This window comes from uncultured Psychroserpens sp. (genome assembly GCF_947492715.1).
In the GTDB taxonomy this organism is placed as follows: domain Bacteria; phylum Bacteroidota; class Bacteroidia; order Flavobacteriales; family Flavobacteriaceae; genus Psychroserpens.
The window spans coordinates 115343-346028 of the sequence record NZ_CANLNS010000001.1 but is presented as its reverse complement, the minus strand read 5'-3'; the positions used below and the strand labels follow the sequence as shown (position 1 = coordinate 346028).

Below are 230686 nucleotides of genomic sequence, written 5' to 3'. Positions count from 1 at the left end.
TGGCAACAACCGAAACAAACATATTAAACAGATTGTATTTCGTGGCTGGCAGTATGTTTGTCTTTGCTCTCGCTGTGGTTTTTAAACTCTGTAGTATTCAATTTATTCAAGGCGATGAATATAGAAGTTTAGCAAAAGAACGTACGATAAGAAATATTGAAATTCCCGCAAATAGAGGTAACGTATATTCTGCCGATGGAAGTTTGTTGGCAACCTCAATTCCAAAATATGATATTCGTATTGATGCTATTCAGCCAAAGCAAGAAGTGTTTAATGAGTATATAAAAGCCTTAGCAGATTCACTTCAAGCGTATTCTGGTGTGTCCTCAAACACTTATCAGCAAAACATAAAAAAAGCAAGACGAAACAAGAATCGTTACTTTCTTTTAGCGCGTAATATTAGTTATTCAGATTATATCAGATTACGAAATTTCCCGATGCTCGAGTTAGGGGCGATTAAAGGCGGGCTCATTGTTGAGCAAACAACTAGACGAGAGCACCCAATGGGAGGTATTGCAGAACGATCTATTGGCTACGAACGTTTTGATGAAGATGGAAATGTAACAAGGGCTGGAATTGATGGAGCCTTTGGAGCTAAGTATCTAAGAGGTGAAAATGGTAAGCGATTAAAACAGAAAATAGGTAATGGACAATGGAAACCTATTGTGGATTACAATCAACAAGAGCCCAAGGATGGTTACGATGTGTACACAACAATTGATGTTAATATTCAAGACATTGCCCACCACTCGCTGTTAGGGCAACTAGAAAAATATGATGCAGATCATGGTTGTGCAGTAGTAATGGATGTGAAAACAGGAGAAATTAAGGCTATAACAAATTTGGCCAAAACCGATAATGGGAATTATTACGAAAAACGTAATTATGCTGTTTGGGAATCGCATGAACCAGGTTCGACATTTAAAGTAATGGCTTTAATGGCGGCTTTAGAAGATAAGGTTATTGACACATCTACGATAGTTGATACGCAAAATGGTTCTAAGCGCTTCTACGGAAGAACCATTAGAGATTCTCGTGGCTATGGGAAAATTTCTGCTGCTAGGGCACTTGAATTGTCATCAAACATTGGTTTAGCTTCTATCATCGATGAACATTATTCCAAACAACCAAAGAAGTTTATAAATAGAATTAAAAGTTGGAATCTTCATGATACACTTGGTGTTTCAATAATGGGAGAAGGTAGGCCAATAATACCAGAGCCAGGTGATAAAATATGGAGTAAAAATGCCTTGCCATCTATGGCCTATGGATATAATATGGCAATGACACCTTTACAAACCTTAACATTTTACAATGCCATAGCTAACGATGGGGAAATGATTAAGCCACGCTTTTTAAAAGCTGTAAAAGAGTTTAGTCAAGAAATAGAAGTCTTTGAAAAAGAAGTCATTAATCAGAAAATATGTTCAGACAAAACTTTAAATGAAATTCGTGAGATTTTAAAAAATGTTGTTATTCGAGGAACAGGTCGACGCATGTATTCTGAGAATTTTTCTATGGCTGGTAAAACAGGAACGGCTAGAACAGATTATAATGATTATGAAGAATGGTTAAAAGATAGAAAATATGTGTCCTCTTTTGCGGGTTATTTTCCAGCAGATAATCCAAAATATTCTTGCATTGTGGTTATTCATCAGCCCAGTACTAAAGTTGGCTTTTATGGAGCCGATGTTTCTGGCCCAGTATTTAAAAGAATCGCTCAAAAAATTTATACCGAAACACCGCTTATTGATGAAGTGGAATCACTAGAAGTTGTTGATGCTAAAGTAGAAACTGAGTATCAAGCATTTTTTAAAACAGCACAAACATATATCACCATTATGCCTGACGTTATTGGTCTCCCAACAATGGATGCCTTAGCGCTATTAGAAAACATGGGGCTTAAAGTAAAGTTGGAAGGTGTAGGTACTGTTAAATCACAATCAATAAATAAAGGGGTTAAAGTGAAGTCAAACCAAATAGTTGTTTTAAAAACGTAATGACACTATTAAAGGACATATTGTATAAGGTTACTCTCAATGCTGTTACAGGCAATACCAGTTTAGAAGCAAATGCTATTTGCTTTGACTCTCGTCATGTGTCTAATGGGGACGTATTTGTTGCAATTAAAGGGACTTTAGTGGATGGACATGAATTTATTGATGTAGCCATCGATAAAGGAGCTATTGCAATTATTTGCGAAAAATTACCAGAACAGCTCAAAGATAATGTCACCTATGTGGAGGTTGAAAGTACAAGTCAGGCTTTGGCGTTTATGGCAGCAAATTTCTATGGAAATCCCTCTGAAAATTTACGACTAGTTGGTGTTACCGGAACTAATGGAAAGACAACAATTGTCACTTTATTATATCAGTTATTTAAAAAAGCAGGCTACAAAGTAGGTCTATTGTCTACGGTAAAAATTATGGTAGATAATACCGAATATAAAGCCACTCATACAACGCCAGATTCGTTAGCTATTAATAAATATTTAAGGCTAATGAATGATGAAGGTGTTGAGTTTTGTTTTATGGAAGTGAGCTCTCATGGGATTCATCAACATAGAACTGAAGGTTTGCATTTTGAAGGAGGTATTTTTACTAACCTTTCTCATGATCACTTAGACTATCACGAGACATTCGCCGAATATCGTGATGTTAAAAAGTCTTTTTTTGACAACCTTCCAAAAAAGGCGTTTACCTTAGTGAATATTGACGATAAAAATGGTCTGGTAATGCTCCAAAATACCGCGGCCAAGAAGAATACGTATGCGCTTAAAACCTACGCCGACTATAAAGCTCAAGTATTAGAGAATGAATTTAGCGGACTTTTATTAAAGCTAAATGAAAGTGAATTGTGGACCAAACTTATTGGAAATTTCAATGCCTATAATGTAACCGCTATTTATGGAGCTGCCGAATTGCTTGGTTTAGAAAAGGTTGAGATTTTAAGACTTATTAGCGAACTCGAAAGTGTGAGTGGACGTTTTCAATATCTCATTTCCGATGAAAAAGTAACGGCAATAGTTGATTATGCACATACGCCTGATGCTCTTAAGAATGTACTAGAAACCATAAACAGTATTCGGACAAATAACGAAGAACTCATTACAGTTGTTGGCTGTGGAGGTGATAGGGATAAAACTAAACGTCCTAAAATGGGACACATTGCGTCGGCATTAAGTACCAAAGTCATTTTTACAAGCGATAACCCAAGGAGTGAAGTTCCCGAGACGATTATAGAAGATATTGAAAAAGGTGTTGAACCTCAAAATTTCAAAAAGACAATGTCTATAGTCGATAGAAAACAGGCAATTAAAACGGCATGTCAGCTGGCAAGCCCTAATGACATCATATTAATTGCAGGAAAGGGTCATGAGACCTATCAAGAAATTAAAGGAGAACGTACAGATTTTGATGATTATAAAATAGTTAAAGAATTTTTAAAGCAGTTACAAAAATAATATGTTGTATTACCTCTTCGAATATTTAGAACAACAGTTCCAGCTTCCTGGAGCTTCTCTCTTCGGTTTTATTACGTTTAGAGCTGCTGTCGCAATCATATTGTCACTCCTAATTTCCACAATTTTTGGTAAACGTATTATTCGGTTTTTACAAAAGAAACAGGTTGGTGAAATCATTAGGGATTTAGGGCTTGAGGGACAAGTAGAAAAGGCAGGAACTCCAACCATGGGAGGGATTATCATTATTCTCGCAACACTCATTCCAGTTCTACTTTTAGCGAAGCTAGATAATATTTATATCATTCTACTTATTGTAACCACGATTTGGATGGGAGCAATTGGGTTTATTGATGATTATATCAAAAAATTTAAAAATAATAAAGAAGGTTTAAAAGGACGTTTTAAAGTATTAGGGCAAGTTGGCTTAGGTGTTATAGTTGGCGCTACAATGTACTTTCATGAAGATGTCACCATAAAAGAAAAATTACCAATTGAGCAACAGAAAGTTCTTTTGGCAGAAGACCCAGACATTGCGCCAAGCGCATTGTTTGAAGCTGAGGAAAAATCCACGAAAACAACAATCCCTTTTGTAAAAGGTAATGAATTCGATTATGCAAATTTGATTACTTGGATTAATCCAGGTTTAGGAAAGTATGCTTGGATTATTTTCATATTGGCTGCCATTTTTATAATAACGGCTGTGTCAAATGGAGCAAACTTAACCGATGGAATTGATGGTCTGGCTGCAGGAAGTTCTGCTATTATAGTGTTGACACTTGGTCTTTTTACTTGGGTTTCTGGTAACATAGTTTTTTCAGAATATCTGGATATTATGTATATCCCAAGAGTAGAAGAGGTTACTATTTATATTGCTGCGTTTGTAGGAGCTCTTATTGGGTTTTTATGGTATAACACATATCCAGCTCAAGTATTTATGGGAGATACAGGGAGTTTAACAATAGGAGGTATCATTGCCGTAATTGCTATTGCTGTAAGAAAGGAATGGCTTATACCAGTGTTGTGCGGTATCTTCTTAGCCGAAAATTTATCTGTTATGCTACAGGTGAGTTATTTCAAATACACGAGAAAGAAGTTTGGTGAAGGCAGGCGCATTTTTAAAATGTCACCCTTACATCATCATTATCAAAAATCAGGATATCACGAAAGTAAAATAGTAACGCGATTTTGGATTGTTGGAATCCTCTTGGCGATAATAACAATAGTGACATTGAAAATTAGATAGATGAAGCGATTAGTGATTCTTGGAGGCGGAGAAAGTGGTGTAGGAACAGCGCTTTTAGGAAAGGCAAAAGGATTTGAGGTGTTTGTTTCTGATAAAGGAGAGATAAAAGAAAAGTATAAACAAGTTCTTATACATAATGAGATTGAATTTGAGGATGGGATCCATTCTGAAGACAAAATTCTGAATGCAGATGTTGTCATGAAAAGCCCTGGAATTCCAGATAGAATTGCTTTGGTAAAAAAGATTAGAACCAAAGGAATAACTGTGGTTTCTGAAATAGAATTTGCTTCTAAATACACCAATGCAACGGTGATTGGAATTACTGGAAGCAACGGAAAAACAACAACAGCTAGTTTAACGCATCATGTGTTAAAGCAAGAATTAAGTGTTGGTTTGGGCGGTAACATAGGCGATAGTTTTGCAAAACAAATTTTAGAACATGACTATCCAAATTATGTGCTTGAGATTAGCAGTTTTCAATTGGACGATATTACAGAGTTTAAACCAAAAATAGCCGTTTTAACCAATATCACACCAGATCATTTAGATAGATATGACTATCAGTTTGAACGCTATATCGCCTCAAAATTTAGAATCGCAGAAAACCAAACCAAAGAGGATTATCTCATATATGATGGTGACGATGAAGTGATTTTAAATTGGCTCAAAAACAACCCAGTTCAATCAACATTATTGCCTTTTTCATTGACAAAATCCATTGAAAATGGCGCATGCTTAGAAAATAATAATATAAAAATAACAATAGATAACAATCAAATAATTATGCCAACAGCGAACTTAGCATTAGAGGGAAAACACAATATTAAAAATGCAATGGCGGCGTCTACCGTGGCCCATTTGCTTAAAATTAGAAAACAGACCATTCGTGAAAGTTTAGAGAACTTTCAGGGTGTTGAGCATCGTCTTGAACATGTACTTAAAATCAATAAAGTACAGTACATCAACGATTCGAAAGCTACCAATGTTAATGCTACTTATTTTGCGTTGGAAAGTATGGATGCTCCAACAATTTGGATTGTTGGCGGGACCGATAAAGGCAATGAATATCAAGAGCTTTTTCAGTTTGTAAACGAAAAAGTAAAAGCTATTGTATGCTTAGGTGTAGATAATGAAAAACTCATGAAGAGTTTTGGAGGAATGGTAGACATAATTGTTGAAACTCAGTTTATGAGTGAAGCTGTGAAAATTGCTTATAAAATAGCTGAAGCAGGAGACAATGTGCTGTTATCACCTGCATGTGCAAGTTTTGACTTGTTTGAAAATTATGAAGATAGAGGCCGTCAATTTAAAGAAGCTGTAAGGAATTTGTAAAAAAATAATAAGTGCAAACACTATTTAAAAACATAAAAGGAGATCGATTAATTTGGGCCATTGCTGCATTGTTGGCAATTTTCTCATTTCTTCCTGTGTATAGTGCTGCAAGTAATTTAGCTTATGTTGGTGGAGGTGCAGGCAATACGTTTACATATTTCGTAAAACACTTTATGCATTTGTTTTTAGGTTTTGCTATTATGTATGGTGTTCATAAAATCCCTTATCGCTATTTTCGAGGATTGTCTATGGTAATGATACCAATAGTGATTGTTTTATTGGTGGTTACAATGCTTCAAGGTACTACAATTGATGGTGCAAATGCTAGTCGATGGATTCAAATTCCATTTATTGGAATGTCTTTTCAAACTTCTACGTTAGCAGCAGTTGTTTTAATGGTTTATGTGGCTCGTTATTTATCTAAAATTCAAAATAAAAAAATAGCATTTGTAGAAACACTGCTACCACTATGGGCTCCCGTGTTCATAGTACTCATATTGATTCTGCCTGCTAATTTTTCTACTACTGCCATTATATTTTTAATGGTTATGATGTTGGCTTTTATTGGAGGTTATCCAGTAAAATATTTGGCCGTAATCATAGGTACTGGTCTTGTTGCTCTTACACTTTTCGTGTTGGTGGCAAAGGCATTTCCAGATACTATGCCAAATCGTGTTGATACTTGGATGAGTAGGGTTGAAAACTTTGCAAATGGAGAAAATACTGAAGCCGACTATCAAAGCGAAAATGCAAAAATTGCAATAGCTTCTGGCGGTGTTAAGGGTAAAGGTCCAGGGAAAAGCACGCAAAAAAATGTATTGCCTCAGTCCTCGTCGGATTTTATTTTCGCCATTATTATTGAGGAATACGGGTTGATTGGTGGATTGTTTTTGCTCGTACTTTATTCTTGGCTCTTGTTTAGAATTGTCATTGTATCTCAAAAATCTGATACCATTTTCGGCAAGCTACTTGTCTTAGGTGTTGGCCTGCCAATTATATTTCAGGCATTAACAAATATGGCCGTTGCGGTCGAGTTGTTTCCAGTTACAGGCCAGACATTACCCTTAATTAGTAGTGGCGGAACGTCAATTTGGATGACCTGTCTAGCGATAGGAATCATTTTAAGTGTAAGTGCGAAACGAGAACAAATGAAAGAACAAGAAGTCAACAATGATAACCCATTAGAAATCTTAAGCGAAACAATTTAATGAGTCATTATAAAATCATATTATCTGGAGGCGGAACAGGAGGACATATCTATCCTGCAATTGCAATTGCAAATGAGTTGAAGTCTCGTTTTCCTGATGCTGAGTTTTTGTTTGTTGGCGCATCTGATCGTATGGAAATGGAAAAGGTGCCACAAGCAGGCTATGATATTGAAGGGCTTTGGATTTCTGGGATTCAACGGAAACTAACGTTGAGGAATTTAATGTTTCCTTTTAAACTGATATCGAGTTTACTGAAATCGCGAAAAATCATTAATACATTTCAACCGCATGTAGCGATTGGAACTGGAGGTTTTGCTAGTGGACCTTTATTGAAAACTGCTATTTCTAAAGGAGTTCCTAGTTTAATTCAAGAACAAAATTCTTATCCAGGAATCACCAATAAATTATTGTCTAGAAAGGTTGATAAGATATGCGTTGCTTATGATGGTTTGCAGCAGTTCTTTCCAGAAGAAAAGATAGTGTTAACTGGTAATCCTATTAGGAAAGATTTATTGAATTTAGAACGCAAACATATTCAAGGTAAAGATGCTTTTACTCTAATTCATAGTAAACACACCTTGCTAATATTAGGTGGGAGTTTAGGCGCTAGACGCGTGAACCAATTGATAGAAGATAAGTTAGACTATTTTAAAGAACAGAACATACAATTGATATGGCAATGCGGAAAATTGTATTATCAGGAATACAAGCATTATAATGATTTAGAGTATGTTCAGGTTCATGCTTTTCTTAATAATATGGATATGGCCTATGCAGCCGCAGATGTTATTATATCTAGAGCTGGAGCAAGTTCTGTGTCAGAACTTTGCGTTGTTGGAAAACCAGTGATTTTTATCCCTTCGCCTAATGTGGCAGAGGATCATCAAACAAAAAATGCTAAGGCTATTGCAGATAAAAATGCTGCAATTTTAATCAAGGAAAGTGAATTAGACACCACATTTGAAAATGAATTTGATGCGCTTATAGCGTCTTCAGAAAAAAGACAGGCATTGGGTGAACATATAAAAAGATTGGCATTAGTAAATGCTACAAAAGATATCGTAGATGAAGTTGTAAAACTTTTAAAAAATAAATGAATTTAGAGCGAACACATAGTATCTATTTTATAGGCATTGGAGGTATTGGAATGAGTGCCTTAGCGCGTTATTTTGTGGCTAAAGGTTTGACTGTAGGAGGTTATGACAAAACCCAAACGGAAATCACTAATGCGCTCGAAAATTTAGGGGTTTCTATTCATTTTGATGATAATATCAACCAAGTAGAAAGCGAGTTTTTGAATCCAGATACTACGCTAATTGTGTATACACCAGCAATTCCAGGATCTCATGGTGAATTAAATTATTTCAAGTCTAATGGGTTTGAGGTGTTGAAGCGTTCGGCTGTGTTAGGTGAGATTACTAAACAAACATTCTGCCTTGCCGTCGCTGGAACTCATGGTAAAACAACGACAACCAGTATTTTGGGGCATTTGCTCAACGCTTGCGACGTTGAGGTTACAGCATTTTTGGGAGGTATCAGTGAAAATTATAATTCTAACCTTATACTGAAAGGAACAGATGTGACTGTTGTAGAAGCTGATGAGTTTGATCGTTCTTTTTTGGCCTTATCGCCAGATTTTGCGTGTATTACATCTATGGATGCAGACCATTTGGATATTTATGGTAATGCTTCAGAACTAATAAAATCATTTGAAGATTTTTCAGAAAAAATAAAACCAAATGGAAAACTGTTTGTGAAAAACGGACTCCCAATTAAAGGGATTACTTATGGCATTGAAGACGATTCAGATTATTCGGTAAAAAACATAAAAATAATAAATGGTAGTTATGTGTTTGATGTGAAAACGCCAAACACGCTACTCGAAAATTTCAAATTTAGCCTACCTGGTAGACACAACCTGTCGAATGCATTAATAGCCTTGGCGATGTCTGTAGAATATGGACTCCCTCATCCGCAGCTCGCCAAAGCTTTAGCATCTTATAAAGGAGTAAAGCGTCGATTTACCTATCAGATTAAAACGGAAGACTTAGTGTATATAGATGATTATGCACATCATCCAGAAGAAATTAATGCTGTTCATCAGGCGGTTAGAGAAATGTATCCAAATAGAAAAGTACTTGCTGTTTTTCAACCGCATTTGTATAGTAGAACGCAAGATTTTGCCAATGAATTTGCGACGAGTTTGTCGCAATTCGATGAGATTATCTTACTGGATATCTATCCGGCTCGAGAGCTTCCAATTGAAGGAGTGACTTCTAAATGGTTGCTTGATAAAATAAGAAACAATAACAAAAAGTTGGTCGGAAAGTCTGAGTTAATCGATCAAATAAAAGCTTCAGATGCCTCTGTACTTTTAACAATTGGAGCTGGAGATATTGGAGAAGAAGTTAAACACATAAAAAATGTATTGAGTATTGCGAATTAACTATGGTTATATAAAAGTTGGGTTATTACTACTGTTAGTAGGGTTTTTATATGCGTTTTCTTCTGTAAGAAATTCGACAAGGAAAGTGATTGCGCCAGAAATTAAATTCATAGGAGATGATAACCTTTTTGTAACAGAGGAGACTGTTAGTAAATTGTTAATACAAAATCAGGAGAGCGTTACGAACAAGCCTAAAGATATTATAGATTTGAACGAATTAGAATCTGCCCTAAACTCTAATCCAATGATTAAGCAAGCGCAAGTGTTTATGAGCGTTGATGGTTTAATCACGGCTGAAATTGAACAAAAAAAACCTATTGCAAGAGTAAGCACAAATGCATCTTATTACATTGATGAGACGGGTTCCTTTATGCCGTTATCAACAAATTATACTGCACGCGTGCCTTTGGTGACTGGTTATATAGAGAAGAATGACTTGGAAAATGTGAAGATTGTAGCATTAAAAATTCAGAATGATGAATTCTTGCTCAAGCATGTTGTCCAAATACATCAAAATCAAGATAAAACTATTGATCTAATGTTTAGATCACAAGATTTTAGAATCCATTTAGGAACGCTGAAATTGTTAGATAAAAAAATAAATAACCTTAAGGCTTTTTATGTAAAAGCGATGAAAGACAATGCACTAGGCAATTATAAGCTGGTGAATTTAAAATTTGATAAGCAAGTAATTTGCACCAAAAAGTAAATGATGGAGAATAATAAAATTTCAGTAGGACTTGATATCGGAACCACTAAAATCGTGGCGATGATTGGTCGTAAGAACGAATATGGTAAAGCCGAAATTTTAGGGATTGGTAAATCCAAAAGTTTAGGAGTACATAGAGGTGTTGTTAATAATATTACGCAAACAATCCAATCTATACAACAAGCAGTTCAGGAAGCTGAGGCTGAGGCAGGATTTAAAATAGAAGATGTTACGGTTGGTATAGCAGGACAGCATATTAGAAGTTTGCAACATAGTGATTATATCACCAGAGCCAATTCTGAAGTCGTTATTGATGAAGAAGATATTGATCGTTTAATTAATCAGGTTCATAAGTTAGTGATGCTTCCTGGTGAAGAAATTATTCATGTATTACCTCAAGAATATAAAATCGACGGTCAGGCTGAGATTAAGGAGCCTATTGGTATGTATGGTGGTCGATTGGAAGCTAATTTTCATGTTGTTGTTGGTCAAGTTTCTTCAATTAGAAATATTGGAAGGTGTGTTAAAAGCTCTGGGTTAGAGCTTGAAGGAATTACCTTAGAACCTTTAGCTTCTGCAAATGCCGTATTGAGTCAAGAAGAAAAAGAAGCTGGAGTTGCGCTTATTGATATAGGAGGTGGAACGACAGATTTAGCAGTTTTTAAAGATGGCATTATTCGTCATACTGCTGTTATTCCTTTTGGAGGAAATGTGGTGACCGAAGATATTAAAGAAGGATGTTCAATTATTGAGAAACAAGCCGAATTACTGAAAATAAAATTTGGATCGGCCTGGCCAGGAGAGAATAAAGACAACGAAATTGTGTCAATTCCAGGACTTCGAGGTCGCGAGCCTAAAGAAATTACATTAAAAAACCTATCAAAGATAATTCATGCAAGAGTAGTAGAAATTGTTGAGCAGGTATATGTGGAAATTAAAAATTATGGCCACGAAGAGCAGAAGAAAAAATTGATAGCTGGAATTGTATTAACTGGAGGTGGTAGCCAATTAAAACATTTAAAGCAGCTTGTTGAATATATTACAGGAATGGATACTAGAATTGGGTATCCAAATGAACATTTGGCTGGTGATAGTGATGATGATATTGCGAGTCCGTTATTTGCTACAGCTGTAGGATTGGTAATGGATGGTTTGAAGCGTCAAGAGCGTAAGCGCGTTGAAAAGGAAGTAGAGCAAATGGAACATGTAGCAGAAGAGCATTCTGAAGACAATGTTTCACATGAAGAAGAAGTTGCGCAACAACCTAAAAAAGAACGCAAATCATTTTTAGATAAGTTAACAGAACGCGTTAAAGATTTTTTAGATAACGCAGAATAAATAGAATACACATCTTCAATAGAGTAGGTCTTTTGGAGATATTTGGGGGAAACAAAGTATAAGGGGAAGTAAAATATAAATAGAGTAAAAGTAATTTTATGAGCAACAACAAAGAGTTAGGCAACATTGCATTTGATTTACCAAAAAACCAATCGAACGTCATTAAAGTGATTGGAGTAGGTGGAGGAGGAAGCAACGCAATTAATCACATGTTTCTACAAGGGATTAAAGGTGTTGATTTCGTGATATGTAATACAGATGCCCAAGCACTGCAAAACAGTGGTGTCCCGAACAAAATTCAATTAGGAGTTAATTTAACCGAAGGTTTAGGAGCAGGAGCAAATCCAGATGTAGGAGAACAAGCTGCTGTTGAGAGTTTAGAAGATCTACGACGCATGTTAGATACCAATACGAAAATGGTATTCATAACTGCTGGAATGGGAGGTGGTACAGGAACAGGAGCCGCTCCAATTATTGCTAAACTTGCCAAAGAACTAGATATTCTTACAGTAGGTATTGTGACTATGCCTTTTCAATTTGAAGGAAAGACAAGAAATGAACAAGCTCAAAAAGGAGTAGAAACACTCCGAGCTCATGTAGACTCTTTAGTTGTTATTAATAATAATAAACTACGTGAGGTTTATGGGAACTTAGGGTTTAAGGCTGGTTTTTCAAAAGCAGATGAAGTCTTGTCTACGGCGTCTAGAGGAATTGCCGAAGTTATTACCCATCACTATACACAAAACATTGATTTACGTGATGCAAAAACAGTATTGAGCAATAGTGGTACAGCGATAATGGGATCTTCAACGGCATCTGGTAAAGCCAGAGCTCAAGAAGCTATTATGAAGGCATTAGATTCACCATTATTAAATGATAATAAAATTACAGGAGCTAAAAACGTATTGTTGCTTATCGTTTCTGGTTCGCAAGAAATTACCATCGATGAAATTGGTGAAATCAATGACCATATTCAAAATGAAGCAGGTCATGGTGCTAATATTATTATGGGTGTAGGTGAAGATGAATCATTACAGGAGTCTATCTCAGTAACGATTATTGCTACTGGTTTTGATATTGATCAACAGCATGAAATTTCTAATACTGAACAAAAGAAAGTTATTCATGCCCTTGAGGATGATAGAAATGACGACGTGCATGTTAAAGAAAGTGATCCAGCTATTATTACTCCAGATATCATTTTGGAAAAAGAAGAAGAAACTACTCCAGAAGTGGTTATTCATACTTTAATGGATGATGAAGACATAGAATCAACAACTGACAGTTTTGAAGCTGAATTAATAGCCACAACAGATATTATCAGAAACATTAATGTTGTTTACGATGAGGTATTAGACCATAAAACCGAAGTGGACGACTTTGTAATTACTCCAGTTCAGGAGATCGAGATCGAGCCAGTTGTTGAAGATGTGGAAGAGGAACAAATAACGCTAACTTTTGATTTACCATTATCTTTCGGAACGCCCGAGGATGAAGTAGTAGAAGTAGAAGAGGAAGACAAAACGATGTTCACGTTGGACGAAGACTTGAAGGACTTAGAGGTTAAAGAGCATGTAGAAATTGTACCAGTTACCGAGGCCAATGAAGAAGGAGAAAAGCGCTATGCTTTAGATGATTTTATGACCTATGAATCGGCTATGAATGACAATGAGGCAAAAGTGAAGGTTCAACCAGAGCCGGAAACCGAAGAGGAGATTGTGTTTGAAAAGAAAACGATAGAGCCTGAGGTTAGCGAGGAGCAAACTGGAGAAGAGATTGATCCTATAAATAGTCCTATTTCAGACTTATTAAAAGAAAGAGCCGATGAGAGACGCCGTAAGATGAAGGATTTTAATTACAAATTCAATACGGCTAAAATTGATGAAATTGAAAAAGAACCTGCATACAAAAGACAAGGTGTGAATTTAGAGGATGCTCAGCATTCATCAGAAACCAACGCTTCTAGAACATCTGTTTCTACTGACGAGAACGACGATATTCAATTAAGAAGTAACAATTCATTTTTACACGACAACGTAGATTAATAGCAAATTTAGTTTAGTGTTTCGCACTTTGTTAAACCCGAAAAGTTGAGATAAACTTTTCGGGTTTTTTATCTTGTCACGATATTGAATATTACTGCTATAAACGACTGAGTTTTTTTATATCTTCGCAGTTCAAATTAAATAAGGTATTATGAGTTTACAAAATGATATCATGACTGCAATGAAGGCAGCAATGAAAGGAAAAGACCAAGTGGCGTTAGAAGCATTAAGAGCGGTGAAATCTGCTATATTATTAGCTAAAACATCATCTGGAGGACAAGAAGAATTAACAGAGGAAGAGGAGCTTAAAATACTTCAAAAACTTGTAAAACAAAGAAAAGATAGCGCTGCGATTTATTTAGAACAAAATCGAAAAGATTTGGCATTACCAGAGATTGATCAGGCAGAAGTTATTAGTCAGTTTCTACCTGAAGCCTTAAGCGAAGAGGAGATTGAGAAAGTCGTAGTTATGACTATTGACAGCATTGGAGCGGAAGGTATGAAGGACATGGGAAAGGTTATGGGTATTGTTAATAAAGAACTTGCTGGTAGAGCAGATGGTAAGACCATTTCAACAATTGTCAAAGCTAAACTGTCTTAAATATTAATACATTTTGGCCTCGTAGTTCAACTGGATAGAATATCAGATTTCGGCTCTGAGGGTTGGAGGTTCGAATCCTCTCGAGGTCACGAATACATCAAAAACCCAAGTGTTAAATCAAGCTCGCTTGAATTTATAATCTTGGGTTTTTGATGTTCAAAGCGGAGCGCTGAGGAGGAGCGACGCTAGGCGCTAATCCTGATGTTCAAAGCCACTTAATGCCTCATATTAAAGCAGCATTTCCTTCTTATCACCAAGAATGTAATTTTCAGTATATTTAGGCAATGATATTAGCCCTAACTCAAGAAAGCTTGACCATTTCCCCAGGTGCACGTATTGCACTTCTTTCCATTTTTTTTGTGGGTATGGCAGCGGTTGTATTATCTCGCTTTTATAAGTTTTTCGAGCAGCAGTATGCCAGTAAATATAAGCGCCCATTTTTTGTTCATTTTTATTTAACAAAAAAGACTTTAGGTAAAGAAGAACTTGGTGTTTTAAAACGAGAATTTAGTTTTTATCGGAAATTGAACACCGTTGAAAAACGACAATTTGAACATCGCATTGCACGATTTATTGATACCAAACATTTCGTAGGAAGAGAGCATTTAGTGGTGACCACAGAAATGAAGACTTTGGTTGCTGCGACATCCGTTATGCTTACTTTTGGTTTTAGAGATTATCAAATCGATTTAGTACATAAAATTATAATTTACCCTGGTCCATTTTACTCAAACGCAAATGAGACTTATCATAAAGGAGAACTTAATCCTAGGTTAAATGCTTTGGTGATTTCGTGGGCAGATTTTTTAGATGGTTATGATGATGAGAACGATAATATTAACTTAGGCATTCATGAGTTTACACATGCTATTCATCTCAATAGTTTAAAAAACAATGATGTAAGTTCTATAATCTTTAAAACTGCTTTTTCAGAGCTTACAGATATGCTTTCTTCAGATGAGAAATTGCGACAACAACTTATAGCATCAAAATACTTTAGAGACTATGCTTTTACCAATCAGTTTGAATTTATTGCTGTGATTGTAGAGACATTTATAGAAACTCCAGAGGAATTTAAAAGGCAATTCCCTAGATTATATCTTAAAACAAAAGCTATGTTGAATTTTGACTTTGCTGGTTATTAGTTACAGTTTAAACACAGCCTGTAACATATACTGGAAGTGATTATTGTCAAATCGATTGTCTTTATGGTTAAAGGCAAATTTACCAACACATTGCAATCTAATACCAAAACTTCCATTAAACCAATAAGCTCCACCAAGTGCGAAGTTGGCCGAAGTATTAAGTTCATCTATAGAGAAAACACCTAATCCCGCTCCAGCATATAAATCAAGCCATAAAGCTTCAGGAAATATTTCATCCGAAAAAAAGTACTTAACATAAGTGTTAGTCGAGTAGTAATTAAATTCTTCAGGAAGCGAACCATTGTCAATGCGAGATGTAATCTTAAATCTATTCATGGTGAAATCTTGTTCTACCGATAAATATCTAGACCACCTATGTTGAATAGCGAATGCAAAGGGACGATTAAATTCAAACTCACTTAATTTTTTAAGAGGATTCCTCGTTCCTAAACTTCCAACAGCATTTACTCCAACACTAATTGTCCATGATTCAATATTTCTTATATCTCTCTTACTTACCTGAGATTGACTATCATAACTAAATAGAGCAACTAATATTAGGAATAGGGTTATCTTTTTCATGATTCAATTATATTGGGTTAATTCAAAGATATACTTTGAACAATAATATTGCAAATAATCGTCAAAGTTATTATATTTTATGTTAGGGCTTAATAAATTTTGATTTTAATTCGCTCCAGATGCGGTGTCTGTCGTTATAAATGGCTTGTCTATATGGTCTACTTACAATAAAAGTGCTTAAACGAGATGGCAACTCACCTATTAGTGCAAAAAAGTGTAATTTTTTCTGATGAAATGAATGACGACGATATGACTTTAGTCTAGATTCGAAAGCGTTTATTCTTGATCGATTCAATTTTACATCTATAAATTCCTTGAAAAACACAGAATTTAAGGAGAAATAAGATGTATGATAACGACTATTTGTTGGTTTTAATAATTTTGGAAATAGCTTTATAAGTACCAAAGTATCATAGGTAGAACGCATACTAATTTTTGAATAATAGTGCGCCTTATCATTAATTTGAAAATTTAAAATATTGTGATTAAAAAGGTCTTCTTCGTGTAAAATATATACCTCATTGACAATTTGTCTTCTACTAAGGAGATTGTTGGTATCTAATACATGTCGTTTCGAACTATTCAGTAAATACTTATGTAGTTCTACTGCGGCCAACTCATCTTTTAAGGCTAATCTATCTAAATGTTTGTGTTCAAAAAAGCGCGCTTTAATACTCGACGGAAGCGTTGAGTAACCTTGATCTTTTAATAATTTAAAAGCATGTTCTATTTGATCTTCTTTTACCAATATATCAATGTCTCCAATCATGCGCTCTCCAATATCTTGGTAGATATTTTTAATTAAAAAAGCAGAGCCTTTTACAAAAGCATAGGTGATATTGTGTGCATTAAAAATTCGAGCGATCGCCTTTGATTGTTCAATTAAGCTGAGGTTTCGGTTTGTGTTAATTGTATTAATCTCTTCAAGGTAATAGGCTAGATCTTTCGAAATGAATTCAAGTAAATGTTTCTGTTTTAATCTGCAATATACTGTTGTCAATACTAAATGATCACTCGCCACTTTTACAAGAGCTTCTTCGTCAAACGATTCATTTAAAAGTGTTTCTTTTAAATCTGGGACATGATGCTCAAAACTTAAAATATTAGCAATAAGTTGTAAGGTGTTTTTATATGTGGATTTTAGTTCTAACAAAAGCTATAATTGAATAGTTCAAAAATAAACAAAGAAAATCCGAAACCGTATTATTAGGAATTAAATAGTGAATTAATACTAGAAACAGCAAATGCATTGTCGCTATAATTTAGATCATAGCATTTTATTTGACCAAGCCAATCTAAAAAAAGACGTGCATGTTTCTCATGGGAAGAAATCCACGAATCTGGTATTAAAGTTTCTAATATTTTTTCTACTGAAATGTTCTTAATATAGGATTCACTGTCTTTATTATAGGTGACATAAACAATATGATTGCATTGACAATGAAACTTAGAATTTTTCGTCCTCGACGTTGGAGGAACATATTTTAGGTTTACTTTTTTCGGACCAGTCTTATGTGTCTCCAAATCTTTAAAGCCATCAACAAGAGGTTCTAAAGTTGAGAAAGCACCTTTTTTAATCGAAATAGATGCTGGATAACTATAGAGGTTCAAATCCTCATATAAGGGTGTAAAATCATCTGCTAGCAAATCTAGTCCGCTAGCCATTAATAGGGCCGATAGCGTACTTTTACCATTTCCAGAATCACCAACTATCATGATGGAAGTCTTTCCATTAGTAATTGTAGAGCCATGAAATGTTGCAATCCATTTTTCGATATCAAGATTGTGAATGGCATTGGTGAGTTCTAGAGCAAATTTACCTTGTAGAAAATGAAACTTTTCAGTTTTATAACTACCAATGTGTTTATTATTCTTTAGAAAATGTAAGTCGTCATTTGTTTTGAAAATAGCGAACCTTATGTCTGGATTCGAAGCAGTATCAGTGTAATGATGAGCTATTTGAGGATGTATTAAACTTTCAATGATTGGAGATTCAAAATGTACGGTTACAATTGTATTATCAAAACGATAAGAACGTTCAATAGATAGCGATGATTTATGTGATGGACTAACCGTTTGATTTATGTGATCTATCGAAGATACTGTATTAGCATCTTCCAAAAAAAATGAAATTTCATTAAAAATATCCTTTCCTTTTAAAGGATCAATGTGCAATGTTTGATCCAGTGCATTGATAAATGCTTTTTTATCTGTAGAATTAAAGTATAAAGTAATTAACGTATATAAACTCTCAGATACGACAACATATCTATTAGACCTATGAAACCACAATATTGCAGTATCATTAATTTTATGCGCGTACTTCGGAGATAAACCCGTTTTCAAAATAAAAATAGAAATTAATCAAAAGGATTTCCTCCTGGATCTGGCGGAGAAGATGCTTGAGCTTTCTTAGGGTTAAGTATAAGAAATGTACCGATCGCTGTAAGCGCAGCGTACTTACCCATTTTTTGAAGGGCTTCCTTACGTGTAATTTGATTTTGAGGACTGTTTTTTTTCATTATGTGCTTTAACGAATGGTCAAAATTAATAAAATATTATTATGTGATTGACAATATCGCGTTTTTAATTTCTGTTACAGTTATTTAATTATCACTTTTTGAGCTCGTTGTTGTGAGTCATTGGTTAACTTAACAACATAAATTCCTGAAGTAATATTAGAAATATTAATAGCATTGGTAATACTTCTACTGTCTAGTTGAGTTGATAAAATCATACGACCTTGAATATCAAATAATTCGGCTTTCGTTTCGTTGTTTAACTCACCTTTGATCACCAATGTTTTTGGTGTTTTTGTCGTGTAAATTTGTATAGAACTAAAATCTTCCTCTGGTGTAGATAGCGCTTCTGCAGAAAACCTTAGGAAGAAACGTCCTGTTCCAGATAAGGTTGTCGATGGCGTAAATACGTAATCAGAAGTATTCAATAAAGTAAAGGTATTAGTTACATTATCTTCTAAATAAACGTCTATATTATCTGGGATGTCGGTATCTAAAATACTAACCGTTAACTGTTCTCCTTCATTAGCATTAATTCCAAGTGGAATGACTACATTATTAAGCGCGTCGTACTGCACAGATTGAACAGCTAAGTCTGCATTATTGTTGTTTTCTACCAGATGAGAATAGATAGCGAAATTAGGTGTATAGTTATTAAACATAACGGCATCGTATCCAGTATCCATACTCAATGAAGCGTTATTATTAAAATAGAAATCAGTATTGAATAAAGAACTTCCGTTCGACATTTGAAGTTTTAAGTGCGCTAATAAACTTGGATCTGAAAATCGTCCAGGAATGAAATCATCATTAGTACCAATAGAACGAGAAGCGGCATTAAAAGTAATTGTACCTCCTCCAGCTTTTGATGATACAAAGAAACCTTGTCCAGGGGCAATAACAGCATTTGGATTGGCATCAGAGTAGGCTTGATTCCAGATGGTAAAACCATTGGTTAAATCGCCATCATAACCATAAATTCCAGAGGTAGTAATGTTAAATTCGCTAGAGTTATCAGCCAAGAAGTTAGAAAGCAATATATAAGAAGGATAAGGGTTTCCTATAAGATTGAAATCACTATTTGTTCCTACAGTGATAGGGACAAGATTGTTAGTGGTTTCTACATTACCTACAAACCTGAACGTAGAGCCAGCTGCTGCAGTAGAGGCTGTTCTGTATCCAGTTCCCGCAACGATAAGAGAAGGGTCGTCTGAAGTTGTGTAATTGATATAGTCATTTGCATTGTTATCAAACGGTCCAAATAAGAATGAAGGTACACCTCCAATGGTTCCAGATGGAATATCTGCGTTAGCTGTTCTCAAAGCTAAAAATGTTTGGTCACTATTAGTTACTGGTGCTGCAACTAAATCATTAAAACCAGTGGTAGAGCCCGTAGATGCAAACTGATTGACATGACGGTTATAAGCAATGTTACCTTCAACACTGTTCGCAATTAAGCTAGAGTATGATGTTGACACCGAATTTAATTCAAACGTACCTCGGTTAACTAAACCAGAATTTGCAGTGATAGATTGTCCTGCTGAAATATTAGTGGTAGCAATATCGCTTACATACATGTTATTCACTTGAATATTAGTTGCAACATTGTAAGTTCCATCAAGAACATAAGCATTGTCAGCACCTGTAGTGCCAGATGGAGGATTAGGAGACCATCCATTATCTACATAGAGTAAACCATCAAAAACACTTACTAATTTGAAGTTGTCAAATCCTGAGAAACCTAAGTTTCCATTGTTTCTAACTCTAATTTCTAAACCTATAGTAGAGACCGTATCTGATATATCTACAGTTACAGTTCCTTGATCTGTATCAATTGCGCCATTTCCGTCTAAAAGAAAAACAGCCGCTTGAGTTACGCCATCAAGAATTAATCTGTATTGAGCGTCATCACTGTTATTTACATAACCATGAACATCCCAGTCAAAAGATAGTTTTACACTTTCAAAGTTGCTGATGTCAACTGTTGCTAATGTCAAGGTTGCAAAACCAGTTGTACCATTATCTCCTTCATCGTTTAAATCGTTCTCTCCAAAAATATTATTAGAAAAAGAAGGATTATCCAATGGAGATGCACTAGCAATATCTATAACGCCATAATAACCATCTGTACCCCAACCGTTGTCAAATGTTGCAACATCGGTAGTGTATGTCCATTCTGGTGTAGCTCCATCAAAGTCCTGAACTGCAATGGTAATTAACGGGCCATTAATGTCAAATGCGGTACTTACCGCAGCAATTAATCCGCCTCCAAAAGTAATTAGCGTCGTTGCAGTTTCTTCTTCATTAAACACAATAGTATCTAATGTGGCTAAACCGTTAGTAATAGTATAATTAATTAAACCAGGGTCTAAAGATCCACCAGAAACAACAGAAACAGTTCCATTAAAATCTAAGTCTTGGTTGTTATTTGCATCAACTGTAATAATTGTAGGAGCAGGGCTCATGGTTTCAAATTGAAATGAATCTACAGGTTCTTGATCAAAAGCTAAAGCTGTAGCTACAACTTCAATTCTATTATCATCACCAACAATTGGTGTTTGAGCACCTCCAGCATTAAAGGTTGTAAAACCTGATCCGCTACCAATGTCTGCGGTTGCAGCACTTATTGTTAATTGAATTTGTTGATTGTCAACGACTGTTGAATTAAATGTTACATAAACATCAAAAGTTTTTGATCCATTATCTGGAGCTGTTAAGCCAGTAAGTCCAACAAAGTTAACCGTACTTGAAACAGATGTGATTTCAGCAATATTTGTGGCGCCATCAAAAATAGCTATGGCAGCAATATTATCACTATTACTTATGTCAAATCCTAAATCGGTAAGTATAGTGTCAACGGTATCGGCGTCTGTAAGGTCGTCTCCACCATCTTGAATTGTAAATTCACCAACTTTAATAGCATTTGCTGTAGTTAATCCTGATGTTGCATTATAAGCGTTATAGTCAATATTGTCTGATGGATCAAAAGTAGATGCGATAATGTTAGACTCTATGTCATTTGTAGCTGTTGTAGTAATGTCTCCTCTTAATCTAAGCCCAGGAAGTGCAATACCAAAATCAGACCATGATGCCTGACCTCTTACACGTAACCAACCTCCATTTGTAGCTGCTCCCCAAGCATATAATCTAAACGTAATGGTTCCGCCAGTACCAGAGTCTATGTTAAGCCCAGTAATATTAGTCACCACATTTGTGTTCTCCGGAATAGCCACAGCTGTATTAACAGCAACTCCTGCAGTTGCAAAATTGTCTAAACTATAAAATAATTGCCAATTGGTTGGACCATTAGGGTTTCTTCTTAATCTTATATCAATACGTTGAATTTCTATATCGTTAATGGCACTAGCAGATGTAGACCATTCCATGTAATCGTCATTAGTTTCAGCATCAGCTTGGGATGTACCTGTCCAGCTGTTTGAAGAAAAATCTGTACCAGCTCTTAAAGCTACACCAGCACCTCTAGTGAGACCTACAGATGAAATAGTTGGATCGCTTCCAGTAGTCGTTGGCCCAATGATGTTATCTCTGTCAATGGTCACAATTGGAGTTTGAGAAAATCCAAATGAAAACAAAAGTAGTGTTACTGCTGCTAAGTAAATTTTTTTCATAACAATAATAATTTAATTTTTTTTCTTAAATCACTTATTTTAAATTCGATCTAAAGCAAATTGAGGGAATTGTCAAAGATAATAAAAGATATGAGTGATAAAAACTAATTCTATGGTTTTTGTACTAATACACTGCAAAAGTTATACCTTTAAGGTAAGTAATTTATGCCTAATAAGAGGCTCTTTTGATAAGAAATAGTTCTTTTTGTGTTACAGTCCCTATTAAATTTTAGAATATATTTGCACACTTACATGTATTAATTAAGATTGCTTAATAACTCTATGATTACTGTTACTAAAACTTTTTTCCCTCCAATTGAAGAATATAAAGCTTATGTGGATGCCATATGGGAAAATAAATGGTTGACAAATAATGGAGACCTTACGCAAGAATTAGCGCGTAAGTTAAAATCACATCTCGACGCAAATCATCTTATATTGATGACCAATGGAACATTACCCATTCAAATTGCTCTAAATGCCTTTGCCGATGAGGGAGAGGTAATTACTACACCATTTTCTTATGTAGCAACAACATCGAGCATTGTTTGGGAAAAATGCACACCTGTTTTTGTAGATATACATCCAGATTATCTTACAATTGATGAGACTCAAATAGAACAAGCAATTACCAGCAGAACAACGGCAATTTTGGTAACGCATGTATATGGTAACCCTTGTGATATAGACGCTATAGATGTCATAGCAAAAAAGCATAACTTAAAAGTTATATACGATGCGGCACACTGCTTTGGTGTAACTTATAAAGGAAAACCTATATTTAACTATGGAGATGTTAGTGTGTGTAGTTTTCATGCTACCAAACTATTTCATACAGGTGAAGGAGGCGCGTTATTTTGTCAAGATGAAGCGACTTATCATCAAATGCTCTATAGACATAAATTTGGACACGATGGACCCTTAAGATTTCATGGTATCGGTATTAATGCTAAAATAAGCGAGCTCCAGTCGGCCATGGGGTTAAGTGTTTTGCCATATATTGACGATATAATCGCCGATCGAAAACGGGTTTGCGATTTATATGATAATTTATTAGATTTTAAAAAACTTAGAAGACTTAAAATTAGAGCGCATACAGAATGGAACTATAGTTATTATCCCATTATTTTTAATTCTGAATCAGATTTGTTAAAAACCGAAAAATTACTGAATGCTAATGACATTATGCCTAGACGTTATTTTTATCCAATTTTGTCATCATTAGATTATGTAAATAATACAAATAACGTCAGTGTTTCGGAAGATATCGCTCCTCGCATTTTATGTTTACCGCTATATTACGGTTTAGAGAATGAGGATGTTAAGAGAATATCAGAACTTGTTTCAAATTCGATTGGATAACCTTAGTTAATAGTAGTTCAGGATGACATATCAAAACGTATTTATTATTGGTAGCCCTAGATCTGGCACCTCATTGTTTAGAATGATGATGAGTAGTCATTCATCTATTGTGGTGCCTCCAGAATGCGGATTTATCCAGTGGTGGTATGAAGACTATAAAGACTGGAATATTGAAAATACACAATCTATTAAGGATGTACAATCTTATATTTCCAACTTAAAAACATCAAAAAAGATTGAAACTTGGAATTTGGATTACCTAGCCTTGGAGACTTTAATTAAAACGAAACAACCCAAGTCTTATCAAGAATTAACATCGCTGGTCATACACCAATATGGTATTCAAAAAGAAAAAGGAGCGTCTATGGTCTTAGGGGATAAAAACAATTACTACATAGATCATCTCGACTTGCTTAACCACATTTACCCCAATGCCAAGTATTTAATTATTGTTAGAGATTCTAGAGATGTCGTTTGCAGTTGTTTAAAAGTGAATTCACTCGCAACAGATTCTAAATACAAGCCAAAATTTCCTGAAACTATCAAGGATATAAGCCTAGATTGGCTCCATAAAAATGAAACTATATTAAGTTTTTTAGAATCTATTAGCCCATCAAATTATGCGCTTATTAGATACGAGGATTTATTGAATGAACCACAAATAGAATTACAAAAGTGTACCGAAGTGCTCAATTTACAGTTTGAAGATCAAATGCTGGATTACTATAAAAATAAGATGGAACCATCTGCGCTTTTAGATTGGAAAAAGAAAACTAATGAGCAATTAGATAAAAATAACACCCAAAAATACCTCGAACAATTATCTGCAGCACAGATTGATGAAATTATGTCTGTTTCTGGACATTTAATGAGTAAATTTGGTTACCATTAGACATTCTTCGCATGGATTCATCTAAAAGTCAAATTAAAAAACTGTACTATATTTCTCCTAGAGATATGCGAAAAAACAGAGCCGATGCTGTCCATATGATGTACAGTTGTGCGGCTTTTTCTAATCATGGTATTGATGTGGAGTTGATTACACCAAAGGTTCAACGCAAGGATTATACCTTGGAGAATAACGATATTTTTAGCCTCTATGATGTTCCTGAAAATTTTAAAATAACAGAATTAAATACAAAAATAAGAGAGGTTAATAATAAGTCCTCGGCTATAGTAGTCTTAATGAATAGGTTTGTGTTTAATTTTATGTTTATACTACAACATCTTTCGGTCTTTAGACATAAACATGTTGTCGTTTATAGTAAATGCTATACGTCTGTTATTCCTTATATTATTCTTAAGTTTTTTGGACTTATAAGATGTAAATTAGTATTCGAAACCCCATTTTTGAGTAATAACAATTATCATAAGTTCATAATGAAACGAATGCATGCTATTGTTGTCATGACATCGCATGTTGAGGAGTTTTTAGTGAATACCTTTAAAATTCCTAAGGAAAAAATAATAAAATCTCCAGTTCGGTTTCAAACAGATTACCAAGATCCAACAGATATTAATAAAGCGAAACATCGCAACTATTTAAACTGGGAGAATGATATCAAATATGTCGTTTATGCTGGGAAGACAGGAGGAAATTTAAAGCGAATACAAGTTTTCGCAGAGGCGTCTGATGCTTTTGAAAATACAAAATTTGTTATTGTTGGTGCTACTGAAGGATTACAAAACGAATATAAAAATAAGGACCATAAAAATCTAATTTTATACCCATTTCAAACGTATCCAGAATATTTGAAATTTGTACAAGCAGCGGATGTTTTAGTCGCTACCTATGAAGATACATTTTATAACAGATATACTTTGAGTCCAGGTAAAGGCGGTGCTTATTTGCAAAGTGAAAATCCAGTAATTTTTACAGATTTACCATGTTTGAAAGAACGATTTCCTAATGATCTAGTATCATTTGTTGTACCCGATGATTCCCAAGATTTAATTGAAAAAATAACCCACATACTCGATCATTATAAAACCTATAAAGAGCAGGCAAAGAAAGGAGCAAATTTTGTATCAAATAAGACATTTACAGATGCTTCTGCTCATATATTGAAAAAATTAAATTATATTCTTTTTAGTTGAGTAAGAGTAAAATCATAAAAGGAGGTTTTTACCTCACAATCGTTAATGTATTATCGCAATTATTGGCTATTGTCGTTAATATTGTATTAGCGCGTCTACTGTTACCTGAAGATTTTGGTTTGGTCGCCTTAACAATGACTTTTATTGGTTTTATAATCTTGTTTACAAGCATGGGATTTGGAGCCTCTATAATTCATGAACGCGAAACAACTCAACAAAAACTATCCTCTATTTATTGGTTGAATTTTGGACTAGCCATTCTTTCGTTCATTATAATTATTTCAACCGCTCAATTTGCTGCAGATTTTTATGATGAGCAGCAATTAACATCAATAGTTTTTGTTGCGGCCATTAATATTTTGATAACGCCTCTTTTTATTATCCACTATAAACTTTTAGAAAGAGATTTAGAGTTTAAAACAATTAGTAAAATAAACCTGTCTGGTACTGTAATAGGTTCTATTGCCGCTGTGATAGGTGCCTATTTAGGTTTGGGCGTCTATGCTCTTATTTTACAATCCTTAGTGTCGTCCTTTATAAGATTGATATTAGTTTTACTTTTTAAGAGATGGAGGCCAAATCTGTATTTTAATTTTAAAGAAATTAAAGGAATGGTATGGTACTCATTAAAATTTAAAGCATCTAGTACGGCATTGTATTTTGAAAGAAATATCGATTATTTAATTCTAGGTAAATTCTTTTCTAGCGTAATTTTAGGATATTATGCATTTGCCTATAATATTATGTATACACCAGTAAAGCGGATTTCGTATATATTTAGCGAGGTGTTATTTCCGTCGTTTTCTTCTTTTAAAGATGATAAAGAAAAAATTATAAATGGATATTTTAAGTCGGTACAGCTTATAGCTATGGTGTCTATTCCCGCTATGACAATCCTAGCTTTTAATGCTGAGTTAATTATCCAAACCGTGTTTGGGCAAAAATGGGATGCTGCAATTCCTATTGTACGAATTCTTTGCTTCGCTGGAGCCATCCAATCTATAAGCCAATTTGGTGGTGTTATTTTTTCTAGTATTGGTAAGCCCGAAGTGACTATGTATGTCTCTATAGGAAGAACTATTTTAACGGTATTAGCCATTGTTATTGGTGTGCAATATGGTGTGCTGTGGGTGGCCTATTTATTGGTTGCGGCTAAAGCAATTGCATACCTGTTGTTTTTGGTTGTGTTAAATCATCATATTCCATTTAAAGGAATACAATTACTAAAAAGTTTGAAAGGACCTATCATTTCATTGGTGACGCTTGCCGCGATTTATATTTTATTCTATTTGCAATATTTAAATGTTGGCGAATGGTCTCTTTTAGGAGTAATGATGCTAATGTCCTTGATCGTTTTATATGTATTTCATAAACAGACAATTATTGATATTTTTAAAGTGTTAAAATCGAAAGCAAACTAATGCAATCAACTAATGAACATCAAGTGATAATTCCTTTATATGATGGGACGCTTCCATTGGTAAGTCGTATTTCCAAATTGGTCGAATCTAAATATTCTGAAGTTTTTTATGCCGTAATTGTGCATGGTAGTGTTGCTACCAATGAGGTTATTCCATATAGCGATTTTGACGGATTACTCATTGTAAAGGATCAATTTGTAAATTCGAAAGCACTAGAAACGTTTAAAAGAGAAAGTATGAAAATGATGTTGCGTTTTGATCCCTTACAACATCATGGCTGGTTTCAAATTAAAGAAAGTGATCTAGGTAGTTATCCAGAAGATTACCTTCCAGTGAGTACTTTAAGCTATTCTAAATGTATATTTCCGAAGATGTCTAACCTCAAGTTAGACCTCGAGTTGCGCCATGAAATTGACTATAAAAAGGCTTTGGTCAATATGCTAAACCAGTTTGAGTGGCGATCTAAGCATAATTGGAAACCCAAAAATAGTTACCAGTTAAAAAGTATGCTCAGTCAGGTGATGCTAATACCTTGTTTATATTTTTCAGTAATGCATAATGATGGAATTTTTAAAAAGGATAGTTTTAAGGCGGTACAAGAAGATTTTAGTTCTAGCGAATGGATGCCAATAGCGATCGCAACAGATGTAAGACAGCATTGGGTGTATAAAATGAATGGTTTTCAAAAACTGTTATTGCAACAACCAAATACCCTTATAAGAAAAATAGCAACGCGTTTCTTTGCCCCAAAAATTGCACCACAGATACAAGAAAAATTAGATAATACGTTCTATAAAAACCTTATGATTATGGTTGAAAAAATAAAAAGAGAGGTATGAGGTTAAACTATATAGATCATCCTGTAAGTATACCTGTGACTCAATATGAAGCACTCAAAACAAAATTGGTGAAGACCTTATTGGCAAATGATGCCGTATTGAGTGTTTATCAAATGGGTTCAGTAAAACATCCTGGGATATCAGATTTGGATATTATTTGTGTCTTTAAAAAAGGGGGACAATGTGCAGCTAATTTGAGACCAGAACTAAATGCAGATGAGCAAAATATCCTCACACATGGTGTGTTTGGTGTTGAAGAGCCAGATTTACAGCAAAGCATGTCCTTCAACCTTATTTCTAATTTGAAGCATTTAGGTGGAAAGAATCTAAATTTAAGCGATAATAATTTAAACACCAGCGAAGATTTAAAAAGGCAAATAGCTCTAGAGTATCTTGTAAAAATGCTCATTACAATTGATGCTCAAGTTACCATGAAGATCATTAAACTTCGTGCATTTTTATTACTTGCAAAGGCCATCGAATTCGATTTGCAATTATTAAATGTTAATCAAGGGAAACTCTACGATTTGGTTCAACAAGTGATTCAATATAGGAGCGATTGGTACGCAAATAAGCCAAATCAAGACGATGTTTCAAACTTAATTTTAAATTTTAATATTGAATTAAGACAGTTTTTGAAAAAGGAGTTGCAACATGCTCAACTGTACTTGCCAAGAACACTAGTGAGGTTGCCAGGTAACTTCTCCATACAACAACATAAGATGTTTTCAATAGAGCATAAAGGCATGGTGTTACCAAATCAACTTAGTTTTTTAGGTAGAAAATATATTAATCTTCAAAATAGACTTAATTCGTTTACCTACAAATTACCTTTTGAAATTCCAGCAAGTGGCTCTATTCATGAAGAACGATTTCAGTTTAGTGAAAATATGGTTGCTTCCAGTAGAGCACGTTATCCTTATTTTCTGCCCTTAACAACAAGCTTGGGGATCTATTGAGATTAAAGCATCGCAAAAACAATTAATATATCTACTTTTACATATTATAAATTAAGTTATTGAAAGTAATTCATTACATAGGAAGCTTGGCATTTGGCGGGATTGAACGTTTGGTCTATGATTTGGTATCACAGCAAACTAAACAGGAAGTGATAGAGGTTTCTATTGGAGTTGGTTGCTTAAACGGAGAATTTAAAACACAATTCGAAAGCCTCGATGCCACACTAATTAACCTCAATTTAAAGTCTGGTTATGATCTAAACCCATCAAAGATTTTAAAGATTTCAAAGCAATTTAAATTGTTTGATGTTATTCATCTTCATGCATTTCATCTCAGTATTGTGTTGGCGGCACTTTTGTCTGGAAAAAAGATTGTTTACACGGAACATGGTAATTTCGGATTTGGGAGGACCATAAAAACGTCAGATAAAATTAGTTTTTTTTTACGCAAACTATTTTTTAAAACTACTGGAGTAAATATTTACTGTAACTCAAATTTTACAAAGCGTTATGTTGAATCCCATTTTTATGGCGGAAAACGGCTTCATTTATTGTATAACGGAAGCGCATTAAATTATTCAATACATCGAAATCTACTAGCCGATTTGAAACGTAAATATGAAAACAAATACGTTATTGGAACATCATCGCGATTGGCTGGTTTTAAACGAATCGATCGGTTAATTACTGTATTTTCAACCTATGTTAAAACTAATCCTTCGTCAGTATTAGTTATTGTAGGAGAAGGGGTCGAGCGTCAAAATTTAGAACAGCAAGTTTCAAATTTAAACTTAGAGAATCATGTAGTTTTTGAAGGGTTTCAGCAAGAAGTAGCTACTTATCAATCTGTTTTTGATGTATGTGTGTTTTCTTCTACAAATGAGCCTTTTGGTTTAGTAGCTGTAGAATGCTTTAGTAAAAAGAAACCTGTGTTAGTATTTGAAGATGGCGGCGGAATTACCGAAATTGTAGATAAATTTCAACCTAAGGATATTTGTAAAGATACTCAGGCCATGATTAGTAGGCTGGATTACTATAAAGAACATGATTTTGCTTGGAGTCAACATCATGATGAACAATTGACGTTCTTTAGTTTAGAACGTATGGAAAAGGAATACTATAACGCGTATTGCAAATAACATAAAAGCCCCAAAATAAAATACTATGTTAAAGTTAAGCCATAAAAATAAAAATTACTTTTTTTCAATTTTTCACCACCCAGTATCAAGGGTAATGAAATCTGAACTCTTTATAAAATACATTAAACTAGTTGATAAACGTACATCGGTTCTAGATTATGGGTCTGGTGATAGCCCTTACAAGGTTATGCTCAATGAATATTTTAACGAGTATGTGGCTGCAGATTATCAGGTAACCAATGAAAAGCATAGTGTAAGACCAGATATATTTATTGATGATAACCAACATGTAAATGTTGCTGACCAACGGTTTTCTTGCGTTGTAGTCTCAGAAGTTTTAGAGCATATCTATAAACCTCACGACGCACTTCAAGAGTTTAAACGCATTCTAGAACCTAACGGATATGTCATTGGTACAGTTCCTTTTTTTATGTGGGAACATGAACGACCTTACGATTTTCATCGTTATACTTACTTTGGATTAAAACGTATGTTTGAAGACAACGGATTTGAAATCGTTAAACTCGACTATGTCGGAGATATAGTAGGCGTTTTCACCTATTGTTTTAGTAAACTTTTTGGAGTCTTTATTAAACCATTTAGAAAAATTAAACCTTTGTTTTTTGTGCTAAAAACTATTATAAAAATCCCATCTTTGCTATATTATTATGTTGTTAAGATAAAAGCGGTGAAATCGTTTTTTAAGAAATACTTTGGCGAATATCCATTTGGGTTTGTTTTTGTATTGAAAAGCAAATCGAAAAACTAGTATTATACTTTTGTCTATACATAAAATGGAGGTATTTATGATTATTTCTGAAACATCTATAACCAATCTAAAGCACTAATTACATGTGTGGCATAAACGGAATATTTCAATTGTCGTTGGGCAATTTACATTTGAAAGATGCGGTGTCTGGAATGAACGGTCAATTGGCGCATCGTGGACCAGATGATAATGGGATTTGGATTGATGAATCTCATAAACTAGCCTTGGGTCAAACACGATTGAGTATTTTAGATTTGTCTAGTGCTGGGCATCAACCCATGCACGATCATACTGCTAAAAACACCATTGTTTATAATGGTGAAGTGTTTAATTATCAGTTGCTTAATAATGAATTTTTAAAAGAGGAGACTTTTAACTCACATTCTGATACTGAAACAATCTTGAAATTGTATCGAAAATTTGGTATTGACATGCTTAAACATCTCAACGGCATGTTCGCCTTTGCTTTATGGGATGCCTCGCAAGAAGCCTTAATATTAGCTAGAGATCGGTCGGGTAAAAAGCCATTATACTTTTCAGAAATGAATGGTAATTTTTCGTTTTCGTCTGAACTTAAAGCACTTTTCCAGCTTCCTTGGATTAAAAAAGAAATTGATGATAAAGTATTATATGATTTCCTAACGTTTAATTCGGTAGCGACACCACATACCATGTTTAAAGGTATTTCAAAATTTAAACCAGGACATTATATGGTTGTTACCAAATCTGGGATAAAAACCTATGAGTCGTTTAATGATTTAAAGTATAAAAAACTCGAATTTTCTTCTGAGAAAGAGCTTGAGGATATTGTGTTTAATAAGCTGGAGGAATCGGTTAAATTACGAATGATTTCAGATGTTCCTGTTGGTGCATTTCTAAGTGGAGGAGTTGATTCTTCGGCCATTGTGGCTCTCATGAGGGACAATACGCCTAATGCTATTAAAACATTTACCATTGGTTTTGAAGATCAACCCAATTATAACGAGCTTCAATATGCCGATAAAATTGCCAAGCGTTATAACACAAATCACTTTGTAAAAACAGTAACGCCTAATGACCTCTTAGATTTTATTCCTAAAATCACAGATATCTATGATGAGCCTCAGGCCGATACTACCGCAATTCCTATTTATTTTATTTCACAATTGGCAAAAGAAGAAAACATAAAAGTGGTCTTAAATGGTGATGGCCCAGACGAATTGTTTAGTGGCTATAGTAATTTTGAGAAATACGTTAAAACATATCAGTATTTTAAATTGGCAAATAAAGCACCCAAATTTATCAAAGGGATTGCCAATACAGTTATAGATACCATGATGCCAGATAGTCCACTTTCTGAAATGACAAATAGACTATATCATAAGCAAGATTTTTATTGGCCTGGAGCTGCTGGGATGAAAGAAGGTGTTAAACTAGATATCTTGTCAAAGGGGTTCAAAGAAAAAGTTAATGGCCATTCATCGTATAACTACGTAAAACAGTTAAAACAGGAATATCTTAAATTTTTGGATGGCCAAAATTTTGACTATGTCAATTGGTTATGTTATTCGGGCTATAGACATGCGGTGACAGAGCGATTTCTTTTTCGAGCAGATCGATTAGGGATGGCAAATTCTATCGAAGCTAGGAGCCCGTTTTTGAATCATGAAATGGTGCAATTGGCATTGTCAATTCCCGGAGAATACAAAATTAAAAACGGAGTTAATAAGTACATTCTTAAAAAATCTTTAGAACGCATCTTACCAGAAGATATCCTGTATAGAAAAAAAATGGGTTTTAATTTACCTATAAGAGAGTGGGCTAAAGAAACCATTTATAATGGTGTTAAGGATAATATTGAGAGTTTTAATAAGGACACTAATTTGTTTAATTTGGATGAGGTAAACACCCAATTGCGATTGCTAAAAGATGGAAATGATAAATACACTAATAATATTTGGACTATGTATTTCTTGATTAATTGGTATAAAAAGTGGTTTTAAATTAGCGTTGGAAGCATCTGTAAATCATATCTATTGGAATAAAGCGATCTATAAAAAATGGTTTAGCTCAAGACCTATTGGCTATAAGTGGATGCTTATGGTAATTTTAGTTTTTCCAATTTTCGCCTCTACCTGGGAAATGAAAAAAGCAGCTGGATTCTCTCCACTGCAAGTATTGGGTCTATTAGTATTTGCTTTTGCCTTTATATCTAATATTAGAAAAAAAGCTAAGGGAGGAAAACTTATTTTTACACTTTATGTCTTTTTGTTACTGCTATTTTTCAATCTTATTTTAGTACTGCTGTTTGAGTTTTCAATGTCTCAATTTGGAAATAGCATTCGCACACTGTTGCCTTTTTTACTCTTCTTCTATTTTAGAAAGTACATCAACACCAAGCGCGATTTAGAAGGGTTTATGATCACTTTTCTAATTGCATCTATATTTCCATTCGCAACCTTGTATTATGAAATATTAGTGGCCCCAATTAGAGAAGTTAAACTCGCTGAGTCTAGAGGTGGCGGATTACGATTAGGGGGTTTTTATGCAGATTTGTTTGGGTATATGAGTCATATCATCTGCGTATTGCTTACCTATTTATACTTTTATATAAAAACACTTAATTATAGAAAACGACATTTCATTTATAGCAACTATGGTTTTGCTATCGTTTTATTGGTTTGTCTTATTGGTGTTTATAATTTAAGACATCAGGCATCATGGGCAGTATCATTAACCTTATTGCTTATATTTTTTCATTATATCCGGAAAAACATTACTAAATTTCAAATGTTCGTTTTTGTAGCAATGTTTGCTATTTTAGGGGCCTATTTTTACTTTGAAGTTTTTCAAACACTGTACGCTAAAGATATTAACGTGTATCAAGGTGAAGCTCAAGATTCGGCAGCATTAAATGGTCGAATGTGGATTTGGCAACGTTATTTCGCACATTGGGCAGATTTTAAAGTGGTGTCTCAATGGTTTGGGGTTGGGCTAGAGCAAAGTTCTCTTTCTGCTATTATGATGAGCGGCGGAATGCATAACGACTATATTAGATTTTTCTTCTCGACAGGTATAATTGGCTTTATATGTTATTTTTCGTTCTTAATCTTTTTAATTATTAATGCCTTTAAAATTAAAATAAAAGAAATTCGATTTTTAATGCTGTGCACTCTGGTGATAATTATGTTATATGGTATTAGTGCCTTACCTTTATTAGCATCAGGAGCATTAATGTATTTTACCTTAGCCGTACTTTCATTGACTAAAAAAAATATAATATGACAAGGATATTATGGTTGGCACCAAGTTTTAATCACTATAAAGCAAGGTTTTTAAATCGATTAGCAGAAGAAAAAGATGTTGAATTGACCATCCTAGCAGGAACTGGACGTCAAGGTCAAGGGGATTTAGATTTAGATGAGAATTGGAACTTTAACTACCAAAAACTAATGGTTTCAAAAGCTAAATTTGGAGGTTCTAAAGAGGTACGTGCCTATATAAGGAAACACCTTAGTGCTTTTGATTGGATTTTGATTCCTGCTGAAAAAAAGAACCTTCTTCTTTTTATGTTTAGTATGCGCCTAAGAAAAAGACGCAAGTCAAATGTTAAACTGTTTTCTTATAACCATCCATTACTAAAATCCAAACGTGGTAGGTTTAAAGCCATAGACAGAGAGCTTTCTAAGTTTTTTTATAAACATTTGGATGCGGTTGTTTTTTATACTGAAGCCAGTTATCACTTGGCTATTGAGGAAAATCTTGTAGACCCCAAAAAAGCCTATTGGGCTAATAATACTATTGATACTAAGGAAATAGATACGTTCTATTCGTTTGTGTTGCCTCCAAAAGATAAGCTAATTCTATTATTTATAGGGCGACTTATTCCATCTAAACGAGTAGATTACTTTTTAGAGTATACAGCCCAACTCGAAACGAAATTGAAACAAGAGATTTTTATTGAGATTATTGGAGATGGACCAGAAAGGCATCATGTTGAAACAGCCTTAAAACAACGAAAAAACGTGACATGGCATGGAGCCGTTGTGGATGAACAGATTATAAGCCCAATCATGTCTCGCTCAAGTTTAATATTTATGCCTGGATTATCTGGGTTATCAATAAATCACGCCTTGGCTTATGGAAGACCCTATGCTACTCTTGAAGCCGAAAGACATGGTCCTGAAATTAGTTACCTAAAGCATAATCATAATGGTTTTATTTTGCCAGAAAACGTAGACCAAGCTAACGCCATTCTTGTGCCTTTTTTATCGAGCCAAGAACAAATTAAGAAGTTTTGTGAGCAGGCAAAGAAAGATAATGAAACAGTGTCCATAGATCTATGGATAAAAAAAATGAAGTCCAATTTATTAATTCAAGCTAGTTCGTAATTACTTTGACACCTAAAAAGAAAAAAATACTGTTTATTGGTCCGTTACCACCACCATATTCTGGCCCAGAATTGAGCACGCAACAACTGTTAAACTCCCCTTTGGTCGATATGTTCAATGTTAGCTTTATTAATACTAATGTTAGAAAAGATAATGTGAAAAAAGGAAAGGCAGATATGACAGCATTACTCGCTGTAATAAAATTTAATATTGCCTTAATAAAAAAACTAATTGCTCACAGACCTCATGTGGCCTATCACTTAGTAACTCCAACTCAAATAGGATGGCTAGGAAGAGATATTTGGTTCTTGTTTTTTTGCTGGTTGTTTAGAACAAAAAGTGTGATTCATTTTAGAGGAAGTCATCTTAAGTTAAATTACAGCAACTTTAATCCAGTTGTAAAGAAGATTATCAAAGTATTATGTAAAACAGTAGACAGGGCTGTGGTACAATCTAAATCATTAACCAATCAATTTGAAGGCTTAGTTCCTGAAGAAAAAATAATGGTCATACCTAATACCATAGACGATAGCTTTTTTGAGTTAGAACGTGACGAATTATCAACACCTCAGTTTTTGTTTTTTGGACATCTTACTAAAGCAAAAGGCTATGTAGATATTGTAAAAGTTATTCCAGAAATTGCAAGAAAATATCCTGATGTGAAGTTTGTGTTCTGCGGAAATATGAAACGCGGTGAGCCAGGCGTAAAATACAATCAGTATTCTGGAGAACGCATTACGTATGAAGATCCGTTTGAGATTGAAAAGGATATCTTAAACTCTCCATTTGCTAAAAATTATTTGAACTATGGCGTTATTTCGGGTCAAGAGAAATTAGATGCTTTGTCACAATCTTGGGCTTTTATTTTACCATCGTATTCAGAAGGGTTCTCAAGGTCTATTTTAGAAGCAATGGCTTCTGGGTTACCTGTTATTGCTACACCTGTTGGTGCCAATAAAGATTTTATAGAACATGATAAAAATGGTTTGGTAAATTTACCTGGAGATTTGAAACAACTAGAACAAAATATTTTAAATATTTTAGAGTCTAAAGAACGACGTGATTATTTGTCGAAGCAAGCAAAAGCTACTTTAAAAAGAGAATTCGTTGAAGCTATTGTCATTCAAAAATATATAACACTATTTAACACTATATGATATGAAAACTGTAATTAGAAAACTTGTGTTTTATGCAGGTCAAGTGATTCGATTTATCTATTATTCTTTTCTTAGATTTAATGGTGTTGAAATTGGAAAAAACACATTTATTAGCCTTGGAGCAAAGATTGATACACAGTTTGGAAAAGTAGTCATTGGTGATAACGTACATATTACTTCTGGATGTGTATTATTAGCTCATGATGGTGCTTTAAAACAAATGGATCCTTCGGCAAACCCAAGAGGGAAAATTGTAGTTGAAAACAATGTCTTTATTGGTGTAAATTCTGTGGTTTTAATGAACGTTACAATTGGTGAAAATAGCGTTATTGGGGCAGGTTCTATTGTGAACAAGGATATTCCTAAAAATTCACTTGCCATTGGTAATCCTGCAAAAGTAATTAGAAGTTTAGAGTAGTTGAGATATGTTTAAATTCTTAAGAAAACTTGTTTTAGGTCCTGCATATTTTTATCATGTCCATCTGATTAAAAAATCGAAGCGCTGGTCTCGTTCAGATATTGAGAATTATCAAGCACAAAAAATAACAACTTTAGATGTCGATTTTACAACGAAAGATGATATTAGAAATAACCCTGATATGTATCTTCGGAAATCTCTTTTCGTTCCTATTAGACAAGTACGAACAGGAGGTACATCTGGCACTCCCTTCAAGTTTTTTCAAGATTTGTTCTTTACAAGACAAAAGGAAAGAGCCTATCTTTTTGATATTTGGCGCGATGTTGGGTATAAAGGTTTTGATTATAAAATAGTCGTTAGAGGCAATATGCCCAAAAAAGCGATTGCTTATAATATGATTAATAATTCGTTGGTTATTTCTCAAAATTATTTTGTGGAAGAACATAGAGCACATATTGTTGAGTTGTTTAGCAAAAAGGCATGCTTTCTTCACGTATATCCAAGTACCTTACTGTTTTTAGTAGAGTTTTTTGGAGATGATACGTTTCAAAAATTTCCAATAAAAGGTGTGTTGGCTGGTTCTGAAGCATTTCCCATTGAGCAAATGACATGGTTTAAAAAGAAGTTTGATGTGCCTATTGCGCACTGGTATGGACATAGCGAATATGCAATTTTGGCTCGTTTCTGTCACAACTGTAAAGAGTTCCACTTTTATCCCACTTATGGTAAGATGGACCTTTTAAAAGAAGATCATGACTACAAGATTTTGGCTACTGGATTTCAACGTTATGGTACGCAGTTTAGGCGTTATTTTACAGGAGATTTTGCAAAACCATCACAAAACGACTGCCAACTTGATAACTATAACAAAGTACATGCTATTGTGGGTAGAGAGCAAGATTTTATTTTCGATAACAAAGGAGTAAAACGTGCGTTTGGTCCCTATCTTTTTGGTATACATAATGAGTTTTGGGATTACATTCTGGATATTCAGTTTATTCAAAAGACAAAAGGAAATATTGAGGTCAAATTTGTAGTTTCTAAAGAATTCAATGAAACAGCCTTTAAAACTATTATTAAAGATAGGTTTGAACTATATAACGTTCAATTTATAAGGGTTGAACAGATAGAAAAGACCGTTTCGGGAAAACACGTTTATTTTAGGCAGCAAGTTCAATAATTAAACTCTTCTTATTATAATTGTTTCTTAAGCAATAACCCTCTATTTTTGTCCCATATAACTTATTATAACACATGCAACAACTCACTCAAAAATTAGGTTCTGGAGATATGATAATTCAAGACGTACCTTATCCTCAATTGGGAAAAGGAATGATTATCGTAAAAAACCACTATTCTATTATAAGTGCAGGAACAGAAGGTTCTACAGTTGTTGCTGCCCGCAAAAGTTTAATTGGAAAAGCAAAAGAACGCCCTCAACAGGTAAAGCAAGTTGTTGAGACCTTAAAAAAGCAAGGACCTATTCAGACGTATAGAGCTGTTATGAAAAAATTAGACGCCTATTCTCCTTTGGGTTATAGTTGTGCTGGTGAAGTGATTGAAGTGGGTGATGGTGTTACAGAATTTGAAGTTGGAGATAAAGTGGCTTGCGCTGGAGTAGGCTACGCTAATCACGCAGAGATTGTTTCAGTGCCTACAAATTTATGTGTAAAATTAGATGAGAACGCAAACCTTAAAGATGCTGCGTATAACACTTTAGGCGCAATTTCTATGCAAGGTGTACGACAAGCAGATATGCGTGTTGGAGAGTCGTGTGTGGTTATTGGACTTGGTTTGTTGGGTCAGTTAGCAGCATTAATACTAAGAGCTTCTGGTGTTACGGTTATTGGTGTAGATGTTTCTGAAGCTGCGGTAAAGCAGGCAGTTGATCATTCAGTTGTAGATCTCGGATTAACTAGAGATGCTTCTGGTATTGAAGAACAAATACAACAAGCAACACAAGGTTATGGGGCAGATGCGGTTATTATTGCTGCGGCAACATCAAGTCTTGACCCTATTAATTTTGCGGGAGCTATAGCTCGAAAAAAAGGAAAGGTTGTAGTCTTAGGTGCGGTTCCTACAGGTTTTGATCGTGATCCATTTTGGTATCGTAAAGAATTAGAATTAAAAATGGCTTGTTCTTATGGGCCAGGACGTTATGATCTCAATTATGAGGAAAAAGGAATTGACTATCCGTTGCCTTATGTACGATGGACGGAGAAACGAAACATGGAAGCATTTCAACGATTGATTGCAACAAAAAAAATTGATATAAATTACCTTACAACACACGAATTTGATTTTGAGAATGCCAAGTCGGCTTTTGATTTGGTGGTTTCTAAAACTGAACCTTTTACAGGAATTGCCTTAAAATACAATATAGATAAAACGGTTTCAAAAGCTAAAATTTCTACATCAGAGAGTTCTAAACCGGGAAAAATTAATGTGTCTTTTATAGGAGCAGGGAGTTATGCTCAAGGCAATTTACTTCCTAATATTCCAGAAACTAATGACATAGGAAGAATAGGGGTTTTAACCAATACAGGAACTACATCGAAACGCGTTGCGGAAAAGTTTAAATTTCAGTTTTGTGCAACGCAGGAAGAAGATGTTTTAGACGAAAAAACAAACACTGTTTTTGTGGCTACACGTCATGACTCTCATGGACCATATGTTTTAAAAAGCTTGGAGGCTAAGAAGCATGTTTTTGTAGAAAAACCACTATGTCTTTTGGAATCAGAACTCAATGCAATTATAGCGATGCAGTCTTCTGTAAATAGAGCGGTTATGGTTGGTTTTAATAGACGATTTTCCCCTTTAACAGAAACCTTAAAGAAAGCGATTGGTAATAATCCAATGACGATGATATACCGAATTAATGCTGGAGCGATTCCTGGTGATAATTGGATCCAAGATTTAGAAATTGGTGGAGGTCGCGTTTTAGGAGAGGTTTGCCATTTTATAGATTATCTTACATTTCTTAATGGCAGTCAACCAATAAAAGTATCGGCAACTGCGCTTCCAGATGCTAACCAATTAAATGATACGTTAAATATTCTTATTCAGTTTGAGAATGGCTCATCTGGAGTTGTTGCTTATTATGCTAATGGCTCAAAGTCTATGGCCAAAGAATATGTTGAGGTGTTTTCTGCAGGATTATCTGCAACGCTCAACGATTTCAAAGAATTGAAAATTTACGGAAAAGGAAAACCTAAAAAGACTAAAATTTTTAATCAAAATAAAGGACAAAAAGAAATGGTTAAGGCATTTGTAGATGGCTTACTTAAAGATGGTAATGCACCAATACCATTTAGCGATATTGTTGCTGTAACCAAAGCATCTTTTAAAGTTTTAGAATCTGTAAAACGTGGAGGGCAACAAGTTGAGATATAAGGTAGCATCAAGTTTTTTAAAACTCAGAACCTATTGTGAGGCTGAAGATTTTAAAGGTTGGGATCCTTACGATGGTCTAAATTCGAAAGTGTTCCAGGCACTACCATTTAAACATTGGGATTTAGCAAGGTTAGCATGGATACAAGGGTTTAAGAGAAGTCCAATAAATTTTAGAAGTTTACTTTTAGTACCTAAAGAGCATAATGCAAAAGGTGTCTCTTTATTTCTATTGGGTTATTGTAGGCTATATCAATTGGCCGAAAATGGCTGTGAAGATTTTGGAACTAAAGCAACTATTTTAGAGCGTATCAATAGCATTACGAAGCTACTATTAAGTTTACGGAGTCATGGATACTCTGGTTCTGCTTGGGGTTATAATTTTGATTGGCAAGCTAGGAGATTGTTCTTATTTCCAAAACATACACCAACTGTTGTTGCCACTTGTTTTTGTGTTGAAGCGTTGTTAGAAAGCTATAAAATCACAAAAAATGAAACTGTTTTAAAAGAAACCTTATCAGCGGCAGATTTTGTTGTCAATGATTTATCTAGAACACCTCATGGTAACGGTGTTATATTTTCATATAGTATTAAAGATGGAAATAATACAGTAATCAACGCGTCACTTTTAGGTGCTAAAATATTGAGTTATTCGTATAAATATTCTGGTAATACCTCTCATGCCAATTTAGCGAAGCAGGCTGTAATTGCAGCATGCGACTTGCAGGAAGAAGATGGTTCTTGGATTTATGGTTTGTTGCCTATTCAGTCATGGAAGGACAGTTTTCACACAGGATTCAATTTAGATGCGATTGAAACGTATCAGCAAAACACTGGAGATTTTACATTTCAGAATAATATAGATAAAGGACTTAAATATTATATCGAAAATTTCTTTGAAGATAATGGTATGCCTAAGTATTACGATACTAAAACCTATCCAATAGATATCCATTGTCCGGCTCAAGTGATTGTAACCTCGTCCAAACTAAATCAATTTAAAAACAATGAAGATTTATTGGCTAAAGTTTTGGATTGGACTATAGATAATATGCAGGATAAAAAAGGCTATTTTTATTATCAATTAAAAAAGGGGATGAGCTCTAAAATATCATATATGAGATGGAGTAATGCATTTATGTTTAATGCGATGGCACATTTCTTGTTAGAAACTAAATCTGGAAATTGTGGAAGCTAAATCTTTAAATGGTGTTATAACCTATGCACCAACATCTAGAGAAGCGTTAATGAAATACGCCTTTGACAACCATAAAATAATGGTCGCTGTGAATGCTGAAAAAATACTTCATGCCACAGATGAAAGTCGCAAACTGATTAATAGAAATTTAGGTTACCCAGATGGAATTGGTGCTGTTTGGGCGCTTCAAAAAAAAGGCGCAAAAGATGTAGTTAAAATACCAGGATGTGAACTTTGGTTGGATGTTGTTGGACAGTATTATACAACGAAATCTTTTTATCTGGTAGGGGGAAAACAAGAGATTATTGAAGACACAGTGACTCAGCTGAAATCTCAATTTGATGGGATTAATATCTGTAATTTTAGGAATGGATATATTAAGACAGATGCTGAGGAGTTGGCATTGATTGAAGATATTAAAATACACAAACCCGATGTTGTATTTGTAGCTATGGGCTCACCTAGACAAGAGAATCTAATGGAGAGAATCCAAAAAGAACATCAAGCTGTTTATCAAGGCTTAGGTGGTAGTTTTGATGTTTACACAGGTCATGTGAAGCGTGCACCAGAATGGTGGGTGAAAAACAATATGGAATGGACTTACAGGTTATTAAGTCAGCCATCAAGAATAAAACGTCAAATACACTTAGTACGTTTTTTTATTAATTTGCATTTAAATCGTTATTAAACGATATTTTAACTAAAAATGAATATGTATAAAGTTACTATAATTGCTGGGGCTAGACCTAATTTTATGAAGATCGCGCCAATTATTCATGCCATTCAAAAAGCAAGACAAGATGATTTTGATATTGATTATAGATTAGTTCATACTGGGCAGCACTATGATAAAAATATGTCTGGAAGCTTTTTTGAGCAACTTGGAATACCAGAACCGCATGTAAATTTGGAATGTAGCGGAGGTACTCAGGCTGAGCAAACAGCAAATATTATGGTTCATTTTGAAAAAGAATTGATGGCCAATCCAGCAGATTTGGTACTTGTTGTGGGAGATGTAACTTCTACTATGGCGTGTGCTCTAGTGGCCCAAAAAATGCATACAAAAGTAGCTCATGTTGAAGGAGGAATTAGATCGGATGATTGGACGATGCCAGAAGAGATTAACCGATTGGTTACCGACAGTATCACTAATTATTTTTTTACGACTTCAGATACTGCCAATTCAAATCTAAGGTCTAGCGGTGTTGATGAAAATCAGATTTTCTTTGTTGGAAATACAATGATTGATACACTGCTAAAGCAACGTCCAAATTTTAAACAACCTAAAGTTTGGAATGATTTAAATCTTAATCAAGGTAATTATATTGTAATGACTCTTCATAGACCCGCCAATGTGGATGAAGAATCTCAATTAAAGGACATGATTGATGAGATTATTGCTCATACACAAGATTTACCTCTGGTATTTCCAGTGCACCCTAGAACGGCAAAGATTTTGGAACGACTGCAAGTGAGCCACCCAAGACTCCATATGGTTGAACCTTTAAGTTATTTAGAGTTTAATTTTTTAGTAGAGTGTGCTAAAGCTGTAATTACAGATTCTGGAGGAATTACAGAAGAGGCGTCAATACTACGTGTTCCATGTTTAACACTTAGAGATAACACAGAACGACCTGAGACGATTACATTAGGCACGAATGAATTGGTAGGTACAGATCCTAAAAAACTAAAACCATATTTAGATATACTTTTTTCGGGACACTGGAAAACTGGTCAAGATATTCCTTTATGGGATGGACAAACCGCAAATCGTATTGTAGAATGCCTAAAAAACCTTGAATCTTAATTTCCATTTATTGCCCCAAGAGAACCTTACGCCATTGAAAGTCAAATGCTTTGGCTTTTTAATTTGTATCTTGCATACAAGAGATGGATCGTTTTAATAATATATCAACTTCCCGATGATAGAAACACTACTTGAAAATTTTAATCCTAATAATAACGCAATTGCGTGGTTAATTTCAGCATTTGTCTTAGCATTTATTATTGCCCAACAAACTTTTCCTACCATTTTATATGTAGCCAAGAAAAAGCACTTAATGGACGAACCAGATAGCAGAAGTATGCATACTAATAATACTCCTACCCTTGGTGGTATTGGGATTTTTCTGAGTCTGGTTGTTGTAATGACCATTGTTGGAGCCATGTTAAACACGAAGGTTTTACTCCTTGTTATGGGCGGATTAACCATTTTGTTTTTTTTAGGGTTGAAAGACGACTTAACAGTGTTGTCAGCAAGGAAGAAGTTTTTGGGTCAATTGTTTGCGGCTTTATTACTTATTGTATTTACAAACACTAGAATTATAGGTTTCTCTAAAATATTAGATATTGATGTTTTGCCATATTGGGTGTCTATCTTTTTTACGCTTTTTGTTTATGTCTTAATAATAAATGCCTATAATTTAATTGATGGCGTTGATGGCTTAGCTGGTAGTATCGCTCTATTGATAAGTGCTATTTTCACCTTTCTATTTTATAATTCTGGAGCCTTAAGTTTAGCTACAATTTCGGTAGCATTAATAGGAGCTTTACTAGCTTTTTTAAGATTGAATTTTTCAAAAAAGAATAAAATTTTCATGGGAGATACAGGGTCCATGATTGTAGGATTTTTGTTGGCTTTTTTTACTATCAGTTTTATATCTCAATCACAAACAACCATAAGTTCTAGGTTTTTTAAGGCATCTCCTGCTCTTGCTTTAGCTATGTTGTTTTATCCGTTAATGGATACTTTTAGAATATTTGTTATTCGAATTTTTGTTTTAAAAAAGAGTCCTTTTGAAGCAGATCAAAATCATATACACCATCGATTTATTCAATCAGGATTTACACATAAGCAAACTACCTTACTTATTGTTTTAATTAACTTTGTGATTATGGCAATAGCCTTTAATATGTTGCATTTAAATTTAAACACACAAATAGGGTTATTGCTAATTTATGGATCTGTTTTATTCTATATCCCTTTTCTATTAAGACGAAGAATGAATAAAACAAATGAAAAAATTAAGGTTTAACTCAATTTTTTAACTGTTAATCCTAACCTGACTAAGACACGAGATTGCCGCAAATACGTTATATTTGCGTCTTCATTAATTAATAGACATATGAAAATTAAGTTTTTAGGATTATTATTACTTATTGTACTTTCATCTTGTGCTTCAAAAAAGCAAGTTTTATATATGCAAGATGCTATGCAAAATAGCAATTCGGAAATTACTTATCAAACGGCAACAATCCAACCTAACGATATTTTAAAAATAACAGTTGAGAGTTTAGTGCCAGAGGCAGCCATTCCTTATAACAGAGGAGCAAATAGTGGTGTTCAGGTAAACTCTTTAGAACTTATAAAACTGCAAGGATATCTCGTGACAAATGAAGGAACGATAAATTTTCCAATTTTAGGTCAGATATCAGTTTCTAATTTAACAACCTTAGAGATTGAGGAAAAAATAAAAGGACTTTTGGTCGATGGAGGTCATTTAAATAATCCAACATTAGAAGTGCGATTAGTAAATGCCAAGATAACCGTATTAGGAGAAGTGAAAGCTCCTGGGACTTACAATTTCACTGAGCAAAATATTACCATTCTTCAGGCTTTGGGGTATGCAGGAGATCTTACTATAAATGGAAAAAGAGATGACATAATAGTAACTAGAGATGTTGATGGTGTTAGAAAAATAACGCACATAGATTTAACATCAACAGCTTTTATGAATAGTGAGTATTATTATATAAAGCCAAATGATGTCATCATTGTTAACCCTAATAATCCTAGAGTTAAGAATGCTGGTTTTGTAGGTAATGTTGGAACCGTACTTACTATTGCGTCTTTAGTATTAAGTTCAATTATTTTACTGTCTCGATAATTATGGAACCTACACCAAATAACCCATACACATTTTCAGAAGAAGATAATGTAGATTTAAAGCAAGAACTGAGTAAATATCTAAGATATTGGCCTTGGTTTATTATCTGTTTGGCAATAGCTTTTATTGGTGCTTATATTTATTTAAGATATGCACCTAGAATCTATCAAACGACAGCTAAAATGAAAATTTTAGATGAGTCTGAAGGACTAGAATTGCCTACTTCGGCATTTGTTTTTAAAAGAACGAATATCAATTTAGAAAATGAAATCGAAATATTAACCTCTTATCTTATTCTAGAAAGAGTTGCTAAAACATTACAACTTAATACACGTTTTTTTGAAGAAGGAACCATTCAAACTGCTCAAATAGGTGAATTACCATTTACCTACGAGCAAATTATTGACGCTGATAGTATTACATCTCCATTGTCTTACACGATTCAAGTCAAAGAAAACAGCTTCGATATCACTAATACCAGAACAGAGAAGACTTTCAATATTCCTAATCATAATAGCTTTGAAGCCGATCATAATTTGCCATTTCATTTAAAAATTGAAAATGAGAGACAGCTAAATCAAAATGTAGGTAAGACGTTTATTATTAAGTATGGCCCTTTAAAGAGTGCCGCTTTAGGTTTAAAATCTAGTATTAAGGTTGAGGCTATTGGAGAACAAAGTGATTTATTGAAAATGACCATTAAAGGTGAAAGTAAAGAGCGCTCCGAATGGGTTTTAAATGAATTAATGAATGTTTTCAATAAAGATGGTATCAATGATAGACAGCTTGTGTCTAAGCGAACTTTAGAATTCATTGATGATCGCTTTGTCTTTCTGGCAGAAGAATTAGACTCTATTGAAATAGATAGAAAAGAATTTAAGCAACGTAACAATCTAGTAGACTTGGCTGTAGATGCAGAGTTAGGGTTGCAACAACGCTCTAAATCTGATGAAGAGGTATTTCAAATTGATAACCAATTAACTTTAGCCAATTTACTTCGAGATGCACTTAATTCTAATGCAGATGGCGGTTTATTACCTGCGAATATTGGATTAGATAGTGGTAATATTAATGCGCTTATAAAAGAATATAACACAGCAATACTCGATAGAGATAAATTGGCGAGTAGTGGAGGAGCAAATAATCCAACAGTACGATTTGTTCAATCAAAAATTGACGATTTAAGATCTAATATTACAAGATCACTTAATTCTTATAATCAGCAATTAAAAGTTTCTCAGAGCCAATTGAAGGGAAGAAACAGGAAGTTTATTGGGCAGGTGTCTCAAATTCCTGAAAAAGAGAAATTATTAAGAGCCATTGAACGTCAGCAAAAAATTAAGGAAAGTCTATATCTTCTTTTACTTCAGAAAAGAGAAGAAGCAGCTATAAATTTAGCAATTACGGAGCCGTCAATAAAGGTTGTAGATTATGCGCTTTCGAGCTCAAGCCCAATTTCTCCTAAATCTAATATCGTATATGCCGGTGCAATTTTAGGTGGCCTGCTAGTGCCTTTTGGACTAATGTACTTGTTTTTCATGTTGGATACCAAGATTCATGGTAAAGAAGATATTTCAAAAGGAAATAATAGAATACCTATTATTGGTGAGATTCCAGATATTAAAAAGGAAGAAAGTCGTGTTTTTAGTAATCCTAATGATCGTTCAGCTTTGGCTGAGTCATTCAGAATTTTGAGTTCTAACGTTAATTATCTCTTGCCTTTGAAGGAGAATGAGAACGAGGTAGATAATGAAGGAAAAGTTATTTATTGCACGTCTACTATTAAAGGAGAGGGCAAGACTTATATTAGTATTAATTTGTCACTCGCACTATCTAGCCTTAATAAAAAAGTGTTGCTTTTAGGTGCAGATTTGAGAAACCCTCAAATTCATACACAAATTAATTCTCAAAAGGATGCCTTAGGTTTGTCTAATTATTTACATGATAAATCTTTTGACTGGAAAAGCCACTTGGTGAAAGGTTTTGATAAACATCCTAATCATGATATTTTATTGTCGGGTAGTATTCCTCCAAACCCTTCGAGTTTATTAACCAATGGACGATTTAAAAAACTTATAGAAGAGGCTAGAACTATTTATGATTATATTGTTGTAGATACTGCACCAACGATATTAGTCACAGATACGATGCTTATTTCACAACTGTCTGATGTAACTGTATATATTGCTAGAGCCAATTTTACCGAGAAAAAACTGTTGAGTTTTTCTAAAGATTTATTTGAAACAGGAAAACTTAAAAATATGGCTTATGTTATTAACGGGGTTGGAAACAATAAGTCCTATGGATATAACTATGGATATAACTATGGTTATGGTAGCAAAGGCTAACTATTGGCCACAGTTTTTAAGTGTTTAATAGTTTCCGTTTGGTTATCACTTTTAAAGATATAACTACCAGCAACTAATACATCTGCACCAGCATCTACCAATGCTTTTGCATTTTTATCTGTAACACCACCATCAATTTCAATGCGCGTATTTAGACCTTGGTCATTTGCCATTTTACGCAATTTTTTAACACGATTATAGGTCATTTCTTCAAATTTTTGACCTCCAAATCCAGGATTAATAGACATTAATAATACCATGTAGCATTCCGGTAAAATGTCTTCTAGAACAGATACAGGAGTAGTAAGATTAAGTACAATTCCGGCTTTACAACCTGCGTCTTTTATTTGCCTCAGTGTTCTGTGTAAATGCACAGTTGATTCGTGATGAACGGTTATAATATCTGCGCCAACTCGAGCAAATTCTTCAATATAGCGCTCAGGTTTTTCAATCATTAAATGCACATCAAGAGGTTTTGTGGCATGTTTTTTAATGGCTTGAATTACAGGCATGCCGTAAGATATATTCGGAACAAAATGCCCGTCCATAACATCAATGTGAAACCAGTCTGCTTCACTGTTGTTTACCATTTCTACATCACGCTGGAGGTTACCAAAATCGGCAGCTAGCATTGAGGGCGCTATAAGAGTTTTAGACATGTTAAAATTATGCTTGGTTTGGGCAAAGATACAGTCTTATTTTGTAATGACTTTATAATTTGCGATATTAGTTTTATGGATGAAAAGATAAAATTATTTTTTACAGAATTGTTTAAACTACTAATACCTTCATTAGTTGTTTTGATTATCGCAACAGGTGTTTTGTTTGGTTTATTTAAGTTGTTTGGTTGGATGTAAGACCTATATAAAAGTGAACCCACGGTAATCAGCCGTGGGTTCTTTCATCAATCAAAAAACGAACAGTTATGTGTAACTGTTTGTTGCTTTAATTTAGTCGTAATTTATATCTAAAAATTACTATCCTAAATATGTCTTTAATATTTTACTACGAGACGTATGTTTTAATCTACGAATCGCTTTTTCTTTAATTTGTCTTACACGTTCACGTGTTAAATCAAATGTTTCTCCAATTTCTTCTAAAGTCATTGGGTGTTGATTTCCAAGACCAAAGTATAACCGAATGACATCAGCTTCACGAGGAGTCAATGTCTCTAATGCACGTTCAATTTCCGTACGTAAAGATTCGTGTAATAAATCTTTATCAGGATTTGGTGATTCTCCACTACGTAATACATCGTAAAGGTTAGAATCTTCACCTTCAACTAAAGGTGCATCCATTGATACATGACGTCCAGAGTTTTTCATAGACTCTTTAACATCGTTAATTGTCATGTCTAACTCTTTTGCAATTTCTTCTGCACTTGGTGGACGCTCATGGCTTTGCTCTAAAAAGGCAAAGGTCTTATTAATTTTATTAATAGATCCAATCTTATTTAAAGGTAAACGTACAATACGCGATTGTTCGGCCAAAGCCTGAAGAATCGATTGACGAATCCACCATACGGCGTAAGATATGAATTTAAATCCACGTGTCTCATCAAAACGCTGTGCAGCTTTTATTAAACCAAGATTTCCTTCATTAATTAAATCAGGTAAAGTTAATCCTTGGTTTTGATATTGCTTGGCTACAGACACCACAAAACGAAGATTGGCTTTAGTTAATTTTTCTAAAGCTAATTGATCTCCTGCTTTGATACGTTGAGCTAATTCTACTTCTTCATCTGCAGTAATTAAATCAACCTTTCCAATTTCTTGTAAATATTTATCTAACGATGCAGTTTCTCTATTGGTAACCTGCTTCGTAATTTTTAGTTGTCTCATTTAATTATCTCCTTTTTTAATTTGAGTAAATGTATAATACTATATAGTTATACGTAACACCAGGTAAAAATGTTACAAGAAAACTAAAAATAATTTAAATTTTGATTAATTTTTTGTCACTCAGGTTAATATCATCTAACATTTCATTTGTAAATTTAAAATGCCCACGCGTAGTAATTAGTCTAAAATGATGTGACTTTAAGTTACTTAACGTGTTTAAAAATATCCATTTAGATTTTAAAAGATTTGGTTGATCACTTTTAAGACTTATGTCGAAGTAATGTTTTCTGCCTTCCTTTTCAGCAACAATATCTGGCGTGATACTAATATTACTTCCTTTTTTTGTGAAAGATTTAGGAGTTTCATAACCCTCGGTATCGGCTTTGATATTTTCAAAACCATGCTGCTCTAAGTAATCTACAGAACTGTTTAAAATGTCTTTATATTTCTCTTTGTCTGAATATATCATAACTTGTAATATACCAATAAATACTGATATATCCAAGTTTTGTTTGAGTGCCTGAGTTTTAGAATCTATACTCAATACCTGTATTAATGGAGAAAATGAAAGGGTTTATGTCGTTATTCTGATTGAATGGTTTTAGTTGATAATTGAAGTTTGGTTCTATGTTGAAATAGAATGTGCTAAATAGTCTAGTCTCTACACCGAGACCTAGATTAAAAGATACCGTAGCTTTGTAATCTAAATTGTTTGTATCACTTGTAACTGCTTTTTGAAGATTGAAATAGCTTAATCCTCCTGTAATGTATGGGTTGATTTTCTTTTTAAATGGAACGTATTTAATATCTAATGGAAACTCAAGATATTCTACTCGCTTTTCTTGTCCGTCAATGGTTTGGTTTAAATCCAATTTTCTTACACCAATGCGTAAATAAGTGTAGTTGGTCATCCGATAGCTTGCTAGAACCCCATAATTAACAGAGAAGTTCTCTGTAGTTTTTGCATTAAAAGCACCATAGGTTGACAAAGAAAGCTGAGGCGTTATACTCCATCTCGATTGGTCTTCAAGTATAGTACTGTCTTTTATTGTTTCTTCTTTAAGGTCTTCTGAAACCAACTGCTTAGATTGACGTTGTTTTTTAATAGAATCTCTTATCTGTGCCCTAATAGCCAACATGCTATCGCGTTGCGCTACTGTTTTTCGTTTAATCTCGTCTCTTGTATTTGCAGTTATAGATGTTGACTTAGTAAGTTTTATACTTGGGTCTTCTGTGTTGTTTTTTGACTTGTTACTTTCTGAAATTTGATGATCGTCATGATGTGTAGTTTTTAATGAAGTAAGACCCGTGGTTCTGTTGCTTTTTGAACTTGCCTTGGCAGATATTGGACTTTGTGCTGGTGTTAATGGGTTTTTGGGATTATGATAATTTTTAGTGTTAACCGTTTTTGTTGTACCGTCACTTTGAGCTGATTCTTTTCTATTGTCTAACGTTCCTTTCTCAAGGTTTTGTTCGTTCTTTAATGCATTTGAATTCTCCTTTAATTCTGGGGTTTCCAGATCATTAGTGTTAACAATGTTATTAGAATTAGATGTATTACTTCTATGCTCCTCAACCGTATTATTCTCAAAATGTTCAGTGCTGTTAGCGGAAGAATTTAAAGGATTAATCAACCATAACATTGACAATATTAGAGCAAATCCTAGCCCTGAAAACCAAATGATAGCTCTCCTTTTCTTTTTCTTCTTTAATTCGATCTCAATAGTGTCCCAAACCAAATTGTCAGGAGTATCCTTAAAATCTTGTAATCTGTTTTTCACAGCTGCTCCAATATCTTTCTTAGTGTCCATTAGACGTCATGTTTTTATGAGATACATTGGTTGATTGCTGTATCTTGGTTTGTAATATGCGTTTTGCTCTGTGTAAATTTGACTTAGAGGTATTTACGCTTATTTTTAAAAGCTTAGCGATGTCTTGATGAGAATAGTCATCGAGTTCATATAAATTAAATACTATACGATATCTTGGTGGTAAATCTTGAATGTATTTTAAAATTTGATCTAATGGCATACTTTCAATTATGTTAGTCTCAACTAATGAATGATCCCTAAGGATATCGTTATTGATAACAATATTTAAATACCTTTCCTTTTTGTATTTATCTATGGCTTTATTAATTGTAATACGTTTCATCCATCCTTCAAATGATCCAGAACCTTTGTACGACTTTATTTTACTAAATATTTCCAAAAAGGCATCTTGTAAATTATCTTGAGCCTCTTCGCGGTTTTTGCAATATTTTAGACATAGTACAAAGAGGTCGTCCTTATATAATTGGTACAACTGGCCTTGGGCTTTTAAGTTTTGCTTTTTACAAGCTTTTATTAGTTGTTTTTGAGTCAAACAGTTTTGGTTGTTTTGATATGTGGTTTAATAATACGGTTTATATTGTTATTCGGCTATGCATTCTTGTGTGAATCTGGCAAAAACAAAGCTTGCGCAATGGTTTTAAAATAGCTTGATTGCTTATAATTACTAACATTCATAGAGTTTCACATCATAGATTCTTTTAAGGTTTAATTATACAACGCAGCCTTGAGCTCTTTTTTATTGTGTATAGTAGAGATCTCCCCAGATTCAATAGTTTTAATAATTGGGAAGTTCATACTTATTGTAAAATTAACGTTCAAGGTTCCCAGCAAATTTCGGAATTCTTCATTCTTTCTAATCGTTGAAGTGTAGAGATATACATCATCTTCGTCAAACACAAATAGTGTGACAGGATAGATAAAATCAAGGCAAACCGAATTTTCATTTAAGCAATCATCGTTGTAAGCAATTTTTTTTAAGTTATCAAATAGTTCTGAATCAACCCTTATTGCTTGATGCGCTTCAAGAGTAGGATCGATAGTCGAACTTTTATTAAGGTTATGAGCACAAGAAAGCATCAAGAAGCTCAGTACAAATAACGTGAGTTTTGAGATATTCATGGTGGTTAGTTTCTCTATAGTCTCTAGAATCTTAAAAAGGTTGCGTACTAAAACAAAAAATTATTCGAAATCTAAAACTTGAGTCGCTTCAATAAGTTGTTTTAATGCGTCGATTTTAGAATTAATACGATTAAAAAAAGTGCGCTTTTCCTTTTCACCAGAGGTGTTGAGTAATTTTGAATGTTGTAGTTGTTGTTCAAGATACGCTCGAGCTTGTTGACAAGTTAAAGCATCGCTAGTTAGATAGTAAGAAAGAATAGAAAAAGGAACATATAATGATTGTTGATGTGGTGTAGAGACCAAAACATTGTTATTCATAAGTAGCAACTCATTATAATATAATTTATAATGTGCTGCATTGTTATCAACTCTATTTGAAATGCCCTGAATTAATTTTTTTAAGGCTTCGCAGAGATTGAGAGCCGCCGCATTGGTAACTTGTCCGGCTTGATTATAAAAATGAATTTGTTTTAACGTGCTATTTATTGTTGTGATATCCCAAATCTCAATAGTGTTTAAATCTTGATATAAACTACTAAGGTTTTTTGCCGATTTTATGAGTCCGACACTTGGTGAAAACGCTTCAAATGTTTTACTATTAAAAGTGTTGTCGAGCAACTTTAGCCAAACATAGATTTTAAAACGACTTAAAATGTCATCTCCAATCGTATAAAATAAGGGAATGTCTTTCGCTGAATATAAAATTTGGCTTTCCTCTTGTTTCAACAAAGGCAATAGCGACTCATATGAATTTATGAAATAAGCCTCAAGCTCATCTTCATTGTGGATGTGCTTTGTTTTTTCTACTGAAACATAACTTTTGTCTGTAGTTTCAAATAAACTATCTAGCGCAATATGATGAGTTTTGGCAAGAATAATACATTCATCTATAGACAGTTTGCTTTTTAGACTTGTGCGTCTGTGAGCCGCATCATAGCTTATATCTAGGGTAGTGGCAATGGCATCAATTAATGACGTGTTCTCTGGTAATTGTGATTGTATTTCTTTTAAAAACTTAGACTGAAACATACTCTAAAGATATTCTAATTTGTGATTATCGCAAAAAATAATTCTAAAACTTGTATATACAGCAACGAAAAATGTGATTATAGCAATAATTTTGAATTGAATTTAAACTTTAGTATGATGAATTGTTATTTCTGGACTACCATTTTATTCTTTTTCTGTTTCTCGCTATTTGGACAAGAGCAGCACGACATAAACCAAGAAGATTCAATACCAACTAAACATATTATTGGATTTTCGCCATCAAAAGTTCAAAAAGTGAACGGGCTAAATATTAATTATTGGTACAATAAATCCCCATCTGTAAGTACAAATGGAATTGAATTGGGCATCCATCCATTAGGTATTCCGTTTACACTATTAACAATAACTCATCCAGTAAAAATGATTTCTAACGCATGGTCTGAAATGGATAATCCTGAAAAGAGAGGCTTAAATAGTCCAGGAAAGATTAACGGCATTCGATTAGGTATTGCATTTCTAGATTACAAAACAATTAATGGTATAGAATTAAATTTAGCTGGTAACTATGCTACTACAGTGAATGGAATCTCTATGACTCCCTTAGTAAATGCGCACTATAATGTTAATGGGCTAGGGCTTGCAATTTTTGGAAACATTGATGCTAGAGTTAATGGAATTCAAATTGGTCTATTCAATAAGTGTAAAAAACTTAGAGGCCTACAAATAGGTTTATGGAATAAAAACGGAAAGCGCTCTCTTCCATTTTTTAATTGGCAATTTAAAGGATAAATATAATATTATGAATAAACTCAAATTCACAACAGACAATGGATCGGCTTTCTATAAAGAATTAAGGCAAAAGATAGATCTACATTTTTTAGTTAATAGAATTGACAAAACAGGATCAAAAAAAATGCTGTTTAAAATTGTATTGTACTTTTCATTAGATATATTATTCTATGTATTAATGATTACCAGTACGTCATTAGTAAGTTTTTACGCCTTTTACCTCTTAATGGGCTTATCCATACTCTTAACAGCATTTAATATTTCTCATGACGCTGCTCATGGTGTTGCTGTGAAAAGTAAATTCTGGAATAGATTTTTGTTTTCTCTTAGTTTCAACTTGCAAGGAAACAATGCCTACGTTTGGGGTAAAAATCACAACGAGTCTCATCATTTATATACAAATGTTGAAGGAAGCGATATCGATGTTTTAAATAATCCTTTGTTTAGAATGACAACCTCACAACCATTAAAATGGTATCATAAGTATCAACAGTATTATGCCCCATTTTTGTATCTCCTGTATTCTATAAATTGGTTCTTATTTAGAGAAACCTTAATGCTTGTTAATTATTCTAGTAGGACTATAAAAATTGAGATACCAAAAGAAGAAGTTGTAAAACTAATCGTTTACAAAATGTTATACATAGGTTATATGATTGTACTACCAATCTATGTATTACCATTCGATTGGACGATTATAATTTTAGCTTTTGTGTTTAATCATTTCGTAGTGTCTTTAATATTTGTAGGTGTTTTAGGGGTTTCCCATTTATCTGACTTTGTAAAGCATCCAAAAGCAAACTCTGATAATACCTTGGATATGAGTTGGCCAATGCTTCAAATGTGTACTTCTGTTGATTATAATGCTAACAGTACATTTTTTAATTGGACATTAGGTGGGTTTAATGCACATGCTCTGCACCATTTATTACCCAATGTTAGCCACGTTCACTATTTGGATATTTTACCAATTTTTAGAGAAGTTGCGGAGAAACATAATATAACTTATATGGAAATGTCTTACAGAAAATCCCTCGCGGCACATTTCAGGTTTTTGAAAACTATGGGAACTCAAACTCAATTTATTCCGAGGCCTTATGAAAGATAAACATATTAAAAAAACAACTGACAGTCAATTACTTGAACTATTAACTGCTCAAATGAAAAGGTATGTTTCAACGAGTAAGATAAATGTGTCCAGACATGTTATATTAAAATTTTTGTTTTACGGGGTCTTGGCCACTATAGTCTATTCATGCTTATTTATGGTGAATAACCTCTATGTGTTTTTATTGTGTTATGTGGCATACGGATTTATAACCTTACTGTTTGCATTTAATTTCTCACATGATTTGTCACACAATACTGTGTTTAAAAGCAGGAAAGTAAATAATTTGTTTTACATCCTATCATTCACAATTGTTGGAGCTCATGCAGAAGCCTGGAAAAAAAGACATATAAATTCTCACCATTATGCGCCAAATGTTGAGGGCTACGATTCCGATTTAAAAATCACAAAGTTAATTAGGGTAATCCCTAATAGCGAATTTTATTGGTTTCACAGATTTCAGTATGTCTATGCTCCTATAGCGTATATGAGTTATTCTTTATTTTGGATTTGTATTAAAGATCTTGTAATTCTCTTTTCAAAAGACAACTTTAGAAGAAAGAAGAATATAAAGTATTATGCATCCTTTTGCTTACAGAAAGGGATTTACATCATTATAACATTGCTGTTACCTTTACTGTTTTCACAACAGATGTGGTACGCTGTTGTATTCGGTTTTTTAATTATGCACATGACATTGTCTCTTTTTTTATTGTTTACTTTTTTTATGACTCATCATGTAGAATCTACTTTATATCCAACAGTTAATAAAGACGGTTTAATTAATACGTCATGGCTAATGAACCAAATTGGAAGTTCAAACGATATGCATCCATTTAGTCATATCGCAAATTTTATTTTTGGAGGTTTCAATAATCATGTTGCACACCATTTATTTCCGCATATTCATCATGTACACTATCCTAAACTCAATAAAATACTTTATAAAGTGTTAATTGAAAACGGTATTACACCAAACCAAACGTCCTATTTTGGAGGTGCTATATCGCATTTAAGATTACTCAAACGAATGGGTAAGGCTTAAAGGTTATTCAAACCCAGACGGATTGTCGATACTGATTTGGTTTCTAAGTTTATTGATTTTTTGTAGCATTTTATTAAAAAACAGTGTGCGATCTTTCTCTCCAGAATGAACTAATAACTTAGAATTAGTCATTTGTCTGCTAAAAAAATCATCCATAATCGCGCAAGTTTCGTCATGCTCAATTTTTAAATACTCTAAAACTGTATAAGGCACAAAAAATGCCTTTTTATGTGTGGTCTTAACCATAATGATATTACTCATTGTCAATAAATCACTCTTATATAAGTTGTATGAAGCATTGTTTTTTGAATTTATTATACTCTGCTGAATGGTTTGTTTTTCTACATGATGGATTATGTCTTCTAAATCATCACAAATTTTCAACGCGATGCGCTTAGATAAAAGCTGAGATTCAAAAAAGTAGACAATTTGTTGAAGCGTGCCGTTAATGGTATTGTCATTCCAAAATTCGGTAATATTTATATAATTGTAGGTTTGTCCGAGTTCAAAAGCTTGTTCTAATAAAGATGTAGGGATTGTACTGATGAAATCATCAAAAGAAATTTTGTTTTTGGTCATCTCTTTATTTGTGAGTTTCAGCCAAACGTAAATTTTATAACGTGTTATATAAGAGTCCTTGAGTGTATAAAACAACGGAATATCTTTAGCAGAATATAAAATAGATGCACTTTTAAGCTGTGTAAGAGGCTTTAAGTTTTCTATAGATTTTCTAAAATAATCTTCTAAATCAGATGCATTGGAAATGATAGGCGATTTTTCAGTTAAAATGGTGTTTTGACTCCCAACTTCATATAGCTTATTGAGCGAAATTTTGTAAAACTTCGCCAATGTAATACTCTCTTCGAGGCTTAAATTTGTTTTCATCGTAACACGTCTATAAGCGGCATCATAACCAATGTCTAAAACACTAGCCACTTCATCAACAAATGAAGTTGCGCCAGAGCTTTTGTCTTTTAGATAGGAGATGAATAAATCTTGCATATAATGAGATTTTGTATGGTGTTATTGTTTAATTATTGTAAAAAATACAAAAAAAATACAATAATCTCGACATTTTCGTTAGACTTCACTTAAATATCACAAGTAATTTTAAGCATAATCTAAAAATAATGACTTATGAAAAAATTATGCGTAAAGATTAATTTGTTACTAATATGTGCTTGTTTCGTTTCAAGTTGCAGTATTGATGATGACTCTTATCAGGATGTTCGCCTGAGGGTTATTAGTGAATTTACAGGCGAGCCTGTCTCTGGGGCTGAGGTTCTAATTTTAGTCCAAGATGTAGGAGGATCTGGTCTTTTTTCAAGTACTTATGACATTAGCAGGAAGATTGTCAGAACAGATGATAATGGTTCCATAGATACGATTCTCAAATATGAAAACACGAATAACTTTTTCACAATTTATGTCATTGATGAGGAAATTTGTACAGACATTATAGCACATGTCAATAGTTTTTTCTTTGAAGAGATACAATCGGAAATTCCCTTAGAACTTAAAGTTAGAAAATACTTTCCAATGGAAGTAACGGTCAAGAATATAAACCCTTTCGATGAGAATGATCGTATTTCTGTGAGTTTTTACCATGTTGGTTCTAACTATCATAGCGCTCCGCTATATCATATTGAACACAGGGGAGATGTAAGTGAGCCTTATACGACTCCTGGTGTTGGAATAGATGGTTTACAGCCTTTATGGATAAGTGATAATGTTGACTCAACAATTTTTAAGAGGGTTCAAGAAGGTACTGAGGCGAGGATAAGTTGGACAGTAACTAGAAATGGTGAGGTGTCTACGTTCGAATCAGAATTTATACCAACTGTTCAAGATGGAGTAACCTATTATGAAATTAATTTCTAGAAAAGATGAAAAATAATAAGCAATTAATCAAGTCAAAACGGCATGCAATAGTCGTTGCTATTCTTGGAGTTTTTATGCTAAGTTCATGTGGAAAACGTGTTTATACCAGCGGAACTTATGGAGCCATAAAATCATACACAGCAAAGCCAGAATTTAGAGGAGAAAATGATAAAGGAACTTATGTTTCTATTAATTTAAGTAGGGGAAGTCAAGAGGTTACAAATAACATGACCGACAAAAAAGCTCTAATTTCAATAAGAGGACATAAGAGTATTACCCGTAAATATTTTAATTTTCATTATGGTTTGGGTGGAACATTTGGAAATTACAAATTTGGAGGCCCCATCATAGATGGTGTCAACGATGATTCTAAAGCGTTCTATAGTCTTAATACAAAAACAGGAATCAATCTAAACCTTCCAACCAAAAGGATGGATTGGCGCGTAATTGGTGTAGAACTTGTATACAACTACGAATTTGGACCTTATCAAAATACCTTAGAGAAGGTTAAAAATAGTAGCGAAGATCCTGCTTTATTAATATTCAATAAAAAATCAATATTCTCTTATAATTTTAGTTCTGAAGCTGTTTTTAAGCTCAATAATGATAGGGCATTAGGTTTAGGATTTTATATAGGTGATATACTAAATAAAACAGGAAACTTAAAAGGTGAAAACTCCGAGTTTATTGGTGTTTTTATGAGTTTTAGATTTAAAAAATTTACGTTTATCGTGTTAAATGAAAGTGCCAAGGAAGACATTGGTACGTCAAAATTTGGATTAACCTATCAATTATTTTAATGTGACGTATTCATATAAAAAAAGCCTCACTAAATCTAGTGAGGCTTTAATCTATTTAGAAAAGAAATTAATCTTTCTTGTCTTCTCTTGGCTTACGATCATCACGACGATTATCACGTCCGCGATTATCTCTACCTCTATTGTTATCACGTCCACCACGACTGTTATTGTCTCTTGGAGGTCTTGGTTGCCAACCTTCTGGTTTTGGTAAAATAGCTTTACGAGATACTTTCTCTTTACGAGTTCTAGAATCTACACCAAAGTACTTCACATCAAAAACATCTCCCATGTTTACAACATCAGATACATTTTCCGTACGTTCCCAAGCCAACTCACTAACATGTAATAATACTTCGTTTCCTGGCGCTTCCATATATTCTACTACAGCACCAAAATCTAGCATCTTAATTACTTTTACTTCGTAAACACTTCCAACTTCAGGTTTAAATAATAAAGAATCAATTTTTGCCATAACAGCATCAATACCTTTGCTACCAACACCTAATACTTCAACAATACCTTCTTCAGTTACAGGATCTTCATTTATTACGATAGTTGTCTCAGTTTCTTTTTGTAATTCTTGAATTACCTTTCCACCAGGACCAATTAACGCACCAATAAATTCATTTGGAATACGTCTCGTTACCATTGTAGGAGCATGTTCCTTAACTTCTGCATTTGGAGTAGCTATAGTGTCAGTTAATTTTTCTAAGATATGTAAACGACCATCACGAGCTTGTTTTAGTGCATTTACTAAAATCTCATATGATAATCCTTTTACCTTAATATCCATTTGACAAGCCGTAATACCATCTGCGGTACCAGTCACTTTAAAATCCATATCACCTAAGTGATCTTCATCACCTAAGATATCAGATAAAACAGCATACTTTCCAGAATCTGCATCAGAAATTAATCCCATGGCAATACCAGAAACAGGTTTCTTTAATTGAACACCAGCATCCATTAATGCCATTGTTCCAGAACATACTGTTGCCATAGAAGATGAACCATTAGATTCTAAAACTTCAGATACAACTCTTACCGTGTAAGGACATTCTTCAGGAACCATTCCTTTTAAGGCACGTTGTGCTAAGTTACCATGACCAACTTCTCTACGAGATGTTCCTCTTATTGGTCGAGCTTCTCCTGTTGAAAAAGGAGGGAAATTATAATGTAAATAGAAACGTTCTTCACCTTCGTAAGATGGCATATCAATTTGATTAGCTTCTCTAGAAGTTCCTAATGTTACTGTAGCTAAGGCTTGAGTTTCCCCACGAGTAAAGATTGCCGAACCATGAGTTGAAGGTAAGTAATCTACCTCACACCATATGGGTCTAATTTCATCAGTTTTACGACCATCTAAACGCAAACCTTCATCTAAAGTTAGGTTTCTAATAGCTTCTTTTTGAGCTTTCGCAACATATTTATGAATTAGTTTCCCTAAGTCTTCTTGCTCTTCTTCAGAGAACGACTCGAAAACTTCTTCTTTAATTTCACTAAATGCTGCACCACGTTCGTGCTTTGCAGAACCAGCTTTTGCAATGGCATAGGTTTTATCATAAACCATATCGTGAATTTTCTTTGCTAAGTCTTCATCAGAACGTTCAGGATCGTACTCTCTAACGTCTTTCTTACCAAAGGCTTCTGCTAATTTAACTTGAGCTGCACATTGCACTTTAATAGCTTCATGCGCAAACTTAATAGCTTCTGCCATTTCTTCTTCAGAAATTTCATCCATTTCACCTTCAACCATCATAACAGAGTCGGCCGAAGCTCCAATCATCATATCGATGTCAGATTCTTCAAGCTGCGCTCGAGTTGGGTTGATGATAAACTCACCATTAATACGACCAACTCTAGCTTCAGAAATTGGGCATTCAAATGGGAAATCTGATAATTGAATAGCTGCCGAAGCCGCTAATCCTGCCATAGCATCTGGCATTACGTTTTCGTCATGAGACATTAACTGAATCATCACTTGAGTTTCAGAGTGATAATCTTTTGGGAATAGTGGACGTAATACACGGTCTACTAAACGCATTGTTAAGACTTCACCATCACTTGGTCTGGCTTCTCTTTTGAAAAAACCTCCAGGATAACGTCCTGCTGCAGCAAATTTTTCTCTGTAATCTACTGTTAATGGTAAAAAGTCTACATCTGCTTGATGATAGTTGGAAACAACTGTACATAATAACATACATTTTCCAGATTGCACCACAACACTACCATGTGCTTGTTTTGCAAGTTTTCCAGTTTCAATAGAAATTTCTCTACCGTCACCTAGGTCAATGACCTCTTTAAAAGTTTTTGGAATCATAAATTTTTAATTCTAGTTCTAATGATATAACATATTAGAACAATGTTAAACAATGGTCGTTGTGTTGTTGTAGTTGTTGTGTGACAATTAAATGTCTTGACCAATGAAAAACTGTAATTAGCTTCTTATTTACGACTGTTATACTCTATCGTAAGAGTTAGTTATATAAAAAAAAGAGGCACGAAGCCTCTTTAATATTATTTTCTTAATCCTAATTCTTTTACTATCGCACGATATCTTAAGATATCCTTCTTAGTTAAGTAATCAAGTAAAGCACGACGCTTACCTACTAATTTTACTAATGAACGCTCTGTGTTATAATCTTTACGATTCTTTTTTAAGTGTTCTGTTAAGTGGTTAATTCTGTAAGTAAATAATGCAATTTGACCTTCTGCTGTTCCAGTGTCTTTGACATCTTTACCGTGTTTTTTAAAGATTGCTTCTTTTTCTTTTTGATCTAAATACATGCTAATATTATTGTAAATGATTTTTATGTACGTTGAAAGTCTTTCTTTCAAGCGGCAAATATAATAATTTTTAATCATTTACAAGGTTTTATAAGCTCTAGTTTTATTTTTTATTCTGAAAATTAAACGTTTTCATTTTTGGATAGTCTTAACATCATATTAACATCAAATATTCAATTATGAAAGCAAGAACAAAATTTATGTTAACCTTAGTGGTTTTAGGTTTAACATTTACAGGTTGTAGCAATGAAGATACTGCAACAGAAGAAGAACAAAATGTAGAAATTTCCGAAGTTAGACTCTCTTCAGATATTGATACAGCGGCAAGTGTTATAGGCGATATTATTATCGATGCCTATGAAGGTGAAGAGTCTAATGCTTTAGATAGAACATCGGAACAATCGGGATTACCAGATTGCGTTACAATTACTGTTGTTGCTCAACAAGGGTTTAGAGAAGTTACCGTAGATTTTGGAACAGAAGGTTGTATGGTTCATGGTCATTTACTTAAAGGACAAATTGTATTTTCATACACAAGAAACCCCGAAGCTCAACAGGTGTTAATTACATATGATTTAGTGGATTTTTTCTTTGATGCTAAGCATATTTTAGGAAGCAAGACACTGCTGAAAGAACTATCAAATGAAAATGGAAATCCGCAATTTACTCATACTTTAGATTTAACTGTGATTTGGCCTAATGGTGCACAAGCGAGTAGAGAAGGACTTAAAATTAAGGAATGGGTTGAAGGATTTGGAAGCGGCGTTTGGAGTGATAATGTTTTTGAAATTATGGGCTATTGGACAACAACATTTGTTAATGGCAATGAACATAGTTATGAAGTCCTAACGCCATTACGACGTGAAGTAATTTGCTTCTATTTTGTGAGTGGGAGTGTGGATGTACAACGCACTAACTTTGGAGGGATCTTTGATTATGGATCTGGAGATTGCGATAATCAAGCTACGTTTACTACCAATAATGGAAATGTGATCGATGTGACTTTGAACTAAGTATTTAGTAGATTAAGTTAGTTTTTAAAGCTCCAGAATTTTCTGGGGCTTTTTTTAGTGGTATTAATAACTATCGTGATACCATTCGTCACAAAAAATCATATTAGTTTCCTAATTTGATGTGTTGTAATTAACTTTCCAATACATTAAAACATCTTGTTTACTATTGAGATTATGCTTATGAACGAAGTGATAAAAAATCAGGCCACTGGAGATTGCATAGAATTTCTTCAAACAGCAAAAGAAACGAAAGGCAGAGTTTCAGAATTTATACTCACTCTGGCTCCAAAATCATCATGGGCCAAAACCCCAAGACACAGACATCCATTTCAGGTAGAAACATTTCAGGTTCTTACTGGTGAATTGCATCTCACTAAAGGTGACGAGTATTTCGTTTTAAAACCTGGAAGTAACAAGGTTATTGTAGATAAATTGATGCTCCATAGTTTTTGGAATGAATTGGATACAGAGACCTCCTTTAGAGCAGAAATATTTAATCCGAGGCATATTGAAAAAGGACTTCGATTAACATACAAGTTATCTCAAGAGGGTAAGATTAGTAAGAATAATATTCCATATAACCCATTTTATACATTCATTCTGATGGATTATTTCGATTCTTATTTTAGAATTGTACCTTGGAGACTGCAACGATTTATGTTTAAAGCGGGTTCGTTACTGTCTCAACTATTTGGATATCCTAAGGCATGAAAAATACAATTACTATAAGTCAATCTTTAATCATTAATGCTTCTCAAGAGGCTATTTGGAATTATACCCAAGATTTTGACAACAGACCTGAATGGGATACTGCAGTAATGGAATCTGAGGTGATTCAAAAAAAACCATTCAAATTAGTTCATTTAAAAATGAAGGGCGGACTTCAAACAGACTTAAAATATAAGTTATGTCGTCGCCCATTAAAAACAAGTCTTGTTATGACTAATACAAAGTCGTTGTTGTTTTCGGGCGGAGGCGGATCTTGGGTCTATAATAACGAGGGGGAAGTTGTGGAGTGGATTCAAACAAACACATTAATTGTAAAACACAAGTTTATATATTGGTGTTTTGGTAAATTGATTAAACAAATGATGCATAAACAGACGAAAACTGCAATGATGAAGGCTAAATTAATTATTGAACAGAACTTAAGTACTTAGAATAGCCGTTTTAATCGTTTTTGTATAACTACGAGATACTGGTATGCATTCAGTTACATTTTTAAACCTTAACTGGTAACCTTGCAAGTTCCCTGATACCTTATCAATTTTATCCAGATTAATAATGTAAGAGCGATGGCATCTTATTATGTTTTTGAATTTTTTAAGTTGCTGTTCAACTTTTGATATGTTATTACGTAGTAGCTTTTTTTCAATGGTGTCATCATTTAAAAAATAGAGCTCTATATAGTTTCCAGCTGAAGCAATAAAGATGAAATCATTATTCTTAATTTCTATAACCTCTTTGTTGTTTTCTGAAGTGATAATTAGTTTTTTTTGAGGCACGACGTAATTATACGATTCATTTTTGGCTATAATCTGTGAGTCTAATTGAGCTACTTCTTTCACAATTTTCTTATACACAAAAAGCTGTTTATATAGAATAATAGTTATCGCCGGAATAACCGCAATAACAACAGTACAGGTAAATACGAAAAGAAAAATCTTAAAATTAAATGCATATCCAGCATTAAAAATATAGCCAGAATAGAAGTAGTTTGCAATGGCAAGGGAGAGATTAATTAGTAAAATCCATAGTATTTCTTTATAAATTTTCCAGCCTTTATTTTGTAAACTGTCTTTAAAGATTAAGGGAAGAATAACGATGTATAACCCGCAAACCAAGAAAGAAACTAATCCATATCCTAATCTGCCAGAGGAGTTAAGTTTGTCTAAACCAAAAGGCATAAATAAGTAACAAAAAACAGCTATGAATAGACCTATGGAGAATGAAATTTTAAAGCCTTGTTTTGTGTTTTCATAGAACGGGTAAGGGTAGTTTAAAAATCTTAATAGACGCATTATCTTTTGGTTGATTGGTGGTAAACTTTTCTATTAATAAAACAACTAAGGTGTTCAATTTCCTGACAAGATAATTGAAATTTTCATGATGTTTTAGACTCAAATCAATGCATTTCGTACCAAATCATATGCTGTTAGTACCTACAGTCTTTAAACCACAGTTTTTAGTTTATGGTATTCATCACAAACAGCAATCTTTTTGTACCAATTTTAAATATAGGAAAGATAACATACATCCCGTAAAGTAGATTTGATAAACCAAAAACAGCTACTTATGGTAAAGATAGTATTGGCATTGATTTTAATGATATCAACATTGGGTCAAGCACAGATGACTTTAATACCAGACCCAAATTTTGAGCAACGACTTATTGATATGGGTTATGATAATGCACCTATAGATGGTGTTGTGCCAACAGCAAATATCAATACAATTACATCATTGTTTGTTCCACTAAGCAATATAAGTGATTTAACAGGTATAGAAGATTTTGCCGCTTTAGAAACTTTGGATACCTCTAGTAATCCTATTTCAATTTTAGACTTAGGCAGTAATACGGCAATGAGAACCATTTTTACGGGACAAAATGAGCTTACAAGTCTTAATGTTTCAAATTGTACTGCATTGGAGGTGTTGGTTTGTCATGGCACATTACTTGGTAGTTTAGATTTAAGTAATAATCCCAACCTAAGACTTCTCAACTGTGTTAATAGCCAGCTTACTAGTTTAGATTTAAGCAATAATACACAGTTAACCAATTTGGTCGCCAATGATAATCTATTTACGTCTTTAGATTTAAGTCAGAATACTGCTTTAGAAGGATTGGTGTGTCAAAACACTGGCTTGATAAGTTTGATTTTGAGTAGTGGAAATAATACCACACTAGAAAATGTAGATGTGAGGTTTAACAGTAGTCTTGCCTGTATTGAAGTGGATGACGAAAATGAGGCCAATGCAAGTAATGGTGTCTATGGCAATTGGATGAAAGATGCTATGGCTACATATGCTCAAGATTGTGCCGCTACCTTAAGCACAGATACTTTGCTTCCTGAAGATTTGGAAATAAACATCTATCCAAATCCGAGTAAAGGCCAATTTATTGTACGCTGTAACGACAATCTGAAGCTAAAGGCACTACAACTATTAGATGTAAATGGGAAAGAAATTTCAATGATAAATATCCATAACACACATTTTTATCCTGTATCAGTCAACCTTGAAAGGGGTATTTATTTTTTAAAAGTAAAAACCAATAATACTATAACCACCAAAAAAGTAATCATTAATTATTAACCTAAAACATACGTTATGAACATAAAATTATTTTTTATATCCTTAATTTTTACAGGATTATTACAAGCACAAACAACGGCAATTCCAGATGCTAACTTTGAACAAGCATTAATTGACTTAGGGTTTGATGATGTTATTGATGGGCAAGTTTTAACCTCAAACATTGAAAATGAAACTTTCTTAAACTTAGCTTCTACTACTATTGCTGGTTTTATAACAGACTATACTGGGATCGAAGGTTTTAATTCACTTCAACACCTAAATTTAGGCGCTGTAGCAGCAACGGCCTTAGACCTAAGTAATAATGTTGATTTAATTAGTGTTGAAATGACAGAGTTTTACCAAAATAATGCTTTAACATCCATCAATTTAACTGGATTGACAGATTTACAGATGTTTACATGTAGAAAGAGTCAATTAACACATATTGATTTTTCTACTAATTCAGCATTAAATGAAATTTATTTAGGGCAAAACTATCAATTAGAGAATATAAATGTAGATAACTTGAATGGACTTAGATCGCTTAATTGTTTTACAAGTAAGTTATCGAGTATTGATTTAAGTGATAATATTGCTTTAGAATTCTTGAATTTAAGCTTTAATGATCTTACAACAATAGATGTGTCTAGTAATACTTTGCTTGAAATAATAAATGTTAGTGAAAATGAAATCTCTAATATTGATTTAAGTTCTAATACGCTTTTAGATATTCTTTATTGTAATGATAATCCTAATTTAAACGCACTTGATCTTAATAGTAATATTAATTTAACTCAATTGGATTGTTCCGATTCTCCATTAGGGACAATAGATTTAAGTAATAATATAAACTTGGAGATTTTGAGAGTTTTTCGTAGTCAATTAACAACACTTGACGTATCAAATAATCCCGCTTTAATCGAAGTCCATTGCTATTCAAATCATATAGTGAACCTTGACTTAAGCAATTGTCCTTTATTAACAACGCTTAACTGTTCTGTGAACTATGGTCTCTCAATGTTGGATGTAAGTAACAATGCTTTATTAGAAACTCTTTCAGCAACTTTATGCTATATAAGTTCAATTGATTTAACTAATAATTTGAGTTTGAATTCTTTAGCTCTGGGAACTAATCCTCTTACAAATATTGATCTTCATACTAATAATTTATTAACTCATATATATCTTCAAAATACACCTGTTTTAGAATTTGTCAATTTAAAAAATGGTGCAAATGATTTAATTTCAAATTTTAATATAACGAATAGTCCAAACCTAAATTGTTTGCAAGTCGATAATGAGGTAGATGCTAATGCTGGTAATGGGATTTATGCAACATGGTTAAAAGATAGTACTGTAAGTTATGGGCAACACTGCCTAGACACATATGTTCCTGATGATAACTTTGAACAAGCACTGATAGATTTAGGTTACGATACAGGAGCTTTGGATGACTATGTACTAACTTCAGATATAGAACCTATCTTATCATTAAATATCGAAAACGAAAGTATTATAGACTTAACAGGTATTGAAGATTTTAAAGATTTAGAACAACTCCGTTGTAGAAATAATCAAATTGTAGATTTAGATCTATCTTATAACACCAACCTGACATTTTTACGTTTAGAAGACAATTTACTAGAGACTTTAAACCTTAAAAATGGCAATAATACCATTTTAACAACAATGCGCGCCCAGGACAATAACCTCTTATGTGTTGAGGTAGATGATGAAATTGCCGCAAATGCAGGTTCAGGTTCCTATAGCAGTTGGCAAGTAGATAATGGTGTGGTGTATTCAGAACGTTGTGGTGGCTGTCCTGAAATTAATTTACTCGGAAATGGGATGTCTATTGCTAATGGCGATGATACTCCCGATACAAATGATCACACCGATTTTGGACTAGTCGATTTTGGAAGTTTCGCAGAATTTACCTTTACTATTGAAAATTTAGGTATAGCCGATTTGTTATTGGCAGGAGCACCTCTAATAACCATTACTAATAGTTCAGATTTTGAAGTGGTAGAACTTCCAGAAGCCACCATTATGGCAAATGGAGGTACAGCATCATTTACAATTCGTTATACACCGAGTATGGTTAATACCATAAATACAGCAACTGTTTCTTTTATGAGCGATGATTGTGATAATGCAACTTATACGTTCGATATTATTGGTCAAAGCCAAGAGGCTTTAAGTGTTGATGTGAATTTGTTAAAAGATGACTTACGCGTGTACCCTAATCCTAACAATGGTGTTTTTGTGTTAGAGTATTCTGGGGATATCCAGTTAGAACAAATGATAGTTTATGATATCACAGGGAAACAATTGCAACGTATTCCTTTATTAGATTTTAATCATAGGAAAACGCTCAAATTGAAACTACCAACTGGTTTTTACTTATTCAAGATTCAAGCTTATAATCAAAGTATTGTAAAGAAAATTATAATTAATTAACACATTTATAATCATGGAAAACCTATTAAAAAAATACAAACTCGAAGTATTTCTTTGGATATACTATGTGCTGTTAGGGTTTTGTGTGTATCAGTTCTTGATTTAAAATAGTTGGTTGGCCTTATGTTACGTATAGGTTAATAGTGTAACACTTTAAGGCAGAAAAGCGAGCCGTTGGGCTCGCTTTTTTTTATTTAGCTCTGATAAGCGTATTATGCTCTTACAGGTTGATTTGTAATCAAATCGATATACAAATTCACTTTGTTTTTTAATTCTTTACGATGTGTAATAAAATCTAAGAAGCCATGTTCTAATAAAAACTCAGAAGTCTGAAATCCTTCTGGCAGTTCTTGACCAGTGGTGTCTTTCACAACACGCGGTCCAGCAAATCCTATAAGCGCTCCTGGCTCACTAATATTAATATCTCCTAACATAGCAAACGACGCTGTTGTACCACCCGTTGTTGGATCTGTACATAATGAAATATATGGAATTCCAGCATCTGCCAATTGTGCTAATTTTACAGAGGTTTTAGCCAATTGCATTAGCGATAATGCGGCTTCCATCATACGTGCACCTCCAGATTTAGAAATAATCATAAAAGGTTTTTCATTTTTTAAGGCATAATCTGCAGCTCTCGCAATTTTTTCACCTACAACGCTTCCCATAGAACCTCCAATAAATGAAAAGTCCATACAAGCAATAACAAGATCTTTACCTTTAGACTTTCCAACAGCTGTTCTTACAGCATCTTTAAGTTTGGTTTTTTCTTGAGCGGCTTTTAATCGGTCTGGATACTTTTTTGTATCCTCAAATTTTAATGGATCTTTAGATAGAAGTGATGCGTCTAATTCTTCAAATGTATTGTCATCAAATAAAATCTCAAAGTATTCCTTACTTCCAATTCTAACGTGATAGCCATCTTCTGGACTCACATAAAAATTCTGCTCTAATTCTTTCGTATCAACAATTTTACCTGTTGGAGATTTGTACCACAACCCTTTGGGTGTGTCTTTCTTCTCTTCTGTAGAGGTTTGTATTCCCTTATCTTTCCTTTTAAACCAAGACATTAAACATAGTTTTAATTAGTAGTTAGTAGTGCAAAGTTATAAAGTATTTACATTATTAAGGTCTTCGAACGCCTTTTTTAAGCGTTCAACGAATGCATTTTCACCTTTTCTTAGCCAAACTCTTGGGTCATAATACTTTTTATTTGGAACATCATCACCATCAGGATTTCCAATCTGAGCTTTTAAATATTCAGATTTTTCTCCCATATAATCACGAACACCGCTCATAAATGCATATTGCATATCTGTGTCAATATTCATTTTTATTACACCATAACCTATGGCTTCTCTAATTTCTTCAACTGTTGATCCAGATCCTCCATGAAATACAAAATCAATATGATTATGTGGTAAATTATGCTTTTGAGATAAGAATTCTTGAGAGTTTTTAAGAATTTTAGGTGTTAGTTTTACGTTTCCAGGTTTGTATACACCATGAACATTTCCGAAGGCTGCAGCAATGGTAAACTGATCACTCACTTTACTCAACTCTTCATAGGCATAAGCAACCTCTTCTGGTTGTGTGTATAATTTTGAATCATCAACATCTGTGTTATCTACACCATCTTCTTCTCCACCAGTGATACCTAATTCTATTTCTAGAGTCATGCCCATTTTGCTCATGCGTTCAAGGTAAGACTTGCAAATCTCAATATTTTCCTCAATTGGCTCTTCAGAAAGATCAATCATATGAGAACTATATAATGGCTTTCCTGTGTCTTTGAAGTGCTGCTCACTTGCGTCTAATAAACCGTCTATCCAAGGTAATAATTTCTTCGCACAATGATCTGTATGTAAAATTACTGGAACACCATAAGCTTCGGCCATTAAGTGGACGTGTTTTGCACCTGCAACAGAACCTGCTATAGCAGCTTTTTGGTCGTCGTTGCTTAAGCCTTTTCCTGCATTAAATTGTGCTCCTCCATTAGAAAATTGAATAATTACTGGAGCATTTAACGTTTTTGCAGTTTCTAAAACACCATTTATAGAATTAGATCCAATAACGTTTACAGCTGGCAGAGCAAAGCCTTTTTCTTTTGCGAGGTTAAAAATATCTTGTACTTCTCGCCCTGTAGCAACTCCTGCTTTTATGTTGTGACTCATGTTTGTTTTTTAGTTGAAAATTAAAAGCCAAAAATACGTAAAATTTGACTAATATTTGGGGTTTTTAAAACTTTGAAACAGCTAAAATTAACGAAAACGTTATCGCTATTGAACAAAAAAAGAGCTTAGAATGGATAGTTAACCCCTATATTATAAACGGCATTACTGAAGTTGTAATCTTTAAACCACCTATTGCCTAATTCCCTAGATGGATCATAGGTTTTAAAACCTATATCACCTCTTAAAACGAAGAATCCAAAATCATAACGAATACCAAATCCAGAACCTACAGCAATATCTTTTAAGGATCCAAAACCATCAAATGTGGCTTTGTCGTCTTCAACGTTGTCAAACACATTCCAAATATTTCCAGCATCAATAAAAACAGCGCCATTAAAACGCCCTAAAAGATTAAAACGTTGCTCAGCACTCAACGTTATTTTCATGTTGGCTTCGTTGAATTCGTTAGTAGACAGAGAGCTTCCTGGGCCAAGGTTGTATGCTGTCCAAGCACGAACATCGTTAGGTCCTCCTGAAAAGAAACTTTCTGCAAATGGGATACTGTTAGAGTTTCCATAAGGTATGGCAATTCCAAAATAGGTACGAATAGCCAATTCATTTTGCCTTCCCAAATTCCAGTGCTTTACATAATCGATTTCAGTTTTTACATACTGAGAAAAAGGCACCCCAAAAACTTCATATCTACCATCTGCATTTCTTGGTAAATTGAAAGTCTTTGATAGATTAGATAATAAATTTCCTGCTAATTCTAAACGGAACCTTACAATAGAGAAATCTTTATCAAACAAATTTTCTCTTCGATTTTTGACGTAATTAAAACTAGAAGAGAAAATAAGGTTGTCTTCGGTTAGTCTATTTTTACGTTGGTTAATGTTATTAATATCTATGTAATCATTATCACCTGGCATAAGAGAAGTGTTGTTGTTTAAAACATCACTTATAAAGGTATCTGCAGGAGAAAAATCGTTTTGCACGTTCGGGTTTTCTAAACTTTCGTCATTTCCAATGTAACCAATATCGCGTGCAATAGAATTTAACCTATCAAACGACGTTGTATAAACCCCAAAATAATTGCCTGTATTAAGATTTTTTACAAACTGAACATTAAACAAATCAAGATTATTAGTCACTTTTCGTGTAGGGTACCAATTATAGTTAACCGTTCCGGTAAACGCTTGTTTGTCTAATCCGATATTTGTTTGACTCGTAGCACTTAGTGATATTCTTGTGCTTGGAGACATGTATTTTGGTATTAACTTTTCGGTATTAAAGGGTAGAAAAAAACGAGGAATGTTAAGTCTCAAATTTCCACCTAACTCATTAATGTCAAAAAACTGATCTTTGGTGTCAGAGGCATCTCTTGAAGATCCGATGGCACCTAACGCCGAAATTTCTAAAGTTTCTGCACCTCTAAAGATGTTTCGTATAAGTAAACCAGTATTAAAGGCAAAACCCACCGTTTGAATATTACTTTGTGAGATTTCAAAACTGGTGGTCAGTTCAAATTTTTTCTTAGGGACTAGATATACATTTGCGGTTAAAGTGGTATCGTTTTCATTTTCTATATATTCAATTCTTGGATATCTGAAGGCCTGTAATTGACTTAAATAGCGGTAAGTTCGTGTTCTGTCTATGTCTTTAAAAACATCACCTTTATTTATAAAAACGGCGTCGGTAATAGCCTTTGGTCTGTATTTCATTTCGTCAAAACTGTATAAGTTGTAACCTTTAAATTTCACAGAATCACTAATCGTAGAATTTCGATTTTCATTTTTAAAATCGGTGAAAATATTAACCTCTTTAACTTTATATACCTTAAAAGGAACACGTCTAATCGAATCTTCTGTTCTAACAGCTCTGTTGGCAATTATTAAATCGGTTGGCATTTTTTTATTGGTGCCAATAGTGTCAATAGCAAACGTAATATAATCTTGTCCAAAATGATAAAAACCAGAGTTTCTCAGTTGTTCGGTTAATCGGTCGCGTTCAGCAGAAAAACTGGCTTCATCGTATTGTTGCCCTTCTTTTATAAGTGAACCTTGCTTTAAGTGTGCCGTGTATAAGGAGTCAATTATTGGTGTCTTTATGTTTTGTGTTATAGAGTCTAAATAATAGGGATCTCCTGTATTGACTTTGTAAGTGACTCTAGCTCTTTGATTGCTATCTTTTTCAGTTTCAAAAGCAGTTTCAACGTTAAACCATCCTTTGCTGAAGTAATATTTTTTTAGAGCGTTCGCTGTTTTTTCGGCTCTGGCCTCATTGTAAATGGCTGGCGCTTCTCCTGTTTTTTTTAACCAATTGTTAAAGTTCTTTTTCGATTTTACAAAGGCTTCATACTGTTTTAATGAGAGTAAATTTTTAAGACCAGTTCTAGGGTTTTCTGGATTCCTATATTTCTGATTGAGTATCGAATCTATATTTGGACGCGCCAAATTGTATATGTGAACTCGTAAAGGAATTCCTAATAATGTACCGTTTGGTTTTTGATAGATAAGATTATTGACGGTTTCTGTCGTATTTTTTTTGTCATTAACTAAAACCGTATTACTCGTCAATAAATGCTCATTCTTTTTAACGCGCTTCATCACGTTACACGATAAAGTAGTGCATATCAAACCGCAGATTAGTATCTTGGAAAAGTGAAATTTCAAAAAAGAAAGTGTTTGCATTTAAGTTCTATCCAAATTTACAGTTTTATTGTGGTCTTATCATAACAAATAATAGACCAAAAAAGTATTACTTTGTATTTTAGTTAAAACATCACAAAAGTAAATACATTTTAATGTTAACAAAGAGCCACATAAAATTAATTGCTAGCTTGAGTCAAAAAAAGTTTAGAATCCAACATCAGCTATTTGTGGTTGAAGGTATAAAAGGTATTGAAGAGTTTTTGAATTCTAGCTTTGAGTTATACCAATTGTTTTCAACAGAAGACATTTTTAATACTGAAACCGTTTTGATTTCAGATAAGGAGCTTCAAAAAATAAGTCGACTTAAAGCACCTAATACAGCTCTTGCAATGTTTAAAATTCCGCAAAATGAAGATATATCTCATACAGGATTGATTTTAGCGCTTGACGATGTTAGAGACCCTGGAAATCTCGGCACAATTATTAGACTTTGCGATTGGTTTGGTATAAAACATTTGATTTGCAGTAAGGCAACTGTTGATTGCTATAACTCTAAGGTTGTACAGGCTACGATGGGTTCATTGACAAGAGTACATTTGACGTACGTTAATCTTGAAGATTATATTAAAGATAGCGATATGAATGTCTTTGGAACGTTTATGGATGGCGATTCCATTTATACTAATAAGATGCCTAATGCAGGGATAATTGTTATGGGTAATGAAGCCAATGGAATTTCAGATGCTATTGAAGCCCTAGTCACCAAGAAATTAAGTATTCCTCGATTTGGAAATTTAAAAGCGACAGAAAGTTTAAATGTAGCAACCGCCACGGCAATTGTTTTAAGTGAATTTAAACGGAATTCTATTGAAATGTAAAATTTAAGAAGATACCTCTTGTTTTCATGGTTCTTATATTGCTTGTCCATGGACTATTAGGGTCTTCGTCTCTAATGAGTTCATCATTTAATGCAAATACACCCCGAATAGAAGGTGTAAACTTAAACCACTGGTTATAGAAATCGATGCCAACACCTAACTCATAAAAAAGAACATTTTTCTTTGTTCTAAATTGACCAGCAGCATTGTCATCTGGATTTTCCTCATTACTTGATAAGTTGAGTGCCATAGATAAACCACCTATAATAAATGGTTTAAAGTTATTCAAACGTTTTGTAGAGACTTTCAGTAGTAGTGGGAAATGAACATAAGTCGATTTTACCTCTCTTAGCAAATCGGCATCAGTAGATTCAAGACCAACGAAGTAACTTGGGTCATATTGTATGCTTCTCGTGGTAATAAATAAGCCTGGTTCAAACCTCAGATCTAAATGATCGTTTATTCTCAGATTAGAAACCAAGCCAACACTAAAACCTAAACTTGTTTCAACTAGAATTTCTTTAAGATCTCTTTCATAATTAAACTGATAATCATAACTGTTAAGTCCAAGATAAAAACCCCAACTAAGGGTTTTTTTATCGAAATTCTCAATATTTTTTATTTTTTCTCTACTAAATAATTGGGCAGAAACACTCTGCGACATTATAAGTAAGGTTAAAACGATAAGTATTTTCTTCATAAATATCACGATAATGACGTGTATAAACCTTGATTAAGCTTTAGAGGCTACATAAATTGTTGCGACACCTAAAGTTTGAGGTTTGTCTTGCACGTTAATAAACCCAATTTTACGTAAAATATTGTTTAAAACCTCACCATATGGAAAAACAGATGCAGATTCACATAAATAAGAATAGGCAGATTGATCTTTCGAGAAGAGTTTTCCGATGGCTGGTAAAATGTATTTGGTATAGAACTTATAGCCTTGTTTAAAAGGGGTTTTAGTAGGTACAGAAGTTTCAAGAATGACAAACGTTCCGTTAGGTTTTAAGACCCTAAAAATTTCTGAAAGACCTTTTTCTAAATTTTCAAAATTTCTAACCCCAAATGCTACAGTAATGGCATCAAAGCTACTGTCTTCAAACGGTAAATTTTCAGAATCACCAATTACCATAGAAATAAGGTCATCTAAATTTTTACTTTTAATTTTTTTTCGCCCTACTTCGAGCATGCCGTCACTTATATCTAATCCAACAATTTCTTTGGCTTTGGTTTTTGCCAGACTAATGGCCAAATCTCCTGTGCCTGTTGCAATGTCTAAAATACGCTCAGGCTTATTTTGAGCTATAATATCAACAACCTTATTACGCCATTTAATATCGATTCCAAAAGAAATAACACGATTTAAACCATCATATTCTTTTGAGATATTATCAAACATTTGAGTGACCTGCTGCTTTTTATTCAAATCACTGTCTTTATATGGAGTCACTTTTGACGACATTCTTTTTTTTTGCAAATATACTTAAAACTAATAGCTTTAAATAATTTGAGCCTTACTTTTAAGAGACTCTCAATCACATAATAATGTAGTATATTTGTATGTTTTTTTGAATATACATAATCAATGAAAATAATTATTGCGGGAGCAGGAGAAGTAGGATTTCATTTGGCCAAATTATTGTCTTATGAATCTCAAGAGATTACTTTAATAGATACAGACAAAAATAGTTTAGCTTATGCCAATGATCACTTAGATATTAGGGTCATTAAGGGTGATGTGACGTCGATAGCCATTTTAAATGAAGCGAGAATTAACACATCTGAGTTATTTATTGCTGTGACATCTTCGGAAACGACAAACATTACTGCATGTGTTCTTGCAAAAGAATTAGGTGCTAAACAAACCATAGCTAGAATCTCTAATTCTGAATTTTTAGATCAAACGGAAGTTGGGTTCACAAAATTTGGAATTGATGAATTGATCTCTCCTGAAACTTTAGCGGCTGCCGAAATTGAATTGCTGCTTAATCAATACGGATTTAATGATTCGTACGAATTTGAAGAAGGTAAATTAACAATGCTAAGTTTACGCTTATCTCGAACAGCTAGTTTTGTTGGAAAAACCGTTAGAGAAGCAGCTCAAGTGTTTCCAGAACTCCATTTTGTACCAATTGCTATTCAGCGTTTTGGAACACAATATACCATTATACCTAGAGGTGATACAGAGTTTAAAGAAGGAGATAAGGTCGTTTTTATGACTTCTAAGGGTGGCGATGAAGAATTATTTCAACTGTCTGGAAAAGTGAGAACAGAGCTTAAGAATATTATGATTTTGGGTGGTAGTAAAATTGGTTACAAAACCGCTAGAGATCTTTGTGAAGGCAGATTTAAAGTAAAACTTATTGAAAGTGATAAAGAGGTTGCTTTTGAATGCGCCGATGATTTGCCTAATGCCCTTGTTATTAATGGAGATGGTAGAAATGTGGAGTTGCTAGAGGAAGAAAATATAAAAGAGATGGACGCTTTTATTTCGGTAACCGGTAATTCAGAAACCAATATAATGTCTTGTTTGGTAGCTAAATCTAAAGGGGTGAAAAAAACCATTGCTTTAGTCGAAAACATGGACTACTATCAGCTGTCTCAATCTATAGGTATTGATACGTTAATCAATAAAAAACTTTTAGCAGCCAATAATATTTTTAGATACATAAGACGAGGTGAGGTGTTGGCAATGACCAAACTTAGCAATATGAATGCAGAGTTACTCGAATTTGAAGTCACTTCAAAATCTAAAATTACTCAAAAGGTTATTAAAGACTTAGATTTTCCGCGCTCAGCTATTATTGGTGGTGTTATTAGGAATGATATAGGAATTATTCCTTTAGGGGATTTTCAAATAGAAGTAGGAGATAAGGTTGTGGTATGTTGTTTGCCAAGATCTATAACAAAAGTAGAACGATTCTTTTTCTAATAATACGTGAGACTTAATTATAAAATAATTTTTCATTTTTTCGGATTGCTATGTTTGTTCAATGGTGGTTTTATACTGCTATCTACACTTATTAGTTTGATCTATAAAGACGGCGTAACCTTAGATTTACTCAGCGCAGGTTCTATTGTGTTATTGCTTGGTGGAGTTGCCATGTATCTTACGAAGGATCACAAAAAGGAACTCAACAAAAGAGATGGTTATATTGTCGTGGCTTTTGGTTGGATTGTTATGGCCTTAACAGGAACTTTACCTTATCTAATTACAGGCTCGATACCAAGTTTTACGAATGCCTTTTTCGAAACCATGTCTGGTTATACGACCACAGGAGCAACGATTTTAAATGATATAGAGTCGATTCCTAAAGGCGTATTGTTTTGGAGAAGTATGACACATTGGATAGGTGGAATGGGGATTATTGTACTTGCCATTGCTATTTTGCCCTTACTTGGAATTGGAGGAATGCAGTTGTTTGCAGCCGAAGCACCTGGACCAAATGCCGATAAGCTTCACCCTCGAATTACAGATACAGCTAAGCGATTATGGCTCATTTATTTTGGTTACACTGCAGCAGAAACTATCTTACTCCAAGTAGCTGGAATGTCATTTTTTGACGCTATCAATCATTCGCTATCTACACTATCTACAGGTGGATTTTCTACAAAAAATGCTAGCGTTGCTCATTGGAATGGGCAACCTGTTATTCAATATATTATTATGGCATTTATGTTCTTGGCAGGAACAAATTTTATACTCAGTTATTTCGCGTTTAAAGGACGTGTTCAAAAGGTGATACGTGATGAAGAGTTTAAACTGTACTTTAAGTTCATTGCGTTGTTTACTATAATCGCGGCATTGATCATTTACTTTAGAGCAGATTTTTCAATTTCCTCAATAGATCATCCAATGACATTTGGGAAGGCCGAAGCATCTTTAAGACATGGACTTTTTCAAGTCTTAGCTATTATTACAACTACAGGTTTTGTGACAGCAGACTATACCTTGTGGACGCCTTTCTTGGTGGTGTTTTTTTTCGGACTAATGTTTTTAGGTGGTTCTGCGGGCAGTACTTCGGGAGGTGTGAAAGTTGTGAGACATATGCTTATGATTAAAAATGGTTTCTTAGAATTTAAACGGGCATTACATCCTAACGCCATTTTGCCTGTTCGCTACAATAAAAAATCTGTTTCTGGAGATATTGTTTTTAATATTCTTGGTTTCTTCATTCTTTACATGCTTTCTTTTATTATTGGGGCATTGGTGTTTTCTATGTTTCAGATAGATTTTGAATCTGCAATAGGTTTATCTGCTTCGAGTTTAGGAAACGTTGGGCCTGCTTTGGGTAATTATGGACCAGTAAATAACTATGCCGAATTGCCAAATTTAGCTAAATGGTGGTCTGCGTTTTTAATGCTCATTGGGCGTTTAGAATTGTTTACAGTTTTGATTTTGTTGACGCCTTTCTTCTGGCGAAACAGATGATTTAATAAAAATTTTTAAAAATATTTTTCATTCTGAAACATTAATATTTATAGGTGTTTCGGGAATTTTGTATTGGTTTTTAAAGGGTTACAGAAGATGGTAGTTGTAACAAATACCTCGAATGTACGTCTTATTGGTATAATCAATTAAATTAATCAATCATGGAATTAGTATTAGCATCTCAAAAATTAGAGCCTTCGCCCAAACGTAGATTAGCAACAGAATTTGTTAGACCTGAAGGTCTGTTAAATTCGAACTACAAGTCTGTAGTAAAATGTAATTTAAACAACACAAAGTCAACTTCTATCTTTGGTATTAAGCAACGTGTAAAAAGCAGACAATATCAAATTACTTCAAGTATCGATACTCTTTTAAAACTGTCTGTTTTTGTAACAGTACTGGCTTTTATCTTATAAGCTGGTCCTAATAGACCTTTTTTAACTGATACTACTGAGATTACCCTCATATTATCTTTTACATTTTTAAATTCATACAATTTTGGTAAATATAGATGCCAAAAGGTTTGATATGCTTTAATGTTACCTGTTGGATTTCTGATACGATTTCAGAATAAATAAAGATATTATGGGAATCTCATCAATGAATGCTTCTATTAATTATAATAGGAAACAATTAAAAAACGGGAAACGTAAGCCATTCACTAAAATGAATGGAGGATCTCGCCATAAGAAAGCGTATAAACCTTATATATTACCAGAGGTACCACCTCATGTATTAAGACGTGTAAGAATTAAAACCAAAAGAGAAAATAGACGCTTACTTATTAAGAAAAGCATCATCGGTTTTATAGTTTTAGTAATTCTATTATATGTTATGTATTTTTAATAAAAAAGAGATATGCCATTAGGAGAGTCTATGATAAGCTCGTTAAAGAGTAATAAAAGTATAAGACTTGATAAATCATCAAGGTTTAAAAAAACGCTTGGTGGTTATGGGAAAAACGCAAAAAGTGAATTTGACTTTCCAGAGGCTAGTCCGGAATTATTACATCAAATAAAACAAAAAGCAAAAAAGGATCACAAAAGACATCAAGTGATTTCTTTAGTGTCTTTTATCATCCTTTTTGGTATTGGAATCTATGTGTTAATTTATTTCAATATTATTTAGCTTACAGCGTCTTTAATTCGCCTTATAGCCTCAATAATTTGCTCTTGAGACGCAGCATAAGAAATTCTAATGCAGCTAGGATTTCCGAAGGCAATACCAGTTACAGTGGCAACGTTAGCATGTTCTAATAAGAATAAAGAAAAATCTGTTGCGTTTTCTATATATTGCCCTTTAAGCGTTTTTCCGAAGAAATGTGATATATCTGGAAATACATAAAAAGCACCTTCAGGTACATTTGTTTTAAAGCCTTCGATGTCATTAAGTAATCCTAAAATAAGTTCACGCCTTAGCTTGAATTCATCAATCATATATTGAACACGGGAAGGTGATTCATTGAGGGCAGTAATTACAGCGCGCTGTGCAATGCAGTTTGCGCCACTAGTGATTTGGCCCTGCATTTTGTTACAAGCTCTGGCAATAGCCTCAGGAGCGCCAATGTAGCCTATTCTCCAACCAGTCATTGCAAACGCTTTTGATACACCATTTACGGTTACTGTTCGATCAAACATATCATCAAACTCAGCCATACTAGAGTGTCCGCCAATAAAGTTAATATGCTCGTAAATTTCATCTGAAACCACAATAATGTTTGGATGGTTTTGTAAAATATCGGCAATAGCTCTTAATTCTTTTTTGCTATATACAGATCCACTTGGATTACAAGGTGAACTATACCAAATCATTTTGGTCTTTGGAGTAATCGCCTCTTCTAATTGCTGAGGTGTTAATTTAAAGTCATTTTCAATGGATGTTTTAACTTCAACAGGAACACCGTCGTTAAGTTTAACAATGTCACTATAACTAACCCAATAAGGGCAAGGTAGTATCACTTCATCACCTTTGTTTAATAGTACAGCCGCAATATTTGCTAAGGCCTGTTTAGCTCCAGTAGACACTACAATTTGTGAAGGTGTATAGCTAAGGTTGTTGTCTCTTTTAAATTTTGTTATAATGGCATCTTTCAGTTCACCATAACCATCAACGGGAGTATATGAATTATAGTTGTCATTTACAGCTTGAATTGCTGCTTCCTTAATAAAATCAGGAGTGTTAAAATCTGGTTCCCCAAGACTTAGTCCAATGATATCTTTTCCTTCTGCTTTTAATTCTCGTGCTTTCGCTGCCATTGCTAGAGTGGCAGACGTTGCCATGTTGAGAACTCTATCTGAAAGTTGTGTCATTTAAAATAGATCGTTTTAGCTCATCGCAGGTTTCATTCCCATTTGCTTTAAGAATTTAAAATGGGCGATAATCGCTTTTCTGGTGGTTTTGTATTCTTTATAAGGTAAATTAAATTCTTTAGCTGTTTCTCTAACAATTTTAGAGATTTTTCCGTAGTGAACATGGCTTATGTGAGGAAAAATATGATGCTCTACTTGATGGTTAAGACCACCAGTATACCAGTTGATTATTTTACTTTTTGCCCCAAAGTTTACCGTTGTTTTTAATTGATGAATAGCCCAAGTGTTTTTCATGGTGCCATTTTCTTCAGGTAACATCATTTCGGCTTCATCCATAACATGAGCTAGCTGAAAAACAACGCTTAAAATTAAGCCTGCCACATAATGCATAATAAAGAAACCAAGTAAAATTTTCCACCATGAAATGTCTAATACAAGCATTGGAATAACAATCCAAATAGATACATAAATGAGTTTAGAGATGACTAATTTACTCCAATTCACTACAGGATTTGGTAATTTACCATAAGACAACTTACGTTTCATATAGCGATACATTTGCTGAAAATCTGTTGTTATGGCCCAATTAATTGTTAGTAAACCATAAAGTAGAACTGAATAGTAGTGTTGAAATTTATGATGTTTGTGCCATTTTGCATGTTTAGAAAAACGTAAAATACGCCCAGCTTCTAGATCCTCATCATGACCATGAATGTTAGTGTAGGTATGATGCAGAACATTGTGCTGAACTTTCCAATTGTATACATTTCCTGCAAGAATGTAAATACTACTTCCCATCAAACGATTAACCCATTCTTTATTAGAGTATGAGCCATGATTACCATCATGCATCACGTTCATTCCAACTCCAGCCATGCCAATACCCATAATTACGGTAAGCAATAATTGAAGCCATCCAGGAATGTCAAGGGTTAAGATTAAAAAATAAGGCAGAAGAAACATGGTAAACATAACCACTGTTTTTAACCAGATTTTCCAATTCCCTGTACGTTTTATATTATTCTCTTTAAAATAATTGTTAACACGTTTATTTAGCGTTCTAAAAAATTTTGCAGAATCTGTTCTAGAAAAAGAAAGTGCTTGCTTTGTCATTGAATTGCTATTTTTCAATTGTAACGTAAAAAATTACATTTTTAATATTTGAAGAGCAAAGATATATAATTAATGCTCCCATTATACCAAATATTTGCTAAAAATATCCACATAAAAATGTCTACTTTTGTGGAAATTTAGATAAATGAATCTTATACAGGACTATTTTCCAGATTTATCAGTAGAACAAATCCATCAATTTGAACAATTAGAAGGGTTGTATAAAGATTGGAATCTCAAAATTAATGTAGTGTCTCGCAAAGATATTGATGAGCTGTACCTAAGGCATGTACTGCATTCTTTGGGTATTGCCAAAGTGGTACAATTTTGTCCTGGCGCTTCTATATTAGATGTTGGAACGGGTGGAGGATTTCCAGGTATACCGTTGGCCATAATGTATCCCGATTGTGAGTTTCATTTGGTGGATAGTATTGCAAAAAAATTGAAAGTTGTTAACGGTGTTGCCGATAGTATTGGGCTAACAAATATAAAAACGACCCATAGTAGAGTGGAAGCTATTGACGAGCAATTCGATTTTATTGTAAGCAGAGCTGTAACGGCGATGCCATCTTTTGTGAAATGGGTAAAAGGAAAAATTGCTAAAACGCAGAAGCATGATATAAAAAATGGAATTTTATATTTAAAAGGAGGTGATTTAACTGAAGAGCTAGAGTCGTATAAAACAACTACAATTTACCCTTTAAGTTCTTATTTTAAAGAAGATTTTTTTGAAACGAAAAAAGTGGTGCATTTACCACTTAAGTATAGAGGATAAAAAAAAGCTCCATTATAATGGAGCTTTTTTTTATTAGTTTTTATATTAGAAAGACGTTGATACACTTAGTGAAAACCCCGTGTTTTCAGGTACGAAACGACAAATACCTCCAACACAAACAAGGCCTCCTCTTTGTCTTCCATAGCTTGCCATAACTCGTGTTGCACCTTTAGTGAAACTTCCGCCAAATGTATAGTAATGGATTTGACGATCTTCGTCAGGATTTCCATAGTTCCATATGTCTGTAGCATACACACTAAGTCTACTATTGAAATTATATTCAATGGTACCACCAGCCCAATCATCTGCTCTTTCTGATGTTTCATCATCTGAGAATAAATGAGAAAGTTCTAATCTTAAGGATTTACTGCCTTCAAATTTACGAGTGACTTCACCAACAATCGCTGTCGCATTGACCTCTCCAATTCTGTCCTCAACAAAACGGGCATTATAAAAAGTATTGACAACCGTAAAAATTGAAGCCCACTTTTGGGACCATTTTTTTCTTGCCTCTAAACTAAATTCTTCGAAGTATTTTTCCCCGAATCCTAAGAAATCTGTGTCTTCGTATGATCTTTCATTGATGTTGAAGTTTCCTTTTAAGCCAGACCACGTTGCATAATTAAAAGCTAATTTTGTTCCGTACTTACCACCAAGGGTAGATCCTTTTTTGATGTTGTAGAAAATATCAACTTGCCCGCCTATTTCACCCGATTTAAAAATAGGGTTAAAACTTAATCTCGGTTGTGACTGATATACATAGATATTGGTTAAACCATAATCATGTTGTTTTGTGAGCGCTGGAATAAAGTTGATGTAATTTTGATTAAATACATTTGCCGATTCATCTCGTTCTGAGAAAAATGCCATATTTTCCATACGTCTAAATGTGGCGTCAATTCCTAAACCAGATTTTGCATATCCAAAATTGAAAAGCAATGCACTACCATCAAAATATCTGTTTTCAATAATATTACCTAATTCAGAATAAACATCTTCCCCTTTTTTTACATATTCAATAGATGAATAAATGTTACCTTCAGAGAAATCTAATCGTGCTGAAAATGAATTCGTCAATGATTCGAAATTAGGGTCACTAATATTTAGATCCTCATCTCTACCTACATAACTTAGGCCAAGATCTAACCCAGTACTTTCAAATTTAAACAATGAGGATAAGCCAATTTCAGCATTAAACCCGTAAATAGAGCCATCTGATACTTCAAAGCCATCACGCTGTCTGCCATACAAAGCCGAAAATTCTAAGGCATTGGTTGGTCTGTATTTCACGTTTGCTCCGCGTATTGAGTTGTTTATTCCTAATTGTCTGTCTTCCCATGACCGAAGGATAAGTCCGCTTCCAAATTGTTCATAAAAATGCCCAAGCGTCGCTTCAAATTTTGAAGACTTGTAACCTACTGCAAAAGTTCCAACATCTGTCCCTTTATATTTTGGATAAAAATTTAGAATAGCATTGGGTTCGTAAGATTCAACCTGAATATGAGCAAACCAATTCTTGTAATCATAGTTTAATCTTAAGTAGTTATTGGATCTGAAGGGATCGTCTTCTTCAAAATCTCCAGTTTTAGAGTCGTCGATATAATACTGAGAGTTAGATTCTATACCTCCGCTAAGAGTTCCATAATCTTTTTTGCCTTCGTCTTGTGAAAACACAAATAAGGGTGTGCATAGCAATAGTGCTATTAATGTGTAGCGATTCATTTAGTTGTAGTTGTTGGTTTGTGATTTATTTAGAAAATTCTTTGATTTTTTCGTAAAGTTCATCTTCACTTCCAGGTGTGTAACCCGAATGTCTGTATAAGATTTTATTGTTTTTAACTAATAAAGTTAGGGGGATTGTTGGAGCGTTCAATTTTCGTTTTAAATCACTGTTGGTGTCTAGTAAAATGTCAAATTCCCAACCTTTACCACTTACTAATGGTTTTACGCGCTTTACTGTTCTTGAGTCGTCTACTGAAACGGCATATAATTTAACGTTTGTTTCATCGACCCAGTCATCATAAACTTCGCTAATAGCGTCCAATTCATTTTTGCAAGGAACACACCAAGTGGCCCACAAAGAGATAACTACGAGCTGGTCATCACTGGAAATATCTTCTAAGTTAATGTTAGAGCCTTTGAGTGTTTCAAGTTGCATTTTTGGTAAAACATCTTGGGCAAAAGCGGTTGTGGAAATTGTAAGCGTAAGTAGTAGTGAAATTAAAGTTTTCATCGTTAGAAATTTAGGTTTTTTTTGGGCAAAGTTAATTTATTTTAAAAAACACAGTCAATTATGTTGATTTTTTTGCAAACTATGTGCCAATTTGGCAAAAAAATATGAAATATATTTTTATATTCGCAAATCTTAAAATTTTAACATTTAACAACTTAACTATTATGAAAATTAAAAATTACACTAAGGTTTTTCTTTTCGTCGTGGCGGCTGCGCTATTCTCATGCAGTTCATCAGAAGACGGAGGGAATGGCGATGGTAATGGAAACGGAAATGGAGGACCTAACTCCATAACAGTCAATGCGAGCTCATTTTTTGTTGATTTAGGTGAATCTGTAACCTTTACCGTAGCTACAAACGAAGGTGATGATGTCACTTCACAATCTACTTTTTATGTAAATGGGGATCCTATTTCTGGTACTACTTACACGGCGACATCAACAGGATCGTTTTCTATTACTGCCAAGTATGAAGATTTAACAAGTTCTGCAATTACAGTTCAATTTTTAGCTGTTGTTGAATCCATTTCAATGACTGTAAATAATACTGCACTTAATTTAGGTGATAGAATAGAATATACAGTAATGGCAACAGATACTCAAGGTAATGAGTTTAACGTGACCAATGTTGCAAACATCTATATTAACGACCAACAGTCTGTAACAGGAGGTGTTTATATACCTGATGCAACAGGAGATTATAATGCCTATGCTGCTTATGAAACATTTACGACCGAAACAATTTCTGTAACAGTAGCTGATAATGCAGTGACACCTGCAAGTTATAACAGAAGAGCTTTAGTTGAAGATTACACAGGTGACTGGTGTGGATATTGTACTAGAGTATCAGTGGCTATTGAAATGGTTCAAGAGGCGAGTGATGATGTTGTGGTTGTAGCTACACATTTATTTAATGGAGATCCTTATCAAAATCAATATGGTGTTGAAATGTCGAATCATTTAGGAATCACAGGTTTACCTACCGCTTATGTAAATAGACAAGAAGAATGGAATTTTCCAGAAACTAATAATGTAGATCAAGTAACCGATAAGGCGGAAGGAACGATTGGAAGCGGATTAGCAATTAACTCTACGATTAAAGCTAATAACCTTTCATTTATGGTTAGCGTTGGATTTAGTGAAAATCTTAACGGATCTAAATTGGTAGTATTTTTATTAGAGAATGGTTTAGTGCTAAGTCAAGCAAACTATTATCCAGAATATTATGGTGGTCAAAACCCAGTGCCTAATTTTGTTCATAATCACGTTTTACGTCACTCGTTTACAAATGTGTTAGGTGATGCTATTCCAGCAGGTCAGGCAGTTGCAAACAATACTTACAGAGTTAAGTATGATTACACTGTGCCTTCAGGAAACATTGGTAACCCTGCAAACTTAGAAATTGTAGCGATGTTAGTAAACTCTAGCAATGCAATAATCAATGTAAATAAGGCAAGTGCTAATTCGCATGCTGCATTTGATTAATGTTAAACATAGCTTATAAAAAAAGCCTTTCCAATTGGAAAGGCTTTTTTTTATAATTGTAGTGAATAAAGACTATTATATATCTTCTTGATTTCTTAAATCCTGGATATAACTAGCTTTTTGAATTTCACGTCTTCTTTTTACTGATGGCTTAGTGAAAAATTGATTCTCACGAATGTTTTGCATCGTTTTTACGTTACGGTGTTTTCTTTTGTAACGCTTTAAAGCACGTTCTATGCTTTCTCCTTCTTTTACTAAAATTTTAATCATTGTAATACTTGTGGTTATCTATTTTAGGGCTATCCTAAATACGTTTTTAATATTTTACTTTTAGAATCTTGACGTAAACGTTTGATCCCTTTTTCTCTAATTTGTCTCACACGCTCTCTAGTTAAATCGAACGTAGCTCCTATTTCATCAAGTGTCATAGGTGGCTCATTACTTAATCCGAAATTTAATCGAATAACATCACTCTCTTTTTGAGACAATGTGTCTAAGGCTCTGTTAATTTCAACATTGAGCGACTCTTTCATTAAATCTCTATCTGGATTTGGTGATTCACCAGATTTCACAACATCATATAAACTTGATGTTTCTCCTTCTTTTAAAGGTGCATCCATTGATAGGTGTCTCCCAGAATTTTTCAATGACTGCTTCACTTCTGTAACAGTCATGTCTAACTCTTGTGCTATTTCCTCTGCACTAGGAGGTCTTTCATGTGTTTGTTCCAAGAAAGAATATGTCTTATTGATTTTATTTATTGAACCAATTTTGTTCAAAGGTAATCTAACTATTCGAGATTGTTCTGCTAAAGCTTGTAAAATTGCTTGTCTAATCCACCAAACAGCATACGAGATAAATTTAAAACCTCTAGTTTCGTCAAAACGCTTAGCTGCTTTTACCAATCCAGCATTACCTTCATTAATTAAATCTGGAAGTGTTAATCCTTGGTTTTGATATTGTTTTGCAACAGATACAACGAAACGTAAGTTAGCTGTCGTGAGTTTGTCTAAAGCCAATTGATCACCCTCTCGTATTCGTTGGGCGAGTTCAACTTCTTCTTCAGCAGTAATCATAGGCAGCTTACTGATGTCTTGTAGGTATTTGTCTAGAGATTTAGATTCACGGTTGGTAACTTGTTTGGTAATCTTTAATTGCCTCATGTATAAATGTGTATTTTAAAAAGTTTGCAAGAGTACAACATAACTTTTAATTTGACAAAAGCAAATTATTATGCATTTCTTTGCAAAAAAGATTCGAAATCGACTAATTTTTAGTCTTTTTTTAACGAATTGGGCGGTTTGCTGTTAGTTTTTGACCGTATCTTTCTTTTTCTTTCTGTTTTTTAGAAGTCCTCCCAATAAATCTTTAACACCTTCTTTTAATGGATCGGTTGTTTTAGTTGTATCGTTTTTTATCTCGGGAGAATTTTTTGGGGTGTCCTTTTTTGAGTCACCTAATATACCACCTAAGAGATCATTGATTTTATCTTTTCCTTGATTTAAAAGTTTTTCTTGTTGGATTTCAAATAGCTTTTTAGTCAAATTTGAAACTGCACTAGTTAAATCTGTTTGTACCTGAGGATTGGTATAACTTCCTGTGATATTTGCAGATACAGGAATGGTAATAGTGTTAACTTCGGGGTCATTTATTTTACCAATTAATTGGTTTACATCACTACCTAAGTATTTTGCAGGAACATCAAAGACAAGGTTATAATTCAAACTTTTATCAAAACCATGTGATCCAGACACGACAATATCAATATCGTCATATTTCAAATTAAATGGTTTTACGTTAACCATTCCATTAGAGAAATCTAATCTGGTTTTAAGAGCTTTTAAATCGAGTTTATTGAAATCAATAAACTTTAAAGCGTTACTTAATTTGCCTAGTATGGCTTCGTTTTGTGTAATGTTAGATGTTAATAATTCTGCAAAAGCATCTCCCGAAATTGTGTTTAGATTTGGTGTAAATTCATGATCTAATGTTCCTTGCAGCTTTATTACAGTGCTGAGTTTTCCTTGTAAAATTTTAGCAATAGGCGCTAAATTTTGCAACAATTCTAAGTCTTTGAATGATTGAGAGATATCAAAATCTTCAGCGCCCAAATTAAGATCAAAAACTGGTATATCGGTTTTAGTAGATACTTTTCCTGTTAGTGCCATAACCCCATTAAATAGGCTCGACGTTAGATTTTTTAAATCGGCTTCTTGATCTTTTATTAATAAGGTCCCGTTGACGTCTTTTAGTGTAAGATTGTCATAGACTACAGTTTTTGCATTAGCATTAATTGTGCAGTCTAAGAAATCAGGAATTTTGAGTGATTCGCTATCAGCTGTTGTTTTGTTAGAATTTTGACTGGCGGTTTCATCTTCAACCATAAAATCACTCACCACAAAAGTGTTAGAATTTACATTAAACTGTCCTTGCAGATTTTTATCGCTCAATAGGAAACCTAATAAATTTTTAATCGTACCGGTTGCTTTAAAGTCGCTTGTTCCTGTTTTTGCATCAAAGCTATTAAGTTTTACATTACCTGGATTAAAGGTCATATTCGCATTATTAATTTGAATGGGATTTACAATGTCTTCCGAAGAAAAAACAAAATCACTTATACTAACGCTACCTGTGTTTTTAATACGTTGATAAGCATTGGTTTCAATGGCATTCATGTCAAATGACGTATTGAGTTTTCCTTTTAATATACCACTTAGTTGTTTGTCTAATTCAATAGGGTAAGCCTTGGTTAAATTAGCAAGATTTAAAGTGCCATCGACATAGGCGCTAACAAGCATGTTCTTGGCAAGATTTCGTATTTGAGCACTAGATTTAAAGACATCATTGTCAATTTTAAAGTTGAGGGTTTTGATGTCTATATAGGTGTCGTCAGAATTTCCTGTGGTATTTTTTATTGCCGTATTAATGGTAATATTATTGACGCGTTTAGGTAAATCGGGATATTTAAACGATGCGTTGTTAGATGAGATGTTTATATCTAAATGAGGAATTGTTGTTTCTGTTACTTTTCCTTTGATGGTACCATTAACTTTGAAATCGCCCGAGGTTTCTACGTTATCTATATTTTTCGAGTATGCTTCTGGTATGACTGCCAGAAAATCTTTAAACGATGATTCTGGGTTTTCAAAAGTAATAGCAATATCCTGTCCGTCTTCTAATTGCTGTATATAGCCATCAAAAACGAGAGGAAGTTGATTGATAAACCCTTTGTTTTCCATAAATGTATATGTCTGTTCTTTTAGGTTAAGTCCAATAAGAGCATCGAGTTTTATGGTATTCTGATTCAGGTATTGAGTACTATCAATACTCATGCTTACATGGGCTGTAGTATGCGTGTCGAGCTCAGATTTTTCTTCTGAAAAGGAACCGTTGCCAGAATGGTTAAGTTCAGAAATATAAATTTGCGTATTAGATTTTTCGTCTAAAAATGTAAAAGCGCTATTATTAATTTTGTAATCTTCAATATTGAAAGCAAAACCGTTTTCCGAATCTGTCGTTGCGGTAGAGTTGTCTTTTTCCTTGGTAATGTCATAATTGTTATTGCCTAAAGGATCTGTTTTTAGTGTTAAAAGCGCTTGATCTATGGCAATAGAATTTACAACAATGGGATCGTCGTTTGTGTTTTTAAACAATTCTTTCACAGACATTGTAAAGGCAATATTTTTTGCTGTCGCGAAGGTTTCGTTTTCAAAAGGTTTGTAATTTGTAATTACCAAATCATCTACACTCACGTGTGCTTGAGGAAAACTCCTTATGAAACTTAAACTTACATCGCTAAACTCAACTTGGGCGTTTAGATTCTCATTGATAAAGTTTTTCACCATGTCCTTTATCTGGTTTTGAAATGCAAAGGGAATGGCAATTAATAAGAAAAATATGATGAGTAATGTTATTCCTGTAATCTTTAGAGCTTTCTTCATGTGATTGTTTTGTAGTCTATATACGTACAGAATATAGTTTAAGTCTTATTCATTCAAAAGTTTAATAAAACTTTAACCCATTTGATGTTTAAATGAGTTCAATTTCTTCATTTACTTTTAGGTTAAAACGTTTTCTAAAGAGAAAGACACCTAAGTATAAAAACGGAGTGTCAAACAAAGCAACCAGTACCTTAAAAAGAAATCCAGCAACTAATAATCCGCTAAATCGTTCCCAAGCAATAATATCAAAAGAGCACAGTAACAATAAAATGGTCATAGTATCTACAAACTGAGATAACCAGGTAGAGAAATTATTACGTAACCATAAGTGCTTGCCTTTAGTGAGACGTTTCCAGAAATGATAAATTTGGATGTCTACGAATTGCGCTAATAAATAGGCCATCATACTTGCAAAGACAGCAATAGAGGTATTACCAAAAACAGTAGAAAACATTTCGTTTCCTACAGGAGACCAAGAGGTGGCGGGTACAGCATTAGACACATAAACGATTAGCAATGAGAATAGCGAAGCAAAAATACCGGCAACTACAACTTGGTTAGCGCGTTTCTTTCCATAGATCTCACTAATTAAGTCGGTTATTAAAAAGGTAATTGGGTAAGGTAAAATACCGACTGAAATTTCGAAAAGTTTCGCACCAAAAATTTCTACATCAACTGGATACCAGTAAAAAAACTTTTGAAAAATAAGATTAGAAACCACTAACGACGTAATAAAAAGTGCGGCTAAAAATAAATAAATACGTTGGGCAGCGAGTTTGTCTTTTAAGGTCATAAATTGTGAATAAAAACTTACCGTAAATATACGTCAAAGTGATTTTCTTTTCATTATTTTGACAACTCAATATGAATTCTATTAACCACGTTTACATCGCTCTTGGTAGCAATAAAGGTGACAGATTAAAATATCTGCAGGATGCTGTGGATTTAATTTTCTCTGAAATTGGTACTGTCAATGGTATTGCTAAGGTCTATAATTCGCCAGCTTTTGGGTTTGAAGGCGCCGATTTTTTGAATACCTGTGTTTCCATTTCAACCAGATGTGATGCTGTAACTGTACTTAGTAAATTACAACATATTGAAACCAAATTAGGTCGTGAAAAAACGAAGTCTGAGACCTTTGAATCTAGAACTATAGATTTAGATATCTTGTATTTTAATACCGAAACTTATAATCAAGACCATCTGATTGTTCCACATCCCGAACTTCAAAATCGACAATTTGTACTGCAACCACTTAGAGATTTAGCATCGAAGTTTGAACATCCTAACTTAAAAAAAACTACCGAAGAATTATTGGCGGATTGTGAAGATAAAAGCGATTTAGAGACCATTAAAATTTGGTTAAAAAACCCATCTAAACAGTTTAATTTTTCGAACTACAATTACATTGCGATTGAAGGAAATATTGGCGCAGGAAAAACGAGTTTAGCACATCAGATTTCTAGTGATTTTAATGCTAAACTTATTTTAGAACGTTTTGCAGATAATCCGTTTCTTCCCAAGTTTTATGAAGAACCCCAGCGTTATGCTTTTACTTTAGAAATGTCTTTTCTGGCTGACAGGTATCAGCAAATAAGTGATGATTTGTCGCAATTAGATTTGTTTAAAGATTTTATCGTTAGCGATTATGATATCTATAAATCGCTTATTTTTTCTAAGATTACTTTACCAGAAGATGAGTTTAAACTCTACCGTAAGTTATTTTATTTAATGTATAAAGATATCGCTAAGCCAGAGTTGTATGTGTATCTCTATCAAAATACAAAACGTTTACAAGAGAATATTAGGAAGCGAGGTAGGGATTATGAACAAAACATTGACGATGAATATCTGGAGAAAATTAATTCTGGATATTTAGAATTTTTGAAAAATCAATCAGAACTCAATGTAAAAATTATTGATATTTCAGATAAAGACTTTGTAAATAATCGCAGCGATTATTTATGGTTGCTTGGTGAAATTTGCGACGCTGGTACTACCTAAAATTTGAGTTACTATTTAAAGGTAAGAAGTGCTTAATTATTTGTTTTATGCGTATAAAGGATTGTCCTAATCTCACTCTTGTTTTCGTCTATTGTGATGGTGTTTAATATACGTTCTTCTCGATTTTTTATATTGAATGGCGGGCACAATAAGTTAACACCGCTTTGATGTTTTAGTCTATTCCCTTGTCCTGAGATGATATCTTTATTTGGCGTGAATGTTCTCGATGGAATATGTTCGGTTAAAATGATGTATTTATAATTGTTTAGTTTTTTTGCAATGTTTAGAATTTCGGCATTTGATAAATGTTGAAGCACTTGCCTTATAATAACACAGTCTGCTTTTGGAAGTTGGTCTTCTGCAATATTTAAACAATGAAACTCGAGATGATCTTCTTTAAATTGATCTTTATTTCTTTCAATTAGGCTATTTACAATATCAACCCCAATATATGTTTTGGTATAACTGGTTAGGTGTTTTCCTATATTGAAATCGCCACAACCTAAATCGCAAACTGTTAACTTGTTGTTGTGAGATTTTAGAAAAGAAATTACAGCTTCTAAATATGGTTCTGTGATTTTTGGATTATGAGAACCTTCTCCCGAATAAAAATCAAAAGTCTTTCCGCCCCATAAATGAGCTTCATAAATTTGATTCATGACATCTTTTGTTGGCCAAGGCGTTTTGTTTTTTTTAGCCAATTGTTTTAGGGTTTTAAGAGCTTACTAAACATATCCCAAACAACCACACCACAGCTTACTGATATGTTCAATGAATGTTTTGTTCCAAATTGTGGGATTTCAATCACAATATCACTGGCGTCAACAACGTCTTGAGACACACCTTTCACTTCATTGCCAAAAATGAGTGCATATTTCTGGTTCATTTCAGGTTGGAAAGTGTTGAGCATGGTTGCCTTTTCGGCTTGTTCAATGGAAATCGTTTTAACGTTTTCAGATTTAAGCATGTTAATGACGTCTAAAGTGTTTTCGGCATAGACCCAATCTACGGTTTCAGTGCTACCCAGTGCTGTTTTTCTAATATCGTTATGAGGTGGCGTTGCCGTAATACCACAGAGGTAAATTTTTTCAACCAAAAAAGCATCACTAGTTCTAAATACCGAGCCAATATTGTTTAAGCTTCTAATATTATCAAGGACGATTATTAGTGGTGTTTTTTTTGCGTGCTTAAATTCATCGATGTTTAATCGGTCTAGTTCGCTGTTTTTTAGTTTTCGCATGTTAAAATCTTATGCTTTTTGTAAATAACTTATAGGTTTTACGCTTTATAAAACTTCAAATTATAAGTACTTTAGCAGTCTTACAGTTTTGACAAAAATACTATTTAAAAAAGATAAATCCGTTGGCAAAAAAAGCAAAAAAAGAAACACCGTTAATGAAGCAGTATAATACCATCAAGGCTAAATATCCTGATGCGTTATTATTATTTAGAGTTGGTGATTTTTATGAAACCTTTGGTGAGGATGCGGTTCGGGCCTCTAAAATTTTAGATATTATTTTAACCAAACGTGGAGCAGGTAGCCCAACAGAAACAGAGTTGGCTGGGTTTCCACACCATTCTTTAAATACCTATTTACCAAAACTGGTTAAAGCTGGAGAACGTGTGGCTATTTGTGATCAACTTGAAGATCCTAAACAAACTAAAACCATTGTAAAACGTGGTGTTACCGAGCTTGTTACACCAGGAGTCGCACTCAATGATGATATTTTACATTCTAAAACTAATAATTTTTTAGCTGCTGTTTGCTTTGGTATAAAAACAATTGGCGTATCATTTCTTGATGTTTCAACGGGAGAGTTTCTAGCATCTCAAGGTAATGAGGAGTATGTTGATAAACTGCTTCAAAATTTTAGACCGAGTGAAGTGCTAGTCTCTAAGCCTAATCGAAAGAAGTATAATGATGCTTTTGGAACCGACTTTCATGCATTTTATTTGGAAGATTGGGTGTTTCAAGACGATTATGCCAATGAGGCGCTACTCAAACATTTCAAGACCAAATCGTTAAAGGGATTTGGTATGGATGATTTGTATGAAGGTATTGTGGCTTCAGGAGCTGTTTTGCATTATTTGAATGAAACCCAACATCATAAATTAGAGCATATTACATCGATTCAACGTTTGTCTAAAGGAGAACATGTGTGGATGGATCGTTTTACTATTAAAAACTTAGAGTTATATCATTCTACGAATCAGAACGCCGTGACATTAGTAGATGTTATAGATAAAACGATTTCTCCAATGGGCGGGAGATTGCTTAAGCGTTGGTTGGCTTTACCGCTAGTAAATAGTGAGAAAATTAAACAACGACATGATGTCGTTGAATATCTTAAAGAAGATGTAGAGCTGCGTCAAAAGTTTCAGCATCAACTCAAACAAATTGGAGATATTGAACGTCTTATTTCGAAAGTGGCAACAGCAAAAATCACACCTCGAGAAGTTGTTCAGCTTAAAAATGCCTTAGAAGCTATTGTTCCAATACAAGCTTTAGCAGTTCAAACAAAAAATAAAGCCTTACAACACTTAGGAGAGCAAATGGATGCTTGCGAGACATTACGTGAGCGTATTAAGGCAACACTAAATGAAGACGCGCCAGTAAATATTTTAAAAGGTCAGACGATTTCATCTGAATTCTCTACAGAATTGAAAGAATTGAGAGATCTTTCGGCTTCAGGAAAAGATTATTTAGATAAAATGCTGGAGCGTGAGAGCGAACGTACAGGAATCACTTCGCTTAAAATAGCTTCAAATAATGTATTCGGTTATTATATTGAAGTACGTCATACGCACAAAGATAAAGTTCCTGAAGAATGGATAAGAAAACAAACACTTGTGAGCGCAGAGCGCTATATAACCGAAGAGCTTAAAGAATATGAAACCAAAATATTAGGTGCTGAGGAGCGTATTTTATTAATAGAGCAGCAGCTTTTCTCTGAGTTGGTACATTGGATAGGTCAGTTTATTAAACCCGTTCAAAACAATGCGGCTTTAATAGCGCAATTGGATTGTCTTACAGGTTTTGCGCAATTGGCAACCGATAATAATTATACAAGACCAGTACTTAGTGATGGTTATGAATTAGATATTAAAAATGGTAGACATCCTGTTATAGAAAAGCAGTTACCTCATGGCGAATCTTACATCGCTAATGATGTGTATTTGGATCGAGAGCGGCAACAGATTATCATGATAACAGGACCAAATATGTCGGGTAAATCAGCAATTTTGCGTCAAACAGCACTCATTGTTTTATTGGCTCAAATGGGTAGTTTTGTTCCTGCGGAAATGGCAACTATTGGATTAACCGATAAGATTTTTACTAGAGTAGGAGCCAGTGATAATATTTCGATGGGAGAATCGACATTTATGGTTGAGATGAATGAAACGGCATCTATTTTAAATAATATATCAGACCGAAGTCTGGTATTGCTAGACGAAATCGGACGTGGAACAAGCACTTATGATGGAATTTCTATTGCTTGGGCTATAAGTGAATATTTACATGAGCATCCAAGCAAAGCAAAAACGTTATTTGCTACGCATTATCATGAGCTTAATGAAATGTCTGAAACATTTGAGCGTATTAAAAACTTTAATGTTTCTGTAAAGGAATTAAAGGATAATGTGTTATTTCTAAGAAAACTGGTAGAAGGAGGTAGTGAGCATAGTTTTGGAATTCATGTAGCAAAAATGGCTGGTATGCCTCAGCAAGTTATTCATCGTGCCAATAAGATATTAAAGCAACTGGAGAAATCACATTCTAGTGAAGAATTAACAGATAAGGTGAAAACTTTAGATAATGAGATGCAATTGAGTTTCTTTAATTTAGATGACCCATTATTAGAGCAGATAAAAGAAGAGATTGTCAATACAGATATTGATACACTAACACCTGTTGAGGCGCTTATGAAACTCAATGAAATTAAACGTATGTTGCTGAAAAAGAAGCGTGCATAAAAAAAGTGTATTTTTTTTATTAAAAGGCTTTGCATTTCTAAGAAAAGTCTTAAATTTGCGCTCGCAATTACAACAAAACGTTCATTTAAATAATTGCTATAATGCGAAAGTAGCTCAGGGGTAGAGCATCACCTTGCCAAGGTGAGGGTCGCGGGTTCAAATCCCGTCTTTCGCTCTACATCTTAAAAATATACCAAGCTGAAGTGGTGGAATTGGTAGACACGTTGGACTTAAAATCCAATGTCCATTAGGACGTACGGGTTCAAGTCCCGTCTTCAGTACAGATGAAAAGCCGAAACGAAAGTTTCGGCTTTTTTGTTTTGAAAATGTTCGAAAATTCAATTTTCAAAGACATTTTCAAAACAAAAAAGGTATTCAAGAATTTGAATCGGTTTTTTTCAACATGTTGATATGGGACTCGCCAACGGCAAGTCCCGTCTTCAGTACTTCATGAGACAAATCAAAAAAAGTTGATTTGTCCCTTTTTTTATTTTCTTTCAATCCTTTATTAATATTAGCAACTTTTAAAAGTATAGGGTTGACATCAGCGGTTCGAACGCTTTGATTCTCAAATTGAAACTTTTTAGGAAATTTGCCTTTTTCTTATGATATGTACAGCTTCTATACTGTTTTAAAGCTCTTTGTTCAGATTCAAGTATAATAACTCTAGGATAGTGATGATTTTTAAATTTACTATCCAAATTAATCATTTGTCTCTTTGACACTCAAAGCAACCCTTTTGATACCTCCAAGAAACCTTTTTGACACCCTTAAAAACAGCATTTTCCTTTAGTTTTCATCTTTTTTTGTAAAAAAAACAATTTATGAAGGCCGTATAGCCTAAAACAACCTTGAGAAAGAGATAGTGCTTGTAAGTCCAAGAGTCTAATTAGAAGGCGCAAACTTAAACCCCAATACAGGGATAAAAAGCTTATTGCGCGATGATTTACGAAATGTAATCCCTCTATGTTACCATAGGTGATGGGTTAGTCGCTGATGCATCTGTGTTTACGGTTGTAGGCACAGATGTTATTACAGACTGGGTATTTGTAGAGCTTCGTGATAAAGACGATAATAGTATAGTTGTAGATACACAATCGACAGTATTGCAACACGATGGTGTTGGTGTATCCGATATATTATTCAATCAAAGCGCATCTAAACATAAATAATTAAGAAACACATACTATAATTATGAAAAATCACCTAAAATTTACCTTTTTATTGATTATTTCAATTGCTTCAACTGCTTTTCTTGCTTTTATTATAGCCTGCTCAGATGAAGGTGATAGCCCTTGTACAACCTCTACTTGGTATCAAGATGCAGATGGCGATGGTTTGGGAAATCCTGATATAAGTCTAGAAGACTGTGACCAACCAACAGGTTATGTATCAAATAGTACAGATACAGATGATACAGACGATGGTACAGGTTCTATATACTCTGGAACAGCATTGGTTACACAAGGATTAGCTACAACAACAATAGCAAATTTATTTTCTAACGGAACTAGAGTTGCAGGTTTAGGAACTATTGATGCAACTGATGGTAGCACGTGGACGGTTCCTGCAGAAGTAAACTATACAGATGATACATTTCCATTGTCATCAGATTTGTACAATGTTTATGGGAATACTTATGCTTCGGCAACAGAAGCAGTTAGTGCTTTAGATGGAAATGATATTATTGAAATCGATGCAAGTGGAGAAGTAATTACCGCGTATATATTTGCTGATAATTATTTTGAAATGTATGTAAATGGTGTTGCTGTGGGTAAAGATGCTGTGCCTTTCACAGACTTTAATTCAAGCATTGTTCGCTTTAGAGCCTCAACGTCTTATACTATAGCCATGAAACTGGTGGATTGGGAAGAAAATTTAGGCCTTGGGTCAGAAGATAATCAAGGGTTTTCTTACCATCCAGGAGATGGAGGGATGGTTGCTGTATTTAAAGATGAGTCAGATAATACAGTTGCAATTACAGGAGGCGATTGGAAAGCACAAACATTCTATTCTGCACCTATAAAAGATTTAAGTTGCCCTACTGAAAGTGGAACCACACGAAGCACCGATAATTGTGATACCACAGGTACCGATGATGGTGCTACATACTATGGTTTGCATTGGGCACAAGATACAGATTGGGAAACGGAAAACTTCGATGATTCAGGTTGGCCATCGGCAACCACTTATACCAATACTGAGATTGGCGTAGACAACAAAACCTCTTATACCAATTTTACAGATGTTTTTGATGACACTACTAATGATGCAGAATTTATTTGGAGTACAAATGTAGTATTAGATAATCTAGTAGTTGTAAGGTATACAGTTAATTAAAAAATGATTAATAGCAAGATTATTCTTAAAATTTAAAACAAACAATTAAAATTTAAAAAACCGAAAAATGACTTCAATGTTTATGCAACAAACTAATAACCATATCATGAAAAAAAGCCTACTTTACATGTCTATACTATTTGTATGTGCTTTTGCACAAGCACAAAACACTTATGTACCCGATGATAATTTTGAACAGGTTTTAATAGACCTAAACCTGGATGATGTTCTAGACGATTATGTACTAACGGCAAATATTAATACTCTAGTAAACTTAACTATTCTTAATAAAGGAGTTGACGATTTAACTGGTATTGAAGACTTTACAGCTTTAGAGTATTTATGGTGTCCTCAAAATAATTTAACCAGTTTAGATTTGAGTGCGAATACTGCATTAGAAACTCTTAACTGTGATTTTAATGATTTAAACAGTTTAGGTTTAAGTTCGAATACTGCCTTAGAGTATCTTTCGTGCAAGAATAATAATTTAAGCAGTTTAGACCTGAGTAGCAATACTGCATTAGAACGTTTTTACTGTAATGATAATAATTTAACCAGTTTAGATTTAAGTACGCATACTGCTCTAACACAACTTTTCTGTAAGTCAAATAATTTAAGTGTTTTAAATCTGGCAAACGGAAACAACACTAATATTGTTGGTTTTAGTTCAACAGGAAACTCAAATTTAACTTGTATTCAAGTAGATAATGCATCTTATAGTATTACTAATTGGACATCCATAGATGATGTAGCTAGTTTTAGTGAAGATTGTGATACTTTGAGTACTAATTCATTTGAAAGACCTGCCTTTAGTATATACCCAATACCCAACAATGGCGGCATAATAACTGTAGATGCTTTAGAAGCAGTAACGTATGAGCTAATAAACACTAGAGGGCAAATTATAAAACAAGGACATTTAACTTCTGGAAAAAAACCAACTCAACTTTACGAGCCTATCTCATGGACTGTATGTTATGACAATACGTAATAACAATACGTTTCAGCAAAAGAAATTAATCTTAAACTAAAATAGTAATCTTATGAAACCAGTTAAAATATTAATATTATTTGCAATGTTATTTCAATGGATTGCTGTGTTGGCGCATGAAGGCCATCATGATGGCGAAAAACATATTAGAATATGGCACGATTTTGAAAATAATGTGATTGCCAAAGGTAGTTTTTACCTTTATAAAAATGAGCAAGTAATTCTTGTAACGACAAATGGTTCAAAAATTTCGTTGCCAATAGAAAAATTATCTAGAAAAGATAATGTGTATATCCTTCAAAAGGTTTCTCAAATAAGTGCATTAAATACGCCACATCATCCAAAAGAGGAATCTATTATAGCGACGCTTTCTGTTCAAGGTAAGAGTAATTATAAAGTAATGCTAATAGCCATATTGATTTTGGTATTATTGGTTTCTGGTTTATTCATTTATAAATATTACAAGAAAAGAAATCCTGCAACAGCAGCAGTAGTCTTTGTTTTTGGGTTTGCTTTATTATTATGGGCTTGTTCTAGTGATGACGATACTAATTCAACAACAGATGACGACCCTATTATAAGTGATGATGCTCTAGCTTACTCTCAGGATTTTTTAGAAACATCATTTTCTTTCTTTGGTAATGTTGGAGTTACTTACGCTGATTCTGATGGGTATTTAAAAGTTGAATCTAATGGCATTCCCGACCACCAAATGATGGTAGGTATTACGTCATGGATTGAGAGAGTCCCTATCCCAATACAATATTATATTGATGATAATAATCATTGGTCTATTCCTTTAAACCCTACTTATGTCGATAGCCAATCTGAAGCTGTAAGTATTACGGATGATCTTCAACGAGGAGCTATAGGAATTGCAGCTAACGGCATACCAATTTTTAACCCGTACAATGCAAGTGGTGAAATTTCTAATGAACTTGGAGAATTAGATGCTTTTGGAGGACATTCTGGAAACGGAAATGATTACCATTACCATACGCCGCCAACGCATTTATCATCAACAACTGGAAACTATCCTATTGGTTTTATATTCGATGGATTTCCGTTGTATGGAACTACTGAAACTGATGGAAGTACCGTTACTGATTTAGATGAATATTTTGGTCATGAAGATGATGAGGGTTATTATCATTATCATAGTTTAGATGCAGCACCTTATATGACACCTTATTTAAGAGGTGTTGTGACCATTGGTGGTACATCGCCACAAACCCAGATAGAACCTCAGGCTTTAGCTAGCACAGAGCACGATTTAAGTGATATTAATTTAACTGGCGGAACAGATAATCATGAAATCACAGGACTTGAAGTAAATGACAACTGTGATGGTTACACACTAACTTATGAAACAACTACAGATAATACGGTAACTGAAGGTACAATTGTCTATGATTGGGAAATTGAAGGTACAATTACATTTGTACACACTACAGATACGAATGCGCCACTTAATACCCAAACATTTAATTACAGTGGTGATCCAGCTGAGGTGCATGCAAATGCATATGGTTGTGGTACTTCATCAAGTGATTTTACACTAACAAGCACTGCTGTTGAAAATGGTGAATTATTAAGTGATTATCAATGCGATGATGACAATTCAATTCCTTTAGAATGGAGTAATGCACCAAGCGGCACGAATAAATTTGCTATTCATATTGTGCATTATCCAAATGCTAGTGATGAGGGTAATTTAGCAATGGCTAACTCGTATCTGGCACTTTGGGATATAGATGCCTCGGTAACGTCTATTGCTGCAGGTCAAGTTACTAGTGATGATTGGTATATTGGTTCAAATAAAGATGGTGATGCTATTGGGTATACCTCGCCATGTTCTCCAGATGCTGGGACACATGAGTATATTGTTACTATATATGCTTTATCTGAAACTCCAACGAGTTTACCTACTGAAAATTCTTTAACAATACATGCAGAAACCTTATTTGATTCATTTTCTAGTGTAACCATATTAGGTGCTTCTGAATTTAGATATGATAGCGTTACAGAATAATTAACAAACATTTAAAACAAATAATAACAACAATAAACCTAATTAATTATGAAAATTTTTTACTTCTTAGCACTTATTTTATTTAGCCTTAACTCATATTCTCAAACAACTTTTGGATATGAAACGGCTACTGACCACGGAGACTATTTAACAGAGACTATTGATGGGATAACTTTAACTACAAGTTATACGAATGTAAATATCTTATATGCCGGAGGATTTGCAGGTTCAACAGAAAACATAGCAATAGCAGGTCAGGGGTATTTACAAACTTTAGCTACATTTACCTTTAGTGAGGCCGTAGATATTACTTCTATTGTTGCTTTAGAAGGGCGTATCTACTTCATCATAGACTATATTTTTACACCAACAGGAGGAAACAACCCCACTATTACTGCGTCTGTGACTAATGGAGGTGCGCCTGTAACTCTTAATTGGACAGGTGTAACTTCTTTTACAGTTACTTCAGTTGACGCTAATTATGCTTTTGATAATTTAATTATTAGTCCCTCTACTTTATCAACTGATGAGTTTACACTTAAAACCGTAAAGATCTTTCCTAACCCAACAACGGACTTTATTGAAGTAAGAGGATTAACTACAACGGAAAATTACAATATCTATGATGTTTTGGGCAAAGAAGTTAAGAGGGGAACTATTTCTATAAATGAAAAAATAGACGCTCGAACCTTAGAAAACGGTGTATACTTCTTAAAGTTTGAAAATGCAAACGCACTAAAATTTATTAAAAAATGAAAAACGCTTACTTATTACTAATTATTTTATTTAGTCTTACCTCATATTCACAAACAACTTTTGGATATGAAACGGCTACTAGCGACGCAGGCGCCTTATCAGAAACTATAGAAGGAATAACCTTATATACAGGTTTCATTGACATCGCTATAATGGATGGTGAAGGACTTTTTGGCTCAACAGGCCTTATAGCAGCCTCCTTTACTTCTCAAGATATCGCTGTATTTTCCTTTAGCGAACCTGTAGACGTTAATTCTATTTTAGCTATAGAGTTACAATACAGAGACTTAGATTATTTTTTTGAACCAACAGGAGGAAGTAATTCTTCTGTTACGGCGTCTTTAGTCTCAGGGGCTGCTGCTGTGACCCTTAACTGGACAGGTGTAACTTCTTTTACGGTTTCTGCAGTAAATACAACAGCTCTTATTGGTTTTGATGATTTAATTATTAGCCCCTCTTCTTTATCAACTGATGAATTTACACTTAAAACCGTAAAGATCTTTCCTAACCCAACAACGGACTTTATTGAAGTAAGAGGATTAACTACAACGGAAAATTACAATATCTATGATGTTTTGGGCAAAGAAGTTAAGAGGGGAACTATTTCTATAAATGAAAAAATAGACGCTCGAACCTTAGAAAACGGTGTATACTTCTTAAAGTTTGAAAATGCAAACGCACTAAAATTTATTAAAAAATGAAAAACGCTTACTTATTACTAATTATTTTATTTAGCCTTAACTCGTATTCACAAACAACTTTTGGATATGAAACGGCTACTGACCACGGAGACTATTTAACAGAGACTATTGATGGGATAACTTTAACTACAAGTTATGAGACCATAACTGTACTAGATGCTAATGGATATGGAGGCTCATCGGGCAATATTGCTGCTGCCTTTTCTGTTTATTCAAGTGAGGCTACGTTTGCCTTTAGTGAAGCCGTAGAGATCAACTCTATTATAGCATTAGAGGGACAGGCGTCCGTTGCAATTTACACTTTTACCACATCGGACGGGACCAACGAGAGTGTTAATGTAAATGTGGTTAATGGAGGCGCTGCTGTAACTCTTAATTGGACAGGCGTAACCTCTTTTACGGTTACTTCGCCATTTCCGGTCGTTTTTGGTTTTGACACTTTAGTTATTAACGAGCCTTTATCTACCGATGAGTTTACACTTAAAACTGTAAAGATTTTTCCTAATCCAACAACGGACTTTATTGAAGTAAGAGGATTAACTACAACGGAAAATTACAATATCTATGATGTTTTAGGTAAAGAAGTTAAGAGGGGAACTATTTCTATAAATGACAAAATAGACGCTCGAAACTTAGAAAATGGAGTATACTTCTTAAAGTTTGAAAACAGAAATCCAATTAAATTCATAAAAGAGTAATAACACAACCATTATAGTATGATAAACTTTAAAATTTACTTTCGCATTATTTTAAAGTTTATCATTTATTGCTTGTAGTAATGAATATTCTTAACAATAAAACTGATAATACGTTAAATATGCAAACAATTAAAGGGTACGACAAAAAAATTATGCTAAGATGTATTGAGTTATCTCAAATAGCAGTTAATAAAGGCGATGCCGCTTTTGGAAGTTTAGTTTCTCTAGACGGTAAGTTAATAGCCGAAGGCATAAACAATAAAAATGGGAAAGTGTCTGATCATGCCGAAATATTGGCATTACATAATGCGCATCTAAAATTAGGAACAACAGACTTATCTGAATGTACATTATACACGAGTTGTGAACCCTGCCCAATGTGTTCCTTTATGATTAGAGAATACAAAATTAAAAGAGTTGTATATGCTTTACCTTCTTTATATGTTGGAGGTCATTCAAAATGGCCAATTTTACAAGATGAAGAATTAGAACATATGACACCTATTTTTTCAAACGTTCCTGAAATTTTAGGAGGATATATGGAAGAAGAGGCAAATGAAGTTATGAAACAAACACCACTTTGGATGTTTGGAAGTGATGCTAAATTAAACAAGTAGAAACCCTGAAAATTGATTTATAAAATAGCCATACATAGGTTATCAAATGGCTTCAAATAATTAAAAAATTGTAGCTAGTAATGGCTTTAAGTAATTGCTTGTTCTCGCGTACTTTTTTAGATTCCGCAGAATTTCCAACTTGGTTTATACTCACAAAGTTAAGTGCTAACTCTCACATAACTCATACAACAAATCCATATACGTTGTTGTACAATGTTTTTACTGCTAAAACGTATAGCCAATACATAAATGTAAATTTATTTCAGTTTCTCCTTGTTCTCTATAAATCCAACGTTTTTATCATCTTCAAAGTCGAAACGTAAATCGTCTGATCGAAAACCAACATTATTATAAGTATTAAGACCCAATTTTAGTTTATCGAAACCCTTTTGCTACCTGTGAATATTAAAGAATTTTAGTTCAACTGCATATTTTTGTTTCTAATAACATTAATTAAACATAATGCATTATGAAAAAAACTACTCTATTATTTGCAGCCATTCTATTTAGTTTCGCTATTCATTCACAACAAACTACTTCATTTGAGACCTCTGAAGGATTTACCTTAGGAAACGTAAATACTCAGAACGGGTGGTCGTCTACACCTATAGGAGCAGATACATTTATTGAAAATCAAATTATCAGCGATGAAAACTCCACTGATGGTACTTTTTGTTTAAAAATCGTTCAAGAAACAGCTTTTGGAGGGCAAGCGAGTCAAATAGTTGGTGCTTTTTATGATTATACTACAGCTGTGTCTTATACAGAAGCAACTTTTTCAGCAGACATGAATATTGACACATTCGATTCTACTAATACTTCAGATTATATTTTTGGACTGGTAAACCTTACAGATCAGGTATTTATTACCTACATAAGATTTACTTATGAAGGAGATATTGTTGTTTTAGCAGATGATGGAACAGGAACTGGAACTGTTGATTTGATAGATACAAATGCAGATTGGACACCTTTAACTTGGTTTAATGTTAGAATGGAACTTGATAATAATTCTATTGAGTTTTTTATTGATAATGTTTCAATATTTGTTGGGATAGTTGCAACTACAATGACTAATATTGAGCAAGTAAGATTCGCTCATGATAATTATTCTGGTTTCGCATACGTAGACAACTTTAGAACCAATGATGAAGATTTGTCAGTTGCTAATTTTGCGGCAAATGACTTTTCACATTTTTATGATACTGACGTGAAAACGTTGAATTTAGATTCACCAAATAATCTTTTAAATTCAGTTGAAATATTTGATGTTCTTGGTAAACGAGTTATGAATACTACGTTATCTGAAAATAAAGTCTCAATTGATGTTTCTTCGTTTAAAGATGGTATTTATCTAGCTAGAGTATTAACAGATACAGGTCGTAAGACCTTAAAGTTTGTAAAACACTAAATTATCTTTATATCTAACGGGAAAATGACTTGCGTCTTTTCCCGCAACAAACCTTACACGTTCACGCTGTGAATCCTGTCCAACGTGTTCCTTTATGATTAGAGAATACAAAAAGTTAAAAGTGTTGTATATGCTTTTACTTTGTTTGCCTTGTTAGGGGCTTTTACGTTTAGCTCATATGCGCAAACATTAAATCAGAATGCAAGTTGGCCCAATACAAATTGGACGCTTATAGGAACATATAATACTGACCCATCGGCTTTAGAAGCCAATCCAACCCTAACATCAAATTTTGCTTTCGATGATGACGATGCCTTATCTGGAAGCGATGATGATATTGCAGCAGAATCACCTATAATTGACTTGACTGCTGCTCATACAGCAGGAGAAAGGGCGATTATAATCTCTGGAAACGTTGTTTATAATTATATCAATACCGAAATTTTACAATTCGAATACTGGGATGCAGATGCCAGTATATGGAACATCATAGGTTCTCCATTTAATCTTATTCTTAAAAGAGGTTTTGTAATGCATCATGCTATCGTACTATTTGAAAGCCCACACAAACACAAGGTTTTTAGATTTTGAAACCTTTTTGCTACCCTAAAACATTAAAGAATTTAAGCTGCAAGGTTTAATTTCGGCTGATTAAATAATAAACTAAATAAATCATTAATATGAAAAAAATTACTTTATTTTTTGCGATTGCCATGTTAGTAGCTTTTACGTTTAGCTCATATGCACAAACATTAAATCAGAATGCAAATTGGCCTAATGCAGATTGGTCACTTTCTGGTGCATATAGCGCTGGTGGATTATTATCTGACCCAACTGTAGATGCTACATTTGGTTTTGATGACGATGCTGCAGGTATCACTTCTGTAGATAACATCCAAGCGACTTCACCAGTAATCGATTTGACTGCTGCTCAAATAGCAGGTGAAAATTGGATCAACGTAAGCGGGAATTTTGTTTACAGAGCACTAGGAGGAGATGTTTTAACAATTGAAACCTATGATGCTGATGCCATGACTTGGACAGCATTAGACACGTTTTTAGGTAACTCTACAAATACAAATTTCCAGAATTGTAATGGTACAGTAGCGTATGCATCTGCGTTTCTTAATATTTCTGGATTTACTGCTACACAGTTATCAGGCTTCCAATATCGTATTGCATATGACGATGTTGGAGGATGGTTATGGGGATTTTGTTTTGAGGCTCCAACAGTTATCTCAACATCATGTCCAGAACCTTCAGGGTTAACAGCAACTGCTATTACAGATACTACTGCCAATTTAGGTTGGACAGAAATTGGAACAGCGACATTATGGAATGTAGAACTCGTAGATATAACAGCTGGAGGTATTGCTACTGGTACTGCTACAGCTTCTGGTGTTGCAAACCCATATATGGCTACAGGATTAACACCTGATAATAATTATGAGTTTTGGGTGCAAGCCCAATGTGGTGGTGGTACAACCAATTGGGTTGGGCCTTTTGCGTTCAGGACTACGTGTGTAATAACAGCACCATATACAGAAGATTTTGAAATGTTTACAACAGCTGAAGATGTAGCTTTTGCTATTGAAAACTGCTGGACTGGAACAGGTGGAGCATATTTTTGGGAATCTGCACCAGGTACAGATACAGGATCAGACGATACTGGCCCAGCTCCATCTATTACAACAGGTAACTATTTCTATTCAGAAGCATCAGATGGAGCAACCGGTGATACAGCAGATTTAATATCTCCTTTATTTGATTTATCAGCACTTACAACACCTGCATTAACATTTAACTATCATATGTTTGGTAATAAAATAGGAACACTAGATGTATTAGTTAATGGAATAACTAATGTTTGGACATTGTCAGGGGAGCAACAAGCATCTGAAACAACGCCATGGGAATTGGCTGTAATTGACTTATCTGCGTATGCTAATCAATCCATTACGATTACATTTAGAGCCACAAGTGCTGGTTTATTTGAAGGAGATATTGCTATTGATAATGTGTCTTTTACTGAATTGCCTACATGTCCTAAACCATTTGTTTTAACAGCTGCGAATATCACAGATACAACTGCCGATTTAGGATGGACAGAAAATGGAACTGCTACGTCTTGGAATGTAGAACTCGTAGATATAACAGCTGGAGGAACTGCAACAGGAACTGCGACAACTTCTGGAGTTACAAACCCATATACGGCTACAGGATTAACACAGGATAACAATTATGAATTCTATGTGCAATCAGATTGTGGAGAAGATGACGTATCAACTTGGGCTGGACCATTTGCGTTCTCAACGCTAGAAACATGTCCTATGCCTAGTGGGTTGACAGCAACTACTATTACAGAAACAACTGCTAATTTAGGATGGACAGAAAATGGAACTGCAACGTCTTGGAATATAGAACTGGTAGATGTAACAGCTGGAGAAACAGCAACAGGTATAGCAACAGCAACAGATGTTACGAGTCCTTTTGCTGCTACTGGTTTAGTAGGAGACAACACATATCAGTTTTATGTACAAGCAGATTGTGGAGTAGATGGAGTTTCTGCTTGGGCAGGACCATCTACATTTATTACATCTTATGTAGCTGTACCTCCATCATGTTCTAACGGAACGTTCTTAGATTCTGGTGGAATTAGTAGAAATTATTCAGATAATCAAAATATTAGCTATACAATTACTCCAGATACAGCAGGAGGTACTGTTAGTGTTTACTTTAGTTTCTTCTCTGCAGAAAATAATGGATCTAATGCTTGTTATGATGGATTAACAATTTATAATGGAGAAGATGATACAGCAGCAACTATTAATCCTCCAGGAGGTGGAACAATTTGGTGTTGGGATAGAAATGATACGCCTGCTGTTGGTACAGGAGATTTACAAGGTATGACCATTACATCTACAGATCCTTCTGGAGCCTTAACATTTGTATTTTCTTCTGATAGTACTGTACAAAGAGCAGGATGGGAAGCTACAGTAGATTGCCATACGTTAACCACTCAAGATGTCGAAAATGATTTAGCATTTAGTTATTATCCAAACCCTGTTAAAGAAACCTTGTTCTTACAAGCTCAAAACAACATTCAAAAGGTATCTGTTTACAATATGCTAGGACAAGAAGTATTACACAATACACCAAATAGCTTAGAAGAAAACTTAGACCTGTCTGCTTTACAAACAGGAACATACTTTGTTAAAGTAACAATAGATAATGCAACTGAAACGGTTCGTATTATTAAAAACTAATGATGAGTTTTTCATTATTTATGGTTGATTGATAGCTGTGCATCTGTACTTACTAAAAAAGCGCAGATGCACTATAATGATTTGATTAGTCATTCATTAAGTACAATAATGCAGTCAATTTTAGACGTTAGAAAACAAAAATTAAAGTAAAATACTAACCTTAAAATTATAGTATGAAAGTTAAAATTAAAGACATGTTGAGCCCTGTTGATAAATTGAAAATAGGGTTATTATTAAATAGTATGGGTATTGTAATTACGATTTACAATCATAGCGTATTGATGCTTTCAATATTTTATGTTCTAGGAATGGTTTTTATATGTATCGGGATTTATAAAATTATAAGATTAAATAAATATTAGTATGAAAAAAATTAATTTATTATTCGTGTTTGTCATGTTAGGAGCTTTTACGTTTAGCTCATATGCACAAACATTAAATCAGAATGCAAATTGGCCTAATACAGATTGGTCACTTACAGGAACATATAATACTGATCCATCGGCTTTAGAAGCCGATCCAACGTTAACATCAAATTTTGCTTTCGATGATGACGATGCCGGACCTGGACACGATGATGATATTGCAGCAGAATCGCCTATAATTGACTTGACTGCTGCTTATACAGCAGGAGAAAGGGCGATTATAATCTCTGGAAACTTTGTTTATAATTATATCGATGCCGAAATTTTACAATTCGAATACTGGGATGTAGATGCCAGTACATGGAATATCATAGGTTCTCCATTTAATGTTGATACCGCAGGAGCTCCAACGGATAATTATTGTTCAGGAACTGCTGAAGCATACACGACAGATGCACTTAATATTGCAGGTTTTACTGCTACACAATTATCAGGGTTTAGGTATAGAATTTATTTTGATGATACAGTAGGTGGTGCAGGTTATAAATGGGGATTTTGTTTTGACGCTCCAACAATTATCTCAACAGCATGTCCAGAGCCTTCAGGGTTAACAGCAACTGCTATTACAGATACTACTGCCAATTTAGGTTGGACACAAATTGGAACAGCGACATTATGGAATGTAGAACTCGTAGATATAACAGCTGAAGGTACTGCTACTGGTACTGCTACAGCTTCTGGTGTTGCAAATCCATATATGGCTACAGGATTAACACCTGATAATAATTATGAGTTTTGGGTGCAAGCCCAATGTGGTGGTGGTACAACCAATTGGGTTGGGCCTTTTGCGTTCAGGACTACGTGTGTAATAACAGCAGCACCATATACAGAAGATTTTGAAATGTTTACAACAGCTAATGATGCAGCTTTTGCTATTGAAAACTGCTGGACTGGAACAGGTGGAGCATATTTTTGGGAATCTGCACCAGGTACAGATACAGGATCAGTCGATACTGGCCCAGCTCCATCTATTACAACAGGTAACTATTTCTATTCAGAAGCATCAGATGGAGCAACCGGTGATACAACGGATTTAATATCTCCTGTAGTTGATTTATCAGCACTTACAGCACCTGCATTAACATTTAACTATCATATGTTTGGTGATAAAATAGGAACACTAGATATATTAGTTAATGGAATAACTAATGTTTGGACATTGTCAGGTGAGCAACAAGCATCTGAAACAACACCATGGGAATTGGCTGTAGTTGACTTATCTGCGTATGCTAATCAAGCAATTAGTATTACATTTAGAGCCACAAGTGCTGATTTATTTGAAGGAGATATTGCTATTGATAATGTGTCTTTTACTGAATTACCAACATGTTCTACACCTAGTGAATTAACAGCTGCGAATATCACAGATACAACTGCCGATTTAGGGTGGACAGAAAATGGAACTGCAACGTCTTGGAATATAGAACTCGTAGATATAACAGCTGGAGGAACTGTAACAGGAACTGCGACAACTTCTGGAGTTACAAACCCATATACAGCTACAGGATTAACACCTGATAATAATTATGAGTTTTATGTACAAGCAGATTGTGGTGGAGTTGGAACTTCTAACTGGGTTGGACCATTTGCGTTCAGAACTACTTGCGCAGCAATTGCAGCACCATATACAGAAGATTTTGAAACATTTACTACAGGAGGAGCTGCTTTTACAGCTGAAAACTGTTGGACTGGAACGGATGGTGAATACTTTTGGAAATCTTCACAAGGAACAAATATAGGCACCATCCTTACAGGTCCAAATCCATCAATTACAACAGGAAACTACTTCTATTCAGAGGCAACAGATGGAGAAATCGGTGATATAACAGATTTACGATCTCCATTAGTTGATTTAACAGCACTTACTGAGCCAGTATTAATATTTAACTATCATATGTTTGGTGAAAGCATAGGAACTTTAGATATACTTGTTAATGGAGTAACTAATATATGGACATTGTCAGGTGAGCAACAAACATCTGGTACAGCGCCATGGGAATTGGTTATAGTTGACTTATCTGCGTATGCAAACCAACCCATTACGATTACATTTAGAGCAACAAGAGGAGAATTTGTTCGAGGCGATATTTCAATTGATAATGTGTCTTTTACTGAATTAACATGCGCTATACCTAGTGAGTTAACAGCAACAACTATTACAGATACAACTGCCGATTTAGGTTGGACAGAAAATGGCTCTGCAACAGCATGGGATGTAGCAATTGTACCCGCAGGAACAACGCCAACAGCAACAGCAACAGCTGTTTCAAACCCATATACAGCAACTGGGCTTACACAAAACACAGAGTACGATTTTTATGTAAGAACTAATTGCGGCGCAGACGGAACTTCTAACTGGGTTGGGCCTGTTACGTTTACAACTGACTGTACAACAATTGCAGCACCATATACAGAAGATTTTGAAACATTTACTACAGGAACAAATGCTTTTACAGCTGAAAACTGCTGGATTGGAACTGGAGGGACATACTATTGGGAATCTGCACCAGGTACAGATACAGGGTCTGACGATACAGGTCCAGATTCGTCAATTACAACAGGAAACTATTTCTATACAGAATCATCAACAGCAATTGCTAATACAACGGATTTAATATCTCCTGTAGTTGATTTAACAGCACTTACAGCACCAGCATTAACATTTAACTATCATATGTTTGGTGATGATATAGGAACACTAGATGTATTAGTTAATGGTACAACTAATGTGTGGACATTGTCAGGTGAGCAACAAGCATCTGCTACATCGCCATGGGAATTGGCCGTTATAGATTTAGCAACATATGCAAATCAATCCATTACAATTACATTTAGAGCCACAAAGGTAGTACATGGTTTTCAGTCCGATATTTCAATTGATAATGTATCTTTTACTGAGTTACCATCATGCCCTGCACCTACTGCGTTAACAGTTACGAATATCACAGATACAACTGCAGATTTAAGTTGGACAGAAAATGGAACTGCTACGTCTTGGAATATAGAACTCGTAGATGTAACAGCTGGAGAAACTGCAACAGGAACTGCGACTGCTACAGGTGTTACGAATCCTTATACGGCTACTGGTTTGATAGTAAGCAACACCTATGCGTTTTATGTACAAGCAGATTGTGGTGTAGATGGAGTTTCTGCTTGGGCAGGACCATATACATTTATTACACCTTATGTAGCTGTGCCACCATCATGTACTAACGGAATTTTCTTAGATTCTGGTGGACCAGAAGAGGATTACTCAAATGGAGAAACGATTACCTATACAATTACTCCAGATACAGCAGGAGGTACTGTTAGTGTTTACTTTAGTTTCTTCTCTACAGAAAGTAGTGGAACTAATTGTTTTGATGGATTAACAATTTATAATGGAGAAGATGATACAGCAGCAACTATTAATCCTCCAGGAGGTGGAACAATTTGGTGTTGGGATAGAGATGATGTAGTTCCAGAAGGTACAGGGGATTTACAAGGTATGACCATTACATCTACAGACCCTTCAGGAGCCTTAACATTTGTATTTACTTCAGATTCCATTGAACAAAGAGCGGGATGGGAAGCTACAGTTAATTGCCATACTCTAACCACTCAAGATGTAGATAATGATTTAGCATTTAGCTACTATCCAAATCCTGTAAATGAAACCCTGTTCTTACAAGCTCAAAACAACATTCAAAAGGTATCTGTTTACAATATGCTAGGACAAGAAGTATTACACAATACACCAAATAGCTTAGAAGAAAACTTAGACCTGTCTGCTTTACAAACAGGAACATACTTTGTTAAAGTAACAATAGATAATGCAACTGAAACGGTTCGTATTATTAAAAACTAATGATGAGTTAAACACTATAATAAGATTAAGCCACCTTTTTAGGTGGCTTTTTTTATGAAACATATGTCTTATTTAAATTTTCTGAAAGCTTCCTTCTATGTATTTCGTTTTATACTAATAGTCCTAATCAGAAACACACCTGTTCACAGTCAAAATGCATCTTTAAAACGTAAAAATAATAGTCTAATGGAACCAAAACAATCTTGTTTTGAGGATGTTTTTGGGATGTATGATGATATTGTGCCACTTCAAAACCCCTACAAACACATGGGTTTAGGTTTTGCTACCCTTTTGCTACCCCTAAATATTAAGGGATTTTAGTTGGGTGTTTTAAATTTGATTCGAAAATTAAAATTATACCCCATGAAGAAAAATGACTTGCTTGTTGTAACAAGAGTAATGAAGACCAATGACTTCTTAATTTTTTTAATTGCTTTGACTTCCATTGCTTATTAACAGAAATCAACCACTAACTACCGAATTTAGAATAACTAAACAATGAAGAACACAAATAAAATAGTCTACTGGATTTTTACCGGATTGTTATCAGCACTAATACTTACGTCTGCTACAAGATACTTTTTAGATATAGAAACATTTCGTGGTCATTTTGTGAGTTTTGGATACAATGGACGCATAGTAATTCCTTTGGCAATTGCCAAAATATTAGGAGTAGCAATAATTTTAAGTAACAAAATTCAATTCCTTAAAGAATGGGCATATGCTGGATTTCTTTTTAATTTTTTATTGGCATTAGAAGCGCATATTGCTACAAAAGATAATTTATATTTTGGACCCGTTATCGCACTTGTTTTATTGGCTGGTTCATATACGTTCTATCGTAGAGCATATATGGGTAAAAAAGACCTGAGTTAGTAAAAGTTATAACATTTCAAAATGCATATTAAAGATGAAATAACTAAAATCAATAGACTAAGTCTAAGAACAAATAAAATAGAGATAAACTTACAATAGAAAAATAGTCTTACGAAAAAAAGAGTTTTTTAAATATTAGTATATTAGGTTACCTTAATTAATTATTACCATACTCTCAAAAAATGAAACATTTGTTTACTATTATATGTGCACTATTATTTAGTATAGGGTACAGTCAAACTCAGGATAGTATAGCTAACACTATTTTACAAAAAATAAGAATGGCTCCAGGTGATTCCTTAAAAATTGATCTTGAGTTGCAACTTGCAGACCGCACACGTTTATTTGATTTAGATACCTCAAGAACAATTATTAATAATATTATTGAAACCATAAAACATAAGAACTATCAATCTTATTATTACAAGCAACAAAAAGCAAATGCATTAAATGCTCTTGGGATGTTTGATTTGCAACAAGATAAGACAGAAGTATCTTTGTCCCATTACTTAAGCGCATTAGATATTTTCGAAACTATTCAAGATTCCACAGGTATTGGGTCAACGTTAGATAACCTAGGTAAGTTTTATACAATTTATGGTGACTATGCCAAGTCTAAGCAGTATTTTAGGGATGCAATTGTCATATGGAAATTGATAGAAGATGCAAACAATTTGGGATTATCATATCAAAAGTTAGCAGATGCACTCTACTATGACGATCAAATAGATTCTTCACTTATTTATATCAATAAAGCTAAGGCACTTCCAATAACTTCCAAACGGGCAGAAGCTGAAATTAATTCGACTATGGCTGGTATTCACTATAGTAATGGAGCACTAGATAAAGCCATAAAGATTTTCCAAAAAAACATAGCTATTTTTAAAGCTTTTAATGATAAAAAAGAAGTAAGTGCTAGCTATTCAAATGTAGCCTTTGTATTTAGTGCTTTAGGCAATTATGAAGAAGCGTCACATCATCTTGATAGCGCTATTTTTAATGCTAAGGAAGTAAAGGATGTTGGTCTTTTGGTTTTGCATTATCGTGAAAGAAGTGACCTCTATAGAAAACAAAAGAAATATGCTAAGGCATTAGAAGACTATAAAATTTACAAGACGTATTATGATTCCATAAATGACACAAAAAAAGCGAAACGAATTACGGCATTGGAGCTTAATCATAAATTTGACAAAGAAAAATTAGCAGATCAATTAATCATTGAGAATGAAGCTTCAAAACGTAAGTTATACTTTTTGTTGTTTATACTTACTATGGTTTTAGGGATAGCTATTTTATGGCTTGTTAAGAAAAATGCTAGACAACGTTTAAAACTATCTGAAAATAAACTAGAAAAGGAACAGTTAGACAAGTTAAAAGGAGAATTGGTATTATTGACTCGAGAAAATGAACTTAAGAGAGCTGTTATAGAAAACTCATTACGACAGGAGGTACTTCATAAAACACTAGATAGGATTAAACAAATAATTAAGTTAGAAAACCCAAAAGAACGAAATAAAGAATTAAAATCGCTCTGGGCAACCTTACTTTCAGAAAAGACAACAAAAACAACTTCAGAAAATTTGCAAGCGTATTTAAATAAGGTAAGTATGGACTTTAAAATTATTTTGAATACCAAATTCACAGTATTAAGCGAAAAGGAAAAAGAAATTCTTTGCTTTATGACTTTAGATTTGACAGCCGTGCAAATTAGTGAATTACTAAATACCACACTTTCCTCAATTAAATCTACACGACATAGAATACGCAAGAAACTATTAATTGATTCTAATAAAGATATCATTGCGTTTATTAGAAGTGCGGCTAATACTAGTATCAGCAGATAGTCATTATGGATTGCATACCCATTTTTTGTTCAATTGTTTTATCATCAAATGTCTTTACTTTAAGTGTATGAGATGGAAAGGAAATTGTTAAGTGTGAATTTTGACAATCCTAATCTTTGTTGAAAATGGCATAAACAAATGATGCAACCTCATTACTACCCCTCATTTTTAGATTTTCATTCTTACAAGTTTAATTTTGTGCTATTGATGATTCTAATGTTAATAGCAATATTACATATAACAGGCTATTTATTATGAGTGGCTAAACAGGTCAAATATTGCTGACTTAGAAATATCTTTCCCTTATATTATGTGTTCTTTATAGATTCTTTTAAAAAGCTAACTATTGATTGAAAAATGGGGTAATCAGTAGTTACTATGGCCTCCTTATTTATTAATAAGGAGGTCTTTCATGAATAAGATGTTGGGTTTAAGATCGTTGATGATCTATAAAGCCTAGATCTTGCATGTTTAACTGCTAAACACACAATTACTTCGCTACTACATATAAGCATTTTACAATGAATTTTCATTGGGAATCATAAAACTTTAAAAAAAGAGAAAGTGGCATGTCATTAAGATAGTGTATGGTCTCTTGTATGCTCGGAAAACCCTTTTGCTACCCTTTTTTATTTGGGAGTTTCTATCAACGCGTATAGCTTAGCCAGTGCTTAGTCTAAAAACTAATCCACTCTAAATAATTAATTAATACAATTTTATTATGAAAAAAATTCTACAATTAGTCGTTTTTACGTTCTCAATTTGGTGTGCTAACGCACAAACAACTGTTAACTGTACGCAGCCACCATTACAATTTGCTCATTGCTATGACAATGAAGATGATACAACCTGGTGGTTTGAATCCTCAGATGGAAGCCCTATAAAATTAACATTTAATTCAGGTGGTATTGAAGCAGACTACGATGAGATATTAATTTATGATGGTGCAGATAATACAGCAACCTTACTATATCAAGGAGATAATGATGGAGATCTTTCTGGTTTAGTGTTTGAATCTACAGGCGATTCATTATTTTTTGAAATAGAAACCGATATTTCTGGAAGCTGTGCTGCTCCAGGACTTAATTGCTGTACTACACCATGGAATATGAAGATGGTAAACGCAGAAGTGCTTGGGTGTATATCCAACGTCTAAATTAAAAACCAACTAAAATCAAACAATTATGGGCTATGCACAACCATTTTGCTACCCCATTTTATTTGGGAGGTTCTAGTGATGCATATACTTTAGCAAGTGTTTAAAAACAAATTAACCCACTCATAGAGGTTTTTAATATCGTAGGTCAAAGGACGTTCTGATTGATAAACCACTAACCACTAAATATGATAGATATAGGCGCGTTAAAACCTGCAATATGTCTAGTAAATATTTACGATAGCACAGTAAAAGTGAAGATTGTTAAACTAGTTAAAGAAATAAAAATGAAGAACTATTTAAAACGTAACAAGCTAGAAATAAGCTACATATTGATTTATGTAATGATGTTGATACTGGTTATAAATAATTTTTAATTATAAAAAAGAAGAAGGTGATCACTGCTGTGATAAGCAATCTTTTTGACAAAGTATTTTATTAGGTGTTTAGCTCTAGGTAAATCAAAAATTTGAATACTTGAAATTTCACCGTCTTAAGTACACATAAATAAGACCAAAACGCTACTATAATTATGAAAAAAATTCTATTATTATTCCTTTTTACATTCTCAACCTGGTGTGCTGATGCACAAACAATTGTAGACTGTACACAACTACCTTTACAATTTAGTCATTGTTACGATGATAATGATAATACATCTTGGTGGTTTGAATCCTCAGACGGAAGCCCAGTAAGACTAACATTTAATGCAGGTGGTATAGAAAGCTGTTGTGATGATATATTAATTTATGATGGAGATGATAATACAGCAAACTTACTTTACCAAGGCAATAATGGTGGTGATCTTTCAGGTTTAGTGGTTGAATCCACAGGAGATTCATTATTTTTTGAAATTGATGCAGATGGTTCCGTAAGCTGTGCCTCGGGTAGTGGCTGTTGTAGTACTGAATGGGACTTCACTGTAGCCTGTGCTACTTGTGTAAGCCCTGAAGCTGCTTATGCTGTTAGACAAGATTGTTTAAACGGCCCACAGTTTTTTGTAGATGTAGATATAACGAGTTTAGGCTCTGCAACATCGCTTACCATTAGCGATAACCAAGCGAGTACAGCACAAACGGCAAGCGCTGTTGGATTGTATAGTTTTGGACCATTTGTAAATAATACGGATGTTATTATAAGTGTAGCCAGTGATGATGATGTTAATTGTGCGTTATCAAGTGGTACATTGACACAAGAGCAATGTGCGTTAAATGTAGTAGACTGCACCCAACCAACATTAGAATTTAATTATTGTTACGATGATAATGATAATACATCTTGGTGGTTTGAATCCTCAGACGGAAGTCCAGTAAGACTAACATTTAATGCAGGTGGTATAGAAAGCTGTTGTGATAATATATTAATTTATGATGGAGATGATAATACAGCAAACTTACTTTACCAAGGCAATAATGGTGGTGATCTTTCAGGTTTAGTGGTTGAATCCACAGGAGATTCATTATTTTTTGAAATTGATGCAGATGGTTCCGTAAGCTGTGCTTCGGGTAGTGGCTGTTGTAGTACTGAATGGGACTTCACTGTAGCCTGTGCTACTTGTGTAAGCCCTGAAGCTGCTTATGCTGTTAGGCAAGATTGTTTAAACGGTCCACAGTTTTTTGTAGATGTAGATATAACGAGTTTAGGCTCTGCAACATCGCTTACCATTAGCGATAACCAAGCGAGTACAGCACAAACGGCAAGCGCTGTTGGATTGTATAGTTTTGGACCATTTGTAAATAATACGGATGTTATTATAAGTGTAGCTAGTGATGATGATGTTAATTGCGTATTAACAAGTGGTACATTGACACAAGAGCAATGTGTGTTAAATGTAGTAGACTGCACCCAACCACCATTAGAATTTAATTATTGTTATGATAATAATGATGATACAACATGGTTGTTTGTATCCTCAGACGGAAGTCCAGTAAGGCTAATATTTAGTACTGGAACTATAGAAAGCTGTTGTGATGATATATTAGTTTATGATGGATCAGATAATACTGCAAACTTAATTTATCAAGGCAATAATGGAGGAGATCTTTCAGGTTTAGAGTTTCAATCCACAGGAGATTCCTTATTTCTAGAAGTAGATAGTGATAGCTCTGTAAGTTGTGCATCTGGCTCTAGAACAGAATGGGATTTTACAGTGTCATGTGCCACATGTGTAAACCCTGAAGCCAATTATGCAGTTAGAAGTGATTGTGCTAACACACCACAGTTTTTTGTAGATGTAGATATAACGAGTTTAGGCTCTGCAACATCGCTTACCATTAGCGATAACCAAGCGAGTACAGCACAAACGGCAAGCGCTGTTGGATTGTATAGTTTTGGACCATTTGTAAATAATACGGATGTTATTATAAGTGTAGCTAGTGATGATGATGTTAACTGTGAATTAACTAGTACAACATTAACACAAGAGTATTGTTTAGATAATATAGTTGATTGTGACGAAGGTCCTGTGAACACAACGTTTTGCTATTTTGATGATATTGATGATGATCCATCAATAGCAACGTTTACATATACAAGTTCAAACGGATTACCGCTTAACTTCGTTATTAATGATGGACAAATGGAAGGCTGTTGTGATGAGTTAGTAATTATCGATTCAGATGGAACAGAATTATACAATCAAAATATAGCAGATCCATCAGGTATTTCTTTTCAATCATCTGGTGATACGATTTCATGGTATATTAATTCAGATGGTTCTGTAAATTGTTCAGAAAATGGTTATACACCTTTTGATGTGACAGTTTCGTGTGCAACGTGTATTAATCCTGCTGCAACTTATCAAGCAGTCGATGATTGCGCTAATGGAGATCAATTTTTAATAGACGTTAACATTACTACATTAGGTGACGCTACATCACTTACAATTTCAAACAATATAGATGCTACCACAGTTCCAGTTACAGCTACTGGCGTGTATCAAATAGGACCATTCCCATTTTTAGAAGATGTTGTGGTTACTATAAGCAATGATCAAGATGTTAATTGTGTAATAAGCAGTAGTGCAATCCAATTATTGGCTTGTCCACCTGAAAATGATAATCCATGTGATGCTACTGTTGCGCTAGTTAATGATGATCAAACCTGTGATTTATTAACAGCAGGATCTTTAATAGAAGCAACAGATTCTGGTATTCCAACAAGCTTTTGTACAGGAAACCCTGATGACGATGTATGGTTCCAATTTACAGCATTAAGTGAAGTTCAGTTAATTTCATTGATAAATATTGCTGGAGGAGGATTCAATATGGATTATGCCTTATATGAAGGAGATTGTGACAATTTAATTGAATTAGAATGTACAAACGATACAGCTAGTGTAACGCCTCTACTTATTGTAGGAAACACATATTATATTAGAGTGTTTTCTGGAGGGAGTAATCCTGAAACAACAACCTTTGATTTATGTATTAAAGAGGCGCCAACAAACATAATTTGTGAAAATGCAGAGAATTTCTGTGCAGAACCAGGTGGAGCTTTAACGACTTCTAATATTGTTGGAATCCCTGATCCAACAGATATTGCGTGTTTATATTCAGCACCAAATCCAACTTGGAATATTATTCAGATTGGCGATCCAGGTTTAATTGAAATTGAAATTTCACAAACAGATGCGAATGACAGTGGATTAGATGTAGATTTCGTGCTTTGGGGGCCTTTTGATTCCTTAGAAAATGCTTGCGGTAACTTAGATTTAGGTTGTCCAAACTCAGGAGGTGATTGCCCTAATAATACCTCAAATCCTAATTTCTATCCATATGGAAATATTGTAGATTGTAGTTATTCTGGATCAGCTATTGAAAACTTAACAATTAATGATGCGCTGTCAGGGGAAATTTATATTCTATTAGTAACGAACTACTCTGATGAAGTTGGAACAATTTCAATTAGTCAAACAAATTCTGGAGGGCCAGATGATGGTAATATCACTGCTGAAATAGAAGTGGATCTAGGTCTAGATCAAACGTTTTGTGGTTTTGAGTCTTACGATATAATTGCAGATTCTCCATTTGCAGATTCGTACGAATGGTATTGTGATGGCTTTATTATTGAAGGAGAAACGTCATCTACCTTAACCGTAACAGAGTCATGTACCTATACTGTTATTGCCTATGATGAGCAGTGTGATGCACAAGCCCAAGATTCGGTGACTATAATTTTTGGAGATGAATCTGTCGCGAATGTGGTTCCAAACATTATAACTTGTGATGATATTTCTGCAGATGGAATTGAAGACTTTGATTTAGATATGCAAACCGCTGGAGTATTAGGCACACAGGATGCTACAGAATTTAATGTAACCTATCATTTAAGTTTAGCAGATGCTCAAGCAAATATAGGTGCACTAGCGTCTCCTTATACTAACATCTCAAACCCTCAAACTATATTTGTGAGAATTGAAGATGCTAATGCCAATTTCTGTTTTGCAACAACAACGTTTGATTTAATCATCTCTGGACCAACACCTGATGCTACTAGTGTTGCAATTGAGGCTTGTGATGATGATACAGATGGCGTTACTTTATTTGATTTAGCTGCACATGATGCCAATGTTTTAAATGGGCAAGATGACACAATCTTTACAGTGAGTTATTATGAAACTGAAGCCGATGCAGAAGCAGGTACTAATGCTATTGATACTTCAGTATTATATAGTAGTGCTTCTCAAACGATTTACGCAAGAGTAGAAAACAACATTGTTTTTGATTGTTATTCTACAACACCATTTGATTTAATTGTAAAACCATTACCTAGTACGTCATTTACGACCGATTTTGAATATGAGGTATGTCCTAATGCCACTGTACCTATTTTAATTACTGCAACTGCTAATAATTATTCTGAATCTGAAGTGTCAATTGCATGGTATCAGGATGGTGGTGTTATTGCAGGAGAAACAGGGTTAACCTTACCAGTGCTTGAGGCAGGGCTTTATGAAATTGAAGTGACCTTCAATGATGCTACAATGTGTTCAAGTATTACCGCTCAAACAATTATTGAGTTGGACAGTTGTGTAATCCCTCAAGGTATTTCTCCTAATGGAGATGGAATGAATGATACTTTTGATTTAAGTAGCTACGATGTAAGTAAGCTTGAAATCTTTAACCGTAATGGGACATTAGTTTACTCTAAAAACAATTATACAAATGAGTGGTACGGACAAACCAATGATGGTGATGAACTGCCTGTAGGGACTTATTTCTACACCATGGAATATGAAGATGGTAAACGCAGAAGTGCTTGGGTGTATATCCAACGTCTAAATTAAAAACCAACTAAAATCAAACAACTAATAGATGAAAAATATATATATCATTATTGTATTACTCATAGCAACACCAGTGTATGGACAACAAGACCCTCAATATACACAATACATGTATAATATGAATGTCATTAACCCAGCATATGCTGGTTCAAAAGAGAATTTGTCTTTTGGGTTATTGTACCGTTCACAATGGGCTGGTATTGATGGCGCTCCAAAGACAGGAACTTTTTTCGTACACTTACCTGTAGGAGGAGATGCATTACCAGTAGGAGAAAGAGTAGGAGTAGGTCTTTCCATTATTTCTGATGAAGTAGGGCCAATTAAAGAAACTAACGTATATGCCGATTTCTCTTATACATTACAATTAGAAGGCGAACATAGACTAGCTTTTGGTCTTAAAGCTGGAGCGACATTCCATGATATTGGATTAGCAGGAATTGATTTAATAGATCCTAACGATCCGTTTTTTCAAAATATAAACACGTCAACACCTAACATTGGCGCAGGTTTTTTCTATTACACAGATAATTATTATTTAGCAGGATCTGTACCAAACATACTTAACTCTGTACACTTAGATGCAGATGGGAATAAATTAGGTTCAGAAGAAGCACATTACTTCTTTACTGGTGGATATGTGTTTCAATTGTCTCCAAACACAAAATTGAAGCCATCGTTTCTGGTGAAGTCTGCATTTAGCGCACCAACATCATTTGATGTTAACCTTAATGCTTTATTCTATGAGAAGTTTGAATTAGGAGCTTCATATAGATTGGATGATTCGTTTTCAGGATTAATAAACTTTTCAATTACACCATCGTTAAGAATTGGATATGCTTACGATAGAGTTAGTTCTGATATTAAAAAGTATGCACCTGCATCGCACGAATTTATGTTATTATTTGATTTAAACTTTCCAAAGAAAGTTTCACGCTCACCAAGATATTTCTAATCAACTAAGCTAAAACATCATGAAAAAATTATTAATACTTTTTACAATAGTAGCATTGAGTAGTTTCAGCTTAATTGCTCAGAATAAAGACACAAAAAAAGCAGATAAACATTTTAATAGATATGAATTTGTTGAAGCTGCTGAAGACTATGCTGAATTAGTTGAAAACGGAAAAGGCAGCCCTTATGTTTATAGCCAATTGGCAGAATCTTATTATAATGTATTTAATACTGTTGAAGCAGAACGCTGGTATGCCAAAGCACTTGAAGGAAATACTAATCCAGAAATGCTTTTTAAATATGCCCAAATGCTCAAAGCAAATGGTAAGTATGAAGAGTCAAACACTCAAATAGCAAATTTTGCTCAAATGCGCCCAAATGATGATAGAGCTATTGCATTCAATAAAAATCCAGATTACTTACCTAAGATTTTAGAAAAAGGAAAAAAATTCAATATTCAAAACTTAGGTTTTAATACGCAGTATTCTGATTTTGGTGGAACACTTCAGGATGGCAAACTTTACATTACGTCTGCAAGAAATACTTCTCGTAAAACTTATGGATGGAATGAAGAACCATTTTTAGATATTTACGAATTGACTAAAAATGATGATGGTACATACCAAGCAGCAGATTTAGCAGGAGGCAAAGTCAATACTAAATATCATGAAGGTATTGTTGCTTTTTCTCCAGATGGAGAAACAATGTATTTTTCTCGTGAAAGTTACTTCGAAAAGGAATACCAAAGAGATTCTATAACAAACTATAGAATAAGTCAACTTCAATTGTTTAAGGCAACAAAATCTAGTGATGGATGGGGAGATGTTGAAGGCTTTCCAATCAATAGTGAGAACTATTCAGTAAAAAACCCATCAGTAAGTACCGATGGTAAAACACTTTATTTTTCTTCTAATATGCCGGGAGGTTTTGGTTTATATGATATTTACAAAGCAAGTATAAATGATGACGGTACTTTGGGAGAACCAACTAACCTAGGACAAAAAGTAAATACTCAAGGTCAAGAAATGTTTCCTTATATCAGTAGTAATAATACATTATACTTCTCTTCAAATGGACATTTAGGACTAGGGAATTTAGACGTATTTTATTCTAAAGTTGTAGATGGTAAAATGGGACCTGTACGTAATATCGGGATTCCAATTAATAGTAATGCAGATGATTTTGCTTTTCATTTAGATGAAGAAAGTGAAGAAGGCTATGTATCCTCAAATAGAGATGGAGGATTAGGAGGTGATGATGTTTATGCTATTAAAAAACTACAACCTTTATGCGATGTACTTATCACAGGAACAGTTACAGATTCTAAAACAGGAAATCCAATAAATGCAGCTTCGGTATCCTTATATGATGATCAAGGTAACTTAGTATTAACTAAAGTAACAGATTCTGATGGTACTGTTGAATTTATTGTTGAATGCGGAAAACAATCAGAATTAGAAGTCGTTATGGATGGTTATGAGAGTCAAAAACTAACAGTGAGTGCTTCTGAAGAAGAAGAGAAAGAGGTTAGTATTATGTTAGACCCAATTGAAGTTATTGTAACACCAGATGAGGTTGTTCTAAACCCAATCTTTTTCGATTATGATAAATCTAATATTACTGCACAAGCCGCTTTTGAATTAGATAAACTAGTTCAAATCATGAATAAATATCCAGAAATGGTAATCAATGCAACGTCGCATACTGATAGTAGAGGGTCTGCATCATACAATGAGAGATTATCTGATAGAAGAGCAAAAACGACGGTTCAATATGTTATTTCTAAAGGCATAGATAAAGCTCGAATTTCAGGCATGGGTAAAGGAGAGAACGAACTCAAAGTTGATTGCGGTTCTAATTGTACAGACGAAGAACACCAAAGTAATAGAAGATCAGAATTTATTATTCTAAGTGGTGGGCCACAAGTTCAATAACAAATTAATTTTAAAATATTTCAAACAATGATTGATAATAGCGTTAAAAAGTATCAACTGATTTCATTCTGTAAAAAGAATGGATTAAGAATAGATGGAAAAAAAGAATCACTATTGAATAGGGTAAATGTTTTTTTGGAAACTGGCATTATTGAACAATCTAGTAGCTCTAAAAGAAGAACTATTTCGAAAAACATTTATTATTATAAGTGAATTTGAACCTGTTGTATATCTAGTTAGTATTTATGATAACTCAGTAGGACAGGTGGAGATCCTTCAACAATTAGAAGAATAACCATAATGTCTATAAATGATCTAGATAATAGGATTGAACACAACAGATGAAAATTTCTAATTAATTTAAATCTTTTTAATAATGAAAGTCAAATTTTTATTGCATCAAAATTTGATGATATGATTATATCATTCTCTTGCACCAATATAATGGAAAACTACAGTTTTTCTTTAATACAGAATAGTCTTGATTGCTATACCATTACAGCTGTATCAGAGTTTGGTTCTGAGAGCGTTCAGCCTGCTATCGATTCTTATGGTTTTATACTGATTTTACCCGATTTTTTCTCTATTTCAGTTAATGAAGTGTTTCCAGTTGGAAGAACTGAGCCAATTTGCGCAGTATCAGGAGATATTCTAAGTAGTATTGATACCACCAAATTGTCTGATAAGTTCTTATTTTTTGTTAACGTTAATGTATTGGGAAACACGATAAATGCTCAAAGTAGAGACGCAGCAATTCCTTTAATGACTATAACGGTTAATGGTAGCCTATCAAAGGGCGAAATTAAGATATTGGATAACAACTCCGCCTTGGTGAGTTCGCCATTTTTTGAAGAGGCTATAGACGCCTTTTTTCAGGTGAACATTACAGATAATAGAAAATGTGAATTTTATCGATAAGTTTCACAGAATCAAAAGCACATTAGTTTATCGTTTTGAGACACCTTGTTTAGAAAGGTTTTTAAGGAAGTTAAACTTAAGGATATTGTAGTATATCCTAATTAATCCAACCTTAGGCTGTTTCAAAACGGGAGATATACAAGTAAATCAATCATAGAACTCTATAATCTTAAAGGGAGATTGATAATTAAATAAGAAGTCGGTGACACAAATTCTACCATTGATATATCACATTTAGAACCGGCAATATATTGAGTACGAATCACCAATTCGAAGGGTAATAGCGTGAAGAAGTTGGTAAAACATGAAATCACAGTCTTTAATACAGGTTTATCATGAATTCTAAAGCAAGATTTATGACCTGTTAAACTCATTAAACACTGGAGATTTAAGAGAGCACAACCGTTTTGCTACCCCATTTTGTTTGGGAATTCCTCTTGATGCGCTTAGTTTAGCTACTGATGAAACTATGAAAATGATCCCTAATAAAAAGCACATACAAACCTTTTGTGTCTAAATCTGAAAGATGAACACAAGAGTATATGTCATACGAAATCGAATTACTCAAAGCCATACATTTTGTTGTGTTTTTTTTGTAATTGTAGTGTAAATGACCTTTGCGCAAAGCGATTTTAGAATATTTACCTACGTCTTCACCTAATGGAGATTGGTTAATAGCAGATGCTTCAGCTTTCACAAATGTGGGAGCTGATAGCATCGTAGGTTGGGCTTAGAGAGTCAAAGGACAATAGCAATACTGCTTTAGCTAGAGCTAGTAAATCTGGCTTATTACAAGACGATGATGTCGTGGTAGATGGTTACTTAAGCGTAACTGATTTGACTGTTGCATTAAACCCAAGAGTGTACTTATAAGGAGTTTCAATACTCCAAAATACAGGTAAAGAAACTTTAGTGAGAGATGATCTCAGGATATTAGAGAATTTACCTTTTGTTTCTCCTTGCGGAGATTGATTAGTAGCAGATGCTTCAGCTTTCACAAATGTGGAAGCTGATGTCATCATCTTAGATTGGGTTTGAGAAATAAAACCCGCGAGAAGAGAATCTGGAAATTTTAAAACGTTAGAAAAGAAGAGTAATATATAAAAAATGAAATTCCCTTTATTAATTACATTTACTTTATTGATCAATATAGGTTACAGTCAAACACAAGACAGTATATCCAACACGATTTTGCAAAAAATAAGAACAGCTCAAAGTGATTCTGTGAGAATTGATCTCGAAATACAACTTGCATACCGGACATGTTTATTTGATGTTGATACAACGCGAACAATTGTCAATAATGTTTTGGAAACCATAAAACAAAAGGGCTATCAAACTTATTATTACAAACAACAAAAAGCAGATGCACTAAATTTTCTTGGGATGTTTGATCAAGAACAAGGTCATAGAGATAAAGCGTTATCGAACTATTTAAAAGCATTAGATATTTGCGAAACCATTCAGGATTCGACAGGTGTTGGGTTAACGTTAAACAATCTAGGAAAGTTTTACATAGCTAATAAGGACTATACCAAATCCAAGCATTATTTTAGAAAGGCAATTGCCATAAGGGAAATATTAAAAGATGAAAACTTTTTAGCAATATCATATCAAATGTTAGCAAATGCGTTCTATTATGATAAACAAAATGATTCTGCGCTTATCTATACTAACAAAGTTAAAGCGATTCCAATGCTCTCTAAACCTCTAATAGTTGCTGCTAATGATACTAAGGCGGCTATTTATTATAGTACTGGAGAACTTGATAAAGCTATAAAGATTTATAAAGAAAACATAGCTATTTATAAAGCTGTTAATCATCTAAGATCGTTAAGTACTATTCATACAAACGTAGCCGCTTTGTATGTTGCTCTAAACAATTATCAAGAAGCGTTACCTCATTTGGATAGCGCTATTTTTAATGCTAAGAAAGTAAAGGATATTGGTCTTTTGGCTGACCAGTATCGTAAAAGAAGTACCCTCTATAGTAAACAAAAAAAATATGCTGAAGCATTAGAGGACTATAAAATTTACAAGACCTATTTTGACTCGATATATGACACAGAAAAGGCAAAACGGGTTACCGCTTTGGAGCTTAACTATAAATTCGAAAAAGAAAAACTTGCGGATGAATTAGTGCTACAAAGTGAAACTTCAAAAAGACGACTGTACTTACTATTATTTATACTAACCGTTTTTTTTGGGGCAATCGTTTTATTGCATTATAGAGAGAATATCAAAAATCGATTGAGTATTTCAAAAAGCAAATTAGAAAAGGAACAATTAGAGAAGTTAAAATCAGAATTGGTATTAGTCACTAGAGAAAAGGAGTTGAAAAGAGCCGTTGTAGAAAATTCATTACGACAGGATGTACTTCATAAAACTTTAGAAAGTGTTAAGAATATCATTGGTTTAGAAAATCAAGAAAAACGTAATTATGCCTTGCAGACTTTATGGGCAACATTGCTTTCTGAAAAATCAAGCAAAACGACCTCTCAAAGTCTACAGCTATACTTAGATAAAGTGAATATGGACTTTAAAATTATATTGAACACGAAATTCCCCAAATTAAATGAAAAAGAAAAAGCAATTCTTAGTTTTATGACTTTGGGTTTGAATACTAATCAAATCAGCGAGCTCCAAAACACTACTGTTTCTGCAATCAAATCCATTCGTCATAGAATCCGAAAGAAGTTAGGTTTAGATTCCAGTGACGACATTATTGAATTCATTAAAAGCACAAATGAAATTAATACATAAACCTGTGTAAAGAATAATAACCCAAAAAGCAATTGTTGTAGGTTAAGGCAGTTGTTCCAACACCTCCTTTTTATAAGCGGAGAGGAGGTGTTTTATATTACTTTGAATTAAAAACATTCATATGCGCAATATTGAAAAGAAACGTTTAAGAGTAGTCATACTAATTATAGTGATTTATGGGTCCATCTTATTAGGATTGTATATGGTCAATTAGTACTCACTCTATATCTTAGGTCTCGTTTTATTTTTAAATACTTATAAGGTATTTAGGTGCCAGGTTCAATATGTTTCATTAAGCTTCAATAAGTTTTTAAACATAGATTCTAAATGTAATTACACATAGGGTAGTAATTTCAAAACTAGGGAAATATGTTATTTTGACAGCGATTGGAACATTTATAATATTAATCCCTAAAGAAGCTTAGGTTTCTTCTCCACCTGACTCTAGACGAAATCCTTTTGATTAATAGGAAACAGGAATTAATAATAAGAAAAAGCAGCTATTTGAGATTTAAAGAGGCAAAAATTGTAGTTTGGTAAGAGCCTCTTTTTGTATCAGTAAAGAAGTTTTTTAATTCTTTTAGTTGAGTGATATTACTCTGCTTGAGTAATTTAATATATGTAGTTGGTAAAAATAAAAACCAATGATAAAAGATTCATTAATTTATTTGAACCTTTAGATCATCAATAAGCTTTTAAACAGATTAACTGATTGGTTCGAGAATAGGTCAATGTAGTGTACAGATGAAAAGCCGAAACGAAAGTTTCGGCTTTTTTGTTTTCAAAAGTGTTGGAAGTTTGCTTCTCAAATGATATAAATCATTGAAATTTAAAGCAAAAACCTTTAACATTTAAAGCAAAACCCCCAATCGAAGTCCTTTTTTAGTCACTAGATTTAATGACCATAAAATAGTTAACAAATTCAGTTACAGTCTTTTCTCAAATCAGGCTATTGATTTTGTTTTTAAGTAACCATTAAATCTAATTTCGATGAAAAATTTTGTAGCTCCCGCTTTAACCGTTCTAACGGTTATGATGTCCATGATGATGTTTGGACAAGAACTCCCAGAAGTCATTCCACCTTCTCCCACTGTAGCTAATTTGATGCAGTTTGAAGAAGTACCTGTAAGTTATTACACAGGGCAACCCAATATTTCAATTCCAATCTATTCTAAAGTATTGGCTGGTGATTTAGGGATGAATATGTCTTTAAATTACAATACCCAAGGGGTTCAAATAAATAATAGATCGGGTTGGACAGGAACCAGTTGGTCCCTTATGGCTGGAGGTTCGGTTTCTAGAACCGTAAGAGGAATTCCAGATGAGAGTACACCCAATGATAAGAAAGGCGCGCTTCATCTCCCCGAATTTTGGAATTATGATAATCTTTCCATTGAAGATAAAAAGCGATTTAATTGGAATTCTGTTGGTAGTAGTACCAATAAGAATGATACTGATGTAGATTTGTATCAGTTCAGTTTTTTAAACTATTCTGGAAGATTTGTTATTGTTATGGAAGGCGGAATTCCAACTCCTAAACTAATTTCAAAGAATGAGAATTTCGATATTACCTTTAGTTATAATACAAACTATGTCATAAGCGGATTTACAATAACAGATACTAAAGGGTATCAATATATTTTTAATCAGGTTGAAACATCCACAACAAGTCCCTTTGTAGGTTCAACACCTCAAGGCGGTGTTATTAGTGTACCTGCTTCAGGAGCGAGTTCAGATTATACGGTTAATACGGCATGGCACTTAACATCTATAAAGAGTAGTAATAATATGGTCTTGGCTACATTAACTTATAGTACCGAGTTAGAGAATTATGTGGCTTCGGTATCTCGAACGTATAATGATATTATAGCGATTCAGGGTAATATTAACAATATGCTTCAAAACCCCTATAATGTTGGAGTTTTAAAACCAGAGAATATAATCTCCTATATAAATGTTACTACACCTACACAAAAACTAGCGTCTATAGAGTTTAGAGATTTAACCAAAGTTTATTTTGATGTTAAACCCAATGATTCACATCCAGAAACAGGCGGAGCCAAATTAGAGAATATTAGAATAGAAGCACCAGATGGCTCTGAATATAAGCGCTATACTTTAGAATATGATACAACAACCGATTTTTTAACAACACCAATATCTCATAGGCTTTGGTTATTGAAAGTTACCGAGAAAGCTGGAACCATAAGTCATGATTATAATTTAAGTTATTACAATAGAGCGAGTTTGCCTGGTTTTGATTCTTACAAAAGTGGTCCTTGGGGCTACTATAGTGGAATAGGCTCTACGACCTTGGCCTGTGGAGGGCCTCAAACTTTTGATGATGATCAAATTAAAACAGGATTGCTAACTGCTATAGAATATCCAACAGGAGGCGTTAAAAGGTTTGATTTTGAACACAATACCTATGCTTTCTATGGTGATCAGTCAATGGGTTATGATGATTATATGAAAAACCCAAGAAATTCGTCGAGTGATAATGACCTGCCATTAGCCTTTAGTTATAACCATCCTAGTCAATCAAGTACACTACCAATTACGGTTAATACCGTTACTTTAGGTTTTGAACAAGATATTTATATTTCTTCGCATCTGGTAAATGGAACTACGGCTACTGCAAGTCAATTGTCAAATTATAGATTAGAACTGGTTAAAAATGGAACGAGTTATAGCGGGCTTATCGAATTAGGAGATGTTTGTCGTATTGTAAAGAATGTGCCTGCTGGTGTTTACCAATTAAAGTTTAGATATGGAGGATCTGGCGGTGTTATATTAAATGAGATTTTTGATATCTATGGGACAACAAGTATAGACTATGTAGTTGCAGATCTTAATCCAGATCAGGAAATGATAGGAGGAGGTGTTAGAATAAAGGAAATTACTTTTAATGATAACCCTACGACACTTAGTTCGGAAAAGAGAATCACTTATAGTTATAATCAGCCAGGAACAGGAGGCTTAGGCGCTGTTTTACCTTCATCTGGCGTGATTGATGCAAAGGAAGATATCTTGGAACGTAGCTATGTTCACAATACTAAAAAATATTTATTTGGTACAGAATATAATAGTCCAACATCATTTACAGACAAAACAGTAACCTATCAAGTTATTGAAAAGGGCGTCAATGTAGAATTGTCTCAAGGGTCATATGTTGGCTATCGTAATGTTAAAGTATCTGAAACGAATAATGGTTATACACGATATAGTTTTACATCAGCTTACGATTTTCCATCAGGAGCCTCAACTTTTTATCTACCACATGCAGCTCCAAAAGAGAACCTAGATTATAAGAGAGGGCTACTCTTGGAGCAGGAAGTATATGACAAGGATCATAGAATATTGAAACGCATTCGAAATCACGATGACCAAGGAAATCACTATTATGATTTTGACCAAACTCCAGTATTTACTTCAAGGTATATATTTAAAGGTGATTTCTGTGAATACATGCAATTCTATGACACTTATGAGTCGTTTAGAGATACGCAACCCAAGCCAGAATTAGTACCAAATTGTTCTAACGGAAAATGCCTCTTGTATTTTCAAAACTGTGGAGGTGGAATAAGTCAATTACCTACTGTTTTTGAATCGGGATGGGTTAAGTTATTACAGACAGATACTACCAATTATTTTTACGATTCTAATGGCAATCAATCTTCAGTTAAAACGATTAAGCATTTAAATTATAACGACGAAAACCTTCAATTAAGTGAGCAGCGTGTTGTAGGGATAATTAACGGAGTTTCTGAAGAATTAAAGACTAAATATTACTATCCAGTTGGGGATACGGCTCCAGACTATAATGATCAGGCTATGCTAACACGTCTCGAGGACCTTAATAAGATTAACGAGGTTGTTGCCGTAGAAAGTTTTAAAGACAATTTAAAACTGTCCCAAACCAATACCTATTATAAAGAATTTGAGAGTGATTTAGTGCTTCCAGAAATAATTAAAGTGTCAAAAGGCACAGGAGCCTTTACCTCACGTATAGAGTTCAATACCTATGATTCTTTTGGGAATCCTTTAGAGGTAAATAAAACGGAAGGTGTACCTATAAGCTACATTTGGGGATACCACAACACATTTCCGGTAGCAAAACTTGTAGGTGTATCCGTTTCAGAGATAGAAACCCTTTTAGGTAATAATTTTGATGCAGGAGCAGATGCTTTAACCACTCAGCAGATTACAGATTTACGATCCAATTTTCCAAGTGCTCAAATTTCAGTTTATGAATACGATCCAATGATAGGTATAACAAAAATGACCGATGCTAGAGAATATTTGATGACCTATTATTATGATGATTATGGTCGATTAGATCATGTCAAAGATAAAGATGGAAATATCCTTACTAAGAACGAATACAATTACAAGAACCAATACTAATACAAAACACAATGAAAACATCACTAATTACATTAGCATTTACTTTAGTGTCATCTTTAGTATTGGCACAGACAGCATCAGAGAATTATGTAAAATCTACCTCTTATAGAGTAGAGACGACAGATGGTATATTTAAAAAAGCAAGTATAATTCCTTTAACAGATGATGATAAGATAGAAACGATATCTTATTTTGACGGATTAGGTAGGGTAAAACAAACCATTGCAAAGCAGGCAGGCGGTAATAAGGAGCATATAGTTACGCCAGTTGTTTATGACCATATTGGAAGGCAAGAAAAGAATTATTTACCCACCATAACAATGTTAACGGGATCTAATGCTCTTAATTTTCTGGATCAGACTAACCTTATTTTAAATCAAGAGAACTATTATAAGTCAAAATATACAGAGGAGAACTGGGCAACGTTATCAGATGTAAATGCGTATTCTCAAAAGCGATTTGAGCAGTCGCCATTAAACAGAGTAATGGAGCAAGGAGCTCCAGGAGCTGATTGGCGTGTAGATACAGGAGCTGATACCGATCATACGATAAAATTTAATTATCAAACCAATTCGAACCGTGTAGAGTTTTTTAAGGTTAATTTTCCAACGTTAGATACAGAACAGCCACAGTTATATTATGCTGGTGAGTATCAAGCTCATGAACTTTATAAAATGGTAACAAAGGATGAAAATTGGCAGCCTAACCAAACCTATCCTAAAGCCCATACAACAGAAGAGTTTACTAATACTAAAGGGCAAGTTATTTTAAAACGCACCTATGATTCTAAGGCAATAGCTCATAATACTCATTATGTATATGACGACTTTGGAAACCTAACTTATGTGTTAACACCTAAAGGGATAGACCTTTTATTAAAATCTACGTCTTATAAGTCGTTTACCGATTTGGCTAAATATGATGTTTTTATTCCAACAGATAAATTTGGAAAACCAATAACTGGTGGCGATGGAACAGTAGAGGTTACCGTTAATGCCATGAGTAATACGATAAAAGTAGCTTTCGATATTAGATTTAACACCGCTATCGACCTAAAAAATGGAGCGATTTTTAAACTCTCGGAAACCATTCCTAACATGATTATAGGTACCATAGCTAATGGGAGTTATACGGTTTCTATTCAAGATGGATTTTTATTTGTAGCTGGTAGCGGAAATGTAACTAGTGTAGAAGAGTCTATCGATGCGATTCTTCCTAGTAATATTATAAGTCTAACGATACTTGATGACTTATGTTATCAATACCATTATGATGACAAAAACAGGTTAATAGAGAAGAAAATTCCTCAGAAAGGATGGGAATATATAATATATGATAAACTAGACAGACCCATTTTAACTCAAGATGCCTATTTACGTAATCAGAACCCAAAGTTGTGGCTATTTACGAGGTATGACAAATTTGATCGTGTAGCTTATACCGGAACTTATAGCAGTACGGCAACCCGAAAGAGTTTACAAAATACAAGTAATAATCAGCAAGCCTATGATCAATCGGTGAATTCAATAGGGAGTCCAATAACTGTTGATGGTACTGCTATTTATTACTCAAATGATGTGTTCCCAGTATCACCAAGTTTAGTGTTGCATACTGTAAACTATTACGACGGTTATAATTCTAGCTTAACAAACGCCTTTTCAAATCCTAGTTCGGTATTTTCACAAACTATAACCAATAATACAATTGGGCTTGCAACAGGTAGTTTGGTGAGAGTATTAGGTACCAGTGATTGGATAACATCGGTTAGTTATTATGACGACAAGGGGCAGCCTGTATTTGCAGGTAGTGAAAATGCTTATTTAAATACGACAGATAGTTCTAAGTCTGAAATTGATTTTAGTGGCGTCCCAACAAAAATTGAAGTTTATCATAAAAAGGGCTCCAATGCAGCTATTATAGCGACAGATAGATATACTTATGATCATGCCAACAGAATGAAAACTCAGAAGCACCAAATTACTGGAGAAGCAGAGCAACTCATTGTTAAAAATACGTACGACGAGCTAGGGCAATTAGAAGAAAAGGCAGTTGGAAACACAGAAGCGTCTCCGTTGCAGCATGTAGATTATACATATAATATAAGAGGTTGGCTCACACATATCAATGATCCTGTTGCCATAGGAAACGATCTATTTGCCTTTAAAATTAATTACAATACAACTGAGCTTAATCAAGGAAATGCCCAGCTCTTTAATGGAAATATTAGCGAAACCCTATGGAAAACAGCTAACGATGCGGCAGGCACAAGTAGAGGCTATGCTTATGAGTATGATGCATTAAATAGAATAGAATCTGCCGGGATGGCCATAAATACAGGTTCAGGATACGCTCAGGCTAATGGGTATCACCTTTCTGGGCTTAAATATGATAAGAATGGCAATATTATGAGCTTAAAACGAACTGGGCAAACAGCTGTCTTTGACGATCTTATTTATACCTATAGTGGAAACCAACTTACTAAAGTTAAAGATTTGGTATCCAATCAACAAAATGAAGGTTTTATAGATGGAAATTCCACAGGGAATGACTATATTTATGATGATAATGGTAACATGATTGAAGATAAAAACAAAGATATAAGCCTTATAGTCTATAATCATTTGAATCTACCTACTAACATATATGTCGCTGGAACTCAAAGCGGCGTTATACATTATGTGTACGATGCCACTGGCGTGAAATTATCTAAGCAAGTAGTTGATGCTTCTAACGGAACTACCACTACTGTTTATGCAGGTAATTATATTTATGAGCAGGTTGGCTCAAACGAGGAGTTAAAGTTCTTTTCTCATCCTGAAGGTTATATAGAACCTTATGGTTCTGGAGAAGGGAGTGGGTATAATTATATATTTCAATACAAAGACCACTTAGGTAATATTAGACTGTCTTACACAGATAGTAACAGTAACGGTAGTGTTAATGCTTCTGAGGTTTTAGAAGAAAACAACTATTATCCTTTTGGACTTAAACATAAAGGGTATAATAATGTGGTCACTTCTACCAATCCAGCGCTTAAGAAAACTTATAATGGAAAGGAACTTCAAGATGAGCTTGGATTAGATTGGTATGATTATGGTGCTAGAAATTATGATGCTAGTTTGGGAAGGTTTATGAATATTGATAGGTTTTCTGAAAAATATGAGCATATGACTCCTTATCAATACACTTTTAACAACCCTATTCGATTTATTGATGTAAATGGTGATTATGTGTTTGTTGGTATTATGGATGATAATGGGGATCAAGTTAATTCTGTATTATACGAAAACGGAAAAGCCTATAATTATACGAAAGATAAAAATGGTAATATCACAAAAGGAGATTTGTTTGATGGGGATGTTGATTTTGTTGATAAGGCAGTAAATACTTTAAGTAAATTAGAAGGTAGTGGTAAAACAGGAAGTGACTTAGTAAGATATTTTTCAGGAAGTAAATACAATGTAACTATACAAAAAGGCAAAAAAAATCAAGAAACAAATGAGATAGTTTCATTAAATCTTAATGACAAAACGCTAACACCAACTGCTGAGGGAGTGATAGGTTCAGATTTTTATATTTCATTGGGTCATGAATTGGCACATAGACGAGATAAAAACACAAGGGGATATCAAGCAACTAATAGTTTATGGTATATGGATGGTAGTGATAAAATTACTGATTCTGAAATTTATGCTACTCATATTGAAAATATGATTAGAGCAGAAAGTGGTATTCCTTTAAGAACTCATTATGGAGTTGGTGCTGATATTATTAATGGTGAGTTAACTCTTTACGGAGATGAGAAATCTAGAATTATAGATTTAAAAGGAAATAGTCGTTATTATGGTTCCGATGGAAATAGGGTTTCTCCAAACCCAGGTATATCAAAAGATGTTTATGGTGGAGAAATATATAAGAATAGATTAAATTATAATAAAAAGGAATGATTTTTAGAATAAACGTTATATTTAGTAAAAATTCAGTTATGAATTCGATTAAGAAAATATTTTTTATATCAATTACTTTAATATCCTTTATCTCTTGCAAAGGTCAGGAATCTGAAATTGAAAGGAGACTTGAAGTGACATTCAAAGATTACATTATAAAGAGTTGGGAGAAAAACAACTCAAAGACAGAGGCAGAACATTATTTTAATAACGAAATGGAATTCATATTAAAATCAAGAAAGGAATTTTTTTCTAATATTGAACTGATTAAAAATACCGAAATTAATCTGGTTGAATTTTTTGATAAGCAAATGCCAACAATTTATTCGGCAATTTTAAAACTAGGTTCTAAACTTTATTATTTTGAAAAGAACACTTCTTTTGAAACTCAATTTAAAGAAGTCACATTTGATACTTTTAAAAAAGAACATAAAACAATGGCATGTATTCTTTTAGAGATGGACAAACCTACTCCTAATCAATTGACTAGGGATCCAGCCGAATCTAGCTATCATTATTCAGTTTTTATAACGAAAGTAAATAAGAATAATAACATGATTGTATATATTCCAAATGATATTTGCATTCTAGTTGATAAAAAGTAAGACTCCCTCTCTGGTGCAAACGTCTCGCTTGTGCTAATAGATAAATAATAATAAGAGCCGTAATGTAAGTTGCGGCTTTTTGGTTTTGAGCGTATTTAAAATAGAGTATATTTACTATAACGTTTTAGTGTGTTGTGGCACTAGCGAGAGGGAGCACTTGACGGAATAAAATCTAGTTTAGGTGGAGATACAGTAATAATTAATGGGAATTAATAATGGGAGAAGTGAAAATATTTAACTTTAAGGGTCTAAATTTAGTTAGTTACTATATTATTATTGGGGTTTCACTGTTAATTACTTTCACTTTTACATTTTTGTTTTTTTCAATATTTACAATTTCAAATAAAAAAAATAGTATCATAATTGCTATACTTGTTTTATCTTTTTTACTCTTTAACTTGTTAAAAAAAAAAGCCATTACTCCGTTTGTAATTTTATTTAACAAAGAAAAATTAGTGATAAATGATAAAACAATAATCAAAATAGAAGATATAAAAAAGATTAAAGTAAAAATGAAGTGGACAAGCTATGGTGAGATTAGTATATCTTTAAATAATGGTAATGTTGTTAAAATAAGATCATTTGACAAGTATGGTGAATTTGATGAACTTGTTAATAGACTTAGATCTATTCCGTTATAGATTTAAAACCTCACTGGCGCTAGCATCTACGCTTGTGCTAAATAATACTAAAAGCCATGATGAGAGTCATGGCTTTTGTTTTTTAATATTCTGCTAAAATCAAGTTTATGTCAAAAAAAAGACCTGATAAAAATCAGGCCTTTTTTTTATAAAGAATAACTATCTAATTAGTTATCTTTTTTCAATTTGTCTGCAGCGTCGTTTAAAGCTTTAGATCCTTCTTCTTTGGCTTTGTCTACAGCATCAGTTGCAGCATCTTTTACACCGTCAACAGCGTCTTTAGCTCCTTCTTTTACTGCGTCAGCACCTTCTTTTACTGCATCTCCAGCAGCATCCATAGCATCTTCAGCACCATCTTTTACAGCTTCAGCACCTTCCTTGATAGCGTCTCCTGTCGCTTCTGCAGCGTCTTCAACAGCATCTCCAGCTTTTTCAGCTGCATTTTCAACAGCATCTCCAGCTTCTTCAGCACCTTCTTTAGTTTCTCTACATGATGTTACAGACACAACAAGTGCCAATACCAATGCGATGTTTAAAATTAATTTTTTCATTGTAATCGTTTTAGTGTTAATTGTTATTTCACGAAATTAGTAACTTAAATTGAATTTTTTAGTAAAAATTTAACATTTATTAAGATTTCACCATATTCACTCAATGCACTATATACGAATGTAGTTTGCAATTTGGACTACTGCGCCTTTATTTTTAAGGATGAATTGGGCGTTTTTATCACCTTCAGTATGGCGATACTCATTTGAAGTTATCAAAGTGTCCAAAACCGTTTTTAAATCGTTTTCATCTTTTACTGAAGTCACACCTGCCTGTTCAATCATAGCGAAGGCTTCTGGAAATTTATCGTAGTTTTTGCCAATGATAATTGGAACACCAAAAACAGCTGGCTCTAAAATATTGTGTAAACCAGTTTGTCCCATAGCACCACCAACATAAGCAATATTAGCATAACTGTACGCTTTAGAGAGAAGACCTATGGTGTCTATAATCAATACATTATATTGGTTTAAATTTTGCCCTTCTTTTTCAGAAAACAAAACCGTAGGAACGTCTAGTTTAGAGGTAATGTCTTTTATGTGCCCAGATTTAATTTCGTGAGGTGCTATGATGAATTTTAAATGTTCCGAAGCATTAGCATTGATATAAGGAATGAGTATAGCTTCATCTTCTTGCCAGGAACTCCCAATAACAACACAAGTACTACCATCCTTGAATTCTGTAATAAAATCCAAAGTGTTGCTTTGTAACAATTGATTACTTACGCGGTCAAATCTGGTATCTCCAGAAACCGTTACATTCGTGTAATTAATTGAGTTTAAAAGTGTTTTAGACTGTTCATCTTGAACAAAAATATGCTCGAAAGAAAAAAGTGCTGTTTTACGTTTACCACCATAAAATTTAAAGTAAGATTGTTTTGATCTAAACAAAGCCGAAATTAAAATAGCGCGACCACCTCTTTGTTTTAACTCATGCAATAGATTGGGCCAAATATCATATTTAACAAAAACTGTAAAATCGGGATGAATCAAGTCTAAAAAACGTTTAGCATTGGCTTTGGTATCTAATGGCAGATAGGTAACCACATCGGCAATTTTGGAATGTTTTCTAATTTCGTAACCAGATGGCGAGAAAAAAGTAAGAATGATTTTATGGTTCTGATAGCGTTGTCGCAATATTTCAAGCACTGGAAGGCCTTGCTCATATTCGCCTAATGACGAACAATGAAACCAAATTGTTTTGTCTTTTGAGTCAATTTTTTTCTTAATGTTCTTGTAGGTTTGTTTACGTCCTTTTACACCAAGTTTTATCTTAGGATTAAAGAATGCAAGAACTTCTAGGAAAAAGCTAAGGATATATATGCCTGCTGTATACAATATCAAAACAATTTGTTCGTGCTAAAATACTGTTCTTTCAAATAAATTCATTGCTTAATGCTAATGAATTTTGTAAATTCGTCGGGTATGAAAAAAATTCAAATGGTTGACCTCAAAGGTCAATATAGTAAAATAAAAGAAGCAGTAGATAGTTCTGTTTTAGATGTTTTAGAGTCTACAGCTTATATTAATGGACCTAAGGTTCATGGTTTTCAGAAAAATTTAGAAAATTATTTAGATGTAAAGCATGTAATTCCTTGTGCTAATGGTACAGATGCGCTGCAAATAGCAATGATGGGATTGGGCTTGAAACCAGGTGATGAGGTAATCACGGCCGATTTTACATTTGCCGCGACCGTAGAAGTTATTGCCTTGTTGCAACTTACTCCTGTGTTGGTAGATGTGGATCCTGTAACATTTAATATAGATATCGAGGCAATTAAAAAAGCCATAACGCCAAAAACAAAAGCTATTGTCCCAGTACATCTCTTTGGTATGTGCGCCAATATGGAGGCCATCATGGAAATTGCTAATGCAAATGACTTATATGTTATTGAAGATAATGCTCAGGCTATTGGTGCTTCATATACCTATGAAGATGGACGTAAGGTAAAAGCAGGAACCATTGGTCATGTAGCGTCTACATCATTTTTTCCATCCAAAAATTTAGGTTGCTATGGAGATGGTGGTGCCATTTTTACAAACGATGATGATTTGGCCCACACTATTAGAGGTATTGTAAATCATGGAATGTATGTGCGTTATCATCATGACGTTGTTGGTGTAAATTCGAGATTAGATTCGATTCAAGCGGCGATTTTAGATATTAAATTGCAGCATTTAGATACTTATAATAAGGCCAGACAAAATGCAGCAAGAGCCTATAGCAAGGCTTTTGAGGGACAAGCGAATATTATTGTTCCTTCTGGAAAGAATAAGTGTTCAAATATATATGAATCAGATGATTGTCATGTATTTCATCAATACACATTACGTATTTTGAACAGCGATAGAGATGCATTGGTTAAGCATTTAAATGACAATGGAATCCCATGTGGTGTATACTACCCAATTCCATTGCATCGCCAAAAAGCATATCAAGATTCAAGATATAATGAAGCAGATTTTGAAGTTACTAATCAGTTAGTCAAAGAAGTGATTTCACTACCTATGCATACCGAATTAGATGACGAACAAATTGAATTTATTACGTCAACAGTTATAAATTTCGTTAATTCATAACATGAACATGAAAAAAGTTCTAGTTACTGGTGGACTTGGATTTATAGGTTCGCATACTGTTGTCGAACTACAAAACGAAGGTTTTGAGGTGGTTATTATAGATGATTTATCTAATTCATCTATTGATGTTTTAAATGGAATTGTTTCTATAACGAACCAAAAACCGATTTTTGAAAAATTAGATTTAAAAGATAAATCTTCAGTAGAACTTTTTTTTAGAAAACATAATGATATAGCCGGTGTTATTCATTTTGCTGCGAATAAAGCCGTTGGAGAAAGTGTGAATAAACCACTTTTATATTATGAAAATAACCTCAATACGCTTATTTATTTGTTAAATGAGATTTTAGGTTTAGAAACGTCTAGTTTTATATTTAGCTCATCATGCACAGTTTATGGTCAGGCCGATGAAATGCCTATCACAGAAAATGCTCCTATAAAACCTGCAGAATCCCCTTACGGAAATACAAAACAAATTGGTGAAGAAATTATAAGAGATACATGCAAGGTAAATTTAGACTTAAATGCTATCGCCTTGCGATATTTTAATCCAATTGGAGCTCATGCTTCATCAAAAATAGGAGAGTTACCCATTGGTGTGCCTCAGAACTTAGTTCCCTATATTACACAAACGGCGGCTGGATTAAGATCGTATTTATCCGTTTTTGGTGATGATTACCCAACACCAGATGGAACATGCATAAGAGATTATATTCATGTTGTTGATTTAGCAAAAGCTCATGTGTTTGCTTTGCAACGTCTAATGAATGGTCGACAAGATTCAAATTTTGAAACCTTTAATATTGGAACAGGGGTAGGAAGTTCGGTGTTAGAAGTTATTAAGTCTTTCGAAAGAGTTTCAGGGAAATCTTTAAATTATAAAATGACCGCTCGAAGAGAAGGTGATATTGTTAGCGCCTATGCAGATACTAAAAAAGCGAATTCAATTTTAGGTTGGAAATCACAGTTAACACTTGATGATGCTATGCTATCTGCATGGAATTGGGAAAAACATATTAGGAATTTATAACCATTTATAATGAAAAAAGTAATACAACTTAGCATTCTTTTACTGACATTCACAGTACTAGGACAAAACACCTATTTACATTGCGGAAAACTTATTGATACGGAAACAGGAACCATTGAAACAGAAAAAACGATTATCGTTTCTGGAACTAAAATTATAGCTATTGAAAATGGATATAGTTCAACGAAATCAGGAGAAGATATAGTGATTAATCTAAAGAATAAAACGGTCATGCCAGGACTTATTGATATGCATGTACATATTGAACAAGAATTTGGGCCAAGAACGCGTTTGGAGCGCTTTATCTTAAACGAATCTGATATTGCTTTTAATTCGGTAGTGTATTCCAAAGAGATCCTTTTATCAGGATTTACAACCGTTAGAGATCTTGGGGGAACCGGAGTTAATATTTCGGTAAGAAATGCCATAAACGGTGGAAAAATTGAAGGACCTAGAATATTTACCGCAGGAAAAATTATTAGTTCTACTGGTGGGCATGGCGATTTTACAAATGGAGCTAAAAAAGGACTCCTTGATGATCCAGGGCCAGAAGATGGTGTTGTAAATAGTGTGGATGATGCCAAAAAAGCCGTAAGACAACGCTATAAAAACGGAGCAGATTTAATAAAAATTACAGCAACAGGAGGAGTGTTGAGTGTGGCAAAGAGTGGTGATAATCCGCAATTTACGGTTGAAGAGGTGACAGCAATTTGTGATGCAGCAAGAGATTATGGTATGCACGTAGCGGCACACGCCCACGGAGATGAAGGGATGCAACGTGCCATTCTAGGAGGTGTTAAAACCATAGAGCATGGTACTTATATGAGTGACGAAACTATGGAGTTAATGAAAAAGCATGATGCGTATTTAGTTCCTACAATTACCGCAGGAAAGGAAGTAGAGGAGAAAGCGAAAATAAAGGGATTTTACCCAGATATTGTTGTGCCTAAAGCATTAGCAGTAGGTCCTCAAATTCAAGGTACTTTTGGAAGAGCCTATAAAAAAGGTGTGAACATTGCTTTTGGAACCGATGCAGGAGTGTTTAAACATGGTAATAGTGGAAAGGAATTCGGGTACATGGTTGAAGCTGGAATGCCTGCAATGGAAACTATTAAAAGTGCTACGATTACCAATGCAATGCTATTGGGAATGGGAAGTGAATTAGGACAGTTAAAAGAAGGTTATATAGCCGATATAATTGCCGTTAATGACGATCCTACTAAAAATATATCTACGATGGAGGATGTTGTTTTTGTAATGAAAGATGGCAAAATTTATAAAGACTAATCTAAAAACATATTATAAAAAAAGGTCTCGTTTAAACGAGACCTTTTTTTATGCAGTTTGTGTTTTTTTCTTTTTTGAAAAGAATGCAACATAAGCGAGTATGAGCATTCCGAATGTAACCGACATGTCTGCTACATTAAAAATTCCAGTTCTAAAAACACCACCAAAATCTAAATGAAAGAAGTCTGTAACAGAACCAAAAACAACACGATCAAATACATTTGCTATTCCACCTCCAGCAATGCAGCTTAAAGCAATTAAACTGAGTCTGTCTAAAGTTTTAGTTTTTATAATATAGTATATCAGATATACCAAAACGGCAATTGGCAGCAACTTTAATAATAAAAGTTTAAGTGTTGGGTTCATATCACTTCCCATACCTAAAAATGCGCCAGGATTTTCTACATTCATCATAATGAAGGTATCACCAATAACGTTAATTCTTTCGCCAGGATCTGTTTTGGTTCGGGGCACAATATTAGCCCGAACAATAATTTTTGAAATCTGATCTATTGCAACATTAAATGCTGTAAGTAAGAGTATTCCGGCAGTTCTAGATAACTTCATATAAATTAAGCGTTAGATTCTAAAGCTGCTGAAGCTGTTTCTGTCTCTCTATTAATCTTTTTAACAAGCCCCTGAAGCACTTTTCCAGGGCCAACTTCTGTAAAAAGAGTTGCGCCATCTGAAATCATTTGCTGAACCGATTGCGTCCAACGTACTGGAGCTGTTAATTGAGAGATTAAATTGGCTTTAATCTCATTTTCGTCAGTCACCGCCGAAGCTGTTACATTTTGATAAATTGGACAGTTTGGTGTGTTAAATTGTGTGTTCTCTATAGCCGCTGCTAGTTCTTCACGTGCAGGTTCCATTAAAGGAGAGTGAAATGCACCACCTACAGGAAGTACAAGAGCGCGTCTTGCGCCTTCTTCTTTTAGTGTTTCACAAGCCGCGTTAATAGCATCAATTTCTCCCGAAATAACCAACTGGCCTGGGCAATTATAATTTGCAGCAACCACAATACCATTTGTCGTAGCACAAACTTTTTCTACGATATCATCATCTAATCCCAAAACTGCTGCCATAGTGCTTGGTTGCAATTCGCATGCTTTTTGCATGGCTTGTGCTCGTTGGGAAACTAGTTTTAATCCATCTTCAAAGTTTAAAGCGCCATTAGCAACCAAAGCAGAGAACTCTCCAAGAGAATGTCCAGCAACCATATCGGGTTTAAAATTATCACCTAAAGTTTTAGCTAGAATTACAGAATGTAAAAAGATAGCCGGTTGTGTAACTTTAGTTTCTTTTAAATCTTCGGCAGAGCCCTCGAACATAATATCTGTAATAGAAAAACCGAGAATATCGTTTGCTTTTTCAAATAGCGCTTGAGCTAATGGTGAGTTTTCATATAAGTCTAGGCCCATTCCAGAAAATTGAGCTCCTTGACCAGGAAAAACGTATGCTTTCATTGTTATCAAATTTTATGCGACAAAAATAGGAATAATATCTTTAAACCAATAAGAATGAGATAAAGACAAATTAAATTTATAAATGACCAGTTGCAGCCTCTGCACAGCGCTCACCATCCATCGCAGCTGAGACAATTCCACCTGCATATCCACCACCTTCTCCACAAGGAAATAGGTTTGATATCTCAGGATGACATAGTTGGTCGTTTCGTGGGATATTTACTGGAGATGATGTTCTTGATTCTACGCCAATAATGTTGGCTTCTGATGTATAATAGCCTTTCATTTTTTCTCCAAAAGCTTTAAAACCTTTTCGTAAAGAGCCTCCAATAATTTTTGGAAAAAGGGAATGTAATGGAGCAGATTTAAGCCCAGGTTGATAAGACGTAGGGTTTAAATTAGAAGACAAGTTGCCCTCAACAAAATCTGTTAAACGTTGCGCAGGTGCTGTTTGCGATCGTCCTCCTGCGGTAAAAGCCAAACGTTCTAGATCTTTTTGATATTCTAATCCTTTTAGAGCTCCATGGTTTTCATATTTGTACAAGTCTCTGTCCGCATTAATTTCTACAACAATTCCAGAATTAGCAAATTCGTTATTTCGTTTGGATGGAGACATACCATTAACAACAATTTCTCCATTTGCCGTGGCAGCAGGAACAATGAATCCACCTGGACACATACAAAATGAGTATACACCTCTATGATTGACCTGGTGCACCAAACTATAGGCAGCGGCAGGTAATAATTCATCTCTTTTTTCACCACGACAGTGATACTGGATTCCATCAATAATGTCTTGAGGATGTTCTACGCGAACGCCCATAGCAAATGACTTAGCTTTTAACTGAACCTTTTTCTTATCCAATAAATAATAAATATCGCGGGCAGAATGACCTGTTGCTAAGATAACCTGATTGACATCAAGTTCTTCTCCGTTTTTTAATAAAAGCGATGCGATGCGCTTATCTCTTATATTGAAATCGACGACTTTAGTCTCGAAATGTACCTCACCACCAAATTTTAAGATGGTCTCACGTATGTTTTTAACTACTTTGGGTAGTTTATTGGTGCCAATGTGAGGGTGGGCATCAACTAAGATCTGATTAGTAGCTCCATGATACACAAGATTTTCGAAAATTTTTCTAACGTCTCCACGTTTTAAACTTCGTGTATATAGCTTACCGTCACTATAAGTGCCAGCGCCTCCTTCTCCAAAGCAATAGTTGGAGTCTTCATTAACAATATGATCTTGGTTAATGGCTTTAAGGTCACGACGTCTGTCTTGAACATTTTTTCCACGCTCTAGAACGATTGGTTTATAACCTAATTCTAGGCAACGTAAGGCTGCATACATTCCGGCAGGACCAAATCCGATGATATGAATTGGCTTTGCTGTAGTTACATCTTTATAATTGAATTTATATGCTATTTCGTCGGTTGGTTGTTCATTAATATAAACCGCTACTTTATAGTTTAATATGATGCTTTTTTTACGGGCATCTATCGATTTCCGAAGTATTTTTACCCCAGAAATTGCCGTTTTATCAACATTAAAATATTCAGAGGCTTTGGTGATCAAAATATCTGGTTTTCGCTCTTCTTGAAGTGTAATACGGAGTTGGATTTCTTTGATCATAATGCGAAAATAAGAAAATACTTGTCAAATGCTATCTTAGAGTATTTCTAGGGTTGCTCGATCTAGAGTATTGAGTATTATATTAACAAAATATTAAGAAAATTAAATCCAAAAAGAGTTGAATTTATTGTGAAGATTAGTGTTAAAATGTGTTAAACAAGGTAAATTTACATCGGGATTTACTTCTTTTTCGAAATTGTTAACACTTTTTGTGAGAACTTTAGTAAATTGAAAATAAAAAACCTATGAAGTTCCTTAAAGGCTTTCTGATTTGTGTTTCTTTATTCTGTGTCAATTTACAGGCACAGGAAGGAGATATATTATCTATATTAGAAAGCAATCATGAGAATGGTACTTCAAAAGATATTCTTCCAATTTCGGATAACGTTATTGCACTAAATGTAAATTCTGCAGATTTTTGGTATTTAAAAGCCCTGTGCGAAGATCAAGTAGGTGATTATTTATCGGCAAGAAATAGTCTTATTAAATCTAAGGTTAATGGCTATTACAAAAAATCTGTTCTTTACTTTCATTTGGCGAAGGCCGAATTAAACCTTAATAATAAAGAAGCGGCATTGGCTTATGTTGAAAAAGCCTTACAAAGGAATGCTAAGCCAGAAATGTTTAGAAGCGAGGCGTTTAGCGGATTGAGTGATAGCGTGCCTTTTATGAAATTGCTGGATTTATATAGACCAAAGTTAAATGGATGGACTGGGTTCTTTTTCTTTATTGCACTTCAAGGTATTTTGTTGTTTTTCATCTTGTTCTTTAGAAAAAAGGGGAATACTAAAGCCAATAGAAACTTAGGACTTTTCGTGTTGTCCTTTTCATTTATATTGTTATTCTATGTAGGTTACAAAAGTCGTTTTCTATACGAATATCCACTTATCTATTTCAGAAAACTCTGGATTCCAATCATGTTTGCCCTGGGGCCATTGTTATTATTTTACGTGAAAGATTTATTTAAATTCAAATATTCTCTAAAGTTTAAACTTGCGCATTTAGGTCTGTTTTTAATTGGTTTTGCATTTTATGCGTCATTTCATTTACTCGACCCTGCTAATCAAATCTATAATGTTGCCATGGATATTCTATGGTATGAGTGGGTGAAAAATGCTCAAATGCTTATTTATTTGATCTTAATCTATAAATTGGTGAAGAAAGCTAAAGATCATGTAGGTGCAAATGTTGTGAAGTGGTTAAATTATATGATGTATGCTTATGCCGGATTTGTGCTTTCATTTGTTTTGTATTCGACACTCAATAATTTTGACTTTTTCTATCGCGATGGATGGGACTATGTGATTTGTTTAATTATTTCTGCATCTATTATATTGATTGGCGTGTTTGGTTTAGTACAGCCACAAATATTTTGGGGCTTTAATGTGGTTGGAGCTTTTACAGCCATTAAGTATGAGAAGTCTGGATTAATTCCAAGTTTGGCAGCAGAACTAAAACAAAAGTTGATTGAACTCATGGTTGATGAGAAAGTATATAAAAAAAATAATTTGAATCTGGATCAGCTGTCTGAGATTCTTGGTACGACCAAGCACAATACTTCCCAGATTATTAATGAGCACTTTAATGAAAACTTCTTCGATTTTTTAAATGACTTTAGAATTGCAGAAGCAAAGGAACTATTATTAAACGAAGAACAGAAAATGACCGTTTCAGAAATATTATATGAAGTTGGTTTTAACAATAAGGTTACGTTTAATAGTGCCTTTAAGAAAAGAACTGGAATTACACCAACTCAATATAGAGTTCAGGCATCTCAAGTAAGAGCAGTTTAACTTCACTTTTTTATAATACTTATATATATAAGATAGTAAATAGGCAATTAGCCTATTTTTTTTCTTCGTTTCTTTTCTGTTTAAGTTTATCAAGAAGAAATGTGCCACATTTTATGTCTAGTTCTTTTATAATCGGAAAGAATATACCTACCTGTAAGCATCATATTAGTGTTTGAATTGACATTAGGTCTAATTGAATACTTATGTAGTAGTAAGAGCCTTTTTTTGCAAGTGTTTTAGAATATCTGTATAGTTTTTCATATAAAATTTGTTCTATTAATAAATCATATAATTGCTGTAAAAAATTGATAATCAATATGTTAATTTAACTTAAATTTTAACATTCTTCACATGGCTGAATTATATAGTAAGAGTGGGTCGGGAAGTGGTAAACTATTATCGGAATTGCCTCTGTTCGTGTAATTCTTCTCTTTTTTTACATCAGCAATTGCAAGGCTAGGCAGTCGTTGCCTTACTATATTTATGAAATATCCATGTTAACTTTAATTTCATACTGAGTAATTATTTTGAATTAGTCTTTAAAAATAACAACGCTGCCTGCCTTTCTCAATTGCACTATAACTAATATCGTAATAATTAAAATTTAAGCTTATGAAAGTAAAAAATTATGGTCTAGTGTTAGTGCTCTTGTTTTTAAGTGTTACATCAAGTTTTGCACAAGAGAGGACTATCACAGGAAAAATTACATCTGCGGATGATGGCTTGCCATTGCCTGGAGCTACTGTAATTGTTAAAGGAACAACAAGAGGTCAACAGACTGATTTTGATGGACAGTATTCTATTAAAGCCAGCACTGGGGAAATTTTGGTTTTCTCGTATGTAGGTTACCAAACTGTAGAAAGAACAATTGGAGAATCTAGTACAATTGATCTTATTATGTCTGCAGACAACACTTTAGATGAAGTTGTTGTTGTTGCATATGGTAATGTATCATCATTAAAAAAGAACACTGCCGCTGTTAGTACAGTAAAAGCTGAAATTCTTGAAGATAGGGCTAATGCATCTGCATTACAAAACCTTCAAGGTCAAGTGGCTGGTTTAAATATTGCAACTGGTTCTGGACAACCTGGTAATGATAGTACTATCATACTTAGAGGAGCAGGATCAATTAATGGTAACATCGAACCACTATTTATAGTAGATGGAATTCCAGTAGATGAAGATAACTTCAGAAGTATTAATCCAAATGACATTGAAACATATTCTGTTTTAAAAGATGCGGGTGCAGCGAATATTTATGGAAACAGAGCGGCAAATGGTGCCATCGTAATTACTACTAAAAAGGGAAGGTACAACGAAAGTTTAAGGTTTAGATATACCTCGGCTTACGGAAATTCTGAATTACAAGATCAACCATTTGAATTAACAAACTCTAGACAAATTCTAGAATTCCAAAGAGCTAATGGCGCAGGAATTGGTGTTGGTTTAACCGATGCTGAAATCGCGGCAATAGCAAGTCAAGCAAATACTAGCTGGACGGATGTTTTCTTTAGAACTGGTAAAACACAATCACATGATTTAACAATTACTTCAGGTGGTGAAAATTCTAATAACTTTACATCGCTTCAGTATTTTAATCAAGATGGTATTTTTGTTGGATCTGACTTCCAACGTTTTTCATTAAGAAATAACTTCAATGGAAAAACAGAAAATGATAAATTTAACTACGGATTTAACTTGTCGTTAGCTTTTTCAGAAACAAACGAACTTGATAATGCAGGTAGTGGAGCTACATTCTTTAACCCATTTAGTGCTGCACTTCAAGGTCTTCCTTATTTAAGTGTATTTAACGCAGATGGTTCTCAAACAATCGATGGTGGTATTACACCAGGTGATGCTGGAGCTATTTTATCTAATGGTGCAACGAACTTCCCTTACGTATTACTTAATAGTATTGCATTAAATACTGACCGTGAAGAGGAAATTAAAATACTAGCATCTTTAAATTCTAGTTGGAACTTTGCTAAAAACTTATACGCTCGAGTTCAACTTGGTGCAGATTTAAGTACAGAAAAACGATTAGAGATTTTACATCCAAATAGTATTCTTGGACCATTCCAAGCAAATGTTATTGGTAACCAAGCACAGTTTGGTGGAATTCATGAAGAAACTTATACTAGAGATTTCAGACTTAATTTATCACCTTCTATTAGTTATTCTAATGTGTTTGATGAAAAGCATGATGTTACGGCAACAGCTTATTTTGAATATTCTAGAGGATTTTTAGATGGACTTGATTTTGATCAAACAGGTATAGATCCAAGACTTGTAGGTACTGGTTCATCATTTATCCCAGGAACAACTACAGAGCCAAACCCAGCGAATGGTGTATTAGTTAATCCTTATATCCCAGTAGTAAACTCATTTACAAGTGAAGTGGGTAACTTATCAATATTTGGAACATTAGATTATGAATACGATGGTAAGTATGCTGTTTCTGCAGGTATTAGACGTGATAATTCATTTAGATTTATTGGTGATAATGCTTGGGGAACATTCTGGTCTGTTTCAGGACGTTGGAATATTAGTGAAGAAGCATTCATGGAATCATCTGGTTTTGATTTATTAAAATTAAGAGCTTCACATGGTTTATCTGGTAATGATAGAATTACTGGCGGATACTATGGAGGTTTAAACTTAACGAGAAGTTTATATACAGCAGGAACTGGATATAATGGTTCTGTATCTACAGTAGTAACTCAATTAGAAAATACTAATCTAAAATGGGAGGAAACTACACAAACTAATATTGGTCTTGATTTCGCGGTGTTGGATAACAGACTTAGTGGTAGTTTAGATGTGTACAATAAAACAACAGACGATTTATTCCAAAACAATCAAATATCTTTAATTAATGCGACAGCTTCAATTCAAGCGAACATCGGTTCATTAGTAAATGAAGGTGTAGAATTAGCATTAAACTATAGAGTTGTAAATAATGATAATTGGAGAGTAACTGTTAATGCTAACGGATCGTATAACGAAAATACTATCGAGCAATTACCACCATCTACAAACGGATTGGTAAACACAGGTGGATCTACAGCTTTAGGTGAAGGACAAGCATTAGGATCTTACTATTTAGTAAGATATGCAGGTGTTAACCCATCTAATGGTAATCCATTATTCTTAAAAGCTGATGGTGTTACACTTACAGAAACATTAGATGCTGCTAACGATAGAGTATTCCTTGACAAATCATTCTACCCTACATGGCAAGGTGGTTTTGGAACAGATATCAGACATAAAGGATTTGAGTTTACAACACAATGGTCTTTTGTTGCTGATGTATGGTTAAATAACTTGGATTATGCAGATTTACAAGAAGTATCTGTAGGTTCGGTTAATAATGGTAGAAACAGATCTGTAACAGTATTTAACGCTTGGGAGCAACCAGGTGATATTACTGATGTACCAAGAGTTGGTTCTACATTTTCAAGTGTGAATTATATCAATTCAACTGATAGATACTTAGAAGATGCATCCTTCTTAAGATTAAGAAACATTACGTTCGCTTATAATTTGCCAGCTAAGTTTCTTGAAAATACTCCTATCTCATCATTGAGATTGTATTTACAAGGAGAGAATCTATTAACATTTACGAAGTTTAGAGGTTGGGATCCTGAGTCTAATTTTAGACCAACAAACAGAGGACAATTCCCTACACCTAAGATTTACACGTTTGGTGCAACAATAAATTTTTAAAAAAATGAACATGAAAAAATATATATTAAAAACACTAGGCATTGCAGCCATATTTATGATTGCTGTTTCCTGCGAAGATGCAACTGATGTTGTACAAGAAGGAGAGCTTAATGAAGAAGTTGCCTTTCAAACTGTAGCAGATTTGCAAACAGGATTAAATGGTGCTTATGCTGCATATGGGCCTGATTTTGGCGGAAATGGTACAGGAGATGCCCTTTATGCCAATGCTATTTTGTCTGACAATTTAAAGGCTGGTCAAGCGAGTAACGGACAAGGTGCTCAAGCGTATGCTTACATTGTGAATTTCGCTGGTGGTACACCTTCTAGCGCAATATGGGCAAACCGTTATGCTACAATCAACCGCGTTAACCGTGTGTTGAGAGCGATGGGGAATTTAACTTTCACCACACAAAGTGACATTAATGAAGCAAACCATATTAAAGGACAATTATTAGGATTGCGTGCTTTAGCACATTTCGACTTGTTCGAGTACTATACTGTAGATTATCAAGATCCTAATTCGTTAGCCATTATTAATGTTGATTTTGTACCAGCAACATCAGACGCTTTTGAAAGAAACACCGTGGCTGAAACGGTTGCATTTATTAATGCAGACTTAGCAGAAGCTAATACTTTGTTAGACCCAAGTAACATTACAGCAGCTACACCAATCTTTATCAATAGAGATTTTGTAAAAGCATTGCAAGTTAAACTTGCTGTAAATGTAGGTGACTTTGGAGCTCAGACGATGACTTTAACAAACCAGTTATTAAATGATTACCCATTGGCTAATCAAATTCAATATTCATCAATGTACTTAGGTGCAGATAATACTGAAGTTATTTTTAAACTAGCTAGAGTAAACGGAGATAACGGTGTTGGTGGATTATTTTACTTTAACCAAGTAATGCCAAATGATGCCTTTTTAGAAATTTCTAATCAACTTTTAAATGAGTTGTCGGCACTTCCTAATGACATCAGACGTAGCGTTAACTTAGCACCTGTTAGTACAATTATTGGATTAGACGATCCTGCAAATGAATTGTTAATCAATAAGTACCCTGGAGGTTCTGGTGGTTTACAAGTAAATGACATTATGATTGTTAGATCTTCGGAAATACAATTGATAAAAGCAGAAATCGAGGCTCGAAATGGGATGCTCGGTAATGCGGCTCAAACGGTTCAAGATTTACGTGATGCAAGAACTGGTTCTGCTTCACCTGCGCCTTCTTATGCTTCATTAAATGCGGCACTTACTGATATTTTAAGTGAAAGACGTAAAGAATTCTGTTTCGAAGGAAAACGTTTCTTAGATATTAAGCGTATAGGTTCTGAAATTGGACTTGGTGTGAACAGATTAGCTGTTGATTGTGGTACTTTCGATGCGCCTTGTGATTTAGCTGTAGGTGATTTCAGATTCACATTAGCTATTCCACAAAATGAGCTTGATGGTAATAATGCAATTACTCAAAACCCAGGATACTAACATAATCAATAATATGAACATGAAATATATTTATAAAATAACGTTTGTACTTGGTCTTTTACTAAGTATAACGTCTTGTGATGAAAATATTGATCCTATCCTTTCTAACGGTGTAGAATCAGAAAACAGAACATTTTTATCATTCGCTAATTCGACAGTTAGCTTACCTATCACTATTGATGATACTGGTAGTGTTGATCTTGTCTTAAATTCTAGTACTGTTTCAGCTACAGATAGAGTTTTCAATATTAATTTGGAAACAGAAAGTAATGCTGATCCTGCAACCTATACATTACCAAGTTCTGTGACGATTCCTGCAAATTCTTATTCAGGAGTTTTAACAGTAACTGGTGTAGATAATGGTTTAGTAGATGCTACTGTTAAGCAAATCATATTTTCTTTATCTGGCTTACCAGATAATGTAGATATTGACCTTAATAGATTCGTTATTAATGTCTTTGAAGTGTGCCCTGTACCAGAAACTTATTTGGTTGGTGACTATTTACTAACAGATGACGGTAGTGGTAATTTCTTAACAGGGAATGTAACAGTAAGTCTTGGTGGAACTCCAACAGAGCGCGTCTTTACAACAACGTTTTTACCTGGATCAGGTGTAGATACTGTGTTACCTGTAACTATTAATTTAGCTTGTAACCTTTTCAACTTGGCAGGTGATGTAGATATTTCGGTGTCTTGTACTGCTGGAAACCCTCCATTCTATATTCTATCGAGTGCAGGCAATGCTAATAATGGGACATACTCATTAACGAGTGACGTTATGCATACTATAACATATAGACAGGATCCTTTTGAATCTTGTGGACCAACATCAATACAAGGCTTTACATTAACTAAACTATAAAACAAATACACATGAAACATCTTTTTAAAATAATGTTTTTCTCTTTTGCGTTGTTATTGACTGTTTATAGTTGTGATGATAGTGAAGGTGAAAATGAAGGTAAATTTGATGCTAATCCTACAACAGGTTGGGTACAATTTGTAACCTCAGGAGCATCAAGAGATATTGCAATTGACTCTTACAATACAGATAACTTATTTGAGGTTCCTGTATTTGTAAATGTGCCAATTTCAAACTCAGAATTAAGAATTAATTATGACTTAGTGTCTGTATCTGGACCAAATCCTAATACTGTATTTAATAATAATGGCGTTTTACTTAATCCAGCAGGAAGTTCAACATTCTTTTTCTTTTCAGATTTAGAAGCTGGAAACTTAGATGTTGCCAATGGAGGAGCTAAAGATCCATTAACTATTGAAGCATTTCCAAAAATACAGTTTGATATTGCGCAAGCTGCGAATATTACTGAAGCTATGGTTTTTGATGTTGTTTTAACATCTACAAGCTCAGCTGACGTTACAGCAGGTGTTGACGGATCTAGTCGTCCAGTATCTTATAGAATTCGTATTTGTCCATCTTTAAATTCTGCTTCAGGTAATTTTGTTGGAGATTACAATTTAACTGTAACATCTGGAGATAGTCTTTTTGGAGGACCTGTTTTTGCAGATCAAACCGTGACTATTAGCGAAGGAGCAAATGGTGCATTTAGCAGACAATTTGACGTTGCATATTTGCCTGGTGGTCCAACAAATACAATGACAGTGACGTTCTCTTTTACAAATGGACAAGTCATAATTGATAACGGACTATCTACTAATATTGGTTGTGCGTCTCTATTATTACTTGGAGGTGATCCAAGCAATATTATTGCTCAACCGTGTGATGACTCTGAAAGCCTAACGCTTAACATGCTTGATTTCCAAGGAGGTTCAGGTGGTTGTGGCGTGTCTGATATACCCTTAGTAGTAGTTTTAACTAAAGTCTAAAGTTAGATGTGAGTTAAGACTAAAGCGAGATGTCATTTTAATGATGTCTCGCTTTTTTGCGAAACTTCCATTCAATTTGAAAACTAAGGTTAGAAAATAGAATTATAAAAGCTAACACCTGTAATTATTAGCTTTTTGGTTTCGTATAAATACTAAGAGTTACAAAGTCTTAAAACGAAATATTCAGTTTGAGCCTTGCTTCTGTTAGTAAGGAATAGATCAAGCTCTTCTTTAATGTAAAGGTCTAACATTAACGAAGTTTCAGAATAAAATTCTGATTAGAATAGTTAGTTTTAAGACTTTTTGCATTGTCATCCTATTGATTATTTTGTGATGTTGTACAATAGGTACGTGTTCTTGTAAAGCTAATTATTGCTTTGTGTAAAGACAGTTTGTTGACAACATTAAATAGAAATAGGAATATAATTCCCCTTATTTTATCAGATTATTAGTGTTTAACATAAGTTAAAAACGTAAAAGAAAAGTCGTGTTTGTCGTCTTTTTCATGAAATTCACTGTGGGTTTCTTTCCAAATGGATAAGTCTATTTCAGGAAAAAAGGTATCTGCATTTTCGAAACTATGGTGAACACGTGTAATTTCAATTTTATCGGCCAGCGACATAGATTGTCTGTAAATTTCACCTCCACCTATAATAAATGGTTGTTCGTCATTTTTAGAAGCATCTAAGGCGTCTTCCATGTTATTCACAACAATAACACCATCGGGTACTTTATAATTGTCTTGTCTCGTAATGACCACATGTTTACGGTTAGGTAAGGGCTTTGGGAAACTTTCAAAAGTTTTTCGACCCATAATAATATGATGGCCATTAGTAAGGGACTTAAAACGCTTAAGGTCATCACTTAAATGCCATATTAAATCATTGTCTTTACCAATGGCATCGTTCTCACCAGCGGCAACTATTATAGTGAGTTCAGATTTTTTTTTTTGATCTGGAGCGGTTGGCTTTAAAGTTTCGTTATATACCTCAGATTTTGCAATTTCGGTTTCTTCTTTTAAAAGTTGCTGTTTAAGTTTTTCAATACGTTGTTGCTGCTTTGCAACTAAGGCCTCACGCTGTTGATCTTCCCAGTCTTTACCCATAAAACTATGAGTAATGAAGACCGTCACAAAATGATATACAAATAGGGCTAACCACAATACAATAGCAATAACAAACCAATCGAGTCCAGCAATTGTAAAATCTTTACCTATTCCTAGAACGGTATTCGCTAGAATTAAAAAGACTGCACCAATTAAGAATATTACAAAATGGACATAAACGCGTTTTTTTTGTTTGATGCGTTTTTCGGCATATTTAATTAACGCTAATTGTTCTTTATCAATTTGAGGTATAGGTTTCTTTTTTCCAAACATAAATCAAAAATTAGTAACGTAAATTTAGTCTTTTTAACTCAAATATTATGATTAAAGTATGTGGAGCTTATCACATAAAGTAAAAAAGAGCTTTCAAACTGAAAGCTCTTTTGTATTAATTTTTTTGACTTCGTCTAAGGCGTCGTCTTTCCTTTTTACTAAGTTTTTTAGAACTATTGTCAATTTGAAAAACAATAGGCAACGAATAAGGTACAATTACAGGTTTGCCTTTTTGATAACCAGGCTTATCCATGTCTGGCATTAGGCCAATGACTCTTATAGCTTCTTTTTCAAGAGCTGGGTGAGGAGCTCTTGCTTGAATATCAACAACTTTTCCTTCTTTATTAATTTTAAAAATCACATTAATTCTTACTCTACCATCTGGCAAGCCTAAATTAGTGGCGATGTCGGTATTGAAATTTGCAGACACGTGCTTTACTAATTTTTTGCTCATACAATTTTTGAGATCTGCATTGGATAGTTTTTCGTTGCAACCATAATACACAGGGACATTTTCAATAACAACAAAGGCAACTTCATCGTCATTTTTATCAAGATCTTTAATAATAACGCCTTCTTTATCTTCTTGTTTAGGCCTTTCTTCTTGTGCAAAAATTAGCATACTTGTCAATGCAAATAGCACAGTGAATAGGTATTTCATCTTCATCTATAAAAAGTATTTTGTTTTAAACCGCTACAGCACCTTTAATGTGTGGATGCGGATTGTAATTCTCTAAAGTGAAATCTTCAAATTTGAAATCGAAAATATCATTAATTTCAGGGTTAAGACGCATTTGAGGCAAAGGTCTTGCATCTCTAGATAATTGCAGTTCTAATTGCTCATAATGATTGCTGTAAATGTGGGCATCACCAAAAGTGTGTATGAATTCACCAGCCTCATAACCACATACTTGAGCCATCATCATTGTAAATAAAGCATAAGAAGCAATATTGAAAGGCACACCTAAAAAGATATCTGCGCTACGTTGATAAAGTTGACAAGATAATTTTCCGTCAGCAACATAAAACTGAAAAAAGGCATGGCATGGCGGTAAAGCGGCTTTACCATTGGCAACATTGTCGCTAAATGATTGCGAAGTGTCTGGAAGTACCGATGGATTCCAAGCGGAAACCATCATACGACGACTGTTAGGGTTATGTTTTAAGGCATGAATAACGTCTTTAATTTGATCTATCTCATCGTTATTCCAGTTACGCCATTGGTGACCATATACAGGTCCTAAATCACCATTTTCGTCTGCCCATTCATTCCAAATACGAACACCATTTTCGGTAAGATATTTAATATTAGTATCACCCTTTAAGAACCATAGTAATTCATAAATGATAGATTTTAGGTGTAGTTTTTTTGTGGTAACCATTGGGAAACCTTCACTTAAGTTAAATCGCATTTGGTATCCAAAAACACTTTTGGTTCCTGTTCCTGTACGATCTCCTTTTTCGTTTCCGTGTTCTAAAACGTGTTTGACTAAGTCGTGGTATTGTTTCATATTCCTATTCTGCAAAGGCAGAAATCTCTTTTAAATTCTACGTCATTTTTCAGCAAATAAAAATAAAAATAAGGGTTGAATCTCAATGGCTTCAACCCTTTATAATATTAAAAGTTATTAACTATCCTTAGAATGCTGGTTTGGATATAGAACTAACCTATAATCATTCCTGCAATAGTTGCAGAAATTAATGAGGCTAATGTTCCTCCAATAAGGGCTTTCATACCAAATTTAGACAATTGCTTTCTTTGGCCAGGTGCTAAAGAACCAATACCTCCAATTTGAATTCCAATAGAAGCAAAGTTGGCAAATCCACATAACATATAAGTTGCCATAATTATTGACTTTTGATATTTTAAGTGTGTGGCACTAGCTGCATCTTTTAAATCGGCCAATTGGATATACCCAATAAACTCACTCGCAGCTAATTTAATACCTAATAATTGACCCATCAATGCCATATCTTCTTTGGCAACACCAATAAGCCACATTAATGGAGCAAAGATATAGCCTAGAATAAATTCAAGGGATAAACTATTGTATCCTGTGTTATTTACAATCCAGTCATTGAGTCCTGTAAAGTAACCTATTTTATCAAAGCCGTAATTTATCATAGCAATAAATGCTACAAAAACTAATAACATCGCACCAACATTAACGGCAAGTTTTAAGCCCTCGGTTGTTCCATTTGCGATAGCTTCTAAAATATTAGAACCTATTTTTTCTTGAGAGACGTGAACATCTGTATCAATTTTTTCTGTTTGAGGGAATAAGATTTTAGAAATTACAATAGCTCCAGGCGCTGCCATAACAGAAGCGGCTAACAAATGCTTTGCATAAAATAACCTTAATGCAGGATCGTCGCCACCTAAGAATCCAATATATGCTGCAAGAACGGCGCCTGCTACAGTAGCCATACCTCCAATCATAACCAAGAGGATCTCAGATTTATTCATCTTTTCAAGGTAGGCCTTGATTAAAAGTGGGGCTTCGGTTTGACCTAGAAATATATTTCCAGCTACACTTAAACTTTCTGCGCCTGAAATCTTCAATACTTTTGATAGTAACCAGCCTAGCCCTTTTACTAATTTTTGAATAAGACCTAAATAAAATAAAACCGAAGTTAAAGCCGAAAAGAAAATAATTGTCGGTAATACTTGAAAAGCAAAGATAAATCCAAAGGTGTCCATATCAACTACTAAACCTTCGAATAAGAACTTACTACCAGCTCGAGTGAACTCTAATACTTGAACAAAAAGTCCACCAATAAACTCAAAAATAGCTTTCACAAACCCTACTTTTAAAACTCCTACGGCAATAATGAGTTGAAATGCTAATCCTAGTCCAACGGTTTTCCAATTGATAGCCTTACGATTACTACTAAATAAAAATGCAATAAAAACGAGTGTTATCATCCCTAAGGCACCACGCCATAAACTATTCATGGAAAACCCTTGACTCGGGATAATATCGGTGGTATTAGCCGTAGTTAAAGGTGTTGTTTCTGATGTGCTACTATCGGCTGAAGCAACAATGTCGTCAGTTTTAACAGCTTTAAATTTATAGATAGTTTCCTTTTCTGAAAATACTAAAGTAGAATCGGTAAGTTCAGAAATCTTATATCTTCTTATGGTGTCGGTTGGCTTAGAATAGTAAAAAACCAATAGGTTGTTTTGGTATAAATAATCGCCTTCAGCTTCTAAATTATCTTTTGCATTTAAAGTGTAATTAAATTCACCTGCCTTTAAATTTAAAATATCTGCCGAAGTGATATTATATAAAGAAGAGCCATCTTCAGATTGAATCGCGTCGAATTCCCATTTTTTTTCTAAGTCTTGACTAAAGCCTGTTGTAATTCCAAAAAAAATAGCTGCAACAGCTAGTAAAAAATGTCTCATGTGAAAGGGATTAACGTTTGGAAATTTCATCTCGAATTTTAGCGGCTTTTTCATAATCTTCGTTATTAACTGCTTCATCGAGGAGTGTATGTAATTCTTGAAGCGACTTATCCATATAATTATCTTGTATGCTTGCTTCAATTTCTTCGACCACCATATCATCAACCAAAATAGAATCTTGATCTTCGGTTTCTTTTTTAGGGTTGACCTTTAGGTAAATTCCGGCTTTATCTAAAATGTTTTTGTATGTAAATATTGGTGCCTTAAATCGTAAAGCCAATGCAATAGCGTCACTTGTTCTGGCATCAATAATTTCTTCAATCTTATCGCGTTCACAAATTAAGCTAGAGTAAAAGACACCGTCAACCAATTTATGGATGATAACTTGTTTAACTACAATGTCAAAGCGGTCTGCAAAATTTTTAAATAAGTCATGAGTTAACGGTCTAGGAGGTCTTATTTCTTTTTCTAGGGCAATGGCTATTGATTGTGCTTCAAAAGCGCCAATGACTATAGGTAATTTACGATCACCATCAACTTCATTAAGAATTAAAGCATACGCACCATTTTGGGTTTGGCTGTATGAAATTCCTTTTATGTTTAATCTCACTAAACTCATAATTTCTAAAACACAAAGAACCGTTTTAATTAGGACTTTACAAACTGCAAAATGCAGATTTATATATAAAGAACCAAATCAAAACAGCCCTTTTCCAACTACAATTTAAAAAAAATTATGCGTTTTGGGCTTTAAAAGCTTTTAATTTTTCAATGAGTGTTGGTACAACTTCAAAGGCGTCACCTACAACCCCGTAATCTGCAGCTTTAAAGAAAGGTGCTTCTGGATCTGTATTGATAACTACTTTTACTTTAGATGAGTTTATACCAGCTAAATGCTGAATAGCTCCTGAGATACCAATAGCAATGTATAAGTTAGATGCCACAGGTTTTCCTGTTTGACCAACGTGTTCACTATGAGGTCTCCATCCTAAATCTGATACAGGCTTCGAACAGGCTGTTGCAGCTCCTAATACTTCTGCTAATTCTTCAACCATTCCCCAATTTTCAGGACCTTTCAATCCACGACCACCAGACACAACAATTTCTGCATCTGCAATTGTTACTTTATCGGTTGCCTTATCTACAGATTGTACTGTAACTCCAGACGTTGGTATAGAAGGAGAAAAATCTTCCGAAGTTGCATTTCCGCTAGTTTCAACTAGGCCGAATGCATTTTTAGAAACACCAACAACTTTCACATCGGTATCAATAGATGTTAGGTTGAATGCTTTGTTTGTAAATGCTGTGCGTTTTACTGTAAAAGGTGCTGTGTTTGATGGTGTTTCAACCACGTTTGAGGCATAACCTGCTTCCAAACTAACAGCCACTAAAGGTGCTAAATATTTACTATCTGCACTCGAACTTAACACAACAACTTTAGATCCTTCTTGTTTAGCAGCTTGCTCAAGAGCAGCAGCATAGGCATTAGCATTGAATTTGTCTAAATCACTGTTGTTAATCGTTAGTACTTTGTCTACACCATAAGCTCCTAATTCTGAAGCGTCTCCAGCGTTAACCGCTACTGCCGTTACAGTAGTGCCTAGTTGGTCTGCAACTGCTTTGGCATAAGAAGCAACTTCAAAAGCTACTTTTTTAAATTTTCCTTGTTCTGATTCTGTATATACTAAAACTGACATGTTTTTTTCTTTTAAGGTTGATTAAATGACTTTCGCTTCATTGTGAAGTAAGCTCACTAATTGATCGATATTATCTGCATCTACTAAAGTTACTGCACCTTTAGGAGCAGGCTTTTCAAATTGAACCGAATTCGTCTCAGAAGAGGCGTTTGTTGGTTCTACAACAGATAACGGTTTTTGACGAGCCATCATAATTCCTCTCATATTTGGAATTCGAAGATCACTTTCTTCAACCAATCCTTTTTGACCTCCAATAACCAATGGTAAACTTGTGGTTACCGTTTCTTTTCCTCCATCTATCTCTCTCACAGCAGTAGCATTAGAGCCATCAACGTCTAAGCTAATACAGTTGGTTACATAGTTGGCTTTAGTTAAAGCAGCCAACATTCCTGGAACCATTCCTCCGTTATAATCAATAGATTCACGTCCAGCAATAACAAGATCATAAGCACCTTCATTAACTACACTGGCTAACTCCTTTGCCACCTGAAAACCGTCCTTAGCTGCAGTGTTTACACGTATAGCCGCATCTGCTCCAATAGCTAATGCCTTACGAAGCGTTGGTTCTGTTTCAGGGCCACCAACATTAACAACAGTAACGTTAGCACCTTGCTTTTCTTTAAACCACATAGCACGCGTTAATCCAAACTCGTCATTTGGATTAATCACAAATTGAACACCAGTAGTGTCGAATTTTGTGTCTCCTTCGGTGAAGTTAATCTTTGAAGTCGTATCAGGAACGTGACTAATACATACTAATATTTTCATATCGAATTATTTATTTTGAGTGTATATTTATTTTAATTTTTTTGCTTTTTTAATAATCTTAGGAAGACGTTTGTTTAAGTCCTTCATAAGTCGTTCAAGTGCGCTTTCACACATTGGTAATATTTTTTTTGTGCTCATTACAGGAATTCCTTTAACCATTACAGACGTTTTTTTCGAATTAGCACCTTCGTTGATTACGAAAAGTTTTTTTCCTGATTTGTCATACATTGTAATTCTTGCATTAGCTCTCATTTTTACCGTTGCAGTTCCGCCAATTCCAAAACCTTTAGTAAGGTCAAAATGTATTTCAACGAACATAACACCATTGGCTTTATCGCTAAACATCTTTGCCGTTGCTACCTCATTGTCTTTACCAGCAAAACCATCATAGATGTATTTATAACCAGGATAAACAACATAACGCTTGAGTTCTTCAGCGTCTTTTTCATATTTTGGTTTGAAATCTATATAGGCCTGATTTTTCGTAACCTGGTCTTCTGGAAGTAATTCAAAAGGAAACTTCTTTGCGTAGGTGTCAAAAAACTCTGTATGAAACTGTTCTAAAATTGGTGTTAAATCAAAATCTGGATTATCTCTTAATTTTAATACACTTGCTAAAAGTTCTTCACCTCCTGCATCGAGTTCACTAAAACCGATAATTTTATCTGTATAAAAGCTTACTACAGCTACTTTTTTGTCTTGAGCGAATCCTTTGAATGCTATACATAAAGTCACACAAAGTACTATTAAAATTTTTTTCATATTGAAGTTTGTTTTTGATGTTAATTTTTAGAGGTTACGAAGATAATTATAATAATTTGAATTTTACTATGCGTGCATAATAAAATTCATGAAAAATTTGATTATAAGAAGTTTGATTGTCAAATTATCAGAAATTAGCTTGAAAAGTACTAATAATTCAATTTTTTGGGAATCAAATGTATTGGAGTTTGATGAATTTTAATTGTAAAACGTTGAAATTGTGTAAAAATGAGAACTTACAGGAGATTGTTTCTAGTTTTCGGCCTCATTTTTATATTATTTTATTAGCAATAATTATTACTTTTGCTATTCGTTTAAAAAACTGATAGATGAAGACAATTCAATTTAGAGAAGCGATTGCCGAAGCCATGAGCGAAGAGATGCGTAGAGATGAGAGCATTTATTTAATGGGTGAGGAGGTTGCAGAATATAATGGAGCGTATAAAGCTTCAAAAGGAATGTTAGATGAATTTGGACCTAAACGTGTGATTGATACGCCAATTGCTGAGCTGGGTTTTGCAGGTATTGCCATAGGGTCTACAATGACTGGGAATCGTCCCATTGTAGAATATATGACATTCAACTTCTCTTTAGTTGGTATTGATCAAATTATAAATAATGCGGCAAAAATAAGACAAATGTCAGGTGGGCAGTTTAAATGCCCAATTGTATTTCGTGGGCCAACAGCATCGGCTGGACAGCTAGCAGCCACGCACTCTCAAGCATTTGAGAGTTGGTTTGCAAATACACCTGGTTTAAAAGTTATTGTACCTTCAAATCCTTATGATGCAAAAGGTTTACTAAAATCTGCTATTCGTGATGATGACCCTGTGATTTTTATGGAAAGCGAACAGATGTATGGTGATAAAGGTGAAGTACCTGAAGGCGAATATACAATCCCATTAGGTGTTGCCGAAATTAAACGAGAAGGTACAGATGTCACTATAGTATCTTTTGGTAAAATTATTAAAGAAGCCTATAAAGCGGCAGATGAATTAGAAAAAGATGGCATTTCTTGTGAGATTATCGACTTACGAACAGTGCGCCCAATGGATAGAAAAGCCATTTTAGAATCGGTTAAGAAAACAAATCGATTGGTTGTACTTGAAGAAGCATGGCCTTTTGGAAATGTTGCCACAGAAATCACATATCTAGTGCAATCTGAAGCATTTGATTATTTAGATGCTCCAGTTGTAAAAATAAACACTGCTGATACACCAGCACCATACTCTCCTGTATTACTTGCAGAATGGTTGCCTAATAGCGAAGATGTAGTTAAAGCAGTTAAAAAAGTGATGTACAAATAAATAAATCGCAATTATTTGCGTTTTAAAAACTTCATTAGCACGATTGTTGATGAAGTTTTTTAATTAAATGGCCAATACGGCATTTGAATTGCAATACCGGTTTCGACTAAGAAGAATAATATCTGAATACTCGTAGGTTGCAAATATTAAAATTGATGAAACAAAAGCTCCTTATTTTATTTTTATTCTTTGGAATAACTACGGCTTTCTCACAAACTAAAGTGAGTGGTTATGTGTACGACGAAAATAACGAACCTATTGCCTTTGCAAATGTATTATTTAAAGGCTCTACCGAAGGTACCATTACTAATGAAGATGGTAGATTTTATTTAGAGTCTGAAAACACTTGGCAAACCGTAATTGTTTCTTTTCTGGGTTATGAACTTAAAGAGTTTAATTTAGAACAGAAAGTTAACTACGACTTAAGATTTATTTTAAAAGAAGAGGCTGCCGCTCTTAATGAAGTGGTCATAGTTACTGGGAAACAGTCAAAAAAAGCATCTGAAAATCCAGCCATTAGAATTTTAAAGAAAATTTGGGAACGGAAACGACAAAATGGATTGCGACAATTTAAACAATACCAGTACGATAAATACGAGAAAGTAGAGTTTGATATCAATACAATTGATAGTGCTTTAATTAAAAGTAGATTATTTAGAGGTATGGAATTTGTCTTTGATAAAGTAGATACTTCTAGCGTAACGGGTAAAACTTACTTGCCAATGTTTATTAATGAAGCCGTAAGTAAAGTATATGGCGATAATCTACTGAAAAAAGAAAAAGAAGAACTAAAAGGTAATAAGAATTCTGGATTTAGTAATAATCAGGTGATTATTGATTTTGTAGATGATTTATATGCCGATTTCAATATTTATGACAACTATCTTAAATTTTTTGATAAGAGTTTCGTAAGTCCGTTGTCACGAACAGGAATCCAAACATATAATTATGTACTATCTGATAGTGCATTTATTGATAACAAGTGGTGTTACAACATTATTTATTATCCTAGACGTAAAAACGAACTAACCTTTAAAGGTGATTTTTGGGTAAATGATTCGACTTATGCTATTAAGGATATCAATTTACAAGCATCAAAGAGTGCAAACATTAACTGGGTTAAAGAAATTTATATAGAACAGGAATTTGAAGTCCTAAACGACACGCTGTTTTTAATTAAGCGTGATTATATGCTTTCTGATTTTGCCTTGAGTAAAAAAGAAAAATCTCGAGGTGTCTACGGAAAAAGAACGACCTTATATGATAACTATGTTTTTGATGAGGTTCAGGACGAAAAATTTTATGACGAAGAGGTTTATAATTACAATGAAGATGCCTATAATCGTGATGATGAGTTTTGGGAAAAAAACCGAATGGAATCGCTAAATAAGGACGAGAAAGGTGTTTATAAAATGCTAGATACCCTTAAAACCGTCAAAAAATTCAAGCGCCTTTACAATTTAGGAAGTATTTTGGCTTCAGGCTATATTGAGGTGCCAAGCCTTAGTCTTGATATCGGACCCGTATTTTCGGTATTTGGATATAATGAGGTTGAAGGCGTTCGTATACGTGGAGGAGGACGTACTTACTTTGGACCTAATGATTTATGGAGAGTAGAAGGGTTTTTAGCCTATGGATTTAGAGATGACAAGTTTAAATATGGAATCTCAGGAAAGTGGCTTATTGATAAGAAAAACAGATTAATCATATCTGGAGGAAATAGGAGAGATGTAGAACAAATAGGAGCAAATCTCACATCATCAACCGATGTTTTAGGACGAAGCTTAGCCTCTTCTGCCGTAGTTGGAACAAGTACTAATGATAAGTTGACTAATGTGAATTTAACAACATTAGCATTAGAGATTGAACCTAGTAAGAATTTCGTAATTAGAACGAGTGGTACCTACAGAACATTAGAGTCTGCTTCTCCTACATTTAGTCTAGATTATAACGACCCAGAATCTCCAACAGGAATTTCGTCTGAGGTAAAGCAGTTTGAAACAGCCTTATCATTATCGTATTTTCCAAATCGAAAAATGACAGGTTATGGTGTAGAGCGTAGAAATGCCAATGATGGTTTTGCAACCTTATTTGCTCAAGTGACCCGAGGTGATAAGAGTTGGTTTAATAGTGATTTCGATTATACCAAGGTTCAATTTTCATATATTCAACCATGGCAAGTTGGTGGTTTTGGACGATTGACAACCACAATCGAAGCGGGTAAAACTTTTGGTGAAGTGCCGTTAGGATTGCTTAGTGTAGTGCCAGGAAATCAGTCGTACTTTTCAATATATAATACATTTCCACAGTTAGATTTCTATGAGTTTGTTACAGATACATACACGTCACTGCATTTGGAACATAATTTTAATGGACGCATATTCTCTAGAATTCCATTCTTAAAAAAATATAATTTAAGAGCTATAATTGGTCTTAGAGGTGTTTGGGGAGATTTGTCTGACGAAAACATTGCATTGAATACAACAGGAAACCCTGTTGAAACACCTTTGGTTGCTCCTAGTGAAGATATATACTATGAATACAGTTTTGGTGTGGGTAATATCTTTAAAATATTGCGAATCGATTTTAACTTTAGAGGAAACTACCTAACCAACCCAGATGCCCGATCTTTTGGTGTGACTGGAAGTTTTGGATTTAGCTTTTAGAGATTATACCTTATTAATAAGCGCTATAATTCTTAAAGGTGCGCCACTACCACCTTCAATTTTCATAGGTAAAGCAATAATTTCAAACCCATTAGATGGCAGCATACTTAAGTTAGTGAGATTTTCGAAAGCTGGAATATTTTTTTCAAGTAAGATCACATGACTTTTAAAATATTCAGACTGACCATAATCTATACTAGGTGTGTCTATTCCAATGGAATTGATCTGCCTATTTTCAACTAACCATGTTGCGGCTTCAGGAGAAAGCCCAGGAAAGTGTAAGAGCTTCACCGCATGATCTCCGCGTTCGTCTGTACCTAAATATTTTGCTTTGTTCGGGTAATATTTTGAGAAACCTGTTTCGATTAATACAATACTACCATCTGGTATTTTATAACCATGATTTTTCTCCCAGTTCTTGAAATCCTCAATACTTACCAAATAATCTGGATCGTCACTACTTTTTGAAGACACATCAATTTTAATAGCATTACCAACTAGTTTTTCGAGAGGAATTTGATCTACGGTTTGCGCATCTTTAGCAAAGTGAATAGGCGCATCTATGTGAGTACCACCATGTTCTGCCGTACTAAAATTATTGGCCGCATAATAATAGCCCTTATCTGTTTGACCCTTAAAAACCGTATCTAATTTAAATTCTTTGGCAGTTACCCAATACACAGTTTTGTCAGAATAACTATGAGATAAATCAATAATGGTTTTATCTGAAATTTTTGTAGGTATGGTCTGGGGCTGTTCTTTTTCAGTTTTATTAGTACAACTTGTAAGAGTTAAAAAAAAGAACAGATATAAAATTAATGTTTTCATTGTAATGGCATTTTGAAATCGTATGGCGCTATTCTTCGTGAACGACACTTCATTTATATCTAATGTAATAAATTGAAAATAAACTAGCGCAGAACCTGTTAGGTTTTTAATTCTGCGCTGGCTTTAGAGAACAGCAAATCAAGTTCAATATATTTTTCTTTGAATTGGCTTAAAGCAAATGCTCCCGCCGATGCACTTAGTACCGAAAAGTCTAAAACACCTTTTATGCCTGTTGAAAATGCCATTGACAGCGCAAAGATTAGGAGTAAAAAACCGCTAAGTTTGGCGAAGAACTCAGTTTTAAATCCAATTAAAAGGAACATAGCAAAGGCTATTTCAAGGACAGTAACAATGACGCCAATTAGTGGTATGACATGATGAGGCAACCACGGATTTATGAGTTGGGTATAGTCTAAAAAATTAGACCAATTTTGCCAGACCGAAATGTTTTCAGGCCAAAGACCGAAGCGATCTGCTACTGCCGATAAGAAACTAAGCGATAGCGCTAATCTTAAAAAGAGTTTAATGATTTTAAGCTTCATAGATATATTATTATTCGTTTGCCTTATAGTTTCCTGGAGTAAACTCAAAAGTTTTCATTAATCGATTCCAAGTATTGCTTTGTGAAATTGCTAAAGTGATATAACAAATTTCTTCTTTGGTAAAGAAACTTAATAGTTCGTTATAGATATGATCTGAAATAGGCCTACGATCTAGCTTGGTAAGTGCATCTGTAAAATGAAGAACGGCTCTTTCATTTTCGTTGAAATAGGGCGTTTCTTCCCAAACACATAAAGAGGACAATCGTAAATCGGTTTCACCCATATGTTTTAATTCTTTATGGTGCATGTCTACACAATAAGCACAACCATTTTTTTGAGAGGTTCTTAATCGGATGATTTCAATCAATTGTTTGCTTAACGAAGAGTTAAGTATGAAGTCTTCAATTGTTCTTAAGTGTTCAAACATTCCATTAGGAATATCGTTATAAGTAATTCGTGCCATTTTTGTTTGTTTTTAATTATGGCGTAAAATTATGCGATCGTTTGAACCTAAAAATTAAGATATCTTAAGAAAGACTTTTAAATGCGTTGTCTTCGCAATTCGCTAAGGTATTCTGGAGTGATTTCTAAATATGAAGCAATCATATATTGAGGTACACGTTGGGCAAAACCTGGCAGTTTTTCGACAAAAAAAGAATAACGTTCCTTACTTTTCATTTGGAGATATATATCACTTTTTCTAAGGTTTGCAATTAACATATTCTCCGTAATAAGCCTAAACATGCGTTCTAATTTTGGATAAGTTTTATAAAGCGTTTCCAAGTTGCTTTTAGATAAACATAATACTGTTGTGTCCTCAATGGCTTGGAGATATTGTGTTGAAGGAATTTGTTGAATAAAACTTTCCATGTGTGTAATCCACCAATTGTCTATGGCAAATTGTGTAATTTTCTCATGACCTTTGGCATCTAAATAAAACAACCTAACAACGCCTTTGACTATAAAAAAATTATAACGACAAATACTATTTTCTGTTAAGAGAAATTCCTTTTTGCGAAACGTTTTTTCTTCTAGCTTAGAATAAATAGCATCTATTTCAGAATCTTCAAATGTTACATATCGGTTAAAATAGGTTTTGATTTGTTCTTTCATTATACGAAATAAGTTTTATGATACAAATCTAAGGTCAAATATGCTATGACTGAAATGGAATCCAGCTTTTTCAATTGCTTTTTTAGATCCTATGTTATCAATTGTTGTTGAGCAAATTGGTTTACGATGTTTGGTTAGTGCTTTTTTGGCGAGTACATGTAAAGTTTGTGAAGCATAACCTTGTCTTCGGAAAGTTGAATGTATCGCTACACCAACATCAGCATATCTAGGTTGGGAGTCGCTTAATCTACATTCTCCTGTTCCAACAAAATCTGAACCATTTTTAACTATAAATAATTCTTGACGTTTTACAAGATTTTCGGTATATCCAAAAGTGTCCTCAAAACCTACTTGAGTTTTATAAAATGATTGTATCATCTCAACATCTTCGTTGGTTGCAACAGTTAATTCAACAGATGTATTTTGCTCAGGTGTGTCGTTTTCAAATTGAAAACAATAGGTGTTATTTTTAACAGATGAAGCATGTATTAAACAGGTATTAAAACCTACAGGTTCAATAGAGCTAAGCTTTGCCGACACAATAAGTTTTAAATCAATAAGCGAGGTTATGGCGTCCTGCATACGAGTTAAATGTGGTTTTTTAATATAGATTTGAGTGAGGCTTTTGTCATTGTCAATACAACAATAACCTATGGTTTTAGTATTAACCTGAATCAAGTAACTTGTGGATGACCCAATATAAAGAGATTCCCACATGCTGTCTAAAGCGGTTGTGAAGGTGTCGTAAAGTTCTTGTCTCAATGGTTGTATTATATTGAAATCGTTGGTTTTTATAAAGTTCATTATTTAGTGTATTTAGCTATAAGTTGTTGTTGTATTTCTTGTAGGGGATAATCTTCAAAAATGGTTAGATAGTTTAATGCGATTCCGTCTAATTCAGCAATAAACATATAACTTCTAATAGTGGCATTTTCTGGGTCTATCAAACCATATATGTGTTTAACATGATTTAAAATATAAGATGATCTTTGACCTATTAGATCATTTAGAAGTCTTCTTGTTTTAGGTTGAAGAATTAAATGAAGGTTTAGTTGGAACAATGTTTTGTCAACCTCTAACTGAACGAACAATGAGTTAATAATGTTCCGTAATTGCTGATAGGGATCTTCGTTAATGTTATCAATGGAGGATATGTCTGCTACTTTTTTGGTGGTTTCTTCAAAAATGGCACGTAGAAGTCCGTCTTTTGATTTAAAATGATGAAATACCAATCCTTTAGAAACTTTAGCAGTATCGCAGATTAAAGAAACAGGAGTGTTTTCAAAACCGCGCTCTACAAATAGTTGAGTGGCTACTGTTATAAGTTGTTGCTTTTTATCCATAGATATATATAATTACTGACTGACCAATCAGTCAGTTGCAAATATATATAATTTTTAGATATAAGAAAATGTTCGTTAGTAAAAGTTTTTGTTGTCAAAATGTCGTACCAATGTTATCACGTTTTTAATAAAAGATGCTTTGTCATTGCGAATACGATCAATGATATTTTTCAGTAGTTAAAAAATCGTGATATTCCAGTTTTTCAATCGGTCTGATAAGGCATTAGTGACTATTCCTTCACCAGCGTCTAGAAATTCATTGTAAAAGTGGTAGCCTTTAAAAACAAGGTTTACAAATAAATCTAGTGATAGGCTAATAGGTCGTTGTTTCCAAGATCTTCATAAGTTTTTAAACTTAAAAATCTATAAATGGTGTATAATAATACGCCGCATAAGAAAATGTTAGCGTGCAATATAATAGTGTTCCAATAACTAAGAAGGTCCATCTGAAGTGCTGCAATTTTAATTTTCCTTTGAAGTAGTAATCCTCTAAAATTTCAACCAAGATTCCTGTTGAAAAAAGAATATTCGCCAAGATGCCCCATGCCAAGACACCTAGTAGGTCTGTAAATTCAAATTGAGATATACCAGTGAGCATACCTAAAATACCAGATATTCCAACAAGAAAATTAAACCATATACGTTTTGGTTCCCACCATGAAAGAATGGATTTATAGTAGTTGACTGTCATGAAATGAATTCAAATTTGCACTCGTCTTCTAAGCACTTAGGTTGTTTGGTTGCTACTAAATTCTCGCATTTTACAGATCTATAGTTGTGATCTAAAGGCTGTAATTGTTTGTTGTTAATCACTTTATAAATATGAAAGTTTAATGTGTTTAAAAGATTTATAATATCTCCTGTATTATAATTGTAGGTCGCATAATTGTTTTCAAAAGATTCGAAATAAATGAGTTTTGTTTTATTTAAAACATCAGTCGCACCTTCAAAAACATACTTTTCATAGCCTTCAACATCAATCTTTAAAACATCGATGTGATTGATGTCTTTTAATAATTCATCCAATAAGTTCACATCAACTTCAACACCTTGGTTAGAATCTAAAAGTATTTTGTTTGAGTCATCAGATTTGGCATCGCTAAAATGGAGCTTGCCTTTTTCATTTCCAACGGCAGAGTTTAGGAGTTCAATATTTTTAAATCCGTTAAGTTTAATATTGGATTTTAGGACATCAAAAGTTTTAGGGTGCGCTTCAATTCCAATTACTTTTCCTGCGTTACCCACAGCGATAGAACCTGTAAGCACCAACGTACCTATGTTGGCACCAACATCGACATATGTCGCATTAAGTTGAAGTGTTTTTCGCAGAAAGCCTTCGTCTTCTTGTCCGTAATCTTTGTTGCCAAATAAAGTTATTGCCAAATTAGATTGGGATAAATGAATTTTGTACCCACGTTGTTTTATGGTTATATACTTATTTAAACCTGTACGCAGCAATACATAAGCCCAAATAATCTTAAGCGGATTGTCACGTTCCCGAAGAATGGAAAGTACAGTTTTGATATGTCTAAGCATGCTAATTGGTTAAGAAGTTACCTTACAATTAACAATATTTATTTGACATAGAAAAGATTGAAGCTCAAAGCAACTTTATTCTAAAAGCTATAATGCTACTTTAAATGGGTAATGAATCTTACTTTTTTATAATGTACGACGTAAAAGAACTGCGATTTGCAGATACATTTAAAAGGTACATTCCCGAACTTAATTTTGAAAAATCTAAGTTTAGTGTTGAGGTGTTTTTAGACGTGTTTTTGCTAATGAGTTTTCCAGAGACATCAAAAATGAGTATATCAATAACCTCATAATTTGTATTTAAATGTATAGTCAGAAGGTCAGAAACTGGATTTGGAAAAATAATTGAATCTTTTAGTTCTAAGTCTTCTGTGCTTAAATTTGAAATGCTAAATGTCTTTGTTTTCGTATTTGATTTCCCACATTTAGTTACGGTTAATGTTACCATATAATCACCTGTTGCGGCGTACATGTGGATTGGATTAATTGCTGTTGATGTATTTCCGTCTCCAAAATCCCAAAGTAAAGAATCAAAATCATTACTTGTGTTGGTGAACGATATTTGTTCTTCATTGACAACTTCAGTATAATCTGCCATGGCTGGATTTATGGTGAAATCCCAATTAGAAATCTCATCAAAGACTATCGTCTTTGCAGCCATTTTTATGGTATTGGCATCGTTTGTTGATAAACCCGAATTCCAAGTGATTAGAGTTGGGTCTTTTTTATAAACCATAGTGTAAAAAGCGCAGGCAGCAGCATAGGAACCTGCTAATGAAGGATGTGAGCCATCATTGGTGTATAAATCAAGGCTTGGATGGTTATTACGTAAATACCGCCAAACGGCTCCTGCTGGAGATACTTCGGCATTGTTATCATTGGCCATAGTGATATAGGTGCTTCTTATAGCATCATCCATACCTTCGTAGGTACAAACCCAATCTAGGTTGCCGCAATTAGAAGCATCGCCATTTTCTCTTCCCCATGTCATATAAAACATAGGTTCTGAACATTCATAGTTCGCCCTTATAGCATTACTTAGCGACAGAGCATATGGAAATACTTCGGCCTGCATTTGAGTTTGACTCCACGATGTTTCTTGACTCTGTCCTTGTAATACAACGTAATCCCAATTGTCTGAGTTGATTTTATTGAGAGTAGTTGTATTGGAGGCATGATGTATTAAACGATAGCCACCTGGCGTATTAGAATCATAAATTAAAACATCTCCTGTACTTGTAGCCATAGTGTTTACCATAGCTGGTAAATTGTTGACTCCCGTATAGCTATTACCAAGAAAGAGTACTTTTTTTGTGGTTTGACTATGTATTGAAAAGTTAACGCAAAATATTAAAATGCAAAACTTAAATAAATACTTCATGTTGATTTGATTGTTTGGCATTCAAATGTAAGCAAAATAAGAAAACCGTTGATTGGAGTTAATGTTTTGCACAAATAGCTGCTAAAGACGTAGTTATTTTCTAGGGGCGTTTATTTTTTTTAACGTTTTATCATAAAATTCTTTATCAGTAGCTTTAAAAATTGCCACTTTTTTTAATTCTATATTAAGATTTAAGGATTCCAAAAATGAAATGATATCATCAGAGTACAAATCGACGGCTTCACTATCAAAGGTTAATGTGTTTTCACTTTTTGAGATTTTTACTGAATAGTGATCCTTCAAATTTTTAAGTTTTGCACTGTTTTCGGCAATTTTATAACCGTTATCCGAGAGCAAATATGAGTGATACTCATCAGAAGATTTTTTAATTAAAATAGATAAAGAAGTAATTGATTGACCATCATCAGTCCACATTGTTGTCTGTGCTATAAACCTGTTTTCTATTTTAGTTTCTTTTAACCGAAGATAGACTTTACCTTTAGCGTTCACTTCACAAACCCAAATTTTACTTTTGCTGAAATAACCTGCATTTTCAAAATAATAGCACGACTCAGCTTTATTTGTATCGCTATCATAACCAACCCAGTACTGAGTTGATATGTTCGCATTATCACTATTGATATCGGTTAATAATAAGCGTTCTGTAAAAACACCTGAGCAACTTGAAAATAGAATTATTAAAAAAGAATACTTGATTAATTTAAAAGACATAAGCGTTAGAGTTAAAGGTTGTAGACTGCTGAAAATAATATAGTTAATATTTTTTGCTAAAAAAAATATTTTTAAAGTTCACTTAATAAATCTCAAAACATCAGTCATTTTTAAATTCACGAACCTCTAGATAAACAATCACTACAAGAAATATCACAGTTTTCTCTTTTATGTTACATAAATATGAAGATTTAGAATTCTAACGTAAACAAAAAAGCAATCTTTTGTACCAGAACAAGGGATTGCTTAATTGCATATTAAGATTAGAGGATGTTTAATCGGGCAGTAATTTAATGTTAAAACCTCTTGTGTTTGCCAGATTTATAATGTCATTTTGTAAAGAATGTGATACTGCTTCAATTCTAAGAACGTTGTCAATGTCTTCAATGTCTATGGACCATTTTAGGATGCCCGAATGATTATTGAATGACGACCTTATGGATTTGACTTTTGTTTTGGTTTCGATGTCTGTTTGAAAAATTAATACTTCCATAATGTGTTTAATTTAATTCAGAATCTGATTGTGTAGAATTATGTCCTTCGTCTTGACTTGTTTGACGCTCTATGTACCGTTTGTAATAGGCATCACCTTCCTCTTTCCAGAACTTATCGTAATATTTCCATTTAGAAAAATCTGTTTTAGAATTATCTTTGCATTCGTTTTGTGATCTTTTTGACGACTTTTTACCGCCTCCGCCGCCACATCCTCCAAGAAGGAGTTTGAGTAGTATAAATAGGCCAACCGCTTGCCAATACGTTAACAAAGGAAGTCCAAAAATTAATGGCATTAGCCAATTCCATAGCCACATAATAACAAAGCCAAATAAAATGGCTAGTCCTGTTATGGCAATTATACCGAAGATAATCATTCCCGCTATTTCTATAGGAGACTTTTTTCTGAATTTATGAGTGAAAAAATTTGTCATGATTTATTAGTTTTATGTTTGTTTATTTCTATTTCAATTTTTTTATATAATATGCCTATGGCTCTATGTCTTCTCGACATTAAAGTGCCTTCTGGGATTCCCGTTTCTTTCGAAATTTCACTGTATGAATATCCTTCGAAATCAACAGCCAGAATAATATCTCTATAGGCTGGTTTAAGTGTTTCTATACAGGTTTTTAATACAGAGGACATTTCTTCTGACATGTAATTTTCATTAGATTGCTGCAATGTGTCAGATATATCTACAAGAGGACTATCTGTATCAATAGGTTCTGTTTTTTTTCCGGATCTCATAATATCAACAATCTTGTTTCTTATTGATCTATAAACAAAACCAGCTACGTTATTTATTGGAGCATATCTATCAGCTCCAGAAAATAATTTTAGAGCGACATCTTGAATAATATCTTCTGCATCACGATTTGTGGTGTCACTTATTTTAGCGTTCACGTAAATCTTGAGAGATTGATATTCTCTTCCGAAAAAATCTTTTAGCTTTTTACTGTTTTCTGATTCCAATGTTATTATACCTTTTTAAGAAGGCTCTTCAATATAAAAGACGACATTTTTTTATTCTATTGCATTTTTATTTATAAAAATTTTAAAAGTTTGGAATAGACGCTATATTTTAATTGCTAAACCCAAACAATACATTATCTTTGCAGCCCGAAAAAAGAATAAGAAGCCTCAGTAATAGGCACAAAAATATAAGAAGATATGACAGCAACAGGAAAACAGACCTTTGATGTACTAATAGAAATCCCAAAAGGAAGCCGTAACAAATATGAATATGATTTTGAACTTAACAAAATACGTTTTGATCGTATGTTATTTTCATCAATGATGTATCCTGGTGATTATGGATTTATCCCAAAAACACTGGCCTTAGATGGAGATCCTTTGGATGTATTAGTGATGGGTACAGAACCTACTTTTCCAATGTGTGTGATGGAAGTTAAACCCATTGGGGTGTTTCATATGGCCGATGAAAAAGGACCAGATGAAAAATTAATTTGTGTGCCAGTAACAGATCCAATTTGGAATAGTTATAATGACATTACCGATTTAAATCCGCATAGAAAAAAAGAAATCACACACTTCTTTCAAGTGTATAAAGACTTAGAAAAAAAGAAAGTAGATGTTGGCGGATGGGGAGATGCCAAAGAAGCATATGACATTTTAAATAAATGTGTAGATAGATATGAGAATAGCGAGCACAAAACAAATGGTGACTTTACCATTTAGTTAATACATTTGATTTAAGTGAGAAACCCTTTGTAATAAAAACAAAGGGTTTTTTAGTTTTAATGGTTTTCACTACTTTTGCCCAGCTAAATAACAAATCAAAATAAAATTATAATATGGAATCACTGATGATTTACATGCCAATAGCTTTGGCGCTTATAGGATTAATTTACATGATTGTAAAACAATCTTGGGTTATGAAACAAGACGCTGGAGATGGTAAAATGAAAGAAATTTCAGATCATATCTACGAAGGTGCATTAGCATTTTTAAATGCAGAGTATAGACTACTCGCTATTTTTGTAGTTATCGTAAGTATTTTACTTGCTGTAGTCTCTTTTGTAGTGCCAACAACACATATTCTTATCGTTGTTGCCTTTATTTTTGGAGCTGTTTTTTCTGCTTTCGCTGGAAACATTGGAATGAAAATTGCAACGAAAACAAACGTAAGAACTACGCAAGCAGCACGTACAAGTTTACCAAACGCACTTAAGATTTCTTTTGGAGGTGGAACGGTAATGGGGCTTGGTGTAGCTGGATTAGCAGTTTTAGGTTTAACAGCATTTTTTATTGCATTCTTCTACTATTTTATGGGTGGAGAATGGACCAATACTATGGACATGACTATCGTGTTAGAAACCTTAGCAGGTTTTTCTCTTGGGGCTGAATCTATTGCCTTATTTGCTCGTGTAGGTGGAGGTATTTATACAAAAGCTGCCGATGTAGGAGCCGATTTAGTTGGTAAAGTTGAAGCAGGTATTCCTGAAGATGATCCTCGTAACCCTGCAACGATTGCAGATAACGTAGGTGATAATGTAGGTGATGTAGCAGGTATGGGAGCCGATTTATTTGGATCTTATGTTGCAACAGTATTGGCTGCGATGGTTCTTGGTAACTATGTGATTAAAGATATGGGTGGAGATATTGTAGATCTTGGATTTGGTGGTATTGGACCAATCTTATTGCCAATGGCAATTGCAGGTGCAGGAATTATTATTTCTATCATAGGAACTATGTTGGTGAAAATCAAATCTAACGACGCTAAAGAAGCTCAGGTTATGGGTGCCTTAAATGTTGGCAACTGGACATCTATTATTCTTGTGGCTGTTTCTTGTTTTGGATTATGCTACTACATGCTTCCAGAAACTATGAAAATGGAGTTCTTTGGTGAAGGTTTACAAGAGATTTCTAGTATGCGCGTATTCTATGCAACGCTTGTTGGTTTATTTGTTGGTGCTGTAATTTCATCTGTAACAGAATTCTATACTGGATTGGGTAAAAAGCCAATCTTAAAAATTGTACAACAGTCAAGTACAGGAGCAGGAACTAATATTATAGCAGGTCTAGCAACAGGTATGATTTCTACATTCCCTTCAGTATTATTATTTGCTGGTGCTATTTGGGCGTCTTATGCATTTGCAGGATTCTATGGTGTTGCATTAGCTGCTTCAGCAATGATGGCTACTACAGCGATGCAATTGGCAATTGACGCTTTCGGGCCAATTTCTGATAATGCAGGTGGTATTGCTGAAATGAGCGAGCAAGAACCAATCGTAAGAGAACGTACCGATATTTTAGACTCTGTTGGTAATACAACAGCTGCAACAGGAAAAGGATTTGCTATTGCCTCTGCCGCTTTAACGTCATTAGCTTTATTTGCAGCTTATGTAACGTTTACTGGAATTGACGGAATTAATATTTTTAAAGCGCCAGTCTTAGCGATGTTATTCGTTGGAGGAATGGTGCCAGTAGTATTTTCTGCATTAGCAATGAATGCTGTGGGTAAAGCTGCGATGGAAATGGTACAAGAAGTACGTCGTCAATTTAAAGAAATTCCTGGAATTATGGAAGGTACTGGGAAACCAGAATACGATAAATGTGTAGCAATCTCTACACAGGCTTCTTTAAAAGAAATGATGTTACCTGGATTGTTAACTATTGGATTTCCTCTAGCTATTGCGTTCATTCCAATGTTATTTGGTATGGATCACTTGGCTATTGCCGAAATGTTAGGTGGTTATATGGCTGGTGTTACAGTTTCTGGTGTATTATGGGCTATCTTTCAAAATAATGCTGGTGGTGCTTGGGATAATGCAAAGAAATCATTTGAAGCTGGTGTTGAAATTAATGGTGAAATGACCTTCAAAGGATCAGATGCTCATAAAGCTGCTGTAACTGGTGATACAGTTGGAGATCCATTTAAAGATACTTCTGGACCTTCAATGAATATCTTAATCAAATTAACTTGTTTAATAGGATTAGTTATTGCACCAATTTTAGGTGGGCATACGTCTGAATCAGTATTAGTTGATAGCGAGATAGAAGCTGTTAATGAAAGAACTATCGATGTGTCGAAAGAATTAGCACAAACAACACTTACATATACTGAAATAGAAAACGCTAAAGAAGAAACAACATCTGAAGTTGAAGCTGATATGAAAGCCTCTGAAGCTAGTGTTGAAACAGTTAAGGAAGACACTAAAAGAGTGATAAAAGAATAACAACTGTTCAATTATATAAAAAAGAGCCACGTTTATCGTGGCTTTTTTTATGCATAAAAATCAGGTGTTTTTACCTAATTCTATGTCTAGAGATTCGTGTAATTTTATGAGACCAATGAACACTGCACATCATATAACTCATCTGCTTAAAAAAATTCAAGAGTTCCAAGTTATTAAATGTAACATGCATCATGAGCGCGTTGTTTTTAATGCCAATAGAAAACCTGTGTATCGAAAAACAGCTAATGAGTACTTTTTTGATCGTGTGAACCTGTGTGATGCTAAACTAAGAAAACAGCGCTTGGGGTGTGCACATTCTAGCGTCAATCAAAACTTTGCCAAGGTAATAGACGATTTAGCACAGCAGTTGCCAAAGAAAGCACAACAAATATTAAGGTTCAAAAAACAGTGCAATAACATCGTTAATAAGATTTATCAATTGGATCATGAAAAAGGACAATTAGAACATGATCTAGCACTTTGTAAGCTAACACCCGATACACATCAAGAAAACCAATTAGAGGTTGTATCTAAGCTCTTAAAACACCGACATGGCATACTCATGGACGAACTTTCCGTGATGAAGTCTGATATTGAGTTATTTATTAAATCAGTTCTCAATAACACCCACTAAAACTACCTTAGTTTTTTATGATTTTAGTATCTTGAACCTCTAATGTCTCAATTAGTGTTTAAAAAAGACCCTTTACAAATTATTACATTTCAAAGTTATGGTACAGATAACCATTTTTATATGCGCGGACGTGCCTTAGAAGATGAAACCATTAACTTAGAACAGAAAGGGTTGTTTGGTTTATTTATTAATTCATGGAAACGTTTTGAAACAGACGAAATTAAACATACCGAACTTAAAATAACACTTCCAAACGGTACAATCCTGAAAACTACTACTGACGATCATGGCTATTTTAAGGTTGATGAAAATGTAGAGGGCTTGACGAATTTAGCTGATGACGATGGTTGGCTCAATTTTGAAGTGGCCTATAATAATGTAAATATCAAAAGGAGTATCCAAAACTCTAACTGTTTTATTGGAGAGTTGTTAATTCCATCGGCCAAGGCAGATTACGGTGTTATTAGTGATATTGACGATACTATTATTCATACTGGTGTTGTATCAACATTAAAATGGAAGGTGTTACTAAATAGTATTTTTAAAAATGCAGGAAATAGAATCCCCCTTGAGGGCGCTGCCGAATTTTACTTTAAGTTACATAGAGGACAATCTGGTCATAATGCAAATCCTATTTTTTATGTAAGTCATAGTCCATGGAATTTATATCGTTATCTAGAGTTTTTTTTAAGACAGCATACATTTCCTAAAGGTCCTATACTATTAAGGAGTTTTAAGGATATTTTTAAAAAGAAATCTGGAGATCAACCGCAGAAACAAATTGAGATCATAAATATTTTAAAAACGTATCCAACACTACAATTTATTTTAATTGGAGACAGTGGCGAACGCGATGCAGATATCTATATAGATATTGCCAAAACGTATCCAGATCAAGTTAGTGCCATTTATTTACGAAGTGTAAAACACAAAAAGAAAATGATGCGTGTAAGAGGACTTTTTGAGAATTACAATCAAACACCTGTCTTGCTAGTAGAAAGTAGTGCTCAGGCTATTGAGCATGCAAAAAAGCATGGATTTATAGCATCGTAAGTCTAGTAAATATTTGAAACTTCACTTTTTACGTTTATATGCTCTGGACTTATTTTTAGTAGATACCAGTCTTCCATTTTCTCAATAGTTCCAGTAATTTCCGAAGGCTTCCCAATAAAAGGAAGTATGTCCTGATTTATTGCATTACCATTGAGATCTGTTAGCAAATAATAGGTTGCTATATTATTATCGTCGTTAGTTGCTAAGACAGGAGGAATACCACCAGAAATACAACGTACAGCACAACTTCTGTGAATTTTACCCTTTCCTGGCTTCATGACACCAAAATAACATTTCGGATCTATGATTTCACCTTGTAAGGTCATTTCACTTATAGTTGTCTTTTCGGGTAGTTTAGTATTAGTGTTTTTCGTTAAACTCACTTTTTCATCATTTGTGATTTGAATTAATGTTTTTCCATTATAATAAATCAAATTACCTTCAATGGTTAATGTCTTTCCGTTTAAATCTGGAATCTCATGTTGCAGTTTTTCTAAATACGGATTAGCACTAAACTTTCCGAAACCAAGAAGGAGGATGTTCTTATACGTGTCTTTTGCAACGTGAACGCGTAACATAGGGTATGGGCTTTCATGAAACGTTCCTGTTATTTTTGTCTCGCTTAGTAATTCGAAAGTCGCATTTTTAAATTGATTCTGAGAAAAACTAAATACTAATGCAGTTATAATGATAAGCCCAACAGCAGAAAGAACGAAACGCTTTAATGATTGCTTCGTTTTCACTCCTAAACTCCCCTCTATATAGGGCACGTAGAATTCGTCATTTTTTTTCATTTTCTTAATAATTACAGGGTTCAACTTCCGTACCTTCATCAAAAGCTTCTGGGTTAATATAAATCATATCGCCTTCAAGTTTTAACTGATAAGTGGCAACCTTTTCTGTAAAAGGAGGAGGTGATTGACCATTACTTGGTAAATATTGATATCCATGCCAAGGGCAAGTAATGCAACCGTCAATAATCTTACCTTCGCCTAATGGACCACCTTGGTGTTTACATACATTATGAATTGCAGAGAGTTTGCCATTGTATTTGAACACAGCTACACGTTGGTTTTTAACAGTAAAGATTTTGGCACGATCCTCTTCTATTTCTGAAATAGTACAAACTTTTAACCATCCTTCTTGTTCTTCCATTTTCATAGAGTCAATTTTTTGCTCTTTAAATGCTGTAATCAAATGAAGACTCGCCACTGTAAAGAAGCCTATTGTCATAATACCAATAGTAAGTGGAGATGTTTCTTGTTGAAAGGCACCCAAAAACATGTGAGCTATAATTAAAGCATAAGCAAAATACACCATCATGTGTAGTCTTTTCCAGACTTTCGCTGATAGGTTTCCAAGGAAAAAATCATGGCTAGTTGATGCCATCGCAAATAGAATAAGCAAGGCAATAAAACCTAAAACTTGGAACGGAAAATTGGTTAGAGAATTATAATCCATATTGGAAGTGAATATGGAATAGATGGGATTCACATCACCCAGAGCATGAAACTGAAATATTGAAAAACCACCATGAATAAATGCTGCAATAAACATACTAACGCCTAGATGTCTTCGGTTATATAGTATAGGAAGAAAATTAGAATTCAATCTTGCCAACGGACCAATAATTAAAATGATGTTGAGCATAATAATAGCGAGAGACCCGAAGGCACGAATCACTAAGGTTTCTATGGTTGTTTCAGAGTTAAAAATTAGAGTTATGGCAGCAAACAAAATAATATAAAGAAGCATGCTTATTATAATTATTTTGTCATATGCTTTCTTGTACTTATTCCAAAGTACTAATTGATAATCAAGTCCCATTAGAATATAAGTTTTGTGATTTCCGTGCCTTTTAAAGTGTCGAATACTAAAATGCCAGTGGCATCATTATTTAGATAAAAACTATAGGTTTTAGCTTTACTCATTGGCCCTAAAAAGCGACCTTTCTCTTTATTTTGATTAAGCTCATAAACTTCGGCTGAAGATGCTTTTAAAGGTGTTTTAATTTCAATATCTATTTTAATAGAATCCTCATTTTTTAATATAGCGGCTTTTAATACCTCGTTTTCATCTGTTGCTACAATACGATAATCACCTAATTCGAACGACATTTCTTTAGCTTGTTTATCAGTGAAAAATTCTAAATCTTTAACTGAAAAAAACATAATTATTGGCACTGTTATGATGAGAAGTAACCAAATAAATTTATGTGCTTTTCTTAATCCTGAAGTCATAACTAGGGAGTTTTAGATTTAAACAATCGACCAATTAAAAAAGGCCAAGTTACGACGACACCTGGAAACAATAAAAACCGAACTTTTGTTTTAGTGTTTTCCATTAAGGGATCTATTTTGGATGCGCCTCTAAAAAGAAAATAAAATCCAAAAAGTAATCCTATAATAAAGTAAACAGATAGAATTAATAAAAAAATATTGATGATGATTTCCATATTAAATAAGGTTAACGTCTGCAATGATTTCTAAAACTCCAGCTTTAGGTTGGGCATATAATTCTCGCATCGCGTCCTCCAACGCTTCTTGTTTTTCAACTCTTTTTCCCCAAGCACCACATGATTGCGCGAATTCAGCAAAATTTGGATTTGATAACGACGTTTTCCAAACATCAAATTCACCAGCGCGTTGTTCTTTAGAAATTTTACCAAGCTCATGGTTATTGATAACAATTAACTTCACAGGCATATTATACTTTACAAGCGTTGTTATTTCTGCTAAATACTGGCAAACGCCACCATCTCCTGCAACAGCAATTATTGGTCTTGTTTGTCCTACAGCAGCCCATGCGCCAATGGCTGCTGGCAGCGCAAATCCAATAGAACCTAAATATCCTGACATTAAAAAATCTTGGTTTGTAGGCTCAAAATAGCGACCAAAAGAATAAGCGTTATTACCAACATCAACACACATTACAGCATGTTCTGGTGTGAGTCTATTCATGGTTTCAAATACCGCAATTGAACTAATGCCATCATCTGAGGTTTCTAATAAACGCTTTTGTTTCTCGGCTTTCCAGATGTCCCAACGTTCAACGATTTCATGGCGTTGATCGTGAGTGTTAATATGTCCTTTTAATTCAGAATTAAATAACTCTAAGGTTCTCGAGATTTCTCCCCAAACCGCAACTTCAACTTGATGAAACTTACTTAAAGCTAACGGATCAAAATCTATTTGGATAATTGGTTTTTTAGGAGTGATTCCAGTATGATTAGAAAATGAGGCTCCAAAAACAATTAGCAAATCGGCTTCATTCATAAACCACGAAGCAATAGGTGTACCACTTCGTCCTAAAACACCACAACCAAGAGGATGATTGTCTGCTATTAAACCCTTTCCTTTAAATGTTGTTACCACTGCAGCATTTAAACTTTCTGCAAAATTAACAACAGCCTTTTTATGTGCTCTGGCGCCATGTCCCATTATGATTACAGGACGTTTTGCATTTTTTATCAAATTAACAGCATCATTAACAGCTTCTTTAGGTGGCGCAATTTCAAGAGATGTAATTCTATTTTTTGGGCCTTTTGCTTTAGATTTAGGATTTACTTTTTTCTCTTGAACTTCATCTGGAAATGTTAAGTGGGAAACATCACGTTTTAAAATAGCATGTTTCACCGCTAAAGACATGAGTTCTGCATGTCTACTGTCGCTTTGAACACGTTGATTAAATTCGGCGACAGTATTAAACCCTTGGACGAGGTCTACTTCCTGAAAATTTCCAGTGCCTACGACTTGAGTTTTTACTTGTCCTGTTAACGCTAAAATTGGTGCTCGATCTACCTTGGCATCCCAAAGTCCTGTATACATATTTGTTGCACCTGGACCTGCAATAGAAAAACAAGCGGCAGGTTTTCCGGTGAGCTTCCCATAGGCCGAAGCCGCAAAAGCAGCCGCACCTTCATGTCTAATGCCATAAAAATTAAGTCGTCCTTTTTCTTCTTGACGCCTCATGGCATCAGCAAATCCGAGGTTAGAATGTCCAACCATACCAAAGACTTTGTTTACACCCCAATTTACCATCGTTTCGACCATAATATCAGAGACCGTTGCTTCATGAGGTGGTTCTTCTTCTAAACCAACATAGATAGCATCATTTTCTTCTTTTACTGGGAAGGTGTCAATACCATCATCAAATCCTCCTGGTGGTTTACCAGAACAAGGGTCAAAATCCCAACCATGCCATGGGCAACGCAACATCCCATTTTCAATAGATCCTTCACCTAAAGGACCACCTTGATGTGGACAACGATTATCTAAGGCAGAAAATTTACCTTTATAATGGGTTAAACAAATGCCTTTATGGGCAGCTGTTACTGTTTTTACACGACCTTCCGGTAATTCTTTTTTATGACTTAATACTTTGTGCCAAACTACTTTTTTTTCCATTAGTTACGTTTTAATAATTTTGAAACCAGTTTTTCTATACTTAGACCTTGGGCAATAATTGAAAATACCACTACCACATAAGTAGCATATAAAATAATATCTTTTACTTCGCCTTCTGGAAGTGATAAAGCTAGGGCTATAGAAATGCCACCACGAAGTCCAGCCCAAGTTAGTATGATGCGCTCACTTTTGTTTGCTCTATGCGATTTTTTTAAGAATAGATTTAATAATATAATTGCAATATATCGTGCTAGAAGCACTACAATAATAGAAATGATTCCGAGTAATAAGTGATATATGTCAAACTCTAATGTAATCATTACAATACCAATAAGCACGAATAAAACAGCGTTAAAGATTTCGTCTAAAACTTTCCAAAAGATGTTTAAGTGATTTTTTAAATCTTCGGAAACAGTTTTGGCATGTAAGCTATGTCCGATGATAAGTCCTGCTACAACCATAGCAATAGCTCCTGATATATGTAGCATGTTGGAAAGCACATAGCCGCCCATTACAATGGCTAAGGAAATATGAACTGCAATTACCGCTTGTTTATTAACACTTTTAATACAGCGTTTACCTAAATGCCCCAATATAAAACCCATTAAGAAACCGCCTCCAGCTTCTTTGCCGAACTCTGAGGCAATATGTGATACATCAAACTCGTGCATCATTGTTGCCAAAGAAAGTACTGATAAAAATACAACAATACCAACGCCATCATTAAATAATGATTCTCCAACGATTTTAATCTCCATATGTTTTGGAGCTCCAGCTTTTTTTAGCAACGCTAGTACAGCAACAGGATCTGTTGGAGAAATAAGTGCACCAAAAACTAAGCTATATAAATAGCTTATGTCTAATCCAATAGATGATGCAACATAATAGAATACTGTTCCAATTATAAATGTAGATATAATAACACCAAAGGTGGCATAAACAAAAACAGTGATTTTTTCTTTTAATAACCCTTTTAGGTTCACATGTATTGCTCCAGCGAAGAGCAAAATACCAAGAAGAAAATCGAATAAAATGGTTTTAAAATCAATGCGCCTTGCAAACTCTGTGACATAATTGAAATAAGCATGGTCGATAAAATAGCTAGCGGCAAAGAGGAGTGAAACAATTATAGAAAGAATCATCACGCCAATTGTTTCTGGAAGCTTTAAAAATTTTGCATTTAAGTAACTTAAAAAAGCTGCTAGAGCAATTATACCAACAAATATTTCAAACATTATTTTTCAGAATTTATGTACGTATTAATAGCTGTTTGGCAAAAATCTATTGCCGATGATTTATCCAGTTCACTAATAGACATTGCAAACCCTTGCCATCCATCATTATAATAGGTCTTTTTAGTAGAACTATTAGTTATCGTTACATCAATAGGTTGATGACCATTATAGCCGCTTATATAAAAATAATAGTCGTTAATTATGGTGTCAGGAGTAGCCATGCCTAGACCGATAGAGCGTTTTTCTGTAACATTAATAAATGCTCCAGTATCAAAGTGATGAGGCCAGATTCTAATGGGGGATTTGTAATGATTAGCCTCCAGTACATTTGAAATGACATATTGCGCCAGATCTCTATTTTTAATCAAATGGTTTAGTTCATTTTGGTTTGTGATTGCGAAACTTGTAGTTTCAGAAATTGGTGGGTATGGAAGTTCGTAATGTAAGTTATAAGCATACGAATTACGCAAATCGTTTTTAGCGGCCATCTGAGATATCCATTCAACAATTTCTTTATGTTTAAGATTATTTAAAAGTAAATGTTCAGTGTTTCCATTGCTGTATTTCCATTCTAAGGAAAAATGCTCATAATTTAAACCAAGTTTATCTCCGTTAGGAAACGGATGCGTTTCTAAAGCGTGGTTTACCCATCCTAAATTGGTATGGCTATCGTCATCTTTTTTGGGAATAAAACTAATTGCTGCAGTTGCTAGATATTGCGCAGCTAAGTGCATTGTCGATTTCATAAATTAAAAGTTTACACCAGCGTAATTAATACCAGTAAGTTTATGCATGTCTAAATCGAATGTTGAAAGATCATTATGGTTAAATTTTGAAATATTATCATAACCACAAGACCTTGCCACAACTTTAATGAGGTTATTAGTGGCATCAAAATAATTATATAACTGCTTGGCAGAAGAATCAATAATAATTCTACTTCTCAATGATTCTTTTTGAGTGGCAATACCAACAGGGCAATTATTTGTTCCGCAGGCCCGCATACCTAAACATCCAATAGCTTGTAAAGCCGAATTAGAAACGGCAATGGCGTCGGCACCAAGCATCATTGCTTTTGCGAAATCTTCGGCAACTCTTAGACCTCCCGTAATTACCAATGTAATATCAGTAGCGCCTACTTTATCTAAGTACTTTCTAGCTCTTGCTAAGGCTGGAATTGTTGGAACATTAATATGGTCGCGCAATATGGTTGGTGCAGAACCGGTTCCGCCACCGCGACCATCAAGAATAATATAGTCTACACCAGCATCTAAGGCAAATTGAATGTCTTTTTCGATATGACTTGCTGCAATTTTAAATCCTATAGGGATTCCTCCTGTACGTTCTCTTACCTTATCTCCAAAGGCTTTAAAATCTTCTGCTGTACGAAAATTAGGGTTTGCGGCTGGAGAAATGGCCGTTTCTCCTTCCTGTAGTCCTCTAACGTTAGCGATTTCTTTACTTACTTTGCTTCCAGGTAAATGGCCACCAGTTCCTGTTTTAGCACCTTGACCACCTTTGAAATGGAAGGCTTGAACATGGTCTAACTTATCCCATGAGAACCCAAACTGAGCTGAAGCTAACTCATAAAAGTACTTAGAATTAGCTTGCTGTTCTTCAGGTAACATGCCACCCTCTCCAGAACAAATTCCAGTGCCAGCTAGTTCAGCACCTTTGCTTAATGCTATTTTCGCTTCACGCGATAAAGCTCCAAAACTCATATCGCTTACAAAAAGAGGTATATCTAATTCTAGAGGTTTTTTTGCGTTTGGACCAATAACAACTTTTGTGGAGACTTCTTCTTCATCTAATAGAGGAAGTGTTGCTAATTGTGCAGGTAAAAATTGAATGTCATTCCATTTAGGTAATGTATTTCTATCAACACCCATAGACGCCGAAAATCCATGATGACCAATATTTTTAAGTCCGTTTTTAGCTAATTCTTTTATATAACCAGTATATGGTTCGGTGTCTTCGGGATGTGTATCGGCATAGGCCCCTAGATACTCATTGCGATTAAAGGGTTGTGGATTATTTAATAAATACGCGTCTATTTCAAATTCGTCAACCATTAAGTTATCACCCTCAATTTTAGTCGAAAATTTATGGAGTACCTCTTTGTTGTTATATTCAGAAACGCCAGAATCTACTCTATAATCCCAACCATGAACACCACAAATCAAATTGTCCCCATCCACATGACCATCAGACATTAGCGCACCTCTGTGAAGACATCTTCCATAAAGTACAGAAATGTCGTCATCAAATTTAACAACAACTAAATCTAATCCATTGACAAGAGCATGTTCGGGTTGTTTGTTTTTTAAGTTACTTATTTGAGCAATTACAACTGGTTTTTTCATATGTGATAATTATTTTGATTGTTGTTAATAGAAATTGAGTTTATATCATAATTTATTAAACCATTTTTTCTCATTTGGCTTAATACATTACTAACAGTTTGTCTGGATGTATTTGTTAGGTTAGCTATATCTTTATGAGATAGGAGATTATTAGCAATGTGCTGGCCTTCGTCGTTTTTTTTTCCAAACTCTTCAATGTATTCTAAGATAAACTCTTTAATTCTTGTAGCGCTATCTTTATAGAGTAAATCACTTAGCCGTCTTTCTAATTTTTGAATGCGTAAACCATAAATTTTGAGAACACCATTTTTGAGTGATTTATGCTTTTCCATAAGGTTTTCCATTTGTTCAGATTCTATATAGCATATAATACAATCCTCTAAAGCGTAGGCTTCCTCTAACTTGGCAGCTTCTTTATCATAGAGCGCTAACTCTCCAAATATATGTCCGCGTTTTACAATGTATTTGACTGATTTAGTTACTGAATCTACAATTTTCACACTGCCCTTTTTTAAAAAGATAATACTGTCTTTGTGCTTTTCGGAATATTTAATGGGATCCCCTTTTTCAATATTATCCATTTCAAGAATCTCGCAAATCTTCATCATACTAACCATTCCAAGTTTTTTGAAAAGGTTAAAGCCTTCTAGAAACCAGTATTTAGTAAGTGCTTTCAAATTGATAAAGTTGGTTAGAAAGTAAATATAGCCAATTAGGTAGTTGTGGGCTTTTTAAATTTTTTCAATAGTTACTTTAGACGACACCTGGTTGCTTTTAAATATTAAAATTTGCAATGATATCTTGAGTACTAAGAAAACCCAATTGAGCTAATTATTTAATTTCATTTAATTGGTTGTTATGATTATGTAAGTTACAACCTTTGGACGAAAAAAAAGAGGACTAATTACAACAATGCCAATAAAGCACAGTTAATCTATAGCTTTAAAAGTATCGCTACTAATGATTGTAATAAAAATAACAGGAGGATAAACCTTGAGAGGAACCTTCTAAAATAATCCGTTAATTTGAGCGTCTATCTTATTAATGATACCGCCTAAATCTTCAGGGTTTGCAACAAAATCCAGATTATCAACGTCAATAATTAATAAGTTTCCTTTGTTATAACCATGTATCCAAGCTTCATAGCGTTCATTTAAGCGACTCAGGTAATCAATGCTGATTGAGTTTTCATAGTCTCGGCCTCTTTTATGAATTTGAGATACCAAGTTTGGAATTGTACTTCTTAGGTAGATGAGTAAATCTGGTCCTTCAACAAAACCTTCCATAAGATCAAAAAGTGAACGGTAATTTTCGAAATCACGATTAGTCATCAATCCCATGGCATGAAGGTTAGGTGCGAATATATGCGCGTCTTCATAAATGGTTCTATCCTGAATAATGTCTTTCCCGCTTTTGCGAATTTGAGCCACTTGACGAAATCTACTATTTAAAAAATAGACTTGTAGATTAAAACTCCAGCGTTCCATCTGGTTATAAAAATCGTCCAGGTAAGGATTGTCAACTACATCTTCTAATTGAGGTTCCCATTTATAGTGTTTGGCTAGTAATTTTGTAAGTGTGGTTTTACCAGCACCAATATTTCCTGCGACTGCAACGTGCATATCTATTTGATTTTTAGTTGGTATTTATGAAGTTTTTCAAGATCGTAAATATACAAGGTTTCATTGGTTAGTAAAAACTGATTTATTAACAATTTGGGTGTTTTTAGCGGAATTATGTCATGGCTCTTTTTTGATTTGTAGAATAGCGTGTTTTCTGTTTTAAGAATAATGTTTTCGTTATTAATAGCCAAGGCTGTATAACCTTTGTTTTCTGTTTTTGAAATTAGACTTCCGAAGTATGTATACTGATATAAGAAGTTATCGGTTAACATCCAGCAGTAATTATAATCACTTTTGAGATCTATAACATTAGATTGTACAGGTATCGTAGTTACTCTTACCTTGTCATTTTTATAATCATATAATTCTAACTGCTGAATATCTTGATTAAAAATCCAAAGCGTGTTATCATAACCTGTTGATACATGTGATACATTTTTATATGCTGGAATAGTATTAAAGTCGATTTTGAAAATTTCTGCTAAACGATTATCTAATATAACCACAGTATTAAAATCTTGATAAAACATATTAATCTTTAAAGGATTAAAAGCATTAACAGATGTAGGAATTCCCAATTGAACATTACTGTAATTTATAGCTGGCTTATCTTTTGGTTTTTTATGTAAAATTGTATTTGTAGTATAATATATGGTTTCAAAATTGTCTACTGCTACGACATTATTAGCTTTTAAATTTGTAGAATCTAGAGCAATAACTTCTATTTGAGTCTGTGCAATTGCAATAGATGTGAAAAGAAAGAAAAGATATTTCAAAAATGCCATGTCTTGTATATAGAAGTGAAAAATACAAAAATTGATCCATTATTTTGAACCTTTCGATATTTAAACGAAGAAACAAGCTATCTATTTTCTAGCAAACAAGTTTATAGCCAAATCCTCTAATATTAATAATTTGAATATGCTCGTCTTTTTGGAGTTTTTTACGAAGTTTAGTGATAAATACATCCATACTTCGAGCAGAAAAGAAATCATCATTTCCCCAAAGTTTATTGAGTATAATTGACCGATCTAAAACTTGATTTTTATTTTTTATTAAATGAAATAAGAGATGGGATTCACGATGTGTTAACTGTTCAGAATCGTTGCCATAGTACAATTGTTGTTTAGGAAAATCAAAGGTGTAAGCTCCAATCGTGAGGACTTCTGACGTTTTTTGAATTTTAGACCTATTGAGTAAATTGTTAATTCTCACAATAAGCTCTTCCATACTAAATGGTTTTTTGAGATAATCGTTTCCACCAATAGTAAATCCTTCAACGACGTCCTGCGTTTGTGACTTGGCTGTTAAAAATATAATAGGAATCGTGTCATCAATAGCTCTAACCTCCTTAGCTAAAGTAAAACCATCCTTTTTTGGCATCATAACATCTAAAACTAATAATTCGGGTGTGTTGTTTTGGTAGGTTTTTAAGGCCTTTTCACCATCATTACATAGCAAGACATTGAAGTCTCGTGTTTCTAGGCTTTCTTTGATAATTTGTCCCAGAGCAGGTTCGTCTTCGGCCAGTAAAATTGTTGTCTTAAGCATGAGGTAGTATTATTTTAAAAGTGGTTAGCTTATTGTTGAGATCGAGAGTAATTGTCCCTTGATGTTTTTCAATAATTTTTTTAGAATAATATAGTCCAATTCCAAAGCCTTTTACGTCGTGAGTATTTCCCTTCGGAACACGATAAAACTTTTCGAAAATTCTATCCTTGTTCACTTTTAACAATGATTGTCCATTATCAGCGATAGAAATGTCAATGTTAGATGCGGTCTTTTTTAGATCTACAAAAATGTTATCACCACCATATTTAAAGGCATTATCAATGACATTATTTATAGCGTTTTCAAAATGAAAGATATCTACGTTAGCTGTTATATTTGGGGAGATATTAGTAGTGATTAATTTACTCGAGTTTTGCATTTTATGTTTTTCTAGAATCACCTCCAATACTTCGGAAATATTATAATTGTCCTTATCGAGTTCTAGATTTTCACTGTCTAAAGTTGCGGTCTCGAGTAGTTTTTCAACCATCGTGTTTAACTTAGATAATTGCGTGCTAGACATATCTAAATAGGTCTTAGTTTTATCTTTGTTATCAATTACATTAAAGTTTTGAATGCTCTCTAAAGCTACTCCAATTGTAGCAATAGGTGTTTTAAATTCGTGAGTGATGTTACTAATAAGGTCATTCTTTACTTCGGCCAATTGCTTTTGATGTTTAATTATTTTCAGTAGATAAAATAAACAGCTTATAACTGCTAACACTAAAAGAGATGAAATTATTATGCCTGAAATAATACGTTTTAAAACTGCCCAGGTTGTATTTTCATATTGAATAGAGAGTACACTATCTAGAGGTAAAAAAGTAGATTTAGATACAGAACTTAAAAAGACTTTGTTATGAGATTCATCCAGATGACTTTTTGAACGCTCAATCCAGCATGTGTCTAACGTGCTTTTAAAATGCTCCTTATAATCGAGGGTGTAGTTTATATCAATATTCTTTCGAATTAAATCTACTTTTAGGAGGCTATCTACCTCTTTTAAATCTAAAGAATCATTGTTAATAGAGATGACAATTTTTGATGTTAACATCTCAATGTTAGACACATCAATTTTAAAGCTGTCGGGATTTTTGTTTAAGGATTCAATACGTCGTTTAAAAGCTTTTTCAGATAATGGTTGATTGTCCCTTTTATCCTTTTTCATCATAGAGTCTACTTTGAGACCTCTTACGATGGTAAATCCTTCAATTGGGTTAAGCTCTAATGAATCTAAGTTTGTAAACTCTTTATTAGTTTCATCAATCTGTTCTAGCAATTTTTCTAGCTCGCTATTTTCTCCAAACGCATTTTTTTGATGCTCACCCTCCAATGAAATCCCTAAAGTGGTTCTGGTCGCTAAAGCAGTATAATAGTCATCAACAGCCTTATCTAAACTTACCTGAACATCGTTTATAAGTTGTTGTTTGTTCGTTAAGTAATTTTTGTAGTTCCAATAGGTTTGAATACCAATGGTAGCAATAATAACAATAACGATAACATATAGAATATATCTGTATTTCGAATCATTCATAGGTCAAAAGTAAATGTTAAAATGGTTAAAAACTAATCGGTTAACACTCGTTAACACTGGTTAACTCAAAAACACAAAAAGGCCAGTTACATTTGTGTCATATTAATCATTAAACATAAAACACATGAAAAACCTATTAACCATTTTAGTGCTTTTAGTTACAGCATTTAGTTTTAGTCAATCAAATGGTATAAACGGAAAAGTAACATCTAATGACATTAAGGTAACAGATTTGAGTATTTCGGTAACTGTTGATTCGGCCGAAGAAGTTAAATCTACTTTTAAGATAGAGGATGTAAAAGAACTTTTAGCAGAAGTTGGAAGCGATGAAAATATTACATTCGAAATTACATGTAATGGAAAAGCGATGTCCAACGGAAAAAAGAGTAAGTTCTCCTATAAAGTTAATGGCAGTAATAAAGACATTGACGGTTTTTTAACTAATGTAAAAAAAATGAGGAAAGCTGCAATTGAATATTATAACAAAAAATAAATAAAACCAATGAAAGTTATTATTAAAGTAATTATTGTATCGGCACTTTTGCTTGTTTCAAAAGTTAACGCTCAAGAATTTAAAGGTGAGGCTACTTATAAGTCTAAACGTAAAATAGATATTAAATTAGATAGTACCCAAGTAGATTCTGGTATGCAAGAACGAATGATGGAAATGTTAAAAAAGCAATTCGAAAGAACCTATATTTTATCATTTAATAAAGAAGAATCACTATACAAGGAAGAAGAAACATTAGGAGCTCCACAGCCACAAGGAATGCAAGTCGTTATGATTGGTTCTGGCGGATCTGACGTCCTTTATAAGAACATTAAAGAAAAACGCTTTACTAACCAAAATGAATCTTTTAGTAAGCTCTTCTTAATCAAGGATTCTATACAAAATCATAAATGGACCTTGGGATCTGAGACTAAAAATATTGGAGAGTATACATGTTTTAAGGCTACAATGACCAGAGAGATTGAGGACATTGAAAGCGGTATAAGTTTTAATGGAGATAAGGATTTGAGCAGAGATGAAAATGCACCTCCAAAAATGAAAGAAATCACAATTACCGCTTGGTATACACCTCAAATTCCTGTGAGTGTAGGGCCTGGTAATTATCATGGTTTACCTGGATTAATTCTTGAAGTTAATGATGGCACAGAAACCGTAATCTGTAGTAAAATTGTTCTGAACCCAAAGAAAGCATCTGATATTGTGGAACCTAAAAAAGGAAAAGAGGTAACGCAAGAGGCTTATGATAAAATCATGGAGAAGAAAATGAAGGAAATGGAAGAGCGTTTTAGATCTAATGGAAGAGGTGATGGTGAAAACATTGAGATAAGAATTGGAGGTTAAGACCATACTTTAAGAAAATTTTAACCTTTAGGGATTTAACATTTGGTGTTTTTTTGAGTCTTAGTACTTTAATTAAAGTATTTTTGAACGTTAATGTTATCGTAAAAAATAGCATTTTGTTTAATGCTTGTTTAAATTTGATGAACAAGACTAATTTATTACTCAATTATGAAAACACTAGTATCACGACTTAGCGTTGTAGCAGTATTATTATTTTTATCGCTTAATGTAAACGCGCAAGATTTTCAAGGACAAGCTATTTATCAAACAAAAACCACTCTAGATATGAGTAGTTGGGGTGGAGGACAAATGAGCGATCAGCAAAAAAAGATGATAGCCGAGCGTATGAAAAGTATGCTAGAGAAAACTTATGTGTTAAATTTTAATCGTAGTGAGTCTACATACAAAGAGGAAGAAAAACTTGAAGCGCCAGGATCTGGAGGAAGTCGATGGGGAGGTATGATGAGTAGCTTTACTGGAGGACCGCAATACAAGAACATAAAAGAAAATGTGATTCTTCAAGAGCAAGAATTTTTTGGCAAAGCGTTTTTGGTTAAAGATTCTCTTCCAGCGTTAGAATGGAAACTGGGTAGTGAAACCAAACAAATAGGGCAGTATACATGTTTTAAGGCCACAACTACTAAAAAGGTAGATGAGATGGATTTTATGAGCATGCGTCGAAAAAAGCCTAAGAAAGACGAAGAAAAGAAGGAAGGTGAGGAAACTGCAGATACAACTGCATCAAAATCTGATGATCCTTTTGATGAAGTTGAGGTGCCAAAGTTTGTCATAGTAACGGCATGGTATACACCTCAAATTCCTGTGAGTGCTGGGCCTGCAGATTATCATGGTTTACCAGGTTTAATTCTTGAAGTTCAATCTGATAGAACTGTGATGCTATGTACAAAAATAGTTATGAACCCTCAAGAGAAAGAAGCCATTGATAAACCTGAAAAAGGTGATATTGTAACTCGAGAAGAGTACAATAAAATTATGAAAGACAAAATTCAAGAAATGCGAGAGATGTATGGTGGTAGGAATAGAGGTCGTAGAAATTAAAAAATAATCAAAGTTTCTGTTTTCAGTAGAAAACAAATAAAGAAACAAAATCCAATCAAATGAGAAACATAATTATACTAGCGTTACTGTTAGTAACTGGCATATCTAGTGCCCAAATTTCAGTAAGAGGAGTTGTTAAAGATAGTTTAGGAGCGCCTTTAGAGCTTGCCAATGTAATTGCAATTAATAAAGAAACTAAGGCCATGGCGTCTTATGCAATTACAAACGACAAAGGTCAATTTAAACTCGATTTAGAGAAAAATAAAACCTATAGTATCCAAGTGAGTTACATTGGTATGAAAACGCTTTCAGAAGAACTATCTACCAAAGAAGTTAGTATCACCAAAGATTATAAGTTAATGCCAGATAATGCACTTGCAGCTGTGGAATTAACCTATGAAATGCCAGTAACAATAAAAGGAGATACATTAGTTTATAATGCCGATTCCTTTAAAGATGGTACCGAACGGAAACTCGAAGATGTACTTAAAAAACTCCCAGGTGTTGAAATTAACGATGACGGACAAATAGAAGTTGAGGGTAAAGTTGTTTCTAAGGTTATGGTTGATGGTAAAGATTTTTTTGATGGTGATTCTAAATTAGCCACAAAAAATATTCCTTCAAATGCCGTTGATAAAGTTCAAGTTCTAAAAAATTATTCTAATGTTGGGCAGCTAAGTGGTGTGACTAATAACCAGGATAATATCGCCATTAATATTAAACTAAAAGAAGGTAAAAAGAACTTCTGGTTTGGTGATGTTACAGCTGGAGGTGGTGTTTCAGATGACGAAGGCTTGTATTTGGTGCAACCAAAACTATTTTATTATAGTCCAAAGTACAGCGTCAACCTCATTGGAGATTTAAATAATATTGGCGAAGTAGCTTTTACTAGACGAGATTTCTTTAATTTCTCTGGAGGCTTCAATCGTCCAAGTCAGCAAAGTGGTACGAACCTTAATTTAGGAAATAATAACTTAGGTTTCTTAACGCTTCAAAATAATCAAGCCCAAAGTATTGAGACAAAATTTGGCGCAGCTAATTTTAGTTATTCGCCAAAGAAAACTTTAGATATTGGTGGTTTTGCCATTTTTACAAGCTCTAGAATAGATCTTCAAGAAAACCGTTCTGTGAAATATACCGATTCAGATTTAGGAATTCCTGATGAAGACACCGAAAGTAAAACAGAACAAAAAAGTGATTTGGCATTGTTTAAACTTAATGCCAAGTACAAGCCTAATGCAAATAATCAACTAGATTATGCCATTTTAGGAAGAACATCAAAAGAATCTCAGGATCAAAATTTCTCGTCGTCTGTAGTAGGTAATACCTTGCAATTTGAAGAAAATAGCCCTTACAGCGTTAACCAAACTTTAAATTACTATTACACCTTAAACGACAGCAATATTTTTGCACTAGAAGCACAACATTTAATACAAGATGAAGACCCATTTTATAATGCATTGTTAGAAAATGATCCAACAAACAATGACGCCGATCCACAAGATAGAGACCCTTTTGATACTACAGCACAAGGCTTAGGGTTTGATCAAACATTGAACAACTATAATATAGCACAAGACAAACGTATCAAGTCAAATCAATTAGATGCTAAGTTAGATTACTGGAATGTATTAAATAACAAGAGTAATATTAATTTCACTCTTGGAACCATTTTAAGTCGTCAAGATTTTGATAGTAATATCTTTCAGTTTTTAGATGATAATTCGGTTTTCGATTCGTCTCCAATCTTTAATGATGGTCTCGATACAAACGATATTAAATACAACTTTAGTGATTTGTATTTAGGTGTTCACTACAGACTTAAAAGTGGTAAGTTTACATTTACTCCCGGGTTTTCAACGCATGCTTATAGTGCAAAAAACACCCAGTTTGGAACCGAGTTTAAAGATAATTTCTTTAGAGTATTGCCAGACTTAAACGTGCGTTTAGAATTGAAAAAAAGCGAGAATTTAAACTTAAGTTATCGCATGAATACAGAGTTTACAGATGTGACACAATTGGCAAGAGGATTAGTAATGAACAATTATGATTCTTACTTTACAGGAAATCAAACCCTAAAAAATGGAACATCGCATAACGTAAACCTATCCTATTTCAGCTTTAACATGTTTAACTATACCAATGTATTTGCAAACATGAGTTATAGCAAACGAATAGATCAAATAAGAACACTATCTAATTTCGAAAGTATTATTAGAACAAGTTCGCCTTTTAATTCAGGATTTGCAGATGAGACCTTTAATGCTTTTGGGCGTTTTCAAAGAAACTTCCGAAAAATTAGAGCTACATTAAATGCCAGCTTTACATACTCTAAGTTTAACCAATTTATTCAGGATAGACGTTCTGTAAATGAAAGTTACAATCAAAATTATCGTGCACAATTGCGTACCAATTTTAGAGAGGCTCCAAATGTAGAGGTGTCTTATCGTTACGGAATTAATAACAATAAGCAAGGTGGTACAAATACAACGTTTTTCACGCATGCGCCAACTATTGAGTTTGATGCTTATATCTGGAAAGCAGTGACCTTTAGAACCGATTTCACTTACAACGAAACACGTGATAAAGAGCGTATGCTTAATAACAACGAACTATGGAACGCCTCATTAGCTTACCGAAAAGATAAAGACGCAAAATTTGAATACGAACTCAAGGCTACCAACTTATTGAACACACAATCACGATTTAATAACAGTCAAGGTAATTTCTCTGTAAGTACAACCGAGTATTTTATTCAACCGCGATTCTTAACGTTTAGAGTTATCTATTCGCTATAAACATTAGGGCGTTACTTTTGTTAAGACAAAAGTCAGGCTTTCGGCAGTCGCTCTCTGCGAGGAGCTCCAACAAAGCCTCAATCCTTAACGCATAAAAAAGCCTTCTCATTTGAGAAGGCTTTTTTTGTGGTTTGTTAAATTCTAATAATATCATATAAGTTGTTTAGCTTTTTCGTAAATTTGTTAAACAATTTATAGACTAATTCAAACATTATGAAAACACTAACCACAAAATTCTCTATTCTGGTATTTAGTTTGCTTGTGACATTAAACTTAAGTGCTCAGGATTTTCAAGGTCAAGCCACTTATATCACAAAATCTACAATGGATTTGGGTCGTTTTGGAGACCGATTAAGTGAAGCTCAAAAAAAGCAAGTTAAAGACCGATTAAAAAACCGGCTAGAAAAGACCTATACACTTACATTCAATAAAGAGGAATCTACATTTAACGAAAATGATAAATTGGATGCGATTTCTGGTGCCACCGATTCTTGGGGTAAAAATTTCACACCAGGAGAGCAATACAAAAATGTGAAAACCAATACCCAAATTCAGGATCAAGAATTTTATGGCAAACGTTTTCTGGTTAAAGACAAATTGCAACCCATCATCTGGAAAATGGAGTCAGAAACAAAACAAATAGGGACATACACATGCTTTAGGGCTACGGCTTCTATACCTTCAGACGAACTCACATGGTATAATTTCTCATGGGATAAATTACGACCTAATTCTGATGCCAACAGTGATGAGAAACAAGAAGTCGCAATGACAGAGGTAGAGGCGTGGTATTCACCACAAATACCTGTTGGTCATGGTCCTTCAGAATATTGGGGCTTACCAGGACTTATTCTAGAGGTAAGCGCAGGAAGTACAACAATATTATGTTCTAAAATCATTATAAACCCCGAAGAGAAAGAAAAGATAGAGGCGCCAAATAAAGGCAAAGAGGTGACCAAGCAAGAATATCAAGACATCATTGTTGCAAAAATGAAAGAGTTTAGAGAAAATCGTGTTGGACGCCAACGTGGATAGTTATGATTGAAAATTAAAAAAAGCCTTCTCATTTGAGAAGGCTTTTTTTAATTTTTTACCTTTTGTTTATTCATCTCTTAAGATGTGCACAACACCTGTGAAGGTATGTGAGTTTCCTTCGAAATCTTCATAAGTACCATCAAAGTTAATATCTATATATTCACCTACCTCACCAAAACTAGTAATGTTACAAACAAGCGTATTTGGTCCATCATCTATAAAAATTGGACCTTCTACACCAAAACCAATGTCATTGCCAAATCCATTATGGTTATAAGCGCCTGTATATGGCGGATTATCATTTAGCCTAAATTGAAAGAAAAAAGAATTCTGATTTTCATTACTAGAATCATAGCCTTGTATTGATAATCTAGGTATTGAAGGAGTGGGCGGACTAAAATATAGTCCCGCAAATAAGTTTGTAACAATCATTACGCTCTCGTCTTGATCTATTTGATAGGTGATAAACTCGTCAATCGTGTTACACGCTGTTAACGTACCAATATTAGTTATCGGACTAGTGTATGTATATGCAATAGAGTCTGTTTCTTGTAGATTAACATAATCAAAGGCTTGAAGATAAAACGTATCCTCATCGTCACAACGCAAGAAGTTGATTTCAAAGTCACCATTACTCACATATTCTGATGTTTGGTAACTAGCTGAATTTAGAAATACATAACCATCTGTTACAGGGTTACCCGAACATGTATTGAAAACACCAGTGACAGTTTCAAGTTGTATATTGGGGCTTTCTGTAATTTCGATTCCAATTGAAGAGTCTTCTAAAAAAGGCCCAATATTAGCAGTATAAATGCTCTCCGAACTGCAAGTCCCTAAACCTTGTATATAGACGTTCACTTCTAATAGTTCTCCGCTAGGCACCAAACCGCATACTTCTCCACTTCCATTAGTATACCCACTACGAGTGCCATAAACAGAACTCGTAATATCAACACGTAAATTGGCTAAGTCATCATTGGTTGAGTTTGTAACGGTAACACATAAATTTACAGCTTCGGCAGGAATGTCACAGTTCCAAAATGAGAAATGCGATACGGTTCCAACATACATGTTACCAACTAAAGTGGCCTGACCTTCTTCTATCCAATACCCATTTGCTTCGTCAAAATACCACAGCGGAATTGTATTTGGCGCATTAGTTACCAAACTAGGATCTAATGGTACTTTTATTTCTGCTGTTGATCCCTCTGCAAGGTTAAGGTCTTCCCCATTCTCACCACGTAATTCTACCGCCAACATTCCAAAGGTTTGAAGCATACGCTCCTCATTTTGGGAATTAGCAGCATAGAGCATACCTGGCATTTGATCTTCCATGTCTTCGTCTGTAGGATCTAAAAGATGCATAATCACATTAACATTACCATCGTAGGCAGTGCCATCAGGTTTTATATAATCACCTTCCAAACCAACCGAAGCACCATTTGGTAAACTAATCGTTTCTTGAGTGCCACTTGCTGTTGTTCCTACAACAGTTTCAGGCAACATCATGATACGTACTTTGTTGGTACCTACACTAGGCACAACGGCTCTAGAAGCATGGATATAACCAGCTTTTTCAGCTTTTACATAACCAAAACGTTGATTAACAGTGGCGTCATTAATTATAAAAATACCATTGCTATCAGTCATGGCTGTTGAGGAGCCAATACTGATCATTACATTTTCTAACGGATTGCCATTGATGTCAATGACAGTTCCAAAAAAGTCTCTTGAGATTTCATTTCCAAAGTTTTCGGAAAATGTGGTAGGGTCTGGACCTTGATTTTGTGGATTTGAAGCCCTGTTGTCATCATCTGTACAAGACAAACATAAAAACAGAGATAGTAAAACAAACATTAAAGGTTTACGGGGCATTTGTAATAATTTCATAGAGTTAAGTTTTGTTGTTATTATAATAACAGTTAATATGATTAAATTCCTAGTGACTAATTGCCTAGATCCCTAAGAACATGGATTGATCCTTCCATAGTGTGTGGTTGACCATTAAAATCGAAATAGTCTAATTCGAAAGTGATATCTATGTATTCACCAACTTCTCCTATACTATTTATATTGAATAATGCTGTGTTATCGAGAGTCATAGCATGACCGCAGTCATTGCCATTAAATGTGATACCCATGTTGTCATTAGGGTCTTGAAAATACCAATAATCATAAGAGCCTACTAATGTGTTAAAATCTTGTGTTAAGATGCCAATTAACCTGAAACAATCTTCTTCAGGGAAATTTCCAAAAGTAGTTTCAATTTGAATTAAATAGGTTTCAATTGGAAAACTTTGATCGTCTAAATTATATTCGAGTTCTGCTACAGAAATTTCAGTAAACAAGAAATTTTGGGTACTGTCAATGGTATACTCTATATATTCGTCAATGTCGCTACAAGTAGAAATTGTACCAATATTTGTTTCCGGAGATGTAAAAGCAACATTAGTTTGACTAGCACTTTGTAGTGTATTTGTATCATAAGCCTCAATTGAAAAATCACTGTCATCAGCACATCGCAATACAGTAGTTTGTAGCATGCCGTTGTTTATGTTTTCAAAAGATGAAAATTCACCAGTATTAATTAGAGCATATCCATTAATAATTGGGTTTTGATCGCAATCCACAAAATTTCCTACTATTGTTTCTGAAATTAAATCAGTACCATCTAGTACAATAGTAATAACTTGTTCTTCTGTTATTGGACCAATAGTATCTTCGTAAGCAATAGTACAAGAACCATTTCCATTTATCGTTAGCTCTAAAGACTCATTTAGAGGCATATAACCACAAACTTGTCCTAGTTCATTTGTAATTCCTGAAGTCGTCTGATTTAAGTTAGAACTGTGAAGAATAATCTCTTGATTTGGAATAGTATTACCAATGTCATTGACTAATTTAATGCATACAATTTCAGCTTCTCTAGGAATATCATAATTCCAAAATGAGAAATGAGATACCATTCCAATATATTGATTGCCAACTAATGTTGCTTCACCTTCTTCAACCCAATACCCATTAACTTCATCAAAATACCACAATGGAATTGTATTAGGAGCATTAAGTATTAAACTTTCATCTAGAGGGATTTTTATCTCTGCCGAAGATCCTTCTGCTAGGTTAAGGTCTTGCCCATTTTCACCACGTAATTCTACGGCAAGCATCCCAAAAGTTTGTAGCATGCGTTCCTCATTTTGGGCATTGGCAGCATACAACATCCCTGGCATTTGATCTTCCATGTCTTCGTCTGTTGGGTCTAAAAGATGCATAATCACATTAACATTACCATCGTATGCGGTTCCATCAGCTTTTATATAATCACCTTCCAAACCAACCGAAGCCCCATTTGGTAAACTAATCGCTTCTTGAGTACCACTTGCCGTTGTTCCTACTACAGTTTCAGGCAACATCATGATATGTACTTTGTTGGTGCCTTCACTGGGAACAACAGCTCTTGAGGCATGAATGTAACCTGTTTTTTCTGCTTTGATATACCCAAAACGTTGATTGACCGTAGCACTGTTAATAATAAAAACACCGTTATTATCGGTTGTTGCTGTAGAATTTCCAATGGTAATCATAACATTTGAAATGGGAATGTTATTAATATCAACCACTGTCCCTAAAAAGTTTCTTGATATCTCGTCGCCAAAGTTTTCTGAAAATGCTGTTGAATTTGGGTTCTGGCTTTGTAAGGTACCTGAACTATCACTATCGTCCAATTCGCAAGAGGTTAAAAACAGAGCGATTAGTGTTGTAAAACATACCTTTAAAATTTTCATAGTAGATTGATTGTTATTTCTACTAAGATGAAGAATATAAAAAAAGGTTGCGTGATGTGTTACAATAAATTTTAACTGAGTCTATTGATTTTGTCTTTTGGTCATGTTAAATGTTCCTTGCCCAGGAGAAAAGAATATTGGAATAAAACCTTTCCAGAAGAATAGCTTCTTCTTAAATTTCCAAGTACCTGTAATGGTTTGTTTACTTCTCGAAAATTCACCTGTATAAAAAAGAGTTGGATGTTTTTTACTTTGATCTAAATGGTGATTACCAGCCGTATCAAAGCTTGCCTTTATGGGCATGTTTTTTGTAAAACGAATAATGTCCTCTCGGTAGGTTCCTTTTACGATTCCTGTTCCAGGAGTGCCCCCAGTTGCTAGGTCATCTTCAACAGTTCCGGAGAACTTGTTATTTTTTACCGTATCTATTGTTAGTGTGAAATTGACATTCATCATAGTCTCATCTTTGTATGTGTCTGGAATGCCATATTGATATTGCCCCAGCCAAGTGCCTTGGAGATCGATGTTGCCCTCTTCTGTCATAGGGTTTAAAATGGAAGCATTTAAAGCAAATGGGCTGCTAGAAATTGTAATTACGTTTTCTCCATATGCTAAATCTTCGAGTTGCTTTAAAATAACTTGGTCTAATTCTTTTGGAGCTTGATTTTTTGGGTATTCATTGGCAACACTTAAAATATACTCTTCTACGGTTTGTTGACCTAGCGCATCTAAGAACACTTTTTGAGGCCATGGATCCATAGTGATAACACGTGGTCGTTCATTATCAAAAACATGAATCATATCATTATTTAACCAATCCCATTTAGAATTTCGGTAAAAATAACTGTCTTTGATTTCTGAGGATTCTAGTGCTTCGAAGGTCATTACAACTAAATATTAGATTTGAGAAGATACAAACTCTCAATAAAATAAAAAACCTCTAAATCATGATTTAGAGGTTTTTTTATAAATTTAATTAGATTATAATCCAAAAGCACTTTTAATCTTATCTACATAATCTAATTTCTCCCAAGTAAACAATTCGACGTCCATCGTAATTGGGTCTCCATTAGGTTGATTAAACGTTTTGCTAACCGTTTCGGTATCACGACCCATATGTCCGTAAGCTGCTGTTTCGCTATACATAGGTTGACGTAATTTTAAGCGTTCTTCAATGGCTGCTGGCCTCATATCAAAAACAGTTGCGATTTTTTCGGCAATTTCTCCATCAGTGAGGTTAAAAGGACAAGTACCATATGTGTCTACAAAAATTGAAGTTGGTTCAACAACACCAATGGCATAACTTACTTGAACTAGAATTTCATTACAAATTCCTGCTGCGACCATGTTTTTTGCAATATGTCTTGTTGCATATGCAGCACTTCGATCAACTTTACTCGGATCTTTCCCCGAGAATGCACCACCACCATGAGCGCCTTTTCCTCCATAAGTGTCTACAATAATCTTACGTCCAGTTAATCCAGTATCTCCATGAGGGCCACCAATTACAAACTTCCCAGTTGGGTTGATGTGGTAGGTAATATCATCATTAAACAACACTTTAATATGTTCAGGTAATTTTGCAACAACTCTAGGAATTAGAATGTCAACAATATCTTTTCTAATCTTAGCAAGCATTTCTTCGTCATTACCAAAATCGTCATGCTGTGTAGATACTACAATAGCATCAATACGTTGAGGAACATTATCATCGCTATATTCAATAGTTACCTGACTTTTAGAATCTGGTCTTAAATATGTGATGTCTTTGTTTTCACGTCTTAAATCTGCCAATTCTTTTAAAATTCGATGCGATAAATCTAAGGCTAGAGGCATGAAGTTTTCGGTTTCACGAGTGGCATATCCAAACATCATTCCTTGGTCTCCAGCACCTTGCTCTTCCTTGCTCGATCTGTCTACACCACGATTAATATCTTCTGATTGCTCATGAATAGCCGAAAATACGCCACATGAATTTCCATCAAACATATACTCACTTTTTGTATACCCAATTTTATTGATAGTATCTCTTGCAATTTTTTGTACATCCAAATATGTATTGGATTTAACTTCACCAGCAAGAACAACCTGTCCAGTTGTTACCAACGTTTCACATGCCACTTTTGATTCTTTGTCAAAAGCTAAAAAATTATCTATTAAAGCATCACTTATTTGATCTGCTACTTTATCTGGATGTCCTTCAGAGACGCTTTCCGAAGTAAATAAATATCCCATAAATCCCTTTTAAATTTTAATTATTTCTGAAAAATTAATTGAGATTGCTTAGTCGCTAGAGAAGTTGTAAACTAACTGCTTTAGCATTTTTTAATGAGGTTGCAATCAGAACAAATTTTTCCTCTTAAATTGTTATTTGGCAAAAGTAAAAAAATAAAGGGGAAACTAAATTTATTTTAAATTTTTTATGAATTATTTGGATATTAAATTTTTCTGTTGCAATATTTGTACTCACAAAGTTCAATAACTTACTGAAATGTTATCAAGAAAGGCGGAGGGAATAGACCCGACGAAGCCTTAGCAACCCTTAAGCAATTAAGAAGGTGCTACATTCTACTTGAAGCGTGATTCATTTATCACGATTTAGATAGATAACTCAAGCGTAATTACTCATCTGTATTTACGTATTTCTTATAACATTTTTCTATTAGGTACGCTTTTTATAAGCGCATTTGACTTTTGGTTTAATCGTGCTATCTGTTGAGCGAGATTAATGATGAGGGAACAGATAGATTTTTTAATTAGACAAGAAAGAAAAATTTAACATAGTGTTTAGCTACGTTCAATTTTTATTTTGAAGTATAAGTGATAAAAATACTTTTAACTCCATTTATCTTGTTTAACAGATAGCACACATTATTAACTCAAAAAAAATTAGAAAAATGAGTGCAACAAAAATTATTCATTCCATTCCTAGTGATCCACTCACTGGAGCAATTTCGGTACCAGTGTACCAAACTTCAACCTTTATTCAAGAAGCACCTGGCGTCAATAAAGGTTATGATTATGCAAGAAGTAATAACCCAACACGTAAGGCTTTAGAAGATGTCGTCGCCAATCTCGAAGGTGGAGATTCAGCTTTTGCCTTTGCAACAGGGTTAGCAGCTATTGATGCTGTTTTAAAACTATTATCGGCTGGTGATGAAATCATTGCTGTAGATGATATTTATGGAGGAGCCTATCGTTTATTTACCCATGTTTATGAAAAACTCGGCATAAAAGTTCATTATGTCGATACTACAGAGGCTTCTAATGTGGCTAATGTTATTAGTAGTAAGACCAAACTGGTGTGGATAGAGTCTCCTACAAATCCAACCTTGAAAGTGTCCGATATTCAAACGATTAGCATTATTGCTAAAAGTGTTGGAGCCTTGTTGGTTGTTGATAATACATTTGCGAGCCCAATAGCACAACAACCTATTGCGTTGGGAGCGGATATAATTATTCATAGTGGTACCAAGTACATAGGAGGGCATTCCGACTTAGTCGCTGGTTTGGTGGTGACCAAAACAAAGGAACTTTCCGAACAACTTAAGTTTATTCAGAATGCATCTGGTGGGATTTTAGGACCTTGGGATTGTTTTTTAACCATTCGTGGCATCGAAACTTTAGAGTTACGTTATCAAAAACAATGTGAAAATGCCTTTGCAGTTGCTGCCTTTTTGGTAAATCATCATGCCGTTGAAGAGGTGTATTTTCCTGGTTTGGTGACTCATAAGAATCACGATATTGCGAAACGTCAACAAAATGGGTTATTTGGCGGTATCGTCTCTTTTACCTTAAAAGAAGATACACAAGAAGCTGCTAATCGTTTTGTGACCAGCACAAGCTATTTTAAACTTGCTGAAAGCCTTGGAGGTGTAAAGAGTTTACTTTGTCATCCTCCTCAAATGACACATGCCTCAATACCAAGAGAGAAACGTTTACAATCTGGAATCAAAGATTCGTTAATACGTTTGTCTTGTGGAATTGAAGATGCTCAAGATTTAATTAATGACCTAAATCAGGCCTTCGCTGTAGAACATAAGTCTAAAACCAAAAGTTATGTCAAATCCTAAAACCATACATTTAGTCATATTTGGAATTGGAAATGTAGGTAGTACACTTATAAATCAAATTAATGCTTCTAAACAGCGACTAAAGGAGCAACTCAATTTAACTGTTGAAATTCCTGTTGTTACCAATTCAAAGTTGGTGTTTTTTAACGGAAATAAAGACACACATACATGGGAAACTAATTTTGAGAAGTTTTCAGTGCCTTTTAATGTGACCGAGATTATTCAGTATATAAAAGAGCAACATTACAAGCATGTTATTGCCATAGATGCCACGTCTGGTGAAGACCTAGTTAAGAGCTATGTGTCTCTAATTGAAAATGGGTTTCATATTGTTTCGGCTAATAAATTAGCAAATACATTACATTATGATTTTTATGAGCGCTTACGATTATCTCTTAAAAAACACAATCGATCATTTTTATATGAAACCAATGTAGGTGCCGGGCTTCCAATTATTGAAACGATAAAGCAACTCTATGACTCAGGTGAGCAGATAGAAAAGATTCGAGGCGTGTTTTCAGGGTCGTTAAGCTATGTGTTTAATAGGTTTTCTGCTGAAAATGAACCATTTTCAAAAGTGTTGTCCAAAGCATCGAATTTGGGATTAACAGAACCAGATGCTCGGGATGATCTTTCTGGTCATGATGTGGCTAGGAAATTATTAATCTTAGCACGAGAATTAGACTTAAACGTAGAATTTCAAAATGTCAAAATTGAATCGCTTGTACCCAAACAACTTAATGGGAAAACAACATTGCATCAATTTAAAACCAGAATTAAGGAGTTAGATCAGCCTTTTTTAAAACGCAAACAGGCCTTATCTCAATGTGAGGTTTTAAGGTATGTAGGAGAATTGAATGTGGCCAAAAAAGTGCTGGAGGTGAAACTTATTTCTGAAGATAAGCAATCGGCATTAGGTCAATTAAAAGGTGCGGATTCTATTTTTGAAATTTTTACAAAATCATATGGAGAGCAGCCATTAGTCATTCAAGGAGCTGGTGCAGGAAAAGCGGTTACAGCACGCGGATTACTATCAGATGTTGTTAAACTTTCAAAGCATTTAAATTAAAATTTATGGGCAATATTAGAGAAGAGATAGAAAAGCGAATATTGGTTTTAGATGGTGCCATGGGAACGATGTTACAGCGATATGATTTTTCTGAAGAAGATTTTAGAGGAACACGCTTTAAGGATTATCCATCGTCTTTAAAAGGGAATAACGACCTATTGTCGTTAACCCAACCTGAGGCTATTGCCGAAGTACATCGCTTATATTTTGAAGCTGGTGCAGATATTATAGAAACCAATACATTTTCAGGAACAACAATTGCTATGGCAGATTATCAAATGGAAGATTTGGTTTATGAGCTCAATTTTGAATCGGCAAAAATAGCAAAACAAGTGGCTAATAAATTTACACTTGAAAACCCCGATCAGCCTCGATTTGTGGCGGGAAGTATTGGTCCTACCAATAAAACGGCTAGCATGTCTCCAGATGTGAATAGACCCGAATATAGGGCAATTACATTTGAAGAATTACGAGTTGCATATAAGGAACAGGTGGAGGCTCTAATTGATGGAGGTGTAGATGTGCTTTTGGTAGAAACTATATTTGATACACTCAACGCTAAAGCAGCGTTGTTTGCTATTGAACAGGTTAAAGAAGAACGGCAAGTTGATATACCAATTATGGTGTCTGGAACCATTACCGATGCTTCAGGACGTACTTTGTCTGGTCAAACTGTTGAAGCGTTTTTAACGTCCATTTCTCATGTTCCTTTGCTAAGTGTAGGCTTTAATTGTGCATTAGGAGCCGAGCAATTACAACCTTACTTACAACGTCTATCCCACGAAAGCGAATTCTATATTTCTGCCCACCCCAATGCAGGATTACCGAATGCATTTGGTGAATATGACCAATCTGCAGAACAAATGAAAGCCTTAGTAGAAAGCTATCTTAAAGATGGCTTAGTAAATATTATTGGTGGATGTTGTGGGACAAACCCAGAGCATATTAAGGCCATTTCAGAAGTTGCACGACACTATCAACCACGTCAGATTAATGTAGAAGTATAATGGCAAAACGAAATACATATTTAAAACTATCAGGTCTAGAACCACTTGTAGTAACTCCAGAAAGTAACTTTATAAATGTTGGAGAACGAACAAATGTAACTGGGTCTCGAAAATTTCTTCGTTTAATAAAAGAAGAAAAATTTGACGAGGCCTTAGACGTGGCTAGAAATCAGGTTGAAGGAGGAGCCCAGATTTTAGACGTCAATATGGACGAAGGTATGCTTGATGGGAAATATGCAATGGTTAAATTTTTAAATCTCATTGCTTCAGAGCCCGATATTGCACGTATCCCCATAATGATTGATAGTTCTAAATGGGAAATTATCGAAGCAGGATTACAAGTAGTTCAAGGTAAATGTGTTGTCAACTCGATTAGTTTAAAAGAAGGTGAATCAGAGTTTTTACGACAAGCAACTTTGGTTAAACGTTATGGAGCAGCTGTCATTATAATGGCCTTTGATGAAATTGGTCAAGCCGATACTTTTCAAAGACGTATAGATATTTGTAAACGCTCTTATGAGCTTTTAGTTAATGAGATTAATTTTCCTCCTGAAGATATTATTTTTGATCCTAACATTTTTCCTGTCGCTACAGGAATGGATGAACATCGTTTAAATGCCTTAGACTTTTTTAAGGCTACAAAATGGATTCGTGAAAACTTACCACATGTAAATGTATCTGGAGGCGTGAGTAATGTTTCGTTTTCATTTAGAGGCAATACCACAGTTAGAGAAGCTATTAACTCTGCATTTTTGTATCATGCTATACAATATGGGATGACATTAGGGATCGTAAATCCAACCATGTTAGAGGTCTACGACGAAATTCCAGACGATTTATTAGAGCGTGTTGAAGATGTATTGTTTGATAAGCGAGAGGACGCTACAGAACGCTTGTTAGATTTTGCTGAAACTGTAAAAGGGCAAAAAAAGAAAGATGAAACCACTGTTTTAGAATGGAGGAACGCACCTTTACAAGAACGAATTACACATAGCCTAGTTAAAGGAATTGATGCTTTTATCGTGGAAGATGTTGAAGAGGCTCGTGTATTGTCTATTAAACCTATTCAGGTTATCGAAGGCCATTTGATGATTGGAATGAACGTTGTTGGCGACTTATTTGGAAGTGGGAAAATGTTCTTACCTCAGGTTGTAAAATCTGCTCGTGTTATGAAAAAGGCGGTAGCTTATTTGCAACCTTTTATTGAAGCCGAAAAGGATGGGAAACAGGCATTTGCTGGTAAAATTTTAATGGCCACAGTAAAAGGCGATGTACACGATATTGGTAAAAATATCGTGAGTGTTGTTTTGGGATGCAACAATTATGAGATTATCGATTTAGGAGTTATGGTGCCTCCAGAAAAAATTATAGAGACAGCAGTTAAAGAAAATGTTGATGTTATAGGACTAAGTGGTTTAATAACACCATCACTTGATGAAATGGTTTACCTTTCAAAAGCTATGAAAAAGGAAAATTTAACCATACCATTAATCATTGGTGGTGCAACCACATCCAAAGCGCATACGTCTGTTAAAATTGCTCCTAATTATAATCACACTGTGGTGCATATTAATGATGCTTCGAGAGCAGTAACCGTTGTTGGTAATTTATTGCAAAAAGACAATCATATTTTTAAAACTCAGATAAGGGAAGAGTATAATGCATTTAGAGAACAGTTCTTAAAACGCGGAAAGCGAAAAGAATATATTTCTATAGAGGTAGCCCGAAAAAATAAGTATCAGATTGATTGGAATACATCAGAAATTGTAAAACCAAAACAATTAGGAATTCAGGTCATTGAAACTTTTAATCTTAAATTATTAGAACCTTATATTGATTGGAGTCCGTTTTTTAGAAGCTGGGATCTACATGGGAAATTTCCAGAAATATTAAACGATACTATTGTTGGAGCACAGGCTCAAGAATTGTATAAAGATGCGCAACACTTATTGAAACAAATTTTTGATGAACAGTTGTTAAAGGCAAAAGCTATTTATGGATTATTTCCGGCCAATACAGTCAACGATGATGATATCGAAGTCTACGATGAATCTAAAAATGTACAGGCCACCTTCTTAACACTAAGGCAGCAGCTTAAAAAGAGAGCTGGCGTTCCAAATCATGCTTTGGCCGATTTTATAGCGCCAAAAGATAGTGGGAAACAAGACTATATAGGAACGTTTTGCGTTACAACCGGTTTTGGAACTCAAGAGCTAGCAGAACAATTTGAAAGTGATAATGATGATTATAACTCGATTATGATTAAAGCTTTGGCAGATCGTCTAGCCGAGGCCTTTGCAGAATATTTACATGAACATGTAAGAAAAGATGTTTGGGCTTATGCATCAAATGAACACCTTAGCAATGAGGAGTTAATTAAAGAAACTTATAAAGGGATTCGTCCTGCTCCTGGTTATCCTGCTTGTCCAGATCACTTAGAAAAACAGACCATATGGCGAATATTAGATGTTGAAAATAGAATAGGGGTTAAGTTAACCGAAAGTTTAGCGATGTGGCCTGCAGCGAGTGTTAGCGGCTATTATTTTGGACATCCAGAAGCAAAATATTTTGGTTTGGGTAAAATTACCGAAGATCAACTTAAAGATTATGCTAAGCGTAGACAAATAACCCTTGAAGATGCCCAAAAATGGCTCAATCCAAACCTCGCAGAAACTTAACAATTTCTTAGAGTTGAGCTTATAATAACATAGAGATTAAATAGTAATCTTGTATTAACCTATAAATTCAAGATGATGAAAAAGTATAAAATAGAAATCAGATTTGCTTTACAATTAATACTATTAACTGTAGTGTCTTTGCTTATGGCATATCTGACGTCAACACCTTAATATGAAAGTTACCAGACACATAAAAAATGCCAATGGAAATACACAGTTTTCATTCGAAATTTTACCGCCTTTAAAAGGACAGCATATTCAATCTATATTTGATAATATTGATCCGTTAATGGAGTTCAATCCACCTTTTATTGATGTTACCTATCATCGTGAAGAATATACCTTTAAAGATGTAGGTAATGGGTTGCTTAAAAAGCAAATTGTAAAAAAGCGACCAGGAACAGTAGGAATTTGTGCCGCTATTCAGAACAAATATGGTGTTGATGCAATACCGCATATTTTGTGCGGTGGGTTTACAAAAGAAGACACCGAAAATTTTCTTATCGATCTCGATTTTTTAGGTATTGATAATGTCATGGCACTTCGTGGTGATGCCGTAAAGACCGAAACGTATTTCAAACCAGAGAAAGATGGTCATCACTATGCTAGCGAATTGGTGAGTCAAATTTCCGACTTAAACAAAGGGGTTTATTTGGACGAGGAATTGGAAAATTCTTCACCAACCAATTTTTGTATAGGCGTTGGGGCGTATCCCGAAAAACATGCCGAAGCTCCTAGTCTAGATAGTGATATTCACTTTCTAAAAAAGAAAATAAAAAAAGGTGCAGAGTATATCGTCACACAAATGTTTTTTGATAATGACAAGTATTTCAAATTTGTTGAGAAATGTAGAAATGAAGGGATAACCGTTCCTATAATTCCTGGATTAAAACCAATAGCGACAAAAAAACAACTCAATTTAATTCCGCATCGATTTCATGTCGATTTACCCGAAGATCTAATTATCGAAATTGTAAAATGCAAAGACAATAAGGCGGTTAGACAAGTAGGAGTAGAGTGGTGTATTCAACAATCTAAAGCCCTTCAAAAAGCAGGAATTCCTGTGCTACATTATTATTCTATGGGAAAAAGTGACAATATTAAAGCTGTTGCGTCGCAGGTGTTTTGATTATTCTGTTATTTTTGTGGCATAACTAAATTAAATGAAGCGTTTCAGTGCCTACATTTTTTGCTTAATTTCCACATTCGTACTTGCTCAAGAGAATGACCTTAAACGGTTTACTCTAGATGTAAATACTTACTACGGAACTATTTTAGAGCATAACCCAGATATAGCACATTTAATTACAGACCATCCTTCTGGATTAATTTTAAGTTATAATAGAAAAACATACGGATTTAAAGACTGGGAAAGTCGTTATAATTATCCAGATTGGGGTTTTTCATTTATTTACCAAGATATGAAAAATCGTTTTTTGGGTGAGAATTATGGGCTCTATGCACACTATAATTTTTACTTTTTAAAACGACATTTAAATTTCAGAATCGGACAAGGCATTGCATATACCACAAACCCCTACGATAAAGAAACCAATTTTGTTAATAATGCTTATGGTTCCGATTTGCTGAGTACAACCTATGTGATGCTTAATTACAAAAAGGAGAACATTTTTAAAGGGATAGGTGTTCAGGCAGGTATTTCGGTAATTCACTATTCTAATGCCAATTTTAAAGCGCCTAATAATTCTACAAATACGTTTGTGTTTAATGTGGGAGCTAATTATTTGTTTGATTATGACAACGAACCCGAATATATTCCGTCTTCCGAAGAAAAGAAATATAAAGAGCCTATTAAATATAACTTAGCCTTTAGAAGCGGGGCTAATGAGAGTGATATTATAGGTGTTGGTCAGTACCCTTTTTATATTGTCTCTGCCTATGCAGATAAACGATTAAACCGAAAAAGCGCTGTTCAGGTTGGAACAGATATTTTCTTTTCTAAATTTCTGAAAGAGCTCATTCATTTTTATGCTGTGGCTTTTCCTGAATTGAATGTAAGTGGTGATGAAGATTGGAAGCGCGTAGGTGTTTTTATTGGACATGAATTGTTTATTAATAAAATGTCATTTATATCTCAATTAGGATATTATGTCTATTATCCATACGATTTTGAAGGACGTGTTTATAACAGGATTGGGTTGAAGCGTTATTTTGGAGATAAACTATTTGGGGCAATAACACTGAAGTCGCATGGCGCCAAAGCAGAAGCTGTTGAATTTGGAATAGGAATACGATTATGAGAAAGTTAGTATATATAATGGTTGTTGTGTTGTTTTGTTCATGCAATGGGGAAAATGTGCCCGATTGTTTCCAAAATTCAGGAACTATTATAGAACGCGATTTTGAAGTAGATGCCTTTACTGAAATTACTGTTTTTCCTAGAATCGAACTCATACTCACCGATGAGCTAACACAGAAAGTAACCGTTCAAACGGGCGAATATTTAATGAACGATATTGACGTGGACGTGGTAAACGGCAGGCTCGAAATCCACAATAATAATGCCTGCAATATTACTAGAGACTATGGCATTACCAAAGTGTTTGTAAGCGCTCCGAATATTACAAAAATTAGAAATGGATCAGGTTTAGCTGTGCGAAGCAATGGCGTACTTGCCTATAATGCCTTAGAATTGATTTCTGAAGATTTTGAAGAGGAAGACGCCGTTAACACCGATGGTAATTTTATTCTCGAAATAGACTGTAACGTGTTTACTGTAACCGTTAATAATCTATCAACTTGCTATATTTCGGGATCTACCGATACGGCTAATATTCGTTTTTTTTCTGGAGATGCTAGATTTGAAGGCCGTCATTTAATAGCCCAAGACGTGGCCATTTTTCAGCGCAGTAGCAATGATATGATAATTAATGCGCAACAATCTCTAACAGGAGAGATACGAAGTACAGGAGATGTTATTGTGGTCAATGCACCTCCAGTTATTGACGTGCAACAATTTTACACAGGACAGCTTATTTTTGAATAAGCACATAAACCCCTACAAGTAAAAAGAAACGAATATCTGCAATTAGTTGCGTTTTTGATTCTATTAAAGTTTTAACAATATCTAATGCGACATCATGAAGTTAATTCTCTAAACAAACTTTCTAAACTTGCATTTTTTTGATTGAGTTGGAGAATTTTTAATTGATTATCATGTGCAAAATCAAACACATGAGAGCGCATGTCTTCTGTTGTAGAGAAGGTGATTTCATAAATAAAATCATGTGTGTTTACGACATTTTTAACATTAGGAAGTTTCAGTAAAAAAGCATCTTCAACGCGATAATCAAACTCTACAATAACGGTTTGTTCACTGTCATCTCTAAGTTCCTTGAGTTTTTTGTCGGCTACAATTTCACCTTTATTGATAATAATGACACGATCACAAATTGCTTCTACCTCTTGCATAATATGCGTTGATAAAAAAACAGTCTTGTCCTTACCAATATTCTTAATAAGATGTCTAATATCTACCAATTGATTTGGGTCTAAACCAGTAGTAGGTTCATCTAAAATTAATACAGATGGATCGTGTAACAAAGCATTGGCTAAACCAACACGCTGTCTGTACCCTTTTGATAACTGACTCATTTTTTTATGTGCTTCGGGAGTGAGTCCGGTTAATTCTATAACCTCATTAATTCTAGATTTAGGCGTTTTATAAACACTTGCGTTGAAACTTAGGTATTCTTTGACATACATGTCTAAATACAAAGGGTTGTGTTCTGGGAGATAGCCCACATTATTTTGGACATCCTTTTTATTAATTTCCACGTTAAACCCGCTTACCTTGGCAACACCATTGGAAGCATTGATATATGTAGTTAGTATTTTCATAAGCGTAGATTTTCCTGCGCCATTTGGACCTAAAAAGCCAACAATTTCTCCTTTCTTTACAGAAAAAGAAATGCTGTTAAGGGCTTTTTGTTCACCATATACTTTAGAGATGTTTTCAACTTCAATAGACATATATCAATTTATTTATTCAAAAATAGCAATTATAACTAATGCTGTCCTTTAAATTAAGAATTCTTTAAAACTGAAACGTTAAACTTAAAAATATGGTATAACAATTTTGATTTCTTAAAATAATAATTACATTAGCAATTCAATAACGACATGAATACATTAAATTATACATATTATAACTGGTTTTATTTCTTTTTTAGCGAAAAGAGAGAGACGTTATATGTATAATTTATTAGAAATAAATTTAATGTAAGTCTCGATGAAAATCGAGACTTTTTTTATGATAAAATCAGTAGCCATACAAGGAATAAAGGGATCTTTTCATCATATTGTTTCACAACAATTTTTTGATGCTTCAGTGACCGTTAATGAGTGTTTAACGTTTGATAAAGCTGTAGATAGTTTGTTGTCTCAAAACAGTGATGCCGCGATTATGGCCATTGAAAATTCGATTGCAGGTTCTATAATTCCTAATTATGCCTTAATAGATTCGGAGGACTTGCATATTGTGGGTGAGCACTATTTAGATATTCAGCATCACCTCATGGCCATGCCTAATCAATCTATTCATGATATTGAAGAAGTGCATTCGCATCCTATGGCATTGTTACAATGTAAAACGTTTTTTAAACAATATCCTCATATTAAACTTATTGAAGATAAGGATACGGCAGAGGTGGCCCAACGCATTCAGAAAGGTCAAATAAAAAAAATGGCAGCGATTGCTTCAAAATTGGCAGCTCAATTGTTTGAACTCGACATTATTTCAGAAAGTATTCAAACCATACCACATAACGAGACGCGATTTGTCATTGTAAAGACAAAAAATTCTGAAATTTCAGAAGATAAAATCAATAAGGCTTCAGTTAAGTTTGAATTAGACCATAAAAGAGGAAGTTTAGCGACTATTTTGAATGTATTAAGTGATTGTAAGTTAAATTTAACGAAGATTCAATCACTCCCAAAAATTGAAACCCCTTGGAAGTATGCTTTTTTTGTGGATTTGACTTTCGATAACTATTCAGATTTCGATAAAGCTAAATCCATAATGAACCTTATGGCTCAAGAATTTAAAGTATTGGGAGAATATAAAAACGCAAGACAATGATTCAGATTGCTAACCGATTACAAACTGTTGAAGAATACTATTTCTCCAAAAAATTACGAGAAGTAAGGTTACTTGAGTCTCAAGGAAAACCAATTATTAATTTAGGTATTGGTAGCCCAGATTTAAATCCGCCCGAACGTGTTCTTAATGCGTTGGTAGAAACGTTTAATGAGGAAGCTGCTCACACCTATCAAAGCTACCAAGGCATTCCAGAATTACGAGAAGCTATTACTACTTTTTACAGAAAACATTTTAATGTGTCTTTGAGCCCTTTGAGTGAAGTCCTTCCACTTATGGGAAGTAAAGAAGGTATTTTACACATATCGATGGCATTTTTAAATGCTGGTGATGAGGTATTGATTCCTAATCCTGGTTATCCAACATACGAGTCGGTAACCAAATTGGTTGGAGCCGTCCCTGTACACTACGATTTAACTGAAGAGAACAATTGGTTGCCAGACCTTATTGCATTAGAAAAAAGAGGCGTTGAAAATGTTAAGATAATGTGGGTTAATTATCCGCATATGCCAACAGGAGCTCCTGCTACTAATAAGCTATTTGAAGACCTAATTACTTTTGCTAAACGCAATAATATATTAATTGTTAACGACAACCCTTATAGCTTTATACTAAATAAATACCCAAGAAGTATCCTTAAATATAATGGTGCATCGGACGTGTGTTTAGAGTTAAATTCACTTAGTAAAACGTTTAATATGGCAGGCTGGCGTGTTGGCATGTTAGTAGGCAAAGGTGAATATATTAATGCTGTATTACGCGTAAAAAGTAATATGGACTCAGGGATGTTTTTAGGAATTCAAAAAGGCGCCATTGAAGCATTAAACTGTTCTAATATGTGGTTTTTGAGCCTTAATAGCGTGTATGAACAACGGCGACAAATCGTGTGGAAAATTGCTGAAGCACTTAACTGTACTTATGATAAAGGCGCCACAGGACTATTTGTTTGGGCCAAATTACCAGACTATTTGAATGGCGAAGAATATATTGATGTCATACTCAGAGAAAAATCTATTTTCATAACACCAGGAACCATTTTTGGAAGCAATGGTGATAGATATATTAGAATATCGTTGTGCGCATCGCAGGACGAATTAGAAGAAGCATTAGCTAGATTAACGTAACATATGAATAACATTTACATTATTGGCGTTGGATTAATAGGAGGTAGCTTGGCACTAGATGTCAAATCTAATACGAAGAATATTAGCGTTTTTGGAATTGATTCTAACCCCTTTCATTTAGAAGAAGCCTTAGCTCTTAAAATTATTGATGCTACCGCAACTTATGATGATTTAAAACATGCAGATTTGGTTGTACTTTCTATTCCAGTTGATAAGAGTGTTATAGAGTTGCCTAAAATTTTAGACCTTATTTCTGATGATACTTTGGTTATTGATGTGGGCTCTACCAAATTTCCAGTTTGTAAAGTTGTTGAAAATCACAAAAGAAGACGTAATTTTTTAGCTACACACCCTATCGCAGGTACAGAATTTTCTGGTCCAAAAGCAGCAATAAGGTATTTGTTTCAAAAGAAAACTAATATTATTTGTGAGGTTGAAAAAACCGCATTTAAGTTACAAGAGAAAGCTTTAGCGTTATTTTCAGACTTAGGGATGCGTATTCGGTATATGAATCCGGAAGCACATGATAAACATATAGCTTACGTTTCTCACTTATCGCACATAAGCTCGTTCATGTTAGGAAAAACAGTAATAGAAAAGGAGAAAAATGAGCGCGATATTTTTGATATGGCTGGAAGTGGTTTTGAAAGTACAGTACGCCTAGCTAAAAGTTCACCAGATATGTGGACACCAATTTTTAAACAGAATAAAACTAATGTTATTGAAACACTAGATGAATATATTGCTAATTTAAAACGCTTTAAAAATTATATGGAAGCCGATGATTTTGAAGAGATTTATAACGAAATGAAAAATACAAATCATATAAAAGAGATATTAAAAGGAATTGCTTAATAGAAATTATGGAGAATAAGAAAGAATTGAGAGCATGGTTAGATAAATTTGGGTTAGAACATCCGCTTGTTATTGCGGGGCCATGCAGTGCCGAAACCGAGCAGCAAGTTTTAAAAATTGCACACCAATTAAAAGATAGTGATGCTACTGTGCTAAGAGCTGGTATATGGAAACCGAGAACGCGTCCTGGAAATTTTGAAGGCGTTGGTGCACTGGGTCTAAAATGGTTGCAAAAAGCTAAGGAAGAAACAGGGATGATGATCACTACCGAAGTGGCAAATGCGAATCATGTAGACTTAGCGCTTAAACATGATGTTGATATTTTATGGATTGGCGCGCGTACGACTGTTAGCCCTTTTATTGTACAAGAGATTGCAGATGCTTTAAAAGGAACAGATAAAACAGTACTGATTAAAAATCCGGTAAACCCAGATTTGGCCTTATGGTTAGGCGCTGTAGAACGTTTTTATACGGCCGATGTTAAAAACCTTGGTGTGATTCATAGAGGGTTTTCAACTTATGAGAAGACACGTTATAGAAATAATCCCGAATGGCAAATTGCGGTAGATTTACAAAACCGTTTTCCAGACCTGCCTTTGATTTTAGACCCTTCTCATATTGCGGGTCGTCGTGATATCATTTTTGATTTGTGTCAAACAGCACTCGATTTAAACTATGATGGTTTAATGGTTGAAACGCATTTTGACCCAGATAATGCTTGGAGCGATGCAGCACAACAAATTACACCAGAAACATTAGTTAAGTACACTGAGGATTTAAGAATTCGTAAAGAAGTAGGTGAAGCTACCGAGTTTAAAAATAGGATTAATACCATGAGGACTCAAATTGATGTGATTGATCATCAGTTAATTGAAATGCTAGGAAAACGTATGAATGTTGCCGACGATATTGGTCAATTAAAAAAGGATCATAACGTTGCTGTTTTACAATCAAAACGTTGGAACGAAATTTTGGGTAAAATGATTTTACAAGGGGAAGAAAAGAACTTAAGCGAAGAGTTTATTTTACGCGTCTTTAAAGCCATTCACCAAGAATCAATTAATCATCAAGAAAAAATTATTAACGGATAAATTTAAAAGCCTCAATGTATTGAGGCTTTTTTTTACTTCTTTATTCGCATTCCTTTTTTTATTAAATAATAACCAGATGACAATACTATTATTAGAGAGCTTATGCCTATCAGAGTTAAAGGGGCGAGATGTTTGAAATCTAGATCAATAACGTGTCTGGAGATTCCAATTAAGGCTACTAGTAGTACAATTTCAACATGAACAACATCTTCTTTAAGGTACATTTTAACTGTATGGACTAATTCAACTCCAATCAAGACAAGCATAAAACCTCCAAATATTTTATGTAAATGCGTAAGGATATTATTTTGAGAGAACGAGTCCTGAAATTGAGCTATAATACCGCCAAAAAGTAAACTTATAAATACAATAGTCGCGTATAACACAACAGCCAAGAGCGAGAATAGTAAGGTTAATATAATCACCCTTTCTATACGTTCTACAATTTTTATCATGTACAGCTTATTCATTGATTAACATTTTGAGAGTATTTTAACTCAAGTTTGTTAAGTACTAACGCTTTAAAAGTATTCATGATTTTTACGTTTTCACGATACTGTTTTTGGGTTAAAATAGGTTTTAAGTCCGTGTTTGTTTTATCTATCAACACATGAATTTCTTGAACCATTTCATTGTAGCTGTATGTAGAATCTTTATCATCTAAACGCGACATTTTATAAGTATACTTTGATATAATGTAGCTGTATTGTTCTTCAACATCATTAGAGAGTTTTAAGTCTTGAACTTTGTTGTGAAACCAAAAGTGAAGATTTGAGAATTCTTGAACGCTAAAGAGTTCTACCTTATTTTTTTGTCGTTCTATTTGCTTTTGAGACAAGTTTTGTGAATTGACATTTATAAATGATAATACACAGATTCCGAATACGATTGATTTGATAGTTTTCATAATATTTTCGTTTTAAATTATACCCCAAAAGTACTGTGGATACTCGCTTTAAAATGAAAAATAAAAGTGAAACGACCTAAATCGGAAGTGAAGTGACATTTAAGTATTGTGAATTAAAATGAATTAGGAATTAATCCAGTTTTTTACTTCACTGGATTTAGCTTTACTCACTACAATACGCTCATTAAAGTTCGGATTAACATTGACAATAAGTTTGCCGTTGAAATAGAATTTGATATTTACAATAGACGCTCTATTTACTATAAACTGTCTGTTGATTCGGTGAAAATTATCCGGATTCAATTCTGTCTCAATATCTTCTAATTTCTTATTTATGATATAAGATTGATTGCTAAATGTGGTGGCCTTCACAATTCCTGTTTCAATATAGAAATATGCAATATCTGTTGTTTTTATAGGAACTAATTCGTCTCTTTTCTGAACCAGATAAGTAGATTTAAATTGTGCTGTTTTAGTCTGTAACATTTGTAGTAAACCATCAATGTCATTTGAAGCAGGTTTTGTTGATTTGAAAGTAGCATTAAATTTCTCTAAGGCTTCTAATAACTCTTCTTCATTGATGGGTTTTAAAATGTAATCTACGCTATTTACTTTAAATGCCTGAATGGCATATTGATCATAAGCAGTAGTGAAAATAATGGGCGTTTTGAGTTCTACCTGATTAAAAATCTCGAATGAGATACCATCGGCTAAATGAATATCCATAAAAATTAAATCGGCTTCTGTATGTTTCGAAAAATAGGCAACCGATGATTTAACCGAATCCAGAGTTTTAAGAACATCTATTTCAGAATCTATTTTGCCTAATAAATACACTAGGTTCTCGCTTGCAGCAATTTCATCTTCTACAATAACTACTTTCATAAGATACTAATTTAAGGGTAGTTTTACACTAAACATATGATTTGCGTTGCTTATTTTGATTTCTTTTTCTTTCAGCAAGTCATAGCGCTTTTTAATATTGGCTAGACCTTGACCTGTACTATGTACAAAGGTGGATCTAGGTTGTATTTTGTTTTCTATGATTAACTCATGGTTTTTAACATAGATTCTAACTTGTAATGGTTTCTCTTCTGAAATCTCATTATGTTTTATGGCATTTTCAACCAATAGTTGCAAGGTTAATGTAGGGATATCCTGATTTAAAAAACTCTCATCAATGTCAATATCAATGCTAAATCGATCTCGATATCTCGTTTTGATTAAGTAGATATAACTATTTAGAAATTTCAACTCTTCGCTGAGCGCTACCAAATCCTGTTGTCCACTTTGTAAAATATAACGATACATATAAGAGAGCTTATTTACAAATGTTGTGGCTTCTTCATTTTCTCGCACCAACGAGTTTAATGAGTTTAATGAGTTAAATAAGAAATGTGGGTTTATTTGATTTTTTAAAGCCGAAAGTTCATTTTGTAAACTTTGACGTTTTAATAGTTCTTTTTCGGCAAGATCCTCACGATGAATAATTTGAAATCTCAATAGTCTTGATATAAAGATAACAATGACTAAGATGATAAAATAAACGAAATAAGTTAGGCCCTTATCTGAAGAATTCATAAGGTTGCCTGTCGTTTTTTCATGCACAAAAATGAAGCTAAATATTAATATAAAAAACAAGAATATATTTGCTATTACAGTAAGAACAGTGTTTGCTATTTTACTATAATTAAAATATGTAAAACTCCAGCTTGTATTTAGCTGTAAACCAAGCCATGAGTATATAAATAGGAAAAAAGATCTGGTGATAATATCATTGACGGAGACTTGGTCAAATGACTTGCCTAAATTATCTATTATATCATATAAATCAAGAACCCTAGGTAAATTGATTAAAAAAGAAATCAATAGAGCGATATATAATAGAGTAGATTGTTTTACGCTTTTAGTTTTCAAAACCCAATGTCTTATTTCTGTTTTATAAAATGGTAAATTAATCAAAATATATGGTTTTAGATTGTTTATAATTGAAATAAAAGAGACTGCCCAACCCTGTAAGACAGTCTCGAAGTAAATACGCTATTAATCATTCAGGGTTTGTATTGTTTTTATAAGCCTAATTCTAGAAGTTCGATGTCATAACGAAGTTCATCAACGGTAATATCATTTGGATCTATAATTGAATCCGTCTGGTTAGTTTCGAAAAGCTGCCCAAGAGCTTTTTTAATACTCTCAAGCAGCTGTCAAACTAACCAATCAATCTATTTTATTGAATTAACTCCTTAACTAATTTTTTCGAAAAGTCTTTAGATGTTTTTTCTATGTCTTTTGGATTATCCACAACTGAGGTAATTACAGATGATAATTGCTGATGCTCAGGCTGCGTTAGGTCGTAAATTGAAGTTTCTAAAATATATTCTTTACTCGTATATGTCGTCGTCGTTTCTGGTTCTACATTTAAGTAAATGGTTCTGTATGACCTGTAAAGCCTACGATGGTATCCGTCAAAATAATAAGTGGGATAGGTGTTTTGATAGTATACTGTTCCACCTTCGGTATAGGTCTTGGAATATTCGTTAATGTCTTTTAAAACTGTCTTTACAACGATGTTAATGCCAGAGTTGCTAAGTTCTTTTTTTATGTCTCTAAGCTGCTCGTCTGTTAATGTGTCATTTGAATTAAGAAAAGGAAACATTTTAAAACTTTCTAAAGATTTATATCCTTTTTTACTCAATTGTTCTACGATATCTTTTTCAAAAGTTGTTCTAATAACTTGGTTGTTACTTTCGGTTACAATCAATATGTTTTTGTTCTCTATATTTGATGTTCTTACATCTTTCCATGAGTCTGTGACTTTTACAGACGAACATCCAACTAAGAGTATTGAGAGTGTAATGATGCTCAGTGTGATTTTAAATGTTTTCATGATTTCTAAGGTTTTAATGGTATTACTGTTTTTAAATGAATAGGTGACTTTCGTCGTTATTTTGATATAAAGGTTTTAAAGTCAATCTTTTTCTTTTTTCGTAGTTTTTGATTTTAAATAAACCTGTAATTTTCTTTTCTAAATTTGATCTAAATAATTTCATAAAGCGTGATTTTAAGTGTGTTTATATTTTGATTTCTTATACAAATGTAGCCTTGATTAATAGTGTTTTATGAGGTTTTTAAACCGAAACGACCAATTTTAGAGGTGAAGTGTACTAAAGAAAGAGTGAACTATTTTTCTAAAATTTAAGGCATAAAAAAGCCCTCATATGTCTATGAAGGCTTTTATTTTTGACTTTAAAGTTATCCTCTTCGTTTTCTTCGTTTTGTGTCTTTTTCGCTGTGTTCATTTCTGTCGTCACGACGTTCTCTACTGTCCTCCCTTCGTTCTCTCATATCTTCTGACAATTCTCGTTTTGTCGACTCTAGATCCTGTTTCATAGTATTAGCAAAATCTAAAAAGAGTCGTTTGTTTGATACAGCTAAATCTTTATCACTAAAAACAAAATTGTAATTTTTTAAAGTCTCTAAAATGGATGCCTGTTGCTGAGCTCTTTCTATTTGCTGTTCAAAATCTCTAATGTCATCACGTCTATCTCGCTTGTCATCTCTTTTATTGGCTTGATCTCTTGCCATGTCTTTTTTATCATCACGTCGGTCAAAACGATCTTTCTTTGAGTCGTCTTTATTATCTCGAATTTCACGTCTGTCAGACCGTATTTCAGCGGAGCTTTGAGCGATTTCTTTTCGCGCTTTTTTAGCTTTTATACCACTTTGTTGAACTTCTCTTGTCATGTCCTGAAGGATATCCTTTTTTAGAGCATTTGTCTTTTCCGAATTTCCAGAATCAAATGCTTCATTGAGAAGGGCTAATTTTGCACTAAAAGTTTGCAGTTCTTTGGTGTCTCGTTCAAGGTTTTTCTTTCCTTCTTGGATTTGCCTAGTGTTTTGAATACCCTCTTTTACATTTTGAGCACTAGTACTTATACTAAAACAAAGAGCCAGTATTATAAATTGAATTGAATATTTCATTGTTAATGGATTGTATGTTAATTATTCGTTTTACTGTAAACCACTTCATAAGTGATGTCTCCTTCTTGGCTCTTGTGTTTTTTATACAAAATGTCATTGTATTCATATAAGGTTTTGCCATCAATAACAACTTCTTTAGAATCTTCAGGAATATGATTTAAAATGACACCAACAGGTGGTTGAGTGACTTCATACTTTCCATCATTGTCCGTTGAAGTGGTTGAAGATTCTATATAGTACACGCCAGAATGATAAAAGTAAATCGAAGGACCTACAACAAGTCTTGTGTAACCTACAGGTAATACTGTTATCCTAAAACCTCTTGGAGGCATTACAACAATATACTGATCTCCATATAAGGTATAGTATATTCCTGAGTAATAGAAATATGATAAGCCTCTAAAACTTATTCTAACATGATTAACAGGCAAAGTTCTTACTATTCTTCTGTGATGTGGATATCTGTAATGCGGATTTCTTCTCACGGGTTGCGTTCTGTACCTACTATCATGTCTTCTGTGAGTTGTGTTTACTCGGTCATTGTTGTGCGATCTCTCAGTTTTTACAGTTCTGTTTTTTGATGTTTGACGCTTTTGGCCCATAGTGTTGTTAGGGAAGAAGAATAAACATAATAACACGCCAATTCCAAATGTCTTTTTTAATGTATCCATCGTTTTTAATTTTAATAGTTTTTCAGCATTATTGCATAATTCTTCAACAAAAATATGTGCAGAAAATCATTTTAAAACGAAAAAAGAAGTGAGGCGACTAAATGCAAAAGTGAAGTGTCTTTTATAGGGAATGAACTGTTCGTAAATGCTGAACACTGTTTTTACTCAATGAAACCTCCCATTCACTCATTGTAGGTTTTGGTTGTTTGCAGTATCAACTAAGTTTGATTCATAAACCAATACCATATAACTATGAAACAGATATTACTATCATTGACAGTGCTTTCAGTATTTCTTTCTTTCGGACAATCAACAATTAAAGGTACAATTTCAGATGCCAACGGAAATGTGCCTTTTTCGAATGTTATTATTAAACATTCTAATAAAGGCGTTTTAACCGATGACAAAGGTCATTTTACTATTGAAGCCAAATCTACAGATACCTTACAAATATCAAATTTGGGATATCGCACAAAAGAGATTGTGGTAGGCAAACAAAAAGACCTTCAAATTGTCTTAAATGATTATGAGTCATTAGAGACCGTTGTAGTTGTTGCGTATGAAGCTGTCTACTGTAGAAAAACAATAAGATGTGGTACGACCAGAGTTTTATGTGATTGTTATGTTGAGAGTGATGAAAGCCAAAGACAAGATAACAGTAAGAAAGGAAACGCAGTTAAGATGTTTCCAAACCCTTCAAGAGATGGCATATTTAACCTAAAGACTACAGATGATGTCTCTGATGTTAATGTTGTAGTGGCGGATTTATCAGGTCGAATTATTTTAGAAGAAACATATAAAAACTTTAACTCAACGGTTAGTGTTGATTTGTCTAATCAGCCTTCAGGACTTTACATCATCAACTTACAATCCAGCGGAAAAACGATAGCTTCAAAAAAAGCAATTCGAATTTAGATGTTTAAAGGCTGGTAACCGACAGTCTTTTTTATTGGTTTAAAAGCTAATTATTAGCATCTTTGTTGTAATGACAGGAATTGTTTATAAATCAACTGGAAGCTGGTACACCATTAAAACCGATTTGGGCGCTACATATCAATGTAGAATCAAAGGAAAATTTCGCCTTAAAGGCATAAAAAGTACCAATCCTATTGCTGTTGGCGATAGTGTTGATTTTGAGTTAGAAACCAATAATGACGAAACTACAGGTGTGATTCATAATATCCATGATCGTAGTAATTATATTGTCCGGAAATCGGTAAACCTTTCAAAACAAACCCACATAATTGCATCCAATATCGATCAAGTATTTTTATTGATCACTATTGACAATCCGCCAACTTTCACCAGCTTTATAGACCGGTTTTTAGTGACAGCGGAAGCCTATTCTGTTAAAACTATTTTACTGTTTAATAAGGTCGATACTTATAATGAAGAGACCTTAGATGAGGTGCGTTATTTAGCTCATGTCTACCGAAAAATCGGGTATGAATGCATAGGGATTTCAGCAGAGACAGGAAAAAATGTAGATAAAGTAAAATCACTTATGATAGGTAAGGTGAGTATGTTCGCTGGCCATTCGGGAGTTGGAAAATCTACTTTAGTAAATGCCATAGAGCCTGGTTTAGAACTTAAAACAAAAGCCATTTCAGCACAACACAGTCAAGGACAACATACAACGACCTTCGCCGAAATGTTCGATTTAAGTTTTGATGCTAAAATTATTGATACACCTGGTATAAAAGGATTTGGTGTCGTAGATATGGATAAAGAGGAGGTAGGGGACTATTTTCCAGAATTCTTTGAATTAAAACAAGACTGTAAGTTTAATAATTGTCTTCATTTAGAAGAACCTAAATGCGCAGTGAAAGATGCACTAGATAAAGATGAAGTTGCCTTTTCTAGATATAGAAGTTACCTTCAAATTATTGAAGGAGAAGACGAACATTATAGAACCGATAACTGGGATAACGAATGAGAAAACTAGCTTGTTTACTTTTAGGTTTTTGCTTGTATTCTTGTGCTTTCGAAGAACCATTTTTTATGACAATCTATATCGATGCTGATACCGATGAAAGAATAGTGATTGACGATAAATACGCAGAACTCTCAGAAATACCTCACGCCTATTACGATAAAACCAAAGACTTAGATTCGCTTCAATTAGCAAAGTTTTACGTTAAACTGAAAATAGAAAAAGGTGCAACTATGGGAATGGTTTCCGATGTTAAGCATGAGCTTCAAAAGTTAAATGTTCTAAACCTGAAATACTATCAAGAGGAATATACAAACAACTTTAACAGATAATGAAAGCAGTTATCCAACGCGTATCAAAAGCTTCGGTAACGATTGAAGGGGAAAAAGTAGCCAATATTCAATCGGGTTTACTCATTCTTCTAGGAATTGTTAATGAGGATACTCATGACGATATTAAGTGGCTATGCAATAAAATAACCAATCTTAGAATCTTTTCAGATGACAATGGTGTCATGAATAATTCTCTAATGCAAGTGAAGGGCGATGCTATTGTTGTTAGTCAATTCACACTGCATGCAAGTACAAAAAAAGGAAATAGACCAAGTTATATCTATGCGGCAAAACCAGATGTTGCTATACCAATTTATGAAGCCTTTATAAAACAATTGGAAAACGATTTAGGTAAAGCTGTGCAAACAGGTCGTTTTGGAGCAGATATGAAGGTTGAACTTCTCAATGATGGTCCTGTTACCATTGTTATCGATACTAAAAATAGAGTTTAATGGCATCAATTTTTGGTCATGGACTCGTCGCCTATACAACAGCAAAAATTTTAGACTCAAAGTCCAATAAACTTTTAATGATACTTGCTATTGGTTCGGCGATACTTCCAGATTTGGATATTTTGGCATTTAAGTTTGGTGTCGATTATTTACATCCTTTAGGACATAGAGGTTTTACACATTCCATACTGTTTGCTCTAATTTGGAGTGTTTTATTATCTGTTTTCTTTGGTAAAACGAGAAAGTTAATTTTCGCTATAGTCCTATTTTTATCCACGATTTCTCATGCCTTATTAGATGCTATGACCACTGGAGGAGAAGGGGTTGGTTTTTTTATTCCTTTTGAAAATTCGAGATACTTCTTTCCTTTTAGAATAATTAAGGTGTCTCCAATTGGTATCGAGAAGTTTTTTTCAGAATGGGGACTTCAGGTTATTATGAGTGAAATAA

The 230686-nt window shown here is 34.1% G+C and carries 198 protein-coding genes, 3 tRNA genes and 1 riboswitch (1 of these 202 only partly in view); of the genes, 118 read left to right on the top strand and 83 right to left on the bottom strand.

The features are described from left to right. Positions 1–53: 53 nt before the first annotated feature. The 13 genes from Q0787_RS01540 (at position 54) to Q0787_RS01480 (ending at position 15530) form a co-directional block, all read left to right on the top strand. A complete protein-coding gene (locus tag Q0787_RS01540) occupies positions 54–2000 on the top strand; it encodes a penicillin-binding protein (RefSeq protein ID WP_298901509.1) in 1947 nt (648 codons plus the stop codon). Beyond that, positions 2000–3463 carry a UDP-N-acetylmuramoyl-L-alanyl-D-glutamate--2,6-diaminopimelate ligase gene (locus tag Q0787_RS01535; protein ID WP_298900439.1) on the top strand — a complete coding sequence of 488 codons (1464 nt, stop codon included), beginning with the start codon at positions 2000–2002 and terminating at the stop codon, positions 3461–3463. The genes Q0787_RS01540 and Q0787_RS01535 overlap by 1 nt, the downstream gene beginning before the upstream one ends. A 1-nt stretch (position 3464) precedes the next feature. After that, positions 3465–4706 carry a phospho-N-acetylmuramoyl-pentapeptide-transferase gene (mraY, locus tag Q0787_RS01530; RefSeq protein ID WP_298900438.1) on the top strand — a complete coding sequence of 414 codons (1242 nt, stop codon included), beginning with the start codon at positions 3465–3467 and terminating at the stop codon, positions 4704–4706. Then, positions 4707–6038 (top strand): UDP-N-acetylmuramoyl-L-alanine--D-glutamate ligase, encoded by a 1332-nt coding sequence (murD, locus tag Q0787_RS01525; protein ID WP_298900437.1) that lies wholly within the window; start codon positions 4707–4709, stop codon positions 6036–6038. 11 nt (positions 6039–6049) lie between these two features. Continuing rightward, positions 6050–7246, top strand: coding sequence for an FtsW/RodA/SpoVE family cell cycle protein (locus Q0787_RS01520; protein WP_298900436.1), 1197 nt, complete (start codon positions 6050–6052; stop codon positions 7244–7246). Then, positions 7246–8343, top strand: coding sequence for an undecaprenyldiphospho-muramoylpentapeptide beta-N-acetylglucosaminyltransferase (gene murG, locus Q0787_RS01515; RefSeq protein ID WP_298900435.1), 1098 nt, complete (start codon positions 7246–7248; stop codon positions 8341–8343). The genes Q0787_RS01520 and murG overlap by 1 nt, the downstream gene beginning before the upstream one ends. Then, positions 8340–9692 (top strand): UDP-N-acetylmuramate--L-alanine ligase, encoded by a 1353-nt coding sequence (murC, locus tag Q0787_RS01510; RefSeq protein WP_298900433.1) that lies wholly within the window; start codon positions 8340–8342, stop codon positions 9690–9692. Before murG ends, murC begins: the two co-directional genes overlap by 4 nt. Then, a complete protein-coding gene (locus Q0787_RS01505) occupies positions 9682–10401 on the top strand; it encodes a cell division protein FtsQ/DivIB (protein WP_298900432.1) in 720 nt (239 codons plus the stop codon). The genes murC and Q0787_RS01505 overlap by 11 nt, the downstream gene beginning before the upstream one ends. Positions 10402–10404: 3 nt before the next feature. Beyond that, entirely contained in the window at positions 10405–11739 is a 1335-nt protein-coding gene (gene ftsA / locus Q0787_RS01500; RefSeq protein WP_298900431.1) for a cell division protein FtsA, read from the top strand. Between the two features lie 98 nt (positions 11740–11837). Further along, complete coding sequence (gene ftsZ, locus Q0787_RS01495; protein ID WP_298900430.1) at positions 11838–13784, top strand: cell division protein FtsZ; 1947 nt, start codon at positions 11838–11840, stop codon at positions 13782–13784. 151 nt (positions 13785–13935) lie between these two features. After that, positions 13936–14385, top strand: coding sequence for a GatB/YqeY domain-containing protein (locus Q0787_RS01490; RefSeq protein WP_298900429.1), 450 nt, complete (start codon positions 13936–13938; stop codon positions 14383–14385). Positions 14386–14400: 15 nt separating this feature from the next. Continuing rightward, positions 14401–14474 (top strand) — tRNA-Arg (locus tag Q0787_RS01485). A gap of 195 nt (positions 14475–14669) precedes the next feature. Continuing rightward, entirely contained in the window at positions 14670–15530 is an 861-nt protein-coding gene (locus tag Q0787_RS01480; protein ID WP_298900428.1) for a zinc-dependent peptidase, read from the top strand. On the opposite strand, the gene Q0787_RS01475 is transcribed toward Q0787_RS01480, so the two are convergent. The 5 genes from Q0787_RS01475 to Q0787_RS01455 all read right to left on the bottom strand — a co-directional run bounded on the left by Q0787_RS01475 (position 15531) and on the right by Q0787_RS01455 (position 22260). After that, a complete protein-coding gene (locus tag Q0787_RS01475; RefSeq protein WP_298900427.1) occupies positions 15531–16112 on the bottom strand; it encodes a hypothetical protein in 582 nt (193 codons plus the stop codon). Between the two features lie 82 nt (positions 16113–16194). Next, the gene (locus Q0787_RS01470; RefSeq protein ID WP_298900426.1) at positions 16195–17265 is read right to left on the bottom strand and encodes a nucleotidyltransferase family protein; all 1071 of its coding nucleotides are present in this window, start codon (positions 17263–17265) and stop codon (positions 16195–16197) included. Between the two features lie 53 nt (positions 17266–17318). Then, positions 17319–18458 carry a hypothetical protein gene (locus Q0787_RS01465; RefSeq protein WP_298900424.1) on the bottom strand — a complete coding sequence of 380 codons (1140 nt, stop codon included), beginning with the start codon at positions 18456–18458 and terminating at the stop codon, positions 17319–17321. Positions 18459–18472: 14 nt separating this feature from the next. After that, complete coding sequence (locus Q0787_RS01460) at positions 18473–18634, bottom strand: hypothetical protein (RefSeq protein ID WP_298900423.1); 162 nt, start codon at positions 18632–18634, stop codon at positions 18473–18475. Between the two features lie 80 nt (positions 18635–18714). After that, positions 18715–22260, bottom strand: coding sequence for a T9SS type A sorting domain-containing protein (locus Q0787_RS01455; protein ID WP_298900422.1), 3546 nt, complete (start codon positions 22258–22260; stop codon positions 18715–18717). 282 nt (positions 22261–22542) lie between these two features. Between Q0787_RS01455 and Q0787_RS01450 the strand changes: the two genes are divergently transcribed. The 21 genes from Q0787_RS01450 to Q0787_RS01350 all read left to right on the top strand — a co-directional run bounded on the left by Q0787_RS01450 (position 22543) and on the right by Q0787_RS01350 (position 47614). After that, on the top strand, positions 22543–23622 hold the full coding sequence (locus Q0787_RS01450) for a DegT/DnrJ/EryC1/StrS aminotransferase family protein (protein ID WP_298900421.1): 1080 nt from the start codon (positions 22543–22545) through the stop codon (positions 23620–23622). A gap of 22 nt (positions 23623–23644) precedes the next feature. Further along, positions 23645–24514: a sulfotransferase gene (locus Q0787_RS01445; protein ID WP_298900420.1), complete on the top strand. Its 870-nt coding sequence runs from the start codon at positions 23645–23647 to the stop codon at positions 24512–24514. Between the two features lie 11 nt (positions 24515–24525). Next, the gene (locus Q0787_RS01440; protein WP_298900419.1) at positions 24526–25719 is read left to right on the top strand and encodes a glycosyltransferase; all 1194 of its coding nucleotides are present in this window, start codon (positions 24526–24528) and stop codon (positions 25717–25719) included. Continuing rightward, positions 25716–27140, top strand: a complete 1425-nt coding sequence (locus Q0787_RS01435; RefSeq protein ID WP_298900418.1) for a lipopolysaccharide biosynthesis protein — start codon at positions 25716–25718, stop codon at positions 27138–27140. Before Q0787_RS01440 ends, Q0787_RS01435 begins: the two co-directional genes overlap by 4 nt. Beyond that, positions 27140–27979 carry a nucleotidyltransferase domain-containing protein gene (locus Q0787_RS01430; RefSeq protein ID WP_298900417.1) on the top strand — a complete coding sequence of 280 codons (840 nt, stop codon included), beginning with the start codon at positions 27140–27142 and terminating at the stop codon, positions 27977–27979. The genes Q0787_RS01435 and Q0787_RS01430 overlap by 1 nt, the downstream gene beginning before the upstream one ends. Beyond that, a complete protein-coding gene (locus tag Q0787_RS01425) occupies positions 27976–28938 on the top strand; it encodes a hypothetical protein (protein ID WP_298900415.1) in 963 nt (320 codons plus the stop codon). The genes Q0787_RS01430 and Q0787_RS01425 overlap by 4 nt, the downstream gene beginning before the upstream one ends. A gap of 59 nt (positions 28939–28997) precedes the next feature. Continuing rightward, positions 28998–30077, top strand: a complete 1080-nt coding sequence (locus tag Q0787_RS01420) for a glycosyltransferase (protein ID WP_298900414.1) — start codon at positions 28998–29000, stop codon at positions 30075–30077. 94 nt (positions 30078–30171) lie between these two features. Beyond that, positions 30172–30846, top strand: a complete 675-nt coding sequence (locus tag Q0787_RS01415) for a class I SAM-dependent methyltransferase (protein ID WP_298900413.1) — start codon at positions 30172–30174, stop codon at positions 30844–30846. An 83-nt stretch (positions 30847–30929) separates the two neighbouring features. Continuing rightward, complete coding sequence (gene asnB / locus Q0787_RS01410) at positions 30930–32828, top strand: asparagine synthase (glutamine-hydrolyzing) (protein WP_298900411.1); 1899 nt, start codon at positions 30930–30932, stop codon at positions 32826–32828. A 7-nt stretch (positions 32829–32835) separates the two neighbouring features. Next, positions 32836–34110 (top strand): O-antigen ligase, encoded by a 1275-nt coding sequence (locus tag Q0787_RS01405; RefSeq protein ID WP_298900410.1) that lies wholly within the window; start codon positions 32836–32838, stop codon positions 34108–34110. Then, positions 34107–35216: a glycosyltransferase family 4 protein gene (locus Q0787_RS01400; protein ID WP_298900409.1), complete on the top strand. Its 1110-nt coding sequence runs from the start codon at positions 34107–34109 to the stop codon at positions 35214–35216. The genes Q0787_RS01405 and Q0787_RS01400 overlap by 4 nt, the downstream gene beginning before the upstream one ends. A gap of 5 nt (positions 35217–35221) precedes the next feature. Next, positions 35222–36373 carry a glycosyltransferase family 4 protein gene (locus Q0787_RS01395; protein WP_298900408.1) on the top strand — a complete coding sequence of 384 codons (1152 nt, stop codon included), beginning with the start codon at positions 35222–35224 and terminating at the stop codon, positions 36371–36373. 1 nt (position 36374) lies between these two features. Then, on the top strand, positions 36375–36791 hold the full coding sequence (locus Q0787_RS01390) for a DapH/DapD/GlmU-related protein (protein ID WP_298900407.1): 417 nt from the start codon (positions 36375–36377) through the stop codon (positions 36789–36791). A gap of 7 nt (positions 36792–36798) precedes the next feature. Further along, a complete protein-coding gene (locus tag Q0787_RS01385) occupies positions 36799–37971 on the top strand; it encodes a hypothetical protein (protein WP_298900406.1) in 1173 nt (390 codons plus the stop codon). 74 nt (positions 37972–38045) lie between these two features. Next, on the top strand, positions 38046–40184 hold the full coding sequence (locus Q0787_RS01380) for a bi-domain-containing oxidoreductase (protein WP_298900405.1): 2139 nt from the start codon (positions 38046–38048) through the stop codon (positions 40182–40184). Then, the gene (locus Q0787_RS01375) at positions 40159–41379 is read left to right on the top strand and encodes a delta-aminolevulinic acid dehydratase (protein ID WP_298900404.1); all 1221 of its coding nucleotides are present in this window, start codon (positions 40159–40161) and stop codon (positions 41377–41379) included. The genes Q0787_RS01380 and Q0787_RS01375 overlap by 26 nt, the downstream gene beginning before the upstream one ends. Then, positions 41369–42067, top strand: coding sequence for a WecB/TagA/CpsF family glycosyltransferase (locus Q0787_RS01370; protein WP_298900403.1), 699 nt, complete (start codon positions 41369–41371; stop codon positions 42065–42067). The genes Q0787_RS01375 and Q0787_RS01370 overlap by 11 nt, the downstream gene beginning before the upstream one ends. Before the next feature lie 24 nt (positions 42068–42091). Next, positions 42092–43186, top strand: coding sequence for a non-hydrolyzing UDP-N-acetylglucosamine 2-epimerase (gene wecB, locus Q0787_RS01365; RefSeq protein ID WP_298900402.1), 1095 nt, complete (start codon positions 42092–42094; stop codon positions 43184–43186). Positions 43187–43301: 115 nt separating this feature from the next. Then, a complete protein-coding gene (locus Q0787_RS01360) occupies positions 43302–44414 on the top strand; it encodes an MraY family glycosyltransferase (RefSeq protein ID WP_298900401.1) in 1113 nt (370 codons plus the stop codon). A 90-nt stretch (positions 44415–44504) separates the two neighbouring features. After that, a complete protein-coding gene (locus Q0787_RS01355) occupies positions 44505–45266 on the top strand; it encodes a polysaccharide biosynthesis/export family protein (protein WP_298900400.1) in 762 nt (253 codons plus the stop codon). A 2-nt stretch (positions 45267–45268) separates the two neighbouring features. Beyond that, positions 45269–47614 carry a tyrosine-protein kinase family protein gene (locus Q0787_RS01350; protein WP_298900399.1) on the top strand — a complete coding sequence of 782 codons (2346 nt, stop codon included), beginning with the start codon at positions 45269–45271 and terminating at the stop codon, positions 47612–47614. On the opposite strand, the gene rpe is transcribed toward Q0787_RS01350, so the two are convergent. The 7 genes from rpe to Q0787_RS01315 all read right to left on the bottom strand — a co-directional run bounded on the left by rpe (position 47611) and on the right by Q0787_RS01315 (position 53435). Then, entirely contained in the window at positions 47611–48273 is a 663-nt protein-coding gene (gene rpe, locus Q0787_RS01345; protein ID WP_298900398.1) for a ribulose-phosphate 3-epimerase, read from the bottom strand. The genes Q0787_RS01350 and rpe overlap by 4 nt on opposite strands. A gap of 318 nt (positions 48274–48591) precedes the next feature. Then, on the bottom strand, positions 48592–49455 hold the full coding sequence (locus Q0787_RS01340; protein ID WP_091423042.1) for a sigma-70 family RNA polymerase sigma factor: 864 nt from the start codon (positions 49453–49455) through the stop codon (positions 48592–48594). 94 nt (positions 49456–49549) lie between these two features. After that, positions 49550–49924: a hypothetical protein gene (locus Q0787_RS01335; protein ID WP_298900397.1), complete on the bottom strand. Its 375-nt coding sequence runs from the start codon at positions 49922–49924 to the stop codon at positions 49550–49552. Between the two features lie 58 nt (positions 49925–49982). Then, positions 49983–51266 (bottom strand): porin family protein, encoded by a 1284-nt coding sequence (locus tag Q0787_RS01330; protein WP_298900396.1) that lies wholly within the window; start codon positions 51264–51266, stop codon positions 49983–49985. After that, a complete protein-coding gene (locus tag Q0787_RS01325; RefSeq protein ID WP_298900395.1) occupies positions 51256–51819 on the bottom strand; it encodes a sigma-70 family RNA polymerase sigma factor in 564 nt (187 codons plus the stop codon). The genes Q0787_RS01330 and Q0787_RS01325 overlap by 11 nt, the downstream gene beginning before the upstream one ends. Positions 51820–51992: 173 nt before the next feature. Further along, positions 51993–52406, bottom strand: a complete 414-nt coding sequence (locus tag Q0787_RS01320; protein WP_298900394.1) for a hypothetical protein — start codon at positions 52404–52406, stop codon at positions 51993–51995. 60 nt (positions 52407–52466) lie between these two features. Further along, entirely contained in the window at positions 52467–53435 is a 969-nt protein-coding gene (locus Q0787_RS01315) for a hypothetical protein (RefSeq protein ID WP_298900393.1), read from the bottom strand. A gap of 114 nt (positions 53436–53549) precedes the next feature. Between Q0787_RS01315 and Q0787_RS01310 the strand changes: the two genes are divergently transcribed. From Q0787_RS01310 to Q0787_RS01300, 3 genes are read left to right on the top strand one after another with little or no spacing between them, the layout of a single operon-like run. Beyond that, a complete protein-coding gene (locus Q0787_RS01310) occupies positions 53550–54185 on the top strand; it encodes a hypothetical protein (protein WP_298900392.1) in 636 nt (211 codons plus the stop codon). 10 nt (positions 54186–54195) lie between these two features. Further along, positions 54196–55293, top strand: coding sequence for an acyl-CoA desaturase (locus tag Q0787_RS01305; protein WP_298900391.1), 1098 nt, complete (start codon positions 54196–54198; stop codon positions 55291–55293). Next, on the top strand, positions 55283–56338 hold the full coding sequence (locus Q0787_RS01300; protein ID WP_298900390.1) for a fatty acid desaturase: 1056 nt from the start codon (positions 55283–55285) through the stop codon (positions 56336–56338). Before Q0787_RS01305 ends, Q0787_RS01300 begins: the two co-directional genes overlap by 11 nt. A 3-nt stretch (positions 56339–56341) precedes the next feature. Here the strand turns inward: Q0787_RS01300 and Q0787_RS01295 are convergent, their stop codons facing one another. After that, complete coding sequence (locus tag Q0787_RS01295; protein ID WP_298900389.1) at positions 56342–57340, bottom strand: hypothetical protein; 999 nt, start codon at positions 57338–57340, stop codon at positions 56342–56344. Between the two features lie 135 nt (positions 57341–57475). Between Q0787_RS01295 and Q0787_RS01290 the strand changes: the two genes are divergently transcribed. Together Q0787_RS01290 and Q0787_RS01285 are read left to right on the top strand one after the other, a co-directional pair. Continuing rightward, complete coding sequence (locus Q0787_RS01290; RefSeq protein WP_298900388.1) at positions 57476–58219, top strand: hypothetical protein; 744 nt, start codon at positions 57476–57478, stop codon at positions 58217–58219. A gap of 5 nt (positions 58220–58224) precedes the next feature. After that, positions 58225–59019 carry a hypothetical protein gene (locus Q0787_RS01285; protein WP_298900387.1) on the top strand — a complete coding sequence of 265 codons (795 nt, stop codon included), beginning with the start codon at positions 58225–58227 and terminating at the stop codon, positions 59017–59019. A 67-nt stretch (positions 59020–59086) separates the two neighbouring features. Here Q0787_RS01285 and Q0787_RS01280 read toward each other — a convergent pair whose 3' ends face one another. Together Q0787_RS01280 and rpsO are read right to left on the bottom strand one after the other, a co-directional pair. Further along, positions 59087–61339, bottom strand: a complete 2253-nt coding sequence (locus Q0787_RS01280; RefSeq protein WP_298900386.1) for a polyribonucleotide nucleotidyltransferase — start codon at positions 61337–61339, stop codon at positions 59087–59089. 197 nt (positions 61340–61536) lie between these two features. Continuing rightward, positions 61537–61806, bottom strand: a complete 270-nt coding sequence (rpsO, locus tag Q0787_RS01275) for a 30S ribosomal protein S15 (RefSeq protein ID WP_298901508.1) — start codon at positions 61804–61806, stop codon at positions 61537–61539. A gap of 179 nt (positions 61807–61985) precedes the next feature. Here rpsO and Q0787_RS01270 point away from each other — a divergent pair, with 179 nt between their 5' ends. From Q0787_RS01270 to Q0787_RS01260, 3 genes are all read left to right on the top strand, one after another. Beyond that, the gene (locus Q0787_RS01270) at positions 61986–62819 is read left to right on the top strand and encodes a hypothetical protein (RefSeq protein WP_298900385.1); all 834 of its coding nucleotides are present in this window, start codon (positions 61986–61988) and stop codon (positions 62817–62819) included. A 180-nt stretch (positions 62820–62999) separates the two neighbouring features. Beyond that, positions 63000–63530 (top strand): cupin domain-containing protein, encoded by a 531-nt coding sequence (locus Q0787_RS01265; protein ID WP_298900384.1) that lies wholly within the window; start codon positions 63000–63002, stop codon positions 63528–63530. Continuing rightward, positions 63527–63979 carry an SRPBCC family protein gene (locus tag Q0787_RS01260; protein WP_298900381.1) on the top strand — a complete coding sequence of 151 codons (453 nt, stop codon included), beginning with the start codon at positions 63527–63529 and terminating at the stop codon, positions 63977–63979. The genes Q0787_RS01265 and Q0787_RS01260 overlap by 4 nt, the downstream gene beginning before the upstream one ends. Here the strand turns inward: Q0787_RS01260 and Q0787_RS01255 are convergent. Continuing rightward, the gene (locus Q0787_RS01255; RefSeq protein ID WP_298900380.1) at positions 63968–64840 is read right to left on the bottom strand and encodes a LytTR family DNA-binding domain-containing protein; all 873 of its coding nucleotides are present in this window, start codon (positions 64838–64840) and stop codon (positions 63968–63970) included. The two genes, Q0787_RS01260 and Q0787_RS01255, sit on opposite strands and share 12 nt — an antisense overlap. A gap of 274 nt (positions 64841–65114) precedes the next feature. On the opposite strand from Q0787_RS01255, the gene Q0787_RS01250 reads away from it, so the two are divergent. Continuing rightward, positions 65115–66134, top strand: a complete 1020-nt coding sequence (locus Q0787_RS01250; RefSeq protein WP_298900379.1) for a T9SS type A sorting domain-containing protein — start codon at positions 65115–65117, stop codon at positions 66132–66134. 15 nt (positions 66135–66149) lie between these two features. Then, positions 66150–68576 (top strand): choice-of-anchor D domain-containing protein, encoded by a 2427-nt coding sequence (locus Q0787_RS01245; RefSeq protein WP_298900377.1) that lies wholly within the window; start codon positions 66150–66152, stop codon positions 68574–68576. Positions 68577–68788: 212 nt separating this feature from the next. On the opposite strand, the gene accD is transcribed toward Q0787_RS01245, so the two are convergent. The 3 genes from accD to Q0787_RS01230 all read right to left on the bottom strand — a co-directional run bounded on the left by accD (position 68789) and on the right by Q0787_RS01230 (position 73356). Next, positions 68789–69646 carry an acetyl-CoA carboxylase, carboxyltransferase subunit beta gene (gene accD / locus Q0787_RS01240; protein WP_298900376.1) on the bottom strand — a complete coding sequence of 286 codons (858 nt, stop codon included), beginning with the start codon at positions 69644–69646 and terminating at the stop codon, positions 68789–68791. A 36-nt stretch (positions 69647–69682) separates the two neighbouring features. Continuing rightward, positions 69683–70750, bottom strand: a complete 1068-nt coding sequence (fbaA, locus tag Q0787_RS01235) for a class II fructose-bisphosphate aldolase (protein ID WP_298900375.1) — start codon at positions 70748–70750, stop codon at positions 69683–69685. Between the two features lie 125 nt (positions 70751–70875). After that, complete coding sequence (locus tag Q0787_RS01230; protein ID WP_298900374.1) at positions 70876–73356, bottom strand: BamA/TamA family outer membrane protein; 2481 nt, start codon at positions 73354–73356, stop codon at positions 70876–70878. A 197-nt stretch (positions 73357–73553) separates the two neighbouring features. Between Q0787_RS01230 and Q0787_RS01225 the strand changes: the two genes are divergently transcribed. Then, positions 73554–74279 (top strand): RNA methyltransferase, encoded by a 726-nt coding sequence (locus tag Q0787_RS01225; protein WP_298900373.1) that lies wholly within the window; start codon positions 73554–73556, stop codon positions 74277–74279. Here the strand turns inward: Q0787_RS01225 and Q0787_RS01220 are convergent. Both Q0787_RS01220 and ubiE read right to left on the bottom strand, forming a co-directional pair. After that, positions 74266–74979, bottom strand: a complete 714-nt coding sequence (locus Q0787_RS01220; RefSeq protein WP_298900372.1) for a porin family protein — start codon at positions 74977–74979, stop codon at positions 74266–74268. The two genes, Q0787_RS01225 and Q0787_RS01220, sit on opposite strands and share 14 nt — an antisense overlap. Positions 74980–75012: 33 nt before the next feature. After that, positions 75013–75744, bottom strand: a complete 732-nt coding sequence (gene ubiE / locus Q0787_RS01215) for a bifunctional demethylmenaquinone methyltransferase/2-methoxy-6-polyprenyl-1,4-benzoquinol methylase UbiE (RefSeq protein ID WP_298900371.1) — start codon at positions 75742–75744, stop codon at positions 75013–75015. A gap of 123 nt (positions 75745–75867) precedes the next feature. On the opposite strand from ubiE, the gene trkA reads away from it, so the two are divergent. From trkA to Q0787_RS01190, 5 genes are all read left to right on the top strand, one after another. Next, complete coding sequence (gene trkA / locus Q0787_RS01210) at positions 75868–77214, top strand: Trk system potassium transporter TrkA (protein WP_298900370.1); 1347 nt, start codon at positions 75868–75870, stop codon at positions 77212–77214. A 6-nt stretch (positions 77215–77220) separates the two neighbouring features. Beyond that, positions 77221–78714 (top strand): TrkH family potassium uptake protein, encoded by a 1494-nt coding sequence (locus tag Q0787_RS01205; protein ID WP_298900369.1) that lies wholly within the window; start codon positions 77221–77223, stop codon positions 78712–78714. Positions 78715–78875: 161 nt separating this feature from the next. Further along, positions 78876–79130, top strand: a complete 255-nt coding sequence (locus Q0787_RS01200; RefSeq protein ID WP_298900368.1) for a hypothetical protein — start codon at positions 78876–78878, stop codon at positions 79128–79130. Positions 79131–79299: 169 nt separating this feature from the next. Continuing rightward, positions 79300–79560, top strand: coding sequence for a hypothetical protein (locus tag Q0787_RS01195; RefSeq protein WP_298900367.1), 261 nt, complete (start codon positions 79300–79302; stop codon positions 79558–79560). A 12-nt stretch (positions 79561–79572) separates the two neighbouring features. Beyond that, the gene (locus Q0787_RS01190) at positions 79573–79842 is read left to right on the top strand and encodes a hypothetical protein (RefSeq protein ID WP_298900366.1); all 270 of its coding nucleotides are present in this window, start codon (positions 79573–79575) and stop codon (positions 79840–79842) included. Here the strand turns inward: Q0787_RS01190 and Q0787_RS01185 are convergent. After that, positions 79839–81023 (bottom strand): pyridoxal phosphate-dependent aminotransferase, encoded by a 1185-nt coding sequence (locus tag Q0787_RS01185; protein WP_298900365.1) that lies wholly within the window; start codon positions 81021–81023, stop codon positions 79839–79841. The two genes, Q0787_RS01190 and Q0787_RS01185, sit on opposite strands and share 4 nt — an antisense overlap. 15 nt (positions 81024–81038) lie before the next feature. Continuing rightward, a complete protein-coding gene (locus Q0787_RS01180; RefSeq protein ID WP_298900364.1) occupies positions 81039–82136 on the bottom strand; it encodes an acyl-CoA desaturase in 1098 nt (365 codons plus the stop codon). 145 nt (positions 82137–82281) lie between these two features. Between Q0787_RS01180 and rsmG the strand changes: the two genes are divergently transcribed. Next, positions 82282–82911: a 16S rRNA (guanine(527)-N(7))-methyltransferase RsmG gene (gene rsmG / locus Q0787_RS01175; protein WP_298900363.1), complete on the top strand. Its 630-nt coding sequence runs from the start codon at positions 82282–82284 to the stop codon at positions 82909–82911. A 45-nt stretch (positions 82912–82956) separates the two neighbouring features. On the opposite strand, the gene Q0787_RS01170 is transcribed toward rsmG, so the two are convergent. Both Q0787_RS01170 and Q0787_RS01165 read right to left on the bottom strand, forming a co-directional pair. Then, positions 82957–84633 carry a DUF6029 family protein gene (locus Q0787_RS01170; protein ID WP_298900361.1) on the bottom strand — a complete coding sequence of 559 codons (1677 nt, stop codon included), beginning with the start codon at positions 84631–84633 and terminating at the stop codon, positions 82957–82959. Between the two features lie 25 nt (positions 84634–84658). Beyond that, complete coding sequence (locus Q0787_RS01165) at positions 84659–85144, bottom strand: TlpA disulfide reductase family protein (RefSeq protein ID WP_298900360.1); 486 nt, start codon at positions 85142–85144, stop codon at positions 84659–84661. Positions 85145–85308: 164 nt separating this feature from the next. Between Q0787_RS01165 and Q0787_RS01160 the strand changes: the two genes are divergently transcribed. Beyond that, a complete protein-coding gene (locus Q0787_RS01160) occupies positions 85309–86628 on the top strand; it encodes an Omp28-related outer membrane protein (protein ID WP_298900358.1) in 1320 nt (439 codons plus the stop codon). Positions 86629–86703: 75 nt separating this feature from the next. On the opposite strand, the gene rpsU is transcribed toward Q0787_RS01160, so the two are convergent. From rpsU to Q0787_RS01140, 4 genes are all read right to left on the bottom strand, one after another. Next, positions 86704–86898: a 30S ribosomal protein S21 gene (gene rpsU, locus Q0787_RS01155; protein ID WP_230933958.1), complete on the bottom strand. Its 195-nt coding sequence runs from the start codon at positions 86896–86898 to the stop codon at positions 86704–86706. A gap of 29 nt (positions 86899–86927) precedes the next feature. Continuing rightward, positions 86928–87791: an RNA polymerase sigma factor RpoD/SigA gene (locus tag Q0787_RS01150; RefSeq protein WP_298900357.1), complete on the bottom strand. Its 864-nt coding sequence runs from the start codon at positions 87789–87791 to the stop codon at positions 86928–86930. Positions 87792–87935: 144 nt separating this feature from the next. After that, positions 87936–90569, bottom strand: coding sequence for an AsmA family protein (locus Q0787_RS01145; RefSeq protein WP_298900356.1), 2634 nt, complete (start codon positions 90567–90569; stop codon positions 87936–87938). Between the two features lie 88 nt (positions 90570–90657). Beyond that, the gene (locus Q0787_RS01140) at positions 90658–91362 is read right to left on the bottom strand and encodes a queuosine precursor transporter (protein ID WP_298900355.1); all 705 of its coding nucleotides are present in this window, start codon (positions 91360–91362) and stop codon (positions 90658–90660) included. A gap of 71 nt (positions 91363–91433) precedes the next feature. On the opposite strand from Q0787_RS01140, the gene folK reads away from it, so the two are divergent. Further along, on the top strand, positions 91434–92573 hold the full coding sequence (folK, locus tag Q0787_RS01135) for a 2-amino-4-hydroxy-6-hydroxymethyldihydropteridine diphosphokinase (protein WP_298900354.1): 1140 nt from the start codon (positions 91434–91436) through the stop codon (positions 92571–92573). Positions 92574–92605: 32 nt separating this feature from the next. Here folK and Q0787_RS01130 read toward each other — a convergent pair whose 3' ends face one another. Both Q0787_RS01130 and Q0787_RS01125 read right to left on the bottom strand, forming a co-directional pair. Next, positions 92606–93274: a methyltransferase domain-containing protein gene (locus Q0787_RS01130; RefSeq protein WP_298900353.1), complete on the bottom strand. Its 669-nt coding sequence runs from the start codon at positions 93272–93274 to the stop codon at positions 92606–92608. A gap of 5 nt (positions 93275–93279) precedes the next feature. Further along, on the bottom strand, positions 93280–93813 hold the full coding sequence (locus Q0787_RS01125) for an RNA methyltransferase (protein ID WP_298900352.1): 534 nt from the start codon (positions 93811–93813) through the stop codon (positions 93280–93282). Positions 93814–93935: 122 nt separating this feature from the next. Between Q0787_RS01125 and mutS the strand changes: the two genes are divergently transcribed. The 25 genes from mutS (at position 93936) to Q0787_RS01005 (ending at position 126598) form a co-directional block, all read left to right on the top strand. Further along, entirely contained in the window at positions 93936–96548 is a 2613-nt protein-coding gene (gene mutS / locus Q0787_RS01120) for a DNA mismatch repair protein MutS (protein WP_298900351.1), read from the top strand. A gap of 103 nt (positions 96549–96651) precedes the next feature. Further along, positions 96652–96723: transfer RNA gene (locus Q0787_RS01115), tRNA-Gly, on the top strand. 22 nt (positions 96724–96745) lie between these two features. Then, a tRNA-Leu gene (locus Q0787_RS01110) sits at positions 96746–96829 on the top strand. Positions 96830–97552: 723 nt separating this feature from the next. Then, a complete protein-coding gene (locus Q0787_RS01105) occupies positions 97553–97720 on the top strand; it encodes a hypothetical protein (RefSeq protein WP_298900350.1) in 168 nt (55 codons plus the stop codon). A gap of 22 nt (positions 97721–97742) precedes the next feature. Then, entirely contained in the window at positions 97743–98888 is a 1146-nt protein-coding gene (locus tag Q0787_RS01100; RefSeq protein WP_298900349.1) for a hypothetical protein, read from the top strand. Positions 98889–98994: 106 nt separating this feature from the next. Beyond that, on the top strand, positions 98995–99879 hold the full coding sequence (locus Q0787_RS01095; protein ID WP_298900348.1) for a hypothetical protein: 885 nt from the start codon (positions 98995–98997) through the stop codon (positions 99877–99879). 52 nt (positions 99880–99931) lie between these two features. Next, positions 99932–101911: a YHYH protein gene (locus Q0787_RS01090; protein ID WP_298900347.1), complete on the top strand. Its 1980-nt coding sequence runs from the start codon at positions 99932–99934 to the stop codon at positions 101909–101911. 48 nt (positions 101912–101959) lie between these two features. Beyond that, the gene (locus Q0787_RS01085; protein WP_298900346.1) at positions 101960–102667 is read left to right on the top strand and encodes a T9SS type A sorting domain-containing protein; all 708 of its coding nucleotides are present in this window, start codon (positions 101960–101962) and stop codon (positions 102665–102667) included. Then, positions 102664–103368: a T9SS type A sorting domain-containing protein gene (locus Q0787_RS01080; protein WP_298900345.1), complete on the top strand. Its 705-nt coding sequence runs from the start codon at positions 102664–102666 to the stop codon at positions 103366–103368. The genes Q0787_RS01085 and Q0787_RS01080 overlap by 4 nt, the downstream gene beginning before the upstream one ends. Next, positions 103365–104066 (top strand): T9SS type A sorting domain-containing protein, encoded by a 702-nt coding sequence (locus Q0787_RS01075; RefSeq protein ID WP_298900344.1) that lies wholly within the window; start codon positions 103365–103367, stop codon positions 104064–104066. The genes Q0787_RS01080 and Q0787_RS01075 overlap by 4 nt, the downstream gene beginning before the upstream one ends. Positions 104067–104185: 119 nt before the next feature. Continuing rightward, complete coding sequence (locus tag Q0787_RS01070; protein ID WP_298900343.1) at positions 104186–104683, top strand: nucleoside deaminase; 498 nt, start codon at positions 104186–104188, stop codon at positions 104681–104683. Between the two features lie 469 nt (positions 104684–105152). Next, the gene (locus Q0787_RS01065; RefSeq protein WP_298900342.1) at positions 105153–106094 is read left to right on the top strand and encodes a T9SS type A sorting domain-containing protein; all 942 of its coding nucleotides are present in this window, start codon (positions 105153–105155) and stop codon (positions 106092–106094) included. 141 nt (positions 106095–106235) lie between these two features. Next, complete coding sequence (locus tag Q0787_RS01060) at positions 106236–106685, top strand: hypothetical protein (RefSeq protein WP_298900341.1); 450 nt, start codon at positions 106236–106238, stop codon at positions 106683–106685. An 89-nt stretch (positions 106686–106774) separates the two neighbouring features. Then, positions 106775–109360: a fibronectin type III domain-containing protein gene (locus Q0787_RS01055; RefSeq protein WP_298900340.1), complete on the top strand. Its 2586-nt coding sequence runs from the start codon at positions 106775–106777 to the stop codon at positions 109358–109360. 363 nt (positions 109361–109723) lie between these two features. Beyond that, the gene (locus Q0787_RS01050) at positions 109724–113632 is read left to right on the top strand and encodes a fibronectin type III domain-containing protein (RefSeq protein ID WP_298900339.1); all 3909 of its coding nucleotides are present in this window, start codon (positions 109724–109726) and stop codon (positions 113630–113632) included. Positions 113633–113818: 186 nt separating this feature from the next. Then, on the top strand, positions 113819–113953 hold the full coding sequence (locus tag Q0787_RS01045; protein WP_298900338.1) for a hypothetical protein: 135 nt from the start codon (positions 113819–113821) through the stop codon (positions 113951–113953). A 177-nt stretch (positions 113954–114130) separates the two neighbouring features. Then, positions 114131–114508: a DoxX family protein gene (locus Q0787_RS01040; protein WP_298900337.1), complete on the top strand. Its 378-nt coding sequence runs from the start codon at positions 114131–114133 to the stop codon at positions 114506–114508. A gap of 182 nt (positions 114509–114690) precedes the next feature. Then, positions 114691–116352: a tetratricopeptide repeat protein gene (locus Q0787_RS01035; RefSeq protein WP_298900336.1), complete on the top strand. Its 1662-nt coding sequence runs from the start codon at positions 114691–114693 to the stop codon at positions 116350–116352. 721 nt (positions 116353–117073) lie between these two features. After that, the gene (locus tag Q0787_RS01030; protein WP_298900335.1) at positions 117074–117508 is read left to right on the top strand and encodes a CUB domain-containing protein; all 435 of its coding nucleotides are present in this window, start codon (positions 117074–117076) and stop codon (positions 117506–117508) included. Positions 117509–118040: 532 nt separating this feature from the next. Next, positions 118041–122795, top strand: a complete 4755-nt coding sequence (locus Q0787_RS01025; protein ID WP_298900334.1) for a gliding motility-associated C-terminal domain-containing protein — start codon at positions 118041–118043, stop codon at positions 122793–122795. Between the two features lie 28 nt (positions 122796–122823). Next, positions 122824–123747 carry a type IX secretion system membrane protein PorP/SprF gene (locus tag Q0787_RS01020; protein WP_298900333.1) on the top strand — a complete coding sequence of 308 codons (924 nt, stop codon included), beginning with the start codon at positions 122824–122826 and terminating at the stop codon, positions 123745–123747. A 19-nt stretch (positions 123748–123766) separates the two neighbouring features. Then, on the top strand, positions 123767–125680 hold the full coding sequence (locus tag Q0787_RS01015) for an OmpA family protein (protein ID WP_298900332.1): 1914 nt from the start codon (positions 123767–123769) through the stop codon (positions 125678–125680). Between the two features lie 27 nt (positions 125681–125707). Further along, positions 125708–125893 (top strand): hypothetical protein, encoded by a 186-nt coding sequence (locus tag Q0787_RS19340; protein WP_366915871.1) that lies wholly within the window; start codon positions 125708–125710, stop codon positions 125891–125893. After that, positions 125832–125975, top strand: a complete 144-nt coding sequence (locus Q0787_RS01010) for a hypothetical protein (protein WP_298900331.1) — start codon at positions 125832–125834, stop codon at positions 125973–125975. Before Q0787_RS19340 ends, Q0787_RS01010 begins: the two co-directional genes overlap by 62 nt. Positions 125976–126094: 119 nt before the next feature. After that, a complete protein-coding gene (locus Q0787_RS01005) occupies positions 126095–126598 on the top strand; it encodes a hypothetical protein (RefSeq protein WP_298900330.1) in 504 nt (167 codons plus the stop codon). An 818-nt stretch (positions 126599–127416) separates the two neighbouring features. On the opposite strand, the gene Q0787_RS01000 is transcribed toward Q0787_RS01005, so the two are convergent. Further along, entirely contained in the window at positions 127417–127620 is a 204-nt protein-coding gene (locus tag Q0787_RS01000) for a hypothetical protein (RefSeq protein ID WP_298900329.1), read from the bottom strand. Between the two features lie 85 nt (positions 127621–127705). On the opposite strand from Q0787_RS01000, the gene Q0787_RS00995 reads away from it, so the two are divergent. The 5 genes from Q0787_RS00995 (at position 127706) to Q0787_RS00975 (ending at position 138961) form a co-directional block, all read left to right on the top strand. After that, positions 127706–129361 carry a tetratricopeptide repeat protein gene (locus Q0787_RS00995; RefSeq protein ID WP_298900328.1) on the top strand — a complete coding sequence of 552 codons (1656 nt, stop codon included), beginning with the start codon at positions 127706–127708 and terminating at the stop codon, positions 129359–129361. Between the two features lie 990 nt (positions 129362–130351). Further along, entirely contained in the window at positions 130352–133768 is a 3417-nt protein-coding gene (locus Q0787_RS00990) for a hypothetical protein (RefSeq protein WP_298900327.1), read from the top strand. Positions 133769–133779: 11 nt separating this feature from the next. Continuing rightward, positions 133780–137715: a DUF6443 domain-containing protein gene (locus Q0787_RS00985; protein WP_298900325.1), complete on the top strand. Its 3936-nt coding sequence runs from the start codon at positions 133780–133782 to the stop codon at positions 137713–137715. 38 nt (positions 137716–137753) lie between these two features. Beyond that, a complete protein-coding gene (locus tag Q0787_RS00980) occupies positions 137754–138320 on the top strand; it encodes a hypothetical protein (RefSeq protein WP_298900324.1) in 567 nt (188 codons plus the stop codon). A gap of 215 nt (positions 138321–138535) precedes the next feature. Continuing rightward, positions 138536–138961 carry a hypothetical protein gene (locus Q0787_RS00975; protein ID WP_298900323.1) on the top strand — a complete coding sequence of 142 codons (426 nt, stop codon included), beginning with the start codon at positions 138536–138538 and terminating at the stop codon, positions 138959–138961. Between the two features lie 167 nt (positions 138962–139128). Here the strand turns inward: Q0787_RS00975 and Q0787_RS00970 are convergent, their stop codons facing one another. Both Q0787_RS00970 and Q0787_RS00965 read right to left on the bottom strand, forming a co-directional pair. Next, a complete protein-coding gene (locus Q0787_RS00970) occupies positions 139129–139512 on the bottom strand; it encodes a hypothetical protein (protein WP_298900321.1) in 384 nt (127 codons plus the stop codon). A 108-nt stretch (positions 139513–139620) separates the two neighbouring features. Continuing rightward, positions 139621–140853 (bottom strand): glycosyltransferase N-terminal domain-containing protein, encoded by a 1233-nt coding sequence (locus tag Q0787_RS00965; RefSeq protein WP_298900320.1) that lies wholly within the window; start codon positions 140851–140853, stop codon positions 139621–139623. A gap of 81 nt (positions 140854–140934) precedes the next feature. Here Q0787_RS00965 and Q0787_RS00960 point away from each other — a divergent pair, with 81 nt between their 5' ends. The 3 genes from Q0787_RS00960 to Q0787_RS00950 are packed head-to-tail and all read left to right on the top strand — an operon-like array spanning position 140935 to position 144406. Beyond that, complete coding sequence (locus Q0787_RS00960; protein WP_298900319.1) at positions 140935–142089, top strand: DegT/DnrJ/EryC1/StrS aminotransferase family protein; 1155 nt, start codon at positions 140935–140937, stop codon at positions 142087–142089. A gap of 7 nt (positions 142090–142096) precedes the next feature. Continuing rightward, positions 142097–143119, top strand: coding sequence for a UDP-glucose 4-epimerase GalE (gene galE, locus Q0787_RS00955; protein ID WP_298900318.1), 1023 nt, complete (start codon positions 142097–142099; stop codon positions 143117–143119). A 9-nt stretch (positions 143120–143128) separates the two neighbouring features. Continuing rightward, positions 143129–144406, top strand: coding sequence for an amidohydrolase family protein (locus Q0787_RS00950; RefSeq protein ID WP_298900317.1), 1278 nt, complete (start codon positions 143129–143131; stop codon positions 144404–144406). Positions 144407–144454: 48 nt separating this feature from the next. Here Q0787_RS00950 and lspA read toward each other — a convergent pair whose 3' ends face one another. The 3 genes from lspA to Q0787_RS00935 form a co-directional block, all read right to left on the bottom strand. Then, positions 144455–144973, bottom strand: a complete 519-nt coding sequence (gene lspA, locus Q0787_RS00945; RefSeq protein WP_298900316.1) for a signal peptidase II — start codon at positions 144971–144973, stop codon at positions 144455–144457. 5 nt (positions 144974–144978) lie between these two features. Next, complete coding sequence (fabD, locus tag Q0787_RS00940; RefSeq protein ID WP_298900315.1) at positions 144979–145872, bottom strand: ACP S-malonyltransferase; 894 nt, start codon at positions 145870–145872, stop codon at positions 144979–144981. Between the two features lie 76 nt (positions 145873–145948). After that, positions 145949–147508 carry an NAD(P)/FAD-dependent oxidoreductase gene (locus Q0787_RS00935; protein ID WP_298900314.1) on the bottom strand — a complete coding sequence of 520 codons (1560 nt, stop codon included), beginning with the start codon at positions 147506–147508 and terminating at the stop codon, positions 145949–145951. Positions 147509–147753: 245 nt separating this feature from the next. Between Q0787_RS00935 and Q0787_RS00930 the strand changes: the two genes are divergently transcribed. The 5 genes from Q0787_RS00930 to Q0787_RS00910 all read left to right on the top strand — a co-directional run bounded on the left by Q0787_RS00930 (position 147754) and on the right by Q0787_RS00910 (position 156361). After that, positions 147754–149301 (top strand): AraC family transcriptional regulator, encoded by a 1548-nt coding sequence (locus Q0787_RS00930; protein ID WP_298900313.1) that lies wholly within the window; start codon positions 147754–147756, stop codon positions 149299–149301. Between the two features lie 612 nt (positions 149302–149913). Further along, positions 149914–153027: a SusC/RagA family TonB-linked outer membrane protein gene (locus Q0787_RS00925; protein WP_298900312.1), complete on the top strand. Its 3114-nt coding sequence runs from the start codon at positions 149914–149916 to the stop codon at positions 153025–153027. A 10-nt stretch (positions 153028–153037) separates the two neighbouring features. Further along, positions 153038–154513: a RagB/SusD family nutrient uptake outer membrane protein gene (locus Q0787_RS00920; RefSeq protein WP_298900311.1), complete on the top strand. Its 1476-nt coding sequence runs from the start codon at positions 153038–153040 to the stop codon at positions 154511–154513. 19 nt (positions 154514–154532) lie between these two features. Further along, positions 154533–155375, top strand: a complete 843-nt coding sequence (locus Q0787_RS00915; protein ID WP_298900310.1) for a hypothetical protein — start codon at positions 154533–154535, stop codon at positions 155373–155375. Between the two features lie 11 nt (positions 155376–155386). Continuing rightward, positions 155387–156361, top strand: a complete 975-nt coding sequence (locus tag Q0787_RS00910; RefSeq protein WP_298900309.1) for a hypothetical protein — start codon at positions 155387–155389, stop codon at positions 156359–156361. Positions 156362–156809: 448 nt separating this feature from the next. Here Q0787_RS00910 and Q0787_RS00905 read toward each other — a convergent pair whose 3' ends face one another. From Q0787_RS00905 to Q0787_RS00870, 8 genes are all read right to left on the bottom strand, one after another. Further along, a complete protein-coding gene (locus Q0787_RS00905; RefSeq protein WP_298900308.1) occupies positions 156810–157739 on the bottom strand; it encodes a dihydrofolate reductase in 930 nt (309 codons plus the stop codon). A gap of 115 nt (positions 157740–157854) precedes the next feature. Beyond that, positions 157855–158400 (bottom strand): energy transducer TonB, encoded by a 546-nt coding sequence (locus Q0787_RS00900; protein WP_298900307.1) that lies wholly within the window; start codon positions 158398–158400, stop codon positions 157855–157857. A 25-nt stretch (positions 158401–158425) separates the two neighbouring features. Continuing rightward, positions 158426–159250 carry a thymidylate synthase gene (locus Q0787_RS00895; protein WP_298900306.1) on the bottom strand — a complete coding sequence of 275 codons (825 nt, stop codon included), beginning with the start codon at positions 159248–159250 and terminating at the stop codon, positions 158426–158428. 152 nt (positions 159251–159402) lie between these two features. Next, a complete protein-coding gene (locus Q0787_RS00890) occupies positions 159403–161148 on the bottom strand; it encodes a nucleoside transporter C-terminal domain-containing protein (protein WP_298900305.1) in 1746 nt (581 codons plus the stop codon). A gap of 10 nt (positions 161149–161158) precedes the next feature. Continuing rightward, a complete protein-coding gene (locus Q0787_RS00885) occupies positions 161159–161767 on the bottom strand; it encodes a bifunctional nuclease family protein (protein ID WP_298900304.1) in 609 nt (202 codons plus the stop codon). 115 nt (positions 161768–161882) lie between these two features. After that, positions 161883–162845 (bottom strand): electron transfer flavoprotein subunit alpha/FixB family protein, encoded by a 963-nt coding sequence (locus tag Q0787_RS00880; RefSeq protein ID WP_298900303.1) that lies wholly within the window; start codon positions 162843–162845, stop codon positions 161883–161885. A 21-nt stretch (positions 162846–162866) separates the two neighbouring features. Continuing rightward, the gene (locus Q0787_RS00875) at positions 162867–163613 is read right to left on the bottom strand and encodes an electron transfer flavoprotein subunit beta/FixA family protein (RefSeq protein ID WP_298900302.1); all 747 of its coding nucleotides are present in this window, start codon (positions 163611–163613) and stop codon (positions 162867–162869) included. 27 nt (positions 163614–163640) lie between these two features. Further along, on the bottom strand, positions 163641–164375 hold the full coding sequence (locus tag Q0787_RS00870) for a hypothetical protein (RefSeq protein ID WP_298900301.1): 735 nt from the start codon (positions 164373–164375) through the stop codon (positions 163641–163643). Between the two features lie 329 nt (positions 164376–164704). Here Q0787_RS00870 and Q0787_RS00865 point away from each other — a divergent pair, with 329 nt between their 5' ends. After that, complete coding sequence (locus tag Q0787_RS00865; protein WP_298900300.1) at positions 164705–165682, top strand: pyruvate dehydrogenase complex E1 component subunit beta; 978 nt, start codon at positions 164705–164707, stop codon at positions 165680–165682. 155 nt (positions 165683–165837) lie between these two features. Continuing rightward, positions 165838–168348 (top strand): DUF5686 and carboxypeptidase-like regulatory domain-containing protein, encoded by a 2511-nt coding sequence (locus Q0787_RS00860; protein ID WP_298900299.1) that lies wholly within the window; start codon positions 165838–165840, stop codon positions 168346–168348. 3 nt (positions 168349–168351) lie between these two features. Here Q0787_RS00860 and Q0787_RS00855 read toward each other — a convergent pair whose 3' ends face one another. From Q0787_RS00855 to Q0787_RS00795, 13 genes are all read right to left on the bottom strand, one after another. Next, a complete protein-coding gene (locus Q0787_RS00855) occupies positions 168352–169176 on the bottom strand; it encodes a cyclase family protein (protein ID WP_298900298.1) in 825 nt (274 codons plus the stop codon). Positions 169177–169274: 98 nt separating this feature from the next. Next, entirely contained in the window at positions 169275–169718 is a 444-nt protein-coding gene (locus Q0787_RS00850) for a DoxX family protein (RefSeq protein WP_298900297.1), read from the bottom strand. 10 nt (positions 169719–169728) lie between these two features. Then, entirely contained in the window at positions 169729–170181 is a 453-nt protein-coding gene (locus Q0787_RS00845) for a carboxymuconolactone decarboxylase family protein (protein WP_298900296.1), read from the bottom strand. A gap of 77 nt (positions 170182–170258) precedes the next feature. Continuing rightward, entirely contained in the window at positions 170259–170831 is a 573-nt protein-coding gene (locus Q0787_RS00840; RefSeq protein ID WP_298900295.1) for a Crp/Fnr family transcriptional regulator, read from the bottom strand. Positions 170832–170846: 15 nt separating this feature from the next. After that, positions 170847–171635, bottom strand: a complete 789-nt coding sequence (locus Q0787_RS00835) for a GNAT family N-acetyltransferase (protein ID WP_298900294.1) — start codon at positions 171633–171635, stop codon at positions 170847–170849. Further along, positions 171635–172174: a TetR/AcrR family transcriptional regulator gene (locus Q0787_RS00830; RefSeq protein ID WP_298900293.1), complete on the bottom strand. Its 540-nt coding sequence runs from the start codon at positions 172172–172174 to the stop codon at positions 171635–171637. Before Q0787_RS00830 ends, Q0787_RS00835 begins: the two co-directional genes overlap by 1 nt. 355 nt (positions 172175–172529) lie before the next feature. Next, positions 172530–172865: a hypothetical protein gene (locus Q0787_RS00825; RefSeq protein ID WP_298900292.1), complete on the bottom strand. Its 336-nt coding sequence runs from the start codon at positions 172863–172865 to the stop codon at positions 172530–172532. Beyond that, positions 172862–173710 (bottom strand): FkbM family methyltransferase, encoded by an 849-nt coding sequence (locus tag Q0787_RS00820; RefSeq protein WP_298900291.1) that lies wholly within the window; start codon positions 173708–173710, stop codon positions 172862–172864. Before Q0787_RS00820 ends, Q0787_RS00825 begins: the two co-directional genes overlap by 4 nt. A 118-nt stretch (positions 173711–173828) precedes the next feature. Next, positions 173829–175091, bottom strand: a complete 1263-nt coding sequence (locus tag Q0787_RS00815) for a T9SS type A sorting domain-containing protein (protein ID WP_298900290.1) — start codon at positions 175089–175091, stop codon at positions 173829–173831. A 93-nt stretch (positions 175092–175184) separates the two neighbouring features. Next, positions 175185–175823 (bottom strand): hypothetical protein, encoded by a 639-nt coding sequence (locus Q0787_RS00810; protein ID WP_298900289.1) that lies wholly within the window; start codon positions 175821–175823, stop codon positions 175185–175187. Between the two features lie 274 nt (positions 175824–176097). Beyond that, a complete protein-coding gene (locus Q0787_RS00805) occupies positions 176098–176316 on the bottom strand; it encodes a hypothetical protein (protein WP_298900288.1) in 219 nt (72 codons plus the stop codon). A 7-nt stretch (positions 176317–176323) separates the two neighbouring features. Then, a complete protein-coding gene (locus Q0787_RS00800) occupies positions 176324–176749 on the bottom strand; it encodes a hypothetical protein (RefSeq protein WP_298900287.1) in 426 nt (141 codons plus the stop codon). After that, entirely contained in the window at positions 176746–177288 is a 543-nt protein-coding gene (locus Q0787_RS00795) for an RNA polymerase sigma factor (RefSeq protein ID WP_298900286.1), read from the bottom strand. The genes Q0787_RS00800 and Q0787_RS00795 overlap by 4 nt, the downstream gene beginning before the upstream one ends. A 198-nt stretch (positions 177289–177486) precedes the next feature. On the opposite strand from Q0787_RS00795, the gene Q0787_RS00790 reads away from it, so the two are divergent. The 4 genes from Q0787_RS00790 (at position 177487) to Q0787_RS00775 (ending at position 182202) form a co-directional block, all read left to right on the top strand. Further along, on the top strand, positions 177487–178014 hold the full coding sequence (locus tag Q0787_RS00790) for an inorganic diphosphatase (protein ID WP_298900285.1): 528 nt from the start codon (positions 177487–177489) through the stop codon (positions 178012–178014). A 116-nt stretch (positions 178015–178130) separates the two neighbouring features. Then, on the top strand, positions 178131–180515 hold the full coding sequence (locus Q0787_RS00785) for a sodium-translocating pyrophosphatase (protein WP_298900284.1): 2385 nt from the start codon (positions 178131–178133) through the stop codon (positions 180513–180515). An 82-nt stretch (positions 180516–180597) separates the two neighbouring features. Next, the gene (locus tag Q0787_RS00780; RefSeq protein ID WP_298900283.1) at positions 180598–181149 is read left to right on the top strand and encodes a hypothetical protein; all 552 of its coding nucleotides are present in this window, start codon (positions 180598–180600) and stop codon (positions 181147–181149) included. Positions 181150–181191: 42 nt separating this feature from the next. Beyond that, positions 181192–182202: an App1 family protein gene (locus tag Q0787_RS00775; RefSeq protein ID WP_298900282.1), complete on the top strand. Its 1011-nt coding sequence runs from the start codon at positions 181192–181194 to the stop codon at positions 182200–182202. Between the two features lie 2 nt (positions 182203–182204). Here Q0787_RS00775 and Q0787_RS00770 read toward each other — a convergent pair whose 3' ends face one another. The 13 genes from Q0787_RS00770 to Q0787_RS00710 form a co-directional block, all read right to left on the bottom strand. Continuing rightward, positions 182205–182996: a hypothetical protein gene (locus Q0787_RS00770; RefSeq protein ID WP_298900281.1), complete on the bottom strand. Its 792-nt coding sequence runs from the start codon at positions 182994–182996 to the stop codon at positions 182205–182207. Positions 182997–183000: 4 nt separating this feature from the next. Beyond that, positions 183001–184029 (bottom strand): Rieske 2Fe-2S domain-containing protein, encoded by a 1029-nt coding sequence (locus Q0787_RS00765; RefSeq protein ID WP_298900280.1) that lies wholly within the window; start codon positions 184027–184029, stop codon positions 183001–183003. Continuing rightward, positions 184029–184442: a hypothetical protein gene (locus Q0787_RS00760; protein WP_298900279.1), complete on the bottom strand. Its 414-nt coding sequence runs from the start codon at positions 184440–184442 to the stop codon at positions 184029–184031. The genes Q0787_RS00765 and Q0787_RS00760 overlap by 1 nt, the downstream gene beginning before the upstream one ends. Positions 184443–184444: 2 nt before the next feature. Beyond that, a complete protein-coding gene (locus Q0787_RS00755) occupies positions 184445–184657 on the bottom strand; it encodes a hypothetical protein (RefSeq protein WP_298900278.1) in 213 nt (70 codons plus the stop codon). Between the two features lies 1 nt (position 184658). Further along, complete coding sequence (locus Q0787_RS00750; RefSeq protein ID WP_298900277.1) at positions 184659–186608, bottom strand: thiamine pyrophosphate-binding protein; 1950 nt, start codon at positions 186606–186608, stop codon at positions 184659–184661. Next, positions 186608–187843, bottom strand: a complete 1236-nt coding sequence (locus Q0787_RS00745) for a sodium:proton antiporter (RefSeq protein ID WP_298900276.1) — start codon at positions 187841–187843, stop codon at positions 186608–186610. Before Q0787_RS00745 ends, Q0787_RS00750 begins: the two co-directional genes overlap by 1 nt. Then, on the bottom strand, positions 187843–188589 hold the full coding sequence (locus Q0787_RS00740; protein ID WP_298900275.1) for a hypothetical protein: 747 nt from the start codon (positions 188587–188589) through the stop codon (positions 187843–187845). Before Q0787_RS00740 ends, Q0787_RS00745 begins: the two co-directional genes overlap by 1 nt. Before the next feature lie 3 nt (positions 188590–188592). Further along, a complete protein-coding gene (locus tag Q0787_RS00735) occupies positions 188593–190206 on the bottom strand; it encodes a glutamate synthase-related protein (protein ID WP_298900274.1) in 1614 nt (537 codons plus the stop codon). After that, positions 190203–190883: a Crp/Fnr family transcriptional regulator gene (locus tag Q0787_RS00730; RefSeq protein WP_298900273.1), complete on the bottom strand. Its 681-nt coding sequence runs from the start codon at positions 190881–190883 to the stop codon at positions 190203–190205. The genes Q0787_RS00735 and Q0787_RS00730 overlap by 4 nt, the downstream gene beginning before the upstream one ends. Positions 190884–191213: 330 nt before the next feature. Continuing rightward, the gene (locus Q0787_RS00725; RefSeq protein WP_230937068.1) at positions 191214–191828 is read right to left on the bottom strand and encodes a deoxynucleoside kinase; all 615 of its coding nucleotides are present in this window, start codon (positions 191826–191828) and stop codon (positions 191214–191216) included. Between the two features lie 2 nt (positions 191829–191830). Further along, positions 191831–192613, bottom strand: coding sequence for a hypothetical protein (locus tag Q0787_RS00720; RefSeq protein WP_298900272.1), 783 nt, complete (start codon positions 192611–192613; stop codon positions 191831–191833). 88 nt (positions 192614–192701) lie between these two features. Continuing rightward, entirely contained in the window at positions 192702–193379 is a 678-nt protein-coding gene (locus Q0787_RS00715) for a response regulator transcription factor (RefSeq protein WP_298900271.1), read from the bottom strand. Beyond that, positions 193372–194913, bottom strand: coding sequence for a sensor histidine kinase KdpD (locus Q0787_RS00710; RefSeq protein WP_298900270.1), 1542 nt, complete (start codon positions 194911–194913; stop codon positions 193372–193374). Before Q0787_RS00710 ends, Q0787_RS00715 begins: the two co-directional genes overlap by 8 nt. Positions 194914–195037: 124 nt before the next feature. On the opposite strand from Q0787_RS00710, the gene Q0787_RS00705 reads away from it, so the two are divergent. From Q0787_RS00705 to Q0787_RS00685, 5 genes are all read left to right on the top strand, one after another. Next, positions 195038–195406 (top strand): hypothetical protein, encoded by a 369-nt coding sequence (locus tag Q0787_RS00705; RefSeq protein WP_298900269.1) that lies wholly within the window; start codon positions 195038–195040, stop codon positions 195404–195406. Between the two features lie 9 nt (positions 195407–195415). After that, the gene (locus Q0787_RS00700) at positions 195416–196264 is read left to right on the top strand and encodes a GLPGLI family protein (RefSeq protein WP_298900268.1); all 849 of its coding nucleotides are present in this window, start codon (positions 195416–195418) and stop codon (positions 196262–196264) included. Between the two features lie 168 nt (positions 196265–196432). After that, entirely contained in the window at positions 196433–197323 is an 891-nt protein-coding gene (locus Q0787_RS00695; RefSeq protein ID WP_298900266.1) for a GLPGLI family protein, read from the top strand. Positions 197324–197382: 59 nt separating this feature from the next. Beyond that, the gene (locus tag Q0787_RS00690) at positions 197383–200121 is read left to right on the top strand and encodes a TonB-dependent receptor (protein WP_298900265.1); all 2739 of its coding nucleotides are present in this window, start codon (positions 197383–197385) and stop codon (positions 200119–200121) included. A gap of 213 nt (positions 200122–200334) precedes the next feature. Then, a complete protein-coding gene (locus Q0787_RS00685; RefSeq protein WP_298900264.1) occupies positions 200335–201156 on the top strand; it encodes a GLPGLI family protein in 822 nt (273 codons plus the stop codon). A 66-nt stretch (positions 201157–201222) separates the two neighbouring features. Here Q0787_RS00685 and Q0787_RS00680 read toward each other — a convergent pair whose 3' ends face one another. From Q0787_RS00680 to metK, 4 genes are all read right to left on the bottom strand, one after another. Next, the gene (locus Q0787_RS00680) at positions 201223–203049 is read right to left on the bottom strand and encodes a hypothetical protein (RefSeq protein ID WP_298900263.1); all 1827 of its coding nucleotides are present in this window, start codon (positions 203047–203049) and stop codon (positions 201223–201225) included. A 56-nt stretch (positions 203050–203105) separates the two neighbouring features. Beyond that, positions 203106–204944: a carboxypeptidase-like regulatory domain-containing protein gene (locus Q0787_RS00675; RefSeq protein WP_298900262.1), complete on the bottom strand. Its 1839-nt coding sequence runs from the start codon at positions 204942–204944 to the stop codon at positions 203106–203108. Between the two features lie 81 nt (positions 204945–205025). Further along, the gene (locus Q0787_RS00670; RefSeq protein ID WP_298900261.1) at positions 205026–205829 is read right to left on the bottom strand and encodes a hypothetical protein; all 804 of its coding nucleotides are present in this window, start codon (positions 205827–205829) and stop codon (positions 205026–205028) included. A gap of 96 nt (positions 205830–205925) precedes the next feature. Next, positions 205926–207179, bottom strand: coding sequence for a methionine adenosyltransferase (gene metK / locus Q0787_RS00665; RefSeq protein WP_298900260.1), 1254 nt, complete (start codon positions 207177–207179; stop codon positions 205926–205928). A gap of 256 nt (positions 207180–207435) precedes the next feature. After that, positions 207436–207557: riboswitch (SAM riboswitch) on the top strand. A gap of 284 nt (positions 207558–207841) precedes the next feature. Between metK and Q0787_RS00660 the strand changes: the two genes are divergently transcribed. The 7 genes from Q0787_RS00660 to Q0787_RS00630 all read left to right on the top strand — a co-directional run bounded on the left by Q0787_RS00660 (position 207842) and on the right by Q0787_RS00630 (position 216778). After that, positions 207842–209017, top strand: a complete 1176-nt coding sequence (locus Q0787_RS00660) for a PLP-dependent aspartate aminotransferase family protein (protein ID WP_298900259.1) — start codon at positions 207842–207844, stop codon at positions 209015–209017. Next, a complete protein-coding gene (locus Q0787_RS00655) occupies positions 209004–210086 on the top strand; it encodes an aspartate kinase (RefSeq protein WP_298900258.1) in 1083 nt (360 codons plus the stop codon). Before Q0787_RS00660 ends, Q0787_RS00655 begins: the two co-directional genes overlap by 14 nt. Before the next feature lie 5 nt (positions 210087–210091). Then, positions 210092–211093, top strand: coding sequence for a homocysteine S-methyltransferase family protein (locus Q0787_RS00650; RefSeq protein WP_298900257.1), 1002 nt, complete (start codon positions 210092–210094; stop codon positions 211091–211093). Further along, entirely contained in the window at positions 211093–213771 is a 2679-nt protein-coding gene (metH, locus tag Q0787_RS00645) for a methionine synthase (protein WP_298900256.1), read from the top strand. The genes Q0787_RS00650 and metH overlap by 1 nt, the downstream gene beginning before the upstream one ends. Positions 213772–213943: 172 nt before the next feature. Continuing rightward, positions 213944–214900 (top strand): methylenetetrahydrofolate reductase [NAD(P)H], encoded by a 957-nt coding sequence (metF, locus tag Q0787_RS00640; RefSeq protein WP_298900255.1) that lies wholly within the window; start codon positions 213944–213946, stop codon positions 214898–214900. 34 nt (positions 214901–214934) lie between these two features. Beyond that, entirely contained in the window at positions 214935–216032 is a 1098-nt protein-coding gene (locus tag Q0787_RS00635) for an acyloxyacyl hydrolase (protein ID WP_298900254.1), read from the top strand. Further along, positions 216029–216778 (top strand): head GIN domain-containing protein, encoded by a 750-nt coding sequence (locus Q0787_RS00630; RefSeq protein ID WP_298900253.1) that lies wholly within the window; start codon positions 216029–216031, stop codon positions 216776–216778. Before Q0787_RS00635 ends, Q0787_RS00630 begins: the two co-directional genes overlap by 4 nt. A 92-nt stretch (positions 216779–216870) precedes the next feature. On the opposite strand, the gene gldA is transcribed toward Q0787_RS00630, so the two are convergent. Beyond that, on the bottom strand, positions 216871–217764 hold the full coding sequence (gene gldA, locus Q0787_RS00625; RefSeq protein ID WP_298900252.1) for a gliding motility-associated ABC transporter ATP-binding subunit GldA: 894 nt from the start codon (positions 217762–217764) through the stop codon (positions 216871–216873). Between the two features lie 280 nt (positions 217765–218044). Here gldA and Q0787_RS00620 point away from each other — a divergent pair, with 280 nt between their 5' ends. Genes Q0787_RS00620 through Q0787_RS00605 form a run of 4 tightly spaced genes read left to right on the top strand, consistent with a single transcriptional unit; the run spans position 218045 to position 221960 of the window. Continuing rightward, positions 218045–218872, top strand: a complete 828-nt coding sequence (locus Q0787_RS00620) for a prephenate dehydratase (RefSeq protein WP_298900251.1) — start codon at positions 218045–218047, stop codon at positions 218870–218872. Further along, a complete protein-coding gene (locus tag Q0787_RS00615) occupies positions 218869–220014 on the top strand; it encodes an aminotransferase class I/II-fold pyridoxal phosphate-dependent enzyme (protein ID WP_298900250.1) in 1146 nt (381 codons plus the stop codon). Before Q0787_RS00620 ends, Q0787_RS00615 begins: the two co-directional genes overlap by 4 nt. Before the next feature lie 3 nt (positions 220015–220017). Then, a complete protein-coding gene (locus tag Q0787_RS00610) occupies positions 220018–220869 on the top strand; it encodes a prephenate dehydrogenase (RefSeq protein WP_298900249.1) in 852 nt (283 codons plus the stop codon). 8 nt (positions 220870–220877) lie between these two features. Further along, positions 220878–221960 (top strand): bifunctional 3-deoxy-7-phosphoheptulonate synthase/chorismate mutase type II, encoded by a 1083-nt coding sequence (locus tag Q0787_RS00605; protein ID WP_298900248.1) that lies wholly within the window; start codon positions 220878–220880, stop codon positions 221958–221960. Positions 221961–221992: 32 nt separating this feature from the next. Here the strand turns inward: Q0787_RS00605 and Q0787_RS00600 are convergent, their stop codons facing one another. From Q0787_RS00600 to Q0787_RS00570, 7 genes are all read right to left on the bottom strand, one after another. Beyond that, a complete protein-coding gene (locus Q0787_RS00600; RefSeq protein WP_298900247.1) occupies positions 221993–222430 on the bottom strand; it encodes a phosphate-starvation-inducible PsiE family protein in 438 nt (145 codons plus the stop codon). After that, entirely contained in the window at positions 222427–222867 is a 441-nt protein-coding gene (locus tag Q0787_RS00595; protein ID WP_298900246.1) for a hypothetical protein, read from the bottom strand. The genes Q0787_RS00600 and Q0787_RS00595 overlap by 4 nt, the downstream gene beginning before the upstream one ends. Positions 222868–222990: 123 nt before the next feature. Then, positions 222991–223752 carry a LytTR family DNA-binding domain-containing protein gene (locus tag Q0787_RS00590; RefSeq protein WP_298900245.1) on the bottom strand — a complete coding sequence of 254 codons (762 nt, stop codon included), beginning with the start codon at positions 223750–223752 and terminating at the stop codon, positions 222991–222993. A gap of 6 nt (positions 223753–223758) precedes the next feature. Next, complete coding sequence (locus tag Q0787_RS00585; protein WP_298900244.1) at positions 223759–224448, bottom strand: sensor histidine kinase; 690 nt, start codon at positions 224446–224448, stop codon at positions 223759–223761. 646 nt (positions 224449–225094) lie between these two features. After that, positions 225095–225754 carry a hypothetical protein gene (locus Q0787_RS00580; RefSeq protein WP_298900243.1) on the bottom strand — a complete coding sequence of 220 codons (660 nt, stop codon included), beginning with the start codon at positions 225752–225754 and terminating at the stop codon, positions 225095–225097. 365 nt (positions 225755–226119) lie between these two features. Next, entirely contained in the window at positions 226120–226848 is a 729-nt protein-coding gene (locus tag Q0787_RS00575; RefSeq protein ID WP_298900242.1) for a hypothetical protein, read from the bottom strand. A gap of 17 nt (positions 226849–226865) precedes the next feature. Continuing rightward, positions 226866–227519 carry a DUF6515 family protein gene (locus Q0787_RS00570; RefSeq protein WP_298900240.1) on the bottom strand — a complete coding sequence of 218 codons (654 nt, stop codon included), beginning with the start codon at positions 227517–227519 and terminating at the stop codon, positions 226866–226868. 252 nt (positions 227520–227771) lie between these two features. Between Q0787_RS00570 and Q0787_RS00565 the strand changes: the two genes are divergently transcribed. From Q0787_RS00565 to Q0787_RS00545, 5 genes are all read left to right on the top strand, one after another. Next, entirely contained in the window at positions 227772–228434 is a 663-nt protein-coding gene (locus Q0787_RS00565) for a carboxypeptidase-like regulatory domain-containing protein (protein ID WP_298900239.1), read from the top strand. A gap of 70 nt (positions 228435–228504) precedes the next feature. After that, on the top strand, positions 228505–229455 hold the full coding sequence (gene rsgA, locus Q0787_RS00560; protein WP_298900238.1) for a ribosome small subunit-dependent GTPase A: 951 nt from the start codon (positions 228505–228507) through the stop codon (positions 229453–229455). A gap of 65 nt (positions 229456–229520) precedes the next feature. Beyond that, positions 229521–229784 (top strand): hypothetical protein, encoded by a 264-nt coding sequence (locus Q0787_RS00555; RefSeq protein WP_298900237.1) that lies wholly within the window; start codon positions 229521–229523, stop codon positions 229782–229784. Beyond that, positions 229784–230236: a D-aminoacyl-tRNA deacylase gene (dtd, locus tag Q0787_RS00550; RefSeq protein ID WP_298900236.1), complete on the top strand. Its 453-nt coding sequence runs from the start codon at positions 229784–229786 to the stop codon at positions 230234–230236. Before Q0787_RS00555 ends, dtd begins: the two co-directional genes overlap by 1 nt. After that, a protein-coding gene (locus Q0787_RS00545) for a metal-dependent hydrolase (protein ID WP_298900235.1) crosses the window boundary here: on the top strand, positions 230236–230686 show its 5' portion. The gene runs 77 nt beyond the window's last position; the window shows 451 of its 528 coding nt (coding positions 1–451); its start codon is at positions 230236–230238; its stop codon lies off the right edge, out of view. Before dtd ends, Q0787_RS00545 begins: the two co-directional genes overlap by 1 nt.

Coding starts and splice junctions, on each gene's coding strand:
- Q0787_RS01450 (WP_298900421.1), top strand. CDS start 22,543: ATGATTACTGTTACTAAAACTTTTTTCCCTCCAATTGAAGAATATAAA.
- Q0787_RS00630 (WP_298900253.1), top strand. CDS start 216,029: ATGAGAAAGTTAGTATATATAATGGTTGTTGTGTTGTTTTGTTCATGC.
- Q0787_RS01140 (WP_298900355.1), bottom strand. CDS start 91,362: ATGACCTTAAAAGACAAACTCGCTGCCCAACGTATTTATTTATTTTTA.
- Q0787_RS01320 (WP_298900394.1), bottom strand. CDS start 52,406: ATGAATATCTCAAAACTCACGTTATTTGTACTGAGCTTCTTGATGCTT.
- Q0787_RS01245 (WP_298900377.1), top strand. CDS start 66,150: ATGAACATAAAATTATTTTTTATATCCTTAATTTTTACAGGATTATTA.
- Q0787_RS01280 (WP_298900386.1), bottom strand. CDS start 61,339: ATGATTCCAAAAACTTTTAAAGAGGTCATTGACCTAGGTGACGGTAGA.
- Q0787_RS00635 (WP_298900254.1), top strand. CDS start 214,935: ATGAAGCGTTTCAGTGCCTACATTTTTTGCTTAATTTCCACATTCGTA.
- metK (WP_298900260.1), bottom strand. CDS start 207,179: ATGGGATATTTATTTACTTCGGAAAGCGTCTCTGAAGGACATCCAGAT.
- Q0787_RS01190 (WP_298900366.1), top strand. CDS start 79,573: ATGCCATTAGGAGAGTCTATGATAAGCTCGTTAAAGAGTAATAAAAGT.
- Q0787_RS01310 (WP_298900392.1), top strand. CDS start 53,550: ATGATGAATTGTTATTTCTGGACTACCATTTTATTCTTTTTCTGTTTC.
- Q0787_RS01220 (WP_298900372.1), bottom strand. CDS start 74,979: ATGAAGAAAATACTTATCGTTTTAACCTTACTTATAATGTCGCAGAGT.
- Q0787_RS01445 (WP_298900420.1), top strand. CDS start 23,645: ATGACATATCAAAACGTATTTATTATTGGTAGCCCTAGATCTGGCACC.
- Q0787_RS01075 (WP_298900344.1), top strand. CDS start 103,365: ATGAAAAACGCTTACTTATTACTAATTATTTTATTTAGCCTTAACTCG.
- Q0787_RS00675 (WP_298900262.1), bottom strand. CDS start 204,944: ATGAAAATTTTAAAGGTATGTTTTACAACACTAATCGCTCTGTTTTTA.
- Q0787_RS01400 (WP_298900409.1), top strand. CDS start 34,107: ATGACAAGGATATTATGGTTGGCACCAAGTTTTAATCACTATAAAGCA.
- Q0787_RS00590 (WP_298900245.1), bottom strand. CDS start 223,752: ATGAAAGTAGTTATTGTAGAAGATGAAATTGCTGCAAGCGAGAACCTA.
- Q0787_RS01025 (WP_298900334.1), top strand. CDS start 118,041: ATGAAAAAAATTCTATTATTATTCCTTTTTACATTCTCAACCTGGTGT.
- Q0787_RS01295 (WP_298900389.1), bottom strand. CDS start 57,340: ATGCAAGATTTATTCATCTCCTATCTAAAAGACAAAAGCTCTGGCGCA.
- Q0787_RS01100 (WP_298900349.1), top strand. CDS start 97,743: ATGAAAAATCACCTAAAATTTACCTTTTTATTGATTATTTCAATTGCT.
- Q0787_RS00865 (WP_298900300.1), top strand. CDS start 164,705: ATGAAGACAATTCAATTTAGAGAAGCGATTGCCGAAGCCATGAGCGAA.
- metH (WP_298900256.1), top strand. CDS start 211,093: ATGGCAAAACGAAATACATATTTAAAACTATCAGGTCTAGAACCACTT.
- Q0787_RS00690 (WP_298900265.1), top strand. CDS start 197,383: ATGAGAAACATAATTATACTAGCGTTACTGTTAGTAACTGGCATATCT.
- Q0787_RS01355 (WP_298900400.1), top strand. CDS start 44,505: ATGAAAATTAAGTTTTTAGGATTATTATTACTTATTGTACTTTCATCT.
- Q0787_RS01085 (WP_298900346.1), top strand. CDS start 101,960: ATGAAAATTTTTTACTTCTTAGCACTTATTTTATTTAGCCTTAACTCA.
- Q0787_RS01170 (WP_298900361.1), bottom strand. CDS start 84,633: ATGAATCGCTACACATTAATAGCACTATTGCTATGCACACCCTTATTT.
- Q0787_RS00685 (WP_298900264.1), top strand. CDS start 200,335: ATGAAAACACTAACCACAAAATTCTCTATTCTGGTATTTAGTTTGCTT.
- Q0787_RS00925 (WP_298900312.1), top strand. CDS start 149,914: ATGAAAGTAAAAAATTATGGTCTAGTGTTAGTGCTCTTGTTTTTAAGT.
- Q0787_RS00975 (WP_298900323.1), top strand. CDS start 138,536: ATGGGAGAAGTGAAAATATTTAACTTTAAGGGTCTAAATTTAGTTAGT.
- Q0787_RS01540 (WP_298901509.1), top strand. CDS start 54: ATGTTTGTCTTTGCTCTCGCTGTGGTTTTTAAACTCTGTAGTATTCAA.
- Q0787_RS01255 (WP_298900380.1), bottom strand. CDS start 64,840: ATGCGTCTATTAAGATTTTTAAACTACCCTTACCCGTTCTATGAAAAC.
- Q0787_RS01200 (WP_298900368.1), top strand. CDS start 78,876: ATGGAATTAGTATTAGCATCTCAAAAATTAGAGCCTTCGCCCAAACGT.
- Q0787_RS01065 (WP_298900342.1), top strand. CDS start 105,153: ATGAAAAAAACTACTCTATTATTTGCAGCCATTCTATTTAGTTTCGCT.
- Q0787_RS01030 (WP_298900335.1), top strand. CDS start 117,074: ATGAAAAAAATTCTACAATTAGTCGTTTTTACGTTCTCAATTTGGTGT.
- Q0787_RS00765 (WP_298900280.1), bottom strand. CDS start 184,029: ATGGGACTTGATTATCAATTAGTACTTTGGAATAAGTACAAGAAAGCA.
- Q0787_RS00600 (WP_298900247.1), bottom strand. CDS start 222,430: ATGAATAAGCTGTACATGATAAAAATTGTAGAACGTATAGAAAGGGTG.
- Q0787_RS01425 (WP_298900415.1), top strand. CDS start 27,976: ATGAGGTTAAACTATATAGATCATCCTGTAAGTATACCTGTGACTCAA.
- Q0787_RS01125 (WP_298900352.1), bottom strand. CDS start 93,813: ATGCGAAAACTAAAAAACAGCGAACTAGACCGATTAAACATCGATGAA.
- Q0787_RS01535 (WP_298900439.1), top strand. CDS start 2,000: ATGACACTATTAAAGGACATATTGTATAAGGTTACTCTCAATGCTGTT.
- Q0787_RS00810 (WP_298900289.1), bottom strand. CDS start 175,823: ATGTCTTTTAAATTAATCAAGTATTCTTTTTTAATAATTCTATTTTCA.
- Q0787_RS00620 (WP_298900251.1), top strand. CDS start 218,045: ATGATAAAATCAGTAGCCATACAAGGAATAAAGGGATCTTTTCATCAT.
- accD (WP_298900376.1), bottom strand. CDS start 69,646: ATGTCTTGGTTTAAAAGGAAAGATAAGGGAATACAAACCTCTACAGAA.
- Q0787_RS00990 (WP_298900327.1), top strand. CDS start 130,352: ATGAAAAATTTTGTAGCTCCCGCTTTAACCGTTCTAACGGTTATGATG.
- Q0787_RS01430 (WP_298900417.1), top strand. CDS start 27,140: ATGCAATCAACTAATGAACATCAAGTGATAATTCCTTTATATGATGGG.
- Q0787_RS00995 (WP_298900328.1), top strand. CDS start 127,706: ATGAAATTCCCTTTATTAATTACATTTACTTTATTGATCAATATAGGT.
- Q0787_RS01385 (WP_298900406.1), top strand. CDS start 36,799: ATGTTTAAATTCTTAAGAAAACTTGTTTTAGGTCCTGCATATTTTTAT.
- Q0787_RS00985 (WP_298900325.1), top strand. CDS start 133,780: ATGAAAACATCACTAATTACATTAGCATTTACTTTAGTGTCATCTTTA.
- Q0787_RS01285 (WP_298900387.1), top strand. CDS start 58,225: ATGAAAAATAATAAGCAATTAATCAAGTCAAAACGGCATGCAATAGTC.
- fabD (WP_298900315.1), bottom strand. CDS start 145,872: ATGAAAGCATACGTTTTTCCTGGTCAAGGAGCTCAATTTTCTGGAATG.
- Q0787_RS00830 (WP_298900293.1), bottom strand. CDS start 172,174: ATGGATAAAAAGCAACAACTTATAACAGTAGCCACTCAACTATTTGTA.
- rpsU (WP_230933958.1), bottom strand. CDS start 86,898: ATGATTAAAATTTTAGTAAAAGAAGGAGAAAGCATAGAACGTGCTTTA.
- Q0787_RS19340 (WP_366915871.1), top strand. CDS start 125,708: ATGATTGATAATAGCGTTAAAAAGTATCAACTGATTTCATTCTGTAAA.
- Q0787_RS00570 (WP_298900240.1), bottom strand. CDS start 227,519: ATGGATACATTAAAAAAGACATTTGGAATTGGCGTGTTATTATGTTTA.
- Q0787_RS00670 (WP_298900261.1), bottom strand. CDS start 205,829: ATGACCTTCGAAGCACTAGAATCCTCAGAAATCAAAGACAGTTATTTT.
- Q0787_RS00850 (WP_298900297.1), bottom strand. CDS start 169,718: ATGAAGCTTAAAATCATTAAACTCTTTTTAAGATTAGCGCTATCGCTT.
- rsmG (WP_298900363.1), top strand. CDS start 82,282: ATGAATCTTATACAGGACTATTTTCCAGATTTATCAGTAGAACAAATC.
- Q0787_RS01165 (WP_298900360.1), bottom strand. CDS start 85,144: ATGAAAACTTTAATTTCACTACTACTTACGCTTACAATTTCCACAACC.
- Q0787_RS00870 (WP_298900301.1), bottom strand. CDS start 164,375: ATGAAAAAAATTTTAATAGTACTTTGTGTGACTTTATGTATAGCATTC.
- Q0787_RS00710 (WP_298900270.1), bottom strand. CDS start 194,913: ATGAATGATTCGAAATACAGATATATTCTATATGTTATCGTTATTGTT.
- rpe (WP_298900398.1), bottom strand. CDS start 48,273: ATGTCTAAAACTCTTATAGCGCCCTCAATGCTAGCTGCCGATTTTGGT.
- Q0787_RS00735 (WP_298900274.1), bottom strand. CDS start 190,206: ATGAAAAAACCAGTTGTAATTGCTCAAATAAGTAACTTAAAAAACAAA.
- Q0787_RS01005 (WP_298900330.1), top strand. CDS start 126,095: ATGATTATATCATTCTCTTGCACCAATATAATGGAAAACTACAGTTTT.
- Q0787_RS00980 (WP_298900324.1), top strand. CDS start 137,754: ATGAATTCGATTAAGAAAATATTTTTTATATCAATTACTTTAATATCC.
- Q0787_RS00575 (WP_298900242.1), bottom strand. CDS start 226,848: ATGAAATATTCAATTCAATTTATAATACTGGCTCTTTGTTTTAGTATA.
- Q0787_RS00555 (WP_298900237.1), top strand. CDS start 229,521: ATGACAATCTATATCGATGCTGATACCGATGAAAGAATAGTGATTGAC.
- Q0787_RS00750 (WP_298900277.1), bottom strand. CDS start 186,608: ATGGAAAAAAAAGTAGTTTGGCACAAAGTATTAAGTCATAAAAAAGAA.
- Q0787_RS00680 (WP_298900263.1), bottom strand. CDS start 203,049: ATGAAATTATTACAAATGCCCCGTAAACCTTTAATGTTTGTTTTACTA.
- Q0787_RS01145 (WP_298900356.1), bottom strand. CDS start 90,569: ATGAAGAAAGCTCTAAAGATTACAGGAATAACATTACTCATCATATTT.
- Q0787_RS01015 (WP_298900332.1), top strand. CDS start 123,767: ATGAAAAAATTATTAATACTTTTTACAATAGTAGCATTGAGTAGTTTC.
- Q0787_RS01265 (WP_298900384.1), top strand. CDS start 63,000: ATGAACGAAGTGATAAAAAATCAGGCCACTGGAGATTGCATAGAATTT.
- lspA (WP_298900316.1), bottom strand. CDS start 144,973: ATGAAGTTATCTAGAACTGCCGGAATACTCTTACTTACAGCATTTAAT.
- metF (WP_298900255.1), top strand. CDS start 213,944: ATGAAAGTTACCAGACACATAAAAAATGCCAATGGAAATACACAGTTT.
- Q0787_RS01000 (WP_298900329.1), bottom strand. CDS start 127,620: ATGATGACATCAGCTTCCACATTTGTGAAAGCTGAAGCATCTGCTACT.
- Q0787_RS01080 (WP_298900345.1), top strand. CDS start 102,664: ATGAAAAACGCTTACTTATTACTAATTATTTTATTTAGTCTTACCTCA.
- Q0787_RS01225 (WP_298900373.1), top strand. CDS start 73,554: ATGTTAACAAAGAGCCACATAAAATTAATTGCTAGCTTGAGTCAAAAA.
- Q0787_RS01440 (WP_298900419.1), top strand. CDS start 24,526: ATGGATTCATCTAAAAGTCAAATTAAAAAACTGTACTATATTTCTCCT.
- Q0787_RS01250 (WP_298900379.1), top strand. CDS start 65,115: ATGGTAAAGATAGTATTGGCATTGATTTTAATGATATCAACATTGGGT.
- Q0787_RS01415 (WP_298900413.1), top strand. CDS start 30,172: ATGAAATCTGAACTCTTTATAAAATACATTAAACTAGTTGATAAACGT.
- Q0787_RS00700 (WP_298900268.1), top strand. CDS start 195,416: ATGAAAGTTATTATTAAAGTAATTATTGTATCGGCACTTTTGCTTGTT.
- Q0787_RS01160 (WP_298900358.1), top strand. CDS start 85,309: ATGAAAATTAAAAATTACACTAAGGTTTTTCTTTTCGTCGTGGCGGCT.
- Q0787_RS00660 (WP_298900259.1), top strand. CDS start 207,842: ATGAGTGCAACAAAAATTATTCATTCCATTCCTAGTGATCCACTCACT.
- Q0787_RS00760 (WP_298900279.1), bottom strand. CDS start 184,442: ATGACTTCAGGATTAAGAAAAGCACATAAATTTATTTGGTTACTTCTC.
- Q0787_RS00885 (WP_298900304.1), bottom strand. CDS start 161,767: ATGAGTTTAGTGAGATTAAACATAAAAGGAATTTCATACAGCCAAACC.
- Q0787_RS00895 (WP_298900306.1), bottom strand. CDS start 159,250: ATGAAACAATACCACGACTTAGTCAAACACGTTTTAGAACACGGAAAC.
- Q0787_RS00800 (WP_298900287.1), bottom strand. CDS start 176,749: ATGACAAATTTTTTCACTCATAAATTCAGAAAAAAGTCTCCTATAGAA.
- Q0787_RS01020 (WP_298900333.1), top strand. CDS start 122,824: ATGAAAAATATATATATCATTATTGTATTACTCATAGCAACACCAGTG.
- wecB (WP_298900402.1), top strand. CDS start 42,092: ATGTATAAAGTTACTATAATTGCTGGGGCTAGACCTAATTTTATGAAG.
- Q0787_RS00855 (WP_298900298.1), bottom strand. CDS start 169,176: ATGAAAACATTAATTTTATATCTGTTCTTTTTTTTAACTCTTACAAGT.
- asnB (WP_298900411.1), top strand. CDS start 30,930: ATGTGTGGCATAAACGGAATATTTCAATTGTCGTTGGGCAATTTACAT.
- murG (WP_298900435.1), top strand. CDS start 7,246: ATGAGTCATTATAAAATCATATTATCTGGAGGCGGAACAGGAGGACAT.
- Q0787_RS00890 (WP_298900305.1), bottom strand. CDS start 161,148: ATGAGACATTTTTTACTAGCTGTTGCAGCTATTTTTTTTGGAATTACA.
- Q0787_RS00655 (WP_298900258.1), top strand. CDS start 209,004: ATGTCAAATCCTAAAACCATACATTTAGTCATATTTGGAATTGGAAAT.
- Q0787_RS00785 (WP_298900284.1), top strand. CDS start 178,131: ATGGAATCACTGATGATTTACATGCCAATAGCTTTGGCGCTTATAGGA.
- folK (WP_298900354.1), top strand. CDS start 91,434: ATGAATTCTATTAACCACGTTTACATCGCTCTTGGTAGCAATAAAGGT.
- Q0787_RS00930 (WP_298900313.1), top strand. CDS start 147,754: ATGAAGTTCCTTAAAGGCTTTCTGATTTGTGTTTCTTTATTCTGTGTC.
- Q0787_RS00790 (WP_298900285.1), top strand. CDS start 177,487: ATGACAGCAACAGGAAAACAGACCTTTGATGTACTAATAGAAATCCCA.
- Q0787_RS01360 (WP_298900401.1), top strand. CDS start 43,302: ATGATAGAAACACTACTTGAAAATTTTAATCCTAATAATAACGCAATT.
- trkA (WP_298900370.1), top strand. CDS start 75,868: ATGAAAATAATTATTGCGGGAGCAGGAGAAGTAGGATTTCATTTGGCC.
- rsgA (WP_298900238.1), top strand. CDS start 228,505: ATGACAGGAATTGTTTATAAATCAACTGGAAGCTGGTACACCATTAAA.
- Q0787_RS01305 (WP_298900391.1), top strand. CDS start 54,196: ATGAATAAACTCAAATTCACAACAGACAATGGATCGGCTTTCTATAAA.
- Q0787_RS00905 (WP_298900308.1), bottom strand. CDS start 157,739: ATGTTTGGAAAAAAGAAACCTATACCTCAAATTGATAAAGAACAATTA.
- dtd (WP_298900236.1), top strand. CDS start 229,784: ATGAAAGCAGTTATCCAACGCGTATCAAAAGCTTCGGTAACGATTGAA.
- Q0787_RS00970 (WP_298900321.1), bottom strand. CDS start 139,512: ATGAAAAAATTAATTTTAAACATCGCATTGGTATTGGCACTTGTTGTG.
- Q0787_RS01095 (WP_298900348.1), top strand. CDS start 98,995: ATGAAAAAAAGCCTACTTTACATGTCTATACTATTTGTATGTGCTTTT.
- mraY (WP_298900438.1), top strand. CDS start 3,465: ATGTTGTATTACCTCTTCGAATATTTAGAACAACAGTTCCAGCTTCCT.
- Q0787_RS00880 (WP_298900303.1), bottom strand. CDS start 162,845: ATGTCAGTTTTAGTATATACAGAATCAGAACAAGGAAAATTTAAAAAA.
- Q0787_RS01330 (WP_298900396.1), bottom strand. CDS start 51,266: ATGGACACTAAGAAAGATATTGGAGCAGCTGTGAAAAACAGATTACAA.
- ftsZ (WP_298900430.1), top strand. CDS start 11,838: ATGAGCAACAACAAAGAGTTAGGCAACATTGCATTTGATTTACCAAAA.
- Q0787_RS00610 (WP_298900249.1), top strand. CDS start 220,018: ATGAATAACATTTACATTATTGGCGTTGGATTAATAGGAGGTAGCTTG.
- Q0787_RS01035 (WP_298900336.1), top strand. CDS start 114,691: ATGAAACATTTGTTTACTATTATATGTGCACTATTATTTAGTATAGGG.
- gldA (WP_298900252.1), bottom strand. CDS start 217,764: ATGTCTATTGAAGTTGAAAACATCTCTAAAGTATATGGTGAACAAAAA.
- Q0787_RS00845 (WP_298900296.1), bottom strand. CDS start 170,181: ATGGCACGAATTACTTATAACGATATTCCTAATGGAATGTTTGAACAC.
- Q0787_RS01380 (WP_298900405.1), top strand. CDS start 38,046: ATGCAACAACTCACTCAAAAATTAGGTTCTGGAGATATGATAATTCAA.
- Q0787_RS00770 (WP_298900281.1), bottom strand. CDS start 182,996: ATGAAAAAAAATGACGAATTCTACGTGCCCTATATAGAGGGGAGTTTA.
- Q0787_RS00715 (WP_298900271.1), bottom strand. CDS start 193,379: ATGCTTAAGACAACAATTTTACTGGCCGAAGACGAACCTGCTCTGGGA.
- fbaA (WP_298900375.1), bottom strand. CDS start 70,750: ATGAGTCACAACATAAAAGCAGGAGTTGCTACAGGGCGAGAAGTACAA.
- Q0787_RS00585 (WP_298900244.1), bottom strand. CDS start 224,448: ATGAATTCTTCAGATAAGGGCCTAACTTATTTCGTTTATTTTATCATC.
- Q0787_RS00745 (WP_298900276.1), bottom strand. CDS start 187,843: ATGTTTGAAATATTTGTTGGTATAATTGCTCTAGCAGCTTTTTTAAGT.
- galE (WP_298900318.1), top strand. CDS start 142,097: ATGAAAAAAGTTCTAGTTACTGGTGGACTTGGATTTATAGGTTCGCAT.
- Q0787_RS00920 (WP_298900311.1), top strand. CDS start 153,038: ATGAAAAAATATATATTAAAAACACTAGGCATTGCAGCCATATTTATG.
- Q0787_RS00780 (WP_298900283.1), top strand. CDS start 180,598: ATGTCTAGAGATTCGTGTAATTTTATGAGACCAATGAACACTGCACAT.
- Q0787_RS01090 (WP_298900347.1), top strand. CDS start 99,932: ATGAAACCAGTTAAAATATTAATATTATTTGCAATGTTATTTCAATGG.
- Q0787_RS00950 (WP_298900317.1), top strand. CDS start 143,129: ATGAAAAAAGTAATACAACTTAGCATTCTTTTACTGACATTCACAGTA.
- Q0787_RS00740 (WP_298900275.1), bottom strand. CDS start 188,589: ATGAAATCGACAATGCACTTAGCTGCGCAATATCTAGCAACTGCAGCA.
- Q0787_RS00840 (WP_298900295.1), bottom strand. CDS start 170,831: ATGAAAGAACAAATCAAAACCTATTTTAACCGATATGTAACATTTGAA.
- Q0787_RS00820 (WP_298900291.1), bottom strand. CDS start 173,710: ATGCTTAGACATATCAAAACTGTACTTTCCATTCTTCGGGAACGTGAC.
- Q0787_RS00565 (WP_298900239.1), top strand. CDS start 227,772: ATGAAACAGATATTACTATCATTGACAGTGCTTTCAGTATTTCTTTCT.
- Q0787_RS01045 (WP_298900338.1), top strand. CDS start 113,819: ATGGAACCAAAACAATCTTGTTTTGAGGATGTTTTTGGGATGTATGAT.
- Q0787_RS01195 (WP_298900367.1), top strand. CDS start 79,300: ATGGGAATCTCATCAATGAATGCTTCTATTAATTATAATAGGAAACAA.
- ftsA (WP_298900431.1), top strand. CDS start 10,405: ATGGAGAATAATAAAATTTCAGTAGGACTTGATATCGGAACCACTAAA.
- Q0787_RS00960 (WP_298900319.1), top strand. CDS start 140,935: ATGAAAAAAATTCAAATGGTTGACCTCAAAGGTCAATATAGTAAAATA.
- Q0787_RS00835 (WP_298900294.1), bottom strand. CDS start 171,635: ATGAACTTTATAAAAACCAACGATTTCAATATAATACAACCATTGAGA.
- Q0787_RS00775 (WP_298900282.1), top strand. CDS start 181,192: ATGTCTCAATTAGTGTTTAAAAAAGACCCTTTACAAATTATTACATTT.
- Q0787_RS01150 (WP_298900357.1), bottom strand. CDS start 87,791: ATGAGGCAATTAAAGATTACCAAACAAGTTACCAACCGTGAATCTAAA.
- Q0787_RS00910 (WP_298900309.1), top strand. CDS start 155,387: ATGAAACATCTTTTTAAAATAATGTTTTTCTCTTTTGCGTTGTTATTG.
- Q0787_RS01490 (WP_298900429.1), top strand. CDS start 13,936: ATGAGTTTACAAAATGATATCATGACTGCAATGAAGGCAGCAATGAAA.
- Q0787_RS00720 (WP_298900272.1), bottom strand. CDS start 192,613: ATGGCATTTTTGAAATATCTTTTCTTTCTTTTCACATCTATTGCAATT.
- Q0787_RS01390 (WP_298900407.1), top strand. CDS start 36,375: ATGAAAACTGTAATTAGAAAACTTGTGTTTTATGCAGGTCAAGTGATT.
- Q0787_RS00915 (WP_298900310.1), top strand. CDS start 154,533: ATGAAATATATTTATAAAATAACGTTTGTACTTGGTCTTTTACTAAGT.
- Q0787_RS01290 (WP_298900388.1), top strand. CDS start 57,476: ATGAAAAAATTATGCGTAAAGATTAATTTGTTACTAATATGTGCTTGT.
- Q0787_RS00580 (WP_298900243.1), bottom strand. CDS start 225,754: ATGAAAACATTTAAAATCACACTGAGCATCATTACACTCTCAATACTC.
- Q0787_RS00650 (WP_298900257.1), top strand. CDS start 210,092: ATGGGCAATATTAGAGAAGAGATAGAAAAGCGAATATTGGTTTTAGAT.
- Q0787_RS00595 (WP_298900246.1), bottom strand. CDS start 222,867: ATGAAAACTATCAAATCAATCGTATTCGGAATCTGTGTATTATCATTT.
- Q0787_RS01475 (WP_298900427.1), bottom strand. CDS start 16,112: ATGAAAAAGATAACCCTATTCCTAATATTAGTTGCTCTATTTAGTTAT.
- Q0787_RS01315 (WP_298900393.1), bottom strand. CDS start 53,435: ATGTTTCAGTCTAAGTTTTTAAAAGAAATACAATCACAATTACCAGAG.
- Q0787_RS00935 (WP_298900314.1), bottom strand. CDS start 147,508: ATGATCAAAGAAATCCAACTCCGTATTACACTTCAAGAAGAGCGAAAA.
- Q0787_RS01460 (WP_298900423.1), bottom strand. CDS start 18,634: ATGAAAAAAAACAGTCCTCAAAATCAAATTACACGTAAGGAAGCCCTT.
- Q0787_RS01050 (WP_298900339.1), top strand. CDS start 109,724: ATGAAAAAAATTAATTTATTATTCGTGTTTGTCATGTTAGGAGCTTTT.
- Q0787_RS01340 (WP_091423042.1), bottom strand. CDS start 49,455: ATGAGACAACTAAAAATTACGAAGCAGGTTACCAATAGAGAAACTGCA.
- Q0787_RS01335 (WP_298900397.1), bottom strand. CDS start 49,924: ATGATATATTCAGACAAAGAGAAATATAAAGACATTTTAAACAGTTCT.
- Q0787_RS01055 (WP_298900340.1), top strand. CDS start 106,775: ATGAAAAAAATTACTTTATTTTTTGCGATTGCCATGTTAGTAGCTTTT.
- murD (WP_298900437.1), top strand. CDS start 4,707: ATGAAGCGATTAGTGATTCTTGGAGGCGGAGAAAGTGGTGTAGGAACA.
- ubiE (WP_298900371.1), bottom strand. CDS start 75,744: ATGTCGTCAAAAGTGACTCCATATAAAGACAGTGATTTGAATAAAAAG.
- Q0787_RS00805 (WP_298900288.1), bottom strand. CDS start 176,316: ATGGAAGTATTAATTTTTCAAACAGACATCGAAACCAAAACAAAAGTC.
- Q0787_RS00725 (WP_230937068.1), bottom strand. CDS start 191,828: ATGCACGTTGCAGTCGCAGGAAATATTGGTGCTGGTAAAACCACACTT.
- Q0787_RS00900 (WP_298900307.1), bottom strand. CDS start 158,400: ATGAAATACCTATTCACTGTGCTATTTGCATTGACAAGTATGCTAATT.
- Q0787_RS00695 (WP_298900266.1), top strand. CDS start 196,433: ATGAAAACACTAGTATCACGACTTAGCGTTGTAGCAGTATTATTATTT.
- Q0787_RS00705 (WP_298900269.1), top strand. CDS start 195,038: ATGAAAAACCTATTAACCATTTTAGTGCTTTTAGTTACAGCATTTAGT.
- rpsO (WP_298901508.1), bottom strand. CDS start 61,806: ATGTATTTAGATCAAAAAGAAAAAGAAGCAATCTTTAAAAAACACGGT.
- murC (WP_298900433.1), top strand. CDS start 8,340: ATGAATTTAGAGCGAACACATAGTATCTATTTTATAGGCATTGGAGGT.
- Q0787_RS00815 (WP_298900290.1), bottom strand. CDS start 175,091: ATGAAGTATTTATTTAAGTTTTGCATTTTAATATTTTGCGTTAACTTT.
- Q0787_RS01270 (WP_298900385.1), top strand. CDS start 61,986: ATGAAAGCAAGAACAAAATTTATGTTAACCTTAGTGGTTTTAGGTTTA.
- Q0787_RS01040 (WP_298900337.1), top strand. CDS start 114,131: ATGAAGAACACAAATAAAATAGTCTACTGGATTTTTACCGGATTGTTA.
- Q0787_RS01185 (WP_298900365.1), bottom strand. CDS start 81,023: ATGACACAACTTTCAGATAGAGTTCTCAACATGGCAACGTCTGCCACT.
- Q0787_RS00825 (WP_298900292.1), bottom strand. CDS start 172,865: ATGACAGTCAACTACTATAAATCCATTCTTTCATGGTGGGAACCAAAA.
- Q0787_RS00605 (WP_298900248.1), top strand. CDS start 220,878: ATGGAGAATAAGAAAGAATTGAGAGCATGGTTAGATAAATTTGGGTTA.
- Q0787_RS01455 (WP_298900422.1), bottom strand. CDS start 22,260: ATGAAAAAAATTTACTTAGCAGCAGTAACACTACTTTTGTTTTCATTT.
- Q0787_RS01300 (WP_298900390.1), top strand. CDS start 55,283: ATGAAAGATAAACATATTAAAAAAACAACTGACAGTCAATTACTTGAA.
- Q0787_RS00615 (WP_298900250.1), top strand. CDS start 218,869: ATGATTCAGATTGCTAACCGATTACAAACTGTTGAAGAATACTATTTC.
- Q0787_RS00860 (WP_298900299.1), top strand. CDS start 165,838: ATGAAACAAAAGCTCCTTATTTTATTTTTATTCTTTGGAATAACTACG.
- Q0787_RS00755 (WP_298900278.1), bottom strand. CDS start 184,657: ATGGAAATCATCATCAATATTTTTTTATTAATTCTATCTGTTTACTTT.
- Q0787_RS01230 (WP_298900374.1), bottom strand. CDS start 73,356: ATGAAGCGCGTTAAAAAGAATGAGCATTTATTGACGAGTAATACGGTT.
- Q0787_RS01350 (WP_298900399.1), top strand. CDS start 45,269: ATGGAACCTACACCAAATAACCCATACACATTTTCAGAAGAAGATAAT.
- Q0787_RS01260 (WP_298900381.1), top strand. CDS start 63,527: ATGAAAAATACAATTACTATAAGTCAATCTTTAATCATTAATGCTTCT.
- Q0787_RS01480 (WP_298900428.1), top strand. CDS start 14,670: ATGATATTAGCCCTAACTCAAGAAAGCTTGACCATTTCCCCAGGTGCA.
- Q0787_RS01070 (WP_298900343.1), top strand. CDS start 104,186: ATGCAAACAATTAAAGGGTACGACAAAAAAATTATGCTAAGATGTATT.
- Q0787_RS00875 (WP_298900302.1), bottom strand. CDS start 163,613: ATGAAAATATTAGTATGTATTAGTCACGTTCCTGATACGACTTCAAAG.
- Q0787_RS01180 (WP_298900364.1), bottom strand. CDS start 82,136: ATGACAAAGCAAGCACTTTCTTTTTCTAGAACAGATTCTGCAAAATTT.